Here is a 225,704-nt window from a genome sequence, read left to right as displayed (position 1 = left end):
CCCATCCGTGACTTCATCGAAAAACGGTTGGGTTTGATGTTTACCCTATTCATAATCATGCTGTTTGGCGGCTTTCTTGTGGTGAAATACTTATGACGCGCAAAAGACTTCTGGTTCTGGTTGCCGCATCCGGCTCGGCCGCGTTGCTACTTGGGGCTTGGGGCTTTCAGTACATCGGTGGGCTCGCGCCGTGCAAAATGTGCATCTGGCAGCGGTATCCTCATGGTGTCGCAGTGATTCTTGGTGCTCTAGCCTTTGCCTTCCCGGGCGTCCGCCCCCTGCCCCTACTAGGCGCTCTGGCAGCGGCCACAACGGCGGGAATAGGGTTTTACCATGCTGGGGTCGAGCAAGGCTGGTGGGAGGGCCCATCGACCTGCACATCTGGTGATATCGGTGGTCTGAGTGCCGAAGAGTTAATGGATCAGATCATGTCCGCCCCGCTCGTGCGTTGCGATGACATCCCGTGGGAGATGTTCGGGATTTCCATGGCGGGCTGGAATGGATTGATTTCGACGGGTCTGGTCCTGATCTGGATCGCAGCCTGGCGCGCGCGCTAGGGTTCATAGCTGATCCAGTTCGGCATCCCAGTAGAGGAAGTCGATCCAGCTTTCGTGCAGATGGTTCGGGGGGAACTTCCGACCGATATTGCGCAAAGCCTCAGCATCCGGCTGACGCGGCGGTTTATTCAGAGACATTCTGGCTTGTCGCAGGGATTTTGAGCCCTTGCACAGATTGCACGGGCTGCACGCTGCAACGACATTCTGCCAACTTGTGACCCCGCCCGCAGCACGCGGTACAACATGATCAAAGGTCAGGTTTTCACGGCTGCCGCAGTACTGGCATTTGAATTCATCCCGCAAGAATAAATTAAAGCGCGTGAAGGCCACGCGCTTTCTGGGTTTTACATAGTCTTTCAGGACAACGACCGAGGGTATTCGGATCTCGGTACTGGGACTGCGGACAACCTCGTCATATTCCGCAACAATATCCACCCTGTCCAGCCAGGCGGCTTTGATCGCCTCCTGCCACGGCCATAAAGACAACGGGTAGTAGGAAAGAGGTCTGTAATCGGCGTTCAAAACCAATGCCGGATGATGCTTGAGCGCACCGGTTTCCCTGACAAATTCGGTCCTGAAGTCTCCGTCCATAACAGAATCGCTCCTCGCTCTGTACTGCCCGTTTGTGACATCAGAGCGGGGAACACCCGCCCCGGCCTTAAGTTAACTATATATCGTGTTAAATCTCTGACAAGTGCCGAGTTCACACAACATCTCGGGTATTGGTTAGGCCGCCTACGTAACAGATAAGTGACACTTATCCACAGGTTGCGCAGATGTGGTCTGCAAGCTATGGCGGGGCATGTCCTGGTTCATCCGTTTCAACAAACCTTACGATGTATTGCCGCAGTTCACCGACCGCGCCAATTCTGACTCGCCCCGCAGCACGCTGTCGGAATTCATCGACCTGCCCGGTGTCTATCCTGCGGGACGCTTGGACCGGGATAGCGAGGGTTTGATGCTGCTGACTGATAATGGGCGATTGCAGGCGCAGATATCAGACCCCAAGCACAAGATGCCTAAGACATACTGGGTTCAGGTCGAAGGCATTCCCGATACAGCGGTACTAAAGGCGTTGCGGGAAGGTGTTGAACTTAAGGATGGTTTGACGCGCCTCGCCAAGGTGCGGCTGATTGACGAACCCGAATGGCTATGGCCACGCACCCCGCCGATCCGGGTTCGCCAAACGGTGCCCGACAGTTGGGTTGAACTGACGATAAAAGAGGGCCGCAACCGTCAGGTTCGCCGGATGACAGCCGCAGTCGGGCACCCAACTCTGCGCCTGATCCGAGCCCGTGTTGGAGATTGGACTTTGGACGGCCTTGACCCCGGTCAGTGGGAAAGCCTGCCGATGCCAGCTGTTGACGCAGCACCGTCGCGCAAGCGGGACCGCCGCCCGCGCCGGTGACAAAAACTGCGTGATGTGATAGGCTTAGGGCATGAAGGTAACACCGGATATCCCTGCCCCGTCTGCCATCCTGGAAGCCGCGCTGTATGTCGACGATCTAGATGCGGCCGAGGATTTCTATGGTCAGATATTGGGGCTAGAGAAAATCCAGCGCGTCACCGATCGCCATGTGTTCTATCGGATCGGCGGGTCCGTCCTGTTGCTGTTCAATGCCAGCGAAACCGAGAAACCGCCAGGAAACCCCGATCTGCCAGTCCCACCGCATGGGGCGCGCGGTCCCAGCCATGTTTGCCTTGTCCTGAGCCGCGATGAAATCACCGTGATGCGCAAGCATCTGTTGGACTGGAACATCCCTGTCGATGCCGAGTTCGACTGGCCCAACGGAGCCCGGTCGCTCTATGTACGAGACCCTGCAGGCAACTCGGTCGAATTCTCGGAAGGAAGGCTTTGGGAGTGATCGATCAGCGAAGCGGCTGCTTCTCGCCCCCGATCACACGGTAGATTTCGCTAGAGACAACGCCGACCTCACCAAGTGCCGCCTGAAAAGCAGCCATATGAGGGGTCGCGAAATGGGCCTCAAGCGCGGCCTGATCCTGCCATTCCTCATAGACCCGAAAGCGGGTCGCCTGACCCAGGATTTGACTGAATTCATAGATCAGGCATCCGGGTTCTTTCAGAGTTTCCGCAACCATTTCCTGCGCGGCAGCAATGGCTTTCTCGACCGCTGCATCTGAAACTTCGACCACTCCTGTCACGATCAGCATCATGCTCTCCTTAGATCACCCCGCAAGTCAGAGGCTCAGCTTATCCCGCATGAAGGCCAGCGCAACACTCAAGCCATCCGGAGCAATCCCGTGGCCGGTGCCCTTCATTATATGGGCATAAACCTCTTTGAACCCGGCCGCCTGAAGTGCCTCAGCTGCTTCTGGCAACGATTGCGGCGGTACAACGTCATCAGCATCGCCATGCACCAGCAGGATCGGCATGCGACTTACGGTTTCGTCTGGCAGCAAATCAGGTTCCAGCAAACGGCCCGAGAACGCTACGATCCCGGCCACTGGGTCCTCGCGGCGCGGGGCTACATGTAAGCTCATCATCGTTCCCTGGCTGAAACCGAACAGCACTACCTGCTCTGGCAGGACATCCTCATCCACCATCAGCGCATCAAGGAACGCGTTGAAATCCTCAACCGCCATTTCCATACCCCGTCGGGCTTCCTCCTCGGATGAGCCATCAATCCACGGGATCGGGAACCACTGGAAACCGTTGGGCATACCGATGATCTGTTCAGGCGCGTCCGGAGCTACAAACAACGTATCCGGGAGATGCTCGCCCAACGGATCAGCCAGCCCCAAAAGATCGGCCCCGTTTGCACCATAACCATGCACAAACACCACGACCGAGCGTGTGTCGCCTGAAACCGGCTCTTTCCTGAGCGCGTTCAAAACCCGTGTCATCTGATCCCTTCTCTGTCTTTTGCGACCCGGTAATAGGCCCACAGCACCCGCGCCGCAACCGATCGCCACGGCGACCAGGCTTCAGCCATCTGGCGTAACTCTTTGTCTTTTGGTCGTTCTGGCAATTCATAGAGGATGCGTGCAGCTTCCTGTAAGGCCAGATCGCCCGGTGCAATCACATCGGCGCGACCCAGCGAAAACATCGCATAAATCTCGGCAGTCCAGACACCGATTCCCGGTACCTCGGTCAGAATTGCGACCACTTCGTCATCTGGCGCATCACGCAACGCTTTGTAATCGATCCGCGCCTCAGCCAAGGCGCGGGCATAGCGAATTTTCTGACGGCTGAGACCCACAGCGCGCAGATCATCATCAGTGGCCCACATAATCTTGCGCGGACCGGTCAGTTTTGCGTCCTGCAGCCTCTTCCAGATTGCGTTTGCCGAGGCCACGCTGACCTGCTGACTGACAATCGCGCTGAGCAATTGGGCGAACCCGTCAGGCTTGCGCCTGAGTGGCAGGGGTCCGGTTTGCTCCATCGCATAAGCCATCCGCGGGCAGGCCTCAGCCAACCACTCGGCCCCTTCGGTAACGCAGTCCGGTGTTTCGATGATGCGTCCGACGGACATGCGCTCTCCGATAAGTGATCCTTGTCCGCACGTTAGGCGGATGTGCCGCATATGCAACCCGCTTGTGCCAAGTCTCAATCGTAGATAACCATTCGCCCATGACAATGATCGCTGCCACCCCTGACGATAGTCAGGCCAAACGCAACGTTGCCGTTTTGGTGGCAGCACAGGCAATCCTGGGTGCACAGATGCCCATGATGTTCATCGTCGGCGGGCTGGCAGGCCAATCGCTGGCCAGCAACGCTTGCCTTGCGACGCTGCCGATTTCACTGATCGTTCTGGGTTCAATGCTGGCGGCCACGCCGATTTCGGCCATCATGCAACGCTGGGGACGCCGTGCCGGGTTTCTTGTGGGATCAACCGCAGGTGCCGCAGGGGGCGTTATCGGGGCTTACGGCCTTTATCTCGGCTCGTTCCCGATCTTCCTAATTGGCAGCTTCCTGACCGGCATATACATGAGCGCACATGGCTTTTATCGCTTTGCAGCGGCTGACACTGCATCGGATGCGTTCCGGCCCAAGGCGATCTCATACGTCATGGCCGGAGGGCTCGCGGCGGCGATCATCGGCCCTCAGATCGTCAAGCTGACTTCGCAAGCGTATGTGGTCCCGTTTTTGGGCACTTATCTGGCGGTGATCGCGATCAACGTAATCGGCTCAGCCCTGTTCTTCTTTCTCGACATCCCTACTCCGCCGAAACCGACCGAAGATGAACCCAAAGGTCGCACACGGATGGAGTTGCTGAAAACTCCACGCATCGCAGTAGCGATCATCTGCGCAATGGTTTCCTACGCGCTGATGAACCTTGTAATGACGTCTACACCTTTGGCCGTCGTCGGGTGCGGATATACCGAAGGTGATGCCGCGGATATCGTCACCAGCCACGTACTGGCGATGTACATTCCCAGCTTCTTCACCGGCCACCTGATCGCGCGGTTTGGGGTCGAAAAGATCGTAGCTCTCGGTTTGGCGATCCTTGGCGGCGCAGGCATTGTCGCCTTGCAAGGTGTTGATCTAGGTAACTTTTTCGTCGCCCTGATCCTGCTTGGCATCGGATGGAACTTTGGCTTCATTGGCGCCACCAGCATGTTGGCAGACTCGCATGAAGTGCACGAACGCGGGCGAATGCAGGGCCTGAATGACTTGCTGGTGTTTGGCGGCGTGACCTTTGCTTCGCTTGCCTCTGGCGGATTGATGAACTGCTCGGGCGGTTCAGCGGTCGAGGGTTGGACGGCCGTAAACCTCGCCATGATCCCGCTGCTGACCCTTGCAGGTGGCGCGCTGCTGTGGCTGGTTCTGAGGCCTTCGGACCCACAAACCGTCTGACGTTACCAGCGCCCGGTCGCTGCGGTTTTCATCAGGGTAAACCAACGTCGGATTTCACCCTGAGCCAACGCATCTGCGGCCACCCGGTCCGGTCTGGCCAATGCAGTCCGCAACACCCATTCCGTCTGCCACCCCGCATAGAGCGCAGGCCGTGCTTGTGCCGAGACCTCGTTGCGGGCGGACCGCGCCTGCGCCAATCGGTCCAAAGCCTTCTGCGCCAGCGCCCGAACCCCGTCATGGGTTCCGTCCAGCAAAGGAATGCGCCCACGTGCCTCAAGCTCGGGAATTGCGCGCAGCCAATTCGCGATCCCCGCTGCATATCCGAAATCACGCAGAACAGTTTCATCCGCCGAACCCAAAGCCTGCGCCGACACCACCATTAATGTTCCAGCGCTATGGGCAATATAGGCGTCAAAATGCGCCTCATCCTCGAACGGATCACGATAGATATCCCAACGCCTTACGGCCACATATTCATCCAACAGCGCTGCCAGATGCGGATAAATCACGCGCGACAATGGCGTAACAACCTCGTGCCGACGAACAGATGGACCTTCGGCAATCTCTTGCAAGGCATCGCGCCACCATTGCAGCCGCATCTCGGCGATCATGCTCTCTTGCGTCACCCACGGGGCACGGGCCACCTCGACGTTCAGCGCATAAATCGGGAACAAAACTGCCCGTGCCTCAACTGGCGCGGCCATGGCAGCCATAAAGCGATCGGGATCGGCCCGATGAACCAGCGCAGCACAAGCCTTGATGTCGTCGTCGAACTCCACCTTATTCGGCGGCCGCTGACTGCGGGGCGCAATCGCTCACCAGTTTCCACTGAATCGCATCCAGCAGCGCTTCGAACGAGGCATCAATTATGTTCGCACTCACCCCAACCGTAGACCAGCGCCGCCCTTGCCCGTCTTCGCTGTCGATGATCACGCGCGTGACCGCCTCGGTCCCGCCCTGAGTGATGCGCACCTTGAAGTCGACCAGCCGCATATCCGACAGTATCTGCGAATACTGCCCCAAATCCTTGGCCAGAGCTTTGGCGAGCGCGTTCACCGGACCGCGATCGCTACCGCTTTCATCCAGCGACTCACTTACCGACAGCTTCTTCTCGCCATCCACTTTCACAACAACAACCGCTTCGGACAGGCTGACCATCTTGTTGTATTTGTTTTTCCGGCGTTCAACGGTCACCTTATAGCGCTTGACCTCAAAGAACTCGGGTAACTGCCCCAATTCATCCCGCGCCAGCAGCTCAAAACTAGCCTGCGCGGTGTCGTAGGAATACCCCTCGGCCTCGCGCAGTTTTATCCGCTCAAGGATACGTCCCAACGCCGGATCGCCCGCTTCTACGGCCAATCCCGCATCGGTCAGACGTTTGCGCAGGTTCGATTGCCCAGCCTGGTTCGACATCGGAATGATGCGCGCATTTCCAACACTTGCCGGATTGATATGCTCATAGGTTGTCGGGTCCTTGAGGATCGCGCTGGCATGCAGCCCGGCCTTATGCGCAAAAGCCGACGCGCCCACATAGGCGCTCTGCTTGCTGGGCACTCGGTTCAGGATATCATCCAGCATCCGACTGATGCGCGTCAGCCCGGCCAGCGCCTCGGGCATCACTCCGATCTCATAGCGCGAGGCATAGGGTTCTTTCAGCATCAGCGTTGGGATCAAAGCGGTCAGGTTGGCATTGCCACAGCGCTCTCCCAACCCATTCAACGTACCTTGAATCTGCCGCGCCCCCGCATCGACTGCAGCCAGCGAGCACGCCACTGCGTTCTCGGTGTCGTTATGCGTATGAATGCCCAGCCGATCCCCCGGCAGACCGGCCGCAATCACCTCGGATACGATCCGCCCGACCTCTGCCGGTAGCGCACCTCCATTGGTATCGCACAGCACAACCCACCGCGCACCCGCATCCAGAGCCGCGCGACAGACTTCCACCGCGTAACCAGGATTGTCTTTGTAGCCATCGAAGAAATGCTCGGCATCGAACAAGGCCTCACGCCCCTGCGCCACGATATGCGCGACCGAGGCGCGCACGTTCTCGGTATTCTCCTCCAGAGCAATACCAAGCGCATGGGTCACATGGTAGTCGTGCGATTTCCCCACGAGACAAACGGCTGGTGTTCCCGCGTTCATAACAGCAGCCAGAACGTCATCATTCTCCGCAGAACGGCCCGCACGTTTGGTCATCCCAAACGCGGTCATACATGCCGAAGTCTTGGGCGCGGCATCAAAAAAGGCGCTGTCAGTCGGGTTCGCCCCGGGCCAGCCTCCTTCGATGTAATCAAGCCCCAACGAATCCAGAGCCTGCGCGATCTGTACCTTCTCTGCGGTCGAGAACTGTACGCCTTGCGTTTGTTGCCCGTCGCGCAGGGTGGTGTCATAGAGGTAAATGCGCTCTTTGGTCATTCGACCGCCTCCAACTTCGCGGCATCAAAGCCAGCACCTGGCACCAACTCCACACCGTCCTTGCTCATCCGAACCTCCAGCCCTGCGGCGACATAGGCCGCCTTCAGGCGATCGACCTCAGAGAAATCCTTGTTCTGCATCGCAAGAGCGCGCGCATCGGCCAGTTTTTCTGCGTGGGATGACAGATCAGCCACGGCGGTTTGCGCCCAAGCTGCCATTTCATCCGTCAACAGCCCGACCACCTGTGCACTCGCCAGCAATAAAGCAGCGTTGTCGTCAGCAGCCAAACGATGAAGTTCAGCGATGGCACCTGCCGTGTTCATGTCATCGACAAGCGCATCAATGACCGCAGGTGCCGCGGTGGCAGCGGGCTCGATGCCCGCTGTCAGCGCCCGCCACTTGCGCAACGTTGCCTCGGCTTCGCGCGCCTTCTTCTCGGTCCAGTCCATCGGCTTGCGATAATGGGTCTGCAAGAACACAAACCGGATCACTTCACCCGGCACACCCTGCTCAAGCAGATCATGAACAGTGAAGAAATTGCCCAGCGATTTGGACATTTTCTTGCCCTCGACTTGTAGCATCTCATTATGCATCCAGACACGCGCGAATTCGCCATGCGGGTGGGCACATTTGCTCTGAGCAATCTCGTTCTCGTGGTGCGGGAACATCAGATCGTTGCCGCCACCGTGAATATCAAAGCTCTCGCCCAGCAATTCATAGCTCATGGCCGAGCATTCGATATGCCACCCCGGACGCCCCCGGCCCCATGGGCTGTCCCAGCCGGGCAACTCATCGGTCGACGGCTTCCACAGCACAAAATCCATCGGGTTCTTCTTGTAAGGCGCGACCTCGACCCGCGCCCCGGCGATCATGTCATCAACCGACCGCCCCGACAGCGCACCGTAGTTTTCCTTCCAGCTGTCCACCGCGAACAACACATGACCCTCGGCGGCATAGGCATGCCCCTTGGCCATCAGGTCTTCGATCATCGCAATCATCTGTGCAATGTATTCCGTAGCGCGCGGCATCGCGTTCGGCTCCATCGCACCAAGCGCGCCCATGTCGTGCAGATACCAGCCGATGGTTTCGTCCGAACGTTCCTGCACCAACTGTTCCAAAGACCCGTCAGCCCCAGCCTTCTTGCGCGACAATGCGGTGGCGTTGATCTTGTCATCCACGTCGGTGAAATTGCGCACATAGGTCACGTGATCAGCACCGTATACATGCCGCAACAAACGATAGAGCACGTCGAACACAACCACAGGCCGTGCGTTCCCCAGATGCGCCCGATCATAGACCGTCGGACCACAGACATACATCCGCACATTATCGGGATCGATCGGCGCGAAATCCTCTTTCGTCCGTGTCCTTGTGTTGTGCAGTTTGATCGTCGTCATCGGGTCGTGCTCCTGAAACAGCATATACGTCACGCGTTGGCGCGGGCTTAGCAACTTGTCTCAGAGATGAAAACGAAAGAAACCGGCCCGCTTGAGAAATCAGCAGGTAATGCAGCAGATAATGATGCAAGTTTTCCGGTTCATGCGCTTTGCCTAGCACGGGATTGATGCTGAGCCAAGCCTTGAGTTTCAACCTCCACAGAGGCAGTCTGCCCACCATGACCCGTGATTACGTCAATTCCGTATGCGCAGACCTGCCCGGTGCCGAACTTTCGGACCCTTGGGGTGGCGGCCACGACGCATGGAAAGTTGGCGGCAAGATGTTCGCCTGCGTCGGCTCGGTCGGGGATGGTGTATCGGTCAAGACTCCCGACATTGAGACCGCGCAGATGCTGATCGACGCAGGGATTGGCACCAAGGCCCCGTATTTTCACCGCAGCTGGGTTCGCCTGCCGTGGGAAACTGACGCCGACGAGATGCAACATCGCCTGATCACCTCATACGATATCATCCGTGCATCGCTGACCAAGAAGATACAGGCGAGTTTGCCGCCGCGAAGCTGATTGACAAAATTGCTGTGCTTTGCCCCATTCGGCGTCATAGCCGGTCGGGAGAATCCCTTGAAACTATCGCATCGCATTACGCATCTGACCGAGGGTGGATCAGACGGCTGGGAGGTGTTCATCCGCGCGCGTCGGATGATTGCCGAAGGCCATGCCGTTACCGAGTTGACGATCGGCGAGCATGACATTCGGACCGATCAGTCAATATTGTCGGCCATGGAAAGTTCGGCCCGCAGCGGGCACACAGGATACGCGATGGTTCCGGGCACTGATCTGCTGCGTGATACTGTGGCCGCCCGTGTCCAAATGCGAACAGGTGTAGCGACCACACGCAACAACGTTATCATCACCCCTGGCGGTCAGGCCGCATTGTTTGCGGCACACACCGCGCTTTGCGATCCGGGCGATATCGCGCTCTACCTGGATCCGTATTATGCCACCTACCCCGGCACGATCCGTGGCGTTGGAGCGGAAGCCAAACGCATAGAAACACGCGCCGAAGATTTGTTCCAACCTCGCGCTTCCGATATCGATGGCGCGGCAGGCGGGGCGGTGTCGCTGCTGATAAACTCCCCAAACAATCCAACTGGTGTGGTCTATTCCGCCGAAACACTTTCTGCCATCGCCGAGGTTTGTCAGCGCCGCGATCTATGGCTGATTTCCGATGAAGTCTACGATACGCAGGTTTGGGAGGGTGAACACATGTCACCTCGCGCCCTACCCGGCATGGCTGAGCGCACTCTAGTCGTGGGTTCAATGTCGAAATCTCATGCCATGACTGGCTCGCGTTGTGGGTGGATCGTTGCTCCGGAAAGCGTCATCGACCACCTGATCAACTTGGCAACACACACAACCTATGGTGTGCCCGGCTTTATACAGGATGCGGCCAACTATGCGCTGAGCGTGGGACAACCTCTCGAAGACAAAATCGCCGCGCCGTTTCGCCGCCGCCGCGCTCTGGCGATTGAAGTGCTGGCTGCGCAGCAGGTCGTCACCTTAATACCGGCTCAAGGCGCGATGTATCTGATGCTGGATATCCGGGCTACAGGTCTTAGCGGTGATGTGTTCGCAAATGCGCTGCTGGACACGCATGCCATCGCTGTGATGCCCGGTGAAAGCTTTGGTTCTGCCGCCGCAGGTCACATCCGCGTGGCCATGACAATCGATGACGAGAAATTCGTCACATCGCTACAGACCCTATGCGAATTTGCCGCTCAATTGGCAGAGGGATGACAATCGACCACCGAGTTTCAGAAGCGGAATGTGGTGCGCAAGTTGAACACATTTGCGTCGAGGCTTCGACCAGACTCCGGTATATCATCGAAGTTCTGCCGCAGCGCTTCGCCACTGATTACAAACCGATCGCCAAGCGGATAGGCAACACCGATCCCGTAAACGGCTGCCGTATCACTGTCACCCGACGTACTGGCCCGCGCGGTTCCAAGGACGACATAGCCAAGGGCTGATCCAAAATCGTAGCCGCCGCGCAACTTCAATCGCGACATACTATCAAGGCTTCCTTCGGATTGTCCCAGATCAAGATTCAGGCGGTTATATTCCAACTCACCGCCAAGCACGAAATTTCCAAAATCATAGTCGTATCCGATCAGCGGGCCAAAACTGCCCCCGCTTCCGCCTGCCCCTCCGGACCCATCAACATCTGCATAACCAAAGCTGAAACCAGCATACGCCCCTGTCCAGTCTTCTGCCACAACCTGCCCTGCACCTGTTATCAGTGCTGTGGCGAGTGCGGCCAGTAATGACTTCATGCAGACCTCCAAACATCCGTTGCCGGTTTGGGCGCATCCCCGAGGCAGCGATCTGCTGATCAGCCAACCCCAGTATTTACTTAAACCTAAGGTACAAATCCAAATAACTACGTGCAGATTAACAGATTCTTACCGCAATTGGAAAAAAACATTTAGTCACGAGGATTTGCGCCCAGTTCATTTTGACTGACGACCCAATAAAATTAGTCCAAAGTCGCAAACAGAACAGATTGTCCAGAAGTGCATTGAAACAATGGGCGCATCAGACTGAGGAAGTTGATGCATAACGAAGTTTGGAAGATTCGACTGGTCAGCCGCACCATTGGTGCGGATCGCGGTCGTGCGGCACGAGGACGGCCAGCACTGGTCTAGGTACACTCACCCACAACGTACTTTATTGACCGGACACACACATGAACGAACAAACCCGAAACTCATCCCGCAGCGGTGGCCGCGCCGCGCGTCGTGCCGCCCGTGCGTCAGCTCTTCCGGAACATCTTCGCCCGATTCGGCCTGGTATGGAGGGCGGAACCCTGAAGGTTCTGACCCAAGCACAGATCGAACGCATCCACGAGGCCGCTCTGACCGCACTGGAAACCATCGGCCTTGCTGATGCGCCACAAAGTGGGATCGACTATCTCGTGGCTGCGGGATGCACCTTGGGCGACGATGGCCGCATCCGCTTTCCGCGCGCATTGGTCGAGGACACAATCGCCAAGGCCAATCGCTCGATCACTCTGCACAGCCGGGACGGCAAATCGGATCTGGAGCTGTCGGGAACGCGTGTCCATTATGGCACCGCAGGCGCAGCGGTCAGCATGGTCGACGTGCATGGGCAGGAATATCGCGACTCGACCCTGCAGGACCTGCATGACGCGACTCGCATCTGTGAACAGCTTGAAAACATTCACTTTGTTCAACGCCCCATGGTGTGCCGAGATATCGCCGACAACCTTGAGATGGATCTGAACACGGTCTACGCCACCACCTCAGGCACGTTCAAACATATCGGTACGTCGTTCACGGAGCCCAGCCATGTGGCCCCCGCCATCGAGATGCTGCACATGATCGCGGGCGGAGAGGACAAGTGGCGCGAGCGGCCCTTCATGTCCAACTCCAACTGCTTCGTTGTGCCCCCGATGAAATTCGCCACCGAAAGCTGCGAGGTGATGGAAGAATGCATCAAGGCCGGAATGCCGGTTTTGTTGCTTTCTGCGGGCATGGCAGGAGCTACCGCACCCTCGACCGTTGCCGGAGCGATCACACAAGCCACCGCCGAATGTCTGGCGGGTTTGGTTTATGTAAACGCCGTAAAGCCCGGTGCTCCCGCGATTTTTGGCACTTGGCCTTTTGGTCTGGACCTGCGCACGGGTGCAATGTCCATCGGCTCGGGTGAACAAGCTCTGCTAACCGCTGGCTGCGCGCAAATGCACCAGTTCTACGATCTGCCCGGTGGTGCCGCAGCTGGTGCATCGGACGCGAAATTGCCCGACATGCAGGCCGGTTGGGAACAAATGTGTTCGAACGTCATGGCTGGGCTGTCAGGCCTGAACATGGTGTATGAAGCCGCAGGCATGCATGCCTCGTTGCTGGGGTTCTGCCACGAGAGCCTGATCCTGAGCGATGACCTGATCGGACAGGCACAGCGCTGTGTGCGCGGAATCGAGGTAACGGACGAGACGCTGGCACTGGATCAGATGGCCGAAGTCTGCATGGGTGGTCCTGGGCATTATCTTGGCACCGATGCGACGCTAGGCCGTATGCAGGCAGATTACGTCTATCCTACCTTTGGTGACCGATCATCTCCGAAGGAATGGGTTGAGCTTGGCAAACCAGATCTGATCGAAAAGGCAGTGAAGCGGAAGGAAGAGATCCTCGCCGTGCCTTCCCCGGCCAGATTCGACCCGCTTCTGGACGCGGAAATTCGTGGCAAATTCAACATTTACTTACCCGCGTAAGACACTGAAAAATAAGCGGCCCGGAGCTTCCGGGCCGCCAGTATTCCTGCTTGATCAGCCGTTGGACGGCGGCAGCAGGCCCGCTTGTTCAGCAATGGTGATCTCATCCTGATCCAGTGCACCGTCTCCGTTTGCGTCCATCTGCGCAAAGCCTTCGGCATCAACGTCAGGCACGACGGCCTGAACTTCATCGATCGTCAGTACTCCGTCGCCGTTGGTATCGGCGGCGCTTTGGCCGACGGCCAATGTCGGCAGGCCAAGTGCGAAGGTTGAGATAAGGGCCAGAATTTGCGGTTTCATGTTATGCCTCCTGATTGCGTTTTCTTGAGTGTTTGCGTCCGGACAAGCGCCAAAAAAAGGCCATCCTGAAGGCGTGTCACCCGCTCAGATTGATATGGCCGCTTTCAAGCCAATCTCTGCGTGTTTGACTGAGTCGCTTTTGCGGAGGCTTGCCGGGCGAAATGGCCAGGACAGGTTTCGGCAACTCTTGCCCGATCCAAACAGGATGATCCGGCGAAGCCCTGCTCAGATCCGCGACTCGGGGTTGAAAAAAGAAAGGGGGCCGAAGCCCCCTGTCAGTTTCGCCTTCCAGGCTCATTTCGTTGACCGCCCGGTGTTTTTTTGCCTGCGGCCTGGACTGCGCATGGGACGAGCGCACCCGTCCCGTGAGAGAGTGGGAGGGAGCAAATATTCCGCCCCACCCTGTTCCCGGCCGACACGGGCATGTCGGCCGAGTGAAACAAGGCATCGATGGTAAGTCTCAGCGCCTTGCTTCGTATTCGTCGGGGCCGGTTACTGTGGCAGCATCCGACCCCTGCACCCCGGGTTGCCGGGGCGCTAAACTCAGCTACACCCGCTAGTTGCGCCGCAGGTGTTGCATTTCATGCAGGTGCCGTTGCGCACCAGCGTGTAGTTTCCGCATTCGCCGCATGGATCGCCCTCGTACCCTTGCATCTTGGCTTTGGTACGGGCGTCCATTCCGGTCGCAACCGCCGTCTCAGCGGGTGCTTCGAATGTCGCTGCGGTTTCGGCCATACCGGACACGTCGGCTTGACCACCATTGAAGACCATCAGATCCTGCGGTAGCCGCTTGCGCAGATACCCAGTCGAGCTGATTTGTTTCAGCACTTCCAGAGATTTGGTTGCCGCGCTTTCACTGATTTCCGATACGTTGGACAGACCATCCTCTTCGCCGCGACCCAGATCGTCGAAGGTTGCGCCTTCGGGTTTGACATGCGCCAGATCGGTGCGGTCCAGATAGGACACAGCCAGTTCGCGGAAGATGTAATCAAGGATCGACGTCGCGTTTTTGATCGAGTCGTTGCCCTGCACCATCCCGGCCGGTTCGAACTTGGTGAAGGTGAAAGCGTCGACGAACTCCTCCAGCGGCACGCCGTATTGCAGGCCAACCGACACAGCGATGGCAAAGTTGTTCATCATCGCCCGGAAGCCAGCGCCTTCCTTATGCATGTCGATGAAAATCTCGCCCAATTTGCCGTCTTCGAACTCGCCAGTCCGCAGATAGACCTTGTGGCCGCCAACGATCGCCTTTTGGGTATAGCCCTTGCGGCGATGCGGCAGTTTCTCGCGATGGCTGCGGATCATTTCCTTGACCACAACCTTCTCGATCACCTTCTCGGCCAGAACGACAGCTTTTTCTTGCGTCGAACCGCTTTCCAGAATTTCCGCCGCTTCGTCATCATCTTCGACCAGCGCCGCGGCCAGAGGCTGCGACAGTTTCGAGCCGTCGCGGTATAGCGCGTTCGCCTTCACACCCAGCGACCAACTGAGTTCGTATGCCTTTTGGCAGTCCTCGATGGTCGCGTCATTCGGCATGTTGATCGTCTTGCTGATCGCGCCTGAGATGAAGCTCTGCGCCGCCGCCATCATGGTGATGTGGCTATCAACCCCAAGGAAACGCTTGCCTTTTTTACCGCACGGGTTGGCGCAGTCGAAGATGGCGTAATGCTCTTCCTTCAGATGCGGCGCACCTTCCAGCGTCATGGTTCCGCAAACATGGTCGTTGGCCGCGTCGATATCCGCCTTGGTAAAGCCCAGATGGCGCAGCAAATCGAAAGTCGGGTCATTCAGCTTGGTCGCCGGGATGCCCAGAACACCGGTACAGAAGTCCTCGCCCAGCGTCCACTGGTTGAAGACGAACCGAATGTCGAACGCGCTTTCCAGTGCGGCATCTACTTTTGCCAACTCGTTCGGGCCAAAACCATGACCGGTCAGCGAGGTGTGGTTAATCCCCGGCGCGTTGCCGATGGTGCCATGACCAACCGCATAACCCACGATCTCTTCAATCTGAGCCGAGGAATAGCCCAGCTTTTCCAGCGCCGAAGGCACCGAGCGGTTGATGATCTTGAAGTAACCACCGCCGGCCAGCTTCTTGAACTTGACCAGAGCAAAGTCCGGTTCGATCCCGGTCGTGTCGCAATCCATCACCAGACCGATGGTGCCGGTTGGTGCGATAACTGTGGCCTGCGCGTTGCGATAACCGTTCTTTTCGCCGAGGCTCAGCGCTTCATCCCAAGCTGACATGGCCAGATCGATCAAACGCTTATCCGGGCAATTGTCGTGATCCAGAGGCACCGGCTTAACAGCCAGTTTTTCATAACCATCGGTCACTCCTTGCGACGCACGACGGTGGTTGCGGATGACGCGCAGCATATGGTCTGCGTTGCGCTCATATCCTTTGAACGGGCCAAGCTCGCCTGCAATCTCTGCCGAGGTCGCATAAGCCACACCGGTCATGATCGCGGTCAGCGCGCCACAGATCGAACGCCCCTCATCCGAGTCATAGCTATAGCCCATGTTCATCAGCAGACCGCCAATGTTGGCATAACCCAGACCCAGCGTACGGAAATCGTAAGAGAGTTTCGCAATTTCCTTAGACGGGAACTGCGCCATGGTCACCGAGATTTCCAGCGTCAGCGTCCAAAGCCGCGAGGCGTGCATATAGTCCGCCGCCTGGAACTCACCGTCCTTGAAAAAGGTCAGCAAGTTCATCGACGCCAGGTTACAGGCAGTGTCATCGAGGAACATGTATTCCGAACACGGGTTCGAACCGCGGATTTCACCGTCTTCGGGGCAAGTGTGCCATTCGTTGACAGTATCATGGAACTGGATGCCAGGATCGGCACAGGCCCATGCGGCGTGGCCGACCTTTTCCCACAAATCACGAGCTTTGACTGTACGAGCAACCTTGCCGTCGGTGCGGTTGATCAGTTCCCAATCCGCGTCTTTTTCAACTGCGGTCAGGAACGCATTGGTCACCCGGATCGAGTTGTTCGAGTTTTGGCCCGAGACCGAGCTATAAGCCTCTGAATCCCAGTCCGTATCGTAGGTCGGGAATTCAATGCTGTCGTGGCCCTGCTTGGCGTAGTCCAGAACGCGCTTGATGTAAGTTTCTGGGATCGCGACCTTTTTCGCTTCGCGAACCGCATTTTTCAGGGCGTCGCTTGCGTTTGGATTATAGGCATCATCGGCAGAGCCGTCCCAAGACCGGATGGCCTCGAAAATGCCGTTCAGCATCTTCTCGTGCATCTTCGATCCGGCAACGATCGAGGCCACCTTCTGCTCTTCGATCACTTTCCATTCGATGAATTGCTCGATGTCCGGGTGATCTGCATCGACGATTACCATCTTTGCTGCTCGACGGGTTGTACCGCCTGATTTGATCGCGCCAGCGGCGCGGTCGCCGATCTTGAGAAATCCCATGAGGCCCGAAGACTTGCCGCCACCCGAAAGCGCTTCACCCTCTGCACGCAGATGGCTGAAGTTGGTTCCGGTGCCCGAGCCATACTTAAACAGGCGCGCCTCACGCACCCACAAGTCCATGATGCCGCCTTCGTTGACCAGATCATCGTCGACCGACTGGATGAAGCACGCATGCGGTTGCGGATGCTCATAAGCGGATTTCGATTTGGTTAGCTTGCCGGTTTTGTAGTCAACATAGTGGTGCCCCTGCGCCGGGCCATCGATCCCATATGCCCAGTGCAGACCGGTGTTGAACCACTGCGGCGAGTTCGGAGCTGCACGCTGGGTCGCCAGCATATAGCGCATCTCGTCAAAATAGGCGCTCGCGTCCTCTTCAGTCGAGAAATAGCCGCCCTTCCAGCCCCAATAAGCCCACGCGCCGGCCAGACGATCAAAAACCTGTTTCGATGAGGTTTCGCCATCAAATTCAGCATCTTCCGCAGCAACCGATCGCCACAGGAATTCGGGAACGTCCTTTTCCTTAACCTTCTTCAGCTTGGAAGGAACACCGGCCTTGCGGAAGTACTTCTGTGCGATGACATCGCTGGCCACCTGGCTCCATTTTGCAGGCACTTCAATCTCGTCCAGACGGAACACGATTGTGCCATCCGGATTGCGAATCTCGGATGTTGCGGACACAAAATCCAGATCGGCATATGCATCCAGTCCCGGTTTGGTGAATTTTCTTTCAATCTTCATGTCCGCTGCCCCAGCTTCGATCTGTCCAAATTTCAAGTCCCGGCACTAAATCTTGATGCTGCGGGGTGCCGCCCGCACTACCGACGAATTTGAGACGCAAGGGACCGGACGCTGCCTAGAACAGCGCAGAACCGCGAATACGGTCTACGTCATAGTGGTTTGCTTTCCGTCCCTCGCCCGATGCCTTTTCTGGTCATTGCCTACCAGATTTAGTGGCTCGTCTTTCGGCCCATACAATCTGACGTATATTCCCATAGTTGGTCAACGGGCTTTTTCGGTCATTTTTGGAATCTTTTAGCTTGACCTGTTTTGCTGAACCGGCGGAATTTCGCCGCATCGCGATTCCTCCACAGACATGTCCCGGACGACCAGCCCATTCCGCCTTGATGTGTCAGAGTGATTTCTCTTGTTTTCCGCCACAGTTAGAGGTCATTGATCAACCGATCCCGCGTTAAGGACATGTTCAGAGAATCATCGTCACGACATCGCAGCGCGTGCCATACTTGAAATCACACGACATTTCTGGATGGGAAATCTACTCTACATGCGTTTGATTTCATTGTTAACTATTGTGGCGCTAATCGTGTCCTGCACATCACAGGAAGCACCACCTGCATCTCGCAGCGCGCAATTCGACGGTTATCCGCAGAACCTTTTCAATTCCTTCAGGACCGACTGCGCGGGGCCGGGCGACAAGTATATCAAGACCACCGCAAGCATCTTTGAATGCCGCGAGACCTTGCCGCCCGAGGCAACGGCGTATTTGATTCTCAGCTTCAACGGCTATCCGCAGAACTTGCCGCAAATCGTAACGCGGCTGAGCTCGACCAAGAATCAGGCCGGGTATCGCGTGGACGCAGAGTTGTACTTTCTGGTTCCGCAGAAAGATGGTTCAACTCTTAGAATACCTATTGAAAGCAAAGATTTGGACAGGGATTTTTCCAAACTCTACACCGACTATGGCGGAACGCCAGTGTAGAGGAAAAATGGTCGGGGCGGCAGGATTCGAACCTACGACCCCCTGTACCCAAAACAGGTGCGCTACCAGACTGCGCCACGCCCCGGACCGTGCGCCTTCCTAAACGTGCCGATCTGATTTGAAAAGCCCTAACAGGGCCAAATTGCAGGACCTTGCGAAAAAACTTCGTGGCGCATCTGCGAACCAGGCCGAATGGCGTAACGCTCGGCTAGGCCAGCGTTGATTTCCAGGACCGCATAAACCGAATCGCCGCCTTCGATTGGGCTCAGATCCCCCGGAATTGCACCTTCGTGCACACGCGTCACCGTGCCCGCGCGATCAACAAAGATCATATCAAGCGGAATCAGGGTATTCTTCATCCAGAACGCAACAGGTTGCGGCGGATCAAAAACAAACAACATTCCAGATCTGTTCGGCATGCTTTCGCGAAACATCAATCCGCGCGATCGCTCTTTCGGTGTGATGGCCAGCTCAACGTCGAAGCGAACCTCTGCCAGATCATTTCGAAGCTCGACACGATCCGGACGGCATTCAGCCCGCGCGATCCCGCCAATCAAAAAACTCAGGAGCGCCAGTACGAAAGCCGTTCTCATCATTCAGAACCTAGTCGTTCAGGGCCGCTTCCCAGGCCAGAACCTGCGCGGCCATTCTTCCGCGCTTGCCATCAATGACCCGCATGGCCAGCGCTTCGCCCGGTTGCAGATCTGCCAACCCAGAACGACGTAGCACCTCGATATGCAGGAATACGTCTTCACTGCTGCCGAAAACATTGGCAAAGCCAAACCCTTTGCCCTTGTCGAACCATTTGACGCGCGCAGCCTCAAGCGGAGCGCTGCCGATCACGGTTGGATCAAGCTCGGCAAAATCGGCCAACATCATAGTTTCCGCGCGAACAGGCGGGTCAACACTGATCACTTCGACCGCTTGAACACCGCGATCAGTTTTGTGGGTCATGATCTCGATGCCGGCGCCATCCGCGACCGAGCTTTGCCCGAAGTTTCGCAGCACGTTGACGTGCAACAGAATGTCCGGGCCGCCTTCGTCAGACACAACAAATCCGTATCCCTTGGCGGGATCGAACCATTTTACGTGTCCACGGACGCGGTACATGCTGTTCAGATCTTCTGGCACTGTTTTCCCATTACGATAGGCAAGTCGTTAAGGGTTTCTTGTTTATGTTTTGGCTCGCAAATTCAAGCTGAAAAAAGCTATTGTCTGCAAACAGTTGCATTTCACGCAACGCGAACGTCATGGATTTAACCTCAGCACTTGCCAGTCGGAATCGACATTTTGTCGCTTCCACTGAAACCTGTCATGCAACCTGAAGGCACCATCGGCCCAGAACTCGACTTCGACAGGTGTTACACGGTATCCCCCCCAAAATTCAGGGCGAGGCGGGTTGGCACCCAACTTTGCGGTCACTTTAGCCACTTCGGCCATCAGGGATGCACGACTTTCCAGCGGTTGCGACTGGTGTGACGCCCAAGCACCCAAGCGGCTTTTGAGCGAGCGCGAGGCGTAGTACGCGTCCGCCTGCGGCCCATCTTCCTTGGTGATTGTACCACGAACACGGATTTGTCGCCGCAAAGATTTCCAATGCATCACAAAAGCCGCTTTGTGGGCGCTGTCCAACTCCTGAGCCTTGGCGCTGTGATAGTTCGTATAGAAAACAAACGCGTCCTTCTCGATTTCCTTCAGCAGAACCATACGGGCATTCGGCAAACCTTCCGGGTCCACGGTTGCCAAAGCAATCGCATTAGGATCATTCGGTTCGGTCTTTTCTGCCTCGGCCAGCCACCGATCCGCGATTTCAAACGGATCAGCCCCGGCGAAGATGCCATTATGCTCGTTCATTTCCATCCCCAGGAAACAATTAACATGACCCTAAGGCGAGAACCCGCTGCGGGCAAGAGCGCATGGCCTTGAAGCAGGACAATCAATGGCATAAACCAACCGAACACAATGCGACGACAGGCGGAGAACCGAAGATGTCAAATCAGTTGATGGCCGGAAAACGCGGCCTCATCATGGGACTGGCCAATGACAAATCAATCGCATGGGGTATCGCCCGCGCCTTGTCCGACGCCGGGGCCGAGCTGGCCTTTTCCTATCAGGGGGACGCCCTGAAAAAACGCGTCGATCCATTGGCGGCGCAGTTGGGCAGCGAGATCGTTTTGCCCTGTGACGTCAGCGACGAAGAATCAATTAATGAACTCTTCAGCGCGCTGGAAAAGAAATGGGGTAAATTGGATTTCGTCGTCCACGCCATTGGCTTTTCTGACAAGAACGAATTGCGCGGGCGTTACGTCGACACGTCGCGCGCGAACTTTAACCTGACGATGGATGTTTCGGTCTACTCTTTCACCGCCGTTATGCAGCGCGCGGAGAAAATGATGAACGAAGGCGGCAGTGCGATCACCCTCACTTATTACGGCGCTGAACAGGTCATGCCACACTACAATGTAATGGGTGTTGCAAAAGCCGCCCTTGAGGCATCCGTAAAGTATCTGGCCGAGGATTTGGGCAAAGACGGCATTCGTGTGAATTCGATCTCGGCAGGCCCGATCAAAACGCTCGCGGCCAGCGGCATCGGCGATTTCCGTTACATCATGAAGTGGAACGAGTATAACTCGCCCCTGCGCCGGAATGTGACCATCGATGATGTTGGTAAATCGGCCCTGTATCTGCTGTCTGATCTCAGCAGTGGAGTGACAGGTGAGAATCTGCACGTGGATTCAGGCTATCACATCGTCGGAATGAAGGCCGTCGACGCGCCGGACGTTGAAAAAGGATAACAGACCATGAGCGCCAAGGACCGCCTGCCACACGAAAAAGGCTTCCACATCAGCTGGGATCAAATTCATCGCGACTCGCGCGCTCTTGCGTGGCGTCTGGATGGGCAAGGACCAGATGATGGCGCTTGGCGTGCGGTCGTGGCAATTACACGTGGCGGCATGGCCCCCGCGATGATCGTCAGCCGCGAACTGGATATCCGTACGGTCGATACTGTCAGCGTGAAATCCTATCATCATCAGGCGCAGGGCGAAGCAGAAATTCTCAAAGCGCCCAATGCTGATCTGATGGGTGATGGCACCGGTATTCTGATCATCGACGATCTGGTCGATAGCGGCAAAACGCTGGAACTGGTGCGCGATATGTTCCCCAAAGCGCATTTCGCGACCGTATACGCCAAGCCTAAAGGCCGTCCGATGGTAGACACCTTCATTACCGAGGTCAGTCAGGACACATGGATTTTCTTCCCATGGGACATGGCCCTGCAATATGTCGAACCCTATCGGGGAACCGATTAATCAAGCGTTTCAACTAAGCGCTGTAATCACGGACTCACCATGACAATGACCCGCACTGCCGCCACCTTTGCCCCTCCGGTGATGGAGGCACGCCGTTGGCTGGACGGGGTCGAGTTCGCAGTTGACCGTCCGTTGATCAATGTCAGTCAGGCGGCTCCGGTCGATCCGCCCCCGTTAGCGCTGCGGCAAGCAATGGCCGAATTCGCGGTCGAGCAGGACAGCGCGCATCTATACGGCCCGGTTCTGGGCAACGATGACCTGCGGTCCGAACTCGCAGCTCAGATCAGCGCACATTATGTGGCTGAGGTAACGGCGAATCAGATCGCAATCACCTCGGGCTGCAATCAGGCCTTTTCAGCCGTGATTTCGGCAATTACCGATCAGGGGGATGAGGTGATCCTTCCGACCCCTTGGTATTTCAATCACAAGATGTGGCTGGATATGGCTGGGGTAAAAACCGTTGATTTGCCCACAGACGATGATTTGCTTCCCGATCCGGAACGCGCCCGCGCCCTTATCACCGAAAAGACACGGGCGATTTCGTTGGTGACGCCGAACAATCCCGGTGGTGTCGAATACCCTGCGGACTTGGTGCGCCGCTTCTATGATCTTGCGCGGGAAACGGGGCTTCGTCTTTTGGTTGACGAAACCTATCGCGATTTCGACAGTCGATCAGGCGCGCCTCATGACCTGTTCCAGCAATCGGGTTGGGACGATACGTTTGTCCATCTCTACTCGTTCTCAAAAGCCTACCGCCTGACCGGTCACCGTGTCGGCGCGATTTCAACCAGCCCCGCCCTGTTGGCGGAGATCGAGAAATTTCTGGACACGGTCGCAATCTGCCCCGGCCAGATCGGCCAGTTTGCCGCGCTTTGGGGCATGCGGAACTTGACCCAATGGGTTGCGGGTGAACGAGATGAAATTCTCGACCGAAGAGCGGCCATCGCGGAAGGAATGCCACGCCTTGAAGACAAAGGCTGGCGTCTTTTGGGACTTGGCGCTTACTTTGCCTACCTCGAACATCCCTTTGGCATCGCTTCCGACGAATTGGCCCGGCGGCTGGTACCCGAGGCAGGTATACTGCTTTTGCCGGGTACCATGTTCATGCCAGAGGGCGATTCCGCGGGAAAGCGGCAGGTTCGTGTAGCATTTGCCAACCTCGACCGCGCCGGTATCGCGCAATTGTTCGACCGATTGCAGGGCTTGTCCTTCTAAGCTTGCCCCCCGGCTGCACGCATCGTATTCAGGGCCGCAACCGACTGGGCAGACATTTGCCGACAAAACCAAGAGGGCACCATGGCCGCAGGCATGAAAAACCTATCCAAAACCTTTGTCTGGATTCTCATGGGTCTTTTGATGCTGGGCCTTGCGGGCTTTGGCGCCACCAGCCTGACCGGAACCGTTCGTACGGTTGCGCAGGTCGGTGATGAAAGCGTTTCGGTCGACGCGTATTTTCGTGAGCTTCAGCGCGAGATCCGGGCCGTCGAAGCGCAAACCGGACAGGCAATGCAGATTTCGCAGGCACATGATCTTGGCCTCGATCAACTTGCCCTTTCGCGCCTGATCGCACTGGCCGCAATCGATAACGAGGTCGGACAGCTTGGCATTTCGATCGGTGACGAGAACCTGCAGGACGAGATTGTACAGATACCGGCGTTCCAAGGTGTAAACGGTACATTCGACCGCGAAGCCTATCGCTTTCAGCTGGAACAGGTCGGAATGACCGATTCCGAATTCGAATCGGATCTGCGCAAAGAATCTTCACGCACCATCGTTCAGGGTGCGGTCATGAGCGGTGTTGAAATGCCCCGTACGCTGACCGAGGCTTTGTCGAACTATGTGCTGGCCCGCCGCAGCTTTACCGTGGCGACCCTGTCAGCCGACCTTCTCGAAACGCCCGTGACCCAACCCACAGACGCGCAGATTCAGACATATTACGATGAGAATACCGATCAGTTCACCCTGCCCCGCACCAAGCAACTGACCTACGCCATTCTGTCGCCCGACATGCTGCTCGACACGATCGAAGTGGACGAAGATTCTCTGCGCCGTCTATACGACCAACGCGCTGACGAATTTTTCCAACCCGAGCGCCGCTTGGTCGAGCGTCTGCCCTATCCCAGCGAAGAATCCGCAACCGAGGCGCTGGCACAACTTGAAGTTGGCGGGGCCGATTTCGAACAGTTGGTCCGCGAACGTCAGCTTGAGCTGAGCGATGTTGATCTGGGCGATGTCACACGTGAAGATCTGGGCGATGCAGCCGACGCCGTGTTTGCCGCCGAGATCGACGATGTGGTCGGCCCGCTTCCCACGGTGTTCGGCCCTGCCCTGTTCCGGATCAATGGATCGCTGGCCGAGAACAATGTCAGTTTCGAAGACGCCGAACCCGAACTTCGTGCAGAACTCGCCGCCGACCGAGCGCGCCGTCAGATCGAAGCACAGGCCGAAGACATCAACGACCTGCTTGCAGGCGGCGCAACACTGGAAGAACTGGCCGGTGAGACCGAGATGGAACTGGGTCAGATCGACTGGACCCAGCAAAGCGACGATGGCGTTGCTGCGTATGACGGCTTCCGCTCAGTCGCTGAGGCTGTGCAAGAAGGTGATTTCCCAGAGGTCGCGTTCCTTGAAGATGGTTCGATCTTTGCGCTGCGCTTGAATAAAGTGCTGGAACCGCGCCCGGAACCTCTGGAAAGCGCCCGTGACCGTGTCGCCGAGGCATGGCTGCAGGTAGAAACTGCGAAAGCGCTGCAAAATCAGGGCAACACGGTTCTGACCCAACTGGCAACAGATGGCGACTTTACCGCCACAGGCCTGCCCTTCCGCGTCGAAAATGCGCTGACACGTACCGCATTCCTCGAGGATGTTCCCGTGGACTTCATGACTCAGGTGTTTGAAATGGACCCTGGTGAGCTGCGTGTCATTCCCGGAAACGGTAACGCCCTGATCGTGCGTCTGGATGAAGAGCTGCCTCCGGCGGAAACCGATGAGCAACGCCAGATGCAGGATGCACTGGCTGCGCAATTGAGCCAGGCGCTGGCGCAGAACATCTTTGACATCTATGTGCGCAATGCCCAGACACGCGCACGCCCTGTGCTGGATCAGCAAGCGCTGAACGCGGTACGGGCCAGTTACTAAAAGAGACAGAACATGGCCCTGACCCCGGATTTCGAAAATTTCGCGCGCGCTTATGATGCAGGCGAAAATCAGGTCGTCTATACCCGCCTCGCCGCTGATCTGGATACGCCGGTTTCACTGATGCTGAAACTGACAGGCGCTCAGAAAGACGCCTTCATGCTCGAGTCGGTAACCGGGGGTGAAGTGCGTGGGCGCTATTCGATCATCGGAATGAAGCCCGATCTGATTTGGTGCTGTCAGGGCGAGACATCGGCCTTGAACCGATCAGCCCGCTTCGATGCCGAGGCGTTCGAGCCACAGGATGGCAACCCGATGGACAACTTACGCGCCTTGTTGGCTGAAAGCCGCATCGCGCTTCCCGATGACCTGCCGCAGGCCGCCGCTGGCCTGTTTGGCTATCTGGGCTACGACATGGTCCGGTTGGTGGAATACCTGCCGGATGTGAACCCTGACCCGTTGGGCCTGCCCGATGCGATCATGCTGCGCCCCTCGGTCATTGCTGTGTTGGACGGCGTCAAAGGCGAGGTTACCGTGGTGTCGCCCGCATGGGCCAGCGAGGGCCAAAGCGCCAAAGCCGCCTATGCGCAGGCCGCCGAGCGTGTGATGGATGCCGTGCGTGATCTTGAGCGTGCCATGCCGGCCGAGACGCGCGATCTGGGTGACGCAATAGAAGTTGGGGCTCCTGTCTCTAACTTCACCAAATCGGGCTATATGGAAGCCGTTGAAAAGGCCAAGGAATATATCCGTGCAGGTGATATCTTTCAGGTCGTCCCAGCCCAACGCTGGACACAGGATTTTCCGCAGCCGCCATTTGCCCTCTACCGCTCGCTGCGGCGCACCAACCCGTCGCCGTTCATGTTCTATTTCAACTTCGGCGGCTTTCAGGTCGTAGGCGCAAGCCCAGAAATTCTGGTGCGTGTCTTCGGCAATGAGGTCACAATCCGCCCTATCGCGGGTACCCGCCCGCGTGGCGCGACGCCCGAAGAAGACAAAGCCAACGAAATCGACCTGCTGGCCGACAAGAAAGAACTCGCCGAGCACCTCATGTTGCTGGACCTGGGCCGCAATGACACCGGGCGTGTTTCTAAGATTGGAACCGTGCGTCCTACCGAAGAGTTCATCATCGAGCGCTACAGCCACGTGATGCACATCGTATCAAACGTGGTCGGTGAACTGGCCGAAGACAAGGACGCATTGGACGCGTTCTTTGCCGGGATGCCTGCAGGCACGGTATCAGGCGCGCCCAAAGTGCGCGCGATGGAGATCATCGACGAGTTGGAGCCTGAAAAGCGCGGCATCTACGGTGGCGGTGTCGGGTATTTCAGCGCAGGCGGCGACATGGATATGTGCATCGCGCTGCGGACGGCCATTGTGAAAGACCACAAACTGTATATCCAAGCTGGAGGCGGCGTTGTCTATGACAGCGACCCAGAAGCGGAATACATGGAGACCGTCCATAAATCGAACGCCATTCGCGGCGCGGCTGCGGATGCGGCGCGGTTTACAGGCAGCGGAAACAGCTAGTGGGGTGGCGGATGGTCGCTGCCGTCACCCGTCCGTCAGCGATCCGGCAACGCCCTGCTGGACTTCTTTCATCATCACGGCAGAAATTGGGGCCATCGCCACGCGGCTGCCGCGATCCTCAAGCCCCCACAGCAACAGAGCCGAGATCGTCTCGGGACGCAGACGACCCAGCATCACCACGGCACCTTCCTGTCCGGCGCGGAAGGCTGCCTGATCCAGAAAACGCCGCATGATCTTGGGGTCCTGTTTGGCACCATCGAAATCGCGGAACACTACGCTGGATGGAATGCCGTTGCGCGCTGCAAGCTTTTGCGCAGTGTTTAGACCATTGTCCTGCGTCACCAGCCCGCGCCCGGTATCTCCAGCAATCGCCGCAACCTGATCAGCCAGCTTTCGGTTGCCCTGAATGCCGCTTCCGACACCTTCCAGAATGCCAACGGTTTGAGGCAATTGATCCAACCACACCGACAACGACACCTCAGCGTCCTGAGCACTGGCGGCTTCGTGCATGTCAACCAAGGCCAATACTTCAAATCCAGCCTCGCGATGACGGGCCATTTTTTCCGCTGCATTAGGGTCCGACGGGCTGACGGCAAAACTTAGCGGGTATGGGAAATCCTGCAACGCCTCGGCCCCAAAAGCCCCTTCATCATCGATCAGAATGATCGACATCAATGGCTTGGATTCTGGGTTTTCGAAGGTGGCAGCATGTGCTTCGATGGGCTTGGCCACCACTTCTGGAGTAATCACGGCTTGTTCGACGGGCGGGTCATCCCTCTCGGTTAGGGGCACGACACGCTTGCCGATCAACGAGCCGGAACCTGTGGCCCCCTCTCCGCCAATTTGCGGCAGGGTCAATACGCGCGGCTGACGTACAGGGCGGGTATCTTCTTCACCCTCAACCGCGATTGGATTTTCATCAGGCACGGGTTCCGCTTCCTGAGCCTCTGGAGCTGCCTCCGGCACATCCGCGTTCTCAGGCTGCAAGGCAGCGACCCGAGGGGCCTCCTTGGGCGTTTCTTCCGCCACCTGCGGTTCCGGGGCTTCCTCGGGCGCAGGCGCTGCTGGAGCATCCGCGAGCGCTGCCGGTTCGGCTTCCTGTTGTGGCGAGGTCGGTTCGGCAAGTGGATTTGGCGGTGCCGCGGGCGCTTCGGTTTGAACGGTCACGTCAGAAGATGAGATCGCTGCAGGTGCCTCGGCTACGGTCGGTGCTCCACCCGCCTCAGGACGGGCACCGGGCTCAAGCTCGATACCTGCCAGGCCATCCAGCGAATCTGATGATAGATCGGGGGTTTCAGGGCCGGATGGTGGCAACTCAACCAGATCGGCATCGGCATTGCTTTCTTCAACTTTCGCAGGCTCCAGGGGCTGCGGAGTATCAGCCACTTCGGGCGCGGTTGCCGTCACATCTGGTTTACGTGACAAAGGAGTTGTCAGCGAAAGAACCGCGCCCAGTGCCAATACCGAGACCGCCCCGGCGATCACTCCACCGTAAAATCCGCTCATCGAAATCTCGCCTCTCGCGTTGTTTCGTGCCTCATCCACCCAGACGCCATCTTCCGCGGCGCTCACCCGCACGGTGTCAAGTTGGGTATGTCCTCTTGACGCTGCCGCACAAGCCTGAGCATGTATGTCCCGACATTATACCGCGCTCAGGGACTGCATCGCCAGCCCGAAATGCCCATAGGAAGATAAGTGCCCAAATGCTGCTGCTGATCGACAACTATGACTCGTTTACCTACAACCTCGTTCATTATCTGGGTGAGCTCGGGGCCGAGATGGTCGTGCGCCGGAACGACGCGCTGGACGTACAGGAAGCAATGGCGATGAACCCGGCTGGTATTCTGCTCAGCCCCGGCCCATGTGACCCCGATCAGGCGGGTATCTGTCTGGCGCTGACCGAGGCGGCAGCCGAAACGCAAACACCGCTGATGGGTGTCTGTCTGGGGCATCAAACCATCGGTCAGGCATTTGGCGGCAAGGTTGTGCGCTGTCATGAGATCGTGCACGGGAAAATGGGCACGATGAAACACACCGGCAAAGGTGTATTCGCTGGCCTGCCCTCGCCCTTCGAGGCCACCCGGTATCATTCGCTTGTTGTAGAACGCGAAAGCCTGCCCGATTGCCTTGAGATCACGGCCGAGCTTGAGGATGGCACGATTATGGGTCTGCAGCACAAAGAACTGCCGATCCACGGCGTCCAGTTTCACCCGGAATCCATCGCGTCCGAGCATGGTCACGCCCTGCTTAAGAACTTCCTGAACGAAATGAAAGTCCCCGCATGAGCGACGCTCTGAAACCTCTGATCGGTGCTGCGGCCGATCGACCTTTGACCCGTGCCGAGGCTGAACAGGCCTTTGGCATCCTCTTTGATGGGGCCGCCACGCCCAGCCAGATCGGCGGGTTGCTGATGGCAATGCGCACGCGCGGCGAGACGGTCGAGGAATACGCCGCCGCCGCTGCCGTAATGCGCGCGAAATGCAATGCAGTGAAAGCTCCCGCTGGCGCGATGGACATCGTTGGCACGGGGGGCGACGGCAAAGGAACACTCAATATCTCGACAGCCACGGCTTTTGTGACGGCTGGCGCCGGTGTCACCGTTGCAAAACACGGTAATCGGAATCTGAGCTCGAAATCCGGCGCAGCAGATGCTCTTGGGCAGCTAGGTATCAACGTAATGGTCGGCCCGGAAGTCGTTGAAAAAGCGCTGAAAGAGGTCGGTATCGGCTTTATGATGGCCCCAATGCACCACCCGGCGATCGCTCATGTCATGCCTTCGCGGCAAGAACTGGGGACGCGCACGATTTTCAACATTCTGGGCCCCCTGACCAACCCCGCCGGAGTGAAGCGCCAACTGACCGGTGCGTTCAGCCGCGACCTGATCCGCCCGATGGCCGAAACTCTGGGTCTGCTTGGGGCTGAACATGCCTGGCTAGTCCACGGCTCAGACGGTACGGATGAGCTTACGATCACCGGGGTCAGCTGGGTCGCATCAGTTGAGGACGGCGTTGTCAAAGAGGTCGAGCTTCACCCCGAAGATGCAGGCCTTCCGGTGCATCCGTTCGAAGATATCATCGGCGGCACGCCCGAAGAGAACGCGGTCGCCTTCCGCGCCCTGCTGGATGGGGCACCTTCAGCCTACCGCGACGCGGTGTTGCTAAACTCGGCAGCGGCGCTGGTCGTTGCAGATGCGGCACGCGATCTGCGCGAGGGCGTTTCGATGGCCACAGAAAGCATTGATAGCGGCAAGGCCCGTGAAAAGATCACCGCGCTGGCGCGCATTACACAGGAAGCCGCATGACCGAGACCGTTCTGGACAAAATCAAAGCGTACAAGCTGGAAGAGATCGCTGCGGATAAGGCGCATAAGCCTCTGGAAACACTAGAATCTGAGGCACGGAACGCACCCGAGGTACGCGGTTTTGCCGAAGCCCTGCATTCGGCTATGCGCAAGGGGTACGGATTGATCGCCGAGGTCAAAAAGGCCAGCCCGTCCAAAGGTCTGATCCGCGCTGATTTCGATCCGCCCGCGCTTGCCAAAGCTTATGAAGAGGGCGGCGCGGCTTGCCTGTCGGTTCTGACGGACACGCCTAGCTTTCAGGGTGACAAGTCCTTTCTGACCGAAGCGCGCGCGGCCTGTTCGTTGCCAGCATTGCGGAAGGACTTCATGTACGACCCCTATCAGGTGGTCGAAGCGCGTGCATTGGGTGCGGATTGCATCCTGATCATCATGGCATCGGTCAGCGATGCACAGGCCGCCGAGCTTGAGCAAACCGCGTTTGACTGGGGCATGGATGTTCTGATCGAAGTCCATGACGCAGACGAGCTTGAGCGGGCATCGCAGCTGAAAAGCCCGCTGATCGGGATAAACAACCGCAATCTCAAGACCTTCGAGACGACTCTTGATACAACTCGTCATCTGTCAAAGCTGGTTCCAGCGGATCGCACGATCGTCTGCGAGAGCGGCCTGAGCACTCCGGCGGACCTCGCCGATATCGCCCGCTACGGTGCGCGCTGTTTCCTTATTGGTGAAAGCCTGATGCGTCAGGATGATGTAGCTTCGGCAACTCGAGCACTGCTCGCCAACCCGCTCATTCCCGGAGTGATGTGATGCCGCTGACCCATTTTGATGCCAAAGGTGAGGCCCATATGGTGGATGTGTCCGACAAGGCTGTCACTGACCGGGTTGCGGTTGCATCTGGATACATCAAGATGGCGAAGGAAACCTTTGATATCATTTCAGAAGGACGCGCTAAGAAAGGCGATGTTCTTGGTGTTGCCAGACTTGCGGGCATAATGGGCGCCAAGAAAACGCCTGACCTGATACCTCTGTGTCATCCGCTACCCGTGACCAAAGTCGCCATTGAACTGAGCTTAGACCCGAACCTTCCCGGCGTTCAGATTGAAGCAACTGTAAAAACTTCGGGCCAGACCGGCGTAGAGATGGAAGCGCTGACAGCAGTCTCGACAGCCGCACTGACGGTTTACGATATGGCGAAGGCCGTGGACAAATCGATGGAGATCGGCGGCATTCGTGTTCTACTGAAAGACGGCGGAAAATCAGGGCGTTACGAGGCATCATGATCTCGGTTGAAGAAGCGCGGGCTCTGCTGTTCGATCTGGTCTCACCGCTGCCCGCAGAAACGGTTGCCCTTGCCGAGGCTGCCGGTCGTATCCTGGCAGAAAACGTTGCAGCAACGCGTGATCAGCCGCCTTTTGCTGCGTCATCGATGGATGGGTACGCCGTCAGGGCGGCCGAAGTCGAACTGCATGCAATGTTCAAAGTGGTTGGCGAAGCAGCGGCCGGACGTCGCTTTGCTGGAAGCGTCGGACCCGGCCAAGCTGTGCGGATATTCACTGGTGCGCCTGTGCCGGATGGTGCAGATTTCGTCGTCATACAGGAAGATGTCGACCGACGCGGTGATCTGATCACCATAACCGACGCCCCCGGTGAAAAGGCCAATATCCGCCCTGCGGGGATCGATTTCAGCATCGGCACGCAGATCACGGCCCCACGCCAGCTCAGACCCGAAGATGTCGCATTAATGGCAGCGATGAACATCGCTTCGGTCCCTGTGACCCGCAAACCCGTGGTTGCATTAATCTCAACCGGTGACGAACTGGTGATGCCCGGAGAAACACCCGGCCCCGATCAGATCATCGCCTCAAATACCTTTGGTCTTAAGGCGTTACTGGAAAACGCTGGCGCACAAGTTCGTGTACTTCCTATCGCACAAGATACTTTAGCCTCACTAGAAACAGCTTTTGGCTTGGCACAGGGCGCTGACCTCGTGGTGACCATCGGAGGGGCGTCGGTTGGCGAGTACGACCTGGTTGCGGATGTCTCGGAAGGTCTTGGGTTGAAGCAATCGTTCTACAAGATTCGCATGCGACCGGGTAAACCTCTGATGGCCGGGCAGCTTGGGGGTGCTGCAATGGTCGGTCTACCCGGAAACCCGGTCAGTGCCATGGTGTGCGGTTACCTGTTCCTCATCCCAATGGTGCGCCGCATGTTGGGGATTGAACAGGCCCTACAGCCATTCCAACGCGCCCGCCTTTCTGCCCCGCTCGGAAAAAATGGCCCGCGTGAGCATTATATGCGGGCGGTGTTGGACAACGGCGGCATCCGCGCCTGTGATGATCAAGACAGCTCGCTGCTTAGTGTTTTGGCGCAAGCCAATGCACTATTGGTACGCCAACCCCACGATCCCGCGCGCGAGGCCGGGGATGAGGTCCTTTACCTGCCGATCTAGCAAATCCGTTGACACAAAACGTGAACATGCGTAGAACAAAAGAAAACGCATGAGCGACGAGGTATGAGCAATGCTGACCAAGAAGCAATTGGATTTGCTGGAATTCATCCACAAACGCGTGCAAGCGGACGGTGTTCCGCCCAGTTTTGATGAGATGAAGGCCGCGTTGGATCTACGGTCAAAATCCGGGATTCATCGACTGATCACCGCGCTTGAAGAACGTGGCTTTATCCGCCGCCTTGCCCATCGGGCTCGTGCCATCGAAATTGTCAAGCTGCCAGAAAGCCTTGGGGGAGAGCCCACGGCAGGTTTCAAACCGCGTGTGATTGAAGGCGATCGCCCTGAAGGTCCACGCCCCGCGAACTTTGAACCCGTCACAGTTGATGCGATGGAATTGCCTGTTATGGGCCGGATTGCTGCCGGTGTACCGATCGAAGCGATCAGCCATGTTTCGCACCGCGTTGCGGTACCGGGCTCGATGGTTTCGGGCCGTGGTGAACATTATGCGCTTGAGGTTCGTGGCGACTCGATGATCGACGCCGGTATCAACGATGGCGATGTCGTGGTGATCCGCGAAACAACGGCCGCTGACAACGGTGACATCGTGGTGGCATTGGTGGAAGATCAGGAAGCCACGCTGAAACGGTTTTTCCGCCGAGGTCAGGCCATTGCGCTGGAAGCGGCAAATCCGGCCTATGAGACCCGCGTGCTGCCAGAGGACAAGGTGAAAGTTCAGGGCCGCCTGGTAGGCTTGATCCGAAGCTACTGAGGCAGCTTGGGGGACCATAGGCGGCGGCCTGAGATACCAGAACTCGCGAACAAACGCCCCTTGGATAACGCAAGACTGCCTGTCTTCCGCAGAAATTCCGTATCGTAAACGCTGCATTCACCGGTCAAAGTCAACGACACCGGGGCGACAATGATCTGATCTTTCCTGCATTCCTGAAAGGCGCTCGCAGCCCGCTTGCCAGTCAAGTGGACAAGCTCTTTGTCTCCCAGAAGAAAACGTTGAATTCCCGCTGATGCCTCTGGCCATCGCAAAGCGGCCTTTGGTTGATCTGCCCCGTCCCCGTCATTTTCCAGCCACACCGACGCGACAAATCCGCTACCTTTCGGTTTGCTCAGCGCGCGCCCGTGTTCAGTCATCACTCCGACCAGCCCGCCGGTATCGGCGATCAGCACGTCTGGGCGGCTTCCCTGACCCCACAGCGCTATCGCTAATGCTGCCGGAGCGATGCCGAGCCACCGTGCGCGCCCTTGCCACAGCATTAGCCACAGAAGAGACAGAGCCAGAGCAGGCAATACGAAATAGTCTGGGCTTACTACGTACCCGCGCGCGCCCTCCAGTCCCGCGACCCAATTGGCAACGGTAAGGATCCATCTCAGCCCAAGACCCATTACGTGCAATGCAATCGCTTCAAGCCCAAAAGGTGCAAGAAGGGCGGCGACCACCGCACTTGGAACGACCAGCGTTCCCATGACGGGCACGGAGACGAGATTTGCCAACAACCCATAGTGCGAAATAGCGTTAAAATGCGCCGCCCCGATCGGAGCTGTCGCGATCCCCGCGATCGCCGAGGATGTCAACAAGGCCAGCACAGGCCGCAGCCACTTTGGGCCTGGCATTGGGCCATAGTCCCGCAATGCGCCGAACCCTGCGACCAAGGCGGTTGTAGCAGCAAAAGACATCTGAAATCCGGGGCTCAATAGAGTTTCCGGGCGCAAGGTAAGAACAATCAGCGCAGCCATGGCCACCGCCCGCAATGAAATCGCGCGCCGGTCCAGCAATACGGCCCCCAGCATAACGCAGACCATCACAAAGGCGCGCTCAGTCGCGACGTTCCCACCAGACAGAAGCAGGTAGATTGTCGACGCGAATAACGCACAGAGCGCGGCCACCTTGCGTACGGGCATGCGAAGCGCGAGGACAGGTACCATTGAGAACCCCATGCGGCACGCCACAAAAACGAAACCGGTCAACAAACCCATGTGAAGGCCCGAAATCGCCAGAAGATGAGCCAGGTTGGACGCGCGCAACGCCTCTAACGAGGCCTGCCCCATCCCGCTGCGATCACCGGTAGTTACGGCGGCGGCAAAGCCCCCGACTTCGCCCGGCAGGATCGTGCGCACCCGATCCGAGATCTCCATGCGCAAGGCCGTGATACGCACTCCGTCCAAACCATCTTGCGCCGCAGCCGACGTCAGGACCGGAACCCGAGTGTATCCAACAGCGCCGAGTTGCTGGAACCAGGCGTGGCGGCGAAAATCAAAACCTCCGGGTTCAACTGGCCCTTGCGGCGGCGAAAGATGTGCTGTGGTCATAATCCGCTGACCCGGGGACAGCGCAACTGACTCCCCGTGAATAGACAGCCGGATGCGCCGGGGTCTTTGATCAGCAGGAACGTCCCCGATCCGCACCTGATCCAATGTCACCCTCAGCGCATCCGACGCAGAGCGGTCCAGCGCTACGACCCTCCCCTCGACCGGGCCATAGTAACGCCATTGCAGGACCGGCTCCGCAACCATATGTGCCCGCGCCCCGGCCAGAGCGAACCCCATCGCGATCAGGGCTAAGCCAGTGGCCAACGGTGACCACGCGGCCCCCATCAAACGGGTGGAGGCAAGCGCCAGCAAGGCAAGCGCCAGAACGCCGACATAGAGCTCAACCTCGGGTTCGAACCTGAGGCTGAAATACCAGCCAATCCCGGCCGCCAGGCAGATCGGGGACCACGGAAACAAGTGTCCCCGCTGGGTCAGCAATGCGGTCTCGACCCGTGTCAGAACACGCATGGTTGCCCCCGTCCTTCGGGCTGGGTAGATAGTCGCCAAACTATGCCCGCTAAGGTTACCAAAAGGTTAATCCACACCATGTCCGATCAGGTCGTCACCCGTTTTGCCCCCTCTCCCACCGGATTTCTGCATATCGGTGGCGCCCGCACTGCGCTGTTCAACTGGCTTTATGCGCGGGGTCGCGGCGGCAAGTTCCTGTTGCGGATCGAGGATACCGATCGGGAACGTTCCACGCCGGAAGCAACAGCGGCCATACTGCAAGGCATGGACTGGCTAGGGCTTGATCATGACGGTGAGGTCGTCAGCCAATTCGAGGGTGCCCCTCGACATGCAGAGGTCGCGCATCAATTGCTGTCCGACGGCAAGGCATACAAGTGCTTTTCGACGCAGGAAGAAATCGCTGCATTCCGTGAACAGGCGCGGGCCGAGGGGCAGTCGACCCTGTTTCGCAGCCCGTGGCGCGAGGCTGACCCTGCCACACATCCCGACGCACCTTACGTGATCCGCATCAAGGCTCCGCATGACGGTGCCACTGTGATCCGCGATCAGGTGCAGGGCGATGTCACCATTCGCAACGATCAGTTGGATGACATGATCCTGCTGCGTTCGGATGGGACTCCGGTCTATATGCTGGCCGTTGTGGTTGACGATCATGATATGGGCGTGACTCATGTGATCCGGGGCGACGATCACCTCAACAACGCCGCCCGTCAGATGATGATCTACGAGGCGATGGGTTGGGATGTACCAGTCTGGGCGCATATCCCTTTGATCCATGGACCAGATGGGAAAAAGCTCAGCAAACGTCACGGTGCGTTGGGGGCGCAAGAATATCAGGCTATGGGATATCCGGCATCCGGAATGCGCAACTATCTGGCTCGGCTGGGCTGGAGCCATGGGGATGATGAGTTCTTTACCGATGCCCAAGCTAAAGAGTGGTTCGATCTGGATGGCATCGGCAAAAGCCCGGCGCGATTTGATGTGAAGAAGCTTGAAAACCTTTGTGGACAACATATTGCCGTCGGGGAAGATGCCGCGCTGCAGCATGAAATTCAGGGATATCTGAAGTCAGCTGGTTTGCCGCCGCTTTCCGAAACACAATCCAGTGATTTGATCCGTGCGATGTATTGCCTCAAGGACCGCGCACGCACGTTCCCGGAACTCATTGAAAAAGCTCATTTTGTGCTTACGTCGCGACCTATCCAGCCAGATGAAAAGGCCGCAAAGGCGCTGGCATCTGTATCCGACGGTATACTGAAAGAATTGACGCCGCAGCTGCAAAATGCTAGCTGGTCCCGGAACGAACTGGAGGAGACCCTGAATTCGTTCGCAGAGGCGAATGGGGTTAAGTTCGGCAAATTGGCTGGTCCGCTGCGGGCGGCACTAGCGGGCCGGGCAGTTACACCTTCGGTATTTGACATGATGCTTGTGCTTGGGCGCGATGAAACCCTGGCGCGGCTTTCTGATGCAGCGAACCCGGCCTGATTTCACATAAGGGTAACGCTGCTCCGTTAAGAACGGACTGCGCGACGGAACGCAGTCGTTGCCTGCTTTGTCGGACAGCGATCCGGCATGCGCACGAATGAAGAAGGGACAAACATGACCGAGAGCAAAAAATCAGCCAAACTGACTGTCCACGGCGAAAGCTATGATCTGCCGGTGTTTTCTCCGACCGCTGGGCCCGATGTGATCGATATTCGCAAGCTCTATGGTCAGGCTGGCGTCTTTACTTATGATCCAGGTTTCACGTCGACCGCAAGCTGTGACAGCACCATTACATTCATCGACGGTGACAAGGGCGAGTTGCTGCATCGCGGTTATCCGATCGAACAGATCGCCTCGAAGTCGCATTTCCTCGAACTCAGCTATCTACTGCTGTATGGCGAGCTGCCTTCGGCGAAGGATCTGGAGAACTTCGAGACCACAATCACCCGCCACACGATGCTGCACGAGCAGATGCAGTATTTCTATCGCGGCTTCCGCCGGGATGCGCATCCGATGGCCATCATGGTGGGTGTGGTTGGTGCCATGTCCGCGTTCTATCACGATTCGACCGACATCGCGGACCCGCGTCAGCGTGAAGTAGCTTCGCACCGTTTGATCGCAAAAATGCCGACCATCGCGGCCTGGGCCTACAAATACCATATCGGTCAGCCCTTCGTGTACCCGCGCAACGACCTGGACTATGCGTCAAACTTCCTGCGCATGTGTTTTGCCGTTCCTGCCGAAGATTACGAGGTGAACCCGATTCTGGCACGCGCCATGGATCGTATCTTCATGCTGCAGGCGGATCACGAACAGAACGCCTCGACTTCGACGGTGCGTCTGGCATCTTCTTCGGGTGCAAACCCGTTCGCCTGTATCGCGGCCGGTATCGCCTGTCTCTGGGGTCCGGCCCATGGTGGTGCGAACCAGGCTTGCCTTGAAATGCTGGAAGAGATCGGCAGCGTGGACCGCATCCCCGAGTTTATCGAGCGCGCCAAAGACAAAGATGACCCGTTCCGTCTGATGGGCTTTGGCCACCGCGTCTACAAGAACTTCGATCCACGCGCGAAAGTGATGAAGCAATCGGCAGACGAAGTACTTGACCTGCTGGGCGTGGAAAACAATCCCAAACTACAGGTCGCGAAGGCGCTGGAAAAACAGGCTCTGGAAGATCCGTATTTCATCGAAAAGAAACTGTTCCCGAATGTCGACTTCTATTCGGGCATCGTGATGGAAGCGATGGGTTTCCCAACGTCGATGTTCACGCCAATCTTCGCGTTGTCACGCACCGTTGGCTGGGTCAGCCAGTGGAAAGAAATGATTGCCGATCCACAGAATAAGATCGGACGCCCACGTCAGCTTTATCTGGGCGCGACCAACCGCGATTACGTGGACATCGAAAACCGCTGATTCACACACAATATCGATGTGAAGACCCCGGTTATCCGGGGTCTTTTTTCCTTGGCGTTACCAAAATGAGACCGTTCGAAACCAATCGTAAATGACTGTTTCGATGCATCTTTCCGCACTGCCTCAGTCCGCCTAATGTTGCCGCGTCCGGCGAATAGTGTTTGGTTCTCATGCGTTTAATCCTATTGTTCATTATGTTGCTAATTGCGCAATCGGCATCCGCTCAAAGCGTGCTGGAACGTGCTTTTGAGAAGCAGCAGCAGGAAAACGCCGCCGGGTCGCTGGCAATCTTAGGGCTAGCAGGCATCCCGGATGATTCTGCCAGCGCAATCTCGCTGCAATCAAATACAGACAATCGCGATTACGATTTCAAATCCGCCCAGCTGGGCGGCGGGTTTCGCCTTGCTGAGGGCGTGCCGATCTATCTTGAGGGGTATATAGGCTACGCGCGCTATGACCCCGTTCTGACCTTCAGCGGCACCGGAGACACCACGCGTATTCCGCTGAAATGGACCAGCCTCGCCCTGACCGGCGGTGTCGGCTATCAGTTCGACATCGGCGAGTATTGGAAAATGACCCCGATGGCCCATATCTCGGTCGGGCGTACGCAATCCGACGCATCTGTCGGTGCGCAAGCCATCGCCAACCGCCTGGGGCTTGATCGAGACTTTCTCGAAAGCGGCGGCATCTGGGCTGGTGGCGCAGGCGGATCGATGACGGTCTCGTACGAGAAAGCTCTGTCCAACGACCGGGAATTCGAGGCAAGCCTGCGCTATACCCATATCGAATACTGGCCTATCGGAGACAACGAGGACCTGTTGGTTGAATCAACTGCCGCAAATGCAGTTCTGTGGTCACGCTACCGCTTTCCAACTGGAAAACGCATGTTCGGTCGCCCGGTCCGCTGGGTGGGCGATCTGTCCCTGTCCTATCTGATCGGGGATCAGTCACTTGTATTGGGCACCGACTGGCTGGCCCGCGTAGGTGGTGGGATCGAGGTCGATCTGTCTGACACATGGGTGCCTTGGGTATCAACGACACGGTTTATGGTCCGCTACTACGGCAGCGATACCGTCAACGGCTTCTCGGCCGGTATTGGCATTAGTTTCTGAACCAAGGCTTCAAAACAAAGCCAGTTGATCACCGGGCTGGGGTGAAGGTGCAAACGCCGCACAGTTCAGAGGCGGCATGTCTGTCGACAGCCCGAGACGTTTGACTGTGGCCTTGAACCGTTGCGCAATCATCTCGGCATAGGTCCCCTCGCCCCGCATGCGGTGGCCCCACCGGGGGTCATATTCCCTACCCCCATGCATTTCGCGCAGCCGTGCCATCACCTTCTCAGCCCTGCCCGGCTGATGTTCGATCAACCACTCGCGCCAGAGCGCGGATACTTCACGCGGTAGCCGCAGCATGATCCAGCTTGCAGCATCGGCGCCAGCCTGCTTTCCGGCCTCCAACAGGTTTTCCAATTCATGATCGGTTAAACTGGGAATCACCGGAGACGTCATAACGCGCACAGGCACGCCAGCCTCGGTCAGGTTGCGGATCATTCCGAGCCTGCGCTGCGGCGAAGGTGCTCGTGGTTCCATCCGTCGGGAAAGATCGCGGTCCAATGTGGTCAGCGAGATGCCAACCCGGACAAGGCCATTGCGGGCCATCGGTGCCAGAATATCAAGATCACGCTCGATCAGAGCCCCCTTGGTCACAATACCGACCGGATGCTGAAAATCTCTCAGCACCTTTAGACAGCTTCTTGTTATCTTGCGGTTTTTTTCGATCGGTTGATAAGGATCGGTGTTGGTGCCCAGTGCAATCGTGGCCACCTTGTAAGAACGTGCCGAGAGTTCGCGACGCAATAGCTCAGCCGCATTGGGTCGCGCAACAAGGCGGGTTTCGAAATCCAAGCCCGGAGACAGCCCCAGATACGCATGCGTTGGCCGAGCAAAGCAATACACGCATCCATGCTCGCAGCCCCGATATGGGTTTATGGATCTGTCAAAAGGTAGGTCCGGCGACTTGTTATAGGTAATCAGATTGCGCGCCATTTCTTCCCGAACTTCGGTCCGCAAAGGGGGCAGTTCGTCTGGCAAATCCCAGCCATCTTCGGTCAACTCGGTTGTAAACCTCTCGAATCGACCTGCTTCGTTTGAGGTTGCTCCGCGCCCAGGGCTTTTGATGGCAGTAGTCATTTGTTCGCCTTTTGTTCCTATCACTAGATGTAATTAAAACCAGTTTCACTGGCAAGATTCATGTTTCGTTTCCCAAAAATCATCAGATGCTCGAAACAGGCGACGCATTAGACTGCAGGTGAATTTACCGTGGCTAATGAAACCAATGCAGGATGATCTTGCAAAATTCGATGTCGCTGAGTGCGAATATTCGGCCTATAGGTCGGTCTCAGAACGACCTAGGTCGCAATCGTCACAGTAGACCTGCGACGAAATGGCCAAAACGGTGAAAATGCCACCACGGGCCGCAGGCCCGCACAGCTCAGGGAAATACCCATGTCTGATGAAGAAGACATCGTCCTGTCCGAACTGAATGACGACGAACTCGTCGAACAGATGTTCGATGACCTTTATGACGGCCTGAAGGAAGAGATCGAAGAAGGTGTGAACATCCTGCTCGAGCGCGGATGGCAACCCTATGACATCCTAACCAAAGCGCTGGTTGGCGGCATGACAATTGTCGGCCATGACTTCCGCGACGGCATCCTGTTCGTGCCTGAGGTGCTGCTGGCGGCCAACGCCATGAAAGGCGGTATGGCGATCCTGAAGCCTCTGCTGGCTGAAACTGGTGCTCCGCGCGTTGGCAAGATGGTGATCGGCACCGTAAAGGGCGACATCCATGACATCGGCAAGAACCTTGTTGCGATGATGATGGAAGGCGCCGGGTTCGAAGTTGTCGATATCGGCATCAACAACCCAGTCGAGAACTACCTCGAAGCGCTGGAAAACGAACAGCCCGACATTCTGGGCATGTCCGCTCTGCTGACGACGACGATGCCTTATATGAAGGTCGTAATCGACACGTTGGTCGAACAAGGCCTGCGTGATGAGTACACCGTTCTGGTTGGCGGCGCTCCGCTGAACGAAGAGTTCGGCAAGGCGATCGGCGCTGACGGTTATTGCCGCGACGCAGCCGTGGCGGTGGAAATGGCCAAGGACTTCATGTCGCGCAAGCACAACCAACTGGCCGGCTAAGGCGCGAGATCATATCGTGAGACAGGCCGTCCTTTTTGGGGCGGCCTTTTTTGTCCGAACCTCGGGCACATATATAGCTAGAGACCAGCCAGAGAGATCAGATGACCGACTCACAGATCCCAGACGATGACAGCCTGACCCGTCAGGGCTATGTCGCAGCGCACAGCGCCGAGTCGATTCTTCTGATCGCATGCGGTGCACTGGCCCGCGAGATTCTGGACCTGAAAGAACGGAACGGCTGGGATCACATGGCCCTGACTTGCCTGCCCGCCATTTTGCATGTGCACCCGGAAAAGATCACACAGGCGGTCGAGGATGCGGTTGCCAAGCATCGAGACTCATACGACCGCATCTACGTTGTCTATGCTGATTGCGGAACCGGTGGGTTGCTACAAGCAGCGTGCGAGCGACTGGGGGTCGAGATGATCCAAGGGCCCCATTGCTATTCCTTCTTCGAGGGCAATCTTGCCTTTGCAGCGCATGGCGACGATGAAACCACCGCTTTTTATCTGACAGATTTCCTTGCGCGGCAGTTTGATGCGTTTGTCTGGAAACCGCTGGGTCTGGACCGTCATCCTGAATTGCGAGAGATGTATTTCGGAAATTACACCAAGCTCGTTTATCAGGCGCAAACCGATGATCCCGACTTGACTCGTCGCGCGCAGGAGTGCGCTGATCGGATGGGGCTGGAGTTCGAGCGTCGGCAAACCGGCTATGGCGATTTGGAAACCACGCTTGCTGACTGGGCAGCGCGCAAATCCACCTAAAAGTCAGGCGCTGGCCAATGCCACTTCGCGAATACGTTCTATCATAGCGCGTAACCCGTTTGAACGTTGGGCAGACAAATGATCCTGCAACCCCAGTCGCGCGAGTTCTCCACCGGCATCAACACTGGGCACCTCGGCCACCGGCAAGCCGTTATACAGGCTACGCAGAACCGCAATCAAGCCCCGAACAATCAGGGCATCGCTGTCACCGTCAAAGCGGAATTGACCGCCCTCAATGGTTGGATGCAGCCAGACCTGACTGGCGCAACCATTCACCTTGGTCGCAGGGACTTTGAATGCATCATCCAGAGGCTCCATCGCTTTGCCCTGCTCGATCACATGGCGATAGCGGTCTTCCCAGTCCTCCAGGAACTCGAAATCCTCGACTATCTCTTCGAAGGCTGGCGTTGCCATATCGGGTCCGTCCTTGCGTTACGCATTCACAATTGTGAACTATGCTCAGCGCTACCGACTGTCCAGTCCCCAGCGTGGCTTTTCAAACGATCGAATTTGCGTTAACCCGATGCAGGTAAAGTTGCACAAAGTACTGGGTCCATGCACAAAACTCTGCCTGTTCTGATGATCTTCACAATGGCTCTGTCCGCTTGTAGCAACTGGAGCAACTCAAGCGCGAATCCATCGAACTGGTTTGGCAGCAGCACACCCAGCCCATCCGAAGTATCAGCCGATGACGCCAATGCATTGGTTCCCGAAAATGCCGACAAAAAAGGCCTGTTCGAGCGTCCGGACGCCGAGGATAACAGCGTTCCAATCGCCGTGATCAACGAATTGCGGATCGACCCAACCTCGACGGGCGCAATCATCTATGCGGCTGGCACAGCCATTCGACAGGGTGCGTTCAACGCACAGCTCGCGCGCGTAAGATCCGAAGAACTCAGCAAAAATGGCGTTATGGAGTTCACCTTCCGCGTGGATTACCCGGACTACGCCACTGCGCAGGGCACCGAACGGTCGCGGATGGTTTCAGAGGCCGTCAATGTAAGCCGAAAAGAACTGGAAGGTATTCGTTTAGTTCGGGTCAAAGGCCAGCAGAACGCGTTGGAATCTCGTCGCCGTTAGAGCGAGACAACCTGTACAGCCTGTCCCTTGGCTGCCAAAGCAATCTTGCCTTCGCAAAGCTTCAGCGCGTCCTCGCCAAAAACCTCGAACCGCCAACCGGACATGGCGGGAACTTCTCGTTCGCCTGCAGCGATCTGATCCAATTCCGCGCTGGAGGCGATCAATTTTGCGGCAACGCCTGCGCTTTCGGTCTTTGATTTCAAAAGAACGCGCAGCAAATCTGCAAGCGCCGGGTTGACCTTCAGCTTGTCGCGGCTGTTGTCAATCTTCGGCAACCGGTCATGCGGGCAACCTACGCCCCGTTTTACCGCCTCCAGAATGCCTTCTGCGATCGCCCCCTTGCGCGCTTCGCGCAGCAACAAGCGCGACCCGCCCAGATCAGAGGGCGTCTTGGGCTTGGTCGAGGCCATCTCGATCAACGCATCGTCTTTGAACACACGGCTTCGTGGCACATTGTTCTCTTGCGCATAGGCTTCACGGAACTGCGCCAGCTCTCGAACCACGGCCAGAAACTTGGCAGAGTTGGTCCGCGTTTTGACCCGCCGCCACGCCTCTTCCGGGCGAATGTCATATGTCTCGGGTCGGGTCAGTATGCGAAGCTCTTCTGCGACCCAGTGATCCCGGCGCGACTTCTTAAGTTCTGCAGCCAGATGCTCATAGATTTTCCGAAGATGGGTTACATCTGCCAGTGCGTATGTTTTCTGCGCATCCGTCAGAGGGCGCCGTGACCAGTCGGTGAAGCGAGAAGTTTTATCGACCCCTTCCTTGCAGATCTTCCGGACCAGAGTTTCATAGCCAACCTGTTCACCAAAACCGCAGACCATCGCAGCGACCTGAGTATCAAACAACGGAGTCGGAAAGACACCCGCGTCGACCCAAAAAATTTCAAGATCCTGCCGCGCCGCGTGGAAAACCTTGACCACGCTTTCGTCGCTGAACAGCTGGTACAAAGGCTCCAGCGACATGCCGTCAGCCAATGGATCAACCAGAACGGCGCTGTCTTCATCTTCCGATGGCACCGCAAGCTGCACCAGACAGAGTTTCGAATAATAGGTCCGTTCGCGCAGAAATTCGGTATCTACAGTGACATAAGGATATTGTGCAGCAGCCGAGCAGAATGCGGCCAGCTCTTGCGTCGTCGTCAGGGTTTTCATGCGCGGTGCTGTTCTTGCTTTTGGTTATTGTGACTGCCCGTGCCGTCCTCGTCCCGAGCGATATGCGACCATAAGACGAATAACCTTTGCGTGTAAATCACCCCGCCGCGTTAGGGCAGAAGAACTGGGTCTTTGTTGCCCATACAATAACGGCGAAGCACGGCAGGGTAGAGTTTGTGCTCCCAGGTCAACACGCGGGCGGCGAGCTCCTCAGGCGTGTCCCCTACCCGTACACCCACGCGCGCCTGACCCAGAATCGGTCCGTCATCCAACGCGGCAGTAACTTCGTGAACGGTGCAGCCATGTTCGGCGTCGCCTGCTTCAATTGCGCGTGCATGGGTGTTCAAACCCATGTACTTAGGCAAAAGCGATGGGTGGATGTTCAGCATCCGGCCCTGGAAACGCGATACAAATTCACCCGTCAATACACGCATGAAACCGGCCAGACAGACAACATCCGGCTGGGCTGCCATAAGCGGCTTAAGCAGTTCTGCTTCAAACGCAGCGCGATCTTTGCCAAAGGGCTTGTGGTCGACGGCTGCGGTCGGAATTCCGCGCTGTGCAGCTTTCTTCAGCCCTCCGGCATTTGCGTCGTTCGACAATACCAGACATGGTCGGCCTGGATGATCGCCATTCATGCTGTCGACCAGCGACAGCATGTTCGATCCGCCCCCGGAGATCAGGATCGCGACGCGCTTGTGGCTCACAGCAGTTTGCCTGAATAGGCAACACCCGGCGCTGCGGTGACCGTTCCGATGCGCGCAACGGATTCGCCTGCCTCTGCAAGCAGTGTTGTAAGATCATCTGCCTGATCTGCAGCGCAGACAACAATCATGCCGATGCCGCAGTTGAAGGTCTTCAACATCTCGGACTCGGCGATGCCACCGGTCTCGGCCATCCATTTGAACACAGGCGGCAAGTCCCAAGCACTCAAATCAATCTCGGCCCCGAGCCCTTCGGGCAATACGCGCGGCAGATTTTCGGTGAGGCCGCCGCCGGTTATATGGGCAAGCGCGCGAACGCCGCCAGCCCGGATCGCCTGCAGCGCTGGTTTCACATACAGCCGCGTGGGGGTCAGCAGAGCCTCACCCAATGTTCCGCCACCGAAAGGCGACTCTTCCTCCCAGCCCAGCCCGGACATTTCAACCAGTTTGCGCACCAGCGAATAGCCGTTGGAATGCACCCCGTTCGAAGCCAGCCCCAGCAGGACATCACCCTGTTCAACGCCCTCGGGCAATGCGGCCCCGCGTTCCATGGCACCAACCGAGAAACCGGCCAGATCGAAATCGCCGTCAGGGTACATACCCGGCATCTCGGCGGTTTCACCACCAATCAGGGCGCAGCCAGATTGGACACACCCCTCGGCAATTCCTTCGATAATCCGCGCGGCAGTATCGGTGTCCAGCTTACCGGTGGCAAAATAATCCAGGAAAAACAGCGGCTCAGCACCTTGGCAGATCAGATCGTTGACGCACATCGCCACCAGATCGATTCCCACGCCATCGACAACGCCGGTATCAATTGCGATCCGCAGCTTGGTGCCCACACCATCGGTTGCGCCCACCAGAACCGGGTCTTGATAGCCAGCCGCTTTCAGGTCGAACAGAGCGCCAAATCCGCCTAGCCCGCTCATCACGCCCGAACGGTTGGTGCGCTTGGCCGCAGGCTTGATCCGATCGACCAGAGCGTTGCCTGCATCGATATCTACACCTGCGTCGGCATAGGTGATTCCGTTCTTGCCCGCTGTCATGGCCAATCCCTCATGAGTGCTTTGCGCGCGGGTTATTCGATTGTGGGCCATGTTGCAACGGTCAGGCTTGACGCGGGCTGCCATCGTGATACCCAAGGCGGCACGGTGGGCCTGTAGCTCAATTGGTTAGAGCAGAGCGCTCATAACGCTTTGGTTGGGGGTTCGAGTCCCTCCGGGCCTACCAATTCACCGTCCAATCACGATATCCGCGCATAATCCGCCCAGCCTTTCGCTGCTGCCCAGTCGCAGAATACCACCATGTACGCGGGCGATATCGGCAACAATCGCAAGTCCCAAACCCACGCCGGTGCCCTGATTCTGGTTTCGCGCCGGATCAAGTCGCGTGAAGGGTTTGACGGCCTCGGTGCGTTGTTCGATCGGGATACCGGGGCCGTCATCTTCAACCCGAATGCGTAGTGACTTTGGCGTCATCGAAAGGCTGACCTCGGCGCGTGAACCATAGCGATTCGCGTTTCCAATCAGATTCTCTACTGCCCTGCGCATGGCCGATGGGCGCAGCATTGCCGTTCCACGCCCCTCGACCGAGATTAGTTCAACGTGCTGGCCCGCGCGCTGTGCATCGTCAACGATTTGGCTCAGCCAGTTTTCGGGTTCAATCTCTTCGGGTGCGCTCTCTGCAGCGCCACGCGAGAAGTCCAAGAATGCATCCAGCAGCGATTGCATCTCGTCCACGTCTTGCAACAACGGTGCGGCCTCGTCCTCGGGCAACATAGCTAATCCAAGTTTCAGACGCGTCAGAGGTGTGCGCAGATCGTGGCTGACCCCCGACAACATGAGCGTGCGCTGCTCAATCTGCCGCTCGATTCGGGCGCGCATGTCAACGAAGGCATTGCCCGCAGCGCGTACCTCAATTGCACCACCGGGTGAATAAGGCACGACCCGCCCGCGACCAAAGGCCTGCGCCGCGTCCGCAAGGCGCGTGATCGGGCGCAACTGATTGCGCATGTAGAGAAACGAGATCGTTGTCATCAGAGCCGCAAAGAACACCATCGTCACAATCAGCTGATGCGGTGCAGTCGGCGACAGGCGTCGGCGATCAAACTCTAGCTCAAGCATGCCCAGATTGGTTGCCAGAAAAAGACTCACTTCCTGTCCATTTGGCAGAGCCACATACTGGGTTTCAGGCAACAAGCTGCGCATTTCCGCATCCACCTGCGGGGCAATGAAATCGTACCATCGACGCGGACTGTTTTTCGGCTCTTCATTCGGCGGCAGAAAGCGGGCGGTCATGTTCAAGACCGACAAGTCCTGCCGCGCAGCTGCCAATGCCTGCTGCTGGGTTTCCGCACCCTCCATCACGTCCAGCACCAGTGTCACCTCGCGCGCCGCCGTGCGGGTCATCTGGGCGGTCACTTCTTCAAGATGTTTTTGCAAAAAGGCAATCGCCACCACCAAAAGCACGACAATGACCGGCAGTACCAGAATGAGTGCGGCACGCGCATATAGGCTACGCGGCATATAGGGTTTGAGCCATTGGGTCGACATGCGCTAAACCTAGCGGGCTGCCCGGGCAAGAGGAAGAGGTCAGAATGCAAGCCCCCGACGATTTCAACCCTCTCCCTGGACAGGTTGCCGTGCTCACCCCGGGACTTAGGCGCATTCTTGCGCCCAATCCCTCGCCAATGACTTATCGTGGTACGAATACCTACCTTCTGGGCGATGAGGACATTGCTGTCATCGACCCTGGGCCATTGAGTGATACCCATATGCAAGCCATAGTTGATGCGCTGGAACCCGGGCAGCGGATCAGCCACATATTTGTTACGCATACCCATCTGGATCACTCGCCTTTGGCCGCCCCGCTCGCATCCCGCACCGGCGCTCCGGTTCTGGCTTTTGGTGGTCCGCAAGCTGGACGCAGCGAAGTCATGACCGAGTTGGCCCAGAACGGGCTTGCCGGAGGTGGTGAGGGAATCGATGCCGATTTCCGCCCTGATATCGAGCTTGAAGACGGTGAACGCGTCGCGGCAGAAGGCTGGCAACTCGAAGTGATCCACACACCCGGCCATCTGGGCAACCATATCGCGTTGGCCTGGGGGGATGTCTGCTTTACGGCTGATCACGTCATGGGCTGGGCCAGCTCTCTGGTCTCGCCCCCGGACGGAGACCTGACGGATTTCATGGCAGCCTGTCGCCGCCTGCGTGCGCGCGAGTGGTCGGTTTTTCATCCGGGCCATGGTGCCCCTATCACGAATCCTGCCAAGCGCCTGGATTGGCTGATAGACCACCGATTGCAGCGGGAATCACAGATACTCGACGCCCTGGAAAATGGCCCAGAAACGGCCCAACAGCTTGCCCAGCGAATCTATATCGAAACCCCCGCCGCGCTGCTTCCCGCGGCCGAGCGTAATGTCTTCGCCCATCTGGTTGATCTGACCGGCAGATCCCGTGTAGCGCCCTTGGGGGATCTGTCAGTTGCGTCTCGTTTCAAGCGCATCGCGTGAATCGGAAAAAATTGACGGCCCGTGCGCTTCCCCTCTGGACGCCGAAAATACGGGTTGTTATACGCCCCTCAGTTCCGGCGTAGCTCAGCGGTAGAGCAGTTGACTGTTAATCAATTGGTCGTAGGTTCGATCCCTACCGCCGGAGCCAAATCACACCAAATTCTTCATAATTAGCTACGTGAGCCACGGCGAAGTTTTTTCGCAGAAAAAACTCCACTACCCCACTGGACGCCGCAATTTGAGGTTGCTATACGGCGCGGACCGTTCCGGCGTAGCTCAGCGGTAGAGCAGTTGACTGTTAATCAATTGGTCGTAGGTTCGATCCCTACCGCCGGAGCCATTCTTCCCAGACTGGCACTTATCCCATCAGCGCATCACTGAAATCCGAGCGCAACGTGCGTTTCAGGACCTTTCCGGTCGCGTTAAGGGGCAAGGCATCAACGAACACGACCTTGTCGGGTACCTGCCATTTTGCGATTTTGCCGTCGAAGAATGCCAACAAATCCTGCTCGGTCGGTTCTTCGCCCTCGGCCTTCACTGCTACCAAAAGCGGGCGTTCGTCCCATTTCGGATGCGGCACGCCCACAACGGCAGCCGTCGCTAGTTGAGGGTGTGCGACCGCGATATTCTCCAACTCGACAGAGCTGATCCATTCACCCCCCGATTTGATGATGTCCTTCGATCGGTCGCGGATGGTCATGTACCCATCCGGGTCCAGTGTGGCAACGTCGCCAGTCGCGAACCAGCCATCCTGCAACAAGGCCTCATCCTGCATGTGGAAGTAGCTGTCCAGCACCCAATGGCCGCGCACCATCAGATCGCCCTGCGTTTCACCGTCATGGGGAAGATCTCTGCCATCATCATCGACGATTTTTAGTTCAACCCCAAAGGGCGGGCGGCCTTGGTTTTCGCGCAGCTTGTGCTGTGCCTCCATGGGCATGTCCAGATGTTTGGCCATCGGATAGTTCGTCGTGCCCAGCGGGCTCATTTCGCTCATGCCCCAGGCGTGGACGGTATCGACGCCATAAGTTTCGCGGAACGTTTCAATCATTGAGGGCGGGCATGCCGCACCACCGATTACAGTACGATTGAGGCTTTTCAACTTGGTCCCGCATGTCGCGGCATGGGCCAGCAGACCTTGCCAAATGGTCGGTACGCCCATCGCCAGCGTGACGCCATATGTGTCGATCAGATTGACCAATGCCTCGCCATGCAATCCCGGCCCCGGCATCACCATTCGCGAACCAGACATAGCGCTGGCATAGGGCGAGCCCCAAGCGTTGACGTGGAACATTGGCACCACCGGCATCACCACATCCATGGCGGAATAGCCGATTACGTCGCGCGTGTTCGACGCGAAGCTATGCAGAACTGTAGAGCGGTGGGAATAGAGAACGCCTTTGGGGTTCCCAGTGGTACCCGAAGTATAACAGAGGCTGGAGGCAGTGTTTTCATCAAAGCTGGGCCACGCGTAGTCTGTATCACCGGTTTCAATCATCTCGTCATAAAAAACCAACCCCGGCACCTGAGACAGCGCAGCCTCGTCCCGCGCACCCATCAGCACATAGTACTGCACCTCAGTCAGATGCTCTTGCAGCGCGGCGACCAAAGGCAGGAAGGTCGCATCGAAAAACAGGACCCGGTCCTGCGCGTGGTTGATTATATAGGTTAGTTGTTCGGGAAACAGACGCGGGTTTATCGTGTGGCAGACAAAGCCCGCGCCGGACACTGCATAGTAGATCTCAAGGTGGCGGCGGTTATTCCAGGCCAGCGTGCCCACGCGATCCTGCGGTTGCAGCCCCAGCTTTTCCAAAGCCGAAGCCATCCGTCGGGCGTTCTGCGCGATCCCGGACCAATTTGTCTCGGTCACGGTTCCGTCGGTCTCGACCGAGATGATCTCGGTCTGCCCGTGATAACGTTCAGCATGTTCAATCAGCGACGAAATCAGCAAAGGCTGCGTCATCATCTGTCCCAGCATGGACATTCCTCCCATCGTCAGCGCTTGGCCGCGCCGTTATGTCTTGGCAACAACCCTGCCAAGAATTCAATTGTCTGACAATAAGAGAGTGCGGCAGGGTGCCGCGTCAACCGCGATGTCGCAAGGCGTATCCAACCAGCGCCGAGGTCGAGCCATCTTTGCCTTCGGCGCTAACCTCACCGTCCACGATCGGCCCAAGTGACGTTGCCAATTCCTTGCCCAGCTCAACACCCCACTGATCGAACGAGTTGATTCCAAGCAGCACGCCTTCGACAAACACACGGTGTTCATAAAGCGCAATGATTTGACCCAACACAAACGGGGTAAGCTGCGGATAGATCAGCGTGGTTGACGGGCGGTCGCCCGAAAACACACGATGGCGTGCCTGACGCTCCAACTCGTCGCCTGTAAGGCCCTTTTCGGCCATGCGTGCGCGTGCAACATCCAGCGACCGACCCCGCATTAGCGCTTCGGACTGGGCCAAGCAATTGGCCAATAGAAGGCGATGATGATGGGCCAGTTCCGGCTCATGCCCGTTTGCCGCCACCATAAATTCGCAGGGGATCACATCGGTGCCCTGATGGATCAACTGATAAAATGCATGCTGCCCATTTGTGCCGGGTTCGCCCCAGACAACCGGACCTGAAGGCATGGTCAGCGCGCTGCCATCCATCGCGACAGATTTACCGTTCGATTCCATCTCAAGCTGTTGGAAATAGGCAGGCAGGCGCAGCAGACGCTGATCATATGGCAGAACTGCGCGGCTGGCATGCCCAAGCACCTGACGATGCCAGACCCCCACAAGCGCCAGCACAACTGGCAGATTTTCTGCCCATTCGGCGGATTGAAAGTGCAGATCCATCGCCTGACCACCCCGTAGAAACGCGTCAAACGCGTTCGAGCCAACGGCGATCATTACCGGCAGTCCGACCGGCCCCCAGACCGAGTACCGCCCGCCGACCCAATCCGCGAAGCCAAACACCCGCGCCTCGGGAATCCCGAAGGCCTGAGTCTTGTCAACAGCGCTGGAGACCGCTGCGAATTGCCGCGCCGGATCACCACCACCATCGACCATCCAAGCCCGCGCCGTGCGTGCATTGGTCATCGTCTCGATGGTCGTAAAGGTCTTCGACGCGACAATCACCAGAGTCCGTGTCGGATCAAGCGGGCGCAGCGTATCCGCAATATGCGCACCATCCACGTTTGAGACATAATGCAGCCTTGGCCCGTCGTGATAAGGTGCCAAGGCATGCGTCGCCATCACCGGCCCAAGGTCCGAGCCACCGATGCCAATGTTGACCACATCCGTAAAGCTGCCCCCTGCCCCTTTGATCGCCCCGCCACGCACTTCTTCGGCAAAGACGCGCATTCGCTGTAAAGTGCCCAGTACGTCCGGCATTACATCCTGACCATCGACCTCGACCGGGCCTCCGTCGAGATTGCGTAGCGCGGTATGCAATACAGCCCGGCCTTCGGTTTCGTTGATCTTTTCACCGGAGAACATCGCGGCCCGACGCTCTGCCAATTCGACTTGATCGCAAAGCTGGATCAGTGCCGCGCGGATATCTTCGTCGATTTGTGTCTTCGAATAGTCAAACAGCAGATCTCCGGTCGAAGCCGAGAAACCCTGCGCCCGGTTTGGATCGGCGTCAAACAGATCGAGTATCCGACGGCCCGTCTGTGTGGCTGCGAGTGAGTTCAATTGATCCAGCTGCATCGTGATTACTCCGCCCAATGTACGGTCATGCCGCTGAGCACGGCCGCGATCGGAGCTTCCTCGGGTGGCAATGACATGGCACGATCCAGGGCATTCCGTTTAGTTTCTCCGAATATGACGAGATGCTTGGACAAAGCGCCGTCCAGAACCGGACCCGTCAGCGTGATACGCGCTTCGGGCTGCACGTCGGTCCGCGCTACCGCCAGTGTCGGGGCGTTGTTGTTCAGAGCAGCAGACAAGCCCTGCATCCCCGGAAAGAGCGAGGCGGTGTGCATGTCCTCACCCATACCTAGCACCAGAACCGATAGCGGCAGATGCGGGTTAATCAGGCTTTCGATCTCGGGCAAAACCGCCTCAGGCTCATGTTCCGCAACATAGAGCGGCATGTATTGTGCAATGGATGCGCGACTGGTCAGCAACCGTTCCCGGATCAACCTCTCGTTCGAACGCTCGTGATCACCCGGCACGCATCTTTCATCGGTCGGCAGTATGTGCACACGATCCCATTCCAGATCAGCAGCGCACAATCCATCAAAGATCGGCCCCGGTGTGGTTCCGCCCGGAACAGCCAACGAGACAGTATCATGATGTAGCAATGCGGCCTCAAGATCTCCGGCCAATGCATTCGCGACATCAATCGCCAGCATGTCGCGATCGGCATATTCTTTGATATTCATGGATTTATTCCTTGCCAGCGGCGGTGGTCTCGTTTCATCAGCAACTCGGCGTCGCCCGGGCCGGTGCTGCCGTTTTCATAGGGTTTGGGAACATCACCGCGCGCCTCCCAGCCCGCGATGATCGGATCGGTCCAGGCCCATGCGGCTTCTACTTCATCGCCGCGCATGAACAGGGTTTGGTTGCCGCGAATGACATCCATCACCAGCCGCTCATAAGCGTCGGGTGGGTCCTGGTTTTCAGGCCCAAGCGCTTCGGCAAAGCTCATGTCCAGCGGAACGTCAACCAGACGCATGCCTCCCTGCCCCGGCTCTTTGATTGTCACTTTCAAAGTGATGCCTTCATTGGGCTGCAACCGGATCGACAGGGCATTCGCATGACGCCCGGCCTCTTCGCCAAAAATCGAATGCGGAGCATCCTTGAACATCACATTGATGACCGAGGACCGCGCCACCAGCTCTTTGCCCGTGCGCAGATAGAACGGTGTGCCCGCCCAACGCCAATTGCTGATATGTGCGCGCAATGCGATGTAGCTTTCCGTCGTCGTCCTTTGATTGCCGACAACTTCACGATACCCCCGGCCATCGGCACCGCCTGCAAACTGACCTCGTACGATATGGTGCGGCTCAACCGAATCCAACGCGCGTATGACCTTGAGTTTCTCATCGCGCACCGCGTCCGGGTCAAATTTTGCGGGTGGTTCCATCGCGATCAGACACAAAAGCTGCATCAGATGGTTCTGCATCATGTCGCGCATGGCGCCGGCGCGCTCGTAATATTCTTCACGACCGTCAATGCCGACGGTCTCGGCCACAGTGATCTGAATGTGATCGACATACTGGCTGTTCCAAAGCGGTTCGAACAGCATGTTGCCGAACCGAACGGCCATCAGATTCTGAACGGTTTCCTTACCCAGATAATGATCGATCCGATAGATTTGCCCTTCGTCAAAATGCGCCGCCAGTGTCGCATTCAACGCGCGTGCACTTTCCAGATCGTGCCCAAAAGGCTTTTCGACGACGATACGGGTTTGCGGGTTGGCCAGATTGTGCGCCCTGATTTGTTCGGCCAGCGGGCCAAACAAACGGGGGCCTACCGAGAAATAGAAGGCCCTGATACGATCCGCATTCAGCATTTCGGCCAACTGGGCCCAACCATCTTCGGACAATGCGTCAAGCGGAACATACTCCACGCGCTGCAGAAAACCGTTCACAGCCTCCTGATCTTTTGCCCGTTTCGGTGCGTGCTGGCGCAACGATTCGGCCACCATTTCGCGAAAGCCGTCAACGGTCAGAGCGCCCCGCGCTGCGCCGATGATCCGGGTGGCCTCGGGCCACTGCCCGGCGCAGTAACGCCGAAACAGGGCCGGAACGATCTTGCGCTGTGCCAGATCGCCGGTTCCGCCGAATATGACCAGATCAAATGGGTCAACAGGTATGACACGAGAAACCATGGCTTTTCCTTACCTTGCCGCTTGGGGCATGTCCAATGTTAGCGCAACCAATCAGCAACTTTCTTCCCACATCAAAACTCTGTCAGCGAGGGGTAGATACTCTTAACTAAACCGGCGCAAACGGTTAAATCGGTTTGGCACAAGCACAGAACCGGATGCCGGAATGAAAGACAACGCCCTACAGGCTGCGAATATCGGGAAGTTTCAGAACAGTTTAGTGACCGCAGACGGGCAAACGCGCGCGTCCGTCGCGCTGACTCATCCCGAAACCCTTTGGTTCAACACTGGAACGCTGTGCAACATCGAGTGCGTAAACTGCTATATCGCCAGCAGCCCAACCAACGATGCTCTGGTTTACATCACCGCCGACGAAGTCCGCGACTATCTGGATCAGATCGAACAGCGCCAATGGCCGATCCGCGAGATAGGCTTTACAGGTGGCGAGCCCTTCATGAACCCCGAGATGATCGAGATGACGCGCGTCGCGCTAGAGCGCGGGTACGAAGTTTTGATCCTGACCAATGCAATGCGGCCGATGATGCGCCGCAAAATGCGCGAGGGTTTGCTGGAATTACAGCGCGACTACGCAGAAAAACTGACGCTGCGTGTCTCCGTCGACCACTACCGCCACGATCTGCATGACGAAGAACGCGGCAAAGGCAGTTTTGCCAAAACTCTGACGGGGATGGAGTGGTTGCGGGATAACGGCTTTAGGATGGCAATTGCCGGGCGCTCAGTCTGGGGGGATAGCGACGCTGAAAGCCGCGCGGGGTATGCAGCATTCTTTGCCAAGCACGGCTTTGACATCGATGCGCAAAATCCGGGCCAAACAGTTTTGTTTCCCGAGATGGACGAAACAGTTGAAGTTCCTGAAATCACAACCGCTTGCTGGGGCATCTTGGACAAAGCCCCTGATGCGGTGATGTGCGCCAGCTCGCGTATGGTCGTCAAACGCAAAGGCGCCGAGCGTCCGGCGGTGCTGGCCTGTACGCTGCTGCCTTATTCGCCGGAGTTTGAATTGGGCGAAACCCTTGAAGAGGCCGAGGCCGACGTGCATTTGAACCACCCGCATTGCGCCAAATTCTGTGTATTGGGCGGCGCGAGCTGTTCGGCCTGAGGGCTAATTTACCCGAAACTCACCCACCATGTTGCGCCATTCCCCCGGCGCGATCATTTTACGGTGCGTGAACCTGACCGAGTGCAGCGGACCTTCAATCTCTTTCTGCCAGAATTCTACGAATTCGAACAGCTTCGGATGGTCCGGAGCAAGGTCGTAATCCTGCCAAATAAACGTGTTCAGTACGTGAATATAGTCGGGCATGTGGTAGAAAAATTCCGCCGTGGTAAGCCCGTACCCCTTAAGCATGAGTTCAGTTTCACTTTGCGCCATGCAGACCTCCAATCTTGTTACAAGGTCTACTCAGAGTAACACGGAACTGTCCTAATACTTAGATAACAATATGTTACTCAGGTGTTACCGACCTAATTTGGCCGGGGAACGGTTGCTTGCTTGCACCTTATATGCCGGGTCTGATAAAGTGTATCCACAAGATATAGATCAAGAACAAGACACGGGCAGCCTACGTGAGCGATACGCCAGAAATCCCTGAAAACATGGACGAAACCCCGCCCGAGCGCCCCGTTTATGACGGCCCGACGGTATCCATCGAATCCGAAATGCGCACGTCCTATCTGGACTATGCGATGTCGGTCATTGTCAGCCGTGCGATCCCCGATCTGCGCGATGGGCTGAAACCGGTGCATCGGCGTATTCTCTACGCGATGCATGAGACCGGGAACACTCATGACAAGTCCTATCGCAAGTCGGCCCGTCCGGTTGGTGACGTGATGGGTAAGTACCACCCGCATGGTGATAGTGCGATCTATGACGCGCTGGTGCGGATGGCGCAGGATTTCTCGATGTCGCTGCCGCTGCTTGATGGTCAGGGCAACTTTGGCTCAATGGACGGCGATAACCCGGCGGCGATGCGTTACACCGAAGTACGGATGGACAAACCCGCCGCGTCCCTGCTGGCCGATATCGAAAAAGAGACTGTCGATTTTCAGGACAACTATGACGGCAAAGACAAAGAGCCGACCGTCCTACCCGCCCGTTTCCCGAACATGCTGGTCAATGGTGCCGGTGGTATCGCCGTGGGTATGGCAACCAACATCCCACCGCATAACTTAGGCGAAGTGGTCGATGCCACGCTGGCGCTGATCGACGACCCGGATTTGACGTCAGAACAACTGATCGAGTATGTGCCCGGCCCCGACTTCCCGACTGGCGGTGTGATGCTGGGCCGCTCAGGTGCGCGCAAAGCCTACCTTGAAGGCCGTGGCAGCGTTATCATCCGCGCCAAGACCCGCGTAGAAGAGCTGCGCAAGGATCGGTATGCCATCGTTGTCGACGAGATCCCATATCAGGTGAACAAAGCCTCGATGATCGAAAAGATCGCCGAAGCCGTGCGCGAAAAACGCATCGAAGGCGTCAGCCACGTGCAGGACGAATCCGACCGCAATGGTGTGCGTGTCGTGGTCGAACTGAAACGCGATGCAACGCCCGAAGTGGTGCTGAACCAGCTCTACCGCTTCTCGCCGATGCAGACCTCATTTGGTTGCAACATGCTGGCGTTGAACGGCGGTCGTCCTGAACAGCTGACCCTGCGCCGCTTCCTAACCTCGTTCATCGACTTCCGCGAAGATGTTGTTGCCCGCCGCACAGCCTATGACTTGCGCAAGGCGCGTGAGCGCAGTCACATCCTGTGTGGTCTGGCCGTGGCCGTTTCGAATGTTGACGAAGTGGTTGCCACGATCCGCTCGTCGGCAGACGCTGCTGAAGCGCGCGAGAAACTGATGACCCGCCGCTGGCCTGCATCCGAGATCGAAGGCTATCTACGCCTGATCGACGATCCGCTGTCCAAGATGAATGACGACGGCACCTATAACCTGACCGAGGTACAGGCCCGCGCCATTCTCGAACTGCGGCTGCAGCGTCTGACCCAACTGGGTGTCAAGGAAGTCACGGACGAACTGGAAGAACTGGCCGACAAGATCAAGGAATACTTGGATATTCTGTCTTCGCGTGAGCGCATCATGGGCATCATCGCCGATGAGCTACGCAGCGTACGCGAGCAGTTCGCCGTCGACCGCCGCACCGAGATCGTTGACTGGTCCGGTGATATGGAAGACGAAGACCTGATCGAACGCGAAGATATGGTCGTGACTGTCACCTCAGGCGGCTACATCAAACGCACCCCGCTGGCCGATTTCCGGGCGCAAAAGCGTGGCGGCAAAGGCCTGTCGGGTATGCAGACCAAGGAAGAGGATGTTGTCACCAATCTCTTCGTGGCGAACACGCATACGCAACTGCTGTTCTTCACCACCGAAGGCATGGTCTACAAGCTCAAGACCTGGCGTCTGCCGCAATCCAGCCGGACCGGTAAGGGCAAGGCGATCGTCAACATCCTGCCGATCCCGACCGGTGTTTCGATCGCGGCGATCATGCCCGTAGATGTGCCGGATGAAGAGTGGGAGAACCTGCAAATCGTCTTCGCCACCAGCGCGGGTGACGTGCGCCGCAATCGTCTGTCAGATTTCACGAACGTCCGCCGCAATGGCAAGATCGCGATGAAACTGCCCGAGGATGTGGAACTGGTAAACGCCCGCATCTGTTCAGAAGATGAAGACGTGATGCTGGTCACCAATTCGGGCCGTGCGATCCGCTTCCGGACCACTGATGTACGTGTCTTCAACTCACGCGAATCTACCGGTGTGCGCGGCATCAGGCTGAGCAATGGCGACCGTGTCGTCTCGATGTCCGTAGTTCGCCATTTCGAGGCCGACCCGGACGAGCGCGCCGCCTACCTCAAGATGCGCCGCGCAGTCGCGGGCATTGCGGATGACGGCGAAACGGACGAGGACGAAGCCGCGCCTGGCAGTATCACGCAGGAACGCTATGCCGAGATGTCGGCAGCCGAGAACCTGATCTTGACCATCACGTCGGGCGGCGCGGGCAAGCTGAGCTCCAGTCACGACTACCCTGTCCGCGGTCGCGGTGGCATGGGCGTTGCAGCCATGGACAAAGCCATGCGCGGCGGCGAACTGGTTGCCTCCTTCCCCGTAGAAATCGACGATCAGATCATGCTGGCTACCTCGAAGGGCCAATCGATCCGGGTGCCGGTCGAGGGCATCTCGTTCCGCTCCCGCAGCGCGGGTGGTGTGCGTATATTCAACACCGGTAAAGGCGAAGAAGTCGTCAGTGTGGCCTGGATCGCCGACCAGGGTGACGAAGAAGCCGAGGAATAACAAAGCACTACAGAAGTGTAACAAAACGCCCGTATTGCGGGCGTTTTTGTTACTCAGGGTCACGTTCCTGCCAACGGCACGAGGGTGGGCTTGCCCCAGCAGACCCGGCACGCCTAGCATTTCGATATGTGGTCATTCGCCCATATCCGACCTGCCTACAGCCGTGCTGAGCGAATAAGTGACGGTGTTGTTCATGTGCTGGGTGTTTCTTCGGCGGTGATCGCAGCGCCTATGCTGATCATCATGACAGTCTTCTATCGGTCAGACCCGGCGGCGGTCTTGGGCGCCTCGATCTATGGAATAACTCTGGTTTTGATGCTGACGTTCTCGGCGCTCTACAACATGATCGAGCATGATGAGTGGGCAGAGTTTCTGCGCCGCCTTGATCACTCGGGTATCTACGTGAAGATCGCAGGAACTTATACGCCGTTCCTGCTGCTCTCGGCTTCGCAACCTCCGGGGCTTTTGCTGGGGTTGTGGTCTTCTGCGACGCTGGGCTCTGTTCTGAAGATGATCGACCCGAACCGCTTCCGCTGGTTCGGGCTGGCGCTGTATCTTCTGATGGGATGGGCCGCGGTTTGGGCCGGACAATCCATGTTGGCCGAACTTTCACCCCTTACCCTTACTTTAATGATCGCCGGAGGCCTCATCTATACCGCAGGCGTGGTATTTTACCTTCTGGACTGGCTGCCCTACCACAACACCATCTGGCACGTGTTTGTATTGGCAGGAAGCGGCCTTTTCTTCGCCGCTGTTGCCTTGCGTATCGAAATGGTACCGTCAGGGCCAGTGTAACGCCGGAGCGCCACGAACACGCCTCAAAGCCCGTACAACGCCCCGAACTTCTGCTCCAGATAAGCCAACAGCGGCTCCGGCCCTGGTTCCACCCCACTGGCGCGCTGAATGATTTCGCGGGGCGCGTACAGTCCTCCATGCTGCTGCACATGCTCTCGAAGCCAACCGGTCGCCCCGGAAGTATCGCCAGCTGCCAACTGCCCCTCAAGTCCGGGAATTGCCGCGCGCAGTGCTTGATACAGGCATCCGGCATATACATTGCCCAGTGAATAGGTCGGGAAATAGCCAAACAGGCCAACCGACCAGTGTACGTCCTGCAAGCATCCATTCGAGGGCTTGTCGACCGCATAACCAAAATCTGCTTTGAAGCGGTTGTTCCAGGCGGCTTCAAGGTCGCCGACCTGCAAGTCACCGGCCATCAGTGCGCGTTCCAAATCAAACCGCAGCATGATGTGCAGATTGTACTGCACCTCATCCGCCTCGGTCCGGATATAGCCGTTGTGGACGCGGTTGACGGTGGCATAGAAAGCATCTGCATCGGCGATGCCAAAATCACCGAACGCCTCTTTCATCTGGTCAAACAGCCATCCGGTAAAGGCGCGCGAGCGGCCCAGCTGGTTTTCGTAAATCCGGCTTTGGCTTTCATGCACACCCATCGACACACCACGTCCCAGCGGGGTCAGCAGGTAATCGCGGTCGATGCCCTGCTCATAGGCGGCGTGGCCAACCTCGTGAATGGTCGAGTAAAAGCAGTTGAACGGATCGGTCTCGCTGGTGCGAGTGGTGATCCGAACGTCCAGCCCGCTGCCCGAGCTGAACGGATGCACAGCCTTGTCGACGCGGCCATTGTTCAGGTCATAGCCGAATGTCGTTGCCAGTTTCTGCGTCAGGCGCATCTGGGTCAGTTCGTCAAAGTTGCCGGTCAGCGCGACAGGTTCCGGGCGATCCAGAACGGCGGCGCGAAGAGCCACCAGACGTGGGCGCATTTCGTCAAAGATCGCAGCGATCTGAGCGCCGGTTGTGTAGGGCTCGTAATCCTCGACCATCGCGTCATAAACGTCGCCACCCTGTGCCAGCGCTTCACCTTCTTGCCGTTTCAGTGAGACAACTTCTTCCAGCACCGGCAGGAAGGCTGAGACATCTTCGTCCGCTCGCGCCTGGGCCCATGTGCCCTGCGCGGCGGATGTCACGCGTGCAATCGCCGTCGCCAGATCGGCGGGCACCTTCACCGCGCGGTCATAGGCGCGGCGTATCTCACGCAGTTGTGCCTTGCCGACCTCATCTTGCGGTGCGGCCTGCTCCAACCATTCGGCAACGCGAGGGTCAGAGCGGCGAGCATGCAATACAGCCTCGATCGCTGCCATTTCCTCGGCCCGTTGCGGCGCGGCACCGCGCGGCATCACCGTTTCCTGGTCCCAGCCGAGCCTACCGGCAATCTGGCCCAGGGCCGAGGTTTCGCGCTGAAAGGCCATCAGGTCATTGTATGCTGTCATGGGATCATGCTCCGCGCACAGATGTTGCGATAGGGTAAGCTGTCAGGAAGCGGGCGCGCAGGATCAGGGTCCAGACGACCACGGCCATGAACTGGTGGAAAATGGCGATCTGCCAAGGTGCCGCATAGACGACTGTGATGATGCCCACGACCACTTGCAGTGACAAAGCTGCGAACATGGCGTTGAAGGCAAAGCGGGTCTGTGGGTGCGCGCTGCTGCCACCGCGCCGCCAGACTATGATGGCGAAAATAAACAGCAGATAGCCGACGCAACGGTGGATAAACTGCACCAGACCGGGACTTTCAAAGAAGTTACGCCACATCGGTTCCAGCATGGTCGCATCGGGCGGCAGCAACTGACCGCCAATCAGGGGCCAGTCAGTGTAGGACCTCCCCGCGTCGATCCCGGCCACCAGCGCACCGATGAGGATTTGCAGGAAGGTGAAGTGCAGCAGTCCGGTCGATATCGAGAAAAGCTTAGCCTCTTTCGCGCGGCGGGCCTGCATCAGGTCGCGTTCGTCACGGCCAAGTTCAAAGATGTACCAGGCAAGAAAGCCGAGGATCACGAAGGCCAAGCCAAGATGCGTTGCCAGACGATAGCTGGCAACGGCGGTCATTCCTTCACCCTGTGTGACGCCCGAGGCGACCATCCACCAGCCTACAGCACCCTGAACACCGCCAAGCAGGCCGGGGATCAGCAGCTTACCAGCCCATCCTGTCGGAATTTTGCAAGCCACAAGGAAACCGATAAAACCAACGGCCCAAACCAATCCAATCACGCGGCCCAACTGGCGATGGCCCCATTCCCACCAATAGATGGTTTTGAAATCATCCAGCTCCATCCATTGGTTCTGAATGCGCCACTGGTCAATCTGCTTGTATTTGTCGAATTCGGCTTGCCAGTCGGCGGCGTTCATCGGTGGGATCGCACCCGTAATAGGTCGCCATTCGGTGATCGATAGTCCACTGTCGGTCAGCCGCGTGAGCCCGCCCACGGCAATCATGATCACGACCAGCGCGAACAGGATCATCAGCCAAACCCGGATCGCGGCCCGCGCACCGCCACGCCCCCGGTCGATCATACCGGGTTGGACGGCCTGTTGTTTTTCGCTGTCCGAGACCTCTTCGAAGATGCTGCGCTTACCGCTCATGCTGTCCTCATGTCCTGATTTCGTCGCAAGCTATGGTTTGGCGGAAGATAGGTCCAGCCTCAGCTTTTGTCTTTCCAGCGGACCATCTGCCGCATGATCCCGTGAAGCATCTGTACATCGGCCCGTGTCATCCGCATCCGCGACCACAGATTGCGCAGGTTCACCTTCATTCCTTCGGCTTTTTCCGGCGGATAAAAGAACCCGGCCTGTTCCAGACGGTCCTCATAATGCTCGACCAACTTTTCAACCTCGATCCCGGTCGCCCAATCGCCCTTGCCCAGATCAGTTGCCTCATGCACGACATCCCCGGTCTGGCGCATCCATTCATAGGCGGTCAGCAGAACGCACTGCCCGAGGTTCAACGACGCATATTCCGGATTCACTGGCACCGAGATAATCGCATTGGCCTTGGCAATATCTTCGTTTTCAAGCCCTGCCCGTTCCGGGCCAAACAGAACAGCGACCTTTTCGCCCGCCGCCACTTTCTGCGATGCAAGCTGCATTGCGCGCTCCGGGCTATAGACAGGCTTGGTCAACCCACGTTGCCGCGCTGTGGTGGCGAAGACAAAGGTGGTGTCCTCCAGCGCGCCCGCCAGATCGTCAAATAACTGCGCCTCATCCAAAAGCCGCCCGGCCCCGCTGGACATCGCCACCGCCTTGGGGTTGGGCCAGCCGTCGCGCGGTGCCACGATCCGCATCCGATCCAGCCCAAAGTTCCACATCGCCCGCGCGGCAGCACCGATGTTCTCACCCATCTGAGGGCGCACCAGAACAAAAGACGGCTGTGATGTATCGCTGGGCATGGCTAACTCCGAAAAACTCCGCTTGCTCTAATGGCCGCTTGGGTCGAGGGCAAGTCGGCCCGGCGTCTTCTGTTCGCAAAAGGGTACGTAGCCGGCATAAAAGTTTGCTTCCCCCGCGCAATCCGCTAAACCGCGCGAAAGATGACAAACCCGAAGGACGCGCCATGGACACCCCCGAGCAGCCGCAGATTTACCTGATCACGCCTCCGACCATCGCGCTGAGTACATTCCCTGATCAATTGGGTCACGTATTGGACGGGGCTGAAATTGCATGTATCCGCCTCGCCTTGGCTGGAAGCGACGAAGATACCATCGCGCGCGCCGCCGATGCTTGCCGCGAAGTTGCGCATGCGCGCGATGTAGCCATCGTGATTTCCAACCATGTATTGCTGGCGCAGCGGTTGGGTCTGGACGGGGTGCATCTGGATGACGGCGCGCGGTCTGTCAGGGCAGCCCGCAAGGAGCTGGGCGCGGATGCGATTGTCGGCAGTTTTTGCGGGTCTTCCATCCATGACGGGATGACTGCTGGTGAAAGTGGCGCGGATTACGTGGCCTTTGGCCCGGTTGGTTCAGCCACGCTGGGCGATGGTACTCAGGCCGAAAAGGACCTGTTCCAATGGTGGTCCGAAATGATCGAGGTTCCCGTCGTGGCCGAGGGCGGCCTGACGTCCGATCTGATCCGAGACCTCACCCCCTGCACCGATTTCTTCGGCATCGGAGAGGAAATCTGGTCGCAAGATAACCCGTTGGAGGCGCTGAACTCTCTGATTGCCGCAATGCGCTGAGGGATGCGAGCGTTAACCCTTGCACCCGCGTCGGGGCTGCGGCATGACACAAGGCATGAACAAGAACAGCGAAATTTTGTGCATCGGCTCGGTCCTTTGGGACGTGATCGGACGCTCGGCCAGCGCCATGCGACAGGGCTCGGATGTACCCGGCCGAATTACTCGCCTGCCGGGTGGCGTCGCCATGAACATCGCCATGACGCTGGTGCGGTTCGGAATGACCCCGACTTTGCTGACCGCAATTGGCCGCGACGCTGAAGGGGATGAACTGGTCCGGTCCTGCGCGCGTTTAGGGATGGTCACCGACCACATCTATCGCTCGCAAGACCTGCCCACCGACCGTTACATGGCGGTCGAAGGGGCCAACGGGTTGATTGCCGCCATTGCCGACGCCCATTCGCTTGAAGCTGCCGGAGCCAAAATCCTGCGTCCCTTGATGCATGGTCCGCTGGGCTATGAAAATACACCATTCGAAGGGCCCATCGCGCTGGACGGTAACCTCACGCTGACCTTGCTTGAAGAGATCGCCCAAAGCCCCGCCTTCGCCAAAGCCGACCTGCGCGTCGCCCCGGCCTCGCCCGGCAAGGCAGAACGGCTGCTGCCCTTCCTCAAACACGCCCGTGCAACGCTCTATGTGAATCTCGAAGAGGCCGGACTGCTTTGCCAACGCGAGTTCACCGATTCCGAGAGCGCCGCCAAAGGCCTGCTGGACCGTGGCGCGTTGCGGGTTCTTGTGACCGATGGCGGCAACTCGGCCACCGTCGGGGATGCTGACGCCGTCTTGACCCAAACACCCCCTTACGTTCTGGTCACCCGCGTGACCGGCGCGGGTGACACTTTCATGGCCGCCCATATCGCCGCCGAGGTGAATGGTGCCGACAGCGACGCGGCACTCAGCCGCGCGCTGCGCGCCGCTGCAACTTATGTTTCCGGAGAAACCCCACTGTGATCACCATTCATTATTCTGCAGAGGTCCGCGCCGCCAAGGATGCGGGCCAACCGATCGTGGCATTGGAAAGCACCATCATCACCCATGGCATGCCCTACCCCCAGAACATCGAGGTCGCGGCACAGGTTGAACAAGACATCCGCGATGCGGGCGCCGTTCCAGCAACGATTGCCGTTATTGACGGAGTTTTGCACGTCGGCCTCGAAGCCGACCAGCTGAGCGCACTGGGTCTAGCGCAAGGCGTCGCCAAACTGTCACGCGCTGACATGGCCGCCTGCCTCGCCACAGGCGGCACCGGGGCCACCACCGTCGCCGCAACAATGATCGCCGCACATTATGCAGGCATTGAGGTCTTCGCCACCGGAGGCATCGGTGGGGTGCATCAGGGGGCCGAAACCTCCTTCGACATCTCCGCTGACCTGCACGAGCTCGCGCAGACCCCGGTGACTGTGGTCGCGGCCGGGGCCAAAGCCATCCTCGACCTCGCCAAAACGCTTGAAGTTTTGGAAACGCTCGGCGTCCCCGTCATCGCCCACGGACAGGACGAGTTCCCGGCCTTCTGGTCCGCAAAATCACCCTTGGCAGCCCCGCTGCGCATGGATGATGCCGCTGACATAGCAAAAGCTCACGCAACACGGCGTGCGTTGGGGCTGCCGGGTGGTCAGTTGGTCGCTAACCCGATCCCGCAGGCCGACCAGATTCCGTCCGAGGAACTGGCCCCGATCATCGCGTCCGCACAGGCCGATGCAGAAACTCACCGGATCACTGGCAAAGGCGTCACACCTTATCTGCTACAGCGTATCTATGAACAGACCGAAGGCCGTTCGCTTACCGCCAACATCGCATTGGTACGCAACAACGCCCGACTGGCAGCGGCCATCGCGCGTGCGCTGATAGAATCAGCCCACTGACCCCAGCTATTGCACCAAGCGCCCGGACTGCTTACCTAATTCCGCAAACCACTCAGGACCGCAATGAACACTCCGTTTGACGAAGAACCCCACCGACGCCCCGGCCTGTTCTCCCGGCTACGCGCGTCCTTTCTGACTGGTATCGTCGTCATTGCTCCGGTGTGGCTGACCATCTGGTTGATCTGGTCTGTGGTTGGCTGGATCGACAGCGCCGTCCTGCCACTGATCCCGCAACGGTTCCAACCCTCGGAATATGTCGGCATCAACCTGCGCGGCGTTGGCGTGGTCATATTCCTGCTGTTCACGATTATCGTCGGCTGGATCGCAAAGGGCATTCTGGGCCGTTCTCTGATCCATTTCGCCGAGAGTGTCGTCGACCGCATGCCCGTGGTCCGTTCGGTTTATTCCGGGATCAAGCAAATCTCGGAAACTGTGTTCGCCCAGACCGAGCGGTCTTTCGAAAAAGCCTGCCTGATCCAGTATCCGCGCCGGGGCATCTGGGCAATCGGCTTCGTCTCGACAACAGCGCGCGGTGAAGTGAGCGATCGCGCCGAAACCGGGGGCGAGTTGCTAAGCGTGTTTGTCCCGACAACCCCAAACCCCACATCGGGGTTCCTGTTGTTTTTCCCCGCAGAGGATGTGATCCTGCTGGATATGTCCATCGAGGATGCAGCCAAGCTGGTGATCTCAGCGGGTCTGGTTTACCCGAATGACAAAGACCCAACCCAGCCGCCTGAATAATCAACCAAACATTGCGGGCAAATCGACCGTGCTCCGCTGACCCAGATCGTCCTTATGCACGCTCAGAAACTGATCCGCCGCATCGCGCCCGGACTGTTTCAGCCGGTTCAGCACAACCGGGTTTGGCACGATCTTGGTGGCCGCTGAAAGGTCGTTCATCAAGGCGTCATCAGCGATCATATGCACCAGCACCCGGCTCATCTCACCAGCCTTCAGCTTGCCTTCGGCCAGAAGCCGTTGAACGAAATTGATCGCACGCAGCTCGCGAAACAACGATGAGTTAAAGCTGATCTCATTGATCCGGTTCTGAATCTGCTGCGGCGTTTTAGGCACCTCATCGCGTTCCAGCGGGTTGATGTTCACAATCACCACATCATCTGGCAAATCCCCACCGAACAACGGATAAAGCGCCGGGTTTCCGGTATAGCCGCCATCCCAATACGCTTCGGTCCGCTCGGATTTCGGGTCATAGATTTCAACCGCCTGAAACAGGTTCGGCAAGCAGGCCGAGGCCAGAATCGCATCGGTCGAAATCTCCTCGCCTGTGAACACGCGAATCTTGCCGCTGCGCACACAGGTGGCGCAGACAAACAGCGCGGGCCCTTCGTCTGCACAAATCTCATCAAAGTTGAACCGATCCACAACCGGGGTGAGCGGATTGCGATAAAACGGCCCATAGGCGTAAGGCGATACCAGCCGCGACCATGCTTCGGCCATCGAGAACGGAACGGAGTACTCCAACGCTTGTGCAACATGAGCAGGCTCAATGCCCCGCATCCAATGGGCAATTCGCATATCGCCGACGGCACCCATGCGTTTCCAAAGCCCATCCAGACACGCCCGCGCCCCTTCGCGCCCTGCATGCACCATCCCTGATTTGAACGCTGCCCCGTTCAAAGCGCCGGCCGAAGTCCCAGTGATCGCGGCAACCTCGATATCCTCTTCATCCAGCAATCGATCCAGTACACCCCAGGTAAACGCGCCATGCGCCCCACCGCCCTGCAATGCCAGATTGATCCGTTTCATGGTTCCGCCTCTTCATCTGGCCAGAAATACCTCGGGGGTATGGGGGCAGAGCCCCCATGGTCCCTCACAATGCCGTCCATCCCCCATCCACGGATATCGTCGTTCCTGTGATCTGTGCCGCTGCATCCGAGCACAAGAAGATCGTAGTTCCGCCCAGCTGCTCGACCGTGGCAAACTCCTTCGATGGCTGCCGCTCCAGCAGGATGTTCTTCACCACATCCTCGCGGCTCATATTGTACTCTTTCATCGTGTTGGGAATTTGCGCCTCAACCAATGGAGTCAGTACGTATCCCGGACAAATAGCATTGCAGGTGATCGGCTCCTGCGCAGTCTCCAGCGCCACGGTCTTGCTCATCCCGACGACACCATGCTTTGCCGCGATGTAAGCCGCCTTGTAGGGCGAGGCCGTCAGACCGTGAGCCGAGGCAATATTCACGATCCGCCCCCAGCCCGCCGCGCGCATCATCGGAAGCGCTGCCGCCATCGTATGAAAGACCGAATTCATGTTGATCGCGATGATCGCATCCCATTTGTCCGACGGAAACTGATCGATCGGGGCCACATGCTGAATGCCGGCGTTGTTCACCAGAATGTCACAAGCACCTGCCTGTTCGATCAGTGCACGGCATTCATCGCCCTTGGACATATCTGCCTTGATGTAGCGCGCGTTGGTTCCCGTCTCTTTGCCAATCTCGGTGGCCAGCGCATGATCTTCATCACGGTCGGTGAACGAATTCAGCACCACATCCGCCCCGGCCTTCGCCAGCTCACGCGCGATGCCCAGCCCAATCCCCGAATTCGACCCCGTGACGACGGCTGTTTTGCCCGACAGACTCATGGCACTCTCCTTATGAGTTTTTTGTTTCTCAAACACAGTGCCATGCTGCACCTGCAAAGAAAACGGGGAATGATCTGATCCGCGCACCCGCACGAGTTTTGCCAAAAAAAACGCCCGCACGAAGCGGGCGTTAAGTTATTGAGGCAGGTTTCATACAGGCAAGAAACCTATCGAGCAGTAGAACCTTTATAAGCAATTCCACGCCCTCGTCCAAGCTAAAAGTTTGATAATAAGAAAAATCATGGCTACGGTGAATCCCAAACAAAATAAGGCCAGAGCAGGATTGTTTCCAAAATGAGCCCCGATTATCTCCGCCCCCTTCGTCCCGCGATTGTGGGAATCACCTGTATTTTCGCCGCCTCAATGGCGTCAGCAGAATCGGCCCATGGCATAGCTATGTATGGTGACCCGGCCCTACCACCGGATTTTGTGTCGCTACCCTACGCAAATCCTGACGCGCCCAAGGGCGGCAAGGTCGTATTTGGCAATACCGGCGGCTATAACAGTCTGAACCCGTTTGTGCAAAAAGGCACCGCGCCGTGGCAGTTGCGATTTTGGACTCATGAAAGCCTGATGGGCCGCTCCTGGGACGAACCTTTCACTCTTTACGGGTTGTTAGCCGAATCAGTTGAGACAGATTCGGACCGAACTTGGGTCGAATTCACGCTGCGCGAAAATGCTGAATTCTCGGATGGATCGCCGGTCACTGTCGATGACGTGATCTGGTCATATGAGACACTGGGCACCGAAGGCCACCTGCGATATCGCGGGCTGTGGGGCAAGATTGATAGCATTGAACAGACTGGACCGCGCAGCGTTCGGATCACCTTTAACGAACCGGATCGCGAACTGGCCCTGATCGCCGGAATGCGCCCGATCCTGCAAAGAGCGCAGTGGGAGGGAAAGTCGTTCGCTGACGCTCAACTACACGATATACCCATCGGTTCCGGACCATACGTAATCGATGACTATGAGGCTGGCCGCTATGTGAACCTGCGTCGCAATCCTGACTATTGGGGTGCCGACATCCCCTACCGCAAGGGCACGATGAATCTGGATGACATGCGGATTGAGTTCTACGGAGACGGCACAGTCGCGTTTGAAGCGTTCAAAGCTGGCGAGCTTTCGGCCGTTCGTGAATTCAACGCGGATAAATGGAACACGCAGTACAACTTCCCAGCGGTTCAGCGCGGTGATGTTGTGAAGACGGAAATTCCCCATCAAAAGCCGTCAGGCATGACCGGCTTTGTCATGAACACACGCAAGGCCCCATTCGATGACTGGCGCGTACGCGAGGCACTAACGCTGGCCTTCAACTTCGAGTTCATCAACGACACCATTACAGGCGGGGCGCAGCCCAGGATCATCTCATATTTCTCGGGTTCGGAATTGGGGATGCAACCCGGACCGGCCACTGGTCGTGTCGAGGAATTGCTTCAACCTTACGCCGCCGAGTTGGCACCGGGCACACTGGATGGATATGAATTGCCTCAAAGCGATGGAACCGAACGCAACCGCCGAAATATCCGCAAAGCGCTTAAACTGCTGGAAGAGGCCGGATGGACCATTCAGGACGGCCAGCTTCGCAACGCCAGCGGTGAGCCGTTTGTGATTGATCTGGTCATCAGCCAGGGCAGCCTGAACGTGGTCCAGGATGTCGGCGTGATCGCGGAAATCTACGCCCGCGCCCTCGAACGCCTGGGTATCCAGTTGACAGTCGAGAAAGTAGATGACGCGCAATATACTTCACGCATCGATGCGCAAGATTTTGACATGACCCCGTTCCGTCGTGCGCTGTCGCTCTCGCCAGGCAACGAACAACGCCTGTATTGGGGCAGCGAAAACGCCAACGCTCCCGGGACGCGGAATGCCATGGGTCTGACCTCGCCCGCCGTGGACGGGCTGATCGACGCGATGCTGGCCTCGGAAAGCCACGAGGATTTTGTTGCGGCAACGCGCGCGCTGGATCGTGTTCTGACAGCGGGTCGCTATGTTATTCCTATCTGGAGCTTTGATGTCGGCCGTATCGCCCATGTCAAAGAGCTGAAACAACCCGACACTCTGCCAATTTATGGCGATGGGCCAGAATATATGCCACAGGTCTGGTGGTTTCAGGATTGACGAGTCCTTTCTATTTCCGTATTTCATGAATTATGGAAATAGAGATTCATGACAGGCTGAACGCACTCGCACATCCCAAGCGGCTGGATCTGTTCCGGCTGTTGATGCGTCGCTATCCAGATTCCGTTGCTGCGGGTCAGATTGCCGAGGCTTTAGCGCTGAAACCCAATACTGCGTCAACCTACCTGAATGCATTGAAATCCGCCGGGCTGATCCAGCAGTCGCGCAGCGGGACATCATTGCAATATGCCGCCAACTTACCAGCGGTGCGCGGGCTGTTTGATGAGTTGCTGGGCGGTTGCTGTCAAAATCGTCCTGATTTGTGCATGCAACCCTCGGATGACCCCGTTATGGCGTCCCCCGACCGCGTAATGAATGCGCTTTTCCTCTGCACCGGAAACTCGGCCCGTTCGATCATGGCGGAAGCCATCCTGAACAATGAAGGTAACGGCTTGTTTCGCGCTTATTCGGCAGGAACGGCACCATCGGACGGACCAAATTCAATCGTTTTGGAACTCTTGAAGCAAAAAGACTACGACACGACCTCGCTCCGCTCAAAATCACTGGAAGAATTTGCCGCTGCTGATGCCCCAAAGATGGATTTTGTCTTTACCGTCTGCGACCACGCGGCCAACGAGGCCTGCCCCGCTTGGCCGGGACAACCGATAAGCGCGCATTGGGGTCTGCCCGATCCGGTCAAAGTTGAAGGAACCGACGCGCAAAAGCAGCTGGCATTCCAGCAGGCCTACGGATTGCTGCGCAACCGTATCACCGCCTTTGCCAGCCTCCCGTTCGAAACGCTCGACCGCATCTCACTACAACACAAGGTGGATGACATCGGTCGAATGGCCGAGTAGTCCTCGATCAATCCAAGGATACCCCCATGAACATACTGGTTCTATGCACCGGCAACTCGGCTCGATCGATTCTGCTGGAGTCGCTCTTCAATCACACCGGCGAAGGGCGTGTACGCGCCTATTCAGCAGGCTCCAACCCGACCGGCAAGGTGCATCCGCAATCCTTGACGCTGCTTGGTGCCGAAGGCCATGACGTCCGCGATTCCCGCTCTAAAAGCTGGGATGAGTTTGCAGCAGAAAATGCTCCGGAAATGGACATAGTGATCACGGTTTGCGGCTCAGCCGCCGAAGAGACATGCCCCGTCTGGCCCGGCGCCCCTGTACGCGCGCATTGGGGTGTCGAGGACCCGGCTGCCGCGTCTCAGTCAGACTGGGAAACCGCCTTTAGGACCGCATATGACATTCTTGGGCGCCGCGCCGAAGCACTTCTGGAGCTGCCCATTGAAACCATGGACAGCGTTGAACTCTCGGCCCATCTCAAACGTATAGGAGCCCTGCTGTGAGCGCCCGCCAATACTTTGCCGAATTCCTCGGAACCGCCTTCCTGCTGATCGGCGTTGTCGGATCAGGCATCATGGCGCAAACCTTGTCCGACGGGAACATCGCGCTGGCGTTGCTGGCCAATGCAATTGCGACCGGCTGCATCCTTTACGCTATCATCACTACGCTCGGCCCTGTCTCGGGCGCTCACTTCAACCCTGCAGTGACATTGGCCTTTGCGCTGCGCGGTGAACATCCCTGGCGTGCGGTCACCCCTTACATGCTTGTTCAGATTGCCGGAGGTATCGCGGGGGTCTGGGCCAGCCATTACATGTTTGACCTGCCGATTCTGCAAACTTCGGAAACGATGCATCGTACCGGGGCACATCAGTGGTTTTCGGAGATTGTCGCCACTTTGGGTTTGCTCTTTGTGATTTTCGGCGGAATTCGGCACAAGCCGGACACGGTACCAGCCCTTGTGGGCCTCTATATTACCGGCGCCTACTGGTATACGTCTTCCACAAGTTTTGCTAATCCGGCCGTTACCATCGCAAGGGGCTTTACGGATACCTTTGCGGGGATATACCCTGCGCACATTCCGATGTTCATAATTATGCAGTTAATTGCTGTATTTATCGGACACAAAATACTGAACTGGTTATTCGAACAAGCAGAATAACGGACCGGCCGCCACTCACTTTACAGCAGGTCCGTGGGCCCGTTGCGGTATCTCCGCAGCGGGTTTTTTGCATCTTATCTCCCGACTCCGGCTGCGACATTTTGTCATGTCTGCAGCAACGCACGGCGCTCCGTAGGCTGTCTTGGGGGAGAGCAATCCTGAAACACCAACTAAGGAAGGCTCGCAGATGCTAAACTGGGCTGATCTGACGCAAGACTGGGACGCGTCATATGCGCGTGCAAAACGTAGGTTTCCGAACCTGCGGGATAGGGATATGGCGCGCGTTGGCGAAGATCGCAAACAGTTCGAAGCTTACCTGGCCGAGCGTCACCACCTGACCGTAAACGAGGCGCGCGAAGAGCTTGAGGATTTCCTGTTCACCGAAGCATTGAACCGCGAAGCGACCCAAGCCCTAAGCAAGTGACGTCACCCACAGGATCGTCGCATCCTCATCACTGACCGAAATGACGTTATGCCCCATGCTGCCGTCGTAATAAGCGCTGTCGCCGCGGCGCATTTCGACCGGCTCATAGAACTCGGTAAACAACCGCACCACTCCGGTCAGAACATACAGAAATTCCTCACCATCGTGACGCACCCAGCCGTCAAATTCTTCCATCGAGCGTGCACGTACACGGGCGCGATAGGGCAGCATCTGCTTTTTGGTCAGCGTTTCTGCCAGCAACTCATGTTCGTAGGTGGTGGTCGCATGGGCCGCACCCCCGCCCATCTTGGTCACTGCCATTCGACCGATCACCTGATCGCGTTGTGGCGGCGTAAAAAGCTGAGGCACCGAAATCTCCAATCCGGTCGCCAGCTTTTTCAAAGCATCATAGGTCGGAGACATCTGACCATTTTCGATCTTGCTGAGTGTCGACCGAGCCAGACCCGCCTGACTCGCCGCCTGTTCCAGCGTCCAGTTGCGGGCTTTACGCAGTTCGCGCACGCGCGCGCCCAAATCGACCGGCTCCAACTCGGTGTTGACACCATTGTCGCGGGCAATTCTGACGATAGATTTATGATCATTGGTGGCCATGGGTCTTTCTATAGGGCGAGCATGCCCTGCTTGCAACGCGCCTCGCACGGGGATAGCCAGTTCTCATGTTGTCGATCTTTGATCAGGGGCCGCCTACGCCCTGCCCGCGCCCGTTCAATCTTGCCGCGCATGTGCTGCGCCATGCGAAAAGTTCAGCTGAGAAGACCGCGCTTTCGGTGCTGAGATCGGATGGTGCAACAGACTGGACCTATGGCGATCTGCATTCGGCGATAATGGGCACCGGTTCAGGATTGCTGCAGAGCGGCCTTCGCGCCCAAGACATTGTTCTCATGCGATTGGGCAATACCGTCGATTTTCCGATCGCCTATCTGGGCGCAATCGCCGTGGGGCTGGTCCCCGTGCCCACCTCATCACAACTGACCGAGCAAGAGACCGCAAAGATCATCGACGACCTGAAACCAGCCGCCATTTTGCGAGATCCTCAGGTCGGCTGCGCGCCGCACCCGGATCAGATCATGCTGCCTGAACTGGCCCGGATGCGATCACTGCCGCCTGCAAGTTTTGCCATGGGTGATCCCGAGCGGCTTGCCTACGTGGTCTACACTTCGGGCACTTCGGGCAAACCCCGAGCGGTTGCGCATGCACACCGCGCCATCTGGGCTCGGCAGATGATGGTCGACGGCTGGTATGGCCTGAAATCCTCGGACCGGCTGTGCCATGCGGGGGCATTCAATTGGACCTACACGCTGGGCACCGGCTTGATGGACCCCTGGGCCATTGGTGCAACGGCTCTGATCCCTGAACCCGGGACAGACATACGCGATCTGCCTGCCCTGTTGAAACAACATCGTGCCACCATCTTTGCAGCCGCACCGGGGGTCTTTCGGAAGATGATGCAAAGTGACACGCAGCCCGGCCTTCCCGATCTGCGCCACGGCCTTTGCGCCGGGGAAAAGCTGTCGCGACACCTGCATGAACAATGGGTCCAGTCCACCGGCACCGAGCTTTATGAGGCTTACGGCATGTCCGAATGCTCGACCTTCATCTCATCCAGCCCAAGCCACCCAGCACGCGGCACAGCGTTGGGGCAGCCGCAGCCCGGGCGTCGGATTGCCATCCTCGGGCCGGATGGCCCTGTGCCACAAGGTCAGGAAGGTACAATAGCTGTACATCGCGAAGATCCGGGCCTGATGCTAACCTATCTGAATGCCCCCGACGAGGCCGCTGCTCGGATGCAGGGAGATTGGTTCCTGACCGGTGATCAAGGCGCGATGGCCGTTGTTGGGCAAATCACCTATCTGGGTCGAGATGACGACATGATGAATGCGGGCGGATATCGCGTTTCCCCGGTCGAAGTCGAGGCGGCCTTATCCACCCATCCCGAGATCACCCAGGTCGGGGCGGCTACGGTTGAGATAAAACAGGACAGTTCGATCATCGTTGCCTTCTACACTGGCCCCGAAGAACTGGACGCGGCGGACCTGCACGCCTATGTGTCTGACAAGTTGGCGCGCTACAAACAGCCGCGTGCCTTTGTCCATCTGCCCGCCTTGCCCACCGGAGGCAACGGCAAACTTCTGCGCCGCGCCCTGCCGGCCTATTTCAAGGCGACGTCCGAATGACACACACTGTAAAGCTCGACATCATGTCCGATCCGATTTGCCCCTGGTGCTATATCGGCAAGACCCATCTGGACAAAGCGCTCGCCGAAGTGCCAGACCACCCCTTTGTGATCGAGTGGCACCCCTTTCAGCTGAACCCCGATATGCCCGACGAGGGCATGGATCGGCGCGAATACCTTGAACGGAAGTTCGGCGGCAAGGACGGAGCAGTTCACGCATACGCTCCCGTTGTCGAACATGCCGAAAACGCAGGTTTGAATATCGATTTCGAAGGTATGAAACGCACGCCCAACACGCTGGATGCCCACCGCCTGATCCACTGGGCGGGGATTGAGGGCAAGCAGGATGCCGTGGTCGATGCACTCTTTAATGCTTACTTCGTCGAGGCGCGTGATATTGGTGATCATGAGGTGTTGGCTGATGTCGCCGACAGCGTCGGCATGGACGCAGCGGTCGTACTGAAACTGCTGCAGTCAGACGCCGACCGAGAAGATATCCGTAACCGCGACAGCCATTCACGCGAAATGGGCGTAAATTCGGTTCCCACCTATATCGTTGCAAACCAGCACGCCGTTCCGGGCGCGCAACCTCCTGAATTGTGGGCAAAAGTGATCGCTGAGATCATGTCTCAGATTGAGGCTTCCCCTGCAGAATAGCACATACCCCTGTGCATTTCTGATCTAGTCCAACCCGAAACGCCGTGATAGCGCATTCGGGAAGGAGTTCCCCATGGCCGACCGCATGTCCCGGGGCGAATTCATTGCGTTGATCGCGATGATGTTCGCCACGATAGCCTTTTCGATCGATTCAATGCTGCCAGCCCTGCCCGAGATCGGCGCAGAGCTCAGCCCCTACGATCTGAACAAAGCACAGTTGATCTTGACCTCTTTTGTGCTGGGCATGGGGATCGGCACATTCTTTACTGGGCCAATTTCCGATGCGGTCGGGCGCAAGCCGGTGATTTATGGTGGTGCCGCTCTCTATATACTGGCCTGCGCTGTTGCGTGGTCCAGCTCATCGCTTGAACTGGTGCTGGCTGCGCGCATCGCGCAGGGCCTCGGGGCGGCCGGGCCGCGCGTTGTGGCCATGGCGATCATTCGCGACTTGTTTTCAGGGCGCGAGATGGCGCGCATCATCTCGATTGCGATGATGATCTTTACTCTGGTCCCCGCCGTGGCACCGCTGCTAGGCGCAGGCGTTATTGCACTGGTCGGCTGGCGCGGCATCTTTGTGTCCTTCATCATATTCGCCACGATCATCGTGATCTGGATGGCCACGCGCCTGCCTGAATCTCTGGCGCCCGAAAACCGGCGCCCCTTCCGCCTGCCCCTGATGATTGCGGCAGTGCATGAGATGTTCGCACACCCCACCGTACGCCTCTCGATCCTGGTGCAGACCCTTTGCATGGGGTTGCTGTTCACCATGCTAACGATGGTTCAGCCGGTTTTTGACGTCATCCATGATCGGGCAGACAGCTTTCCCTTCTGGTTCGCCTTCGTGGCGCTGATCTCGGGTTCGGCCAGCCTTTTGAACGCCGCCGTGGTCGTACGCGTCGGGATGCGCCGTATGGTGACCTGGGCCTTGGGCACGCAGATTCTGATCACAAGCGCCGTCATCATCCTGAACATGACACCACTTTCACCGGGCGCATCCTTTGCTGTTTTTGTGGCGTGGCAGACCTCGATCTTCTTTATGGCCGGTGTAACCATGGGCAACCTGAACGCCATTGCCATGGAACCTATGGGTCATATCGCGGGAATGGCTGCCTCGGTCATTGGCTCGATCGCCACAATTCTGGCGGCTGCCATCGCGGCCCCTATTGGGCTGTTATTTGACGGGTCGATCACACCGCTGACGACCGGCGTGCTAACGATGTGCATCCTTGGCTTCGGCCTGATGCTACATATGGGCCGGATCGAAAACAGACTACCCGCCTGATCTGTGCAGAGCCGCTGAAACACGCTAACCTTCCCGCAAATCGTGGGGGGGCGCCATGAGCGACTATTATGATCTGGGCACGTATTCCTGTGCCGTCACCACAGCATCACCCGAAGCGCAGCTTTGGTTCGATCGCGGATTGGTCTGGACGTATGGCTACAACCACGACGAAGCGGTCACGTGCTTTCAGAAAGCTGCCGAGATTGACCCGGATTGCGCCATGGCCCATTGGGGCGTCGCCTATGCAGCAGGCCCAAACTATAACCTGCCGTGGGAATTGCGGGACGATCAGGGCCAGGCCAAATCACTGGCCATCGCCTATGATGCAACACAGAAGGCGCTGTCGCTGCTCAACGGGTGCACAGCGGTTGAGCAAGCGTTGATCCGCGCCCTACCCTCCCGATACCCTCAGCGTGACCCCATCGAAAACATGCACCAGTGGGACTATGACTATGCGGATGCGATGCGCGCCGCATTTGCCGAACAGCCTGATGATCTGGACCTGCGCACGATCCATGTTGAGGCGCTGATGAACCTCACCCCGTGGCAGATGTGGGACCTGAAAACGGGTCAACCGGCCGAGGGTGCCGCGACCCTTGAAGCGCAAGACGCTTTGGAGAGCGCTATGGTCAATGACCCGGCGTCGATGTCTCATCCCGGTCTACTTCACCTATATGTGCACCTGATGGAGATGTCGCCGACGCCAGAAAAGGCGCTGCAGGCCGGAGACATCCTGCGTACACTAGTGCCCGATGCCGGTCACCTGGTGCATATGCCGACCCATATCGACGTGCTGTGCGGCCACTATCACAACGTTGCCTACTGGAACGAAAAGGCCACCGAGGCCGATCTGAAATATTATGAGCGTGAAGGCGCGTTCAACATTTATACCGGCTATCGTCAGCACAACTATCACTTCACCATCTATGGCGCTCTGTTTCTCGGTCAGATGGAACCAGCCCTGCGGGCTAATCAGGGCCTGTGGGACACCACGCCTGAAGATATGCTTCGAATCGAAAGCCCGCCGATGGCGGATTATTTTGAAAGCTACATGTCCATGGGCCCGCATATCCTGATCCGCTTTGGCCGCTGGGAAGAGGCCAAGGCACTGAAGTTGCCAGACGACCCTGATCTCTATCGCACTCTGACGGCAACAACACATTATGCTCGCGCCATCGCCCATGCAGCCACTGATGAAGTGGCGCAGGCCGAAGCCGAAGAGCAGTTGTTCCTTGCCGCAAAAACCTGCGTGCCCGAGACGCGCCGCCTGCACAACAATCGGGTCATCGACCTTCTGGAGATCGCAGCGGAAATGCTGCGCGGAGAAATCGAGTATCGCAAAGGCAACTACGAGATTGCCTATGCACATCTACGCCGCTCGGTCGAATTGGATGACACGCTGCCCTATGACGAGCCATGGGGTTGGATGCAACCAACACGCCATGCGCTTGGTGCGTTGTTGTTCGAACAAGGGCATGTGAACGAGGCTGAGGCAGTCTATCGTGAAGATCTAGGCTTGGGTGGCACGCTCAGCCGCGCCTCGATCCACCCTGACAATGTCTGGAGTTTGAAGGGTTTGCATGATTGCCTGAAAGCACGCGGCGAGACAGTAGAAATCCGCCAAATCAAGCAACGCCTTGATCTTGCCTTGGCGCGCGCGGACCGCACCGTCGGCGCGTCGTGCTTCTGTGCCCAAGCCGCCATGAGGACTGCGGAATGAAGCTATTCCTTTTGGTGGCGGGCCTGCTGCTTGCCAGTCCAGCGCTGGCACAGCGCCAGACCTTTCCACCTATTGACGAGGCAGGTCAAAATCCATCACTGGTCGCATTCCGAGCTGACTTGCTGGCGAAAATCGAGGCACGCGATACCGATGCAGTTGTCGCCGCCGCTTGTCCCGACATCTATCTCAGTCACGGCACAGCAGGTGGACCGGAAGAGTTTCGCACCAACTTGACTGTGCCTCCGGAAACGCTTGGTGAAGAATTTAAGGACGAGGCTGCGGAGCTACGTGATTTTTACTGGTCGCAATTGCAGCAAACGGTTTCCCAACCGGGATATTTTGACGATCAGGGTGAATTCTGGATGCCGTACTATTGGCGGATCATTCTTCCCGCTACAGTAGACCCTTTCACCGCCTTCTATGTTTCGGGTGAAAGCATCACACTGCGTCAGGCACCGTCTCGTGGCGCGCCCATCCTCGCGCTGATCAGTCATGAAATCGTGATCGTCCCTGACTATCAACCTGATGGGGAATACCAGAAAATCAGACTGACCGATGGGACATCGGGCTACTTACTCAGCGATTTTCTGGCATCAATGGTCGGTTACCGCGCTGCGTTTGTAAAATCCGAAGCGGGTGACTGGCAGCTCTGCACTTTTGTGACAGGGGACTAGGCTTTCGCCTTTTTCTTCACAGCCACGACCTTTTCGGCCAGATCACGGGCGATGGCAAACGCACCTTTGATCTTGTCGCTGTCCTTCTTCCAGTCGCGCCGCACAACGATCTTGTTGTCCTTGACCTTGGCCAGCCCGCGTTGGTTCTGAATGAACTCGACCAACCCCTCGGGTGAGGCGAACTTATCATTGTGGAACTGTATCGTTGCGCCCTTTGGCCCGCCGTCCAGCTTGGCGATCCCGGCGCGTTTGCACATCGCCTTGATGCGCACGACAAGCATCAGGGTATTCACCTCTTTCGGCAAGCTGCCGAAGCGATCGATCAGTTCGGCGGCAAAGCCCTCCAGTTCCACTTTCGTCGACAGTGACGACAGGCGGCGGTAGAGGCCCAGACGCACGTCCAGATCGGGCACATAATCCTCGGGGATCAGAACCGGGACACCCAGATTGATCTGCGGCGCCCATTGGTCATCGGCATCCGATAGCCCCTCCATCTCGCCGGCTTTGATCTTGGCAATCGCCTCTTCCAGCATCGATTGGTAGAGTTCGTAGCCCACATCACGCATCTGGCCGGACTGTTCCTCACCCAGCAGGTTGCCCGCACCACGAATGTCGAGGTCTTGCGAAGCCAGTGTGAACCCGGCCCCGAGCGTATCCAGCGAGCCCAGAACCCGCAGCCGTTTCTCGGCCGTCGCCGTCAGGCGCTGGCGCGGTTTGGTGGTCAGATAGGCATAGGCGCGGGTTTTTGAGCGCCCCACCCGCCCCCGGATCTGATAGAGCTGCGCTAGGCCAAACATATCCGCCCGATGCACGACCATCGTGTTGGCAGTCGGGATATCCAGCCCGCTTTCTACGATCGTCGTGGCCAGCAGAACGTCGTATTTACCGTCGTAGAACGCGTTCATCCGGTCATCAAGCTCACCCGCAGCCATCTGCCCGTGTGCGACCACGTAGGATAATTCAGGCAACTGCTCTTTCAGGAATTCCTCGATCTCAGGCAAGTCAGAGATGCGCGGCACCACATAGAAGCTCTGCCCGCCACGATAATGCTCGCGCAGCAGCGCCTCACGGATCGTTACCGCGTCGAATTCGCTAACATAGGTGCGGATCGCAAGCCGATCGATGGGGGGCGTGCCAATGATCGACAGATCACGCACGCCTGTCAGGGACAATTGCAGAGTTCGTGGGATCGGTGTCGCTGTCAGGGTCAGGACGTGCACGTCCGAGCGCAGCTGTTTCAGCCGTTCCTTGTGGCCCACGCCGAAATGCTGTTCCTCGTCGATGATCAGCAGACCCAGATTATTGAACCGTATCCCTTTGGCCAACAGCGCATGGGTGCCGATCACGATATCCACCGTGCCTCGCGCCAACCCATCGCGGGTTTGCTGCGCCTCTTTGGCCGAGACAAAGCGCGACAGTTGCCGGACTTCAAGTGGGAAACCCCGGAAGCGATCCTTGAAGGACGCCGCGTGTTGCCGCGCGAGCAACGTGGTCGGTGCCACAATGGCAACCTGTACGCCCGACATCGCGGCGACAAAGGCTGCGCGCATGGCGACCTCGGTCTTGCCAAAACCCACATCGCCACAGATCAGACGATCCATCGGCGCGCCGGAATGCATATCCTCCATCACTTCGGAGATGGCGCGCAACTGATCGTCGGTCTCCTGATATGGGAAACGCGCGCTGAACTCTTCCCATGCATGCGGCGGTGGGTCCATGACAGGCGCTTTCCGCAGGGCTCGTTCGGCGGCGATGCGGATCAGCTTGTCCGCCATTTCACGGATGCGCTCTTTCAGCTTGGCCTTCTTGGCCTGCCAAGCGCCACCGCCCAAACGATCAAGCAGCCCTTCGTCATGGCCATATTTCGAAAGCAGTTCGATGTTTTCGACCGGCAGGTAGAGTTTGGACTGTTCAGCATATTCCAGCAGCAGGCATTCATGGGCGGCCCCCGCAGCCGTAACGACCTCCATCCCCTGATACCGCCCGATCCCGTGGTCAACATGCACCACCAGATCACCGGGCGACAGCGACTGCGTTTCAGTCAGGAAGTTCTCGGCCTTGCGGCGTTTTTTGGGTTGGCGGATCAGACGGTCGCCCAGAACGTCCTGTTCCGAGATCACGGTCAGATTGGGCGCTTCAAACCCGTGTTCCAATGCCCAAACCGCAAGATGCAGGCCGCGCTTTCCAACCCGGGTCCCGTCGGTCACCGGGATTGCCTCGGCCAGGCCTTCATCTTCGATCAAGCCGGTCAGTCGTTCACGAGCGCCTTCGGAGTAAGAGGCAATGAGGACCGGCCCCTTGTCCATCTTTTCGGTGATATGCGCCGCCAGAGCGCCAAACAGGCTGATGCTTTCCTGCTGACGTTCGGGTGCAAAGTTGCGCCCGATCCGTCCGCCTGCATCGATCACGCCCGGACCACTCGCCTGCGGCAGCGGGCTGAACTGCAAAACGCGACGATCGCCCACTGCATCTTCCCATGCAGCATCGTCCATATAGAGCAGACCGGGAGGCGTCGGTTTATAAACCGTATCCATGCGCGAGCGGTTTTCCAAAGCGAGCTTTCGCGTCTCATACTGATCCGCAATCGTATCCCAGCGCGCCAGCCGAGAAGGCGTGACTTGATCGTCAAGCGAGATTGAGGCCCCCGGAAGATAGTCGAACAGGGTTTCCAGTTTTTCATGGAAAAACGGCAGCCAATGCTCAATCCCCTGGTGCTTGCGACCTGCGCTGACAGCTTCGTATAAGGGATCATCCGTACCCGCCGCGCCGAATTCGATGCGATAGTTCTGACGGAATCGGGTGATGGCGGCTTCGTCCAGTATGACCTCGGACACCGGGGCAAGCTCGACCACATCAAGTTTTTCAGTCGTTCGCTGCGAGACAGGATCAAACCGGCGTGCACCATCCAGAACATCCCCGAACAAGTCCAGCCGCACGGGACCGCTCTCACCGGGTGGGAAGATGTCGATGATACCGCCTCGGATAGCGTAGTCTCCGGGCTCCATCACCGTGGGGCTTTGGGTAAAGCCCATCCGCACCAGAAAGTTGCGTAGGGCATCTTCGTCTATGCGCTGATCTACGCGAGCGGTGAATGCGGCCTCTCGCAACACTGCACGCGCGGGTACCCGTTGGGTCGCGGCATTGAGCGTGGTAAGCAGCACGAACCGCTGCGGCATCTGATGCACCAAAGCAGCCAGTGTTGCCACGCGGGCAGCAGAAATGTCGGCGTTGGGCGACACCCGATCATAGGGCAAGCAGTCCCATCCGGGGAATACAAATACGGGCATGTCCGGCGCAAAGAATGCCAACGCTGCCCGCATCGCCTCCATCCGTTTGTCATCGCGAGCGATATGACAGACTGGACCGCCCGAGCGCGCGATCTCATTCAGCACAAGCTGTGCATCAAACCCCTCGGGGCCGCCGCCGACTGTTACGTGGTTCGGAGCCGTCATTACCTTGCCTTTCAGGGACTACTAACCCAGGACACCAATCGAAATGTTCTGATACATTCCCCAGAACGCAGTGATCAAGATCGAGAACATACCGATGATCTGAGTAAAGGTCCGACTGCGCGTCAGCGTTTTGGAAACATTTTCTACGGTCGCTTCTTGAGTCTGCAATCGACGCGCTGCCGCAATACTGATCATCATGACAAAACACATCGGGAGCAGAAGAAGGAATACGGCCTGTGCAAATTCCACGTCGTAGAAGAATCCCAACGTTGCAAGGCCTGTCAAAACAAAACAGCAAATTGCCATCAATACCAGACCCGAGGTTTCGACGATGTACAACACTCTGTTCGAGTTGATCCGCGCGACATCGAGAAGGTCTTGTTCTGATTGACCACCTACACGACGGGCGCGCATCACCAGATCATAGGGCACCCCCATCGTCCAGTGGCTGGCAGATGACCAAAGAACGGCCAGACCGATCCAGTACCACAGATTCGAAAAACTCCGCATGTCGATGAGTTCGAAAATCGAAGAGTATATGTCCAAGCGTCTGCCCTTTGTTCAACGTCCGCAGGGACCGTCATCGCAGCGATGCGTCCATTGTTACCCTTGAGACCACCGGGAATTCATGCCACCCAATGCGCAATTGTTCAAGGAGAGTGCGCCATGAAACCGACTATCGCCCCATATCCCCGGACCCGTTTCCGCCGGGCCCGCCAATCTGAGGCGATCCGGGGTCTGGTGCGCGAGAACACCTTGACCGTGAATGACTTTATCTGGCCTGTTTTTGTGCGCGACGGTGAAAATATCGAAGAACCCGTCCCGTCGATGCCCGGGGTCGTGCGACGCTCGGTCGACCTGATCGCCAAAGCCGCGGTTGAAGCGCAAGCCCTTGGTATTCCTGCAATATGTATTTTCCCGTACACCGATCCGAGCCTGAAAACCGAAGATTGTGCCGAGGCCTGGAACCCCGACAACCTGTCCAACCGCGCCATTCGTGCAATTAAGACTGCTGCGCCCGAAATCGCGGTGATGACGGACGTGGCCCTGGACCCCTACAACATTAACGGCCATGACGGCTATGTGGTCGATGGCGAGATTGTGAATGACCAGACTGTTGAGGCGCTGGTGAAAATGACGCTGGCGCAGGCCGAAGCCGGAGCTGACATCATCGGCCCGTCCGACATGATGGATGGCCGTATCGGCGCCATGCGCAGCGCACTTGAGTCGGCTGGTCACCACAATGTCATGATCCTGAGTTATGCCGCCAAATATGCCAGCGCTTTCTACGGCCCTTTCCGCGACGCCGTTGGGGCATCGGGCGCTCTGACCGGTGACAAGAAGACCTATCAGATGGACCCTTCCAACTCGAACGAGGCCCTCCGTCTGATCGAGCGTGATCTGACCGAGGGTGCAGATATGGTCATGATCAAGCCGGGGATGCCATACTTGGACATCTGCCGACGGGTCAAAGACAGCTTCGGTGCACCGACCTATGCCTATCAGGTGTCTGGCGAATACGCGATGATCCAAGCCGCTGCACAAAACGGTTGGATCGACGGCGAAAAGGTGATGCTGGAAAGCCTGCTGGCCTTTAAGCGCGCAGGGTGTGACGGCATCCTGACCTATTTTGCGCCCGAAGCCGCGCGCATCCTGCAGGGCTAACACCTCAGATTGTCGCAATTTTTCGCCGATTTGCTGCGTGCGCAGCACAGCTTTCCCGTGACAGGCCGGTGCAATCGGCGTATTCTTGCAGATAAGATCGGGAACACCCGACATTTCAGGCACATACACAGAGACAGAGAAACATGAGCAGTTCAAACTCCCCCCGACTTAGCCGTCGCGGTTTTGCTTTTGGCATGGCCGGACTGACGCTGACCGCCGCTTGCGGCAACGGCGTTGGCAACTCCAACGCAGTCACACTCGACGCGCGCGTCGACGCGACGCTGAACGAAATGTACAGCAAGTATCCCAACACCGTTGAGATCGCCAACAAGGCCAACGGAATGTTGGTCATGCCACTGATTACAGATGCCGGATTTATCTTTGGTGGCGCCTATGGTCAGGGTGCACTGCGTATTCAGGGCGCGACGGTCGACTATTATTCCGCCATCTCCGGTACTGCGGGCCTGCAGATCGGCGCACAGCAATATGCGCATGTTCTGTTCTTCATGACCGAAGAGGCATTGAACGATTTCCGCCGCTCCAGCGGTTGGACGGCCGGTGCAGATATCGGATACGTCGTCGACGCGACCGGAGAATCCTTGTCGACCGACACCACTCAGTTGCGCAAACCCGTGCTGGCCGCAGTCTTTGGACAGGCGGGTCTGAAGTTCGGCGCGACGGTCGAAGGCACCAAATATACGCGCATCATCCCATAAGACCCAAGATACCACCCTCCCCCTCTGACGAGCCCCGCTACATCTTGTGGCGGGGCTCCGAGTTTTAGCGGTTTTCCACAAATTCCAGTGGCATTTCCCTTTCGGTCGGGCGGAGGTTCCAGTAACCTTGGCGCAAATGACCGCATAGAATTCTCGGGGGACAGATGGGCCTGGTTTTTCGCTGGCTGGTGAGACTTACGACAGGCCTGATCCTGCTGGCAATCGCTGCTGTGGGGTTGGTCTACTTTCTGGCCAGCCAATCCCTGCCTGAATACAATCAAACCCTTGAAGTTGAAGGAGTAACTGCCCCTGTCGAGATCGTTCGCGACACTGCAAATGTGCCGCATATACTGGGCCAGTCCGACCCGGACGTGTTCTTTGGTCTGGGCTATGCCCATGCACAAGACAGGCTGTGGCAGATGACCATTCTGCGTCGGACTGCACAGGGCCGCTTGTCCGAAGTGTTCGGCCAGCGCACGGTAGCCATCGACAAATTGCTACGTCGTTTCGATCTTTACGGGCTCGCCCATCGCTCAGTCGAGTTTCAGGACGACTATACCAAGGCCGCGCTTCGCGCTTATTCCGCAGGGATCAATGCTCGGCTTACCGAGATCAACGAACAGGCGCTTGGACGTGGCGCCCCCGAGATGTTCCTGTTCAACGCCCCCGTTCCCCCATGGCAGCCGGGCGACAGCGTAGCGATTATCAAGCTGATGAGCCTGCAGCTTTCCGGCCATCTTGCTGATGAAGTGTTGCGCGCACGCACATCGCTGATGCTGGATAATCCCGCACGGCTGGCCGACATTCTGCCCGACGTCCCCGGCCCCGGTATTGCCGCGCTGCCCGAGTATGCTGATCTGTTTCCAGACCTTCCGCGCTATGCCCAAGGCACCCCGATGCCCGACACGCCGCTGTCGCCTTTCCCGCAGCGCGGGCTGGCAGGTGCGTCAAATGCGTGGACCGCCGCGCCGTCCCGATCGGCCAGCGGTGGCACGTTGCTGGCAAACGATCCGCATCTGGGCCTCACCGCCCCGGGTATCTGGTATCTGGCGCGGCTGGAACTGGCCAAAGGCGGCGTTATCGGTGCAACCATTCCAGGCGTACCGGCAATCTCAGCCGGACGGAGTGAGCGCTTGGGCTGGGGCCTTACCTCATCCTATCTGGACGATCAGGACGTTCACATCGAACAACTGAACCCCGACAATCCCGAAGAATACCTTACCCCAGACGGCTACAAACGCTTTCAGACCCGCCCTTCGATTATCGAGATCAAAGACGCCGCCCCAATTACCCTGACCCTGCGCTGGACCGAGAATGGCCCGGTTCTGCCGGGCACGCATTATGATCTGGAAACCATCACACCACCGGGCCATGTCGCGTCTCTGTCGTGGAGCGCGCTAAGCCCCCGCGATACATCCATGAGCGCCTCTTTGGCACTGATGAATGCCGATTCAGTTCGAGACGCCATTGACGCGGCCGAGGACTATATTGCCCCTTCGCAAAACTTGTCGCTTGTCGATAAAGACACGATCGGCATGAAACTGGTCGGCGCAATGCCCCGGCGCGATCTGAACAATCAAAGCCGAGGCCGCATTCCCACCCCCGGCTGGCTGGAACGGAACCGTTGGCAGGGCCGCCTGCCCTATTCAGACAATCCTGAATTCGTGGCCCCGGTCGGCGGAGTTCTGGGTAACACCAACAACAAGATTATCGACCGGCCCTTCCCGCGCCATGTGTCGTACGAGTGGGGCGACACCCAGCGGGTCAATCGCTGGGAACGCCTGATGCAATCGCGCGAGGTACATACGCGTGACAGTTTTATCGAAGCGCAGTTGGACACGGTTAGCTTTACAGCGCGATCACTGCTGCCCCTGATCGGCGCTGATCTCTGGTTTACCGGTGAGTCGGCACCCGAAGGTACGCCCGAACGGCAGCGTCAGATCGCGCTGGATCTGCTGGCCAACTGGAACGGTGAGATGAACGAGCATCTGCCGGAACCCCTGATCTACGCCGCATGGTTGCGCGCGCTGCAAATCCGCCTGATCTCGGACGAACTTGGCCCGCTGGCTGCCGAATACAAGCATGTCGAGCCGCTGTTTATCGAGCGGGTGTATCGCGATATCGACGGTGCCTCGGTCTGGTGCGACGTGGTTCAGAGCGCGCCCGTAGAAAATTGCACCGACATGGCACGACTGGCCCTGGATGACGCGATCATTTGGATTTCCGAGCGCTATGGCCCCGCACTCGAATCTTTACGCTGGGGCGATGCGCATCAGGCCACCCAGGACCACCCTGCGCTGGGCCAGGTTCCGGTGCTGCGGTTTTTCGTCAACATCCGCCAATCCACCAGCGGTGGCGATAACACCTTGCTGCGCGGGCGCACGTCAGGCGAAGGACCGGACCCGTTCCAGAATGTGCATGGCGCTGGTTATCGTGGCGTCTACGATTTTGCGGACCCCGATAGTTCGGTTTTCATCACCGCAACTGGCCAGTCAGGCCATTTCCTATCCCGCTATTATGACGATCAGGCCCAACTATGGCGGCGCGGAGAATACATCCCTATGTCGCTGGATATCGGGCTTGCCCGTGCAGCGGCGGTTGGTGTGACTGTCCTGAACCCGCGCTGATCTGATCGGCAAATCCCCGCCCCTTTTTGAACCTCGCGTGGCGCACCCCTTCGTTATCGCCTAAACTCGTCTGGCCGTCGCATTGCACGAAGGGGGAAAATGCATGGGCAGCTTTCGAGACACCTTAAACAATCTCGCACGCGATTATGCCATCGCCTGGAGCTCGGGCGATCCCGACTTGGTCGCCAGTTTTTTCGCCCCCGAAGGTCAGATCAGCATTAATCGCGGTGAGCCCCTGCGCGGCCATGCCGAAATCGCTGAAATGGCCCGCGGGTTCTATGCAGAATTCCCCGATCTTGAGGTGCGTTGCGATATGATGCGTTGGGCCGGAGGGCATGCCATTTTTGTCTGGACCCTCGAAGGCCATCACGTCGAGACCGGCAACCGTGTCGTTACACGCGGCTGGGAAGAGTGGGAGCTTTCAAAGGACAACAAGGTGCTATCATCGCTTGGGTGGTTCGATGCAGAGGATTACCAGCGCCAGATAGACGGTACCTAGAACGCCGCGAAGCGGGACGCCTGCTTGTCAGTCCAGAGCACCGTGATCTCGAACCCCTCTTCGGTCTGATCTTCAGACCTGACCACATCCTGACGATAGAGCCACGCGCGTTTGTCACCATCGGCAAAGCCCAGTTTCAGGATAGTCTCATGCCGCGCGCCCTGCAGGATCGTGGCGATTTCAGACAGCAGCGGATCAACACCTTCGCCCGTTACGGCCGATATGGCAAAGATCGCCGGATCACGCTCGGCCCGGGCAAGCGCGGCTTCGCGGTCTTCCGGGCTCAGCAGATCGATCTTGTTCCAAACCTCCAACCGGGGGCGACTGTCCTCAACACCCAGAGAGTTCAGGATAGCCTCAACATCCCGTGCCTGTGCCTCGGTTTCTTCGTGGATGATATCGCGGACATGCACGACCAGATCAGCCCCCAGAACCTCTTCCAGAGTGGCGCGGAAGGCCGCAACCAGTTCCGTGGGCAGGTTCGAGATGAAACCCACGGTATCGGACAGGATCACCTCGGGGCCATCCGGCAGCTCAACCCGTCGCATGGTTGGGTCCAACGTGGCGAACAGCATGTCTTTTGCCATCACCTCGGCCCCGGTTAGGCTGTTGAACAGCGTGGATTTCCCGGCGTTTGTATAGCCAACAAGTGCAACAATCGGGTATGGAACCTTCGCGCGCGCTGCGCGGTGTAAGGTGCGGGTCTTCACCACTTTTTGCAATTGGCGGCGCAGGCGGACCAGTTGTTCATCAATGGCACGCCGGTCGGCCTCGATCTGAGTTTCACCGGGACCACCCACAAACCCAAGGCCACCGCGCTGACGTTCCAGGTGGGTCCAGGCCCGAACCAGTCGCGTACGCTGATAGCTAAGCGCGGCCATCTCAACTTGCAGCACACCTTCACGGGTACGCGCACGGTCGCTGAATATTTCCAGAATCAAACCGGTCCGGTCGAGGATTTTGACCTTCCACGCCTTTTCCAGATTGCGCTGCTGAACCGGAGTTACTGGCCCGTCGATCAGAACCAGCTCGATCTCATTGTCGTGGACGCGTTCGGCCAGTTCCTCGATCTTGCCGCTGCCGAACAGAAAACCAGCCTGCGCGCGCGGTAGGCGCACTATTTCGGAACCGACCACATCCAGATCGGGCAAAGCGGCAGCTAGTGCCACCGCCTCTTCCAGCGCTGGTTCGGGGACACGGCGCTGTTCATCTGATTTGATTTCGGGATGCAGCACCCAAGCCCGGGTGCGCGCCCTCTCATGTTCCATCAAGAGGCGTCTTCGCCCTCATACAGGTTGATCGGCTGTGACGGCATAATGGTCGAAATCGCATGCTTGTACACCAACTGCGACTGTCCGTCGCGGCGCAGCAGCACGCAGAAGTTATCGAACCAGGTGATTACACCCTGCAATTTCACACCGTTGATCAGGAATATTGTGACCGGGACCTTTGCTTTCCGTACATTGTTCAGGAACGCGTCCTGCAGATTCTGTCTGTCCGAAGCCATATTTTGTTATCTCGCCATTGTTCTTGCTACGCGCTGCGGACCAACGCGCTCCCTCCGGCAGAGTATGGAGTGCCGCGCACAGATATTCCAGATGAAAAATCAGGCAGTAACACAAGGTGCCTGACGCAGGGTCAATCGCGCCACAGCGTTGGCGTAATCAGTGCCACGATCGCCAGAGTTTCCAACCGCCCGATCACCATCGCCGCGCAGACCGTCAACTTGGCCCCGCTGGAAAGATCAATCAGACGTATGGGCACATCCGTTGCCAATTCAATCAACGGCCCCGTGGTGCTGAGTGCGGCAACGCTGAGCAGCATGGCCTGTTCAAAACCTACGCCCATGACGGCCAGCAACAAATCGAACAAGGCCAACGTCAGGGCGAACATCATCAGGAAGATCCAGGCGATGAAGGCACCGTCGCTTTGAATGCGGCGGTTGCCGCCACCCTCTCCGCTGACCGAAGAAGGATAGATCAGTCGGTCAATCTCGCGCTTGCCATTCAGATAGAGCGCAAAAACCCGCAACAGCTTTACCCCACCCGCAGTCGTCGCCACGCCTCCTCCGACCAGGGCTAGCCCCATCAGAATCAGGCCCGGTGTGCTCAAGCCCGACAATTGCTGCGCGTCGTTCCAGTTGGCGCTTTCAAATCCGGCCGTGGTCAGAAACGACATCGCCGTAAACATGAACCCCCAAAAAACGCCAAGTGCTTGCCGCACTTCGACGGCAATGTTCAGTTCGGCCGTTCCAGCCAAAAACCGGATGAACAGCAGCACAGCGACCGCCAGCACGATGAAGATGCCAATCCGAAATTCTGGGTCTTTGTCCAGCCGCGAATACCCTGAGGTCGCTGTATCGGTCGAAAAGGTCAGCCGCGACAGGGCAAAGAACAGGAACAGGAACAGGATCGCCTCGCCAGTGATTCCTGCGGTCGATCCTTCCAATCCACCGACAGGTGATATGCCGGAAGTCGCAATCACTGACATCGCGTGGCTCACGGCAGTAAGCCCTTGCTCACCTGCGATCAACAGCAGGATCCAGATCACAGCTGTCAAACCCGCATAGACGGGTGCCAATGTCCGCGACACGCGGATCAGATGGCCGCGTGGATCGGACTTCTCGCTCTGTGCCACGCCCGAGACGGGACGCCCCGGTTGCCCCCGGGCTGTGACTTCGAAACCGCCCAACGACAAGGGCGCCAGAATCGCGGCCGCCGAGATCCACATCAGCAATCCGCCCATCCAACCGACCAACGCGCGCCATAAGTGCAACGGCGCCGAAAGGCGTGCGGGATCGGGGAACAGATCGGCGCCGGTTGTGGTCAGCGCGCTGACCATATCGAAATAGGCGTTCAGGAAGCTGGTTGTCCCCAGCGCATCATGAAACGGAATAGCAAGAAATATCGGCAGTACGGTAAAGGCGGCCAGCAGAACCGCCAATTGACCAAGCGTTCCCCGCCGTGGTCGTCGGTTCGACATGGCCAGAGCTATGATCGACACCGCAAAAACACCCAGCAATCCGGAATAGAAGAATGACCGTGAGGTGGCGTGATCATCCAGCGCCAGCGCATAAACTGCGGGTATCCACATTGCCAGCGACACGATACCCCAGATCATCAGCAGCAGCGGCAATCGCCGCAATACTCCGATCCGTTGCTGTCCGCGTGCTTGCAACATCAGAAGAAATCGATTGAAACCTGCATCAGACGCTCAACCTCGGGCACGTCTTTGGCCATTGCAAAGATCGCCACCACGTCTTTCTCGTCGATGCGCAGGCTGCCGGTCGGGCGCAGAACCTCGTCACCTTTGCGTACTGCGCCGACCAGAACGCCTTCTGGGAAATCGATGTCGCGCAGTTTTTGTCCAGCCATGGGCGAGGTTGATAGCACTTCGGCCTCGATTACCTCGGCCTCGGCATCACCAATGGAATACACCTGACGCACGCGCCCGTGCCGAATGTGACGCAGGATCGAACTGACAGTGGTGGCGCGCGGGTTAATATATGCGTCAATCCCCAGCGGTCCCATCAAGGCGACCATGCTGGGGTCGTTGATCAGGGCGATGGCCAGTGGACAACCCTCTCCCTTGGCGCGTACCGCGGCCAGCATGTTGGTGCGATCGTCATCCGTGACCGCCAACATCGCGTCGGCGCGCTCAATCCCTGCTTCGCTCAGCAAAGATGAATCTAGGCCGTCGCCGTTCAGAACAATCGTCCGCTCCAATGCTTCGGCAGCGATTTCGGCGCATTTGCGGTCACGCTCGATAATCTTGGCACGCACCCGGCTTTCGCGCTCTTCCAGTGTGCGGGCCACTTCCAACCCGACATTACCGCCGCCGACGATCACCACACGATCTTGCTTACGCTGAGCCTTGCCGAACACCTCCATCGTACGTTCAACGTCTTTTACGCTAGTGAAGACGTAGCATTCGTCGCCTACAAACAGCTGATCCTCGGATTCCGGTGCAAACAGCGTCCCTTCGCGGCGCACACCAACCACAATCGAGCTGAGCGTGGAAAACAGGTCGGTCAATTGTCGCAGCGGTGTGTTGACGATGGGGCAGTCTTCTTCGACTCGAATGCCCAACAGTTGCGCCTTACCGTCCATGAAAATCTCGGTGTCAAAAGCAGAAGGTGCCGAAAGACGGCGCATCGCTGCGGCGGCAACCTCGCGCTCGGGGCTAATTACGACATCGATGGGCAGATGATCACGACGATACAGATCGGAGTGGATCGCCTCAAGATAGGATTTTGATCGCAAACGCGCGATCTTGCGCTGGATCGAAAAAACCGAATGCGCCATCTGGCAGGTGACCATATTCACCTCATCCGAATGGGTCGCGGCGATGATCATATCGGCATCCCGCGCCCCTGCACGATCCAGCACATCCGGATAACTGGCGAAACCGGCGATCCCCTGCACGTCCAGCGTCTCGGTCGCGCGACGTACCAGATCGGGATTGTTGTCGACCACCGTCACATCGTTCAGTTCGCCCGAAAGGTGACGCGCAATCTGCCAGCCGACTTGACCGGCACCGCATATGATGACCTTCATGCTCTTGGCCTTTCTGCCTGAAATCTTTGAATGACAGATGCCCCCAAAGCGGTCAATTGAATTGTCATGCCTCCTAAGCTGCGTCAAAGTAAGCATATGAAAACCATTCTGCCTGCCCTGATTTGCCTGCTGACGCTGTCCGCCTGTGGTCCGCTTTCTTTGTATTATCGCGAAGGTGAGAGCGTCTCGCGGATGCAGACCGAGACCACGAACTGTCAGGTGCAAGCCCTCAAGGACGCCCCTGTCGCCAATCAGGTCCGGCAGAGCCCGCCAGTCTATTGGCCCGGGCGCACCTATTGCGATGGCCGAGGACGCTGCTATCGCAACCCCGGATGGTGGGAGCCCGGGCGGGTCTATACCGTCGACGTGAATCAGGGGCTGAGAAACAAGGTCGAGGCGCAGTGCATGGCCCAAAAGGGCTATCGCCCGGTCAGCCTTCCGCCTTGCAAACAGGGTGTCAAATCGCGGGTCACGCCCACGCGCACCACGACGCTCCCGCCGCTGAACAGCGCGTCCTGTTTCGTGAAATTTGACGACGGGTCATTTCAGATCATCACTCCGGGACAAGCTGGCTGATTTGCGACGCCGCGCCAGCAGCAGATGCGCTATGATCGCGATGCTATAGAACGCGGCGACGGCTACAAACATGCCAGCCTCATCGACGCCCAGCAATATCGCCAGCAATACCGGGGTTCCAAGCAGGTTTCCGGCATTGCCCATCTGCGCCATCGCACCATAACTCAGAGCTTGGGCTTCGGTGGTATCGTTTAACTCTGGCACAGCGGCGAAGCTGCCGCCCTGTACAAGCCCGAGCACGGCAAACAAGGCGATACATCCGAACGTAAGGGGCGCCCCCAAAAACAATGCGATGATCGTCGCGATCCCCAGCATAAAGCCCAGATTGACGACGCTGACGCAGGACAGGACGGTCAACAGCAAGGGCACCAGCAGCCATGACAGTACAATCCCTGCCAGGGGCATAAGTGCCGCAATCGATGCGCCCTGCCCTTCGGGTAAACGCCCCGGCAGGATCGCTAAAAGAGAAACAAATGTCAGCGTGTAGAAGAACCAGCCAATTGCCGGGGCCGAAATAAAGGGTGAGCGGTAGGTCCTGATATGCACATCAAGGAAGGCGAAGAGTCCCCACCCGGTACTCTCCGTCTGGCCCATGTCGGTTTTCAGATTGCTAAGCGCGATCAGCGCGGCGATCAGCAGCATCAGACCCCCGTGCATGGCAAAGTATGTGGGCAGTCCGAAACGATCGACGATGGGCAGCCCAACCCAAGCGTTTAATGCGAATGCAACGCCAAAGAATGTACTCCACAGCACCATGGAATTATACCGCGCCCGACCGGATGTGATCTGAGCAATCAGCGTCGGTGCCGCCACCACAATCGCAAGATGGGACAGCCCCTCGATCACCCGGCTGAGCAGCATCAGTTGAAAAATCGGCAAGCTTGCTTGCAGCAAAGATAACGCGCCGCCGAGCACAAGCCCTGATAGCAATAGACGATTTGGCCCAATACGCGCTGTGATCGCTCCGGATATCGCGCCCAAAGCAGCCCCCATTAGACTGATAATGGACAGCAACCAGCCGATCACGGCAGCGTTGTCCGGGTACAACAGCCCCACATCAGAAAATGGTACGGCAATCTTTGCAAATTGGGTTGCCGCACCGAGGCCAGCAAACCAGATCAGCATGACCTGCAAGAATGTACGAAAAGAGTCACTCATGCAGCCGGTCTATCGCGCCTAACCTGCCAGCGGAACGCATAAATTATGCGGTGACTTCGCGCCGCCCGCTGACCAGACGGACCGGAGTGCCATCACCCAGATACAACCGCTCCCACACGATTTGCCCGGCGCTGATCCTGATTTGATCATGCACAGCCTCGGAAGTCAGAAACGCTTTGGGTGAAGGCGAATGCAAATCCCACCAGCCATCTTTCTGCAGTTCTGCTTCGGCTTGTCGGATCTCATCCGTTGCAAATTGCCAAAGCGACACGCCCAGCAAGGCGCGCTGTGAGGTCTTCCAATCCCGCGCCCGGCTGCCCGAATAAGCAAGGCAGGTATGGCTGGCCTCTTCGACAAGGTGCAAGCACTCTGCCGAATGAACGACCAGACGTTTCAGCGCAGAATCCTGCACCCGAACCGGCCCCAACGCTGCAAAAACGGACTGTTGAATATGCGGCGATGGCGTTTGACCCCCGTTTTCCCACCGGGAAATCGTGGTTTGGTCGACTTCAATCAGATCTGCGAGGGCGGATTGCTTAAGTCCAACCGACCGCCGCAACCGCTTCAACCGTTTACCAAAGGCGGGAAAACCGATGGAAACGGCTGCGGTCTTCTTATTCGGCGCGGCAATCACTCGGCTGGTTCGGGCTCGTCAATTTGAGCCACCCGCGCACCGGATTTGTTCGAGGTCACTACGCCCAGCGACTTGAGCTTGCGATGCAAGGCGCTGCGTTCCATGCCGACAAAACTGGCCGTGCGGCTTATGTTGCCACCAAACCGATTGATCTGGGTCAGCAAATATTCACGCTCGAACGCTTCGCGCGCCTCACGCAGCGGCAGCGTCGCCAGTGCGCCAGACAGTACCACGCGCCCGGTCTCGTCGGATTTCTCTTCTTCGTTGGGCAACTCGCGGGCCTCGATCGGGCCATTGCTGTCACCAAGGATCAGCACCCGCTCGATCAGGTTCTTCAGCTGACGCACATTGCCCGGCCATGTCATCGTTTGTAGCAAAGCAATAGCCTCATCCGACAGCTCGCGCATCGGCAGACCCTGTGTATCGTTGCACATCTCGATGAAATGTTGCGCCAGAACCGGGATGTCCTCTCGCCGTTCCTCCAGCGAGGGAACCGCAATCGGCACCACATTCAGCCGGTGATACAGTTCTTCGCGGAACCGTTCGGCGGCGATCTCTTCTTCCAGATCGCGGTTGGTCGAGGAAATGACCCGCAGATCAACCCGCACCTTGTCAGAGCCACCAACACGCTGGAATTGCTGATCAACCAACACGCGAAGAATCTTGGACTGCGTCCCCAGCGGCATGTCAGCGACTTCGTCGAAGTAGACAACGCCGCCATGCGCCTCTTCCAGCAGGCCTGACTCGATTCCGCGCTCAGACGATTCTCGTCCGAACAGAACCTCTTCAACCCTCTCAGGTTCAATCCCCGCACAATTGACCGTCACAAATGGGGCATTCGCCCGGTTGGAATGGGCATGGATATAGCGCGCGGCAATTTCCTTGCCCGACCCAGCCGGCCCGCTGAGCATAACCCGGCCATTCGACTTTGTTACCTTGTCCAACTGCCCCTGCATCGCTCGGAACGACGCAGAATTGCCAATCATGTCTGAACAGCTGACTTCCTGCCGCTTCAGCGAGGCATTCTCGCGACGCAGGCGCGAGGTTTCCATCGCACGGCGGATCACCACCATCAACTGGTCAATGTTAAAGGGCTTTTCGATAAAGTCGTAAGCCCCTTGCTTGATAGCCGCCACTGCAATCTCGATATTGCCATGTCCGGAAATGATCACCACCGGAACATCCGGGTTGTCCCGTTTTACAGCTTTCAGGATGTCGATCCCGTCCATCCGGCTATCTTTCAGCCAGATATCCAAGATCAACAGTCCGGGAGGTTCAGCATTGATCGACGACATGCACTCATCCGAGTTTGCCGCCAACCGGGTGGAATAGCCTTCGTCTTCCAGAATGTCGGACACCAATTCGCGAATATCGCGTTCGTCATCTACGATCAGAATGTCGCTCATCTTTGGCCTGCTTTCAGTTTGTTTGTTTTAATCGCCTGTTTTTCCGGCGCATTTGTCGGGCCGCCTGAGGCCCCAGGTAGACGTATGACAGCCATCGCGCCGAAATGGTCCTGTCCGTCGAATGTGGGCGCGTCTTCCAATGTCAGCGCTCCGCCATGTTCTTCAATGATCTTCTTGACGATGGGCAGGCCAAGGCCGGTGCCTTCGTCGCGGGTGGTTACATAAGGTTCAAACAGCCGTGCCCTGTCCTCGGGCAGGCCGATGCCATTGTCCGCAATCGTGATCTGCGTTCCTGCATCGTCAGTGGAGACAACGACTTTGATCTGAGGTTTCAGATTGCCCGGTGCGCCTTTTTCTTTCAGCGTTTCAATAGCCTCGCCCGCGTTCTTGATCAGGTTCGTCAACGCTTGGCTCAACATGGTCGAATCCACATCCGCCAAAATGGGCTGTTCAGGTAAGTCCGCATCGATCTGAACATCAGGCTGACCCGCCTGCTGCAACAGAACCGCCTCACGCACTAGCGTCACGATATTCTCTTCGCGCCGTTCCGGTTCGGGCATGCGTGCGAATTTCGAGAACTCGTCAACAATCCGCCGCAGATCATTGGTCTGCCGCACGATCACGTCGGTCATCGATTCCAGGCTATCGCAATCGTCCTCATCCAGCTTGCGCGAGAATTTGCGTTTGATCCGCTCGGCGCTCAGTTGGATCGGTGTCAGCGGATTCTTGATCTCATGCGCAATGCGACGGGCCACATCACCCCACGCCGCCATGCGCTGCGCGCTTACCAGATCGGTCACGTCATCAAAGGCTACAACGTAGCCTTCCAGCCTTCCATCCTCGCCACGCCGTGTCGCCATGCGTACCAGTAAGTTCTCCAACCGGCCTTTGCGGGTTACCTTGATCTCCCCCTGGACCGCCTCTTGCCCGCTGTCCTTAAGGGCTTCGAACAAAGGCAAAAATTCGGGAACAGCGATACCGATAGCCAGGTTTTGCTCTCCACCAGACCAGCCCAGAAGACGTTCGGCGGATCGGTTCACGAAGGTCACACAGCCCTCTGAATCAACGCCAACGACACCGGATGTCACCGAGCTTAGAACTGAATCAAATAGCCGCCTTCGACGTTCGATATGGCGGGTGTTTTCCAACAGCGTGTCGCGCTGCCCCTTCAACTGACGAGTCATCTGGTTGAAGTAGCGGCCCAGCATCGCGATTTCGTCGTCGCTGGCCTCCTCGATGACCTGAACACTCAGATCACCAGCACCAACGCGCTGCGCCGCCGTTGTCAGCCGTCCAACAGGGCGAGAAAGACGTTCGGCGAACCACATGCCCAGCGACATCGCGGCCAGAATCAGGATCACAGCAAAGCCGAGATACAGAAGGCCGAATTCGAACAGGACCCTGCCCCGCTCGCTTTCCAGTTGGCTGTAGAACTGTGCTGTCTCTTTGGTTTCATCAAGCAGGGTCAGAAGCTGCCCATCAACCTCGCGACTGACATAAAGATACCGGTCAAGATAGGCATGCAAAGGAACAAGCGCGCGGAATTCGCTGTTCTCCCAATCGGCAATGATGGCCACGCCCTGATCATTGGCCTCGATCATCTCTTCGGGGGTTGGTGCCTCGTAGTCGAACAGGTAGGACCGATCACCGCGCGATCGGATTTCGGCGCTGCCATCGATCACATAGGCCTCGCGCAAACCGCGTTGTATCTGGGCCTGCCCCTGGGCCAGAACCTCTCGCAATTCGGCGTCTGAGACAAAATAATCCAACGATCGCGCGTTATCGAGGAAACGCGCCAGAACAACTGCATCCTGCGTCAGGCCCTCGCGGTGTTCCTGTTCGTAAGCTTCAGCTGCAGTTAGTGACGACCCAACCACCTGCCGCACACGGTCCGAGAACCAACCTTCAAGGCCGATATTCACCGTCAGCCCGGCGAAAATCGCCACGGTGACCGTCGGCACCAAAGCCAACAGCGTGAAAGCGCCGATCAGGCGCAGGTGAAGACGGGAGCCCGCAGATTTCGCGCGACGTGCGGCGATCAGACTGAACAATTGGCCCAACACCAGCGCAGCTACGACCAGCACGTAGACCAGATCAGCCAACAAAATCAGCCGCAGTGTCGGTGCCGCCGCGCCAAGATCAAAAGGGCCAATGACGAGATAGGTTGCAAGCGCCAGAACCGGGCCCAGCATAACCAATCCCAAGGTACTGAAATTGCGCATCCTCCGGGACTTGCGCCACCGGTTGATCGATAGGATCGGCCCGTTCTGTGCCCGGGTTGCCACCGTCTGCCCTCATTCTGATGTGCCGCTTGCGCGGCTTACCGCCATATATCGTGGTCGTTCCCGGGGTCGAACCCGAATGCCACTGTTTGTGTGGCGATATTACATCAGTTTGCGACGGCGTGTCACCTGAATATCGAGGTCAGTAATCTTTTTCCGCAGCGTATTCCGGTTAATCCCCAGGAGATCAGCACATTTTGCCTGATTTCCACCAGTCGCATCCAGCGCGATTTCGATCAACGGTGCCTCGACCTCGCGTAGAATACGTTGATAGAGGCCGGGAGGCGGCAGGATGTTTCCGTGCAGATCAAAATACCGGCGCAGGTGACGACCAACCGAAGATGACAGCTTCTCACGCTCGCCATCACCCAGAACTGGTTCGGCCTCGGGCTGGCTACCCAGCACCATCTCAACTTCGGTGCGCGAGATTTCATCAGAACGGCTGGTTAGACCAAGACGCCGGATCGCATTTTCAAGCTGTCGGACATTGCCGGGCCAGGAATACCGGCGCACCAACTCGACCGCTTCGGGGCTGAGACGACGCTGCGCGCCGCTTTCCCGCTCCTCCCGCGCCAGAAAGTGATCGGTCAGCAAGGTGATATCATCAACCCGCTCGCGCAACGCAGGCACGTGGATCGTCGCACCGCAGAGACGGTAATAGAGATCTTGTCGTACGCGACCACTTTCCATCGCGTCGGTCAGATCTGATTGACTTGTGGCCATGAAACGCGGCACGTGATCGCCCGGCGTGTCCATCATGCGCACGATACGGGCCTGAATCTCATCATCAATATCGGCAATTTCATCGATCAGCAGCGTACCACCACGTACGCGTGCCATCACCCGTGCCGGGCCTTCCAAATCGCTCAGATCGGCAGCAGTCACAGTGACAAAGGGCAGTGTCCTTCGGTCAGAGAAATCGTGAATAGCGCGTGCTATCAGAGATTTACCCGTCCCACTTTCACCAGAAATCATCACAGACAGATCCGTGTTCATCACCCGAGCGACCAGACGATAAAGCGCCTGCATCACCGGGGTGCGCCCAACCAGCGGCAGTTCATCAGGGCGGTCTTCGCTGGCCATCACCGGCTCAGCCTGTACCCGCTGCTTTTGATCCAGCGCCCTCGCGGTGCGCTTCATCAGATCGGGCAAATCGAAAGGCTTTGGCAGATAATCGTAAGCTTCCGCCTCAGCCGCCTGAATGGCTGTCATGATGGTGTTCTGGGCCGAGATCACGATGACCGGCAAACCGGGACGGTCCTGCGCGATCTTTGGCAGCATCTCCAACCCGTTTCCATCCGGCATTACCACATCCGAGATCACAACGTCGCCCTTGCCTTCGGCCACCCAGCGCATCAGCGTGGTCAGCGAAGATGTCGCGTGAACCTTGCACCCCGCCCGCGTCAGGGCCTGTGTCAGAACCGTGCGGATCGTGCGGTCGTCATCGGCAACCAGAACTGTGCCATCCATCAGATGCTCTCCTTTTCATACGCGTCGTTCGGTGCACGCCGCAGGGACAGTCGAAAACTAGTGCGTCCGGGCACAGATTCAGCCGAAATCCAGCCGTCGTGGTCGGAAACGATCTTGCTGACCAGCGCCAGCCCAAGCCCGGTGCCGTTCTCCTTGCCCGACACGAAGGGGTCGAAAATATCACTGCGAATATTTTCCGGCAGGCCCGGCCCATCATCAATAATCTCGATCTGCAGAGGCAGCGAATGACCCGAACCGTCACTGCGCCGCAGTCGGAATGAATGCTCAAAATAGGTACGCAGCCGGATTGTACCGTTGCCATCAGCAGCTTCCGAAGCGTTTTTGAGCAAGTTCAGAACCACCTGCAGGAACTGATCCGGGTCCCCGTAGGCCAAGGGCAGCGAGGGGTCGTAATCCTCGATAATCGTCATATGCGCGCCAAAACCCAACAGCGCTGACCGGCGCGCGCGATCCAGTACATCGTGGATATTGACCGGTTTGAAATCGGGTTGAGACAGGTTGCCGAACTGTTCTACTTGCTCCAACAACTTCACAATGCGGCGGCTTTCCTCAACGATAAGGTCAGTGAGCTCAAGATCTTGCTGCGAAATATTCATGCTGAGCAATTGCGCCGCACCGGTGATCCCTGCCAAAGGGTTCTTGATCTCATGCGCCAGCATCTCGGCCATACCAATCGCAGACTGCGCTGCCGATTTCACAGTGTTGCCACGGGTCATCCGACCGGCCAGTTCGCGCGGCGAGATGATCATGATCATTGAACCGGGATGCCCCATCAGCGGTGCGATTTGCAGCGCACATTGTAGCGGCGCGCGATTTCCCGACCCAACGTCCACATCGTTCACGAACAGCGGTGTACCTTGTTGACGCGCGCGCAGAAACGCCTCTTCCAACGGCGCGTCAACCGCGAGTTGATCCCAGACCGGGTGTCCAATCACTGCCTTGCGGGAGGCGTTCAGAAACCCCTCACCCGAGGAGTTGACGTCCGATATCCGATCTTCGGCATCGATAATGAACGCCGGAACCGGAAGCGAGGTCCAGATGCTCTGGTCAGAGGTCATGCTGCTGCCTCCGCCGTGCCACTAAGCGCATCTGCCAAAAGCCGTAACACCTCATTGGTGTCGCGGGATGTCAGGACAGCCCGCCGCAAGGTGGCGGGTGTTCCGGCCTCATCCATGTACCAACCGAGATGTTTGCGTGCGACGCGCAGGCCCAGATCGGTACCGTAGAACTCCAGCATCGCCAGATAGTGGCCACGCACCATCTCGATCAGTTCAGTGCCCGTGGGAATGGTTGGCGAAGCAGCGCCATAGAGATCATGGCAAATCTGCGCCAGCAGCCAGGGCTTGCCCTGCGCCCCACGACCTATCATGACGCCATCGGCCCCGGACTGATTCAGCGCGATTTGCGCGGCCTCGGTATCGACGATGTCACCGTTTGCGATGACAGGGATCGAGACGGCTTCTTTCACCGCCCGGATCGCCCGCCAATCTGCCCGGCCTTTATAGAATTGACAGCGCGTACGCCCATGGATGGTCACCATCCGGATGCCTGCGTCCTGCGCCCGCCGCGCCACATCCGGTGCGTTCAACAGATTGTCATCCCAGCCTAGCCGCGTTTTCAGCGTAACAGGCACATCAACTGCACCCACAACGGCCTCGATCAGCGTCAGTGCATGGTCCGGAGTTTTCAACAAAGCCGAACCGGAATAGCCATTGGTTACCTTCTTTGCTGGGCAACCCATATTGATATCGATCACGCGCGCGCCCCGGTCAGCGACTTGCCGGGCGGCCTCGGCCATCCAATGCGCCTCGCGTCCGGCCAGTTGCACCGCGGTGTTTTCCACATCCGCCGACAGCTCGGCCCGTTCACGTACGCCTGGTTTGGCCTGTACCATCTCTTGGCTGGCGACCATTTCGCTGACAACCATGCCCGCGCCGAAGCGCATCACAAGGTCCCTAAAAGGCCGGTCGGTGATTCCGGCCATTGGTGCCAGCAGCACCGGAGGAGTCAGATCCTTTTCAGCAAGACGCAGGGCCAATGTGCTTAATCCTTGAGCAGTTGCGCATTTGATATCGAAATTGCGGCATATGAACAATAAAACGGGAGCATTCAAGCCCGCAAAATCATCATATGCTTATTTTTTAAGCAAATTGACGCGGGTGATTGCCTCTGCATTCACCGCCCCCTAAACAATGCCCCAATCAGGAGACCTTTCAGATGACCACAGCCGCCATCATCGTCGCCGCCGGGCGCGGCCAGCGCGCCGGAGGCGGAGTGCCCAAACAGTGGCGTGCGTTGAGCGGGAGGCGCGTGGCCGATTGGGCGATTGACCGCTTCGAAGGGTTGGTTGATCACGTCGTTTTGGTGCTGGCCGAAGAGGACACAGCCGTTTGGGAAGAATTCAGCGCGACAAACCTGATCCTTGCACCCGGCGGTGCAGACCGCGCCGGATCAGTGCGCAACGGGTTGCAGGCTTTGGAAGCGTACAGCGTTGAAAAGGTTTTGATACATGATGTTGCCCGACCCTGCGTCAGCGCTCGGATAATCGGCGATGTTCTGAAAGCACTCGACACGCATGCGGCAGCTGCTCCAGGCTTGGCCGTCACGGATGCGCTCTGGACAGGCGACGGTTCAGTGGTCACAGGAACGCAGGATCGATCCGGCCTTTACGCTGCGCAGACACCGCAGGGATTTCATTATGGCACAATCACCGCCGCCCATTCAGCCCATCCCGGAGGTGCGGCGGATGATGTAGAAGTCGCGCGCGCTGCAGGAGTCGAAGTCGCGATTATTCCGGGCGATGCGGATAACCTGAAAATCACACGGCCCGAGGATTTCGCCCGGGCCGAACGTACAATGGGTATGCATATGGATGTAAGGCTGGGCAACGGCTACGACGTGCACCGCTTTGGTGACGGAGATCACGTGATCCTCTGCGGTCTGAAGGTGCCGCACAATCGTGGGCTCCAAGGTCACTCCGATGCAGATGTGGGGATGCACGCGGTCACCGACGCGATCTATGGCGCCCTGGCGCGGGGTGATATCGGACAGCATTTTCCGCCCTCCGATCCGCAGTGGAAAGGTGCAGCGAGTGAAATTTTCCTGCGTCACGCAGTCGAATTGGCTGGGCAGTTGGGCTATGAGATCTCGAATGTCGACTGCACACTGGTCTGCGAATTTCCCAAGATCGGCCCTCATGCCGATACCATGCGTGCCGAAATGGCACGGATCATGGGCTTGCGCACCGATCAGGTCTCGGTCAAGGCCACCACATCCGAACGGCTGGGCTTTACCGGTCGCAGCGAAGGCATTGCCTCGCTCGCAACTGCCTGTCTGGTGAAGTCATGACAGCGGCTCGTCTAATCGGAACCGTCTGCGGCGTCGGTTACCTCCGCCCTGCCCCCGGCACCTGGGGATCGCTGGCTGCTTTGCCGCTGGCATGGGTTCTGCATACGCTGGGTGGCTTCCCCTTGCTGGTCATCTCAACACTCGCGGTTTTCTTCGGGGGCCTGTGGGCCACGCGAGTTATGACAGCTGGACAAGATGACCACGACCCGTCCGAAATTGTCATTGATGAAGTCGCGGGCCAGTTCATCGCGATATGGGCGATTTCCTACCCGTCTTGGGCGCATGGGATAGACATCACAGCGCTCTGGCCCGGCTGGATCGCGGGTTTTCTCTTGTTCCGCCTCTTCGACATTACCAAACCCGGTCCCATTGGCTGGGCCGACCGGCGTGGAGATCCGATGGGTGTCATGCTGGATGATGTGATCGCTGGCGTCTTTGCGGCCATCGGTGTGGTCGTCCTCGCCGGTATCTCACATGGAGTCATGGGTCTATGACCGTTGTCGACCTGCTGGATCGCGCCAAGGCGCAGGGCATGATGATCGCCACTGCTGAAAGCTGTACCGGCGGTATGGTCGCCGCTGCACTGACTGACATCCCTGGCAGCTCTGCCGTGGTTGAGCGCGGCTTTGTCACCTACACCAACACCGCAAAGCAAGAGATGCTGGGCGTGCGCGCCGATACGCTTGAGACGTATGGCGCAGTTTCAGAAGAAGTCGCCCAAGAAATGGCCAATGGCGCCCTGCAGAATTCGCGGGCGCAGTTGGCGGTCTCGATCACTGGCATCGCGGGCCCCGGCGGGTCCGAACACAAACCCGAAGGCCGCGTATGCTTTGGCCTCGCTGCACAGGGTCAACCGACCCGAACCGAGACCGTGGAATTCGGAGCGCAGGGACGGGATAACGTACGTCGCGCTGCGCGGGACCACGCTTTGACCCTTTTGAGAGACGCTCTTGCTGATCTGGCTCGGACCTAAGAAAACGTGCAACCTACAGCGCATCAATTCGAATACTGGGCGCTGAATACAGTTACTGCGCGGCAGCCTACACATTTGTGACGGCAATGGTGGTTGCGCTTCTTACCTCGCCTCGCATACACGTCGAAACCGAGATTGAAGGCACGGTCTTGCCGATTGCGGAAAGCGAGCCCGAGAAATGAGCAGTCAAGCCCACCTTGGCTGCTCTGCCCGCAAGGGCATCAAGCGGACCTCTTGGGGGTCCGCTTTTCTTTTGGCGTGCCCTCTCGACTCTGGGCCGGGGGTCAGGCTATCAGCCTGCGACACCCTTTCAGCCCAGAGGTTTGCGCCATGATCCCCAGTTCCTTCCCCGACAGCACCGAAATCGCCCGCCTGACCGCGCGGATGCTGCTGGAGATCAAAGCCGTACACTTTAATTCCCGCGAACCTTTCACGCTGGCCAGCGGTCTACCAAGCCCGACCTATATCGATTGCCGCAAGCTGATCTCGTACCCGCGCATCCGCTCGACCCTGATGGACTTCCTGACGGTAACCGTGATGCGCGACGCGGGGTTCGAAGCGTTTGACAATATCGCCGGTGGCGAAACAGCGGGTATTCCCTTCGCTGCAATGGTCGCCGAGCGCATGGCACTGCCAATGACCTACGTGCGGAAGAAACCCAAAGGCTACGGCCGGAACGCCCGCATCGAAGGCGCGATGAGCGAGGGTGAGCGGGTACTGCTGGTTGAAGACCTGACCACCGATGGAGGCTCAAAACTGTCCTTTGTCGACGCGATCCGCGAAACCGGTGCGACCTGTGGGCATACGGCTGTGATCTTCTATTATGGTATTTTCCCCGAAACCGAGAAAACGCTGGGCGATCACGGCGTAAAATTGCACTCGCTTTGTACCTGGTGGGATGTTTTGGCGGAAGCCAAAGCGCAAAAGGCCTTTGACGAAGAGACGCTTGATGGCGTCGAGGCCTTCCTGAACGACCCGCGCGGTTGGCAGGACGCACATAAAAGCTGACGTTGCGCAAACTGTTTTCAGAATGGAAACACTGACCGCTGCGTCGATCGCTTCATCCACAAGATGTTGACGCAACCCTGCCTCATCCTTCAATATGATGGGGCAGAGAGATATGCACAGCATATCCCCAGAAAACATACAATTTGCGCCGACTCACAGGGCCGCGCTATGGCCTCTGTCCAGGGGACAAAGAGAACAGCAATGAACGAGATCAGCAGTATCGAGCAGGCCGCCGCACAGATTCAGAACCCAGAAACAATGCCGCACTCCATCGAGGCCGAGCAGCAGCTTCTGGGTGCTATTCTGACGAATAACGATCTGTATGATCGGGTCGCATCGATTATTGGGGCCGAGCATTTCTATGATCCGGTTCATGCGCGCATCTACGAAGTCGCGTCGACCCGTATCGCTAAAAATGCGCTGGCTTCACCCGTCACGCTGAAGTCTTTCATGGCCGAGGATGAGGGCCTGAAGGAACTGGGTGGTCCGGCCTATCTGGTCAAGCTTGCCGGTGCATCGATCAGTGCCTTTGCGGTGCATGACTACGCCCAAATGATCTATGACCTCGCCATTCGGCGCGAGCTGATCCGGCTGGGCCGGGACATTTCAGACAAGGCTGCGAGGGTCGATGTCAGCAGCGAGCCCAAAGAACAAATCGTCGAGGCCGAGCAACAGCTTTATCAGTTATCCGAGCAGGGCCAGACCGAACAGGGTTTTCAATCCTTCCTCAAGGCGGTCACAGAAGCCGTCAACGTCACCAACGAGGCGTACCAACGCGGTGGCGGCATGGCGGGGATTTCCACCGGTCTGGCCGATCTCGACAAGCAATTGGGTGGCCTGCACCCGTCCGACCTGATCATTTTGGCCGGGCGTCCGTCGATGGGTAAGACATCGCTGGCAACAAACGTCGCATTTAACGTGGCCAAGGCCTACAAGCGCGGCACCAAGCCGGACGGCTCTGAAGGTGCGATCGACGGCGGTGTGGTTGGGTTCTTTTCACTCGAAATGAGCGCCGAGCAACTTGCGGGCCGGGTTCTGGCCGAGGCTTCTGAGATCTCCAGTCACAAAATCCGCCAGGGCGACATGACCGAGTCCGAGTTCCGCCGCTTCGTGGACGCCGCGAAAGAACTGGAAGCCTGCCCGCTGTTCATTGATGACACCCCCGCCCTGCCAATCTCGCAACTCGCTGCCCGTGCACGGCGGCTGAAGCGGACGCACGGGCTGGATTTGCTGGTGATCGACTACCTTCAGCTCTGCCGCGGAATGGCCGACAACCGCGTCAACGAAATCGCCGAGATTTCGATGGGCATGAAAGCCATCGCCAAGGAACTCAACATCCCGGTCATCGCATTGTCACAGCTCAGCCGACAGGTAGAAAGCCGTGACGACAAACGCCCGCAGCTGTCTGACCTGCGGGAATCGGGCTCGATCGAACAGGATGCCGACGTTGTGATGTTCGTGTTCCGCGAGGAATACTATAAGGAACGCGAAAAACCCGGCGATCACGAGTTGGAAAAGATGGAAGAGTGGAAACAGGCCATGGAGCGCCTGCATGGCAAGGCCGAGGTCATCGTCGGCAAGCAGCGCCACGGCCCCATCGGCACGGTCGAGCTGTCGTTCGAAGCTCAGTTCACCCGATTTGGCAATCTGGTCAAACCTTGGCAACAGGACAGCCAGATCGAGGGCTATTGATCCCTTGACCAGCCCGGTCCGATGTGTACGGATCGGGCTATGCAAGCTTGTCTCAATCCCCTACCCCGGCGCGTGATTCTGGCGCGTCATTTCGGGCATCGCCGCAAACGCTTTGCGGGATAGACCGGGGGCATTTTTGCCCCTGCATTCGTCCCAATATAAGCGAGAGAGACATGACTGAATTCACAGAGATCCCCGTTATTCGTCTGGGTGCACGCCCTGATGAGGAAATCGCGGCCGAGTTTCGTTCGGCCTACGGCACGACTGGTTTCGGCTATATCGAAGATCACGGAATAGACCCGCAGCTGATGCGCGATGTGTTCGAAGCCTCAAAACAGTTTCACGCGCTGCCGCTGGATCAAAAGCTGGCAATCGCAGTCGACCACACGCATCGCGGATACATCGCCATCAACACATCGACAGATGTGAACTCAACACTGGCCGATGTAAAAAAACCCAACCAATCCGCCAGCTTCATGATGATGCGCGAGGATGCTGGCGTTGATCCCGATATCTACCTCTCGGGTCCAAACCGATGGCCTGATCTACCGGATTTTCGCGACACCCTGGAAACCTACGTTAAGGCTATGTCGGCCCTTGGACGCAGATTGATGCATATCGCGCTGATCGCTTGCGAGGCGCAGGATTTCTCGATCCTTTCCGCGTTTGATGAGCCTACATTCTGGCTACGTCTGCTTCACTATCCTCCGCAAGCAAAGACCAGCCCCGATGATCTGTTCGGCTCGGCCCCGCACACTGATTTCGGATGCCTTACGCTGCTTGCTCAAGATCAGGTGGGCGGCTTGCAGGTCAAAACACCGTCAAGGCATTGGGTTGACGTTCCGTCCCGTCCCGACGCTTTTGTCGTCAATGTCGGGGATATGCTGCACCGGATGTCGAACGGCCGCCTGCTTTCGACGCCGCATCGGGTCATCAACCGTTCGGGCCGTGAACGATATAGCGTTCCGTTCTTCTTTGATCCTCATGTCAGCACAATCATCGAACCCCTACCCGGGACCGGCCAACCTCAGTTTAGCCCCTTATTATTTGCGGATTTCCTGCGTTCCGAGCTGGAAGCGGCCTATGAGGCGCATAAACCCGCCAAGAATTAAGGTGCTCCCCCTTGACCTGGGCCAATCCTATGTGATGAACGGCGTTTATGAGTACCGCACATCTGACGATAAATCTGCACGCGCTCGCCCAGAACTGGCAGGCGCTTGACGCAAAGACCCAGGTTGAAACCGGCGCAGTGGTCAAAGCTGACGCTTACGGGTTAGGTGCCGGTCCAGTCGCCTCTGCGCTGGCTGAGGAAGGCGTTGCAAAATTCTTCGTCGCCGTTGCCGAGGAAGGCGTGGCCGTGCGTGAGGCTGTGGGCCCCGGCCCGCTGGTTGCGGTGTTTTCCGGACATATGGAGGGTGACACGGATCTGCTGCGCCAGCATGATCTGACGCCGTTGATCAACTCGCCCGAACAATTCAAGCGTCATCGTCAGGCCCTGCCCGATCATGGCTTTGGTATCCAGCTCGACAGCGGTATGAATCGCCTTGGGCTTGAGCCTGCGGACTGGGCCGAACTGCGGCACGAAGCTCTTGCCCTGGACCCGCTGGTCGTGATGTCGCATTTGGCCTGCGGGGATGAGCCTGAACACCCTATGAACCGCCAACAGTTGAACACGTTCAAACAGATGACCGATGGCGTCGACGCGCCGCGCTCGCTTGCGGCGACGGGTGGTACTCTGATGGGGCCGGAATTCCACTTTGACTTTTGCCGCCCAGGGATTGGCCTGTACGGCGGGATGCCCTTTGCCGGGGCCAAGCCGGTCGTCACCGTCGATCTGCCGGTGATTCAAGTGCGCGACGTCGCCGTGGGCGAGACCGTCGGCTACGGCAACAGCTGGAGCGCGCGCCGCCCGTCGAAGATTGCGACCGTTGCGGCCGGTTATGCCGATGGGCTGCATCGCGCCATTGGGGGCGGCATCGATACATTCGCTGGTGATCAGCCCTGCCCGGTGGTAGGACGTATCTCGATGGACCTGATCACCGTGGATGTGACTGACTTGCCGTATAAACCTGATCGCCTGCGTATCCTGAACGGGCACCAAACCGTCGATGATCTGGCCGAAGCCGCTGGCACCATCGGCTATGAAATTCTGACCTCGCTCGGCAGTCGCTTTTCGCGGGGCTACGTGGAATGAACCCCGTTTCATTGCTGGGTGAGCTGGGGCGTTCTATCCTGACCATTCTGGCTGCGTTTGGCCGCGTCGCGCTGTTCGCGCTCGACGCGGTTTCGCATATATTCCGACCTCCGTTTTATCCGCGCGAGTTCGGTATTGCCCTTCTGAACATCGGCTGGTTGTCCCTGCCCGTCGTTGGCCTGACCGCCATCTTCACCGGCGGCGCACTGGCGCTGCAAATCTACGCAGGTGGTGCGCGTTTCAACGCCGAGGCCGTGGTGCCCCAGATCGTCGCCATCGGAATGGTGCGAGAGCTTGGCCCGGTGCTGGTCGGTCTGATGATCGCAGCCCGTGTGACCTCCTCCATCGCCGCCGAGATCGCGACGATGAAAGTGACCGAGCAAATCGACGCTCTGGTCACACTGTCCACACACCCGATGAAATACCTCACCGCCCCACGCGTGCTGGCGGCGCTGATCACGGTGCCCGCACTTGTCGCGGTCGGAGATATCATCGGCATCGCAGGCGGCTACACCGTGGCCACACAAAATCTTGGCTTCAACCCGGCAGCCTATCTGAAAAACACCGTCGATTTCCTTGAAGCGCGCGACATCGTTTCGTCACTGGTGAAAGGCGCCGCCTTTGGCGTGATCGCCGCCATCATGGGTTGCTATTACGGCATGTCCTCGGGCCGCGGCGCGCAGGGTGTGGGCCGGGCCACCAAAGGCTCGGTCGAGGCTGCAGCCGTGCTGATCCTCGCCGCCAATTTCGTTCTTACAGGGGTGTTCTTCTCGCTATGATCCGGATGGAGAACGTACATAAGGCCTTTGACGACAACCACGTCCTGCAAGGCATGAACCTTGATATTCCCCAGGGCACCTCGATGGTCATCATCGGCGGTTCTGGCACGGGTAAATCCGTGGCGTTGAAATGCATACTCGGCCTGATCAAGCCTGACAGCGGCATGATCTATGTCGACGGCAAGGACGCCTCCAAAGGAGACCGCGACGCGTTTCTGGCCCGTTTCGGGATGCTGTTTCAGGGTGCTGCGCTGTTTGACTCCCTGCCCGTCTGGCAAAACGTCGCCTTCCGCCTGCTGCGCGGTTCACTGAAACGCCCGGCGGATGAGGCGCGCGAAATCGCCATCGAGAAACTGCGCCGCGTCGGCCTGAAATCCAACGTCGCCGACCGCTTCCCCGCCGAGCTATCGGGCGGCATGCAAAAACGCGTCGGTCTCGCCCGCGCCATCGCCGCCGAGCCCGAGATCATCTTTTTCGACGAACCCACCACGGGCCTCGACCCTATCATGTCCGGCGTTATCAACGACCTGATCCGCGAGATCGTGACCGAGATGGGCGCCACCGCAATGACCATCACCCACGACATGAGCTCGGTCCGCGCGATTGCCGACAACGTCGCCATGCTGCACGGAGGTGTGATTCAGTGGACCGGCCCGGTCGAACAGATGGACGCCTCGGGTGATCCTTATGTGGAGCAGTTCATCAGCGGGAGTGCAGAGGGGCCAATTGAGGCGGTGCGGTAAAGTTTGTTAGCCAGACAATGACCCTCCTGCTCTTTACCCCGCTTGTCTTTCTCGGGCTCTATTTGTTGGCCATACATGACTTGCGCCATGAACGCGGACGTTAACGCGATTTCTCAAAGCTAGTGTTTTTCGGCATGTTGCCGATAGTTTTGTTTGCTGTGACGTTGTGGATCGCAAACTCATCCGATCAATACATTTGGGCTTCGAGTGTATCCACGGTTTTGACACTGATCGCATACTTGAAATGCGGTTTTGATTTGATTGCGTTTCGAAAAGAAGAGTCAGCGCCTGTTCGATCAAATATCGCATTGGCAATTTGGTTCGGTTCTTTGGTGGTCTATGCTTTCGTATTTCTCAATCGATTTCTGGGACTCTGAATACTTCGATAGTGCAACGAACTCCGTTGAAAAGGATTGTCTGGGTAACCCACTTGTTAGGATCAAATAAACCCCTTTATCTGTGTAGCATGACCCTCCGCCTCGCCACCCTCTCCCTCCTGATCCTCTACCCCATCGCGTGGTTCGCCCCGCTGATGCGCGCCGGGCTCCTCCCGATCTTTGGCCTCAGCGAAATCAGCGTCATTACCGGGCTCCAATCCTTGTGGAAATCCGACATCTTCCTCGCGCTGATCGTCACCATCTTTGCCCTCTTCGCGCCCTACATCAAAACCATCGGGACCGCGCTGATCCAATGGAACCTGCTGGACCCGCGCGTCCAACCCGCACTGAACACACTCGGCAAGCTTGCGATGGCCGATATCTTCCTCATCGCGCTCTACATCACACTGGCCAAAGGCATCTCATACGCCACGATCGAAACTGCGTGGGGTCTCTATCTGTTTACCGGCTGCATTCTGGCCTCGCTGGCCTTAGGCCACATTACAGAGATGACATTTGGATCACGAAAACCTCAGACCTGATTGATTGAAAACAGATTTCTGAGTATCATCTTTATATTTCGAGCAGTAAATTTTGTAGTTTTCGGGTCCGTAGCGGATCACTTCGCGTCTGTTTAACCTTCCGCTTCGGCCCGGTTTTGTACCGGTTGAAGAAGGAGAACGACGATCATGGCCGCCCTCCACACAATAACATTGCAATTTCAGAATACCTTATTAAGGCTCACTTTTTTCCTTATCTGCGCCGCAGCATTGTTCGCGGTGACGACCACCATTTTATCCGCGATTGGCATCCTGCCCTGGCTCTCGTTGCAGGCCGGTCTCAGTAACGGTGCAACGATTGACGCAGGCGTATATGTTCAGGCCGGATTGACCGCCCTGATCCTGATGCTGGTCTTCTATCTGCCATCGAACGCCCGCATGATGGCGCTTGAAAACACCCATCGTAAGTTCACAATGAATATGCAGGACGTGGCCGGGGCCTATCAGGTCGCCCATGCCGCCGACCGCAGCGGCGCCTTTGCGCTGGCCTCCGAATTCGACGCGGTGAAAGAGCGCATGGCCTTCCTGCGCGATCACCCCGATTTGCAGGGGCTCGAACCGCAGGTGCTGGAACTGGCTGCTCAGATGAGCCAGATCAGTCAGGAACTGGCCGAGACCTATGGGGACACAAAGGTCGAACGCGCCCGTGCCTTCCTGCGGCAACGTCAGGAAGAGGTCGAACAATTCCAGCAGCGCATCGAGGAAGCCCAAATCATCCAGCACGAGCTGCGCCAATGGACCCGAGACATCGAGATCGAGGAATCCATCGCCAAATCGCAACTCGCGCGCCTCAGGGATGAGCTGTTCGATCTGCTTCCGGAACTGTCGGCGCAATTGCAATCCCCCACGGACGATCAAACACCAGGCAGCGTGGTTGCGATGACCCCGCCGCGTGCTGCGGAATAGGCGCGTCTAGCGCCCGCAGCGGACGATGGCCCGAAGGGCCTGAGGACGTGGCGCGCCACCGGCGGTGAGGAAAGCCCGCAAGGGCTTGAAGAACCGCCTTTCCTCGGGCACCAAGGGCGACATGGCAAAGACACACTCCTTCTCCTGCTCGGCCTGCGGAGCCTCTCACACCAGATGGTCGGGCCGCTGCGATGCGTGCGGCGAATGGAACACTATCGTTCAGGAAGCGCCGCTTTCGGCAGGACCAGCCAAGAAGTCACTCGGCGGCAAGCGCGGCCAATCCATCGCGCTCACCGACCTATCGACCGAAGAAACACCGCCGCCCCGCACCCTCTGCGGGGTTGAAGAGCTGGATCGCGTCCTCGGCGGCGGCCTTGTCCCTGCATCGGCCCTGCTGGTGGGCGGAGACCCCGGTATTGGCAAGTCCACCCTGTTGCTACAGGCCGCCGCACGTTTTGCCCGCAAAGGTGTCAAAACCATCTACGTCTCGGGCGAAGAGGCCAGCGCGCAGGTTAGGATGCGCGCGCGCCGGTTAGGTCTGGAAGAGTCGCCAGTGCAATTGGCCGCTGAAACCAACCTTCGGGACATCCTCACGACGCTAGAGGCAGAAAAACCCGGCCTCGCCATCATCGACTCGATCCAGACGATGTGGGCCGACAATGTCGACAGCGCGCCGGGCTCGGTGTCGCAGGTGCGCGCCGCAGCGCATGAGCTGACGACATTTGCAAAACGCCACGGCGTATCGATCATCATGGTTGGCCACGTCACCAAAGAAGGCCAGATCGCTGGCCCCCGTGTAGTCGAACATATGGTCGACACCGTGCTTTACTTCGAAGGCGAACGCGGGCACCAGTTCCGCATCCTGCGCGCCGTTAAGAACCGCTTTGGCCCAGCGGATGAGATTGGCGTCTTCGAAATGACCGGCAAAGGGCTGGCGCAAGTCACCAACCCCTCGGCCCTGTTCCTATCGGAACGCGGTAAGCCCAGCCCTGGTTCCGCCGTGTTCGCAGGTATCGAAGGCACCCGCCCCGTGTTGGTCGAACTGCAGGCACTGGTTGCGCCCTCGCCCCATTCGCAGCCCCGACGCACGGTCGTTGGCTGGGACAGCGGGCGGCTGGCCATGATCCTTGCAGTGCTCGAAGCACGCTGCGGCATCCCCTTTGCCGGGCTCGATGTCTACCTGAACGTCGCCGGAGGGCTGAAAGTCAGCGAACCTGCTGCCGACCTCGCCGTTGCTGCTGCACTGCTCAGCGCTCGTGAAGACACCGCCCTGCCTGCCGATACGGTCGTTTTCGGAGAAATCTCGCTATCCGGGGCACTTAGACCAGCCCCGCAGACCGAAAACAGGTTGAAAGAAGCGCAAAAACTTGGTTTCACAGCGGCAATTGCTCCGGCAGGTGGCAAAACTGGCACTGTGGCAGGTCTGACACTCACCCGACCCTCTGATTTGGTGGGGTTTGTTGGCGAAACCTTCGGAGCAGGGTAAAGTCGCGCCTTGAGGGGCAGAAAACGAACAGGCGAGGGCCATGGAAGGTTTTACAATAATTGACGGGGTTGTGGCCCTGATCATCGTGCTGTCGGGCTTGCTGGCCTATTCGCGCGGTTTCATGCGCGAGGTTTTGGCCATCGCAGGTTGGGTCGCCGCGGCAGTTCTAGCATTCATCTTTGCGCCGCAGGCTGTACCGCTGGTCAAAGAAGTGCCAGTGGTCGGTGAATTCCTGCGCGACAGTTGTGAGCTTTCGGTGATTACCGGCTTTGCCGCCGTCTTCGCCATTGCACTGATCGTAGTCAGCATCTTCACGCCGCTATTCTCTTCACTGGTGCAGCGTTCTGCGCTTGGCGGCCTGGATCAGGCGCTTGGCTTCTTCTTTGGAATCGCACGCGGCATATTGCTGGTTGCGATTGCGTTCTTCGTCTACGACACCGTGATGACCGGTCAATCCTACACGATGGTCGATGAAAGCCGCTCGGCCAAGGTGTTCGAACAGTTCAGCAGCAAGATCGAGGAACAAAACCCCGAGGCGGCGCTGGGTTGGGTTACCGCCCAGTACGAAGAGCTGGTCGCAAGCTGCACCGCCGACAACGCCTCTGAGGGTTAATCAAACTAAATTCCAAAGAAAAGCCCGGTTTCAGCCGGGCTTTTTTTGCGTTTGGTTCGGAAAAATCAGATAAACCCTTCGCCACCACAAATATTGCAACGGATGGTCTTCAGGCCAAAGCATCCGTCACATCGGCTTGAGATCGGCTTGCCATACTGGTCTCGGCTCTTGATCACTTCACCGGTTCCCTTGCAGATCTCGCAGGGTGCGCGCCCTGCCCCACGACATCGGTGGCAACGCCGCTTGACAGGTTTGTCCTTCGGTGTGTTTTGCTTGTGTTGCCACATGGCGTCTGCTCCACCAGGTATTGCCGGACTGCATGCAAAAAACCTTCGTAATGATATGACAGCATAGGTCTGTACATTTGTCATCCTAAACCCGCGGCGTGTACAATTCGCACCTGCGTCAAATCGCGAATGTGATCCTTTGATGACACACGCATCGTTTGGCATTATGTGGTGGCCATACCGACATGGAATCGGAGCTGCCGACCTTGCTGTATCTGTTTTCTTATGCGCTAGCCGCTTTCGTGCTTGTGCCTCAGTCCCGTGCAAACGGACCAAAACACACCATTCAGATACCCGTGCGCACCCGATCCGACCTGAACGCCATCCTAAGCAAGTCATAGAAATTGGAGCCCGTGTATGTGTGGGATTTTGGGGATCGCAAGCCGGACACATGATGTCTTTGCGGAAATCTATGACGGCTTGCTGATGCTTCAGCACCGAGGTCAGGACGCCTCGGGGATCGTCACCTACAACGGCGAGTTCTTCCGTGAGAAGAAAGCAAATGGTCTCGTCAAAGACGTGTTCAATGCCAGTGACGCCGAAACCCTGTTGGGAAAGGTCGGCATGGGCCATGTCCGCTATCCAACCGCTGGCTCGCTCAGCGCGGCCGAGGCGCAACCATTTTTTGTGAACGCGCCTTATGGCATCTATCTGGTTCACAACGGCAACATCACCAATACCGAAGAACAACGCGAAAAGGTAACTGCCAAATACAGCCGCCACCTGCGCACCACCTCGGATTCCGAGGTTCTACTGAACGTGCTGGCCGACAAGGTCGCTGATGCGATCAAGGTCAATGGTAATGCTGATCCGATCCGCAACCTGTTTGCCGGTGTCAAAATGACGATGGAGCGGGTTCAGGGGGCGTATTCGGTGATCTGCCTCGTCGCGGGCGTCGGGATGCTGGCCTTCCGCGATCCTTACGGCATCCGACCTTTGTCTGTTGCCAAGCGTGCTGCAACTGGTGACGGCGATGATTATGCCTTTGCTTCCGAAGATGTGGCATTCGGCATCAACGGTTTTGACAAGCTGCGCGACCTAGGTCCCGGCGAGGCGATCCTTATCGACCTCGACGGCAATATGCACGAGTTCCAGGCCGTTGAAGGTAAACTGACACCCTGCATCTTCGAGTATGTCTATCTGGCCCGACCAGATTCGCTGCTGGATGGGGTATCGGTTTACAAAACCCAGATGCGCATGGGGCAGACGCTGGCCAAGCAAATTCAGGACTCGGGACTTGAGATCGACCGGATCATCCCTGTGCCAGATAGCGCCCGCCCTGTCGCGCTTGAGGCCGCAAAGATCACAGGCATTCCCTATCGCGAGGGGCTTGTTAAGAACCGTTATGTTGGCCGCACCTTCATCATGCCGGGCCAGGAAGAACGGCAGAAATCCGTGCGTCGCAAACTGAACGCGGTGCCTTTGGAGTTTGACGGTCATAACGTACTGCTGATCGACGATTCGATCGTGCGCGGCAATACAATCAAAAAGATCGTCCAGATGTGCCGTGAGGCCGGCGCCAAAAAGGTCTACATCGCCAGCGCCTCGCCACCGGTGAAATACCCCAATGTCTATGGCATCGATATGCCCACACGACACGAGCTTGTCGCGAATGGCAAAGAGATCGAGGAGATTCGCGAAGAACTGGGTGCGGATGCGCTGTTCTACCAACATCTCGACGATCTGATCTGGGCTGCCAAGGAAGGCAACCCCGAGATCGAAGCTTTTGACTGTTCCTGCTTTGACGGCAACTACGTCACCGGCGTCGACGAGGAATATCTGGGCAGTCTGGAAAACAGCAGTCGGGTCAGCAAAAAGCGTGAGGATATGCAGGTGGTCGGCAGTTCGTGGAACGCGGCGAAACTTGCCTCGGGGTGATCGGGCGAATCGCTTTGTCCTGAGGCGTCGGCCAAGAGACTTGCGCTAGCGGCCATAGGTCAGAATCCGCCGACAACCTATTGCTGAACAGGCTGCATTTGCAAAGGGTTCGGTATGCGGCATTCGAACCGCTCCGAACCGAGTGCTGCCGGCCTTTTGGTCCGGCAAAGCCCGTGTTACCCGAATGCCGAAAACCACTCACAAAACGGGGTCCGGGCGCGCAGCTCGGCCACAGATCATGGCAAACGCAACGGTGAAAAGCGCCGCCACACAGGCGGGGGCGCTCAAGAAGAACGCGGTCTCGGTATTGGGCATTTTTGGGCCCAAGGCGGACCTGCAAGCCCTGGTCCGCATGTCGTCGGGGCGCATTAAGAAAGTGAAACCCGGCAGTCGTGTCGGCCCGGGTAAGGTCGTCGCCATTGATGAAAATGGTGTTGTGCTGCGACAAAGCGGCCAGAACCGAAGGATCGACATCCCCGGCAGCTGATCCTGACTTGACGCCCTGCGCGTGCAGGTTCAAACCCCCCTCATGACCGATCAGACTAAAATCGCCCTTATCACCGGGGCTTCTCGCGGGTTGGGCGCGGCGCTGGCCGAAGCGCTGGCCCCCGACTATCACATCGTCGCTGTCGCTCGCACTCAGGGCGGGCTGGAAGAGCTGGATGACCGCATCCAGGCGAAGGGTGGCTCGGCCACTCTGGCCCCCATGGACATCACCGATCCCAATGCGATGGCGACCCTGTGCCGGGGCATTCACGATCGCTGGGGCAAGATCGATTTGTGGTTGCATACTGCAATCCATACCTCAGCCCTGACGCCAGTGCATTTCGTTGATCCGAAGGAATGGAACAAGGCAGCCAGCATCAATGCAAACGCCACCTCGGTTCTGATCCCGTATGTCGCGCCTTTGTTGGGCGAAACTGGCCATGCCGTGTTCTTCGATGACCCGAAGGCAGGCGAGAAGTTCTATGGCATCTACGGCGCCACCAAAGCGGCGCAGATGGCGCTGGCTCGCAGCTGGGCGACCGAGACCGCGCGGACAGGACCGCGCGTGTCGATTGTTGAGCCTGCACCGATGCCGACCGCCGTACGTGCGCGTTTCCATCCCGGTGAGGATCGGGATGTATTAACCAGCACTGCGGATGAGGCGGCGCGGATTATAGCACTGTTGTGAGAATGGCCCTGACGGGCCATGCCTCCGGCGGAGGTATTTCTGGCCAGATGAAGCGGGCGGACTAACCGATATGGACGCCGTTTCGCCCGGCGAGGTCGACGAAGAATTGCCAGGCGACGCGGCCCGAGCGTGCCCCCCGGGTGGCTTGCCACTCGATGGCTTCCGCGCGCAGAGTTTTTGGATCAACCTTGACGCCATGAGCGGCGCAGTAACGATCGATCATCGCTAGGTATTCGTCCTGATCGCAGGGGTGGAACCCCAGCCACAGGCCGAAACGGTCAGAGAGTGAGACCTTCTCCTCGACCGCCTCGGACGGATTAATGGCGCTGGAGCGTTCGTTTTCGATCATGTCGCGCGGCATCAGGTGGCGGCGGTTTGATGTGGCGTAGAACACAACGTTTTCCGGGCGACCTTCGATACCGCCATCCAGCACGGCCTTGAGCGATTTGTAATGCTGGTCATCGTGGCTGAACGACAAATCATCGCAAAACAGGATGAACCTGTGCGGCGCGGCACGCAGGTGGTTCAGCAAACGCGCGACCGAGCCCATATCCTCGCGCTGCAATTCGACCAGTTTCAGGTCAGGATGCTCATCCTGCAACGTACCGTGCACCGCTTTGACGAGGCTGGATTTCCCCATTCCGCGCGCGCCCCACAAGAGCGCGTTATTAGCCTTGTAACCTGCAGCAAAGCGGCGCGTGTTGTCCAGCAACGTATCGCGGGAGCGGTTGATCCCCACCAATAGATCAAGGTCGACCCGATTGACCTGTGTGACGGGTTCCAGCCGGTCAGGCTCGACATGCCAGACGAAAGCCGGGGCCGCGTTGAAATCAGGTGTCGCCAGCGGCGCGGGCGCCATGCGTTCCAACGCGTCCGCAATGCGATTCAGGGCTTGGTCGTCCATCGGCTCCTCCGGGATGTTCTGGCGGAGTTCAACCATGTTCCGATCAACACAACAAGAGTAGCAATTGAAAAAGGCGCGCCTACCTTAGGCGCGCCTTTAAAGCTATTGGAACAGGTTACTTGTTCTCTTCGTAATCCTGCATCACGTCTGCGTCGGCTTCGGCCTCTTCATCGTCGTAGTATCCATCGGCGCGCAACTGTTCTTCGCGCTTCTTCTCGACACGGGCGACCAGGAATATTGAAATTTCATAGAGCCCGTAAACTACGACAAAGAGGATGATCTGGGTGATCACGTCCGGCGGTGTGACAATCGCAGCCAACACCAGAATGCCTACCACCGCATATTTACGCACTGCCCCCAGACCTTCGGCACTGACAAGTCCGGCCTTACCCATCAGTGTCAGCAATACGGGCAATTGAAAGCACAGGCCAAAGGCAACGATGAACTTGATGGTCAGGTTGAGATATTCCTGCGCCGAACCCTGAAACACCACGCTCAAAGGTGCGGTTGCGCCTTCTGCTACAGCTTCCCCTTCCGCTCCAAACTGCTGGAAACCGAGGAAGAAGTCATAGGCCAGTGGCGTGACCACATAAAAAGCGAAGCTTGCGCCCAGAAGGAACATGAAGGGAGAGGCCAGCATGAACGGCAGAAACGCGTTCTTTTCCGATTTATACAGGCCCGGCGCCACGAACCTCCACATCTGCATCCCGATATAGGGAAAGGCCAGAATGAACCCGCCCAGCAGCGAAACCTTGATCGCTACAAAGAACCCTTCCTGCGGCGAGATGAAGATCAGCCCGCAATCCTGTCCACGCTCGGTCAGCACCTCACATAGCGGTTGCGTGAGGAAATTGAACAGTGGCGTGGCCACGGTGAAACAGATGATCATACCGATCAGAAACGCCACAACGCAGTGGATCAGCCGCGTACGTAGCTCGGCCAGGTGCTCGATCAGGGGTGCCGAGCTGTCCTCGATCTCGTCGGTCTTGGTCATGTCTTGCTTTCGGTTTTCAGCGCTGCTTCGGCCTCTTCCGCCTTGGCCAGCGCATCCGCGGCTTCCTTGGCCTTGCGTTCAGCGGCAGCGCGCGCCGTTGTGGCTTGGATCTTCTTGGCTTGCTCTGCTCGCTCGGTGGCCAGCTTGCCGGTCTCGCTGTCAGGGTCGAACTTGGTTGGGTCGATGGATTTGGCCACGTCGCGCGCGGCTTCGTTGATCCCGTCCATCGCTGTACTAACCGGGTTGGTCGCCGCGTTCAGGCCCTTCTTGATCTCATTGACGCCTGCTTCGTCCGCAGCCTCGTTCATTGCAGTGCTGAATTCGCGCGCCATGCCGCGCGCCTTTCCGACGAACCGTCCGACATTGCGGAACAGCACAGGCAGGTCCTTTGGCCCCACCACGATCAACGCGACGATGCCGATGACCAGAAGCTCGGTCCAGCCCAGATCAAACATCTAGGCTCAGACCTTGTCTTTGTCAGTCTCAGGCGTGACGTCTTTGGCCAGCTCGGACGCGTCTTGTTCCAGCTCTTCCGAACCTTCCTTGATGCCTTTTTTGAACGAGGTAATGCCTTTACCCACTTCACCCATCAGCGAGCTGATCTTGCCGCGTCCAAACAGGACGAGAACCACAACAGCAATCAACAGGATACCCGGAAGGCCAATATTGTTGAGCATGACTTGTCTCCTTCTACGTCGGCGCAGCGCGCCGTGAATATGTCTGGCCCCGTGTCTACGCCCGTACGGGCATCAGCAAAAGTGCGACAGATCAAATCCGCGCGCAAAATTGAACGGATCATGCGTTTTTTGCGGACTCGCATTTCTCAACTGACAGGTTTATGTCAGTTGATATCACCTAGAAGGACGATATCGAAACCTGGTCTACGGAGAACCACATGACCCATGTCGCAGAAATCGTCACCTTTACCCTTGCCGACGGCACAAAGCCCGAACAGTTCGTCAGGCTAAGCCAAGCCTCCGAAGCCTTCGTCCGCGCGGCTCCCGGCTTTACCCACCGCCAGCTAAGCCATGGCGAAGATGGCCGCTGGACCGACTATGTCGTCTGGACCGATATGAAATCCGCAAAGGATGCCGCTGCTGCATTCATGCAACAGGATTTTGCACCCGCTCTGATGGCGGCAATCAACCCCGACAGCGCCCAGATGCGTCACGAGACCGTGCTATGGAACATGACCGCCTAAGGGCGGCTCAGACGGCGTGTCATGCGCCGCACTGACCGCCTGTTCGACATCATACAGATCCTGCGCGATGGTAACTTGCACCGCGCGCAGGACATCGCGGACCGACTTGAGGTGTCGGTCCGTACGATCTATCGCGATATGGACACGTTGGTGGCCTCGGGCGTTCCTGTAGAAGGCGAACGCGGCGTAGGTTACATGGTGCGTGAACAGATCACGCTGCCCCCGCTAAACCTGACACCCGCCGAGCTTGAGGCTCTGAACCTCGGCATGGCGATCGTTGCCGAGGCCGCCGATCCCGATCTTAAATCCGCCGCGGAATCTCTGGCCGAGAAAATCGACGCCGTCTTGCCCACGCAGGTCATTGCCGAGGCCGACAGCTGGAAATTCGCGGTCTATCCCTTCGCTGATGTCGTACGCGGAATGGCACATATGGCCCCGATCCGCGCCGCGATCAAATCGCGCCAGAAATTGCAGCTCAGCTACCGTCGCATTGACGGCGCGCTGACCGAACGCACTATACGACCGCTACATATGGAATACTGGGGCCGTGTCTGGACACTGACCGCCTGGTGCGAACTGCGCGACGACTTCCGGGTCTTCCGCATCGACCTGATAGAAAACGTCACGCCTCTGCCGGAACTCTTTACTGACGAACCGGGTAAACGGCTCAGCGACTACGATCCCAATGCGTGATCCGTCCTTCAACTGGCCCCAAATACCTCCGCCGGAGGCATGGCCCGGAACGGGCCATTTCGGTCACTTCAGGTAAGGCTCGGGATCAACCGACTCGAACCCTTTGCGCACTTCGAAGTGCACATATGCATTGTCGCCCCCGCGCAGCGAGGCGATCTTCTGTCCCCGTCGCACCCGATCACCTTTCTTGATGGTGATATTGTCGACATTGGCATAAACAGTCAGCAAGTCATTGTTGTGTTTCACAACGATGATCGGAACCTGATCCGCATCCGCGGTGATCGCGGCGACCGTGCCTGCCTCGGCCGCACTGACCGACGCGCCTGGCGCTGCGGCGATATCTATCCCCTCATTCTTACCCTTCTTGTAGGTCCGAATGATGGTGCCGCTCACCGGGCTTGCCAGCGCCGAGCTTCCCGAATTGGTCGGGGCCTCGGCTGTGATATCCGGCGCAGGCGTTGCCGCGGCAACTTTCTCATCCGGCAATGGCTGCGTCGCGCTCGGCGGCGTAGGAGTTGGTGAGCCTTCGCCCGGTTGGGTTACCGCAGTTGCCGTGGCGGCCGGCGCTGCTGCCCGAGGTGCTGGTTGATTCTTGACCGGGATCAACAGGTACTGGTCTTCGCGCACCATAAAGTCTGGTCCCAAACCGTTCCATTCTGCCAGAGACTCCACAGGCACCTGATAGAGCCGCGAAATTGTATAGGCTGTCTCACCCCGCTTGACCTTGTGCCGGATCGGCTCAGGCCCCGTAGCAACCGGTGCCGGAGCCGCAGCAGGTTGCGCGGGCTCCAATGTCGATGTCTCTACAGATCCTGTGTCCGGTGCCTCGTCAATCGCGGTTCCGGCAATGGTCGCAATATCAACATTGCTCGTCCCACCGACCGAGCGCGGCAAGGCCAGAACTTCACCGTCACGCAGGCTGTCATTTGGCTGCAATCCGTTAAACCGCGCCAATTCGGCCACCGGCATGCCGATCCGGGTGGCGACATCGCCAACTGTATCCCCACGGCGGGCTACCGCGACCTGATAGTTCGGATAGGTGATCACGCCACGCGCATCCGGCGTCGGGCGGTTGGCGGTCGCTGCAAGGGCGGCATCTGCAGTGGAGAACCCGCCGACATTGCCGCGCAGGTCATAGTCATATGGCCCTTCACACCCGGCCAGAATTGCCAGCGCGGCAACACCTGTCGCATAGCGGCGCATTGCTGATTTGGAAACTGCTCTCATTTTACTGTCCTCAACACCTGCCCCTGTTCTCCGGGGTTCTGGCGCCTCTAATATACCTTCACGCTCCGTCTTTTCCCAGCCCCTCAAGCAAGGGCACAAAACGGACCGGCAACAATTCGTCATAGTCCAGACCGGTTTCTGTGCGCGTGACCCGGATTAGGGTCTGCACCGCGTCCGACTGGCCCACGGGTAACACCATGATACCGCCGATTTTCAACTGCGCCAAGAGCGGCCCCGGAGGATCTTCGGCAGCAGCGGTCACAATGATACGGTCGAACGGGGCCTGCTCGGACAGTCCAAATGATCCATCCGACAGCATCGCGGTCACATTCGTCAGCCCCAGCTCACGGAACAGTTCTCCCGTTTCGCGCACCAGCCTCTTGTGCCGCTCAACCGTGTAGACCCGGCGCGCCAGCTTGGATAGGATCGCCGCCTGATAGCCCGAGCCGGTGCCGACCTCCAGAACCGTATCACGTGGGCGCACCTGCAGCGCCTGCGTCATCAGCCCCACAACCGAAGGCTGGCTGATGGTCTGGCCACAGGCAATAGGCAGTGGAGTGTCCTCATAGGCCCGGTCCGCGAACAGGCCTTTGACAAACTTCCCCCGGTCAACCTGCTCCATCGCCGCCAGCACACGTGCATCCGTTACCCCGCGCGAGCGCAGGGCGAACAGGAACTGCATTATGGTTTCTGCGCTTGGCCCAGTCATTCGATGACCTTTAGCGCCTCGAGCGTGTCATATGCTGTCAGATCAGCGCGCATCGGAGTGACCGAGATATACCCTTCCAGATTGACCGCCGCATCCGTGCCCGGAGCGGTCGGGTTATGCTGATACCCGCCCTTGATCCAAAGGAACCGGCGACCCGAGGGCGAGCTGTGCGGCTCGACCGAGAAATGTGTATCGCGCCGGTACCCCTGCGGGGCCACGCGCGTACCCAGCACCTCATCTGCGGGAACCGGAGGAAAATTCACATTATAGAACAGTCGATAGTCGCCCTGCTGCTCGGGTGTCGCTTCAAGAATGCGGCGCACCAGATCGGCCCCAAATTTGGCAGCCGCCTCAAACGGATCGTCCAGCCCCAGATTGCGCGGCCCGAAATACTGAGACAAGGCAATCGCGGGCACACCTTGCAACGCCGCCTCCATCGCGCCGCCGATTGTACCCGAATACAGCGTGTTTTCAGCCGAGTTGTTGCCCCGGTTCACCCCTGACAACACCAGATCGGGCGGGGCGTCCCTCATAACGTCGTGCAAACCGGCTAACACGCAATCCGCCGGAGACCCTTCGGCGGCATAGCGACGCTCGCCCAGTTTGGCGACCATCATCGGGTGGGTATAGCTGATGCAATGGCCCACGCCCGACTGTTCAAAGGCAGGCGCGACGACCCAGACCTCGCCATCGGGACCGGCCAGTTCAGCCGCGATCGCTTCAAGTACAATCAGTCCCGGCGCATTGATGCCGTCATCATTGGTCAGAAGAATTCGCATGCCCGGTCCACCCCTCGTTTTGCCCTTGATAGACCCGCCTCAGCGCTGCGACAAGCAATGCACATGCGCAATCTGAGGCTTTCACGCACCACTTGGATGAAAATGCAGGATTTGAGCGTCAGGCCGGGAATACAAAACACCGGTCGCGGCGAATGGTCAGCCACATGACACGGCCCTCTTTGGGCACAAAGACGTTCGGGACCGTCGCCTTCAGGATCGAGCCATCATAGTCCATGCGAAACTCGACAAGGCTTTCATTTCCCAAAAACCGAGCACGCTCAACCACGCCTCGGGCGGCAATGCCGTCTGTCGGCGTCGGCGCAGGCCCTTTGCCATTGCGGTCGAAGTCCAGCTTGACGTGCTGGGGTCGAAACACGATTTCAACATCGGTCGCGTCCGGCACACCGGGCGCAAGAAAACGGCCAAACGGAGTATGCGCCAACGCCCCATTAACTTGGGCCTTCAACACGTTGATATCACTAAAAAACGAAACTGCTGCCTTGTCTGCTGGCCGGGTATAGACATTGTATGGCGCCCCCTGCTGCACAATCTTGCCGCGCCGCATCAGCGCGATTTCATCAGCCATTCGCATCGCCTCGTCCGGCTCATGCGTGACCAATAGAACAGCAGCGTCCTCTTCTTTGAGGACTGCGAGCGTTTCGTCCCGAATGCCGTCGCGCAGACGGTTATCGAGGCCCGAGAACGGCTCATCCATCAGCATGATCCGCGGACGTGGGGCCAACGCACGCGCCAGAGCAACCCGCTGCTGCTCACCCCCAGATAACTGATGCGGAAATCCATCGATGAACCGCATCAGATCGACCTTGGTCAGCAGTTCCTCGACCCGCGCGCGTTTCTGCTCTTTGCTGCCTTTCAGGCCGAACGCGACGTTATCCGCCACGCTGAGATGCGGAAACAGCGCAAAATCCTGAAACATCAGCCCAATCTCGCGCCGTTCGGGCGGTACTCGGAACACCGTGTCACAGATCAGCTTGCCATCTACATAAATCTCGCCCGAGGTCTGCATTTCGACCCCCGCGATCATCCGCAATGTGGTCGACTTTCCGCAGCCCGAAGGCCCCAGCAGGCAAGTCACCTGCCCCGCGTGTACGGTCAACGATACATCATCCACGACCGTCCGCCCGCCAAAGCGCGCAATCAGATTGCGGATTTCCAATCGAGGAGGAGTTGTCGTCACTGTCACCGATGGACCCCATTGCCTTTCCCGATCAATTCCATCGGGCTTAGGCGGGGATAACAACCCCGCCCATCAGGCGCAAGGGATCAGCAGCACCCGGTCGAGGCAGCTTCGCCCTGTACAACAAACGGGCTATCCCCGCCGCAGCCTTCGAAAATCCCGTAATGGGTCGAGAAATCGCCGATAAACTCGAAATGTCGTGCAAAACGGGTGTCTTGCAGCATCATCCACGTGTTGCCACAGACCGGGAATACTTTGCCGGCCTCGATCGTATGGTGGTCATCCAGAACAAATTCATGCGGCGCATGCGGCACTGTGCCCTTGTAGATCACAGCCTGACCGTAATCCTCGCACGCAGGTTCCAACTCCGGCAGCTTGAACAGACGGTAGGTGGCCGAGATAAAGCTCAGCGGTGCGACCCGTTCTTCAAGAATTGGGTTTTCGATCGTCAAAGGACGATGCGTCACCCGACGGGGATCGCTGAACCCGACCGCACGCGACATCGACAGAAAATCGTTCCAATAGAGCGCACCCGACAGGCATTCGCCATACAGGATCTCATCCTCGGCCATCGCCTTGGGCACCCGGCGGTCGGCATAGACGTCCGAGAAATACATCTCGCCACCCTCTTTCAGCAGCCGATGCGCACCGCGCAGCACAGCAGCCTTGTCGGTCGCCAGATTGATCACGCAGTTTGAGACGATGATATCGAACGATCCCGGTTCGAGGTCCAGCTCATCCAGCTTTTCGATATAGCCGTGGTGAAACTCGACATTGCTGGCCGAATGTCCGAATGCCATCGCGTGATAGTCCTTATGCGCACGCGCCACGTCGAGCTGCTCAGGCGTCATGTCAACGCCGACGACACGGCCCTTTTCACCGACCATCGCGGATAAAGCATACACATCGCGCCCCGCACCACAGCCCAGATCCAGGATACGCATTCCCTCCAGATCCAACGGAGCAATCAGCCCGCATCCATAGTAACGTGTCAGCACATCATCATGAATTTGCGACAGAATTTTCTTGAAGTGATCCGGCATATCATCCGGAGTACAGCAGGCATTTGTTTGCAAATCCGCGCTGCCTTGCAACACCTCACCATAGTAGTTCTGCACAGCCTCGTGCTTCATCGGGGCAATCCTTTTGTCACTGGTCTTTTGCAGCTAGTGCAGCAATCCACACCACGCAATCCACCAGCGCCCGATCTGACGAAACCGTGACTGGGCTCAGGCGAGCAGGTCGAAATCGACGCCTGCGTGCACGCGGCCGTTCACTTGAATCTCCAACCGATGCGGCCCAGGAACCAACTTGAATGTTGTTGCATTGCCCTTCAGCTTGTGCCGCTTTCTAAGTGTCAACTGACCACCTGTAAGCTCGGCCTGTTTCAACTTGTGAACCTTGGGTGAGATCTTTCCGCCAGGCCGTTGGAAATGAACGATATAGTCGACCAAGACTGGCTGATCTTCTGCGCCGCTTAGGCGGGTTTCAAACTCCAGCGCTTCACCAATCCGGGCCGGACCGTTTACCTGAATCTCAACCGCAATATCTGCATCGGGATCGTATCCAAGCACCTTCATCGCCTTGGGATGCCCAGATTTCACAAGGCCTCGTAATGCATGAGATGTCATCCAGTTCAGTTCGTCCTTGTCCTGCCGCGCTGCCTTGCCCCAATCCCGCAGACGTTCCAGCACCAGATCGGGGTCTTTCTTGGTGATATCATTCAGATGATTGGCGACCGAGCGCGTCACATAGCGCGTCCGATCCCCGTGCAACCGGTCCAATAACGGCAATGGGTCTGACATTGCCAAGCCAACGGCCTGCCCCCACGGTAAACGCGGCCGCGTGCCCTCGCTGACCAGACGACGCACGTGATAGCTGGGATGGGTGCACCAGCCCTGCATCCGCGCCATGACCAGTTCGGAGTGGTGATTAAGGAACGGGCGGATCGCCCATTCCATCGAAAATCTCTGGGTCAGCTCTTCGAATACATCCAGCGCCAAAGCGGGATGATCCAGGCCGATTGCACAAACCCAATCGCCCAAGGGCGCAAAGATAAAGTCTCCGAAGTCATCATCACTTTTGGCGGGGTCCAGCGGAGGCGGCAGCGCCCGCAGAATGATCGGTGCCACTGCCGGCAAATCGCCAGGCACCGATTCTTGCAGACACTCTGCAATCCACGCCATACGCTCTTTCAGTTCAAGCTCGGGCAAACGCGACATCACTTTCGCCGCGAATGCTTCTTTTTTGAAATCGGAAACAGCATTGGCGAACAAGCCCGCAAGAAAGCTCACCTTTTCCGCGTTGAACAACTGATCTTTCAGAGAAAAGTTCTGTGCCATACCTACATCGTCAGATTGGTGCCACCACCGTCCAGCAAAATGTTCTGCCCGACAATGAACCCGGCGTGTTGCGAGCATAGAAACGCGCAGGTCGCCCCAAACTCTTCCCTCGTGCCATAGCGTCTCGCTGGGATGGTTGCAGCGCGTTCAGCCCGTGCCTCGGCCATCGAAATACCTTTCTGCTCTGACACCCCGCCATCCAGCGCGTTCGCGCGGTCGGTGGCGTGGATACCTGGCAGCAGATTATTGATCGTCACGCCATGTGGTGCCACCTGGCGCGATGTGCCCGCAACATAGCCGGTTAATCCAGTTCGCGCCGCATTTGACAGGCCCAGCACCGCAATCGGCGCGCGTACCGACTGCGAGGTGATATTCACCACGCGACCCCAGCCCTTATCCATCATGCCCGGCAGCAGAGCCTTCATGAAAGCTATGGGTGTCAGCATATTGGCATCCAGCGCTTTGATGAAATCATCACGCTCCCAGTCTGACCACATGCCGGGCGGAGGGCCACCCGCGTTTGTGACAAGGATATCAGCACCCTGCGCGGCACTTATCACCTCGGCCTGACCCTCTGGTGTGGTAACATCACAAGCCAATGTCTGCACGGCAATGCCATATGATGATCGCAAACGCGTGGCTTCGGCCTCCAACGTTTCGGCTCCGCGCGCGTTCATCACAAGATCGACGCCGGCTTCGGCCAACGCCTCGGCACAGCCCAATCCCAAGCCTTTGCTGCTGGCACAAACCAGCGCGCGTTTTCCGCGAATTCCCAAGTCCATTCTGACCCTCCCTATCTTCGGCACACATCTAACATCGGCCCGGCAAAGAAGGCCAGAATGGGATCTTGCGGATTAATAAAAGAACTCTTCACGCACGATCTTGCCATCGGCGACGTGATAAACACCGACCTCACGCATATCAAAGCTTTCACCGGTTTCTTTCACCTTGCCCTGCACTTCAAAGATCACGGCAAAGCGGTCGTCACCATGCGGGTACGGGCCACTGACGGACGCGCCCGATACTTCATGAGCGCCTTCCCACCATTCGTGCTTGCCACGAATAGCTTCCAATCCGTGCGTCTCGCGCCCCATGCCCGCAAAATCCTGTCCCTCAACAGAAACAGCATCCGAGGCATAAAGCTTCTCGAGGTTCTCCTTGGCCCGGTTCTCGCGGCATCCAGCAACCAGTTCGTCTGCGATTTCTTTCAAATTCATTGGTCCACTCCATATTTTGTTCACTATATGTTCTTATTGCCACAGCCACATGATTCGAACCACCCCCTTTGTCTTGCCTCAGTTGGATTCCCCGCCTATACGCGCGCTTATGCTTGATACTTCGAACCAACCCACCCTGCCGCCCGAGATCGCTCGTCGCCGGACATTCGCTATCATCTCGCACCCGGATGCGGGCAAGACGACGCTGACGGAAAAGTTTCTGCTGTACGGCGGCGCGATCCAGATGGCTGGACAGGTACGCGCCAAGGGTGAGGCACGGCGGACGCGGTCGGACTTTATGCAGATGGAGAAAGATCGCGGTATCTCGGTCTCAGCCTCGGCCATGTCGTTCGACTATGGGAACTTCCGGTTCAATCTTGTGGACACACCCGGCCACTCGGATTTCTCCGAAGACACCTATCGCACCCTGACAGCCGTAGACGCCGCCGTCATGGTCATTGACGGTGCGAAAGGTGTGGAAAGCCAGACGCAGAAACTGTTCGAGGTCTGCCGCCTGCGCGATCTGCCGATCCTGACCTTCTGTAACAAGATGGACCGCGAAAGCCGGGATACGTTCGAGATCATCGACGAAATTCAGGAAATGCTGGCGATCGACGTCACGCCAGCCGCGTGGCCTATCGGTGTGGGTCGCGATTTCATCGGCTGCTACGACATGCTGCGCGACCGGCTTGAGCTGATGGACCGCGCCGACCGCAACAAGGTGGCCGAAAGCATCCAAATCAATGGTCTGGATGACCCTAAGCTGGCCGAGCATGTGCCCGCTGAATTGCTCGACAAGCTGCTGGAAGAGGTTGAGATGGCGCGCGAATTGCTGCCCAAGCTCGACCCTCAGGCGGTGCTTGAGGGGCACATGACGCCGATCTGGTTTGGTTCGGCCATCAACTCGTTTGGCGTCAAGGAACTGATGGAGGGTATCGGCGCCTATGGTCCGCAGCCGCAGGTTCAGTCGGCTGAGCCCCGTCAGATCGCGCCCGATGAAAAGAAGGTCGCCGGTTTCGTGTTCAAGGTGCAGGCCAATATGGACCCCAAACACCGCGACCGGGTGGCCTTTGTCCGCATGGCCTCGGGCCATTTCAAACGTGGCATGAAGCTAACGCATGTGCGATCGAAGAAACCGATGGCAATATCGAACCCCGTGCTGTTCCTCGCCTCTGACCGGGAACTGGCCGAGGAAGCCTGGGCCGGAGACATCATCGGCATTCCCAACCACGGTCAGCTGCGCATCGGCGACACGCTGACCGAAGGTGAGGCGATCCGGGTGACCGGCATCCCGTCCTTCGCGCCGGAACTGCTGCAAACCGTGCGTGCAGGCGATCCGATGAAAGCCAAACATCTGGAAAAAGCGCTGATGCAGTTTGCCGAGGAAGGTGCCGCGAAGGTATTCAAACCTTCGATTGGGTCGGGCTTCATCGTCGGAGTCGTCGGTGCGCTGCAATTCGAGGTGCTCGCCAGCCGGATTGAGATGGAATACGGCCTGCCTGTGCGGTTTGAGGCGTCTCAGTTCACCTCGGCCCGTTGGGTCAGTGGCAACAAGGTTGAGATCGACAAATTCGTCAACGCCAACAAGCAGCATATTGCCCATGATCACGATGGAGATATCGTCTATCTAACGCGGCTGCAATGGGACATCGACCGGGTCGTCCGCGATTATCCCGAGCTGAGCCTGACCGCGACGAAGGAAATGATGACCTGACGGACTCTGCGGGCAATCCAGAAGTGACCACATGGGGGATTGTGTCCACGATCCGCGCCCCGCGTGAGGATATTTTACGCTTTGCCGCCCACCACCTCGATATCGGCGCGGACCGGATTCACATCTTTCTAGACGAGCCGGTCCAGGGGGACATCTCAGCCCTGCGCGAGCATCCCCGGATCCGGGTGCGTACCTGCGATGCGGCGTTCTGGAAGCGTCGCAGGCGTGAGAGGCCGGACAAACATCAGGTTCGACAATCCTCGAACGCGAATTTGATCTACAACAGGACTGATCTGGACTGGGTCGCACATATCGATGTCGATGAGTTTTTGTGGCCAATGTCCCCGATCCCAGACCTGCTGCGCGACATTCCCAATGACATCCCCGCCGTGCGCGTCCGCCCGATTGAGGCGCTGGCGGGTGGCCAGGACCTCTACAAAGCGTTCATTCCCGAAGGTCAGAATCGACAAGCGCTGGTCGAAGCGCTCTATCCCAATTTCGGCACTTACGTTCTGGCCGGTTTCATGAGCCACATTCAGGGCAAACTGTTCGTACGCGGCGGTTTGAAAAAACTGAGCGACCGTATCCACAACCTCTATCAGCACGGTGAGTTTCTGCCAGTCAGAACCGAGCTTCCTCAGATCGATCTGTGTCATCGCCACGCCCCGGATTGGGAGCATTGGCTGGCGCATTATCGTTTCCGCCTCGAACGCGGCTCGTACCAGGCCAGCCCGGATCGGCCGCGAAAGATCGGTGCGCTAGACAGGTACGAATTGATCACCCTTCTGGAAACCGAATACGGGCTCGGTGGCCTGCGGGAATTTTACGATGAAATCAGCGCTGCTGACCCGGAAGTGCTGGAACGGCTTGAGGATAACGAATTGATCCGTCACCGGCCGCTTGATCTGGACCAAAAAGTCGCGAAACACTTTCCCGGAACCATCTGAATTGTTGCGGAAATCCTTGTTACCGGCAGATTTGCCACGGATTAAACCGACTTCATTTGACCCTGCCCCACGTTTTTGTTATGCCCGCGCCACAGCCGAAACGCGCATGGGGCGCATGGCCATCCGGGCCCGGCATTTTCAGACGCGCGGGCCAGGTCTAGTGTCCGCTTGAACCGGACATACATGACAAAGTTTAACGAACTGAACCTGAACCCGAAGGTCCTCAAAGCGATTGAGGAAGCCGGATACGAAACTCCGACCCCGATCCAGGAAGGCGCAATTCCAGCCGCGCTGGAAGGGCGCGATGTTCTGGGGATCGCCCAAACCGGCACCGGCAAAACCGCCAGCTTCACCCTGCCGATGATCACATTGCTGGCCCGTGGGCGCGCCCGCGCACGTATGCCACGCTCGCTGGTCTTGTGCCCGACGCGGGAACTGGCAGCGCAGGTGGCCGAGAATTTCGATACCTACGCCAAGCACCTCAAGCTGACCAAAGCACTGTTGATCGGTGGCGTTTCCTTCAAGGAACAGGATGCTCTGATTGACCGCGGTGTTGACGTGCTGATTGCCACTCCGGGCCGTCTGCTGGATCATTTCGAACGCGGGAAGCTGCTTCTGACAGGCGTTCAGATCATGGTGGTGGACGAAGCTGACCGGATGCTCGACATGGGCTTCATTCCTGATATCGAGCGCATCTTCTCGCTGACGCCATTCACCCGCCAGACGCTGTTCTTCTCAGCCACCATGGCGCCCGAGATCGAACGGATCACCGATACTTTCCTGTCGGCCCCCACCCGGGTCGAAGTTGCGCGTCAGGCCACCGCTTCGGAAACTATCGAACAAGGCGTGGTGATGTTCAAAGGTGGTCGCCGGGATCGCGAGGCCAGCCAGAAACGCAAAACCCTGCGCGCATTGATCGATGCCGAGGGCGACAAATGCACCAACGCGATCATCTTCTGCAACCGCAAGACCGATGTAGATATCTGCGCCAAGTCGCTGAAGAAATACGGCTATAACGCCGCCGCGATCCATGGCGATCTGGATCAGTCGCAGCGGATGAAAACACTGGACGGATTCCGCGATGGATCACTGCGGCTGCTGGTGGCTTCGGACGTTGCTGCGCGGGGTCTGGATATCCCCTCGGTCAGCCACGTGTTCAACTTCGATGTTCCCGGCCATGCCGAAGATTATGTCCACCGCATCGGCCGCACGGGCCGTGCCGGGCGCGAAGGCAAGGCAATCACGATCTGCTCGGGCCGCGATGAAAAGGCGCTGGCCGCGATCGAGAGCCTGATCCAGAAGGACATTCCGCGCATCGACAATCCGGTCAAGACCGATGAGCCCAAGCCCGAGGCGCCAAAGCCAGAGAAGAAGGCCAAAGCGTCGGACAACAAAAAGAGCGAGAGCCGCAAAGAGCGAGAGCCCAAAACCCGTGGTCGTGGGCGTCGCGACGATGGCGGGCCAGCAGTTGTAGGCATGGGGGATCACCTCCCCAGCTTTATCGCTCTCAGCTTTGATGAGCGTCGCGCTGGCTAGATTGTCAGCACAAGCGCCAGTATCGACAAGCCAAGCAACGTCATCCCGGCGATCTCGCGACGGGTGATGGTTTCACGGAAAAACAGCAGCGATGCGAACAGGCTGAGGATCAGTTCGATCTGACCCAAGGCCTTTACATAGGCTGCGTTCTGCAACGTGAAGGCGAAGAACCAGCAAAACGAACCACAGAGGCTGGTCAGGCCGACAAAAACACCGGTCCGGCGAGTCTCCCACACGGCGCGCAGCTCGGCCCTGTCTCGCCAAAGCAGCCACAGCCACATGCTGAGAAACTGAAACGTTACCACGACGGCCAGTGTCACAAGTGCCCGGAACCACGCATCGATGTCGCCCAATTGCAAAGAGGCGCCGCGATAGCTGACCGAGGAGAATGCGAATAACACGCCTGACCCCAGTCCAAGACGCGAGGCTTTGTTTGTCAGATGTTGCCACCAAGCGCCGCTGCCTCCGGGCGTTTTTGACAACAACAGGACGGCCAGCAACCCAAGCAGAATTGCCCCCAGCGCCCCGGTAGAGACCTGATCGCCGAGGACAAGGAACCCCACAATAGCGGTTTGAATCACCTCAGTTTTCTTAAACGTAATCCCTACCGCAAAGTTGCGCTGCTTGAACAATGCCACAACGCAGATCGTGGCCAATATCTGTGTGGTCCCGCCGATGACAGCAAATATCCAGAACTTCGCCGTCAGCGCTGGCAGTTCGTACCCCGTCGCGCCCAAAGCAATGAAAAGCCCCAGCAAGGCCAATGGCATGGAATAGGCGAATCGTGCAAATGTCGCCCCTGCAGCCGAAAGCTTCACGCTGCTCAGGGATTTCTGAAGCATGAACCGCACCGTCTGGAACGATGCGGCCGCGATGGTGACGGGAATCCATAAACTCATGGCTTCCCTTCTGTCGTTAAATCAAGGCTTTGGCCAGAGCGGATGCGCCACCGGATCTTTGGCGCGCCAGAAATACTCTCGGAATATCTGCCCGTACGAACGGTAGACATAAGCCTCGTTACAGGCCAGGTACCTTTCCTTGCCCGTGCGGTAGAGTGCAGGCAATCGGTACCAAGGTGCTGATGGGTTCATATGATGAACGACGTGCAAGTTATTGTTCAAAAACAGAAATGCAAGGATGCCACGGTCTTCTACGATCACTGTGCGCGCGCGCGATTTCTCATGCGCGCGGTGTTCCAGGAATGTGCGGATCTTGACCAAACCCAACCCGATATATGCTGAAAGGGCGAAGGCCCAGATCGGCATTTGCGAAAGCGCGACGATCCAAAGAGTCGCGACAACGCCGGGCATATGCAGCGCCCATGCCAACAGAACCGCGCGATCCCCGCGCTGTGCACCCCGCTGTTCATCGCGCAAGAACGCAACCTGTCCAATTGCAGGCCCCAGAACCATCCGCCCCAGCAGAGTATTGTTCACCTGATACATCCGCCTCTGCCAACCGGACAGAGACGCCCAGACCTGCGGGTCAAGATAGTTGGTCTCAGGGTCATCGTAGGGATCGGTCAAGTTCGCATCACAGTGATGCGCCAGATGCAGGTCCCGAAACCGATTGTAGGGAATGAACAAAGTGAGCGGCAGCGCCATCAGTGCCTCATTCAGCCATTTCTGGCGAAAGGGGTGCCCGTGCAGCGCCTCATGCGTCAGCGAGGAATGCAGGGCGGCTACCAGCCCCATGAAGGGGATCGCCAGCCACAAGGATATGCCTGCCAGCCAGAAAATCGCACCAATCCAGGCTAAATAGCACGCGATGATCAGGGCAAATGTCGCCCATTCAGGTGATTTGGGTGTGACCGGCTCAGCCATTGCGGCCCCACGTGATTCCGGCCCAGATACGCTCGTAAATTACATACATGGTCAAGCCAATGGCTGTATTTACCAAAGCAACCATCCCTCCAAGTGCTGCTGAACCCGTGGCGATCAAACCAACCAGCGTCATCATCGCCAGCCCCATCGCATTCCACACCAGCGCCTTCACGACCGACCTGCGTCGCGTTTCCATTCCAGACCCCATTCTTATTTTTGTAACACCAGCGTTACAGACAGAGCCAAGGGTCGTGAATTCTGAATATGATTAACAATTCTCACCAAAGGTGATATTAATCATCACATGATTGATAAAATCGACAAACGGGATCGCGCCCTGCATTTTCGCCAGCGCCTGGCCCGAGCGATGCAAGAGCGCAACGTCAGCCAAAGCGCCCTGGCACGCAGCATCGGGGTTGACCGATCGACCGTTTCGCAATTGCTGACCGGGGCGGGGGCACGCCTTCCGAATGCTCATGTCGTCGGCAGCTGTGCCTCGGCGCTTGGGGTTTCCGCCGATTGGCTTCTTGGGCTTTCCAACCGACCCGAAAGCGCGGCAGAACTATTGGCCAGTTCCCTCACCCTAACCGAGGCCGCCCGGGCATTGGTTGATGAGCGCATTTTTGAATGGCATCAAGAGGCCGCCGGCTACAAGATACGCTACGTTCCGGCTACCCTGCCCGACATGCTCAAGACCCGCGCCGTGCTTGAATGGGAATACGCTCCGCATCTCGGCCGTACTGCAGATCAAGCCATTGGCGCCTCGGCAGACCGGCTGGCATGGATGCGCAGCGCCCAGTCCGATTATGAGATTGCCATGCCGTTGTACGAGCTTCACAGCTTTGCCTATGCCACCGGTTACTACGAGGGACTACCGCTTCAGGTCCGGTTGGATCAGATCGATCACCTGCTGTCGGTGTGCGAGCAGCTTTATCCACGTCTGCGCATCTATCTATTTGATGCAAAACGTCTTTACTCTGCCCCCGTCACGATATTCGGCCCACTTCTTTGCGTGTTCTATGCCGGAAGCCACTACATGGCTTTCCGAGACCGCGACCGGATTGAGGTCTTTACGCTCCATTTCGACCGGCTGGTTCGAGAGGCGGATATGACCGCGCGTGATTTCCCGGACCATCTGCAGCAATTGCGGGCAGAAATCTCTCAGACATGACCTGGGCTCAAAGCTGTAGTATAGTCACTTGGCGCGAAACTACAGACATTCCGATCTGAGATGGAGGATGACGGGAATGGACGCACTCAAAACCGCTGAATACGCACGTGCCCTTTATACGGCCCATGGCGATCGGGCCGAAGCCGAAGCTGCGCAGAAAATGCGCGAATGCGAAGCCGCCGGAAATCAGCAGGAGGCGCAGGACTGGCAAGCCGTCCGAAGCGCCATCCGCCAGATTCGGGGGCCGAATCAGGGCTGATTCACAGTTTCGGGTCAGGATTGACCGTATGGCCATCCACCGCGATTACCTGACCCGACACCAGCCTCGCTGCATCTGAAGCCAGGAATACAGCCATGTTCGCAATGTCCTGCGCCTCTACAAAGCGGCCCATGGACGTGCCCGAGGCATAGCCGTCGTAAACCTGATCCCGGGTCATGCCCTTGGCATCGGCCTCGCGCTGCAACACGCCCTCCATTCGTGGACCTTCGACCGAACCCGGGCAGATCACATTGCAGCGGATTCCGTGCGGCCCAAGTTCCATCGCCAGCGTTTTGCCTAATCCCACCATGCCCCACTTGGCCGCCGCGTACGGCGCGCGGTTGGGGTATCCGTACTGGCCTGCAGTCGATGAAGTGATCAAGATCGCGCCGCTGCGTTGCTGTTTCATCAGAGGTGCAGCGTATTTAGAGCACAAAAATGACCCCTCTAGATTGATGGAAAGGCATGACCTCCAATCCGTCAGGGAAACGTCCTCAACTGCTGCGGTGGGACCCGCTATCCCCGCATTCGCACAGAGCACATCAAGCCCGCCCCATTCGGTCTCTAGGTCGGCAAACGCAGCCGCGACAGCATCCTCATCAGACACATCAAGCTGGCTTTGCTTCCAATGCGCCGGGCAATCCGCCAACGCATCCGCATCAACATCCGCAACCCAGACCTGAGCCCCGGCAGCATCAAACGCTTCAGCCGTGGCCCTGCCGACGCCAGAGGCGCCTGCGGTAATCAAGACCCGGCTGCTCATGCGGGCTTGCGGATCGCCGCGCCCGCGCCTTCGGGATAAGGCAACGCGGCCTGCGCCTCGGCAACCCGTGCCATCGCGGCCTCGATCTCGGGTGAAGGTGGGCTGGGGCGTCGGGTCTCAAGGCTGACATGCAGAAGAAAGCTTTCGCCGGTGGCCAGCAGCGTTTTACCCTCGTACATGCTGTGGAAGACATGCAGCTTCTTGCCCTGCCCTAATAGCATCTGCGTACGGCATTCGATCCGCGACCCCGCATGGGTCTCCTGCATGTAACGGATGTGATTTTCGGCAGTGAAATAGCTGCCGCCTGTCGCGATATACTCCATATCGCAGCCAATGATTTCCATGAAACGATCCGTGGCCGCTGCAAAGGCCTCCAGATATTTAGCTTCATTCATGTGGCCATTGTAGTCGGTCCAATCCAGCGGAACGGCGCGCGACAGCGTGAGGATCGGCTGGCTCAGATCCGCCTCGTCCAGCGTCGGCAGCGCTCCTGGCTTCAAGGCCGCATCATGCTGGTTCAATACCGCCCCTGCACCATAGTTCTGGGCCTTCAGCGCCCGCATCATACCAACGAGGTTGTTGTCCCGGATACGCTCCAACTCGCGGATCGAGTGCTTGCCAGACTGTGCATCCGACTGATCTGCAATCATGTCGACCAACTCATCGGTGAACTCAGGCACATCCATCAGTTTGGTCCAGGGCCATTTCAGCGCTGGGCCGAACTGAGCCATGAAATGCCGCATCCCGGCCTCTCCACCGGCCACGCGATAGGTTTCGAACAGTCCCATCTGGGCCCAACGGATACCAAAACCCATGCGGATGGATTCATCGATCTCTTCGGTCGTTGCGATGCCGTCTTTCACCAGCCAAAGCGCCTCGCGCCACACCGCCTCGAGGAACCGGTCAGCAATATGCGCGTCGATTTCCTTCCTGATGTGCAGCGGGAAGAACCCCACTGAGGTCAAAAGATCTTTGGCCCGCGCGATCAAGTCAGGTGAATTCTTGTCGGTCGGAACCAGTTCGATCAGTGGTAACAGGTAGACCGGGTTGAACGGGTGGGTCACCACGATCTGCTCGGGTCGCATCGCGCCTTCTTGTAACTCCGAGGGCTTGAACCCGCTGGTCGAGGACCCGATGATTGCATCTGGATCACAAGCCCCCTGCAAGCTCTTGTAAACCTTCAGCTTCAGATCGAGCCTTTCCGGTACGCTCTCCTGAATCCAGATCGCACCCTGAACTGCCTCACCGAGATCGTCATGAAAGCTCAGCGTCCCTTCGGGCGGCAGAGGTACATCGCTCAACCCCGGCAAAGAACGGCGCGCGTTATCTAACACCTCACCGATCTTCCTCTCGGCTTCAGGGTCGGGATCGTATACCCGAACATCCCATCCGTTCAGCAGGAACCGGGCAGCCCACCCGCCACCAATCACACCGCCTCCGATGATTGCTGCTGTTTTTGCTTGCTGTTCTTTGCCCACGATCCGCCTCTTCATTTGGCCAAAAATATCTCGGGGGTTTGGGGGCTGGCCCCCAATCCGCGACTACTTCGCAACCGGAGCCCGCTTAGTAAGCCCCAACTTTTCACGTACTTCCTGCGGCCCGATCACCCGCGCGCCCATGTTTTCGATGATGCTGCCTGCACGCTCGACCAACTGCCAGTTTTCGGCCAGAACACCCTTTTCCAGCCACAGGTTGTCCTCCAGCCCGACGCGCACATTGCCGCCCGCCAGAACCGAGGCCGCGACATACGCCATCTCATTGCGCCCCAGCGAAAACGCGCTGAACGTCCAGTCATCCGGCACATTGTTCACCATCGCCATAAAGGTGTTGAGATCATCCGGAGCCCCCCACGGCACCCCCATACATAGCTGGACCAGAGCGTTCGGTTCCAGAACACCCTCTTTCACCAGCTGCTTGGCGAACCACAGATGGCCGGTGTCGAAGGCCTCGATCTCGGGCTTCACACCCAGATCGGTCATCATCTGCCCCATCGCCCGCAAGGCGCCGGGCGTATTGGTCATCACATAGTCGGCCTCGGCAAAGTTCATCGTGCCACAATCCAGAGTACAGATTTCAGGCAAGCACTCCGCTACATGTGCAACACGTTCAGTCGCGCCGACCAAATCTGTTCCGGCCTCTGCCAAAGGCAGCGGATTTTCGATCCCGCCGAACACCATGTCTCCGCCCATGCCCGCCGTCAGGTTCAGAACCGCGTCTACTTCGGCATCGCGAATGCGGTCCGTGACTTCACGGTACAGCGCCAGATCGCGTGAAGGCGCACCGGTCTCGGGGTCGCGCACATGGCAGTGCACCACGGCCGCACCGGCTTTCGCTGCAGCAATTGCACTATCGGCAATCTGCTTCGGCGAACGCGGCACATGTGGGCTGCGATCCTGTGTCCCGCCCGAGCCGGTGACGGCACAGGTGATAAAGACTTCGCGGTTCATTTCCAAAGGCATGGCGTTATCCCCAGCTTATACCCGGTTTTACCGTGGGTTTTCCCCAGGCTTCTCCCCGGATTCCGATTTGCGTCAACGCCAACTCTGACGCAGCCTTGAGGGAACCACTTAGCAAAATGCGAATCAGACTTGATGAAATCCGCAAAAAACATACTGCAGCCCGAGCATCGCGCCCTGAAAACGGCGGTGCTGGTGCTGGACGAATGCAACACACTCAGCTTCGCGGCCGCCGTCGATCCGATGCGTGCTGCCAACCGACTAGCGGATCGGCCCGCTTTTGATTGGGACTACGTCACGGCAACCGCAGAACCCGCGTTGCTGACCAGCGCTCTGAATGTGCAGGGCATTCCCCTGGCCCGGTTGCAGGGCTGCGATCTGTTGATCGTAGTTGCCGGATTCCAATTGGCCCGTCATGCGACGCCAAGCCTGCTCGCCGGGCTCCGCAGGATCGCGGCCACCGGTGCAACAATCGCCGGGATAGATGGCGGCCCCTGGTTACTGGCTGAGGCTGGATTGCTCGACGGTCACGCGGCGACGACCCATTGGGAGGATTTGGAGAACTTCGCTGCGCGCTTTCCCAATGTCGATGTGCGCCCTGACCGATTTACCGTCTCCGATACACGCCTAACCTCCGGCGGCGCCGTCCCGGCGATCGATATGATGCTCCATATTATTGCTGCACGTCATGGCGCGGGCTTTGCCGCCCGCGTGTCCGGGCTATTCCTCTATGAAGGTGCGTCTCAGCCCTCAAAACCACAAAGCCGCACCGGTGCGCCGCACCGTCACACCGCGCTCACAGCCAAAGCCAACTCATTGATGGAATCCTCACTGGACGACCCCCTGTCCCTTGCGCACATCGCCGATAGACTCGGCACTAGTACGCGCACCCTGCAGCAGCAGTTCCGCCTGCGCCTGAATACAACTCCACAGGATCACTACCTGCAACTCAGACTGGCCGAGGCCCGCCGTCTGGTTACCGATACCGACCTGCCGCTGATGGACGTGGCGCTGGCCACCGGCTTCGCCTCGCAATCCAGCTTCGCGCGCGCGTTCCGAACCGCCCACGGCCTCACGGCTCGCGACCTCAGGCAAGACCGTACGCTACCCACCCATCACTGACGCGATCCAACTTCATCTGGCCTAAAATACCTCGGGGGAGTCGCCAAAGGCGACGGGGGCAGAGCCCCCATCCCTTCAATATGGCATCGGAAACGCCCGGTGCGCCGCACTGATCTCGGCCATCACTTCGGACGACAGCTTCAAATCCTTACCCGCCAGAATATGTTCTAGCTGCGCTACATTTGTCGCGCCAAAGATGGTTGAGGCCATGAAAGGACGGCTGCAACACCACGCCAGTGACATGTGGATCGGGTCCAGCCCATGCCGCGCGGCGACATCCAGATAAGCAGCCACGGCATCAAAAACGCGATCTGTTTTACGCCCGCCCATATTCGGCACCAGCGCCATGCGTGATCCTTCTGGAACAGCACCCCCTTGATATTTCCCAGTCAGGAAACCTGCCGCCAACGGTGAGAATGATAGTAGCCCGACATCTTCCAGAAGACACAATTCAGCCAGGTCGGTATCGAATAACCGGCAGAGCAAAGAATATTCGTTCTGGATCGACGCGACCCGAGGTCCACTAACCTCATCCGACGCCCGCAACCACTGAGCGGTACCCCAAGCGCTTTCATTCGACAGACCAAAGGCGCGGATATTGCCCTTGTCCACCTGCGCCTGCAGAGCGATCAGGCTTTCGCGCATCTCGTCCATAATCTCGTCACGGTTGTGACCCGAGGGCGCATAGTCCCAGTTCTGTCGGAACATGTAACTGCCACGATTTGGCCAGTGGAACTGATAGAGATCTATGCAATCAGTCTGTAGACGACGCAGTGAACCCTCTATCGCCTCAGGTATGGTCTCTTTCGAGATTGGGGCGCCATTGCGCGCATGCACGAACCCTTCACCAGAGTGTTTCGTGGCCAGCACATAGTCCCCTCGACGCGAACGATTGGCGGCATTCCAATTGCCAATTATTTCCTCGGTCCGCCCGACCGTCTCTGCCGAGATCGGGTTCACCGGATACATCTCAGCCGCGTCGACAAAGTTGATCCCACCCGCAAGCGCCATGTCCATCTGGCGGTGCGCCTCAGTTTCCGAGGTCTGAGTACCAAAGGTCATTGTCCCAAGACATAAATCCGACACCATGATCCCGGTGCGGCCCAAAGGCTTCATATCCATTTGAAATCTCCTAAAATATATTTGTGGCCGATCAAGCCTCGGCCTTTTTCTCCCATCGTCCGGATTCCTCGGACCAATACTGTGCCGAACACCCCGCCCCGGTCAGAGCCTTCCACTGCCCGCGCGCATGTTGAACCGCCTCCGGATCATTCCCGTCGAACAGAATGCAGACACGCTCCATGGTCGAAACTTCCTCCGCCTCAACCGTTGCCCCATCGACAGCCATTACACAGGTCGCGCCATTTGCTGCCCCTTGGCCGGTCGTCAGCAGAACGGGCTGTGACGCGTCGTGCGGGCCACCTTCGCGGCCATGCGGCAGGAACCCGTCCTCAGGTCCCAGCCACAACTTCTCATCCAGCCAGTCCATCCGCGCAGGGTCGACACCCCGCACGGCAATCCGCCATCCGGCCTGCCGTGCCTTGTCGAGCAGCACAGGCAATGTGTGCTCCAACGGCTGACGGGTCAGGTGGTAGAAATAGACGGCACCCATGCGCTTACTCGAAATTGTCCTGCACGAACCGGCTTAGCGCGCGGACGCCCCAGCCCGTGGCCCCTTTCGGCGCATAAGAGGTCTCGGAAGAGACAGAGGCCACACCTGCGATATCCAAGTGAATCCACGGCGTCTCTTCCTTGACGAAACGCTGCAGGAACTGCGCTGCGGTGATCGAACCTGCGGGCCGCCCGCCCACGTTCTTCATATCCGCAATGCGCGATTTAAGTTGTTTGTCGTAGCCTTCCCCCAAGGGCAGCCGCCATGCGCCCTCGTCCTCGGCCTTTGCCGACTTCAGGAAGGCGTCGCAGAAGGTGTCATTGTTTGAAAACACACCGGCATTCTCATGCCCAAGACCAATGATGACCGCGCCCGTCAGAGTGGCCAGATCGATCATGCCCACCGGCTGGAACCGATCCTGCGCGTACCACATGACGTCACACAGAACCAAACGACCCTCGGCATCGGTGTTGATGATCTCGACAGTGTCGCCTTTCATCGAAGTGACCACATCGCCCGGACGGGTCGCATTGCCCGAGGGCATGTTTTCGACCAACCCGACCAGCCCCACGACATTGGCTTTGGCGTTGCGCTTGGCCAACGCTCGCATGGTTCCGGCAACAACACCCGCGCCGCCCATGTCCATGGTCATGTCTTCCATGCCTCCGGCCGGCTTCAGCGAGATACCGCCGGTATCGAACACGACGCCCTTGCCGACCAAGGCCAGCGGCGCGTCATCCTTGTCGCCGCCGTCCCATTGCATCACCACAACTTTCGAGGGGCTGACCGAGCCCTGCCCGACGCTCAGCAGCGTACGCATGCCCAGTTCGGCCAGCTTGTCCTCTTCCAGAACCTCGACCTTCAGGCCCAGCGATTCCATCTCGACCAATCTGTCCGTGAACTCAGTTGTCGTCAGCACATTCGCGGGTTCATTTGTCAGATCTCGTGTCATGCGCACACCGTCTGCGACGGCATAGAGCGGCGCAAAGTCAGCTTCGGCCTCCTCCGGCTTGGAGTGACCGATGGTGATCTCACCCGCCGGGTCTGAGTCCTTGGATTTGTGGACATCGAAATCGTAGGCACGCAGTACCATGCCCAAGGCTACCTCTTCGATACGCGCGTGATTGGCGGCCATGACCAGCACGGGTTTGCCCGCTACAGCTTTCGCGAGATTGGCCCCGGCCTTGCGTGCCTCGTCAGAGTCGGGGCGACGCGGCAACACCAGAATATCCAGCGCCTCGGCCACCATTCCGGCAGGCCAGGCCAGCGAAATAACATTACCCGACTTGACCTTGCTGAACCGCTCGCTTTCGACCAGCCGCGCAACCGCGCCTTTGGTTAGGCGATTGGCTCGACGCGCGGCGGGGCTCATCTTGCCATCGGCGGGAATGAGAATGGCCACGCGCCCTTCGGTTTGCGCTATCGCATCAAGGTCAAAGGGGGTGAATCGGACGGGCACAAGGCTGCTCATATCATTCTCCTGAAAAATGCGTTGCCCAAGACCTAGCCCGCGCAGCCACCATTGACCAGATAGCAGTTTTCCCCGCCGGGCAATTGCATTATGGTCGCGCGAAAATAACGGCAGGCTCGGGGGAGAGAACGTGACACCAATCGGCAGTTACAGGCCGTCGCGCATGATTCCATGCCCGATTGTGATTCTTGGATGCCGGGGTTTGACGGGGATGCCCACGTGATCCTCGACCGCTATTTTGCCCGCCGCTTTATTCAAAGCTTTCTTGTAATCGGCGGTATTTTTCTGACCTTGATGATCCTGATCGATCTGATCGAACAGGTGCGGCGGTTCGATGGTGTTGACCTATCCTTTGGCCAGTTGCTGCAACTGACGTTGCTGAACACACCGGCCGCGATCAGCGAGATGTTGCCCCTGCTGATGATCCTGGCCACCATCGCGCTGTTTGTCGGCCTCGCCCGCAGCTCCGAACTGGTGGTGACCCGCGCTATCGGGAGATCCGGTATCCGAGCCCTGCTAGCGCCCGTGTTGCTTGCGCTGACCATCGGCGCACTTGCTGTGACTTTGCTGAATCCCATCGCGGCCGCGACGTCGGAAGAGTTCCAACGCTTGTCCGATGGCTATCGCAACCAGGGTGGCTCAGCCCTGTCCATCAGCCGCGAGGGGTTGTGGCTGCGCCAGAGCTCAGCCAACGGTCAGTCGGTGATTCACGCAACCGGCACTGTCAACGGCGACCGGTTCGCCCTGCGGAACGTGACCATCACAACGTTCTCATCCGACGGCAAGCCGAACCAGCAAATCTCGGCCCAGCAAGCTGATCTGGAGGATGGATTCTGGACCTTGCATCAGGCCAAAATCTGGCCCATTCAGGACGATCTCAATCCCGAAGCAATTGCCACCAGCCATGAGATCCTGAACCTACCCACAACGCTGACCAGAGACCGGATTCTGGACACTCTCGGGCAAAAGGATTCAGTTTCGGTCTATGATCTGCCCCAGTTGATTCGTGATCTGGGCGAGGCGGGATTTTCAACCAAGCAATATGAGGTCTGGCTGCAGGTACAACTTGCGCGACCCCTGTTTCTGGTTTCGATGGTTCTGATCGGGGCCGCCTTCACAATGCGCCATGTCCGGTTCGGCGGCACCGGAGTTGCCGTGCTGACCGCTGTATTGCTGGGGTTCGGTATCTACTTCATCCGGAATTTCGCCCAAATTCTTGGCGAAAACGGGCAATTACCTATTCTGGTCTCGGCCTGGGCCCCACCCTTTGCGGGCATTCTACTGTCTCTGGGCCTGTTGCTCCATGCGGAGGATGGCTGATGCGCTCCGTCCTGTCTTTGTTGCTGTCGAGCGCACTGATCCTCTCGCTGCCTGCAGCAGTTGCCGCACAGTCCGAACCAGAAGGTGCCGCCAGCGAGGCTGACGCGACTGAACAGAATCAACCCGCCCTACTGGTGGCCGATGAGATATTCATTACCCCGGATCGCAAACTGGTCGCAGAGGGGAATGTCGAGGCCTTCCAAGGCGACGTCAAACTGACAGCGCAAAGCGTCACCTATGATCGCGAAACCGGCGAGCTGACCCTGACCGGCCCAATCCGGATCGATCAAGGCGGGAACAGCACATTGCTGGCCGATTCCGCGCAGTTGGACAGCGGGATACAGAATGGACTTCTGATGGGCGCGCGCATGGTCTTTGACCAGCAAGTGCAGATCGCCTCAGTCCAGGCCACCCGTGCGGCAGGTCGCTATACGCAATTCAGCAAGGTCGCTGCAACCTCATGTCATGTCTGCGCGAATGGCAGACCCCCGATCTGGCAAATTCGCGCCCGGAAAGTGACCCATGACCAGCTTGAACGGCAGCTCTATTTCGAAGGCGCACAGTTCCGAATACTCGATGTCCCGGTCTTCTACTTTCCCACGCTACGCCTACCCGACCCGACACTTGAGCGGGCGACCGGCTTTCTCGTGCCGTCGATCCGCACCACTTCGCAACTGGGCACTGGAGTTCAGGTGCCGTATTTCTTCAAGATCGGAGATCACAAGGACCTGACTCTGACGCCCTATCTGTCGTCCAAGACCCGCACACTTGGGTTTCGTTACCGGCAGGCATTCAAACGCGGGCGCATTCGGCTGCGAGGCTCTTATACACGCGACGACCTGCAGCCCGGTCAGGATCGGGGGTATTTCTTCGCCGATGGCCGGTTCGGTCTTGGAAATGACTACCGGCTGACATTCGATATCAAAACAACTTCGGATGACTCGTATCTGGCAGATTACGGCTTGCCCGATTTTGACCGCCTGCGTAGCGAAATTGCACTTGAGCGGATCAAGCGTGATACGGCGTTCAGAACCAGCTTCATCCACTACAAGTCCCTTCGGGATAGCGAAAATCAGGATGAAATCCCATCGCGTGTCTTCGACATCAACTATCGAAAGCGACTCTTCCCCAGCACCTTAGGGGGTGAAGTTGAACTAAGCCTCGATGGTCACACCCACACGCGAACCAGTGACGAAGATATTATTGGTCGCGACGTCGCCAGGGCAACATTCGATGCGGAATGGCTGCGCAACTGGACCTTTGCGACCGGATTACGTGCAGAGGCATTGGTGGGCGCGTCAGTGGATACGTTCAATATCCGCAATGACAGCGAGTTTCCGAACAATGTAACCCGCTCGACCCCGCGCGCAGCTTTTACCCTGCGCTACCCCATGCTGCGCCGCGAGCAGTCCGGTGCAACACAAATCCTTGAGCCAATCGCGCAAATTGGTTGGACGCATGTTTCGAACAATGACGTTCCCAACGATGAAAGTACCTTTCAGGAACTCGATCAGGGCAATCTTTTGTCCCTTTCGCGCTTTCCGGCCCCCGACCGCCGCGAAGACGGTGCAACCGCCGTTGTGGGCCTGAACTGGTCTCGGTACAACGCTGACGGCTGGCGGGCGCTGGCGACAATCGGACAGGTCTTCCGGTCCGATGCGGATCCGGATTTCACGCTCACATCGGGGCTGCAGGGTACCAAGTCCGACATTCTGCTTGCCGGGCAATTGAATAACGGCAAGGGGCTGACATTGGCCGCGCGTGGGCTTTTAAACAGCGATTTCAGTTTTACCAAAGCTGAAATTCGTGCAGGCTGGTCTAGTGGAGATACGGCAATCTCCGGCGGTTACATCTGGCTCGAGCCTGATCCTGCTGAAGCGAATAATGATGAAATCTCGGAATTACGGGTGAGCGGTCGCTACCGCGTAGATCAGAATTGGTTGACCCGAGCCAACGCACGCTATGATTTCAGCGAATCTGAACCACTCCGCCTTGGGTTCGGCGTGACCTACGAAAATGAGTGTGTGCAGGTAAATGTGAACGTCAACAGACGCTTTACCTCCACATCAAGTATTGAGCCTTCGACAGAATTCGGCTTTACCGTTGCCCTGACAGGGTATTCCGTCGAAGGCGATGGACAGAAGTTTAAGAGAAGATGCAGTTGATCTCAGGTTTCACAAAATCTCTCCGCTCTGGCTGCCGTAGATCGGTGCTGCCGGTGCTGGCTGCCGCGCTTGTTGCAATGGCCACACCACAGGTCCAGGCTCAAAGCCTGTTCTCGCCTGCAATCCGGGTCAATCAGGACATTGTCACCTGGTATGAGCTTCAACAACGTCAGCAGTTTCTCGAACTGCTCGGCGTTCCGGGCAGTTCCGAGCGCGAAGTCCGCGAAGCCTTGATCGAGGATCGTTTGCGCAAACAGGCGATGCGCGATGCCGGCATCGAAGCCGCGCCCGAAGATATCCAGACCGGGATTGATGAATTCGCCTCGCGCGGCAACCTCAGCAGCGAAGAGTTTCTGCAGCTGCTCAACGATGCGGGCGTATCAAAGGAAACCGTACGGGATTTTGTCGCCGATCAATTGTCCTGGCGCGACTTTGTCAGTACCCGCTTTCTGTCGCAGGCTCGCCCCTCGGAAGATGAGATCAACCGTGCTTTGGGTCAGGGTGGCGGCGGCGGCCTGCAGGTTCTGTTGTCCGAAATTATCATTCCGGTAACACCGCAGACCCTGGCGCAGGCTGAAGCCCTGGCCGATGAAATCTCACAACTTCCCGATCAAGACAGCTTTTCTTCGGCTGCTACGCAATACTCTGCCGCTGCCACACGCGAGAATGGCGGGCGACTGGATTGGCTGTCGCTCAACAACCTGCCTCCGGCCCTGCAACCCGTCATTCTGGGCTTGAAAAACGGTGAGATCACCGACCCACTTTCGCTCCCGAACGCCGTGGCTCTGTTCCAGATGCGCGGCATCCGCGAAGTTGCCGCAGGTGCCCCAACCTATTCCGAGATCGACTACGCGATCTACTACCTTCCCGGTGGCCGCAGCGCCGAAACGCTTGCAAAAGCCGAAAAGCTCAAGGAAGAGATCGACACCTGCGATGACCTCTACGGCATCGCCAAAGATCAATCGCCCGACGTGCTGGAACGCCTTACCCAAAGCCCCTCGGCGATTCCACGCGACGTAGCGCTTGAGCTGGCCAAGCTTGATCCAAATGAGGCATCGGCCACGCTGACGCGCAACAACGGGCAGACGCTGATGTTCCTGATGCTGTGCAATCGCACCCGCAACCTGGGCGAAGACACCACCCGTGTGGACGTGGCAAACGCACTGACCCAGCAGCGGTTGCAGGCCCTTGCAAACAGCCTGCTGGAACAGCTGAGGGCCGACGCTGTCATCATCGAACAATGATCGCCCCAATCGCGCTAAGCTTTGGTGAGCCCGCCGGGATCGGACCCGAAATCGCAGCCAAAGCTTGGGCAGCCCTGCGCGATACCTGTCCGTTCTTCTACATCGGCGACGCATCACATTTGCCCGATGGAACACCCATTACCCGGATCGCCGACCCGTCTGAGGCGACACCGGCCAGCGCCTCGGCTCTGCCGGTGCTGCATTTCGACTTTCCTGCCCCGAACACGCCCGGCCACCCCGATCCAGCAAACGCACTTTCGGTCATCGATTCTATTGAAAAGGGTGTTGAGCTGGTGAGTTCCGGCGCAGCCTCTGCACTGTGTACCGCGCCGATCCACAAAAAGGCGCTGATCGACGGTGCGGGCTTTGCCTTCCCCGGCCATACCGAATTTCTTGCTGCTTTGGCAGGCCGGTCACGCGTGGTAATGATGCTGGCCAGCGAACAGCTCCGCGTGGTTCCGGCCACCATCCACATCCCGCTCTCCCAGGTCCCAAGCGCACTCACCCCAGAAGTGCTGCAAGAAACCATCGAGATCACCGCCCAAGGCCTGCGCACCCAATTCGGTATCCACCATCCTCGCATCGCCATCGCGGGGCTGAACCCCCACGCTGGCGAAGGCGGGAAAATGGGTACGGAAGAGCTTGACTGGATCGCGCCACTGATCGCAGACCTCAATCCAGTCGATTGCACCGTGACCGGACCCCACCCGGCAGACACCTTGTTCCACGCCGCGGCGCGCACGCGATATGATGCCGCGATTGCAATGTATCACGACCAGGCCCTGATCCCGATCAAGACACTGGATTTCGACCGCGGTGTGAACGTAACCTTGGGCCTGCCCTTCGTCCGGACCTCGCCGGATCACGGCACCGCTCTGGACATCGCGGGCCAAAGCAGCGCGAACCCCAACAGCCTGATCGAGGCCCTGAAGCTCGCCCAGCGAATGGCGCAGTCCCGCTAATGCTTCATCTGGCCCCAAATACCTCCGCCGGAGGCAAAAAAATCGCTGGCGCTCTCCCCGCAACCCGCGCGACGGTAAAGTCATGAGCGCCATCGACTCCCTCCCCCCGCTGCGCGAGGTTATCGCAACTCACCAGCTTTCGGCCCGCAAATCGCTGGGCCAGAACTTCCTGCTCGACCTCAACCTGACAGCCAAGATCGCGCGGCAGGCGGGTGATCTGACTCAATGCGATGTCCTTGAAATCGGCCCAGGCCCCGGAGGTCTGACTCGCGGGCTTCTGTCCGAAGGCGCGCGCAAGGTCGTGGCCGTGGAAAAGGACACCCGCTGCATCGCTGCCCTGAACGACATCGCCGCCGCCTATCCGGGCCAGCTGGAAGTGATCAACGGCGACGCGCTGGAAATCGACCCGCTGGCCCATCTGACGCCTCCGATCCGGGTGGCCGCCAACCTGCCCTACAATGTCGGGACCGAGCTTCTGGTCCGCTGGCTCACCCCGCCCGAATGGCCGCCCTTCTGGCAGAGCCTGACCCTTATGTTTCAACGTGAAGTGGCCGAGCGGATCGTCGCCCACCCCGGCAGCAAGGCCTATGGCCGCCTCGCCATCCTTGCCCAATGGCGGGCCGAAGCGCGCATTGCAATGTCCCTGCCACCCGGAGCCTTCACTCCACCGCCCAAGGTCTCAAGCGCCGTGGTTCACCTGACTGCCCTGCCCGAACCCCGCTATCCCGCTGACGCCGCAACCCTGTCGCGCGTGGTTGCCACAGCCTTCAATCAGCGCCGCAAAATGCTGCGGGCCTCACTGAAAGGGGCAGCGCCAGATATCGAGGACCGCCTGATCGCAGCCGGTATCAAACCCACCGACCGGGCCGAGCAGATCCCGCTCGAAGCCTTCTGCGCGCTCGCGCGCGAAATTCGCAAACCCTGAACGAAAAAACCCCAGGCCTTTGCCCGGGGTTTTCATTCAATTCATGATCAAAAAGCGCTTATTCAGCTGCCTCGGGTGCGTCGCCCTTGTCAGCGGGTGCATCCTCAGCCGCAGGGGTGGCAGCCTTTGGCTTCCGGGTGCGCGGGCGGCGCGGCTTTTCCTTACGCTCGGTCGCTTCGGGTTGCTCGGCATCCTTGCTTTCCGGCGTCTCGACCAGCCCTGTATCGGGCGCAGACGCCTCATTCCCGAAATCCACAACGTCCGGCTGCGGAGCCTCGGCCGGATCGGCCTGACGGGCTGCTTCGCGTTCCTGACGCTCGGCGCGTTCACGATCACGCTCGGCCTGCCGTTCGCGGTTCTGACGCTCTTGCTCTTCGCGGCGCGCTTCGATCTCGCGCTGCGCTTCGCTTAGCATGCGCAGATAGTGCTCGGCGTGTTGCTGAAAGTTCTCAGCTGCCACGCGGTCATTCGACAGCTGAGCGTCGCGCGCCAATTGGTTGTATTTGTCAATGATCTGCTGCGGTGTGCCACGCACCTTGCCTTCGGGGCCCGAGCTGTCAAAAACCCGGTTTACGACGTTTCCGCCAGAAGGACGATTGCGGTTGTTCTTGGCCCGCGAGCGGGATTTGGAAGATCTCATCTTACTTTACGTCAGCCTTATCAATTCACTGTCGATCAACCCGTATCTAACGCTGCTCAGTGGCTTGTGCCGTTACGCGCTATCGACTTTTTGGGCTTGGCGTCAGGGGTGCGCTGAAACAGCGTCAACCTCGCCGACTAATCCTGAGTAAACATGTCCTGAGCGTTCAGACAAGGGGATTCTCGAAAATGTCGCAGCTTTTTTACATCAATCGGCATTTTTCGGCCTCAGTTTCGCTTAGAAGGCGGCATTCTGGCCCCCACAACACGATCACGCCTGTCCAGATCGGGGATCACCTTTACGCCGGTCAAACCAGCGGCATCAAAAAGGGCAGAAACATAAGCGCCCTGTGTCGGGCCAATTTCAACCAAGATACGCCCGCCGGGCATCAGATAATCCGGAGCCGACGCCGCAATACGGCGATAGGCATCCAGACCGTCGCCCTCATCCGTCAGCGCCATGCGCGGCTCATGCTCGCGCACTTCAGGGGAAAGCGCGTGCATCTCGTCCGCTGAAATATAGGGCGGATTCGAAACAATCAGATCGAACTGACCTTCAATGTTTTCGAACCAGTCAGATTGCCGAATCTCGGCGCGCGCCTGCACCTGATGCTGTACTGCATTGGCGCTGGCCTGCAGGCAGGCAGCTTCGCTGAGGTCGGCGCCGACGCCCGAGGCACTCGCCCGCTCGGCCAGCAAGGTGATCAGGATACAGCCCGAGCCCACACCCAAATCGAGTACATGATCAAACGGCTCGCTCAGCGCCGCCTCGATCAATGCCTCGGTCTCCGGGCGCGGGTCCAGCACATCGCGACTGACCCGAAACCGCCGACCATAGAATTCACGCTCGCCCAGCAGATGCGATACCGGCACTCGGATGGCCCTTAGCGAGATCAATTGATCGTAGCGTTCCGCGATATCCACCGGCAGTTCCTCGGGCGCGATCAGCGTCACCCGACTGGCCTCGATCCGCGCCGCATGCGCCAGCAGCACCCGCGCATCCCGCGCTGGATCAGGCACACCGGCTGCGCGCAAACGTGCGGTTGCAGCGACCATGGCCTGAGCGGCTGTCAGCGCCGAAATCATTGCGCCATTTCGGCCAGAAGCCGAGCCTGATCATCTGCGGTCAGCGCGTCGATCACCTCATCCAGATCGCCCTGCATCACCTGATCCAGCTTATAAAGCGTCAGGTTGATGCGGTGATCGGTCATGCGGCCCTGCGGGAAATTATAGGTCCTGATCCGTTCGGACCGGTCACCTGAACCGACCTGACTGGCGCGATCCGCCGAGCGTTCGCTGTCGATCCGCTGCCGTTCAAGATCATAAAGGCGCGTTTTCAGCACCTGCATCGCTATCTCACGGTTTCGGTGCTGGGATTTCTCGGAACTGGTCACCACGATACCGCTGGGCAAGTGAGTAATCCGCACGGCCGAATCCGTCGTGTTCACGTGCTGCCCCCCCGCGCCCGAGCTGCGCATCGTGTCAATTCGGATGTCATTGGCATCGATCTGAATGTCCACATCCTCGGCCTCAGGCAAAACCGCCACCGTCGCCGCCGAGGTATGAATGCGCCCACCGCTTTCGGTTTCGGGCACGCGTTGCACGCGATGCACGCCGGATTCGTACTTCATCCGCGCAAAGACATTGTCGCCCTTGATATGTGCCACCACCTCTTTGATCCCACCAAGATCAGACGCTTGTTCCTCGATGATCTCGAACTGCCAGCCCCGCGCTTCGGCATAGCGTTGATACATGCGCAGCAGGTCTCCGGCGAACAGCGCGGCCTCATCCCCGCCGGTGCCGGGGCGTATTTCCAGCATTGCCGGGCGCGCATCAGCCGCGTCTTTGGGCAACAGCGCCAGCTGCAAGGCATGCTCCGCCTCGGGGATACGCGCCTGCAGTTCTGGAATTTCCTCTTCGGCCAGCTCTTTCATGTCCGGGTCGGACAGCATTGCCTCGGCCTCGGCCAGATCAGAAACCAGCTGACGCCACGCCATGATCTGATCGACCACCGGCTTGAGGTCGGAATATTCCTTTGCCAAAGCTGCAATATCCCCGCCCGAGGCACCATCCGCCATGGCCGCTTCGAGGTATTGGAATCGCTGAGTTATCTGTTCAAGGCGTTCTTCGGGGATCATCCGCGCGGTGTCTATCATCCAGAGGCTTTGGTCAAGGCCCTGCCTTGTGCTAGGCTTGGGCCATGAAGCGACTGATCTTAGCCCTGACACTCATTGCGACGCCCGGAATGGCCGATGTTGTTGGCCCCGGAGGCAAAGTGCAAGACTGCTATTGCACCGACAAATCCGGCACCCGCATCGAGTTGGGAGAGATGATATGCCTGCAGGTCGACGGCCGCATGTTCATGGCCCAATGCCAGATGTCGCTGAACGTGCCCATGTGGCGCGAGGTGCAAGAGGGCTGTTTGTCGTCAGGGTTGCAGCAAAGCAAGCCATTGGGTGACCCGGTCCCGATTGACGCCGAAATCTCTCCGGCCAAATCTTAATCTGGCATAGATACGCAGCGTGTCGCCGTCTTGCTGCACGGTGGTGTAGTCGGGAAACCCGAACACCTTGGTACGGGTGATATAGGTGATCATGCCCTCTTCTAGAGATCCGGCCAGCACACTGGTGCGTGGTGTTGCGCGCGCAATTTTGTCGAGACGCGCCAGCCCATCAGGACCGGTTTCGACGACCCGAACGACACCACCCTTCAGGTCTCGTTCCGCGTCTACATGGGCCACATGCCAGCGCACAGGATCTGAAGGCGCAAGTCTGATATAGGCACCCATTGCAAGGCCCACCGCAATCAAAAGCCACAGCACCATTTTCATCTGCCCATTCATTCCCGCTATGCCCTGCTTACTCGGTCAGAGGATGGCGTCGCACCCCTATCGTGACGTCACTCCGGGCAGAATGCACAGCATCTCGAACAGTAGATTGGCTGCGGTCAGTGCCGTATTGCCCGACGGATCATAGGGTGGAGATACTTCGACCAGATCGCAGCCCACCACATTCATGCCCGCCAGCGCATGGATCAACTGCAGCGCCTGCGGAGTGGTCAGACCTGCGATCTCGGGCGTGCCTGTTCCGGGTGCATAGGCCGGATCGAGGCTGTCGATATCGTAGGTGATATAGACCGGGTGATCGTCAACAGTTTTACGGATCAAAGAGCCGATTTCGGTCAGGTTCTGTTGCCACAGCTCCCACGCCGGGTACTGACGGAACCCCCAACCCTGTGCCTCGGTAAAGTCGCTGGCGGCGTAACCCGAGCCTCGAATGCCGATCTGAAAGGTCTTGTCAGGGACAATCAGCCCTTCCTCATAGGCGCGGCGGAAGACAGTGCCGTGGGTTTCCTTTTCACCGAACATCTCATCATTCACGTCAGCATGAGCGTCCACGTGCACCAGAGCCACAGGCCCGTGCTTGGCGGCCATCGCCCGCAGGATCGGCAAAGTGATCGAGTGATCCCCACCCATCGCCACAGGGACAACACCTTGCGCCAAAATGCCGTCATAGCTTTCCTTGATGATCTTAAGACTATCGGCGAGCGAGAAAGTGTTGATCGCCAGATCGCCGATATCTGCGATCTGCAGATGGTCGAAGGGCGCCGCGCCATTGGACATGTTATAGGGCCGGATCATCGCACTTTCACTGCGAATCTGCTTGGGTCCGAACCGTGTGCCCGACCGCCAAGAAGTGCCGATATCCATCGGAACCCCCAGGATCGCCACATCCAGCCCGTCCAGCGACGACGCCTGTGGCAACCGCATAAACGTGTTCGGCCCCGAAAACCGTGCCAGATCATTGCCGCCAATCGGTTGGTTGTATTGGGTCATGTGATGTCTCCGATCCGGTGCCTCACCAAGCAGATACCGGGATTATGCCTAACCAAAGGTTAAGGCTTCACCAGCTTGTTCCACCCCAAAAGGCAAATGATCTGTGTTGCCACATGAGCCCCCGCAATCGCCGTCGCACCAGAGGTATCGTATGGCGGAGATACCTCAACCACATCGCCGCCCTTGATGTTGATCCCGGCGATGTCGCGCAGAATGATCTGCGCCTGAATCGAACTCAGCCCACCCCAGACCGGCGTGCCAGTACCGGGCGCAAAAGCAGGGTCCAGACCGTCGATGTCGAAGCTCAGGTACACGGGGCTGTCGCCCAGAATACCCCTGATCTTCTGCGCCACGGCGGCTGGGCCGGATTCGTAAACCTCGCGCGCGTCGATGATGTTGACGCCCAACGTGTCTTCGTTTGTAGTGCGAATGCCCACCTGAACCGAGCGTTTCGGATCAACCAACCCCGATTTCACTGCCTTGTAGAACATCGTCCCGTGATCCACGCGGGACATGTCGTCATCGGCCCAGGTGTCCGTATGCGCATCAAATTGCAGCAGCGACATCGGCCCATATTTCTCGGCATAAGCTTTGAGGATCGGGAAGCTGATATAATGATCCCCGCCCAGCGTGACCGAAGCGACATCGGCCTTCAGAATGGTCCGAATGTGGTCAGTCAGCGTGTCGGGAAAGGCCGGGATATTGGCGTAGTCATAGGCCATGTCGCCATAATCCACGATGGCCAGCTCACTCAGAGCATCAAAAGGCCAGCCATAAGGCGCATCCGGCGATTGCAGCGCGCTCGCCTCACGGATCGCGCGCGGCCCCAGACGGGTTCCGGGGCGGTTTGTCACCGCCTGATCGAAAGGCACGCCGGTTACAGCAATATCCGCACCCGTCAGGTCTTTGGTATAAAGCCGCCGCAGGAATGAAGTCGCGCCGCCAAAGGTGTTTTCATAGGACAGCCCCTTAAGATCGGGGTTGGTGAATGCCTCATCCACCTGGTTCTTTGCATCTTCCAGTGCCATGTCTTTTCCCTGTCAGCCCAACGGCTGTGCCTTTTCGACGATCCGTGCGAAGAAGGACGCTCCGATCGGCGCGACGTCGTCATTGAAGTTGTATTTCGGATGGTGCAGCCCCGCGCCATCTCCTTGCCCCATGAACAGGTAAGCACCGGATCGGGCCTGCAGCATGTAGGAAAAATCCTCTGCCCCCATCTCACGCCCAGCATCATCTTTCACGCGTTCCGCGCCGGATACATCCCGCGCCACTTCAGCCGCGAATGCCGCCTTGTCGGCGTCGTTGATAGTGGCGGGATAACCCTCCTGATAGTCCAGTTTGGCTTCAACACCGTACGAGGCGGCCTGCCCCGCCACGATCTGCGCCATTCTCTCTTTGACCATCCTTTGCACGGCCGGATCAAAGGTGCGAACGGTGCCGTTCAGATAAGCGGTGTCAGGGATCACGTTATTCACCGTCCCGGTGTGAATCTGCGTCACCGACACCACCAGATCGTCCAGCGCATAGTGGTTGCGGCTGACGATGGTTTGGATCGCCTGCGCCATCCCGCAAGCTGCCATCACTGGGTCGCGCGTCTCATGCGGCATTGCCCCGTGGCCGCCAACGCCCTGAATATGGATCTCAAACGTATCTACTGCGGCCATCAGCGGCCCCGGCGTGGTTTCGAACAGCCCTTCGGGCCGACCCGGAGTGTTATGGATGCCGTAAACCTGAGAGATATTGAACCGATCCATGATGCCTTCTTCAACCATCACGCCCGCGCCGCCGCCCTCTTCCTCGGCAGGCTGAAAGATCAGCGCAACGCGGCCCGCGAAATTCCGCGTTTCGGCCAGATAGCGCGCAGCACCCAGCAGCATGGTTGTATGCCCGTCATGACCGCAGGCATGCATCTTACCGGGGTTTTTCGAGGCGTAGTCCACGCCCGTCTCCTCGGTAATCGGCAGAGCATCCATGTCAGCGCGCAGACCAATAGTCGGTCCCTCGCCCTGCCCGTTGATGATCGCGACCATGCCGGTTTTGGCGATTCCCTCATGCAGTTCATCTACCCCAAACTCGCGCAGACGCTCGGCCACATAGGCGGCGGTCTCATAGCATTCGAACTCCAATTCGGGGATGGTGTGAAGGTGCTGGCGCCACTTGGCCATATCAGCGGCGTAATCGGCAATTCGGTTGACGACGGGCATCTGGGGTGGACTCCTGATCCTGACTGCGGGATGGATGCATCTGACACCGGAACGAAAGGGTTCGCAATGGCCGAAAATCCTCTGATCCACGACGCGGACGCAGGTATCGAGCGTTTGCTGGAAATCATGCGCCGCTTACGCGACCCTCAATCCGGCTGCCCGTGGGATATCGAACAGGATTTTTCGACCATCGCGCCCTATACGATCGAAGAAGCCTATGAAGTCGCCGATGCCATCGAACGCGAGGCTTATGACGAATTGAAGGGAGAGCTGGGCGACCTGCTGTTCCAATCCGTCTTCCACGCGCAAATGGCTGAAGAGGCTGGGCATTTTACCTTTCAGGACGTGGTGCGCACCATGTCGGACAAGATGGTTAACCGTCACCCACATGTCTTCGGTGATGAGTCCCGAGACAAGTCGGCGGATCAACAGACAAAGGACTGGGAAACCATCAAAGCCGCCGAACGTGCGGGAAAAGAACAAAAAGGTGCACTAGACGGTGTCGCCGCGAACCTGCCCGCCTTGCTACGCGCACATAAGCTGCAGAAACGTGCCGCGCGCGTAGGGTTCGACTGGCCCGACGCCAGCCATGTGCTCGCCAAGATCACCGAGGAAGCCGCTGAGCTGGAAGAGGCGCGCGACAGCATGGATGCCGACGCGCTCGAGGATGAATTCGGCGATCTGCTGTTCGTGATTGTCAACCTCGGCCGCCACTTAGGCATCGAACCCGAGGCCGCCTTGCGCCGCACAAACGCCAAGTTTACTCGCCGTTTTGAGAAGGTCGAAGCCCGGCTGGCCGAACGAGGAAAAACGCCTTCGCAAAGTGATCTGGCCGAAATGGACGCGCTGTGGGACGAGGTGAAAATCGAGGAACACCGCGCCAACGGCAAACTCCCGCCGGTGGATGCTCCGGCAGGCACGTAATTCGGCTAGACAAGTCCCGCGACACTTGCGAGTGTCCGACCTTCACGGCCCCCGGAGACCCCCATGCCCCGCAAGATCATAATCGACACCGATCCCGGACAGGACGACGCCGTCGCCATTCTTCTGGCGCTTGCCAGCCCCGAAGAGATCGAGGTTCTGGGTATCACCGCCGTCGCTGGAAACGTGCCTTTGGAGCTGACCGCCAAAAACGTCCGCATCGTGTGCGAGTTGGCGGGGCACATCGAAATCCCCGTCTACGCCGGATGCGATCGCCCCCTGAAACGCCCGCTCGTCACCGCCGAGCATGTGCATGGTAAAACAGGGCTCGACGGCCCTGTTTTGCCAGATCCCGAAATGCCTCTGGCCGAGGGTCACGCGGTCGATTTTATCATCGATACCCTACGCGCACATGAGTCCGGCACGGTGACGCTCTGCCCTCTGGGGCCGCTGACGAACATCGCCACTGCCTTCCAGAAAGCGCCCGACATCATCGACCGGGTGCAGGAAATCGTGCTGATGGGTGGTGCGTATTTTGAGGTTGGAAACATCACACCAGCAGCCGAATTCAACATTTATGTCGACCCGGAAGCCGCTGATATTGTGTTTAAATCCGGCATTCATGTCGTCGTAATGCCATTGGATGTCACCCACGACGCGCTGGTCACGCCCCATCGCAACGATGCATTCCGGGCATTGGACAGCAAGGTTGGTCATGCGGTCGCAGAAATGACCGATTTCTTCGAACGTTTCGACAAGGAAAAATACGGATCGGAGGGCGCACCGCTGCACGACCCCTGCGTCACCGCCTATCTGATCCGACCCGAGTTGTTCTCGGGCCGCCACATCAATGTTGAGATCGAAACCCAATCAGAATTGACGTTGGGCATGACAGTGGCCGACTGGTGGCGGGTCACTGATCGCGCACCAAACGCCATGTTCATGGGTGACGTGGATGCCCAAGGTTTCTTCGACCTGCTCACAGAAAGACTTGCCCGCCTATGACCGCCGCACTCCGCCTTGCCCGCCCCGACGATCTGGACCGACTGATGGCGCTGGTCGCAGCGTTTCACTCGGAATCCGGCATCGCGCAGGATGACGAGAAACGTCGCAACGCGCTGGCCCCTCTGCTGGATGGAATTCCCCATGGGTGCATATATCTGATCGGTCCGGGCCGCGCACCGCTGGGCTATGTCATCCTCACCTTCGGCTGGTCGGTCGAGTTTGGTGGCATGGATGCCTTTGTAGATGAGATTTACATCCGCCCCGCCGTTCGCGGACGCGGTATCGCCACCGAAGTGCTGCATGATCTCCCCAAGGCGCTGGCCGAGGCCGGTCTGACCGCCCTGCATCTTGAGGTCGACCGAACCAACGAAACCGCGCAGAAACTATATCTGCGGTCAGGTTTTAAACCGCGCGATCGCTACATGCTGATGAGCAAATCGCTTTAGCGCGATTCCCCCCGGAAGATTACCGCCGGATTTGCCATTTCCTGCACCGGATCATCCTGCGAAACCTGCATCCCTGTGATCGGATAGGTCCCAGGCTCTGAACATGCGGCCAGCATCCCCGCGCAAAGCATTGAAATTACGAGAAAGACCTTTGAAGCAGACATATCGTCCCCCTTTCTGCAATGCTTGCAGACTATCGGGAGTCACAGCGCCGCAATAGGAACAAGTTCACACATAACGACATTTATGTTTGTTTAGCTTAACGATCAGCGGCAGTTCTTATTGAACGTCTGCTCCATGGTCTTGAACTGCCGGGGCACGCGTTTGGGTTTGGGCAGCGCATTCAACTGTTCAGTTATGTTCTCACCTGTGTACCAGGACTCGAACAATAATTCTTTGATGTCATCGTCCAAAACCGTGTTGGCGACGTTATAGGTGCACAGGCATTCCTCCATCGTGACCTGCCCGCTGGGATCGCCTTCCACCATTTTCTGGCACACTGCCTGAGGCGGACGATCAGCCCCTGCAAGCTGAGGCAGGATCAATAGCGCCCCAGCGCCAACGATGCGTTTGAATGTTGTCATAAATCGCCCTCTCCCATGTTGGCCTTCGATGCCCAGCTTAGACGGATCGGTAATGACGCAAAGAAAAAAATGGCCCCGGCGTTCTACCGGGGCCTGATCTGGTTTTACCAAGTACGCCAAACTCAGCGCTTTAGGATCGACGCGCCGGCGTATTCTGCGACCTCACCCAGCGATTCCTCGATGCGGATCAGCTGGTTGTATTTGGCCAACCGGTCCGACCGCGCCAACGAGCCGGTTTTGATCTGCCCGCAGTTGGTCGCCACAGCCAAATCGGCAATGGTGGCATCTTCGGTCTCGCCCGAGCGATGCGACATCACGTTGGTATACCGTGCACGGTGGGCCATATCGACGGCGCGCAGAGTTTCGGTCAGTGATCCAATCTGGTTTACCTTGACCAGCATCGAGTTGGCACAACCACGATCGATCCCCTCTGCCAGACGCTCTGGGTTGGTTACGAACAGGTCGTCGCCGACCAGTTGTACTTCGTTGCCGATGGCATCAGTTAGCGCTTTCCAGCCATCCCAATCGTCCTCGGACATACCGTCTTCGATCGAGATAATTGGGTAATCTTTGACCAATGTCGCCAGATACTCTGCGTTTTCCTCTGAGGTCAGCGAGATGTTTTCACCCGACAGAACATATTTTCCGTCGCGGTAGTATTCGGTGGCGGCGCAATCCAGCGCCAGATGAATCTCCTCGCCGGGTTTATAGCCCGCTTTTTCGACCGCCTGCAGGATGAAATCCAGTGCCTCACGAGTCGAGGCGATGTTAGGGGCAAAACCACCTTCGTCCCCCACTCCGGTGGCCAGTCCGGCAGCCGACAGTTCGCGCTTGAGAGTATGGAACACCTCGGACCCCATGCGCACGGCTTCGCGGATATTCGCGGCCGAGGTCGGCATGATCATGAATTCCTGAATGTCGATCGGATTATCGGCGTGCTCACCCCCGTTGATGATGTTCATCATCGGAACCGGAAGAACGCGCGCCGAAGTACCGCCAACATAGCGATACAGAGGCTGCGTGGTGAAATCCGCCGCCGCCTTGGCCGTCGCCAGTGAGACACCCAGGATAGCGTTCGCGCCCAGACGGCCCTTGTTCTCGGTCCCGTCGAGTTCAATCATCGCCTGATCGATGGCCACCTGCTCGGTCGCGTCAAAGCCCACTAGTTCTTCGGCGATCTCGCCGTTAACGGCAGCGACCGCTTCCAGCACGCCCTTTCCCATGTAACGGGATTTGTCACCATCGCGCTTTTCCACCGCCTCGTAGGCGCCGGTCGACGCCCCTGAAGGCACAGCGGCGCGGCCCATGGTGCCGTCTTCCAGAATCACGTCCACTTCGACCGTCGGGTTGCCCCGGCTGTCCAGTATTTCGCGTGCGTGGATGTCGATGATCGTGCTCATGATACGGGTCCCAATGATGCCAACGGTTGCATGCCTCATACCAGCACGCGGCGAAAAGTAAACCGTTTCCGTTATCGCTAACACTTATATTTTTCAGCCTTTAGGGCTAACAGTTTGCTGTTTGCGCCAACAGGTCGCGGGCGCTTAGGCTACTGCCAATGCCCGCGCCAGCTGGCGTTCTCGAATGAAAGTATACAGACCTGATCCGATAATCAGACCGGCACCGGCCAACGTCATGCTGTCGGGGCGTTCGCCAAACATCAGCATCCCGGCCGTGATCGAGAACACCAACCGTGTATACCGAAACGGCGTCAGCGCTGAGGCTTCGCCAATCCGCATCGCGGTTACGATACCGTAATAGCCCAATACGCCGAACCCGATGGCACCCAGATAAGGCCCGATCTGCGCAGCTTGCAGCGGCACAACTGGCTGTGCTGTGAACACCATAAGGGCCGCACCAGCCAGCGCCACTCCGATATAGGCCTGCAATGCGACGACCGACGAGGCCACACGAACATCCAACCTACGCGTGATCAGATCGCGCGCGGCAATTGCAACGACCGAGACCAAAACAAACAATGATTCCGGCTGGAATCCCTCGAACCCGGGGCGGATGATCATCAAGACGCCGACAAAGCCGATGCCGATGGCGCTCCAACGACGCCAACCGACCTGCTCGCCCAGAAACAGTGCTGCCCCCATCGTGACAAATAGAGGCATCGCCTGAAAAACCGCCGCCACAGTCGACAGATCAACAAGTGACAGCGCGGTCACGAAGCTGAGCGCACCAAAGGCTTCGGTCCCGGCACGGATCAGCGGCAAAGGTTGCCACGCGACCGGGTCGAAGATGCGTTTGCGTGTTGCCATAGACATAAGCGTGAACACAGCCCCGCAAATCAGACCCAATGCGATCATGATCTGCCCGGTCGACACACTGACCGAGAGATGCTTGATGAACATGTCCTCAAGCGCGAAGGCCGCCATCGAGCCGATGATCAGCAAAATGCCGTTTACGTTGTTCATGCGCGTTTCCATTGGAACAGGCCGCTGACAGGCGGACCTTTCCGGCAGCAAAACCGCAACCTTTGCGACGTCGCAAGCAGTATTACGACATGTTCGATGAAATCGCGTTCACCGACCGATCGATTTTCGTGATGTGTCAGTCTTTTTCTAACGGTACGCCGTACAATTCAAGGCGATGGCCTTTCAGCCTGTAGCCAAGCTTGGCCGCAATCTTTTCTTGCAGCGCTTCTATCTCAGGGTCGACAAACTCGATCACCTCGCCTGACTGCATGTCGATCAGGTGGTCGTGGTGATCACGCTCTGCATCTTCGTATCGCGCGCGCCCGTCGCCGAACTCCAGCCGCTCAAGTATCCCGGCCTCTTCGAACAACTTCACGGTACGATAGACTGTCGCGATCGAAATTCCCGCATCTTCGGCTGAAGCACGGGCATAAAGCTCTTCTACATCCGGGTGATCTTCGCTTTGCTGCAAGACCTGTGCAATGGTCCGCCGCTGGCCGGTCATGCGCAGGCCCTTGGCTTCGCAACGGGCGATAATCGTGTCGGACATGGTGACCCCCGGGACTGTTCGGTGTTCTGTCTTAATATGTCTACGCGCCCTGCGCCACAGACGATTTTGCGGTCAGGCGATGCGTCGCAGATCGGCCCAGACCGGCAAATGATCCGAGGCGATATGCGCGGGCCGCGCATCATGCACCCCGTGCAGTGCAGCCTCAAGCCCCTGCCCCACCGCGATTCTGTCCAGCGCCCCCAATGGCTGCGCGGCCGGGAAGCTTGGAACCGGAGGAAGAAACCGCATGTCCGGGGCCAAATGATCTAGAACAGGCTGGCGTGACCATTCGTTGAAATCCCCGGCCCAGACGGTGGGCATGTGTTCCAGATCAGAATCACATCGACGGATATGACTGATCTGTTGACGTCGCGACGCCGGCAAAAGCCCAAGATGCATCCCCATCACCCGCAAAGGCCCGATCTGCGTATCAAACTCGACCCGCACGGCGCCGCGGGGCTCCAGACCCGGCAAATCATGATGACCTGCCTGACGCACCTGAATGGCATCCCCACGCCAGATCACCGCGTTGCCATGCCAACCAAGACTACCGGCACCGCCCAGGTCCACGATCTGCCACCCGGCCTCATCCAACATGAAATGTGGCAAAGCGGCAGGACGGGGCGGCAATCGTTTGTCCGCCTCCTGCAGAACAACGATATCGGCCTGCATGCTTTCGATGACCTGCAATATCCGCTGCGGCTGCCGCCGGAAATCGAGTCCCACGCATTTCTGAATGTTGTAACTGGCAAGGCGCAAGGTCGAGCGGTAGGTCATCGGCACACTTAAACTGATTTAACCCAAGATCGCCAACTGGTCGGACAAGTGCAAGCCGAACCCAGCGCTGAATGGCAACGCGCCGCTTGCTCCGCTAACATTTGTGCAAAACGGCCTTGAGCCCGCGCAGCCCCTCGGCCACCTTCACGATCATGTTCATAAGTTTTGTCCATCCGATCAAGATAGAAGATATGGACGCGCGTCAGGGGTTCTTCTGCGCGGCCTACCACCTGCGCGACACTGCCGCGCTGGATAAATACACATTCGATCGAATTGAGGCGCTGCTGGCTTGGTTCCGGGAAAACCTTGAAATCCCCTATCGTTTCAACAGGACAAAATCTAAAGGCGCCTTTCAGCGCAATACCAAAGGCCTCAGCTGGTTCAAACCCGAAGCCAATGAGGTTTTGGGCAAGTCGTATGAGATGGTCGCACTGCTCAAAGAAAACGGATATCAGATCGATACTCTGCGATCAGACCGGATCGGCTACGTTGTCTATGAAGATGCGTGTCAGGTGATCGCCGAACCCTTTGCAGACACGCCCCGATAGCCTCGAAACCTGAAACTTCAAAAGTTTCAGGCTCGGTTTCTTCATAAGAAACCGTCTCTTTGTTACGTACCGCAGAATGTCGCGTGTACGACCTCGTTCTTCGCCGGAGGGCGCATCAGGTCAGCTGATTCTGGTTGATCCTCATACGGCCGTGACAGCACTTCATTCAGCCGATTGAACGGTGCGTAATCGCCCTGCACCGCAGCCTGAATCATCTGCTCCACCCGATGATTGCGTGGAATGAAGGCCGGATTGGCCACAGCCATCACGTCCAAAGGCGCATCCTCACGCGCCAAGCGTTCCTGCCACCCCTTTGCCCATTCGTCAAAAGCCGCCGGGTCGGCAAACTGGTCTCGCGCGCGGTCGCTGCCCAGCGCGCGGAACGTGTTTGCGAAGTCCGCCTGATTCTGCGCCATCCGCGTCAACAGATCCGAGATCATTTCAAGATCCCCCTCCTCTGCCCGAACCAATCCGATCTTGGCCCTGAAACGTTCCAGCCAATGTGCCTGCATCAACGCAGGCATGGCATGGACAATTTCGGTGGCCTCTTCGACAGCTGCGTCCTTGTCCTCAAACTGCTGAATTAGGGCCGTTGCCAGCTGCGCCAGATTCCAAACCGCAATCTCAGGCTGGTTCGAGTAGGCATACCGCCCCATCCGGTCGATCGAGCTATAGACTGTATTCGGGTGATAGCTGTCCATGAACGCACATGGGCCATAGTCGATCGTCTCACCGGCGATCGAGCTGTTGTCAGTATTCATGACCCCGTGAATGAAACCCACGCTCATCCATCGGGCGATCAACCCGGCCTGCGCATCCCGAACCGCGCGCAACAAACCCATAGCCCCGTCCGCCTCAGGATAGTGGCGCTGAATGGCATATTCAGTTAGCCGTTGCAGGCTCTCTAACTGCCCTCGCGCTGCAAACACCTGAAACGTGCCTACCCGCAAATGGCTTTGCGCCACACGTGTCAGTACCGCCCCGGGCATCGGACCCTCGCGCAGCACGATCTCTCCGGTTTCAACCGCTGCCAAGGCGCGCGTGGTGGGAATGCCCAGCGCATGCATCGCCTCGGAAACCACATATTCGCGCAAAACCGGCCCCAGCCAGGCACGTCCATCTCCCTGGCGCGAGAAAGGTGTCTGCCCTGAGCCCTTCAATTGAATATCCCGCCGAATCCCGTCGGTTCCGACCGTCTCACCTAACAAAACCGCGCGCCCATCTCCTAGTTGAGGGTTATAGGTGCCAAACTGATGCCCGGAATATAACTGCGCCAGCGGCTCGGCCCCTTCGGGCACAGTATTGCCCGCAAAAGCCTGCGCCATCTCTTCTACGTCGCCCGGCGCAATCCGCAACAGTCGCGCCAGATCACTGTTGAAGGCAACAAGCTTTGGTGCACGCACAGGCACAGGCCCCTGCCGCGCAAAGAAGGTGTCCGGCAGGCGAACATAGCTGTTGTCAAACGGGATCGTCAAAGTCATGCGGCAAACATATGCTCTGCATACACAATTGCCATAGCAGATCGTGCGCGTGCGTGCATAATCCCACAAACAGACCCGAGGCTTCCATGACCGCGCAAGACATCATCCAACACCTGAACCTGCAGCAGCACCCCGAAGGCGGCTGGTTCAAAGAGACCTGGCGCGCCGACAATCCCGGACGTGCCACCGGCACTTGCATCTACTTCCTACTGGCAGAGGGTGAGCGCAGCCACTGGCACAAGGTAGATGCGACCGAGATCTGGCTCTACCATTCCGGCGCTCCGCTGATCCTCTCGCTCAGCGCCTCCGATACAGGCCCTGCCAAAGACCACACCCTCACACCTGATCTGACCCAAGGCGCACCGCAGCTTATTGTACCTAAGGGCCATTGGCAGGCGGCGCGCAGCAGTGGAGACTACACGCTGGTCAGTTGCACTGTTTCACCGGGATTTGAATTTGACGGGTTTGAACTCGCGCCACCCGGCTTTGATATTCCAGGAGTGTAATTCCATGGACCACCGCGCCCTGATCGCCGCGATCCCGCCCGAGACCAAGGACAGGCTGCAACAGCGGTCAGACATGGCAGGTCTCAGACATCTAGCGATCTATTTCGGCGCTTTGACAGCAACCAGCACCGGTATCATCCTACAGGTTCCCCTCTGGCCGCTACTGCTCCTGCCGCAAGGCCTATTGCTGGTTTTCCTCTTTACGCTCAGCCACGAGTGCACCCACAAGACGCCGTTCAAAACCCCTTGGATCAACGAAGCGGTTGGGCACCTTGTCTCAATTCCTATCTGCCTGCCGTTCACATGGTTTCGCTACTTTCACCTTGCCCATCACAAATGGACAAACCACCCAACCAAAGACCCGGAACTTGGCGGCAAACCCCGCCCCGAAAACTGGCGCAGCCTTGCGATCTATCTCAGCGGTTGGCCATATTGGACAGGTATGGCCCGTGTGTTGACCGACAACGCGCGCGGCAGGATTGGCGCCGCTTACCTGCCAACCCGCCAGCACCACGCCATACGAACCGAAGCCCGAATATTGTCCACACTATATGCCCTGGCCGCACTCAGCCTGTTCTTCAGCCCCTTGTTGTTCTGGCTCTGGCTTCTGCCCGCCCTTATCGGCCAGCCTTTCCTGCGCCTATACCTGCTCGCCGAACACGGCCTCTGCCCGCCGGTGGCAAACATGCTCGAAAACTCCCGTACCACCTTTACCAATCGAATGATCCGATTTCTGGCCTGGAACATGCCCTACCACGCGGAGCACCACGCCTTTCCAAACGTGCCTTTCCACCACCTTCCAGCCTTCCACCGCTGGACCCAAGCACACCTGCAATCCACCTCGGACGGCTACACCGAATTCACCCTGGATTACGCCCGCGCCCTAAATCGCTAGATCCGCCTCTTCATCTGGCCAAAAATACCTCGGGGGAGTCGCGCAGCGACGGGGGCAGAACCCCCTACCCGCTCACCACGACACCCCTCGCCGGAGACGACACGACACCGCCCCCGACCAGCGCACTTACCCCGGTGGTACCCGGGCAAGAGGTCGGCAATCCCCGCGCCACACGCACGGCAAGGTGGGCAAAGGCCTGCGCTTCCAGCATGTCTCCGTCCAGCCCAACCGCCTCAACCGGCTCGACCGGGCAATCCAGCGACACGCGCAGCATTTCCATCAGCACTGGGTTGTGACGTCCGCCACCGGTAACCAGCATGCGCACAGGCGGCTTGGGACAATGCTCCATCCCCTGCAGCACACCCGCAGCGCTCATCCCTGTCAACGTGGCCACCGCATCCGCATCGCTCAGCTCGGTCACCAGACCAATCATTTCCGAGAAATCATTCCGGTCCAGCGATTTGGGCGGCATTCGGTTGAAATAGGGTTCGGCCAGAAACAGCTCCAGTGCGCCGGTCTCGACCGTACCCTCTCGGGCCAGCGCGCCGTCCCGATCCATCGGCAACCCCAACCGCGCCTGCATCAGATCGTCAACCGGCGCGTTGGCGGGTCCGGTGTCGAAAGCCAGCAACGCCCCTGGCGCTTCAGGCCCGTCAAAAGACGGGTCAACATAGGTCAGGTTCCCAACACCGCCCAGATTGAGGAAACACAGCGGCTCTTCCGCCCCGATCCATTTGGCGCAGGCGAAATGAAAGAACGGGGCCAGAGGCGCACCCTCTCCGCCCAGCGCCACATCATCGCTGCGAAAATCCCAGACCACCGGCAGCCCCAAAGCCTGCGACAGGCCAAGCCCGTCACCCACCTGCAACGTGCCACGCCCACGCGGCTCATGCGCCAATGTCTGACCGTGGAAGCCGATCAGGTCGACCTCTTCGAACTCTGAAAGAACCTCGGCATGTGCCCGGGTCACCAATTCAGCCGAGATATCAACGTTTGGTCCATGCCAAAGCCCCAGCGCCGCGCGCAGCGAGGCACGCTCTTCTTCAGAATAAGCGCGATACCCGCTGGGACCAAAGCCGAATATCTGCTGCCCATCGGTTTCAACGACCGCAGCGTCCACACCGTCCAGCGATGTGCCCGACATGGCCCCCAACGCTCTGATCGCCCCCGATTTGCTGATGACCCTGCCCACGCCGACCTCGTATTGCGTCTCTCCACCCGTTTCGCCGGGTTCTGAGCACAACCTGCACGGTAATGCAAAGCCAAGGCAAGACACATCATGCGCGAGCTTCATTTTTCTTGGAAAAGGTGCCTTTTCCTTGCCTCTTCCCCCGCCTGTACCGTGCGCCGCTACAGAGTTCCGAAAGGTACGAGACCGCGAATGAAGGCGACAAGGCGTTCCCAAACGCAGCGCAGTTCCGAGTGCTCATGAAAGAGCTGTACAAAGTCCATTACCACATGTTCGCAGATCGCTACAGCAGGTGCCAAGCTCTCCCAAGAATGCCCGTCGCCGGTTTCAGTGTTCCACTTGATCTGAAGCACCTACGATCATTCCATATAGCTCAGCTTCGTCAGATTTGCATTGAAACAAAGCGACTGAATAATGGCAGGTATTTTGGGATCTTGAGTGCAATAAAAGCGCAGGCTCAAAACCCCGGATATTCGCAAATGTTGCACCAATGCTTATAGATGAGATACTAATATGCAGCAAAGCACAGACAACAAATTGAGGACGGGTGAGTAGGTTCATACCGCTTAGTAAAAAGCGGCAGTGAATTGGCCTGAACAGGGTTTATGCCAAACATATACGGTGCATTTCGGACGGACACGACTCTGACCACGAACCAGGCCCAATTCGGCGGCGTTGGAACGACATTTCAGATCTCCGCGTACAATACGATCGAAATTACTGATGGTGTTGACCCCAACACCATCGAAGGAGACGGTGTAAACAACGAATTCCCAGACGATCCCACGCAAACCTATCTGGGGAATGCAATTGCCTGGGACTACAATTACATAGTCACGGATGGCACCAATACCTACACGATTGGCGTTTTCGACTATGATTCCAGCGGCAACGGCGCGTTTGGCGGCGGAGCCGAGCAAGGATTCTTCATCGGCTTTTTGGGGGATGTCCCCCCGCTCAACACAACACTGACGATCACGGCGCTGGGTGACGGTGCCTTCGCCAGTCCAGTCGTTAATCTGCCCGTTGACGACTTTGTTCCCTGTTTCACCAGTGGCACGAATATTCGGGTAAGGGGTGGTCATAAGGCGGTCGAGGATCTGAAAGCCAGCGATGACGTCGAAGTGTTTGATCCCACAGGTGATGGGCCCGGATTTGCCACCCTGCTGCGGGTGTTTCGCCGTACGATATCTGCCCCGGAACTGGCTGCAAACCCCAAACTGCGCCCGGTTCGTATCAGCGCCGGAGCGTTAGGTCTGGGCTTGCCTCAGCGTGATCTTGTGGTGTCCCGGCAGCACCGGATGCTGGTGTCTTCAAAGATTGTCGAACGTATGTTCAGGACTTCCGAAGTTCTGGTACCCGCCGTCAATCTGACTTCGCTGCCCGGTATTTTCATCGATCAGGATGCCCAGAGCGTCGAGTATCTTCACCTTCTTTTTGGACAGCACGAGGTAGTCTATGCCGAAGGCGCACCATCGGAAAGCCTGTTTACCGGACCGGAAGTGCTCAAGGCCATCAGTCCAGAAGCACGAACAGAAATCCTGAGCATATTCCCCGAGATAGCAGAACTGGAATTTGCCCCCAAGCCCGCCTGCCCGATCCCATCCGGGAAGCTGCAAAAGCAACTGATTGAACGCCACATCAAGAATGAAAAGCCGCTTCTGTCCAGACACACTGCACGCTAGAACCAGAGGTTATCCGGCAGGACTTGGTACGCTTCAAAGACTGACGCGATATTCTGTGTTTCGCTATGCGTTATTTCTTCGCGTTTCCCTCAGAAAGCTTATCCGCAAGATTCTTTCAGTACGGACTGCACTTGCTCGCCAATGACTGGACATTCCGCGAGACTTAGGGAATTAGAAGGCCAGTCGCATGAATGTACCTTCCGTCGTGCGACCAAGCGGGTCTGGTTTTGAAATTACTGACCTATGACTTACACCAGCCCTTGCAGAGAGGGCCAGAACACAAGGCCTGTTGAGCGTCATGACCTACCACCCCAAATCGGATTTCATCGCCACGATGATCGAGCGCGGCTTTCTCGCCGACTGCACCGATTATCAGGGCCTTGACGACGCGCTGATCTCTGGGGTGCAGACGGCTTATATCGGCTATGACGCCACCGCACAGTCGCTGCATGTAGGTCACCTGATGAACATTATGGTGCTGCGCTGGTTGCAGAAAACCGGCCACAAGCCAATTACCCTGATGGGCGGCGGCACCACCAAGGTAGGCGACCCCTCGTTCCGTTCAGACGAACGCCCCCTGCTGGGCCCTGAACAGATCGACGCCAATATCGCAGGCATGAAACAGGTGTTCTCGAAATACCTGTCTTACGATGACAGCGAGACCGGCGCGCTGATGCTGAACAATGCCGAATGGCTGGATAGCCTGAACTACCTCGATTTCCTGCGCGATATTGGGCGGCATTTCTCGGTCAACCGGATGCTCAGCTTTGAATCGGTGAAATCGCGGTTGGATCGTGAACAGTCGCTGAGCTTTCTCGAATTCAACTACATGATCCTGCAGGCTTATGACTTCCTCGAACTGAACCGCCGGTATAACTGCGTTCTGCAGATGGGCGGCTCGGACCAGTGGGGCAACATCGTCAACGGCATCGACCTAACCCGCCGGGTGCTGGATCACGAGATCTATGGCCTCACGACCCCCCTGCTGACCACCAGCGATGGCCGCAAGATGGGCAAATCACAGGGCGGTGCGGTTTGGTTGAACGGCGACATGCTGAGCGCCTATGAGTTCTGGCAGTTCTGGCGCAACACGACCGACGCCGATGTGGGACGGTTCCTGAAAATCTTCACCGAGCTTCCGGTGGACGAATGCGACCGCATGGCCGCGATGCAAGGGTCCGAGATCAACGAGGCCAAAATCCGCCTCGCCAACGAAGTCACAACTCTGCTGCACGGTGCAGAAGCCGCTGCAACCGCCGAGGCGACCGCGCGCGAGGTGTTCGAAAAGGGCGGCGTTGGCGGAGACCTCCCGACCCTGACCCTCAGCGCATCAGAGCTGGGTGACGGCATGTCCATCGTGCAGTTGATCGTCAAATCCGGCCTCGCCAAATCCGGCAAAGAAGCCAAACGCCTGATCGCCGAAAACGGCGCCAAAATGGACGACGCCCCGCTGACTGATGCGGGACTGATGATCGACGCAGGCGCGTTGTCATCGCCGATCAAGCTGAGCGCGGGCAAGAAGCGCCACGCACTGGTTCAATTGGGCTGATCCAAATTGGGCGGTCGCCGCCGGGTGGCCGTCCATTGAAGTAGAAGTGGCAGATTAATTAGGTCGAGACGTAGTGGTCAGCTTTTGGTTTTAGAACCGATCAAGAACCACGTTTTCACAGAACCCAATCCCTTTATCTCCACCACGCCTCGGGGTTCGAAGTCGTAGTCCGCTTCAAGCTCCTCTTTTGCGGCACCCGTTACCTGGATCCTCCCCGGTTCACCGTGGCTCTCCATCCGGCTGGCGGTGTTCACCGTTTCCCCCCAAACATCATAGAACAACTTCTGGTTTCCAATGACACCGGCGACAGCAGGCCCTGCGTGAAGTCCGATTCTTACTTGAAGCCCATCCGGAAAATCAGGTGACATTTCCGCAACCGACCGTTGCACGTCCAGAGCCATCTCGGCGACGCGATGCACCGGGTCGCCGACCGGAGACGGCATACCTGCCGCGACCATATAGGCATCACCAATTGTCTTGATCTTTTCCAATCCGTGTTTGTCGGCCAATTCATCAAATAGACGAAAGATCTTGTTCAGAAACCCGACTACATCTTCCGGCGGCAGTTTCGATGCCCGTGGCGTGAAATCCACGATATCAGCGAATAGTATTGCAACCTTGGGCAAACTGTCAGCGATAGTCTGGTCTGGCTCAAGCTTCAATCTTACCGCAATGTCTTCTGGCAGCAGATTGTAAAGCAACTTTTCCGACCGGTCGTATTCGGCTTCCAATTCGGCTCGCTGGGTCTCTACCTGTTCATAAAGATCACCCAGACGCGCACTTGTTGCATTCACGTCGTTTGCCAATTTGCCAAGCTCGTCGCGATTGGGGACATCAACTCGCGCCGCGAAATCTCCTTCGGCGACAACGCTAAGTGTTTGGCCGATTCGGCGCATTGGCCAGATCAGTGACGAAGAGATTGCGTAGCCAAGAAAAAGGGCTGCCCCCATTGCAATTGTTGCCGCCGCCACGACCATTTTGCGCGTCGATTGGTAAACTTCGGCATTCCTATTTGCCCGGTCACGCATCTCTGCTTCGGCGCCCTGCACAAGATTATACGCATCGCTTTGCAGTGAACGAACTTGGCGAAAAATCTGATCCAATCCCAATTCGGCGAGATTCTGCATGTCTCCGTCTCTTCGAAACCGCACCATGGCGGCGGCCTTGGTTTTGATGTCGCCCAAATCTGCGCGGATTTCATCAATGGTTTGGAACTCTTTGCTGCCCGCCTGCAGGAATCGACGTATCCCTTGCGCAATGTGATGTTGCAGGTTCTCGATCTGACCGATGAAATTGCCGGTTGAAAATGCAAAAATTTCGTCCGAGTCGTCCCCGGGCGTCTGATCGATGACCAAGGACAAGTTCATCAGGTTCAACTCGCTCAGCGCCAAATGGATTTCGTTGAAATATGCAATCCTCTCCTGATCATGGATCATCGCATCGACACGCCTGTTCGATTGCTGCAAGGCCGACACAGCAAAAAGCGCCAATCCCAAAAGCAACAAGGTGATACCCAAAAACGCCATCAGCAGTTTTACCCGCACAGACAGGGCAGCTTTTGCCACGCTCCTTACGATCAGATTTGGTTGCTGAGAGTTCCTAATGCCCCGCTCCCACATGGATTAAGCCCGTCTCGAATGGTGCCGATACATTAATCAGAATACAGTCTGCGGGCGGACTAGTCACTTTTGGCCGCAATTCTTTGGCCCCATCGTCTGCTTCGCTGCCATTGCGTGATGTTAAACACAAACTCCCACAAAGATGCGTTTGAGATGCTTTAGTGAACCTCCTTCGAGTTGCCGTTTATTTGACGAAACCCCAACGTCGCATTTCGCAACAGTCTTTCGCATTCCTGCATGTGGACCTCACCCTTTCCGTTCCACTCTGAACCGGAAGGAGGCACCATATGACCAGAACTGCCACAGCCACACGTACCGGAGGGCGCTCTGCCCGGCGCGCCATGCGCACCGCTCCAAACTTCGAGATGCTGCCGGGCCTGACCCGCGGCATTCCGTTATGCGAGGTTATGGACGGCGCCCAGGTAGAACGCATTGATGCGGCCTCGATGGATATTCTGGAAAACGTAGGCGTTCAGTTCCGTGACCCCATCGCTCTGGAAGACTGGAAGAAGGCTGGTGCCAAGGTAGAAGGCGAGCTCGTCTATCTGGATCGCGGTCTGGTGCGTGAGCTGATCGCGACCATTCCGTCAGATTTCGCCTACCACGCGCGCGATCCGAAAAAGAACGTGCGGCTGGGCGGCAAACACTCGATCTTCGTGCCAATGACCGGCGCGCCGTTCCTGCGCGATCTGGAAGATGTGCGCCGCAACCCTACGCTGGACGATCTGGCGATGTTCCACAAGCTCAGCCATATGTTGCCCGCGCTGCATTCCTCGGCCCATCACATCGTGGAGCCCTATGATCACCCGATCAGTCAGCGGCATCTGCGGATTACCTATTCGTCAATGAAGCACTCTGACAAAACCTTCATGGGCATGACCACCAGCCCCAAGAATGCCGAAGATGTCATGGAGATGTGTGCCATCCTGTTCGGCGAGGATTTCCTTGAAGATCACCCGGTCACCACTGGTAATTGCAACGGCAATTCGCCGCTGGTTTGGGATGAAACCATGCTGGGCGCGATGCGTGCCTTCTGTCGCCGAAAGCAGCCGGTGTTGTGCTCGCCCTTCGTTCTGGGCGGGGCCAATACGCCCGCCAGCGTTCCGGCGACCGTGGCGCAACTGAATGCCGAGGCGCTCAGCGCGCTGGCCTATACGCAGGTGATCCGCAAGGGCGCGCCCGCGATCTACGGGCACTACCTGTCGACCGTCTCGATGAAATCCGGCGCGCCGATGGCAGGCACGCCCGAGATCAGCCTGATGAATTTTATGATCGGCCAGATGGCGCGGCACTACGAAGTGCCTTGGCGTACCTCAAACACTCTGGGCGGAGCCAAGACGTTCGACGCGCAGGCAGGCTATGAATCTGCCACCACCTTGCAGGCGGTCATCCATGCTGGTGCGAACTACATCTGGCACTCGGCGGGCTGGAACGAGGCCGGGATGCACTGCTCGACCGCCAAGTTCATCGTTGACGCGGAACAATGCGCCATGGCCTATCGCATGGCCGAGGGCCCGAAATGGGGCGATTTCGATCAGGCCGTTTCGGCAGTCGGTGATATCGGTCCGGGCGGGCATTACCTTGGGCATCCGCATACGCAGGACAATTTCCAGAGCGCATTCTTCATGCCGGATATGTTCGACAACAACTCGATCGAACAATGGCAGGCTGAGGGTTGTGTTGAAATCACCGAACGCGCGCTCAAACACGCCCGCAAGCTGCTGGCCGAGTATCAGGAACCAACGCTCGATATCGCCAAGAACGAAGAGCTGCTGGATTACATCGCCCGGCGCGAGCGTGAAATACCGGCTGCGGATGAGCTGAACCAGTCCTACTAAATCCCGGGGAGGTACACGAATGAGGTTCGCTGAAAAAACCGCACTCGTCACAGGGGCGTCGGGCGGGATCGGGGCCGCCATCGTCAGCCAGCTGCGGGCCGAAGGCGCGCGTGTGGCTGTTGCTGACCGCGATGTGGGCAGCCTTGCAGCCGAGGCGCATCTGCCCGGCGATCTGCGCGATCCCGACTATTGCGACGGGCTGGCCTTGGCCGCGCATCAGGCGCTGGATGGTCTTGATATCGTGATCAACAATGCAGGCGTGATCACCCGCGGCCCGGTGACTGAAACATCCGATGAGGATTGGGCCCTGTCCGTCGGTGTGAATGTCGAGGCTCCTTTCCGTATCTGCCGCGCTGCGATTCCAATCATGGCGGCGGCGGGTGGCGGTGCTATTGTGAACACTGCCTCGTGCTGGGGCCTTCGACCTGGCCCGGATCATGCGGTGTACTGCATGACCAAAGCGGCCATTGCCAGCCTCACCCAATGCATGGGGCACGATCACGCCCATCAGGGCATCCGCATCAACGCCGTCTGCCCGAACGAGGTGAACACACCGATGCTGCGTTCGGGCTTTGCCAAACGTGGGTTCGATCCTGATACGGCGATTGCCGAGCTTGGGAAGTCGGTGCCTTTAGGGCGTATCGCCGAACCCGAAGATATAGCCGAAGTGATCCTTTTTCTCGCCTCGGATTCGGCGCGCTACATGTGTGGTGCTCTGGTCGAAGTGAATGGGGGCAAGCCGGTGCAATGAAAGATTCGCAGGAAAAACAGCGCTCGTGACCGGTGGCCGCAGTGGCATCGGACAAGCCATCGCCCGCCGGCTGCGCGAAGAAGGGGCTAATGTCTACACTGCGCAGCGCGGTAAGGATGATGAGTTCCCCTCTATCCCGGCGGATTTTGCCAACCCGGAAAGCCCGGCGCAGATCATCAAGCAGGTTGTGGACAGCGCGGGCCAGCTGGACGTACTGATCAACAATGCAGGCATGATGCAGGAGGCCTCCGTCAACGACATGCCGCTTGAAGATTGGCAACGCAACCTCATGGTCAACCTGACCGCCCCGTTCCTGCTGATCCAGGCTGCACTGCCACATCTGCGCAAAACCAAGGGCAGCATCGTCAATATCGGCTCGGTCGAGGGGTTGGGCAGCAACCCCAGCCACGCCGCCTACTGCGCCTCTAAGGCCGGGCTGCATGGGTTGACCCGCGCGGTTGCCGTGGATCACGGAGCAGAAGGCATTCGCTGCAATGCAGTGGCACCGGGCTGGATCGACACAGACCTCAACATCGATTTCATCGAGAGCATGAACGACCCCGGCGCATTCCGCCGGGATATCGCCCGCATTCATCCCGTTGGCCGCACCGGCGACCCGAAAGAAGTCGCCGCACTGGTCGCTTTCTTGGCAGCCGAGGAAGCGGGTTTTGTCACCGGTCAAATTTACACGATCGATGGCGGACGGATGGCAAAGCTCAGCCTGCCCTGACCAGCCTGCAAGCTATTCCGCCCCTGATCGCCACTCTTTCCAGCGCAGATACGCATTGGCCCCAACCGATGCGAAGGGCTCGGGTGGTAAACGCGGTGGCATCGGTTGCGCCAGAAAATGATCTGCAATCTGGGAGTCTTTCCCCAGCACAAGCTCTGCCACGCCCATTCCCTGCAGTGTTCCTCGCGCTATACCCAATCCGTTTTGACAGCAGGCGGCATATACACCCTGCTCGATCTCACCGAACGCGGCCGAGCCATTGCGGCTGAGGCACAGCATCCCAGCCCAACGGTGCTGCATCTGTACATTCGGCAAGTTGGGAAATCGCTCCTGAAACTTACGATCGTGCACCGCGCCTGCCCGTTTCAAATGGCTGTCGCCGCTGTGGATTTCAGGATGAAAGCTTGAACAGGTCCGGATCAGAATGCGATCCCCATAACTGCCCGAAACCCGCCGGACCGAAGTGCCCATCGGATCCGCTGGCGTTACCGACCAGCGTGGCTGTCCGCCCAGCGTGGCGATCTGATCTGGTGTCAGCGGTTCCGTTATCGACGCGTAGAGGCAGATGTGCATCAGACGCCGCTGGTAAAACCCAAAGCTTTCCAGGTGACCATTCGTTGCCATCACGATCCGCCCCGTCGAAACCCGCGCCTGTTCGGTCTCGACCAACCAGCCACCGCCTTGTTTGCGAAACCCGGTCACGGCAGAGTTTTCATAAACACCGATCCGCCCAGCCAGATGCGTTGAGAGAGCCCGAACATAGGCTGCAGGCTGGATCATCACCGTCCCGGGCGCAAACAGACCAGATGTGTAATGCGGGCTGCCTGTCAGCGCCTGCATCTGCTGTGCATCATAAAGCTCGTGGGGCTCTCCCAATCGCGCCAGATGCACTGCGTAGTCTGCGTTGTGCCGATCACCCGCTGCGGTCGCAGCAGCGTTGATCTTGCCGCACGGGTCGAACATCTCCGGCGACAGGTCGCACTCAGCGGCTACCCGGGTCGCAAAGGAAATCGCCTGACGATTCAGCGCGATTGTGGCCCGATCTGCCTCCAGCCCATCGCTGGCGTAATTGTCCGAGGCCAAGTCATGCGGCAGATCGATCATGAACCCTGAGTTGCGCCCGGCAGAGCCTTCCGCAAAGCGCCCAGCCTCAAGCACCACAACCTTCAGCGTCGGATCAAGCTGATGCAGCCTCAGCGCTGCGGACAGCCCGGCAAAACCACCGCCGATGATGGTCACATCTGCGGTCTGGTCTTGCTCAAGCCGAGGCAGGTCTTGCTGCAGAGGCAGGATGGCATTCCATCCTGCCACGCCGGTTTGCCGGCGTAAACGTTTGGCGGTGTAGATCGTCAATCTACCGCCTCATCTTCGTCATCGGCCAGATCAATCCAGATGGTTTTCAGCTGGGTATACTGATCATGGGCGTGAACCGAGTTGTCCCGGCCACCAAACCCTGACTGCTTGTAGCCACCAAAGGGTGTGGTGATATCCCCTTCGCCAAAGCTGTTGATCGTGACAGTCCCCGCCCGGATCGCCCGCGCGCCACGGATCGCGCGTTTGGCGTTGGCCGTGAAGATCGAGGCGCACAGCCCATACTCGGTGTCATTGGCAATGCTGATCGCCTCGTCAAAGCCAGAGACTTCGATCACCGACAGAACCGGGCCAAAGATTTCCTCGCGCGCCAGCGTGGCATCGTTTCCGGGCACTTCGACCACCGTGGCTTCAACAAAACCCTTGTCGGCCTTGCCGCCTATCAGCACGTTTTCGGCCTGTTCCAGATAGCCGCACACCTTGGAATAATGCCCCTCGCTGACAAGCGCGCCCATGCGGGTCTCTGGGTCCAACGGGTCGCCGACATTCCAGTGCTTGGCATGATGCGCGATCCGTTCCAGCAGTTCTGCCTTCACGTCCTTATGCACGATCAACCGCGACGAGGCCGAGCAATTCTCGCCCATGTTCCAGAACGCACCATTGACGACATGCGCTGCCACCCGGTCCAGATTTTCCGCATCGTCCAAGACGATGGCCGGGTTCTTACCACCCATCTCAAGCACCACCTCCTTGGCATTGCTTTCAGCGGAATAGCTCAGGAACTTCTTTCCCGTCACGGTCGAGCCCGTGAAGGACACCATGTCGATATCCAAATGCCGCCCGATGGGTTCGCCCACCTCGGCGCCACCGCCGGGCACCACATTCAGCACACCGCGCGGCAACCCGGCCTCAGACGCCAGCTCCGCCACCTTTAATGCAGTCAGAGAAGTCTCGGCCGCCGGTTTCACCACCACCGAACAGCCCGCCGCCAGCGCCGGCCCGATCTTCCACGCCAGCATCAGCAAGGGGAAGTTCCACGGCAGGACCAGCCCAACCACGCCGATGGGCTCACGCACGACCATGGCGATGTGGTCATCACTGGCCGGGCTGACCTGATCATAGATCTTGTCGATCGCCTCGGCATGCCATTTCAGGCAGTGGATCGTCTCGGGAACATCAACGGTTTCGCAATCAAAGATGGTCTTGCCGCTATCGATGCTCTCCATCACCGCCAGTTCCCGCGCGTTGCGGGTAAGCAGCTTGCACAGGCGGATCAGAATGTCCTTGCGATCCGAGGGGTGCATCTTTGACCAACGCCCGTCGTCAAAGGCTTCTCGCGCCTTTTCGACCGCAAAATCCACATCCTCCGATCCGCAGGCAGCAATGCTGGTCAGCACAGCCCCGGTGGCTGGATTGATAGTGTCGAACACCTGTCCCGAGCTCGAGGGGCGATAACCGCCGTCGATGAAAGCGCCCGTCGGCAGATCCAGATGCGCAGCGATGGATTCGTATTCGTCTTTCGTCAGCAAGCCCATGCCTTAACCCTCCGCCACGATATCTGCGATTTTGCGTTTCAGAACGCGCGTCACCTGCTCCAGCGCGCGTTTGTCATCCTTGTTCAGCCCTTTGAGCGGAGGTCTCACCATCCCAGCATCGATCCCGTTCATGGTCACCCCATACTTGATCGTCTGGATGAATTTGCCGCCCTGCTCCAGCACCCGCATCAGCGGCATCAGCGCGCTCATGATGCGACGGCCCTTGGCAAAGTTGCCCTCGATCACACAAGCCTGATACAGCGCCACGTGTTCGGCGGGCAGAAAGTTCGACCCACCACAGACCCAGAACGGCGCTCCCCAGGCGAAGAACTCCAGCGCCTGATCATCCATGCCGCAGCCCAGCTGAATATGCGGATAATCCCGCGCCAGCAGATGGACCCGGTTGATATCGCCCGAGCTTTCCTTGATGCCACAGAAGTTCCGGCTGCGGCCTACGCGGTCCAGGAATTCTTCCCCCATCATCGTGCCGGTCCGGTGCGGATAGTTGTACAGCATCACCGGCAGGTCAGCCGCCTTGTCGATTGCCAGCGCATTCAGCGCATTCTCGCGGTCGGTCGGCACCGAATAGGGCGGGCTGGCCAACAAGATCGCATCTGCGCCTAGGTCTCGCGCACCTGAGGCTAAAGCGACGGAATCCCCGGTCAGCATCGCCCCCGTTCCCACAACCAGAGGCACACGCCCCTTCAGTTGTTCATGCGTAAAGCGCGCCAGTTCCAGCCGCTCATCGACGGTCTGCGCATAGTTTTCGCCGGTGGACCCGCCCGAGATCAGCCCGTGCACACCATTCTCGATCAGGTACTCGATCACCTCGGCCAACGCGTCCCAGTTCACGCCACCATCCGCCGCGTAGGGTGTCACCACCGGCGTATAAATACCCTCAAATCTGAAGATCGGAGTCATGTGTCCCTCATGCAGAAGTCTTACCGGGGACCTGCCCCAGCGGAAAATCCAACCCCTCGGGCATCACGAACAGCTCGATCTGATCGCGTGACAGGGTCCAGTGGTCGTCGGCCAGCTGCGCAGCAGCCGCCTCATCGCCCGCCTCGATGGCGGCGATGATGGCGTCATGCTGGTCGCTCGCCTCTGAAAGGTTCTCAGCCATTCGTGCGGTCTGCGGGCGATAAAATGTCATCCCGATCCGCGCGTGATCGATCAGCAACCGGTTGAACGATGGGGATAAATAGACATTCCCCGCCATCTCTCCGGTCACCTCGTGAAACCGGGTATTGGCCAGCGTCCGCTCCTCAGCCGAGCCTGTACGCAAGGCTTGCCGAAACGTCTCTTGCGCCTCTTTCAACTGATCGATCTGATCGTGCGTCGCATTCGCCGCGGCCAGACGCAGCACCGCGCCATAGACCATCGGCGCAACCAGAAAGAAATCGCGTAGCGTGGTATGAGACATCTCTGACACCCGCGCCCCGCGATGGGTGCGCAGGTCCAGATACCCCTCACCGGCCAACTGCCGGAACACTTCGCGCAATGGCGTGCGCGACAGGCCAAAGGCCTGCGACAGCTGCGCCTCGTCCAAATCCTCTCCGGGACGCAAACGCAGGGTCAGAACCGACATCTTCAGATGCTCAGCCAACGCCTCTTTTGGTGATTTCCCTTCGTCCCTCATCCGATCCCCTTCATCACGATCCCGCGAATCGATAGCTTGCCCTCTGGTATCGTATAAAAATACATGTTGTATACAGTTAGTTTTCGTGCAGCATGCAGAAAACTGTCAGAACGCCCTGATTCCGGTCCTATCGATGAGCCAAACACAGCACTACGCCTTCATACTGGTCGAGGAATTCTCGCATCTCGCCTTCTCCTGCGCGGTCGAGCCATTGCGGATCGCAAATTTGCTGGCCGAGGAAGATCTTTATCGATGGTCCTTCCTGTCCGAACACGCAGAGCATGCGGTCTGTTCAAACGGATCGGTCACTTTGGTGCATGGCGGATTGGGATCTATCCCAAAATGTGACCAACTGTTTGTTCTGTCAGGAATAAACATGCGCAATCACGTCTCGCGTCCGCTGCTCGCAACCCTGCGCCGAGAGCGGGCACGGGGCACCAATATCAGCGCCTTGTGTTCCGGTGCATGGCTGCTGGCCGAGGCCGGATTTTTGGATGGGATGCAGGCAGCGATCCATTGGGAATACCATGATGCTTTCATGGAGGCCTTCCCCGAGATAAACCTTGTTCGCAGCGTCTTTGTCGCCGACGAAAAACACATGACCGCCTCGGGTGGCACCGCAACCGCCGATCTGATGCTGCACCTGATCGAACGCGACCACGGTCACGATCTATCAGTCGCAGTGGCCGATCAAATGGTCTATAACGCCGTGCGCAACGCCACCGCCGATCAGCGCGTTTCGCTGCAATCGCGCAACGGGATGCGGAACGCGCATCTGGCCAAGGCAATCCACATCATGACCGACAATATCCAAAGCCCGTTGTCCCCCTCGGTCATTGCCAGCGATATCGGCATCTCAACCCGGCAACTGGAGCGCCTGTTTGGGAAATTCCTGAACACCTCGCCTAAGAAATACTTCATGGAATTGCGGCTGGACCGCGCCCGCAATCTGCTGTTGCAGACCGAATCTTCGGTGACCGAGGTCGCCTTTGCCTGCGGTTTCGAAAGCGCCGGCCATTTCTCGCGTGTGTACCGGGCTGCGTTTGGCGTCACGCCGATGCAGCAGCGCAGCAGGCTTGATTGATCAAAGCTGTGACTGGACAGAGGGCCATGGTTGGGATTATCTGAACAAGTGTTCAGATCAGGAAGGAACCCGCCATGCAACTCTCAACCACAGCTGCGGTGATCACCGGCGGAGCCTCCGGCCTGGGTGAAGCCACAGCCCGTCACTTTGCCGAGAACGGCGCGCAGGTCACAATCCTTGACCGCGACGCCGAGCGTGGCCCGCAGGTCGCGGCTGAAATCGGCGGACATTTCGCACAAACCGATGTGACGGTTGAGGCCTCGGTCGCTTCAGCGATTGCACATGCGATGGACAAGATGGGTCGCATCACCGCCGCAGTGAACTGCGCCGGAATTGCGATTGGAGCTAAGACTGTGGGCAAAGACGGCCCCCACCCTCTGGAGGCGTTCCAGCGTACCATCGACATCAATCTGGTCGGTTCCTTCAACGTCTCGCGTCTTGCTGCCGCAGAGATGGCAAAGAATGACCCCGAACCGGATGGCGCGCGCGGCGTGATTATCAACACCGCCTCGATCGCGGCCTTTGACGGGCAAAAGGGTCAGGCGGCCTATGCAGCCTCGAAAGGCGGCGTGGTCGGCATGACGCTACCCATGGCGCGCGATCTGGCCTCGACTGGTATCCGTGTGATGGCCATCGCACCGGGCATCTTCATGACCCCGATGCTGGCCGGCCTGCCTGAAGAGGTGCAGCAACAGCTTGCGGCGGACGTCCCCAACCCTGCTCGCCTCGGCGACCCGCGCGAATACGGTCGTCTGGCCGGGTTCATCGTCGAGATGGGCTACCTGAACGGAGAGGTCATCCGCATCGACGGTGCCCTGCGGATGCGCTAAGACGGGTTTCATGACCGAGCGGCAGAAAATGGCGGCAGGCGAGTGGTATTGCTGCCTCGACCCCGAACTGGAAGTGCTTCGTATGAAAGCACGCCGCGCGGTCCATGCCCACAACACCTGCCCGCCCGATGACCGAGGGGCTATAGCTCCCGAATTGGCGGCGCTCTTTGCGGGGATCGGGCAAGATTGCTATTTTGAGGCTCCGTTCCACTGCGCTTATGGAATGAACCTAACGCTGGGCGACCGGGTGTATCTGAATGCGGGCTGTGTCATTCTCGACACCGCGCCAGTTCGCATCGGCAGTGACTCGATGCTCGGCCCCACGGTGCAGATCTATTGCGCCCAACACGCCAAAGACCCAGCCCTGCGCGCACAGGGTCTGGAAATCGACCACCCGGTGACAATCGGCGAAAACGTCTGGATCGGCGGCGGCGCGATCATCATGCCCGGCGTCACTATCGGAGACCGCGCCATCGTCGGCGCGGGCAGTGTCGTCACGAAGGACGTCCCCGCCGGAGCAACTGTTGCCGGTAACCCCGCCCGCCCCATTTGAGCACGCGCAAACCGGTGCATAGGTTTGTACAACTCAGACAATCTAGTCGATTGAGGTTGTACAACTCGGACTCAACCGGCTTCGGCCTTCTCTTCCAGCATCAGCCACTCTTCCTCAGCCGCTGACAGTTTTACCTGCCGTTCGACCAGGGCATCGGTTGCCTTCTGGAACTTGATCGGTTCGCGTGTGAACAGCTCAGGATCAGACATCAGATCTTCGAGCTTGGCGATCTCGGCTTCAAGGCGCGCGATCTCTGCTGGTAGCTTCTCAAGTCGGTGTTTCTCCGAAAATGAAAGCCCCGCCTTCTGCTTCGCCTCTTGCTTCACTTTCGGCTTTGAAGGCCTTGGTTTTTCTTCCTTTTTCGCAATCACATCACCTCGCTGAGCGATGTAATCGGACCAACCACCAGCATAGACGGTCGCGCGCCCGTTGCCCTCCATGGCGATGGTTGTGGTCGCAACACGATCCAGAAAATCCCGATCGTGGCTAACGAGCAGCACCGTGCCATCATAGTCGTCCAGCAATTCCTGCAGCAGATCCAGCGTTTCGACATCCAGATCGTTGGTCGGTTCGTCCAGCACCAGCAGGTTAGAGGTTTTTGCCATCAGTTTCGCCAACAGCAACCGGGCTTTTTCCCCTCCGGACAATGACTTAACAGCCGCTCTTGCCTGCGCATCATCAAACAGAAACTCTTTGAGATAGCCCACCACATGCTTGGGCTGCCCGCCGACCATCACCTGATCGGCCTTGCCCGAGACCCGCATCTCGGGATCGCCGGTCAAGCTGTCCCACAGGCTCATTTCCGGGTCCAGCTGTGCCCTCGCCTGATCGAACACGGCGATCTCAAGGTTAGTACCCAGCACCACCGAACCCTCGTCCGGTTCGACCTGACCTAGCAGCATTTTCAGCAACGTCGTTTTGCCCACACCGTTCGGCCCAACAAAGGCCACACGGTCACCGCGCTGAACCAGAAGATCGAAATTGCGCACGATCTGCTGAGAGTCAAATGACTTTGAAACGCCGTTGGCCTCGATGACCTTGCGGCCTGATTTCGGACCGGATTCCAACGTCATGGCAGCCGATCCCTGACGTTTGATCTGCGCTGCACGCTCGGCGCGCAAGGCTTGTAGCGCCCGAACACGACCCTGATTGCGCTTGCGGCGGGCGCTGATACCCTCGACGGCCCATCGCGCCTCGGACTTGATCAAGCGGTTCAGCTTGTGGCGCTGCTGATCCTCCTCTTCCCAGACCTTGTCCCTCCAGTTTTCAAAGGCCGCAAAGCCCTGTTCTTGCCGCCGCACAACTCCGCGATCGATCCACAGCGTCGCACGGGTCAACGCACGCAGGAAAGCGCGATCATGCGAGATCAGAACATAGGCTGCACGGGTCGAGCCCAACTCACGCTCCAACCACGCAATCGCCTCGATATCCAGGTGGTTCGTCGGTTCGTCCAGCAACATCAGGTCCGGCGCTTCGGCCATCAGCTTGGCCAAGGCGGCGCGTCGCTTTTCCCCACCTGAAGCGGTTTCGACCGCACGCTCAGGGTCGAATTTCAGCCCTTCGCCCGCGCGTTCGACCTTATACAGCTCGCCCGGTTCCAACCCGCTTGAGGCATAGTCTCCAAGCGTCGCGAATCCCTGCATTCCGGGATCCTGCTCCATGTAACCCACTGATTTACCCGGAGGGATGACGATTTCACCCTGATCGGCCTCGACCAGCCCGGCCATAACTTTCATCAAGGTGGATTTGCCAGACCCGTTCCGCCCGACCAGCGCGACGCGATCACCGGGTTGAACCACAAGGTCCAGATCGGAAAACACCGGATCGCCCCCGAACGTCAGAGAGATACCGGACATCTGCAATAAAGGAATTCTCGCCATACCCGCCAGCTAAACCGGCCAAAGCAAGGCGTCAACGCCCCAACTTCACCTTTTCCCAGATACTCAAATCACCCAGCCACCGCGCGCAGCAACCGTTTACGGGCTGGGGGAATTGCTCCGATTTCAAGGCCGGTGAACACATGCAGGGTGTTCATGTGCCTGTCCACCACCGCATGATCGCTGACCCACCCCCCCATCATCAGATAGGTGCGCAACAAGGGCGGCATCCTCAGCATCGCCTGTTTTACATCGGGGCGTCGGCGCAAACGCGCCGCAAAGCGAAACACATCCGGCGCCTTGACTCGTGGCAACCAACGCCTTGGTGCCAGATGCCGGTGTTTGAGCATCGCAAAAGCGTCAAGATATTCGGCTGTTTCGGTTCCAGCGAATGACGAACAACCAAACAGCATTTCGATCCCGTTCTGATCGACATACGCCGTCATTGCGCCCCACGCGACACGCAAGATATCCGGATCATTGTAGTCCGGGTGGATACAGAACCGACCCATCTCGACCATCGGTCCCGTAAAATCGCATAGCGCCGACAGGTCATAGAACTGTGCCGAGTAGCTGAGTCCGATTTCAAAGCCGCCCTGCATTGTCAGCATACGGAAACAGCACACCAACGCCCCACCGGCCTGCAGATCTTCGACCAGAACATGGGCGCAGCGTTCGTCAAAAGCATCACAATCCTGACCATCAGTAGCAAAGGTCAGCATCCTCAGCGTCTGCGCCGCCGCCACGTCTTGCTCGGTTTGCGCCAAGCGGGCGCGATATCGGCCCTTGTCCAACAAAACCGCCATGGTCGCATCCTCCTGCGGTTGCTGACCGGTCACATCTGTCTGGTCCTTACTACAGAATGTGTGACTGTCCTGTGACCACTGCAAGAGAATTGGTCGCTTTAGTTGTTTGCGCCAGGAATATTTGCCGGGTTGAAGTTGCCGATGTTACCCAGAAGCTGACGCAGGAAGCCTTTGTCTTCCACGTTGGAATCGGTCACGCGACGATCCAGCACGATGACATAGCCGTCTTCCAGGCCGAACCGCTCGATATTGCGAACGACACCGCGCTGATCAAAGCTGATCGCGACCAGTTCACGTGAAACGACCTCGGGTCGTTTGGGCCCATAATGACGGACGCGCGAGGCGACATAGTAATAGCCCGAATCCCGCACCACGCCCGCCGAGCTGGGCGCGCCGATGGTTTCTTCAACACTATCGCGGGTATCGACGCCGACCTTGATTTTGGCCAGATCCTCTGGCGGAGGCACGTAGCCGTGATTCTTGAAGATTGGTGAACATGCGCCCGCGACCGCCAGACAGGCCGCAAAGACAAGCGTTTTCGACGCTGGTTTCAACCTGTTCAAACCCTTCAACATGCACATCCTCTTGCCATGGCCCCTTGCGGACCCTATCCGATTACAGAAACCAAGGCTCCGGTTCAACACAGGAAAACCTCACGAATGAGCAACCAGACATCTTTACGCGTCGCAGACCTGCCGCAAAACGCTCCGACCCCGTTTGAGTTGCGCCCGACCGGCGAGGCGCTGGAGGCCATAAAACAAGAGCTCGGCCTGCTTGGCCTGCGCAAGCTCAGCTTTGTCGGCGAATTACGCGCGCAGGGCAAACGGGATTGGATGCTTTCTGGCAAGCTGGGCGCAACGGTGATCCAACCTTGTGTCGTGACGCTGGAACCTGTGACCACACGCATCGACACCCCGGTGAGTCGCGTCTTTGTGGCCGATTGGAGCGATCCGGAAGAGCCCGAGTTCGAAATCCCCGAGGATGACGAGACCGAACCGCTTGGCCCCGAGATCGATCCTGCGCTGATCATGGTTGAAGCGCTGTCGCTGGCCCTGCCCCAATACCCACGGAAGGATGGAGTCGAGCTGGGCCAGATAGACTATACCGAACCGGGCAAACAGGCCCTCACGGATGAGGATGTAAAACCCTTCGCTGGTTTGGCGGGGCTGCGGGATGCGATGAAAAAAGACGAGTGACAGGCGAGGGATTTCCTGTCATAGCAGGCCGTCAGAAAAACCGCTTGAACATGACGAGAATCGCAGTATTTTCGCGCGCTCATTGGAATTTGGGTTGGACATTGCGGGGCAAGCCCCTTAAACGCGCGTCAAACCACGAGAAAACAAAGTACGTAACCCGGCTGACAGCGATTCTGTCAGCCCATATCAGACAAAGGTTGAGACCATGGCCGTCCAACAGAACAAAGTTTCCAAGTCGCGTCGCAACAACCGCCGCGCACACGACGCTCTGGTTGCTGCAAACCCGAACGAATGCCCGAACTGCGGCGAACTGAAGCGCCCACACCACGTTTGCGCATCTTGCGGCCACTATGACGATCGTGAAGTCGTCGCTCAGGCCGACGAAATCGACCTGGACGAAGACGCGGCCTAAGCCTGATTGGACGCAGGCCAAGGCATGACGGATCAGCCCACGCAGACCGGACGGATCATCATCTCGGTTGACGCTATGGGCGGAGATTCGGGCCCTGCCGTCGTTGTGGCGGGCATTGCAAAATCTGCGGACAAGAACCCGAAGATCGGGTTCATCCTGCACGGTCAGGAACAGGAACTACGCAAGCTGGTTGCCAAACGGCGTGTCCTTGATGGGCGCGTCGTTTTTCGTGATTGCCCGGACGTGGTCACGATGGAAGACAAACCAAGCCAGGTTGTCCGCAGCGGCAAGAGCACGTCGATGTGGTCCGCTCTGGAAGCGGTGCGTGCAGGTGAAGCGCACGGCGCAGTGTCCTGCGGCAATACGGGCGCGCTGATGGCCATGTCCATGTTGCGGCTGCGCAAGCTGCCCGGCGTGAACCGCCCTGCCATCGCGATCCTGTGGCCCTCGCGCAATCCGCATGGGTTCAACGTGATGCTGGACGTCGGCGCAGATGTGCGCGCTGATGCCAAGGACCTTTTGCAATACGCGCTGATGGGGGCTTCATACGCGCGCAACGGTATGGCGCTCAGCCGCCCTAGGATCGGGTTGCTGAATGTCGGCACCGAAGAACACAAGGGCCGCGCCGAACTGAAGGAAGCCCACGCGATGATCTCGGACTTTGCCGATCAGGCGAATTTCGAATTCGTGGGCTTTGTCGAAGGCAGCGATATCCCCGGCGACAAAGCTGACGTGATCGTGACCGACGGCTTCACTGGAAATGTCGCCATTAAAACCGGCGAAGGCACCGCGAACCTTATCGGTGATTTGCTTCGTGAAGCGTTCAAATACTCGCCCCTATCCCGGCTGGCCTCGATCCTGGCAATCACCTCGTTGAATCGTCTGAAAAAGCGGATAGACCCGCGCCGCGTCAATGGCGGCGTGTTCTTGGGACTCAACGGAACCGTGGTGAAATCCCACGGCGGAGCGGACGCAACCGGCGTTTCCGCAGCGGTTAAGCTGGCCTTCACTCTGGCTGAATCCGGTTTCGCCGAAAAATTGGCGGCACGGGTTGCATCAACAGCCGCACTTGCACAAGATGCGGCCCATTCCGTGTCTCAATCGGAATAATAACAAAAAAGGCAGTACCCCAGCATGGCAGGCCGCTCAGTTGTTGTAGGTGTCGGGCATTATTTGCCAGAGCGCGTTGTACCGAACTCTGAGTTCGAGAAAACGCTGGATACGACGGACGAATGGATTCGCACCCGGTCCGGGATCGAGCGGCGACACTTCGCGGCCGAGGACGAAACCACTTCCGATCTGGCCACCAAAGCGGCCGAAGCCGCACTGGCTGATGCCGGACTGACGGCGGATGATATCGACGCGATTGTACTGGCAACCTCCACAGCTGATTTGACCTTTCCTTCGGCGGCAACCATGGTACAGGCCCGGTTGGGCATGACCAAAGGTTTTGCCTTCGATGTACAGGCGGTCTGCGCAGGGTTTGTCTTTGCGCTCAGCAACGCCAACGCCCTGATCCTGTCCGGTCAGGCCAAGCGCGTACTGGTGATCGGCGCCGAGACCTTTTCACGAATCATGGACTGGACCGACCGGTCGACCTGCGTGCTGTTTGGCGATGGCGCGGGCGCACTGGTTCTGGAAGAGCAAGAGGGTCAGGGCACTTCGGATGATCGCGGTATTCTTGCGACCGACTTGAATTCGGACGGACGCTACAAAGACCTTCTCTATGTTGATGGCGGGGTTTCGACCCAATCCACCGGCCACTTGCGGATGCAGGGCAATCAGGTCTTCCGTCATGCGGTCGAGAAACTGGCCCGAACCGCAGAAGTCGCGCTGGAGCGTGCAGGTCTGTCCAGCGACGATGTTGACTGGATCGTGCCGCATCAGGCCAATATCCGCATTATTCAGGGCACCGCCAAGAAGATGGGCCTGCCGATGGATAACGTTGTGGTCACCGTTCAGGACCATGGCAACACATCGGCAGCCTCAATCCCTCTGGCCCTGTCGGTGGGCAAGCAAAACGGCCAGATCAAAACCGGCGATCTGATCGTTACAGAGGCGATTGGTGGCGGTCTGGCCTGGGGTGCGGTCGCACTGCGTTGGTGACCGGCACAATCCGGCTTACAGAGCCTCCTGCAATTCATTGATATTGACAGCGAATTTTGCATAGCCATATGCTCAGACATCAACAGGGGAAAAAGCATGGGCGACAAAACACTGACCCGAATGGATCTGAGCGAGGCCGTCTTTCGTGAGGTTGGCCTGTCACGCAATGAAAGCGCACAGCTGGTCGAAAGCGTTCTGAACCACATGTCTGACGCGCTGGTGCGTGGCGAACAGGTCAAGATTTCGTCCTTCGGCACCTTCAGCGTTCGGGACAAAACTGCCCGTATCGGTCGCAACCCTAAAACCGGTGAAGAGGTTCCGATCCAGCCCCGTCGTGTACTGACATTCCGTCCGTCGCACCTGATGAAGGATCGCGTCGCCGCAGGGAACCGCAAGTAAGTTCAGGACATCCAGGTTATGAGTAAGTCCCCCGATGCCTTTCGCACCATAAGTGAAGTTGCGGACTGGCTCGGAGTTCAGGCTCATGTGCTGCGTTTCTGGGAAAGCCGATTTACCCAAGTCAAACCCGTCAAACGCGCCGGTGGGCGGCGATATTATCGCCCCAATGATATGCGCCTGCTGGGCGGTATCAAGAAACTGCTACACGAGGACGGGATTACCATCAAAGGTGTTCAGCGTATCCTTCGGGAACAGGGCGTTGCGCATGTTGCATCGCTGTCACCTAGCCTGGACGAAAACGCGCCCGCACCCAGCATCGACGATACTGTGGTTCCGTTCGCTTCAGCGCCGGAACCATCCGCAAACCAGATCGACATGGATTTGGGCGAACCCGCCCATTCCCCTGCCCCAGAGGCTCCGAAACCCGTCGCAACCCCCGAACCCAAACCGATACCGGCTGAGCTGGATGCAGCGCCGCTGATGGGTGGTATTGCCTCGCTGGCATGGAATCGTGACGAGTATGACGATGAGCTGTTGCACCAGATTGCACCCATCGCCAAGGACCTGCGCAGGTGGCTGGATCGCGTCGAACACCACACGGCGGGATAGCAAAAAAGGCGATGATTTCCTCTTGCCCCCGCCGGGAAAGTCTTTATGAACACCTCAACGTCGGGCTATGGCGCAGCCTGGTAGCGCGTCCGTCTGGGGGACGGAAGGTCGCAGGTTCGAGTCCTGCTAGCCCGACCAAATCACACCGACGTTTATGGCACATAGGCCAGATCCCGCTCTGGCAGCAGAGGGGATCGAGATGACAGGTGTTTGCCCAAACCAACAGCTTGAGGCGATGATTGCACGCGGTGAGATCACCGCCAGCCCGGACATCATCCCTGCACAGGTGCAGCCGGCAAGCCTTGATCTACGTTTGGGAACAGTGGCTTACCGGGTGCGCGCGTCCTTTCTGGCGGGCGAAGGGCGTTCTGTCGCAGACCGGCTGGCCGAGTTTGAGATGCACCGCATCGACATCACTGAAGGCGCTGTTCTGGAAAAGGGCTGTGTCTATCTGGTGCCGCTGATGGAATCGCTCGCCCTGCCCGATGACATCAGTGCGGTGGCCAATGCCAAAAGCTCGACCGGGCGGCTCGACTTGCTCACGCGCACGATCACTGATGGCGGAACCGAGTTTGATCGGGTTCCCGCAGGCTACACAGGTCCGCTTTATGCCGAGATCTGCCCGCGATCGTTCTCGGTTCTGGTGCGCCCCGGAATGCGTCTGAATCAGATCCGTTTCCGCAAAGGTCAGGCGGTACTCAGCGACGCCGAGCTGACCGCGTTGCATGGTCAAACGCCGTTGGTTGATGGGCCAGCCGTCATTCAGGACGGGTTGGGGTTTTCGGTCGATCTGCAACTGCCCGATACCGATCTGGTCGGCTATCGCGCCAAGCCCCATACCGGGGTGATCGATCTGGATCGGATCGGCGAATACGACCCGCAGGAATACTGGGAAGAGGTGCATACCAAGGACGGTCGCATCATCCTCGACCCCGGCGCGTTCTACATTCTCGTCAGCCGCGAAGCGGTGCATATCCCGCCAATGTATGCTGCTGAAATGGCCCCATATCTCGTTATGGTCGGCGAGTTCCGGGTACATTACGCCGGATTCTTTGACCCGGGCTTTGGACATGCCGAAGCAGGCGGTGCCGGATCACGCGGGGTGCTGGAAGTGCGCTGCCACGAAGCGCCATTTGTGTTGGAACACGGACAAGTCGTCGGGCGCCTGGTTTATGAGAAGATGGCCGAAATGCCGACACAGCTATATGGTGCTGGGATTGCTTCGAACTATCAGGGTCAAGGCCTGAAATTGTCCAAACATTTCAAAGCTGTGGGCTGAGTTTCAGAACTTCATGAACCGACGCATCTGACGCGACACCTGCCGCATCTGCTTTGCGCTTTGATTTTGGCGCTTGGTCGCATTGCGCATCTGGCGATCCGCCTCGGGGCCATTCTCAACATCAGACTGACCCGGTTTGCGGCCCACCTTGCTGGCCATATCAATACCCTTGTCCACACCGTGGTTCACCAGGCGACGCATCACCCGGCGCACGATCATATCGATGATCCGATTGGCATTCATTGGCTCAACTCCGTTATGTGCACCCTAGGATAGGTGCGATCTGCGGCAATAAAAGGGCCGTCCGATCACTCTTCTTCGAACAGCTCGGTTTGATCTTCGTCCTCGTCATCACCCTTTCCTTCGCCCAGCGGCACAGCACCAGGGGGTGGGCGATTCTCCAACAGTCCGGCTGCGCGCAACTCCTTCAGGCCCGGCAGGTCACGGGCGTTTTCCAGCCCGAAATGATCCAGAAACTCAGGCGTTACGACGAATGTCACCGGACGGCCCGGTGTCATGCGGCGGCGGCCCAGCCGGATCCATTCCATTTCGAGCAACTGGTCGATAGTTCCGCGCGAAACGGACACGCCCCGGATTTCCTCGATCTCCGCACGCGTGCAGGGCTGGTGATAAGCCACGATCGCCAGCGTTTCGATGGCCGCCCGGCTAAGCTTGCGGGTCTCAACCGTTTCCTTCTGCATCAGGAAGCCAAGATCGGGGGCTGTGCGGATCGCCCAAGCCTCACCAACGCGCACCACACGCACCCCGCGCCCTTCGTACCGTTTCTGAAGCGATTCAACAGCTTGCGCGGCATTGCTGCCATGGGGCATCCGCGCTTCAAGATCACCAATCGTCACCGGCTCGGCGCTGGCAAACAGCACGGCCTCGACCATACGTTCCTGTTCCGCCAAGGGCGGCGCTTCGAACAGTGTGCCTGTCTCTTCGTTGGCGTCAGTCACGTGTCTCAGTCCTCTTACGCAGATGGATCGGCGCAAATGTCTCGCTTTGCTTGATCTCCATATGTCCTTCTTTCACCAGCTCAAGCGAGGCTGCGAAGGTTGCAGCCGTAGCAGAGCGTCGCCGAACCGGATCAGCATCCCAGCCTTCGGGCAGGTAGGTCTCCATATCCGTCCACGCACCGGCAAAGCCTATCAGGGGCCGCATCCGCTCAAGCGCTTGTTCCATGGTGAAAACGGCGTCGCGGTCCATGACGAAGGGGCGGAACTCGTCGCGCGTGCGGATACGCGCATAGCCCTGCATCAAGTCCAGCAATGTGGCGGAATAGGTCACGGTGCGGATACGCCTAACATCCTCACCCTGCCCGCGTTTGAAAAAATCGCGGCCCAATTGATCACGCGCCATCAGGCGCGCCGCGGCATCGCGCATGGCCTGCAAGCGTTCCAATTGGAACGCGAGGTGCGCGGCGAGTTCTTCACCCGAAGGACCCTCATCATCCGGGTCCGGAGGCAGCAGCAAGCGGGATTTCAGAAAGGCCAGCCAAGCGGCCATCACCAGATAGTCGGCGGCCAGTTCGATCCTCAACTGACGCGCTTTTTCGACAAAGGTCAGATACTGTTGCGCTAACGCCAGAACCGAGATTTTGCGCAAGTCCACTTTTTGCGTACGCGAAAGTGTCAAAAGCACATCGAGCGGACCCTCAAACCCGTCGACGTCCACAATCAAAGCCTCGGCGGCCAGCCGATCGGCTACCGAGACCGGGTCTTCGCTGAAAAGGTTATCCTGCATATACCTGCCCGCCCATTAGGGCAGATAGTTCCGCCTCGGCGGCTTGGATGTCAAGTTCCTGTGGCGGCTGGCGTCGAGCCAACGCCCGATCTGCGCGGGCTTGTGCCGCATCCGACATCTCACCAGCGGCTTCGAGCACCTTAGCACGCTCTTCAAAGGCCCCGTTGCAGTGCAAAGTAACATCGCATCCAGCGTCCAGTGCCTGTCGGGCCAAGTCGGCGGGCGCGCCGTTCAGGGCTTTCATCGTGATATCGTCGGTCATAATCAGACCGTCGAAACCGATGCGCTCCCTAATCAAAGTCATCATTCCAGCAGAAATCGTTGCGGGCCGTGGATCGATCTGGTCATAAACCAAATGCGCCGTCATCCCCATCGGCAAGTCGTTCAGCGCGCGGAATGGTGCAAAATCTGCTGCTTCCAGTGCACTTAGAGAAAGATCCACATGCGGCAACTCGTGATGACTGTCGAGCGTCGACAGACCGTGGCCGGGCATGTGCTTTACTACCGGCAACACTCCGCCATCAAGGTGTCCGTTGGCAACGGCTCGACCAATCGCGGAAACCTTTTCGGGATCAGACCCATAGCAGCGGTTCTTCAGGAACGCATGAGTACCCTCGCGGGCCAGATCGACCATCGGCGCACAATTGCTGTCGATGCCCAATCCCAGCAGTTCATGCGCGATCAGACGATAGCGCAGATACATCGCGCGCTCGGCCTGATCTCCGGCATGCGCGACATGATTCAAAGGGGGCAACCATTCACGGGCTAAAGGTGCGCGCAGACGTTGTACGCGGCCACCTTCCTGATCGACTGTGATTAGGCAATTTCGGCCAACCGCCTCGCGGAAGTCCTCGCACAAGGCGCGGGTCTGGTCAGCGGATTCGATGTTGCGGGCAAACAGAATGAACCCGAACGGGTTCATCTCTTTGAACAAAGCTTTTTCATCCGGCGTCAGGCGCAGCCCTTCGGCATCGGTGATAACCGCGCCAAATCTCACCGGACGGCGACCGGGATACAGTCTGCACCCTGCGCGACTAGGGCCGCGCAAAACTGGCGCGAGTCGCTCAGGTCATCAAACCCCATGACACGCAGGCGATAGAAGGTTCGTCCTCCGCTTGAAGTCTTCTGTATAACACGCTGTTTTCCATCCATATATTCTCCAAATCGGCCATTCAAACGAGCCCATTCGGCCTGCGCCACATCGGCGCTTTCGTATGCCCCAAGCTGAGCAAGTCGCGTGCCTTTGGTCAATGTATCGGGATCAACGTCCAGACCAACAGCAGCCTTTACTGCAGCATTGATCGCAGCTTCCGTAGCGCTGTTGGACGAAATAGAACTTGGCGTAGCGCGGGCTGGACGCACATGCGGACGCAGCGACCGGCGCACACCAGGCAGTGCAGCAATCTTAGGGTCGGGCTGTTGCGCGGCGTAATCAGCCGGATCAATCGCGGGCTCTTCTTCGGGCGTGACCAGGGAAGCCAATTGCACGCCCTGCTCAGGCGTCTGTTCAGGCAGAGGTTCGGCGGCGAGCCCTTCGGCCAGAGCGTTCACGATCGCCTGATCAGTGGCGGGTTCCTCAATCACTTGCACTGCATTTGTGGCCTCAAGCGCGGTCATGGGCGTGTCTTCATCAGTCAGAGACACGGGGCGCGGTGCGAGGATCAGACGATCTGCCGGCGGTGCAGCAGTCCCGACAGCGGCAACTGCATTCACCGCTAGGCCCTGATGATCAGCAGGCGTCCCGCCGGGATTTTCGGGCTGCACGCGCATGGGTCCTTCGGCGGCGCGCACGACCGGTACCCCGCTGACGTCGCGCATGATCAGTTGGTAGCCCCAAACGCCGACTCCGGCGACCAGCGCCAAAGACGCAACCGCACCAAGCACGTTGACAATACGGCCCAGCCCAGCGCCTGCGCGCGGGGCGTCATCATAGCTATAGCTTTCATCAGGATAATCATACGCATCTTCAGGATGCGATTGATTCGAGTAATGCATCTGCTCGGGGCTATGCTGCCCCGAGTAATCGTAACGTGCCATTTCCGCCTCACCGCCCGATTGCGCCGCAAATAGTGGCGCGCGGGTCATTTCTTGTCTGCCTCAGACCGGCGGTTCGGGCGATATTTGTTATCGCATCTCCTGCGCCGGGGTAACGCCAAGAATACCCAAGCCCGCTGAAATCACAACAGAAACAGCCCGGGCCAGTGCGATTTTCGATTGGCTTGTGGCAACATCGCCATCCTGAATGAAACGCAACTGGGTTTCGTCATTGCCCTTGTTCCACAGCGCGTGGAAATCTCCTGCCAATTCATAGAGATAGAAGGCAACCCGGTGCGGTTCATTTGTGCGAGCGGCGATTTCAACCAGACGTGGCCATTCTGCCAGCTTCTTGGCAACGGTCAGCTCAGAGGCGTGGTCGATCTTGCCCAGATCTGCCCCTGATAGCGTAGCATCATCGGCAGAAATCCCGGCCTCAGCGGCGCGGCGCAGCACACTCATGACGCGGGCATGGGCGTATTGGACGTAGAACACCGGGTTTTCGCGGCTTTGTTCCAACACCTTGTCGAAATCGAAATCCAGCGGTGCGTCGTTCTTGCGGGTCAGCATCACGAAACGGGTTACATCAGGCCCGACCTGATCGACTACATCGCGCAACGTGACAAAGTTCCCTGCCCGCTTGGACATCTTGAATGGCTCGCCATTCTTCCACAACTTCACCAATTGGGTCAGCTTGATATCCAGCGGCACCTTACCATCGGAAAGAGCCGAAACGGCCGCCTTCATCCGTTTGACATAGCCGCCATGGTCCGCACCGAACACGTCGATTAGCGCGTCAAACCCACGGCTCACCTTGTCATAATGATAAGCGATATCCGGGGCGAAATAGGTCCAGCTGCCGTCCGACTTCTTGACCGGGCGGTCGACGTCATCCCCGTGTTCAGTAGATTTGAACAAGGTTTGCTCGCGCGGCTCCCAATCCTCGGGCTTCTTACCCTTGGGCGGCTCAAGCACGCCTTCGTAGATCAGGCCCTTGTCGGTCAAAGACTGAAGCGCCGCCTCGATCCGACCCGTGCCGTAGAGCGACTTCTCTGAGAAGAACACATCCATCTCAACGCCCAGCGCCTTCAGGTCGGCGCGGATCAGGTCCATCATCGCGTCGCTGGCAAAGTTGCGCAGCTCTTCCAGCCATTCGCTTTCCGGCTTGTCGATCAGGCTGTCGCCGTATTTCTCTTTCAGCGCTTCACCGATCGGGATCAGGTAGTCGCCCGGGTACAGCCCCTCGGCGATCTCTGGGCTCAGACCATTCGCCTCGCGATACCGTTCATAGGCCGACCGCGCCAGCACATCCACCTGCGCGCCGCCATCGTTGATGTAGTATTCGCGGGTCACATCATGGCCCGAATAGGCCAGCAGGCTTGCCAGCGCATCACCGAACACCGCACCCCGCGTGTGGCCCACATGCAGCGGGCCGGTCGGGTTGGCCGAGACATACTCCACGTTCACCTTCTGACCATGTCCCATGGTCGAACGGCCATAATCGGTGCCCTTTTCCAGCACCGCAGCCAACACTCCCTGCCAAACCGAAGGCGCAAGCCGCAGGTTTAGAAAGCCCGGACCTGCCACCTCGGCGCTGGTGATCCGACCGTCCGCAGACAGCTTGCCTGCCAGCACATCCGCAATGTCCCGCGGCTTCATCTTCGCTGGTTTCGCCAGTACCATCGCCGCATTGGTCGCCATATCGCCATGCGCCGCATCGCGCGGAGGCTCAACCGCCACGTTGTCAAAGCTCAGCCCCTCAGGCAGCGCGCCTTCGGACTGCATCTGCGCCAGCGCGTCCAGTACCAGGCCGCGGATCTCGGAAAACAGGTTCATTTCGGATGTCCTTTTGCTTGCCGCGGGGTTTACCACGCAAAGCGCCAAGGTCAATGGACGCCTAAATTTTGCGCTTGGATTAACCGCTATCAGGGCTAAGGTCGGGGAAAACCGTGACCGGAGCCCCTGAATGCGCCTTACCCTGCCCTTCGCCTTGCTGCTGACCACCGCCCTGCCCACATGGGCCGAGATGCCCTCACCTCAAGGCCACGTATTGCTGACGCTCGGTGGCGCCATCACCGAAACCAATCTGCCCGCGCGCGCTGAGAACGACGGTGGGCTGTTGGGTTTTCTCGAAGTCACACATGACGGTGCAGCAGGCTTTGACGCTGCCATGCTGGACGGGTTGGAACAGATCGAAATCACCATCCCCTACGGCCCGCCAGAGAACCAGCGCGACTATACCTTTTCCGGCCCACTGTTGTCCGACGTGATGACGATGGCAGGTGCGAGGGGCAAATCTGCTCTGCCCATGGCTATGGATGGCTATCAGGCTGAAATCCCATGGGAAAGCATCGAGACACATCAACCCATCGTGGCCACCCACGCGGATGGCGTGCCGATGGGCATTGGTAGTTACGGCCCCACGATGATCGTTTTCCCGCCCACGAATGATGCTGAACTGGCTCAAACACAAGCCAGCCAACAGGTCTGGGCCATCGCCTATATTGCGATCGAGTGATCTCCGGTAAGCCGGGCATGGTCTTGCAGCGCAAACCTGTCGGTCATGCCCGCGATATAATCCGAGACGATGCGGGCCAGCGCGGTCTCATCCTTTGCCGTCTCGATATCGACATGCCAGTGCCTGGGCATCTGTTTCGGGTCGGACAGGTAAATCGGAAACAGTTCCTCAACCACCTTGCTGACACTGGCGCGCACTTCCATCACGCTCGGTGCGCGATACATACGCGAAAACAGGAAGGCGCGGATCTGTTTGAGCTTCGCCCAAAGATCATCCGAGAATTGAATGACCGGATAACCCAGATGGCGGATATCCTCGACCGACTGCGCCCCCGAGGCCGCTATCAACGCGCGTGAGGTGTCGATAACATCCGAAACCATGACGCCAAATACCCGTCTGAGCGCCTCGTGCCGACGGCGATAAGGGTCAAGACCCGGATACTTGGCATCCACTTCGGCGAAACAGGCATCAATTATGGGAAGCTGCTGAATGTCTTCATCTCTGAACAATCCCGCCCGCAATCCGTCAAATAGATCGTGGTTGTTGTAGGCAATGTCGTCCGATAGCGCCGCAACCTGCGCCTCAGCGCTCGCATGAGTATGGAGTTCGAGGTCAAAGCCCCGATTACACTCGGCCAATGCCCAAGGCAATGCACCAGTGACCGGCCCGTTGTGCTTGGCTATCCCTTCCAGACATTCCCAGGTCAGGTTGCACCCATCGAACTCGGCGTAGTGACGCTCAAGTTTGGTTACGATCCGAATGGCCTGCGCGTTGTGATCGAAGCCACCATATGGCTCCATCAACGCATGCAGAGCGTCCTCGCCCGTGTGACCAAACGGTGTATGCCCGAGGTCATGCGCCAACGCGACCGCTTCGGTCAATTCGCCGTTCAGGCCTAAGGCCCCGGCAATCGTTCGGGCCACCTGAGCCACTTCTATGGAATGCGTCAGGCGGGTTCGATAACTGTCACCCTCATGCTCAACAAACACTTGGGTTTTGTGTTTGAGCCGCCGAAATGCGCTAGCGTGAATAATCCTGTCCCGGTCGCGCTGAAAGCATGACCGAAAACTGCTTTCCTCCTCAGGTACAAGCCGCCCCCTTGCGCGGCCTGGGTCCGAGGCAAAACCCGCTCTGTCCAAAGGTCTTGTCCTTGTCGCCTGTCGTCAGGTTCCATATATTGTACGATGCTAAGGAAATAAACCTTTGGAGACCGGCATGAATCTGCCCCCAACAGTCACAGAACGCGCCTTTGAACGCCTGGCCGAAATCGGTGCCGCAGATCAGGGCCAGGCCCTGCGTGTCGCTGTGGAGGGTGGCGGATGTTCCGGATTTCAATATGAGATCGCCCTGGATGTGCCGAAAGAGGACGATTTGGTGCTAGAGGGCAAAGGCCAAAAGGTCATCGTCGACTCGATCTCTCTGCCGTTTCTGGAGAACGCGGTAATTGATTTCACACAGGAACTCATCGGCGCGCGCTTCGTGATTGAGAACCCCAACGCCACCTCGTCCTGCGGCTGCGGCACATCGTTCTCGATGTAGCTCCGGTGGGGGCTTTGCCCCCACACCCCCAAGGTATTTTTAGCCAGATGAAGAGGGATCCGCTCTCTGACAGTCAAAGTCAGAGAGCTTCACCTGGCGCGGTCATCGGCGCCTCCGCCTGTACCGCATACTCAGTTTTGACGAATATGGTTAAGAATCCGTTTCTTCATCTGGCCCAAAATACCTCGGAGCGCGAGGCAGAGCCTCGCTAACTTGTTCGGCAACTTGCCGTTGCGTGTATTCTGCGCGATAGGTTGCCAATGGCACCGGAGGATCACGCATGAAAATCGCCACATTCAACATCAACGGTATCAAGGCACGGGCCGAGGCGTTACCTCGCTGGTTGGATGAGGCACAGCCCGATGTCGTGTTGCTGCAGGAAATCAAATCAATCGATGAGAATTTCCCCCGCGAGATTTTCGAGGGGCGCGGATATAACGTTGAAACCCACGGGCAAAAGAGCTTCAACGGCGTTGCAATCCTTTCGAAATTGCCGCTTGAGGATGTCTCCCGTGGGTTGCCCGGTGATGAAAGTGATGAGCAGGCGCGCTGGATCGAAGCTACTGTCATAGGAAAGAGAGCACTGCGCATCTGCGGATTGTATCTGCCAAATGGCAATCCGGTGCCGGGACCGAAATATGACTACAAGCTTGAGTGGATGGAGCGCCTCTATGATCGTGCCCGCGATTTGATGGCATCAGAGGAACCCGCGTTGATGGCCGGGGATTACAATATTATCCCGCAGGCCGAAGATGCCAAGCGCCCCGACGCCTGGCGCGAGGATGCGCTATTTCGACCCGAAAGTCGTGCTGCATTCCGCAAGGTATTGAATCTGGGCTTTACCGAAGCATTTCGCGCTCGAACGCAAGGCCCCGGTCATTACTCATTCTGGGATTATCAAGCCGGTGCGTGGAACAGAAACGACGGGATTCGCATCGATCACTTTCTTCTGACGCCGCAAGCTGCAGATTTGATGCGTGATTGCAGGATCGATGCCGAAGTGAGGGGGCACGAAAAACCTTCGGACCATGTGCCGGTCTGGGTTGATCTCGACCTGTGAACGCTTACGCGGTCGCGTCGTAGCTATAGATCCACTCGTAGCGCCGTGCCAAGCGTGGACCAGCCGCCATTAAGGCGGCCTGCGCGGCCAGCCTCATTGGCCCACGAAGGTGGAAATTACGCGCATTTGCGCCTGCGGCGCCAACCACTTGCCTGGCACGCGGTCGTCGAGTGGCTTCATAGGTAGCCAATGCGCGGGCGACGCCTGAGTTGTCCTGGAACGCGCGTATCAGGACCCAGGCATCTTCCAGTGCTAGGCAAGCTCCTTGGGCCATAAAAGGCAACGTCGGGTGCGCCGCATCCCCAAGCAAGGCCAATCGCCCATTCTGCCAGATTTGCGCCACGGGGCGCAGAAACAGCGCCCAAAGGTGAACCTCGTCAATCTTTGACAATATGTCACCAATCGGTCCGCCAAAATCGGCGAACCGGGTTCGCAGGTCGTCGGGATCACCCTGACGTCGCCAGCCTTCCTCTTGCCAGTCGGAACGCTCTTCTATGGCCACGATGTTCACGAGGCGTTGATCGCGCAGCGGGTAGGTTACAACGTGCCGACCTGGCCCCATCGTCAAGGACGCGCATGGCAATTCTTCTCGCTGGGTCCAGGGGATCGTTGCTCGCCAGGCAACCTGGTGGGTGAACACCGGGACCTCGGGGCCATTCAAGATCGGACGGATAGTGCTGCGCCCACCGTCTGCAGCGATCGCGCATTCCGCACGCAGCCTTTCGCCGCTTTCCAGAACGATCTCGGCTTCGCTTGGGTGTTTATGAACCGTGGCGACAGGTGCATCCAGCCGAATATCCACCCCAGAGCGCAAGGCGGCTTTGTGTAACAGGTCCAGCAGATCTGCCCGGTGATAATAGTAAGTCGACCCAGCGGCAGGGACCGGGACCCGACTGATCACGCGCCCATTACGGTAATCGCGCAGAACGGTCCCACCCGAGATTTGTCCAGCTTCCGGGACCTTACCAGCAACGCCTAGCGCACGCAGTACCGCCATCCCGTTCGCACTGATTTGCAATCCAGCACCAACTTCGGTCAGTTCTGGGGCCTGCTCCAGAACCGTCACCTGAGCACCCTGACTTCGCAGTGCGAGTGCCGCCGCCATGCCCCCAATGCCGCCGCCAATGACGCAGAAATTCAGACCATTGATATTCATGGACCTGCCATAACGCAAAAACGCCGAGGCGACAGGCCCCGGCGCAGTTGTTTTGTTGCAATTTCCCAGCGATCAATCGTCGCGGTGGACCTTTTCGCGGCGCTCGTGACGCTCTTGCGCCTCAAGCGTCATAGTCGCGATAGGACGCGCATCTAGGCGCTTGAGCGAGATCGGATCACCGGTCTTCTCGCAATATCCATACTCCCCTTCTTCGATCCGGCGCAGGGCCGAGTCGATTTTTGCCACCAGCTTACGCTGACGATCCCGGGTGCGCAGTTCCAGCGCACGGTCGGTCTCTTCGCTTGCGCGGTCAGCGACATCGGGAATGTTTCGGGTGTTGTCCTGCAGACCTTCGATCGTATCACGGCTGCCTGCGAGTAGTTCTGTCTTCCAATCCATCAGCTTGCGGCGAAAATACTCAAGCTGGCGATCATTCATGAAAGGTTCATCTTCAGCCGGACGGTAATCTTCCGGCAGAAAAACTTCCTGCTTCATATTTGCTCCCTCGGTATGGCCTGAAACGTCGGTTGCGATTGTATTACCTGACATTCGGCACCCCCTTCTGCGGAGCGTTTATCCGACGGGGCAGAGATTGTCACTACACAAACGTATGCCTCGCCGCCGCGTCACTCCGACTGCTCTAATATTGAGACTTGTAACAACAAAACCTTGTTTTTCTGTGGTTCTCGCAAGGCGTTTTTCAGGCAGCTTCAACCCCTGCGATACCCCGCCCCGAACGAATCGCCCAAAACAGATTGGACTTACAGCCCATCCCATCCTCTCGCGACGCTGCGGCCCGGCTTGTAAATAACCTTGCCTCTCTGTAACCCGAGCAGAGCAAACCCAGCCCGCATTCCGCGGAAACCACATGAGGGGTCCCATGACCGCACGTTTTCAAGGCACCGCAGAATATGTTGCCACCGACGATCTGAACATTGCCGTGAACGCTGCCGTCACGCTGGAACGCCCGCTGCTTGTCAAGGGCGAACCCGGTACCGGCAAAACCGAGCTGGCGAAACAGGTCGCAGGCGCGCTGGGGTTGACGATGATTGAGTGGAACGTGAAATCCACAACGCGCGCGCAGCAGGGACTGTATGAATACGATGCGGTCAGCCGTTTGCGCGATAGCCAGCTTGGCGAAGAGCGCGTGCATGATGTTTCGAACTACATTCGCAAGGGCAAGCTGTGGCAGGCGTTTGAAGCGGATGAAAAGGTCGTGTTGCTGATCGACGAGATCGACAAGGCTGATATCGAGTTTCCGAACGACCTGCTGCAAGAACTCGATAAGATGGAGTTCCACGTCTACGAGACCGGCGAGACGATCCGTGCTAAGAACCGCCCGATCGTCATAATCACGTCGAACAACGAAAAGGAACTACCTGACGCATTCCTGCGCCGCTGCTTCTTTCACTACATCCGCTTTCCAGACGAAGCCACGATGCGCCGTATCGTCGAAGTCCATCACCCCGGCATCAAAGATGCGCTGCTGACCACCGCGCTGACCCAGTTCTACGAAATCCGCGAAACGCAGGGTTTGAAGAAAAAGCCCTCGACCTCGGAAGTGCTGGACTGGCTGAAACTGCTCTTGGCTGAGGACTTGAGCGCTGAGGACCTTAAACGCGACGGTGTGAATGCACTGCCCAAGCTACATGGTGCGCTTCTAAAAAATGAGCAGGACGTACATCTGTTTGAACGGCTGGCCTTTATGGCGCGCAGCAAGCGGTGATCACAGCTTGTCATCGGTACGGTCGGGTGTCAGCATTACATCAACGAAAGACCCCGCGCCAATCGGGCCACCAGAGCAGGAAATAGTAAAATGTCTAACGCCCTCACAATTCGCCCCTTGCGACCAGAAGACCGGGATCAATGGGCCGAAATGTGGCGTGACTACCTGGCATTTTATGAAACCGAAGTGCCGGATTCGACTTTCCAAAGCACCTTTGCGCGGCTCTTAGGTGATGATCCGAATGACTTTTCCTGTTTTGTCGCGGATTTGGATGGGCAACTGCTTGGACTGACCCACTACCTGTTTCATCGCCACGCCTGGAAGGAAGAAAGTGTCTGCTATCTGCAGGATCTCTATGCCCGCCCAGAAGCGCGAGGCACCGGAGTTGGGCGCGCCCTGATTGAGGCCGTCTATGAAGAAGCGGACAGGCAGAAAGCCCCCTCAGTCTATTGGCTGACGCAGGAAAACAACCATACCGCACGCAAACTCTATGACCGCATCGGCAAGTTGTCGCCGTTTCTGAAGTATCAGCGACCATGAGGCTTTTGGGCGCAACTCTCCTTCTGGCGGCGCTGTCTGCCTGCACCACGGTCGACCGGATCGAGACGCCGACTCGTACCCAGGTGATTGAAGCTTCGCTGCCGCCGTCTAAATCCTTCGGCGCTGCTCGTCCAAGCCCGCCTGCCCGTTCAAACAAGAACATCGCCGCAGATTTCCTATCGCTGCATTTCGCACTTGAGAGCGGCGCAGAGTTGCCCGTTTTCACCCGGTTTGATGGACCCATCACGGTGCGTCTGACTGGGACACCGCCACCAACGATGCAGACCGACCTGAGCCGGCTACTGACCCGGTTGCAACGTGAGGCGAAGATCGACATCCGGCAGATTCCAGAGGGTCAGGCGAACATCACGATCGAGGCTGTAAGCCAGAAACAGATCCGCCGCATCCTGCCGCAGGCCGCCTGCTTCGTCGTTCCCAACTCTTCAAGTCTGGAAGAATACCGCCGTGACAGGCGCAAAAGCAAAAGCAACTGGACCGAACTGCGAAAACGTGAACGGATCGGGATATTCATCCCCTACGATGCCAGCCCACAGGAAATTCGGGACTGCCTGCATGAAGAATTGGCTCAGGCACTTGGACCTCTGAACGACCTCTATCGCCTAACCGATTCAGTATTCAACGACGACAATTTCCACACGGTTCTGACCGGATTCGACATGTTGATCCTGCGCGCAGCCTATGCGCCTGAGTTGCAAAATGGCATGACACGCGAACAGGTGGCAGCGGTTCTGCCCGGCGTTCTCAGCCGGCTGAACCCCAGAGGGGATCGGGTTGCGCCACAACAGGTTACTGAGACACCTCGGGCCTGGATTAACGCAGTTCAACGCGCTTTGGGGGCTGGCGCTGGTACGGCCAAACGCGTCAACGCTGCGAACGAGGCAGCGCGAATTGGTCAACAGCAAGGCTGGACCGACCACCGCCGCGCCTATCCGCATTATCTGCTGGGGCGCATGGGGCAATTCGACGACCCCGAGGCGGCGCAGCAACAATATGAAATTGCCCTGAAATACCTGAATGCCACCCCGGGAACGGAAATTCAGCGCGCTCATATCACGGCACAAACCGCAGCCTTTGCTTTGGCACAGGGTCAGGGCACCGAGGCCCTGCCCGAATTGAACAAAGCAATCAATGTCATGACCAAGGCCGAGAACGCCGCCCTTCTGGCCACCCTGCTGCTGCTCAAATCCGAGGCGCTGCGGCAGTCCGGTCAACTAGATCAGGCACGTCGCGTTCGGCTGGACAGTATCGGATGGGCACGTTACGGCTTCGGCTCGGATTTGGTGGTGCGCTCGGTCACACAAGACATCGCGCAGTCAGCCGCCACAAGCACGGGTGGATAACGTCACATGATAGTGGTTCTGGGCATGGCTATTCTGGGCGCGATTCTGGGCGCGTTGACAGCACGCAAACGTAACGGAAGCGGTGCTGATATGGCTCAATACGCTGCAGGTTACGGCATTGCCTTTGCGTTGGTCGGGCTGGTGATTTCACTGGTCATTGTCCGCCTGGTATAGAACGATGTTCCTGCCCTTCTTCGAAAACCTCCGAAACGCTGGCATTCCCGTATCTCTGCGCGAGTACCTGACGTTTCTGGAAGGGATGAAAAAGGGCTTGGCGACATACGATGTCGAGGCGTTTTACTATCTCGCCCGCGTTTCGATGGTGAAAGACGAGCGCAACATCGACAAGTTCGACCGTGCCTTTGCCGCCAGTTTCGAAGGGTTGGGTGAAATCAGTTTCGATCAAGTACTCGAGGCGGTCGATATTCCTGCCGAGTGGCTTGCAAAGATGGCCGAAAAGCACCTGTCGGATGAAGAAAAAGCCGAGATCGAGGCGCTTGGTGGCTTTGAGAAGCTGATGGAGACGCTACGCGAGCGCCTCAAGGACCAACAGGGTCGCCATCAGGGCGGTAACAAGTGGATCGGCACCGCGGGCACCTCACCTTTCGGCGCCTATGGCTATAACCCCGAAGGCGTACGCATCGGACAGAAGGAAAGCCGCCATCAGCGCGCGATCAAGGTCTGGGACAAGCGTGAATTCAAGAACTTAGACGATACTGTTGAACTAGGCACCCGGAACATCAAGGTCGCTCTGAAGCGCCTTCGCCGCTGGGCCCGCGAAGGCGCTGCCGAAGAGCTTGATCTGGACGGAACGATCAAGGCAACAGCTGAACACGGCTATCTGGATGTCAAAACCCGTCCCGAACGTCACAACGCCGTCAAAGTGCTTCTGTTTCTGGACGTGGGCGGGTCGATGGATCCGCATATCAAGGTTGTGGAAGAACTGTTTTCGGCGGCCCGCACAGAATTCAAGCATCTGGAATATTACTACTTCCACAATTGCCTCTATGAAGGCGTCTGGCGCGACAATCGCCGCCGCTGGGATCAGCAAACTCCGACGCACGAGGTTTTGCGCACATACGGGCCGGACTACAAATGCATCTTTGTCGGCGATGCCTCGATGAGTCCCTACGAGATCGCTTATCCCGGCGGTGCAAATGAGCATTGGAATCAGGAATCTGGCCAAGTCTGGCTGGGCCGTGCACGCGAACAGTGGACATCGAACCTGTGGATCAATCCAGTGCCAGAGAAGTATTGGGAATATACCCATTCGATCGGCATGATCCGTGAGATATTCGAAGATCGCATGGTACCCATGACGCTGGCGGGTTTGGAACAAGGTATGCGGGAACTGACGCGCTAGTCAGCATCGGAGTCCTGGTTGACTCAGAAACCGGAAACAATAGGCCTAGTTTTCAGAGATATTCGCGTCAAAAGCACCACCAAAGAAACAATCTCGGCAAAATTCCCTGCCTCTCTCGAATTCGTGATATACGACAAAGGGATTGAAGCTGGGGGGCTGAGATGACCATTTCAAAACTACGAAATATCCTGACATCTGTTTTGACCATTACAGCGTTCGCAATTGCATCGGGTGCGACCGCGACATTGGTACTTTCCCCTGACGCCGCTTATGCCAAGAATGATAATGGCAATGGAAAGGGCCGCGGCGGCGGCAAAGGTAATTCTGGAAAAAGCAACGATGGCAACAAAGGCAAGGGTAAGTCCGGAAAAGGCAACGACGGCAACAAAAGTGGCGAAAAGGGAAAATCCGGCAAAGCTAAGGGTTCCAAAAGCGCGGGTAAAGATGCCGGCAAGGCCAAGTCCAAAACGCACCGCGTGGAAAAGGCTTTCGGGTTCAACAAGAAGCAAAAGGCAAAACACCACCGGTCAGCCAAAACCTCTGCTAAAGCTAAGGGACGGAACGGCAAGGTACAAAAGACCACACTGGCGGGCTTTGGAAGAGAGTTTAAACGCGATGTCGAGCAACTATTTGGCAAGCGTTCGCCGGTAAAAACCAAGTCAAGCGCGAACCGGGTAAAGAAATCGTACCGCAAGGCCTCGGTTGCTCCTGTTGAGTATTCCCCGCGACCTGTTGCTCGCACAGATTATAAATCCAAGCACTATGACAATAAGAAGCCCGGCAAGCGTCGCTATCGCGACCCGCTTGTTGCAGCAATCACCGATCCCGATGGCTCGGACAAGCTGCGTAACCTGAATGCGTCTAAGGCAGCGGCCCCGGCGTTCCGCAATGCTTCACCCAACAGCAATGTCGGCAAGATCGCGACCTATCAGGCGGCGGCGGAAACCTATTACGATCTACGCGGTGACCTCTATGAGGCGCGCCGTGAACTGCGTGATCTGAACGAAGACTACGATGGCCGCAGCAGCGAAGATATCGCCGATGATATCGCCGCGCTTGATCCTGCAGACCCGAACTATGATGACAAGCTGAGTGCGCTTGAGGATGAGCTGCGAGACGCTGAAACCTACGAGGAGGCGCGCGACGATCTGCGCGCGGATCTGAGGGATCTGAAATACGAAACCCGCGACGCGTTGCAAGATGCGGAGGCTGCCTTTTATGACGCTTCGAGAGGGCGTACATTGACCAAGGCGACGCTGGGCGAGTTCCACGGCAATCTCGATCTGACACAGCCAAACCACCGGCACAAGGACTGGGCAACGATCCAGCCGGTGCCTTACGATCCTGACGGCTACCGCTATTCGGACGATAAGAAGATCTATGATGAAACCGACTATCGACTGCGCTACGAAAAGCCATATTCCGATCGCAAGAAGGACCGCTACCGCTATTACCGCGACCCGCTTGTTGCAGCGATCACCGATCCCTATGGCTCGGACAAGCTGCGTAACCTGAATGCGTCTAAGGCAGCGGCCCCAGCGTTCCGCAATGCTTCACCCAACAGCAATGTCGGCAAAATCGCGACCTATCAGGCGGCGGCGGAAACCTATTACGACCTGCGCGGTGACCTCTATGAGACCCGTCGCGAACTGCGTGATCTGAACGAAGACTACGATGGCCGCAGCAGCGAAGACATCGCCGATGATATCGCCGCACTTGATCCTGCGGACCCGGACTATGATGACAAGCTGAGTGCGCTTGAGGATGAGCTGCGCGATGCTGAAACCTACGAGGAGGCGCGCGACGCTCTGCGCGCGGATGTGAGGGACCTGAGAGTTGATGCTCTGGTCGCAGAAAAGGAAGCTGAACGCGCATTTTTTGAGGCTTCGAAGGGCGAGGTCTTAACCAAGCAGTCCCTTGCCGAGTTTCATTCGAACCTGCACCTGCCCTCGCCAGGCAGGTAAGGCTGGATTGAGCCGCATAACTGATCGGACGTGAAGGGCGAGTTACCGCTTGCCTCCTCGGGGTGGGCCGCCCATATCTAACTCATGCTTCGCTTAACACCCATCCTGCTTGCCATAGCCTATGCCGTTGTGATGTACCGGATATCCGTCTGGCGCACGCATCGTGAATTGGATGCGAAGTCCACCGAACTGGCCGATCCTGCGCTAAAACGCATGACGGACCGGCTGGCTGCAGCCTTGGAGATTGATCGGGTCCCAGTCTACATCTACGAGATCGATCCGGTGAACGGGCTGGCAGCGCCGGATGGGCGTATTTTCATCACTCGCGGTTTTTATCGCAAATTTGGCAACGGCGAAGTATCAGCGGAAGAAATGGCAAGCGTAATCGCGCATGAATTGGGCCATGTCGCCCTTGGCCACGCCCGGCGGCGGATGATTGATTTCTCGGGTCAAAACGCCCTGCGTGCTGCGCTGATGATGCTATTGAACCGCTTCATCCCGTTCATTGGAGCCTGGATTGCAAATATGCTGACTCATTTGCTGGCCTCCCGCCTGTCGCGGAGTGATGAATATGAGGCGGATGAATATGCGGCTGCGCTTTTGACAAAAGCCGGGATCGGGATTGGTCCACAGAAGTCTTTGTTCCACAAGCTTGAGGATCTGACACAGCAGCGCGCGGGCGTTGTGCCCGCTTGGTTGATGAGTCATCCAAAGACGGATGAGCGGATCGCAGCTCTGGAAGTACTTGAACAAAAGTGGGGCGTGGGAGTTTAGGATAGGAGCGAGGGGCCAGCCCCTCGCGCTCCCCGAGATATTTTTGGCCAGATGAATGGGATCCCGAATTAAGTACTCAGGGCTTTGCCAAGGCGCGGCAGGCGGGCTTTTTTCATTAAGCTGCGCAAGGTCCATTGAGCACTGGATAGCCGGTTGGCTTCAGCAAGGACCGCTTTGGAAACCTGCGTCATGCCTTCGGGGTCGGACAGCCAGAGTTCATGCAGCAGCCCGTCCGGATCGCGCCGCTCAAGCCCTTCGTCGGCCAACATATTCTTGGGAAAGTCCTTGGCATTGACGGTGACAATGACATCTGCCGAGCTTGTGACCGCCGTTGCGAGAACGTGGATGTCGGCGGCATCCGGCAACCATAGGCGCTGTTCAACACCGAGGTTGGCGGGTTGCTCGGCATTTGGCCATTGGGCCTGAACCAGCGCGATTTCGGCGCGCGCCTGTGCCTCTCCCTCGGGGCCGAGTTTGCGGGCGGCACGGGCCCATTCTTCGAGGATACGTGCAGACCAGACGGGCGTGAAATAACCAAGCCTCGCAGCGCCCAACAGCATCTCTCGCATCACCGTGGGATAGATGACGCAGGTATCAAGAACCGCCTTCACAGACGGTAAAACACGGCTTTGAGGTAGCCGCTTTCTGCCAGCTGCGGCAGTTGTGGATGGTCCGGCCCGGCAAAGCCAGTTCGGATCAGTTGGGCCTGTCGTCCTGCCCGTCCGATCCCACGGGATGAGGCATCGCGGAAGCGGCCCAGATCAGCGGCATGAGAACAGGAGCAGAGGCCAAGATACCCGCCCGGTTTGACCAGCGGAGCCGCCAGACGTGCGGTACGCTCATAGGCGCGCAGGCCTGCGTCCAATGCTTGTTTCGAGGGCGCGAAGGCCGGTGGATCACAGATGACGACGTCGAACAACGCGCCCTCTTCGCCGAGTTTGGTCAGTATATCAAAGGCGTCGCCTTGTCGGGTCTGGAAACGGGCAGAAAATCCTGAGACTTCTGCGCCCTTCGCCGCCAGTTCGAGCGCCGCTGCCGAGCCGTCAACGGACAATGCCTGTGCTGCGCCGCCCGCCAGCATGGCCAGACCAAAACCTCCGACGTGGCTGAATACATCCAGCACCTGCGCCTCGGGGTGAACCAACTTGGCGGCAAAGGCGTGGTTGGGGCGTTGGTCATAGAACAGGCCAGTTTTCTGTCCCCCGGTCAGGTCGGCCATGTAGGTTGCGCCATTCATTGGCACCGGCAGAGGCTTATCGGGCGCGGTGCCGCGCAAGGTCAGATTGGTGTCGTCCAACCCCTCGAGCACACGCGTGCGCCCCGAGGCGTTCTTCAGCACTGTGTCGACCCCGGTTACCTTGACTAGCGCGTCGGTCAGAGATTCAAGATGTGCCTCAGCCCAGGCTGCGTTGGGTTGGATCACGCAGGCGCCTCCGAACCGGTCGATGATCACCCCGGGAAACCCATCCGCCTCGGCATGGATCAGGCGGTAGTACGGCGCATCGAACAGACGCTCGCGCATCTCAAGCGCGCGGCGCAGACGGGTTTCAAACCAGTCCGCATCCAACTGCGCGCCGATATCGCGATCCAATACCCGGCACATGATCTTCGAGACCGGATTCACTGCGACCAGAGCGATTGGCGCGCGCTTCTCGTCTTCCAGCACGGCCAAGGACCCCGGCCCGATCTTGCGAGTCCGGCGGTCGGTGACGATGTCATTGGCGTAGACCCAGGGAAACCCGTGGCGCAGGCCTCGCGCATTGGCCTTGGGTTTCAAACGGATACGGGGACGGTCAGCTGTGGTTGTCATGGCGCCCTCATAATCGTGAATGCGCGTGGGTGAAAGCCCCGTTAACGGTTGCGCTTGCGCCAGCCGCCACGACGCTTGGGGGCTTGGGCCGCCTGCAAACCCTCGGTCAGGACCTGCGTCATCGGATGATCAGCAGCCTGTTCCGAATAGACTGCGTGCAGGTTGGTCAGGGCCTGATTTTGGTCAAGCTCTCCGGGCAGGCTCAGCGCCCAATCCAGAAAGATGCTGCGACACTCGGGCAAGGTGATGCCTTCAATGCGATACGCCTCGCGGATCAGGCCTTTGTGGTCATTCGGATCATCACTGCGTGCCATCTTCAACACCTCCGACAACTGCGCCAATCAACGAGGCCGCAGTGCTGTAATTGTCTTGCAACGCGGATTGCAGCTGTTCGACCTGATCGAACCCGGTCGCCCGACACAGAAAGGCCGTACCGCCTTCACCGATCTTGTCGGCCTCGATCACCTTTCCCGACAGCAGACGCGCCGCACATTGCACCGACCAGCATAAATCGTAACAACCCTTCAGGGTTTGCGCCTGTGCGACATCCAGCAGCCCGACAGCGACCGCCCCGTCCAGACCCGAATGGACATCGCGCTGGGGGAATCCGGCCAGCAATGCGCCCGTCTCTGCCATCAGCTCGATATCCATCATGCGGCCCGGCCCATTCTTTGCGTCCCAAACGCCCGCTGGTGCTTTGGCTGCGGCCAGTCTTTCGCGCATCTCGGCGACTTCTTTCAGCACCTTCTGGCGGTCGCGCGTTTGCGACAGGAAATCGGCGCGGAAGCTTTCGATATCCTCGGCCAGACCGGCGTCGCCTGCGACCACATGGGCGCGGGTCAAAGCAAGGTGTTCCCACACCCAGGCCTCATTCTGCTGATAGTTGGTGAAGCTGACCCAGCTTGTAGCCACCGGCCCCTGATTGCCCGACGGGCGCAGACGCATGTCGACCTCATAAAGCCGTCCCTGCGACATTGGCGCGCTGAGCGCCGTGATCAGAGCCTGGGTGAAACGAGCGTAGTATGTCCGCGTTGCCAGCGGGCGAGGGCCATCGGACATGTCCTGATCCTGAGGATCGTAGATGACAATCATGTCCAGATCGGATTGCGAGTTGATGCGCCCTGCCCCAAGTGACCCCATGCCCAAAACCGCAGCGCCACGCCCGGGCGCCGGTCCATGCTTTTTGGAGAACTGGTCGACAACGCAGGGCAGAACCGCCGCAATCACGGCCTGCGCCAGTTCGGCATATTGCTGCCCGGCCTGCGCCCCATCGATCAGTCCGCGCAGATGGTGAACGCCGATGCGGAAATGCCATTCCTTGCACCAGCGACGTGCGAAATCGAGCTGTGTTTCATAGTCGCTTTCATCCGACAACGCCTGTGTAAGATCAGCTTGCAAGGCCGACTGTCCGGGCCAGTCGCTGAAAAAGCTGCCACCAATCACCGCATCAAAAACCGAGGCGTTGCGCGACAGATGGGTGGCAAGGGCGTGCGATGTCCCAACGATATCGACCAGCAGATCGATCAGATGCGGGTTCGCCTCGAACAGGGAAAACAGCTGCACTCCGGCGGGTAATCCCGCCAGAAACCCATCCAGTGCCAATAGCGCTTCGTCGGGTTTCGCAGTTTTTGCCAATCGCGCCAGAAGTTCCGGCCTGAGCCGCTCGAATATCCGTGCACCACGCTGCGATCGAAGCGCCGGATAAGTCGGCCAGCGGGCCAGCACACCCTTGTCAAACTCAACCTCCTGAAGCGGCACGGGTGCCGCGCCTGGTCCAGGGGCGAAGAACCCTTCGGTCAGTTCGTGCACTTCGGTCAGGCGGCGGGTCAGTTCGGCGGTCAATTCGGCGCTGCTGATCCCCATCAGGCACGCGACCCGTTCGAAACCGTCCTCTGAATTTGGCACCTTATGGGTCTGTGCGTCGTGCACCATCTGGATGCGATGCTCGACCTCGCGGTGGGCGCGGTAGTGGTCAGTCAGTTTCTCTGCGACGTCTTCGGGCACCCAGCCTTTTGAGGCCAGCGCCGCCAGACCGGGAACGGTGCCCCGGACGCGAAGGTCTGGATCACGTCCGCCAGCGATCAATTGGCGGGTCTGGGTGAAGAACTCAATCTCTCGAATACCGCCCTGCCCCAGCTTCATATCGTGGCCGGGAATCGAGAGGCTTCCGCCCGTTCCCTTGTTCTCGCGTATACGAAGTCGCATGTCATGAGCGTCTTGAATGGCGGCAAAATCCAGATGCCGCCGCCAAACGAACGGGCGCAATGCATCGAGAAATCTCTGACCTGCCGCGATATCCCCGGCGCAGGGGCGTGCCTTGATATAGGCCGCACGTTCCCACGTGCGCCCAAGACTTTCGTAATACCGCTCGGCCGCTTCCATCGCCAGACACACGGGTGTGACTGCCGGGTCCGGGCGCAGTCGCAGATCGGTGCGAAATACATAGCCATCCGCCGTCTTGTCGCTGAGCGTGGCACAGAAATTCCGCGTGGCGCGCACCATGCCCTGTCGCGCTTCGTAGAAATCATCGGGATCGAAACGGGTTTCGTCGAACAGCACGATCAGATCGATATCCGAGCTGTAGTTCAGCTCATGTGCGCCCATTTTGCCCATCGCCAGAATGACCATGCCAGCAGCGGCTTCGACATCATTCTCGGTCATACCCGGCAGCTTGCCGCGCCGGATCAACGCAGCAATTTCGGCCTTCGCTGCCACATCTACGGCCAAAGCGCCAAAGTCGGTCAGCGCGGCAGTTACCTTTTCCAACGGCCACGCACCCGCCAGATCGGCCAGCGCCGTCAGCAAGGCCATGCGCCTCTTCGATTGCCGCAAACCGGGTTTCAACTGATCCGACGGCAGCGCGCGCGCCGCGTCCATCACTTCCGACAATGCCTGGTCCGGTTGCTGCAACGCGTGTGGCAACCAGTTCCTTTCTTGGTCAATCAACCCTTTCAGGTAGGGGCTAGAGCCCGCAGTTCCCGCGATCAACTCCCCCTGCTCGGCAGTCAAATCGGGCAGCGCCGCGCGTGTTTCGTCACCCAGATCGGTATGAAAAGCGCGCGGCAAGCGGTTGATAACAAGAGGCTGGCTCATGACCGTTCCAGTGGTGTGTCCTGGCTGAAACTGTTGATCCAGACATCGTGACGCCGCTCCCACAGGGATGAGATCAGCATCGCCTCCCATTCCTGTGCTTCGGGGCGTAGATAATCTGCCCTGTATGAGAGCAAAACCACATCCGCCGATAAGACGCGCAACCTGGTATCGCTGAGTTCATATTGCGCCATCGTAGGCGCATCGGCGAACTGGCCAACATGATCGTCGCGATTGGCAAAACCCGTTGGATACACGCCCAGAAAATCGGGGCTCAGCAGCGCCCGGTCGGCCTGTGCATTGCCTTCAACCAGCGCAGTCCATACCTGTTTTTCCAGCGAGAGGATCTGATCGAGTGACGGTGGGCTGGTGTTTTCAATATCTTCCATTTGCCTATGACTTGTGACGGCCGAAAATCAGATGCGGCCAGCGCACATGATCGGACAGAGTTGGCTTAGCCCTGTCCGATTGAACAGCAGAAAGGGCCGAATGTCCAAATCGTTATAGCCACTGATCCACTGGCGGCAAATCGAAAGTGAACGGATTTTCAATCCCCTGCCCGGCCAAATCCCACTCATCATAGTGCTCGTCTTCACGAAGCTGCAGAAACGCCGCCTCAAGCTGATCGTTCAAACTCACCAACTCGTCCCAGGCGTCACCCATATGAGCCTGAAACATCGCCAGTTGTTGGAACAAGCCATCTGGCAAAGGGCCAAATTCCACACGCCCCAGATCGCGAGCTGGGAAATACATATCCTCTTCAAACTCAAAAAAGCGCGACATTCCGTCGTTAAAGTCAATTTGGCCATCGAACGAGACCGCAGCAAATACTTCATAAAGACCGGTCTCATTCATTTCGAGCTCGAACGACACCTCGAAACTAAGTGCAAAATCAGAAATTCCGTTTTGGTGAAGCTTGCCTGCGATCTCGACGACCTCGTAATAGCCGTATGACGCCAGAACCAGATCGCCATTTGCATCGAACCCATGCACATCGAACATCTCCCCCTGTTCGCTGGCTATAGACAGATGCTGAAACTGTGCTGCCTGACCAATGTGAACGCCCTCAAATCCAAAGGCGGACCGGGCCTCGTAAGAAACAGGTATGTCCGTTCCATGCATGCTTATGGTTTCAAGCGCGACTTGCTGTGTATGGTACAGCTCGGAAATGAGCGTGGCGCTTCCGCGTGTCGCGATCTCGTGGTTCACCATCGAAAGATTGAACTCAACCTCGTGAGACCCAGCACCTTGATACGCGCTGACCGTGCTGTCGATCACCCCGTCCCAAAACCCGCGCAATTCGATATCCGGCAGATCTTCTTTCCCTTCGAGATCATGGGGATCGAGGTTCAAAAAAGGCAAATCGACTTGATCAATCGAACTAGATACGCCGCCTTGCGAAGCTAGGCCTGGTTCGGTCGACAAGATGAAACTCTCCTCTGACCCGAACGGCCAATGAGTTGTGTTCACAACAACCATTTCAGCGACCTCCCTTGATTACTCCTCGGAAAACTATGTATGCAGCCATCGTGCAAACCCTATGGAAGGGTTTGATTATTAAGCCTTCTTAATGAAACGTTTAATCGATGGGCTGCGTCGCTCGGCCTGAAATACTGAGACGCAAATCCGCCTTACCCCGCTGATTGATTCGCCCGGTCAGACGCTGGATTCCGAAAAATGTAAATCTTTTTCACATACCCCCTTGCAACCACCTATCCCCCCTCCCATCTTGGTAATGTGAAAAGCATTTACATCCTAACTGGAGAGAGCACATGACCGCATTGTCCGACCACGCCGTTCCCCAAAATCCGGGATGGCTGCACCGAAGCGAAGCCTGGCTTGATAGCAAGGGCAAAGGCGCCTGGATCGCCGCAACGGTCCTTGGCTTTATCTTCTTCTGGCCCATCGGCCTGGCCTTTCTTGCCTATATGATCTGGAGCAAACGCATGTTCAGCAAATCCTGCAGCCGCCGTTCGTCGTGGAACAGCCACATGAGCGCCATGAAACCTTCGGGCAACAGCGCGTTCGACGCCTACAAGGCCGACACACTGGCGCGATTGGAGCGTGAACAGAAAGACTTTGAGGCGTTCCTGCACCGCCTGCGCGAAGCCAAGGACAAGGCCGAGTTCGACGAGTTCATGGATGAACGCACCCGCGATAATCGTGATGACGAAAACGGCGAACAACCTGCCTAATCGTGGCTTGCCCTGTCCCGCCCATCGGGACAGGGTGTTTCTGCACAATACCCGGATTACAGTCTATGCCTCATCTGCCTGACCCCGACAGCCAACCCGAATTCTACCAATCCGTAGCGACCAAGCGCTTTTTCGCGTGGCTGTTCGACATCGCCTTTATCTCATTGCTCTGTACAGTTGCGATTCTGCTGACCTTTGGCATGGGCTTCTTCATATTGGCGCTAATCTACGCAGTCATCAGCTTTGTCTATCGCGTTGTTACCATCGCCAACGGCTCGGCCACACTGGGGATGCGCTTCATGGGGATAGAGTTGCGTGACGCCTTTGGCGCCCGAATGGATACGGGGAAAGCCATTGCACATACGGCAGGTTACTTTGTCAGCATGGCGATCCCGGTACTACAGATCATTTCGGTCATCATGATGATGACCAGCGCCCGCTGTCAGGGCCTGACCGATGCCTTCCTCGGCACCGTGATGATCAACCAACGCGCCTAAAAACACCTGAGTGAAACACTTGGCTGCGCCAAAAACCGTTGCTATCATCGGTTCCGAGGAAATGCGGGACCTTCATGCGACACACGCTGCCAATTGCGCCACAATTCTATGTGACGGCACCCCAGCCCTGCCCTTACCTTGAGGGCAGGATGGAGCGTAAGCTGTTCACCGCCCTACAGGGGGAAGGTGCGGATCAATTGAACAATTGCCTTTCGCAACAAGGATTTCGCCGCTCGCAGAACGTTCTGTATCGCCCGTCCTGCACCGACTGCGCCGCCTGTCTGTCTGCCCGTATCGATGTCTCAGCCTTTCAGCCAAGCAAAAGCCAAAAACGGGCCCACAAGCGCAATTCCTACTTGATCCGACGTGCAACATCGCCCTGGGCAACGGATGAGCAGTTCGACCTGTTCCGTCGGTATCTGGACGCGCGCCATGCGGATGGCGGCATGGCCGATATGGATGTCTTCGAATTCGCCGCGATGATCGAGGAAACCCCGATCCGCAGCCGAGTCGTAGAATATGCCGATCCCGAAACCGGCGAGCTGATCGCCGTCAGTTTGACCGATGTACTGGATGACGGGCTGAGCATGGTTTACTCATTCTACGATCCAGAGTTCCAGCAAAGCTCGCTGGGCACTTACATGATTCTCGACCATATCGAGATCGCGCGCGAGGCTGGGTTGCCTTATATTTATCTGGGCTATTGGGTGCCCGGCAGCCCCAAGATGGGGTACAAGGCCAAATTCGCGGGCTTGCAGGTCTATATGCAGGGTGAATGGCAGCGAATTAAAAATCCCGAGCAGTGTGACCATACGGCCCACCACCCCCTTTCGTCGGCCCCGATTGCCGAGCAGGTGGCCAACATCCAACTGCCTGACCGCCACCCCACCAAAGGTTAATCTATCATGCGTCAGAGCCTTCATGCGGTGACGCTGGTCGTCCCGGATTATGACGCAGCGATCGCGTTCTACACCAAAGTGCTGTGCTTTACTCTGACGCAGGATATTGATCTGGGCGATGGTAAACGCTGGGTGCGGATCACGCCTCCGGGCTCGGATGGTGCTTCGTTGTTGCTGGCCAAGGCGGCGGGTGCGGAACAGATCGCATCGGTCGGCAATCAAACCGGTGGGCGCGTTGGCTTTTTCCTCGAAACAGATGATTTCTACCGCGATCACGCGGCGATGCTGGAAGCAGGCGTAGGATTTGAAGAGCGCCCGCGCCATGAACCCTATGGAATTGTCGCCGTCTGGCGGGATCCTTTCGGAAATCGTTGGGATTTGATCGAATTTTCAGCACCTGTATCGACAAAATAAATACATTTTTTTCATCGCTTTAAACTACCTTCCGCCATGCTGCGCCCAATTGTTAAGCAATCTTAATCGACCTTCCCCCGCCCGTGCGATTGAAAGTTGACGCAAGGTCACCAAATTAGCCGCACTTCTAAACGTCCAGCCCAAACCTGAAACCCGCAGCTCAATCAGACGCTGACCGGGCTGGCTTTATTGTCGCTACGGCAGGCCTCCCACCCTGTCGCAGAGGTTCTGAAGGAGGGGGAAAATGACATATGCCGCACGCCGACTGGTTTCGGCCACGCTGACGACCCAAATTCTGGTCGCGCTCGCCTTGGGCTCGATCTTTGGTCTGGTCTTGAACTATCTCGATATCGCTGCGCTCAACGCAACACTTGTGCAGGGTGTGCTGTCCATGTTTGGGCAAATGTTCCTTAATGCACTTCAGATGCTTGTTGTGCCGCTGGTTGTATTCTCACTGCTGTGCGGCGTTGTCGGCATTGGCGATGTCAAATTGCTGGGCCGTGTCGGAGGGCTGACCTTCGTTACCTATCTGGCCACCACCGCCTTGGCCGTGACAACTGCCTTGATTTTTGCGGGCCTCATTGGGCCGGGTACCGGATTCACGAGCCTGCATCTGGCCGGTGATAGCGTAAGCGTCGCCAACCCGCAGACCACTTGGGAAATACTGGCGAACATCATCCCAAAGAACCCGATCAACGCTCTGGCCAATGGTGAGATGCTGCAGATCATCTTCTACGTGATGGTCGTTGGTATTGCAGTGCTAATGATGGGCAGCCGCGCCAAGGCCTTTGTGGAAGGATGCGAGTTCATGAATGAACTGGCGATGAAGATCGTCAATATCGTCATGGCCTTCGCCCCCATCGGCGTCTTCAGCCTGATTGCCAAAACCTTTGCGATGGAGGGCTTTGGCCTATTCGGACCGGTGATCGGCTATCTGACCACGATCAGCCTGACGCTGGTATTCCATCTGTGTGTCACGTTGATGGCGCTGCTGTATTTTACGACCGGGCTGAGCCCTCGGGCATTCCTGCGCAAGATGCGCTCGGCGCAGGTGTTTGCGTTCTCGACCTCAAGCTCGAACGCGACAATTCCGGCCAGCTTACAATGCGTGACTCAGAGAGTCGGCGTTGACCGTTCCGTGGCGTCGTTCGGTATTCCCCTAGGGGCGACGATCAACATGGATGGCACCGCAATTATGCATGGTGTGGCAACGGTATTCCTGGCCAACGCCTATGGCATTGATCTGGGGCTGAGCGGATACCTGACCGTGATCTCGATCTCGGTTCTGGCTTCGATCGGCACCGCAGGTGTGCCGGGCGTGGGGATAGTGATGCTTGCGATGGTTCTGAACCAGTTGGGTATGCCGCTGGAAGGCATCGGCATCATTCTTGCCGTGGACCGGATCCTCGACATGATGCGGACGGTTGTGAATGTCACCGGCGATGCTGTTGTCACCACTATCGTCGGGCAAAAGGTCGGCAAGCTGGACAAGGCCACGTTCGACAATCCCAATGCCGGACTTGTCGAGACCACAGACCTTGCAATCGATCATGCCACTGAAGCGGAGTTTGAAAGGCTGACACACCCACAGCCGAATTCCTGAAAAACAAACGGAGGCCCTAATGGGCCTCCGTATTCGTCAGTCTATGCGACAGATCAGTTCGGGATCAGGTCAGGAACGATGGTTACAATCGACGGGAAGAACCACAGGATTGCGATGCCCACAACCTGAATGATCACGAACGGTATGATGCCGCGATAGATGTGGCCAGTGGTGACCTCTTTCGGCGCAACACCCCTGAGATAGAACAGCGCAAATCCGAACGGAGGCGTCAGGAACGAGGTCTGCAGGTTCACCGCCACCATGATGGTCACCCATTTCGGATCAAACGATCCGCCATAGATCACGGGGCCCACGATCGGGATCACAATGTAGATGATCTCAAGGAAATCCAGCACAAAGCCAAGAATGAACAGCACCAGCATCACGATCAGGAAGACCGTGAATTCATTATCAAAGCTGCGCAGGAACTGCTGTATATAGTGCTCTCCACCAAAGGAAATCACCACCAGGTTAAGCAGTTGCGATCCGATCAGGATGGTGAAGACCATCGACGTCACCTTCGCTGTCTCACGCACCACCGGTGTCAGAACCCCGCTTGAGAACAGCACCCAGCAGCCGTAGATCAAGCCGAACAGCGCATAGAGGTAGGCCGAATAGGCGATGATGAACGCGATCCAGCTTTCAACCGAAACATTGCCCTGATTGATGCGCAGATCGAAGTTCACCCCCATCACCAGTGCGATGATCACTGCGAAGGTTGACCAGATGATCACTTTGCCCGACCGGTTCTGATCCTGAAGTTTCCGATAGGCCGCTAGCATGATCGCTCCACCCGCCCCCAGTGCCGCAGCCGGCGTAGGGTTGGTGACACCGCCAAGGATCGAACCCAACACCGCGATGATCAGCACCAGCGGTGGGAAGACCACACGGATCAGATCATTGGTCGCGCAACGGGCGGCAGCTTCTTTGCACCCATGCATTGCGAGCGCAAAAGGTATGGCGAGTATCAGGAACGTAGCCCCGGACGAAGTCGTTGGCGCGATCAGCAACACGTCGACCAACAGCATCAGCACCAGGCCAATCGCTCCGACGATCAGAGGCTGCGGCGCTTGCGACGGTGCGATTCCGCGACCCAGTACCAGTGTCAGACCCAGCAGTACCACAATCACGGCGACACCGTTGCCAATTGGCGCTGCAGCGGCGATCTTGGCCTCTTGCGCAGCAGCCAGTTCCTCTTCGCTCAGACGCTGGGCTTCGGACGAACCACCTGCTTCGTCAATCGCTTCCTGCTCGGCCACGGCCTGGTCCCAGGCTGATTGCCCATGCAGTTCGATCATCGAAGCCTTACACTCTTCGGACACGTTCGTGCGCAGCGAGGCGCCCTGCCCGATATCCGTAAATGCCGAGACTGAGATATTCTGGCTGCCAATCACTCCCGCGCTTCCCAAAAGCACCGCGCCAACAATCAGAGCAACCGGAGCACCCAGCAGCCAGGTCAGCCCTTCCGAGCGCGTGATGGTTTCACCCGAGCCTCCCGACAATTCAACAGCCGGGGCCTTTTCCGGGTTCAACAGCGCATATCCAAAGGCATAAAGCGCGTAGAGCAGCGCCAACATGATCCCAGGCAACAGCGCCGCCTGGAACAATGTGCCTACCGAAACAACCGCTGGTTCACCCAGATAGGTCAGCGCATCGGTGCACCCGGCTTCAACCGCGCGCGTTTCCTGCGCGGTCGAATAGAGGTCACCAGCCAGTGTACCCAGCAGAACGATCACGATGGAGGGTGGAATGATCTGCCCCAACGTACCCGAGGCCGCGATCACACCTGTCGCCAATTCCGGCGAATAGTTGTTCCGCAGCATGGTCGGCAGGGCCAACAGTCCCATGGTAACAACGGTCGCGCCGACGATACCGGTCGAGGCAGCAAGGAACGCGCCCACGACCACAATCGAGACCGCAAGGCCACCGGGCAGCGGGCCAAAGACGCGCGCCATCGTAGTCAGCAGGTCGTTTGCAATTTTTGAACGCTCCAGCGTGATGCCCATCAGAACGAACATCAGCACCGCCAGCAGCGTCTCGATCGACTGCCCGGCCAGAACACGTTCGTTCATGCGGTTCACGATGAAGGAAACATTCCGGTCCAGCGCGGTTTCCCAGCCTTGTACAAAGACCGGCTCGGCGATCCTTGGCAAATCCGGGTATCGGAACACGGATATCACGTCAGGTTTGACGCCAGAATTCACCACGTCGCGGTAGGCTTGCGAGCCGGTGTCGATCGCCTGGTGGATCAACAGGCCGGCACTATCCAATGCAGCGATAATCCCGAACGAAATCACCCCGGCCCCACCGATGGCAAAGGCCACGGGGAAACCCGAAAGAATGCCTCCGAAGAGGCAGAAAAATACGATAATGAGGCCTATCTCGACGCCATCAAGTCCGAATAGCATTGTCTGGTTCTCCGTCCCTAATGCGCGCCTTCGTAGGCTTCTTCACCCTCGCCAAGGCTGTCCTTGTCGAGGTATTTTCCTTCACTTTCCGGCCCTTCCACGTATTCCAGATACGAGCGATACAGGAACGCAATCGCGTGCAGGAACACCATGGCGGCAAAGGCCACCAGCAGGATTTTGAACAGGAAGTAGGCGTTGAACCCGTTGGGACTAAACCCGATGGTTTCCACGTTCCAACGCAGCGCTCGGGACTTGGCCACAAGCCTATCCAGCGTGTCACTGGCCGAGGGTTTCGGCACGATCAAGTGCCGCCACATGAAGTACCATCCATACATCCAGGTCAGAACGGCCATGGGCATCATGAACAGAACCGCCCCGCACATATCAACGACGCGTTTGGCCTTGTGACTGATGCCCGCATAAATCAAGTCAACGCGCACATGGCCGCCCTGCACGAATGTGTAGGTGCAGCAAAGGCACACAACCATGGCGTTGTAGAGTTTAAGTTCTTCGGCGAACCAACTGATATCCATTTGAAAAGGGATACCCAGCCCAAAGGACATATCCGGCCGTGTGAACACCCGCTGCATGAATACGATAACGATCTGCTGAATTACCATCAGCAATCCCGCCCACGCAAAGAAGCGGCCAGTGGTATTGGCGAAGCCCTCGAGCCCGCGCACCATTCCCCACATGAAGTTCCGATAGTAAAGACCAATGGCCGTCAGCACCAGAAACAGCGCGAAGATCACGAAGAAGAACTCGACAGACCCGCCATAATAAACAAAGCGCATGATTGCTTCTTTGTTCGACCAGTCCAGCCAGAGCTGCGGATGCGTAATGGCGTATCCGAAATTATAGAAGGCTTCGGCAATGTTCTGAATGAACCAGACCAGTCCATTCCACAGGGCGCCGAAGAACGAGATACCGTTTTCGTCCTGCATGTTGTCCCCAGGTCGCATCGGTTGCACGTTTGGTTATGACGGCATGTCCGGGCCGCTTATGTGCAACAGGAAAGGCTCCCCCGATGACGGGGGAACCGATTGCATTGAGCGGATTGCTTAGCCGCGTACGCGGTCACGCTGCGAGGTGTAGACACCCGACGACAGGTTGTTCCATGCCGACGATGCTGCCATCGACTCCATAGCGCTGTCGTGAATGCGCTTGAACAGCTCATCACCCATGTTTTCATCCAGAACTTCCTGGCTGGCTGCGCCAAACGCGTCCCAAACGCTGTCAGGGAATTCCATGACCTTGACACCACCGGCCTGCAGACGCTGCAGCGCTGCACCGTTGTTGGCCAGGAATTGTGCCAGGTTCCACTGGTGGCACTCGGCAGCTGCGATCTCGATGATCTTCTGCTGCGCGGCGGACAGGCTGTCATAAACCTCGCGGTTGGTGGCCAGCGACAGACCCGCACCCGGCTCGTGGAAGCCCGCGGTGTAGTAGGTTTTGGTGATTTCCTGGAAGCCCGCTTTTTCGTCAGCCCAGGGACCGATCCACTCGGTTCCGTCAATAGCACCGGACGACAGCGCCTGATACACTTCCGACCCCGGAATGTTCTGAACGGAAGCGCCCAGTTTGCCCAGCGCCTTACCGCCCAGACCCGGCATGCGGAATTTCAGGCCGTTAAAGTCTTCGGGGCTGTTGATCTCTTTCGAGTACCAGCCACCTGCCTGCGCGCCAGTGTTACCGGCCAGGAAGGATTTCAGGCCGAAGATTTCGCCCAGCTCATCATGCAGCTCCATGCCGCCGGCATGGTAGTACCAGTTCACCAGTTCCTGCGCGGTCATGCCAAATGGAACAGCGGTGAAGAACGCATAGCCCGGGTGCTGACCCACAAAGTAGTAGTCTGCCGCGTGGTACATATCGGCCTGACCGGACGATACCGCGTCAAACACCTCA

At 58.0% G+C, this 225,704-nt stretch carries 222 protein-coding genes and 5 tRNA genes (2 of these 227 only partly in view); 119 read left to right on the top strand and 108 right to left on the bottom strand.

Features of this window, described 5'->3' with window-relative positions:
* Both AC2TEM_RS01395 and AC2TEM_RS01390 read left to right on the top strand, forming a co-directional pair.
* On the top strand, nt 1–96 hold the end of the coding sequence (locus AC2TEM_RS01395) for a YqaA family protein (protein ID WP_170421768.1). The gene continues 483 nt to the left of window position 1, outside the view; the window shows 96 of its 579 coding nt (coding positions 484–579); the start codon falls outside the window, past its left edge; its stop codon occupies nt 94–96.
* Nucleotides 93–557, top strand: a complete 465-nt coding sequence (locus AC2TEM_RS01390; protein ID WP_170421771.1) for a disulfide bond formation protein B — start codon at nt 93–95, stop codon at nt 555–557. Before AC2TEM_RS01395 ends, AC2TEM_RS01390 begins: the two co-directional genes overlap by 4 nt.
* 3 nt (nt 558–560) lie before the next feature.
* Here the strand turns inward: AC2TEM_RS01390 and AC2TEM_RS01385 are convergent, their stop codons facing one another.
* On the bottom strand, nt 561–1,148 hold the full coding sequence (locus tag AC2TEM_RS01385; RefSeq protein WP_480855962.1) for an HNH endonuclease: 588 nt from the start codon (nt 1,146–1,148) through the stop codon (nt 561–563).
* A gap of 211 nt (nt 1,149–1,359) precedes the next feature.
* Between AC2TEM_RS01385 and AC2TEM_RS01380 the strand changes: the two genes are divergently transcribed.
* Nucleotides 1,360–1,965, top strand: coding sequence for an rRNA large subunit pseudouridine synthase E (locus AC2TEM_RS01380; RefSeq protein WP_170421774.1), 606 nt, complete (start codon nt 1,360–1,362; stop codon nt 1,963–1,965).
* A gap of 31 nt (nt 1,966–1,996) precedes the next feature.
* Nucleotides 1,997–2,422: a VOC family protein gene (locus AC2TEM_RS01375; RefSeq protein ID WP_170392999.1), complete on the top strand. Its 426-nt coding sequence runs from the start codon at nt 1,997–1,999 to the stop codon at nt 2,420–2,422.
* A gap of 4 nt (nt 2,423–2,426) precedes the next feature.
* Here the strand turns inward: AC2TEM_RS01375 and AC2TEM_RS01370 are convergent, their stop codons facing one another.
* Genes AC2TEM_RS01370 through AC2TEM_RS01360 form a run of 3 tightly spaced genes read right to left on the bottom strand, consistent with a single transcriptional unit; the run spans nt 2,427 to nt 4,051 of the window.
* Nucleotides 2,427–2,729 (bottom strand): putative quinol monooxygenase, encoded by a 303-nt coding sequence (locus AC2TEM_RS01370; RefSeq protein WP_170421777.1) that lies wholly within the window; start codon nt 2,727–2,729, stop codon nt 2,427–2,429.
* A gap of 27 nt (nt 2,730–2,756) precedes the next feature.
* Nucleotides 2,757–3,422, bottom strand: a complete 666-nt coding sequence (locus tag AC2TEM_RS01365) for an alpha/beta fold hydrolase (protein WP_170392997.1) — start codon at nt 3,420–3,422, stop codon at nt 2,757–2,759.
* Nucleotides 3,419–4,051 (bottom strand): DNA-3-methyladenine glycosylase family protein, encoded by a 633-nt coding sequence (locus tag AC2TEM_RS01360; RefSeq protein WP_170392996.1) that lies wholly within the window; start codon nt 4,049–4,051, stop codon nt 3,419–3,421. Before AC2TEM_RS01360 ends, AC2TEM_RS01365 begins: the two co-directional genes overlap by 4 nt.
* Before the next feature lie 98 nt (nt 4,052–4,149).
* On the opposite strand from AC2TEM_RS01360, the gene AC2TEM_RS01355 reads away from it, so the two are divergent.
* Entirely contained in the window at nt 4,150–5,376 is a 1,227-nt protein-coding gene (locus AC2TEM_RS01355; RefSeq protein WP_170421779.1) for an MFS transporter, read from the top strand.
* A gap of 2 nt (nt 5,377–5,378) precedes the next feature.
* Here AC2TEM_RS01355 and AC2TEM_RS01350 read toward each other — a convergent pair whose 3' ends face one another.
* The 3 genes from AC2TEM_RS01350 to cysS are packed head-to-tail and all read right to left on the bottom strand — an operon-like array spanning nt 5,379 to nt 9,188.
* A complete protein-coding gene (locus AC2TEM_RS01350) occupies nt 5,379–6,155 on the bottom strand; it encodes a phytoene/squalene synthase family protein (RefSeq protein ID WP_480855961.1) in 777 nt (258 codons plus the stop codon).
* Nucleotide 6,156: 1 nt separating this feature from the next.
* Nucleotides 6,157–7,791, bottom strand: a complete 1,635-nt coding sequence (gene cimA / locus AC2TEM_RS01345; protein WP_480855960.1) for a citramalate synthase — start codon at nt 7,789–7,791, stop codon at nt 6,157–6,159.
* Complete coding sequence (cysS, locus tag AC2TEM_RS01340) at nt 7,788–9,188, bottom strand: cysteine--tRNA ligase (RefSeq protein ID WP_170421787.1); 1,401 nt, start codon at nt 9,186–9,188, stop codon at nt 7,788–7,790. The genes cimA and cysS overlap by 4 nt, the downstream gene beginning before the upstream one ends.
* A gap of 218 nt (nt 9,189–9,406) precedes the next feature.
* Between cysS and AC2TEM_RS01335 the strand changes: the two genes are divergently transcribed.
* Together AC2TEM_RS01335 and AC2TEM_RS01330 are read left to right on the top strand one after the other, a co-directional pair.
* The gene (locus AC2TEM_RS01335; protein WP_170392991.1) at nt 9,407–9,751 is read left to right on the top strand and encodes an MmcQ/YjbR family DNA-binding protein; all 345 of its coding nucleotides are present in this window, start codon (nt 9,407–9,409) and stop codon (nt 9,749–9,751) included.
* Between the two features lie 57 nt (nt 9,752–9,808).
* Nucleotides 9,809–10,984, top strand: coding sequence for a pyridoxal phosphate-dependent aminotransferase (locus tag AC2TEM_RS01330; protein WP_170421790.1), 1,176 nt, complete (start codon nt 9,809–9,811; stop codon nt 10,982–10,984).
* Between the two features lie 17 nt (nt 10,985–11,001).
* On the opposite strand, the gene AC2TEM_RS01325 is transcribed toward AC2TEM_RS01330, so the two are convergent.
* Nucleotides 11,002–11,520, bottom strand: a complete 519-nt coding sequence (locus AC2TEM_RS01325) for an outer membrane beta-barrel protein (RefSeq protein ID WP_170392989.1) — start codon at nt 11,518–11,520, stop codon at nt 11,002–11,004.
* Between the two features lie 413 nt (nt 11,521–11,933).
* Here AC2TEM_RS01325 and AC2TEM_RS01320 point away from each other — a divergent pair, with 413 nt between their 5' ends.
* Nucleotides 11,934–13,478, top strand: a complete 1,545-nt coding sequence (locus AC2TEM_RS01320; RefSeq protein ID WP_170421793.1) for a trimethylamine methyltransferase family protein — start codon at nt 11,934–11,936, stop codon at nt 13,476–13,478.
* Between the two features lie 54 nt (nt 13,479–13,532).
* Here the strand turns inward: AC2TEM_RS01320 and AC2TEM_RS01315 are convergent, their stop codons facing one another.
* Nucleotides 13,533–13,778, bottom strand: coding sequence for an EF-hand domain-containing protein (locus AC2TEM_RS01315; RefSeq protein WP_170405941.1), 246 nt, complete (start codon nt 13,776–13,778; stop codon nt 13,533–13,535).
* A gap of 543 nt (nt 13,779–14,321) precedes the next feature.
* Nucleotides 14,322–17,939, bottom strand: a complete 3,618-nt coding sequence (locus tag AC2TEM_RS01310; protein WP_170421797.1) for a vitamin B12-dependent ribonucleotide reductase — start codon at nt 17,937–17,939, stop codon at nt 14,322–14,324.
* Nucleotides 17,940–18,465: 526 nt separating this feature from the next.
* Here AC2TEM_RS01310 and AC2TEM_RS01305 point away from each other — a divergent pair.
* A complete protein-coding gene (locus AC2TEM_RS01305; protein WP_480536934.1) occupies nt 18,466–18,918 on the top strand; it encodes a hypothetical protein in 453 nt (150 codons plus the stop codon).
* Between the two features lie 8 nt (nt 18,919–18,926).
* Here the strand turns inward: AC2TEM_RS01305 and AC2TEM_RS01300 are convergent.
* The 4 genes from AC2TEM_RS01300 to pdxH form a co-directional block, all read right to left on the bottom strand.
* Nucleotides 18,927–19,003: transfer RNA gene (locus tag AC2TEM_RS01300), tRNA-Pro, on the bottom strand.
* 43 nt (nt 19,004–19,046) lie between these two features.
* Complete coding sequence (locus AC2TEM_RS01295; RefSeq protein ID WP_170392984.1) at nt 19,047–19,514, bottom strand: DUF192 domain-containing protein; 468 nt, start codon at nt 19,512–19,514, stop codon at nt 19,047–19,049.
* A 7-nt stretch (nt 19,515–19,521) separates the two neighbouring features.
* Nucleotides 19,522–20,049, bottom strand: coding sequence for a cold-shock protein (locus AC2TEM_RS01290; protein ID WP_170392983.1), 528 nt, complete (start codon nt 20,047–20,049; stop codon nt 19,522–19,524).
* 117 nt (nt 20,050–20,166) lie between these two features.
* The gene (gene pdxH, locus AC2TEM_RS01285; RefSeq protein WP_170392982.1) at nt 20,167–20,772 is read right to left on the bottom strand and encodes a pyridoxamine 5'-phosphate oxidase; all 606 of its coding nucleotides are present in this window, start codon (nt 20,770–20,772) and stop codon (nt 20,167–20,169) included.
* 134 nt (nt 20,773–20,906) lie between these two features.
* Between pdxH and fabI the strand changes: the two genes are divergently transcribed.
* The 5 genes from fabI to trpE all read left to right on the top strand — a co-directional run bounded on the left by fabI (nt 20,907) and on the right by trpE (nt 26,891).
* The gene (gene fabI, locus AC2TEM_RS01280) at nt 20,907–21,713 is read left to right on the top strand and encodes an enoyl-ACP reductase FabI (RefSeq protein WP_170405951.1); all 807 of its coding nucleotides are present in this window, start codon (nt 20,907–20,909) and stop codon (nt 21,711–21,713) included.
* A 6-nt stretch (nt 21,714–21,719) separates the two neighbouring features.
* Nucleotides 21,720–22,229, top strand: coding sequence for a xanthine phosphoribosyltransferase (gpt, locus tag AC2TEM_RS01275; RefSeq protein WP_170421803.1), 510 nt, complete (start codon nt 21,720–21,722; stop codon nt 22,227–22,229).
* Nucleotides 22,230–22,268: 39 nt separating this feature from the next.
* Nucleotides 22,269–23,444, top strand: a complete 1,176-nt coding sequence (locus AC2TEM_RS01270) for an aminotransferase (RefSeq protein ID WP_170421806.1) — start codon at nt 22,269–22,271, stop codon at nt 23,442–23,444.
* A gap of 81 nt (nt 23,445–23,525) precedes the next feature.
* A complete protein-coding gene (locus tag AC2TEM_RS01265) occupies nt 23,526–25,367 on the top strand; it encodes a SurA N-terminal domain-containing protein (protein ID WP_170421809.1) in 1,842 nt (613 codons plus the stop codon).
* 12 nt (nt 25,368–25,379) lie between these two features.
* Complete coding sequence (trpE, locus tag AC2TEM_RS01260; protein ID WP_170392977.1) at nt 25,380–26,891, top strand: anthranilate synthase component I; 1,512 nt, start codon at nt 25,380–25,382, stop codon at nt 26,889–26,891.
* A 24-nt stretch (nt 26,892–26,915) separates the two neighbouring features.
* Here trpE and AC2TEM_RS01255 read toward each other — a convergent pair whose 3' ends face one another.
* Complete coding sequence (locus AC2TEM_RS01255) at nt 26,916–28,397, bottom strand: divergent polysaccharide deacetylase family protein (protein ID WP_480759487.1); 1,482 nt, start codon at nt 28,395–28,397, stop codon at nt 26,916–26,918.
* A gap of 197 nt (nt 28,398–28,594) precedes the next feature.
* On the opposite strand from AC2TEM_RS01255, the gene AC2TEM_RS01250 reads away from it, so the two are divergent.
* The 6 genes from AC2TEM_RS01250 (at nt 28,595) to lexA (ending at nt 33,412) form a co-directional block, all read left to right on the top strand.
* Nucleotides 28,595–29,176, top strand: a complete 582-nt coding sequence (locus tag AC2TEM_RS01250) for an anthranilate synthase component II (protein WP_170392975.1) — start codon at nt 28,595–28,597, stop codon at nt 29,174–29,176.
* Nucleotides 29,173–30,192 (top strand): anthranilate phosphoribosyltransferase, encoded by a 1,020-nt coding sequence (trpD, locus tag AC2TEM_RS01245; protein WP_170421815.1) that lies wholly within the window; start codon nt 29,173–29,175, stop codon nt 30,190–30,192. Before AC2TEM_RS01250 ends, trpD begins: the two co-directional genes overlap by 4 nt.
* A complete protein-coding gene (trpC, locus tag AC2TEM_RS01240; protein ID WP_170392973.1) occupies nt 30,189–31,001 on the top strand; it encodes an indole-3-glycerol phosphate synthase TrpC in 813 nt (270 codons plus the stop codon). Before trpD ends, trpC begins: the two co-directional genes overlap by 4 nt.
* On the top strand, nt 31,001–31,474 hold the full coding sequence (moaC, locus tag AC2TEM_RS01235; RefSeq protein ID WP_170421818.1) for a cyclic pyranopterin monophosphate synthase MoaC: 474 nt from the start codon (nt 31,001–31,003) through the stop codon (nt 31,472–31,474). The genes trpC and moaC overlap by 1 nt, the downstream gene beginning before the upstream one ends.
* Complete coding sequence (locus AC2TEM_RS01230) at nt 31,471–32,643, top strand: molybdopterin molybdotransferase MoeA (protein ID WP_170421820.1); 1,173 nt, start codon at nt 31,471–31,473, stop codon at nt 32,641–32,643. Before moaC ends, AC2TEM_RS01230 begins: the two co-directional genes overlap by 4 nt.
* Nucleotides 32,644–32,713: 70 nt before the next feature.
* The gene (gene lexA / locus AC2TEM_RS01225; RefSeq protein WP_170392970.1) at nt 32,714–33,412 is read left to right on the top strand and encodes a transcriptional repressor LexA; all 699 of its coding nucleotides are present in this window, start codon (nt 32,714–32,716) and stop codon (nt 33,410–33,412) included.
* Here lexA and AC2TEM_RS01220 read toward each other — a convergent pair.
* Nucleotides 33,406–35,433, bottom strand: a complete 2,028-nt coding sequence (locus AC2TEM_RS01220) for a ComEC/Rec2 family competence protein (protein WP_170421824.1) — start codon at nt 35,431–35,433, stop codon at nt 33,406–33,408. The genes lexA and AC2TEM_RS01220 overlap by 7 nt on opposite strands.
* Before the next feature lie 78 nt (nt 35,434–35,511).
* Between AC2TEM_RS01220 and gltX the strand changes: the two genes are divergently transcribed.
* From gltX to AC2TEM_RS01205, 3 genes are all read left to right on the top strand, one after another.
* A complete protein-coding gene (gene gltX, locus AC2TEM_RS01215) occupies nt 35,512–36,918 on the top strand; it encodes a glutamate--tRNA ligase (protein WP_170421827.1) in 1,407 nt (468 codons plus the stop codon).
* 114 nt (nt 36,919–37,032) lie between these two features.
* Nucleotides 37,033–38,328 carry a citrate synthase gene (gene gltA / locus AC2TEM_RS01210; RefSeq protein ID WP_170392967.1) on the top strand — a complete coding sequence of 432 codons (1,296 nt, stop codon included), beginning with the start codon at nt 37,033–37,035 and terminating at the stop codon, nt 38,326–38,328.
* A gap of 170 nt (nt 38,329–38,498) precedes the next feature.
* Nucleotides 38,499–39,440, top strand: coding sequence for an autotransporter domain-containing protein (locus AC2TEM_RS01205; RefSeq protein ID WP_170421830.1), 942 nt, complete (start codon nt 38,499–38,501; stop codon nt 39,438–39,440).
* Between the two features lie 9 nt (nt 39,441–39,449).
* Here AC2TEM_RS01205 and AC2TEM_RS01200 read toward each other — a convergent pair whose 3' ends face one another.
* Nucleotides 39,450–40,517: a PA0069 family radical SAM protein gene (locus AC2TEM_RS01200; protein WP_480855958.1), complete on the bottom strand. Its 1,068-nt coding sequence runs from the start codon at nt 40,515–40,517 to the stop codon at nt 39,450–39,452.
* A gap of 315 nt (nt 40,518–40,832) precedes the next feature.
* Between AC2TEM_RS01200 and AC2TEM_RS01195 the strand changes: the two genes are divergently transcribed.
* A complete protein-coding gene (locus AC2TEM_RS01195) occupies nt 40,833–41,531 on the top strand; it encodes a corrinoid protein (protein WP_170392964.1) in 699 nt (232 codons plus the stop codon).
* A gap of 101 nt (nt 41,532–41,632) precedes the next feature.
* Nucleotides 41,633–42,298, top strand: a complete 666-nt coding sequence (locus tag AC2TEM_RS01190; protein WP_170421836.1) for a DUF1638 domain-containing protein — start codon at nt 41,633–41,635, stop codon at nt 42,296–42,298.
* Between the two features lie 3 nt (nt 42,299–42,301).
* On the opposite strand, the gene AC2TEM_RS01185 is transcribed toward AC2TEM_RS01190, so the two are convergent.
* Complete coding sequence (locus tag AC2TEM_RS01185; RefSeq protein ID WP_170392962.1) at nt 42,302–42,712, bottom strand: SufE family protein; 411 nt, start codon at nt 42,710–42,712, stop codon at nt 42,302–42,304.
* A 141-nt stretch (nt 42,713–42,853) separates the two neighbouring features.
* Between AC2TEM_RS01185 and AC2TEM_RS01180 the strand changes: the two genes are divergently transcribed.
* Nucleotides 42,854–43,378 (top strand): hypothetical protein, encoded by a 525-nt coding sequence (locus tag AC2TEM_RS01180; RefSeq protein WP_170392961.1) that lies wholly within the window; start codon nt 42,854–42,856, stop codon nt 43,376–43,378.
* Here the strand turns inward: AC2TEM_RS01180 and rnd are convergent.
* From rnd to purM, 3 genes are all read right to left on the bottom strand, one after another.
* A complete protein-coding gene (gene rnd, locus AC2TEM_RS01175) occupies nt 43,375–44,532 on the bottom strand; it encodes a ribonuclease D (protein ID WP_170421839.1) in 1,158 nt (385 codons plus the stop codon). The two genes, AC2TEM_RS01180 and rnd, sit on opposite strands and share 4 nt — an antisense overlap.
* 110 nt (nt 44,533–44,642) lie before the next feature.
* Nucleotides 44,643–45,239, bottom strand: a complete 597-nt coding sequence (purN, locus tag AC2TEM_RS01170) for a phosphoribosylglycinamide formyltransferase (protein WP_170421841.1) — start codon at nt 45,237–45,239, stop codon at nt 44,643–44,645.
* Nucleotides 45,236–46,282, bottom strand: a complete 1,047-nt coding sequence (purM, locus tag AC2TEM_RS01165) for a phosphoribosylformylglycinamidine cyclo-ligase (protein WP_170422444.1) — start codon at nt 46,280–46,282, stop codon at nt 45,236–45,238. The genes purN and purM overlap by 4 nt, the downstream gene beginning before the upstream one ends.
* A 107-nt stretch (nt 46,283–46,389) precedes the next feature.
* Between purM and AC2TEM_RS01160 the strand changes: the two genes are divergently transcribed.
* A tRNA-Ile gene (locus AC2TEM_RS01160) sits at nt 46,390–46,466 on the top strand.
* Nucleotides 46,467–46,468: 2 nt separating this feature from the next.
* Here AC2TEM_RS01160 and AC2TEM_RS01155 read toward each other — a convergent pair.
* On the bottom strand, nt 46,469–47,788 hold the full coding sequence (locus AC2TEM_RS01155; protein ID WP_170421844.1) for an ATP-binding protein: 1,320 nt from the start codon (nt 47,786–47,788) through the stop codon (nt 46,469–46,471).
* A 44-nt stretch (nt 47,789–47,832) separates the two neighbouring features.
* On the opposite strand from AC2TEM_RS01155, the gene AC2TEM_RS01150 reads away from it, so the two are divergent.
* From AC2TEM_RS01150 to AC2TEM_RS01140, 3 genes are all read left to right on the top strand, one after another.
* Nucleotides 47,833–48,747: an MBL fold metallo-hydrolase gene (locus tag AC2TEM_RS01150; protein ID WP_170421846.1), complete on the top strand. Its 915-nt coding sequence runs from the start codon at nt 47,833–47,835 to the stop codon at nt 48,745–48,747.
* 73 nt (nt 48,748–48,820) lie between these two features.
* A tRNA-Asn gene (locus AC2TEM_RS01145) sits at nt 48,821–48,895 on the top strand.
* Nucleotides 48,896–49,012: 117 nt separating this feature from the next.
* A tRNA-Asn gene (locus tag AC2TEM_RS01140) sits at nt 49,013–49,087 on the top strand.
* 18 nt (nt 49,088–49,105) lie between these two features.
* Here the strand turns inward: AC2TEM_RS01140 and AC2TEM_RS01135 are convergent.
* The 4 genes from AC2TEM_RS01135 to zwf form a co-directional block, all read right to left on the bottom strand.
* Entirely contained in the window at nt 49,106–50,725 is a 1,620-nt protein-coding gene (locus AC2TEM_RS01135) for a long-chain-fatty-acid--CoA ligase (RefSeq protein ID WP_480704937.1), read from the bottom strand.
* Nucleotides 50,726–50,831: 106 nt separating this feature from the next.
* Entirely contained in the window at nt 50,832–52,442 is a 1,611-nt protein-coding gene (gene pgi, locus AC2TEM_RS01130; RefSeq protein ID WP_170421849.1) for a glucose-6-phosphate isomerase, read from the bottom strand.
* A 5-nt stretch (nt 52,443–52,447) separates the two neighbouring features.
* Nucleotides 52,448–53,119 (bottom strand): 6-phosphogluconolactonase, encoded by a 672-nt coding sequence (gene pgl, locus AC2TEM_RS01125; protein WP_170396937.1) that lies wholly within the window; start codon nt 53,117–53,119, stop codon nt 52,448–52,450.
* Complete coding sequence (gene zwf / locus AC2TEM_RS01120; RefSeq protein ID WP_170421852.1) at nt 53,116–54,570, bottom strand: glucose-6-phosphate dehydrogenase; 1,455 nt, start codon at nt 54,568–54,570, stop codon at nt 53,116–53,118. The genes pgl and zwf overlap by 4 nt, the downstream gene beginning before the upstream one ends.
* Nucleotides 54,571–54,733: 163 nt before the next feature.
* On the opposite strand from zwf, the gene AC2TEM_RS01115 reads away from it, so the two are divergent.
* The gene (locus AC2TEM_RS01115) at nt 54,734–55,687 is read left to right on the top strand and encodes a radical SAM family protein (protein WP_170421855.1); all 954 of its coding nucleotides are present in this window, start codon (nt 54,734–54,736) and stop codon (nt 55,685–55,687) included.
* Between the two features lie 3 nt (nt 55,688–55,690).
* Here the strand turns inward: AC2TEM_RS01115 and AC2TEM_RS01110 are convergent, their stop codons facing one another.
* The gene (locus AC2TEM_RS01110) at nt 55,691–55,960 is read right to left on the bottom strand and encodes an usg protein (protein WP_039535770.1); all 270 of its coding nucleotides are present in this window, start codon (nt 55,958–55,960) and stop codon (nt 55,691–55,693) included.
* Nucleotides 55,961–56,154: 194 nt separating this feature from the next.
* Between AC2TEM_RS01110 and gyrA the strand changes: the two genes are divergently transcribed.
* Nucleotides 56,155–58,878, top strand: a complete 2,724-nt coding sequence (gene gyrA, locus AC2TEM_RS01105; RefSeq protein ID WP_170421858.1) for a DNA gyrase subunit A — start codon at nt 56,155–56,157, stop codon at nt 58,876–58,878.
* Between the two features lie 126 nt (nt 58,879–59,004).
* Nucleotides 59,005–59,673 carry a PAQR family membrane homeostasis protein TrhA gene (gene trhA / locus AC2TEM_RS01100; RefSeq protein ID WP_170406032.1) on the top strand — a complete coding sequence of 223 codons (669 nt, stop codon included), beginning with the start codon at nt 59,005–59,007 and terminating at the stop codon, nt 59,671–59,673.
* Nucleotides 59,674–59,696: 23 nt separating this feature from the next.
* On the opposite strand, the gene AC2TEM_RS01095 is transcribed toward trhA, so the two are convergent.
* Genes AC2TEM_RS01095 through AC2TEM_RS01085 form a run of 3 tightly spaced genes read right to left on the bottom strand, consistent with a single transcriptional unit; the run spans nt 59,697 to nt 63,119 of the window.
* Complete coding sequence (locus AC2TEM_RS01095; protein ID WP_170421861.1) at nt 59,697–61,166, bottom strand: carboxypeptidase M32; 1,470 nt, start codon at nt 61,164–61,166, stop codon at nt 59,697–59,699.
* Nucleotides 61,167–61,170: 4 nt separating this feature from the next.
* Nucleotides 61,171–62,316 carry a heme A synthase gene (gene ctaA, locus AC2TEM_RS01090; protein WP_480855957.1) on the bottom strand — a complete coding sequence of 382 codons (1,146 nt, stop codon included), beginning with the start codon at nt 62,314–62,316 and terminating at the stop codon, nt 61,171–61,173.
* Between the two features lie 59 nt (nt 62,317–62,375).
* Nucleotides 62,376–63,119: an RNA methyltransferase gene (locus AC2TEM_RS01085; RefSeq protein WP_170396917.1), complete on the bottom strand. Its 744-nt coding sequence runs from the start codon at nt 63,117–63,119 to the stop codon at nt 62,376–62,378.
* 164 nt (nt 63,120–63,283) lie between these two features.
* Between AC2TEM_RS01085 and AC2TEM_RS01080 the strand changes: the two genes are divergently transcribed.
* From AC2TEM_RS01080 to AC2TEM_RS01065, 4 genes are all read left to right on the top strand, one after another.
* Nucleotides 63,284–63,904 carry a thiamine phosphate synthase gene (locus AC2TEM_RS01080; protein ID WP_170421868.1) on the top strand — a complete coding sequence of 207 codons (621 nt, stop codon included), beginning with the start codon at nt 63,284–63,286 and terminating at the stop codon, nt 63,902–63,904.
* Between the two features lie 55 nt (nt 63,905–63,959).
* Nucleotides 63,960–64,853, top strand: coding sequence for a PfkB family carbohydrate kinase (locus tag AC2TEM_RS01075; protein ID WP_170608882.1), 894 nt, complete (start codon nt 63,960–63,962; stop codon nt 64,851–64,853).
* On the top strand, nt 64,850–65,764 hold the full coding sequence (locus tag AC2TEM_RS01070) for a pseudouridine-5'-phosphate glycosidase (protein ID WP_170421874.1): 915 nt from the start codon (nt 64,850–64,852) through the stop codon (nt 65,762–65,764). Before AC2TEM_RS01075 ends, AC2TEM_RS01070 begins: the two co-directional genes overlap by 4 nt.
* A 63-nt stretch (nt 65,765–65,827) precedes the next feature.
* The gene (locus tag AC2TEM_RS01065) at nt 65,828–66,505 is read left to right on the top strand and encodes a DUF502 domain-containing protein (RefSeq protein WP_170396909.1); all 678 of its coding nucleotides are present in this window, start codon (nt 65,828–65,830) and stop codon (nt 66,503–66,505) included.
* Here AC2TEM_RS01065 and AC2TEM_RS01060 read toward each other — a convergent pair whose 3' ends face one another.
* Together AC2TEM_RS01060 and AC2TEM_RS01055 are read right to left on the bottom strand one after the other, a co-directional pair.
* The gene (locus AC2TEM_RS01060) at nt 66,506–67,531 is read right to left on the bottom strand and encodes a patatin-like phospholipase family protein (RefSeq protein ID WP_170421876.1); all 1,026 of its coding nucleotides are present in this window, start codon (nt 67,529–67,531) and stop codon (nt 66,506–66,508) included. It abuts the gene before it with no gap.
* 64 nt (nt 67,532–67,595) lie between these two features.
* The gene (locus AC2TEM_RS01055) at nt 67,596–68,369 is read right to left on the bottom strand and encodes a 3-hydroxybutyrate dehydrogenase (RefSeq protein ID WP_170421879.1); all 774 of its coding nucleotides are present in this window, start codon (nt 68,367–68,369) and stop codon (nt 67,596–67,598) included.
* A 294-nt stretch (nt 68,370–68,663) separates the two neighbouring features.
* Between AC2TEM_RS01055 and AC2TEM_RS01050 the strand changes: the two genes are divergently transcribed.
* The 5 genes from AC2TEM_RS01050 to AC2TEM_RS01030 all read left to right on the top strand — a co-directional run bounded on the left by AC2TEM_RS01050 (nt 68,664) and on the right by AC2TEM_RS01030 (nt 72,930).
* A complete protein-coding gene (locus AC2TEM_RS01050; protein WP_170421882.1) occupies nt 68,664–70,490 on the top strand; it encodes an extracellular solute-binding protein in 1,827 nt (608 codons plus the stop codon).
* A gap of 32 nt (nt 70,491–70,522) precedes the next feature.
* The gene (locus tag AC2TEM_RS01045; RefSeq protein ID WP_170421885.1) at nt 70,523–71,347 is read left to right on the top strand and encodes an arsenate reductase/protein-tyrosine-phosphatase family protein; all 825 of its coding nucleotides are present in this window, start codon (nt 70,523–70,525) and stop codon (nt 71,345–71,347) included.
* Nucleotides 71,348–71,373: 26 nt separating this feature from the next.
* Nucleotides 71,374–71,850: an arsenate reductase ArsC gene (locus AC2TEM_RS01040; RefSeq protein WP_170421889.1), complete on the top strand. Its 477-nt coding sequence runs from the start codon at nt 71,374–71,376 to the stop codon at nt 71,848–71,850.
* Complete coding sequence (locus AC2TEM_RS01035) at nt 71,847–72,506, top strand: MIP/aquaporin family protein (protein WP_170421892.1); 660 nt, start codon at nt 71,847–71,849, stop codon at nt 72,504–72,506. Before AC2TEM_RS01040 ends, AC2TEM_RS01035 begins: the two co-directional genes overlap by 4 nt.
* A gap of 187 nt (nt 72,507–72,693) precedes the next feature.
* The gene (locus AC2TEM_RS01030) at nt 72,694–72,930 is read left to right on the top strand and encodes a hypothetical protein (protein WP_170421895.1); all 237 of its coding nucleotides are present in this window, start codon (nt 72,694–72,696) and stop codon (nt 72,928–72,930) included.
* On the opposite strand, the gene AC2TEM_RS01025 is transcribed toward AC2TEM_RS01030, so the two are convergent.
* Complete coding sequence (locus AC2TEM_RS01025; protein WP_170396891.1) at nt 72,919–73,542, bottom strand: XRE family transcriptional regulator; 624 nt, start codon at nt 73,540–73,542, stop codon at nt 72,919–72,921. The genes AC2TEM_RS01030 and AC2TEM_RS01025 overlap by 12 nt on opposite strands.
* A gap of 65 nt (nt 73,543–73,607) precedes the next feature.
* On the opposite strand from AC2TEM_RS01025, the gene AC2TEM_RS01020 reads away from it, so the two are divergent.
* The 5 genes from AC2TEM_RS01020 (at nt 73,608) to AC2TEM_RS01000 (ending at nt 79,457) form a co-directional block, all read left to right on the top strand.
* On the top strand, nt 73,608–75,125 hold the full coding sequence (locus AC2TEM_RS01020) for a class I adenylate-forming enzyme family protein (protein WP_480855956.1): 1,518 nt from the start codon (nt 73,608–73,610) through the stop codon (nt 75,123–75,125).
* Entirely contained in the window at nt 75,122–75,781 is a 660-nt protein-coding gene (locus AC2TEM_RS01015; protein WP_480855955.1) for a DsbA family oxidoreductase, read from the top strand. Before AC2TEM_RS01020 ends, AC2TEM_RS01015 begins: the two co-directional genes overlap by 4 nt.
* 73 nt (nt 75,782–75,854) lie before the next feature.
* Entirely contained in the window at nt 75,855–77,063 is a 1,209-nt protein-coding gene (locus AC2TEM_RS01010; RefSeq protein ID WP_480855954.1) for a multidrug effflux MFS transporter, read from the top strand.
* A 55-nt stretch (nt 77,064–77,118) separates the two neighbouring features.
* Nucleotides 77,119–78,783 (top strand): hypothetical protein, encoded by a 1,665-nt coding sequence (locus AC2TEM_RS01005; RefSeq protein WP_170421905.1) that lies wholly within the window; start codon nt 77,119–77,121, stop codon nt 78,781–78,783.
* Nucleotides 78,780–79,457, top strand: coding sequence for an SH3 domain-containing protein (locus AC2TEM_RS01000; protein WP_170421907.1), 678 nt, complete (start codon nt 78,780–78,782; stop codon nt 79,455–79,457). The genes AC2TEM_RS01005 and AC2TEM_RS01000 overlap by 4 nt, the downstream gene beginning before the upstream one ends.
* Here AC2TEM_RS01000 and mfd read toward each other — a convergent pair.
* Together mfd and AC2TEM_RS00990 are read right to left on the bottom strand one after the other, a co-directional pair.
* Nucleotides 79,454–82,909 (bottom strand): transcription-repair coupling factor, encoded by a 3,456-nt coding sequence (gene mfd, locus AC2TEM_RS00995; protein WP_480790378.1) that lies wholly within the window; start codon nt 82,907–82,909, stop codon nt 79,454–79,456. The two genes, AC2TEM_RS01000 and mfd, sit on opposite strands and share 4 nt — an antisense overlap.
* A gap of 21 nt (nt 82,910–82,930) precedes the next feature.
* The gene (locus AC2TEM_RS00990; RefSeq protein WP_170396878.1) at nt 82,931–83,455 is read right to left on the bottom strand and encodes a component of SufBCD complex; all 525 of its coding nucleotides are present in this window, start codon (nt 83,453–83,455) and stop codon (nt 82,931–82,933) included.
* A 120-nt stretch (nt 83,456–83,575) separates the two neighbouring features.
* Between AC2TEM_RS00990 and hemB the strand changes: the two genes are divergently transcribed.
* The 4 genes from hemB (at nt 83,576) to AC2TEM_RS00970 (ending at nt 88,416) form a co-directional block, all read left to right on the top strand.
* Nucleotides 83,576–84,574, top strand: coding sequence for a porphobilinogen synthase (gene hemB, locus AC2TEM_RS00985; RefSeq protein ID WP_480855953.1), 999 nt, complete (start codon nt 83,576–83,578; stop codon nt 84,572–84,574).
* Nucleotides 84,575–84,717: 143 nt separating this feature from the next.
* Nucleotides 84,718–85,290 (top strand): lipid-binding SYLF domain-containing protein, encoded by a 573-nt coding sequence (locus AC2TEM_RS00980; RefSeq protein ID WP_170396874.1) that lies wholly within the window; start codon nt 84,718–84,720, stop codon nt 85,288–85,290.
* Nucleotides 85,291–85,454: 164 nt separating this feature from the next.
* Entirely contained in the window at nt 85,455–87,917 is a 2,463-nt protein-coding gene (locus tag AC2TEM_RS00975) for a penicillin acylase family protein (RefSeq protein WP_170421917.1), read from the top strand.
* Nucleotides 87,918–88,020: 103 nt separating this feature from the next.
* A complete protein-coding gene (locus tag AC2TEM_RS00970) occupies nt 88,021–88,416 on the top strand; it encodes a nuclear transport factor 2 family protein (RefSeq protein ID WP_170421920.1) in 396 nt (131 codons plus the stop codon).
* On the opposite strand, the gene hflX is transcribed toward AC2TEM_RS00970, so the two are convergent.
* The 4 genes from hflX to trkA form a co-directional block, all read right to left on the bottom strand.
* Nucleotides 88,413–89,684 carry a GTPase HflX gene (hflX, locus tag AC2TEM_RS00965; protein ID WP_170421923.1) on the bottom strand — a complete coding sequence of 424 codons (1,272 nt, stop codon included), beginning with the start codon at nt 89,682–89,684 and terminating at the stop codon, nt 88,413–88,415. The genes AC2TEM_RS00970 and hflX overlap by 4 nt on opposite strands.
* Nucleotides 89,684–89,923 carry an RNA chaperone Hfq gene (gene hfq / locus AC2TEM_RS00960; RefSeq protein WP_005982826.1) on the bottom strand — a complete coding sequence of 80 codons (240 nt, stop codon included), beginning with the start codon at nt 89,921–89,923 and terminating at the stop codon, nt 89,684–89,686. The genes hflX and hfq overlap by 1 nt, the downstream gene beginning before the upstream one ends.
* 131 nt (nt 89,924–90,054) lie before the next feature.
* A complete protein-coding gene (locus AC2TEM_RS00955) occupies nt 90,055–91,596 on the bottom strand; it encodes a TrkH family potassium uptake protein (RefSeq protein WP_170396867.1) in 1,542 nt (513 codons plus the stop codon).
* On the bottom strand, nt 91,596–92,972 hold the full coding sequence (gene trkA, locus AC2TEM_RS00950) for a Trk system potassium transporter TrkA (RefSeq protein WP_170396865.1): 1,377 nt from the start codon (nt 92,970–92,972) through the stop codon (nt 91,596–91,598). The genes AC2TEM_RS00955 and trkA overlap by 1 nt, the downstream gene beginning before the upstream one ends.
* Before the next feature lie 96 nt (nt 92,973–93,068).
* Here trkA and AC2TEM_RS00945 point away from each other — a divergent pair, with 96 nt between their 5' ends.
* The gene (locus AC2TEM_RS00945) at nt 93,069–93,548 is read left to right on the top strand and encodes a hypothetical protein (protein WP_170406102.1); all 480 of its coding nucleotides are present in this window, start codon (nt 93,069–93,071) and stop codon (nt 93,546–93,548) included.
* On the opposite strand, the gene AC2TEM_RS00940 is transcribed toward AC2TEM_RS00945, so the two are convergent.
* From AC2TEM_RS00940 to dusB, 7 genes are all read right to left on the bottom strand, one after another.
* Entirely contained in the window at nt 93,513–94,706 is a 1,194-nt protein-coding gene (locus tag AC2TEM_RS00940; RefSeq protein WP_170421926.1) for an MFS transporter, read from the bottom strand. The two genes, AC2TEM_RS00945 and AC2TEM_RS00940, sit on opposite strands and share 36 nt — an antisense overlap.
* 43 nt (nt 94,707–94,749) lie before the next feature.
* The gene (locus AC2TEM_RS00935; protein ID WP_480736069.1) at nt 94,750–95,340 is read right to left on the bottom strand and encodes a helix-turn-helix transcriptional regulator; all 591 of its coding nucleotides are present in this window, start codon (nt 95,338–95,340) and stop codon (nt 94,750–94,752) included.
* Nucleotides 95,337–96,746: a nitrogen assimilation response regulator NtrX gene (gene ntrX / locus AC2TEM_RS00930; protein ID WP_170421929.1), complete on the bottom strand. Its 1,410-nt coding sequence runs from the start codon at nt 96,744–96,746 to the stop codon at nt 95,337–95,339. Before ntrX ends, AC2TEM_RS00935 begins: the two co-directional genes overlap by 4 nt.
* Nucleotides 96,743–98,968, bottom strand: a complete 2,226-nt coding sequence (locus AC2TEM_RS00925; RefSeq protein ID WP_480790432.1) for a sensor histidine kinase NtrY-like — start codon at nt 98,966–98,968, stop codon at nt 96,743–96,745. The genes ntrX and AC2TEM_RS00925 overlap by 4 nt, the downstream gene beginning before the upstream one ends.
* Nucleotides 98,969–99,130: 162 nt before the next feature.
* On the bottom strand, nt 99,131–100,498 hold the full coding sequence (locus AC2TEM_RS00920; protein WP_170396851.1) for a sigma-54-dependent transcriptional regulator: 1,368 nt from the start codon (nt 100,496–100,498) through the stop codon (nt 99,131–99,133).
* Nucleotides 100,498–101,577: a two-component system sensor histidine kinase NtrB gene (locus AC2TEM_RS00915; RefSeq protein ID WP_170396849.1), complete on the bottom strand. Its 1,080-nt coding sequence runs from the start codon at nt 101,575–101,577 to the stop codon at nt 100,498–100,500. Before AC2TEM_RS00915 ends, AC2TEM_RS00920 begins: the two co-directional genes overlap by 1 nt.
* Nucleotides 101,574–102,557, bottom strand: coding sequence for a tRNA dihydrouridine synthase DusB (gene dusB / locus AC2TEM_RS00910; RefSeq protein WP_480704971.1), 984 nt, complete (start codon nt 102,555–102,557; stop codon nt 101,574–101,576). The genes AC2TEM_RS00915 and dusB overlap by 4 nt, the downstream gene beginning before the upstream one ends.
* Nucleotides 102,558–102,736: 179 nt before the next feature.
* Between dusB and AC2TEM_RS00905 the strand changes: the two genes are divergently transcribed.
* From AC2TEM_RS00905 to AC2TEM_RS00830, 16 genes are all read left to right on the top strand, one after another.
* Nucleotides 102,737–103,867 carry a bifunctional 2-C-methyl-D-erythritol 4-phosphate cytidylyltransferase/2-C-methyl-D-erythritol 2,4-cyclodiphosphate synthase gene (locus AC2TEM_RS00905; RefSeq protein WP_480855952.1) on the top strand — a complete coding sequence of 377 codons (1,131 nt, stop codon included), beginning with the start codon at nt 102,737–102,739 and terminating at the stop codon, nt 103,865–103,867.
* Nucleotides 103,864–104,361, top strand: coding sequence for a phosphatidylglycerophosphatase A family protein (locus tag AC2TEM_RS00900; protein ID WP_170567122.1), 498 nt, complete (start codon nt 103,864–103,866; stop codon nt 104,359–104,361). Before AC2TEM_RS00905 ends, AC2TEM_RS00900 begins: the two co-directional genes overlap by 4 nt.
* Nucleotides 104,358–104,840: a CinA family protein gene (locus AC2TEM_RS00895; protein WP_170396841.1), complete on the top strand. Its 483-nt coding sequence runs from the start codon at nt 104,358–104,360 to the stop codon at nt 104,838–104,840. Before AC2TEM_RS00900 ends, AC2TEM_RS00895 begins: the two co-directional genes overlap by 4 nt.
* 330 nt (nt 104,841–105,170) lie before the next feature.
* A complete protein-coding gene (locus AC2TEM_RS00890) occupies nt 105,171–105,848 on the top strand; it encodes an orotate phosphoribosyltransferase (RefSeq protein WP_170406124.1) in 678 nt (225 codons plus the stop codon).
* Nucleotides 105,849–106,049: 201 nt separating this feature from the next.
* Nucleotides 106,050–107,540: a replicative DNA helicase gene (locus AC2TEM_RS00885; protein WP_170421945.1), complete on the top strand. Its 1,491-nt coding sequence runs from the start codon at nt 106,050–106,052 to the stop codon at nt 107,538–107,540.
* A gap of 173 nt (nt 107,541–107,713) precedes the next feature.
* Entirely contained in the window at nt 107,714–108,652 is a 939-nt protein-coding gene (locus AC2TEM_RS00880; protein WP_170421947.1) for an isopenicillin N synthase family oxygenase, read from the top strand.
* Nucleotides 108,653–108,699: 47 nt separating this feature from the next.
* The gene (alr, locus tag AC2TEM_RS00875; protein ID WP_170421950.1) at nt 108,700–109,734 is read left to right on the top strand and encodes an alanine racemase; all 1,035 of its coding nucleotides are present in this window, start codon (nt 108,700–108,702) and stop codon (nt 109,732–109,734) included.
* Nucleotides 109,731–110,513, top strand: coding sequence for an MlaE family ABC transporter permease (locus AC2TEM_RS00870; RefSeq protein WP_170421953.1), 783 nt, complete (start codon nt 109,731–109,733; stop codon nt 110,511–110,513). Before alr ends, AC2TEM_RS00870 begins: the two co-directional genes overlap by 4 nt.
* Nucleotides 110,510–111,256, top strand: a complete 747-nt coding sequence (locus AC2TEM_RS00865; RefSeq protein ID WP_170421956.1) for an ATP-binding cassette domain-containing protein — start codon at nt 110,510–110,512, stop codon at nt 111,254–111,256. Before AC2TEM_RS00870 ends, AC2TEM_RS00865 begins: the two co-directional genes overlap by 4 nt.
* Before the next feature lie 466 nt (nt 111,257–111,722).
* Nucleotides 111,723–112,175 carry a paraquat-inducible protein A gene (locus AC2TEM_RS00860; RefSeq protein ID WP_170421959.1) on the top strand — a complete coding sequence of 151 codons (453 nt, stop codon included), beginning with the start codon at nt 111,723–111,725 and terminating at the stop codon, nt 112,173–112,175.
* A gap of 237 nt (nt 112,176–112,412) precedes the next feature.
* Nucleotides 112,413–113,099: a DNA repair protein gene (locus AC2TEM_RS00855; RefSeq protein ID WP_480790376.1), complete on the top strand. Its 687-nt coding sequence runs from the start codon at nt 112,413–112,415 to the stop codon at nt 113,097–113,099.
* Between the two features lie 121 nt (nt 113,100–113,220).
* Nucleotides 113,221–114,585 carry a DNA repair protein RadA gene (radA, locus tag AC2TEM_RS00850; RefSeq protein ID WP_170396821.1) on the top strand — a complete coding sequence of 455 codons (1,365 nt, stop codon included), beginning with the start codon at nt 113,221–113,223 and terminating at the stop codon, nt 114,583–114,585.
* A gap of 40 nt (nt 114,586–114,625) precedes the next feature.
* A complete protein-coding gene (locus tag AC2TEM_RS00845; protein WP_170421967.1) occupies nt 114,626–115,198 on the top strand; it encodes a CvpA family protein in 573 nt (190 codons plus the stop codon).
* A gap of 644 nt (nt 115,199–115,842) precedes the next feature.
* Nucleotides 115,843–117,363, top strand: a complete 1,521-nt coding sequence (gene purF, locus AC2TEM_RS00840) for an amidophosphoribosyltransferase (RefSeq protein WP_170396815.1) — start codon at nt 115,843–115,845, stop codon at nt 117,361–117,363.
* A gap of 238 nt (nt 117,364–117,601) precedes the next feature.
* Nucleotides 117,602–117,850: a hypothetical protein gene (locus tag AC2TEM_RS00835; RefSeq protein ID WP_170396813.1), complete on the top strand. Its 249-nt coding sequence runs from the start codon at nt 117,602–117,604 to the stop codon at nt 117,848–117,850.
* 42 nt (nt 117,851–117,892) lie between these two features.
* Nucleotides 117,893–118,537 carry an SDR family NAD(P)-dependent oxidoreductase gene (locus AC2TEM_RS00830; RefSeq protein WP_170421973.1) on the top strand — a complete coding sequence of 215 codons (645 nt, stop codon included), beginning with the start codon at nt 117,893–117,895 and terminating at the stop codon, nt 118,535–118,537.
* Between the two features lie 61 nt (nt 118,538–118,598).
* Here AC2TEM_RS00830 and AC2TEM_RS00825 read toward each other — a convergent pair whose 3' ends face one another.
* The 4 genes from AC2TEM_RS00825 to AC2TEM_RS00810 all read right to left on the bottom strand — a co-directional run bounded on the left by AC2TEM_RS00825 (nt 118,599) and on the right by AC2TEM_RS00810 (nt 121,112).
* A complete protein-coding gene (locus AC2TEM_RS00825) occupies nt 118,599–119,441 on the bottom strand; it encodes an ATP-binding protein (RefSeq protein ID WP_170422448.1) in 843 nt (280 codons plus the stop codon).
* 115 nt (nt 119,442–119,556) lie between these two features.
* A complete protein-coding gene (tatC, locus tag AC2TEM_RS00820) occupies nt 119,557–120,435 on the bottom strand; it encodes a twin-arginine translocase subunit TatC (protein WP_170396809.1) in 879 nt (292 codons plus the stop codon).
* A complete protein-coding gene (gene tatB / locus AC2TEM_RS00815) occupies nt 120,432–120,890 on the bottom strand; it encodes a Sec-independent protein translocase protein TatB (RefSeq protein WP_170396807.1) in 459 nt (152 codons plus the stop codon). The genes tatC and tatB overlap by 4 nt, the downstream gene beginning before the upstream one ends.
* 6 nt (nt 120,891–120,896) lie before the next feature.
* Entirely contained in the window at nt 120,897–121,112 is a 216-nt protein-coding gene (locus AC2TEM_RS00810; protein ID WP_010440381.1) for a twin-arginine translocase TatA/TatE family subunit, read from the bottom strand.
* Between the two features lie 218 nt (nt 121,113–121,330).
* Between AC2TEM_RS00810 and AC2TEM_RS00805 the strand changes: the two genes are divergently transcribed.
* Entirely contained in the window at nt 121,331–121,636 is a 306-nt protein-coding gene (locus AC2TEM_RS00805) for a hypothetical protein (RefSeq protein ID WP_170406158.1), read from the top strand.
* Between the two features lie 21 nt (nt 121,637–121,657).
* Nucleotides 121,658–122,329: a helix-turn-helix transcriptional regulator gene (locus AC2TEM_RS00800; protein WP_170421976.1), complete on the top strand. Its 672-nt coding sequence runs from the start codon at nt 121,658–121,660 to the stop codon at nt 122,327–122,329.
* Nucleotides 122,330–122,392: 63 nt separating this feature from the next.
* Here AC2TEM_RS00800 and AC2TEM_RS00795 read toward each other — a convergent pair whose 3' ends face one another.
* The 8 genes from AC2TEM_RS00795 to AC2TEM_RS00760 form a co-directional block, all read right to left on the bottom strand.
* Nucleotides 122,393–123,556 (bottom strand): peptidoglycan DD-metalloendopeptidase family protein, encoded by a 1,164-nt coding sequence (locus AC2TEM_RS00795; RefSeq protein ID WP_170421979.1) that lies wholly within the window; start codon nt 123,554–123,556, stop codon nt 122,393–122,395.
* A gap of 58 nt (nt 123,557–123,614) precedes the next feature.
* Nucleotides 123,615–124,265 carry a protein-L-isoaspartate(D-aspartate) O-methyltransferase gene (locus tag AC2TEM_RS00790; RefSeq protein ID WP_170421982.1) on the bottom strand — a complete coding sequence of 217 codons (651 nt, stop codon included), beginning with the start codon at nt 124,263–124,265 and terminating at the stop codon, nt 123,615–123,617.
* A complete protein-coding gene (gene surE, locus AC2TEM_RS00785; protein WP_170421985.1) occupies nt 124,262–125,044 on the bottom strand; it encodes a 5'/3'-nucleotidase SurE in 783 nt (260 codons plus the stop codon). Before surE ends, AC2TEM_RS00790 begins: the two co-directional genes overlap by 4 nt.
* A gap of 118 nt (nt 125,045–125,162) precedes the next feature.
* Nucleotides 125,163–126,248: an ABC transporter ATP-binding protein gene (locus tag AC2TEM_RS00780; protein WP_170396795.1), complete on the bottom strand. Its 1,086-nt coding sequence runs from the start codon at nt 126,246–126,248 to the stop codon at nt 125,163–125,165.
* An 80-nt stretch (nt 126,249–126,328) separates the two neighbouring features.
* Complete coding sequence (locus AC2TEM_RS00775; RefSeq protein WP_480855951.1) at nt 126,329–127,375, bottom strand: methyltransferase domain-containing protein; 1,047 nt, start codon at nt 127,373–127,375, stop codon at nt 126,329–126,331.
* 96 nt (nt 127,376–127,471) lie between these two features.
* A complete protein-coding gene (locus AC2TEM_RS00770) occupies nt 127,472–128,584 on the bottom strand; it encodes a hypothetical protein (protein WP_170421991.1) in 1,113 nt (370 codons plus the stop codon).
* A 2-nt stretch (nt 128,585–128,586) separates the two neighbouring features.
* Nucleotides 128,587–129,366, bottom strand: a complete 780-nt coding sequence (locus tag AC2TEM_RS00765) for an SDR family oxidoreductase (RefSeq protein ID WP_170421993.1) — start codon at nt 129,364–129,366, stop codon at nt 128,587–128,589.
* Between the two features lie 72 nt (nt 129,367–129,438).
* Complete coding sequence (locus AC2TEM_RS00760) at nt 129,439–129,801, bottom strand: SnoaL-like domain-containing protein (RefSeq protein ID WP_170396787.1); 363 nt, start codon at nt 129,799–129,801, stop codon at nt 129,439–129,441.
* 109 nt (nt 129,802–129,910) lie between these two features.
* Here AC2TEM_RS00760 and AC2TEM_RS00755 point away from each other — a divergent pair, with 109 nt between their 5' ends.
* The 3 genes from AC2TEM_RS00755 to AC2TEM_RS00745 all read left to right on the top strand — a co-directional run bounded on the left by AC2TEM_RS00755 (nt 129,911) and on the right by AC2TEM_RS00745 (nt 133,998).
* Nucleotides 129,911–131,515, top strand: coding sequence for a peptide chain release factor 3 (locus AC2TEM_RS00755; RefSeq protein WP_170421995.1), 1,605 nt, complete (start codon nt 129,911–129,913; stop codon nt 131,513–131,515).
* Nucleotides 131,443–132,462, top strand: coding sequence for a glycosyltransferase family 2 protein (locus tag AC2TEM_RS00750; protein ID WP_480855950.1), 1,020 nt, complete (start codon nt 131,443–131,445; stop codon nt 132,460–132,462). Before AC2TEM_RS00755 ends, AC2TEM_RS00750 begins: the two co-directional genes overlap by 73 nt.
* Before the next feature lie 183 nt (nt 132,463–132,645).
* A complete protein-coding gene (locus AC2TEM_RS00745; RefSeq protein ID WP_170421997.1) occupies nt 132,646–133,998 on the top strand; it encodes a DEAD/DEAH box helicase in 1,353 nt (450 codons plus the stop codon).
* Here AC2TEM_RS00745 and AC2TEM_RS00740 read toward each other — a convergent pair.
* Genes AC2TEM_RS00740 through AC2TEM_RS00730 form a run of 3 tightly spaced genes read right to left on the bottom strand, consistent with a single transcriptional unit; the run spans nt 133,995 to nt 136,017 of the window.
* Nucleotides 133,995–134,897 (bottom strand): DMT family transporter, encoded by a 903-nt coding sequence (locus AC2TEM_RS00740; protein ID WP_170396780.1) that lies wholly within the window; start codon nt 134,895–134,897, stop codon nt 133,995–133,997. The genes AC2TEM_RS00745 and AC2TEM_RS00740 overlap by 4 nt on opposite strands.
* 21 nt (nt 134,898–134,918) lie before the next feature.
* On the bottom strand, nt 134,919–135,821 hold the full coding sequence (locus tag AC2TEM_RS00735; RefSeq protein WP_170422001.1) for a fatty acid desaturase: 903 nt from the start codon (nt 135,819–135,821) through the stop codon (nt 134,919–134,921).
* Nucleotides 135,814–136,017 (bottom strand): DUF2061 domain-containing protein, encoded by a 204-nt coding sequence (locus tag AC2TEM_RS00730; RefSeq protein ID WP_170396775.1) that lies wholly within the window; start codon nt 136,015–136,017, stop codon nt 135,814–135,816. The genes AC2TEM_RS00735 and AC2TEM_RS00730 overlap by 8 nt, the downstream gene beginning before the upstream one ends.
* 108 nt (nt 136,018–136,125) lie before the next feature.
* On the opposite strand from AC2TEM_RS00730, the gene AC2TEM_RS00725 reads away from it, so the two are divergent.
* Together AC2TEM_RS00725 and AC2TEM_RS00720 are read left to right on the top strand one after the other, a co-directional pair.
* Nucleotides 136,126–136,992 carry a helix-turn-helix domain-containing protein gene (locus tag AC2TEM_RS00725; RefSeq protein WP_170422004.1) on the top strand — a complete coding sequence of 289 codons (867 nt, stop codon included), beginning with the start codon at nt 136,126–136,128 and terminating at the stop codon, nt 136,990–136,992.
* A 76-nt stretch (nt 136,993–137,068) separates the two neighbouring features.
* Nucleotides 137,069–137,251 (top strand): hypothetical protein, encoded by a 183-nt coding sequence (locus AC2TEM_RS00720; RefSeq protein ID WP_170396771.1) that lies wholly within the window; start codon nt 137,069–137,071, stop codon nt 137,249–137,251.
* A 1-nt stretch (nt 137,252) separates the two neighbouring features.
* Here the strand turns inward: AC2TEM_RS00720 and AC2TEM_RS00715 are convergent, their stop codons facing one another.
* The 3 genes from AC2TEM_RS00715 to bcoG all read right to left on the bottom strand — a co-directional run bounded on the left by AC2TEM_RS00715 (nt 137,253) and on the right by bcoG (nt 140,473).
* Nucleotides 137,253–138,014, bottom strand: coding sequence for an SDR family oxidoreductase (locus AC2TEM_RS00715; protein ID WP_170422007.1), 762 nt, complete (start codon nt 138,012–138,014; stop codon nt 137,253–137,255).
* A complete protein-coding gene (locus AC2TEM_RS00710; protein WP_480790374.1) occupies nt 138,011–139,492 on the bottom strand; it encodes a carnitine 3-dehydrogenase in 1,482 nt (493 codons plus the stop codon). The genes AC2TEM_RS00715 and AC2TEM_RS00710 overlap by 4 nt, the downstream gene beginning before the upstream one ends.
* 63 nt (nt 139,493–139,555) lie before the next feature.
* On the bottom strand, nt 139,556–140,473 hold the full coding sequence (gene bcoG, locus AC2TEM_RS00705) for a 3-dehydrocarnitine:acetyl-CoA trimethylamine transferase BcoG (protein WP_170422013.1): 918 nt from the start codon (nt 140,471–140,473) through the stop codon (nt 139,556–139,558).
* 132 nt (nt 140,474–140,605) lie between these two features.
* On the opposite strand from bcoG, the gene AC2TEM_RS00700 reads away from it, so the two are divergent.
* On the top strand, nt 140,606–141,592 hold the full coding sequence (locus AC2TEM_RS00700) for a GlxA family transcriptional regulator (RefSeq protein ID WP_170422016.1): 987 nt from the start codon (nt 140,606–140,608) through the stop codon (nt 141,590–141,592).
* 75 nt (nt 141,593–141,667) lie between these two features.
* Here the strand turns inward: AC2TEM_RS00700 and AC2TEM_RS00695 are convergent, their stop codons facing one another.
* The 3 genes from AC2TEM_RS00695 to AC2TEM_RS00685 are packed head-to-tail and all read right to left on the bottom strand — an operon-like array spanning nt 141,668 to nt 144,675.
* A complete protein-coding gene (locus AC2TEM_RS00695; RefSeq protein ID WP_170422019.1) occupies nt 141,668–142,714 on the bottom strand; it encodes an aldo/keto reductase in 1,047 nt (348 codons plus the stop codon).
* Nucleotides 142,715–142,745: 31 nt separating this feature from the next.
* Nucleotides 142,746–143,204 carry a DNA polymerase III subunit chi gene (locus AC2TEM_RS00690; RefSeq protein WP_170422023.1) on the bottom strand — a complete coding sequence of 153 codons (459 nt, stop codon included), beginning with the start codon at nt 143,202–143,204 and terminating at the stop codon, nt 142,746–142,748.
* Nucleotides 143,205–143,208: 4 nt separating this feature from the next.
* Entirely contained in the window at nt 143,209–144,675 is a 1,467-nt protein-coding gene (locus tag AC2TEM_RS00685) for a leucyl aminopeptidase (protein ID WP_170422026.1), read from the bottom strand.
* Between the two features lie 219 nt (nt 144,676–144,894).
* On the opposite strand from AC2TEM_RS00685, the gene lptG reads away from it, so the two are divergent.
* The 5 genes from lptG (at nt 144,895) to rsmA (ending at nt 151,291) form a co-directional block, all read left to right on the top strand.
* Nucleotides 144,895–145,995 carry an LPS export ABC transporter permease LptG gene (gene lptG, locus AC2TEM_RS00680; RefSeq protein ID WP_170422452.1) on the top strand — a complete coding sequence of 367 codons (1,101 nt, stop codon included), beginning with the start codon at nt 144,895–144,897 and terminating at the stop codon, nt 145,993–145,995.
* A complete protein-coding gene (locus tag AC2TEM_RS00675) occupies nt 145,995–148,160 on the top strand; it encodes an LPS assembly protein LptD (RefSeq protein WP_170422029.1) in 2,166 nt (721 codons plus the stop codon). The genes lptG and AC2TEM_RS00675 overlap by 1 nt, the downstream gene beginning before the upstream one ends.
* Complete coding sequence (locus AC2TEM_RS00670) at nt 148,151–149,404, top strand: peptidylprolyl isomerase (protein ID WP_170406236.1); 1,254 nt, start codon at nt 148,151–148,153, stop codon at nt 149,402–149,404. The genes AC2TEM_RS00675 and AC2TEM_RS00670 overlap by 10 nt, the downstream gene beginning before the upstream one ends.
* Nucleotides 149,401–150,366, top strand: coding sequence for a 4-hydroxythreonine-4-phosphate dehydrogenase PdxA (gene pdxA / locus AC2TEM_RS00665; RefSeq protein WP_480855949.1), 966 nt, complete (start codon nt 149,401–149,403; stop codon nt 150,364–150,366). Before AC2TEM_RS00670 ends, pdxA begins: the two co-directional genes overlap by 4 nt.
* A gap of 82 nt (nt 150,367–150,448) precedes the next feature.
* On the top strand, nt 150,449–151,291 hold the full coding sequence (rsmA, locus tag AC2TEM_RS00660; RefSeq protein ID WP_170422036.1) for a 16S rRNA (adenine(1518)-N(6)/adenine(1519)-N(6))-dimethyltransferase RsmA: 843 nt from the start codon (nt 150,449–150,451) through the stop codon (nt 151,289–151,291).
* A gap of 58 nt (nt 151,292–151,349) precedes the next feature.
* Here the strand turns inward: rsmA and AC2TEM_RS00655 are convergent, their stop codons facing one another.
* The 3 genes from AC2TEM_RS00655 to prfA form a co-directional block, all read right to left on the bottom strand.
* Complete coding sequence (locus AC2TEM_RS00655; RefSeq protein ID WP_170422039.1) at nt 151,350–151,931, bottom strand: DUF4167 domain-containing protein; 582 nt, start codon at nt 151,929–151,931, stop codon at nt 151,350–151,352.
* A 227-nt stretch (nt 151,932–152,158) separates the two neighbouring features.
* Nucleotides 152,159–153,016, bottom strand: coding sequence for a peptide chain release factor N(5)-glutamine methyltransferase (gene prmC, locus AC2TEM_RS00650; RefSeq protein ID WP_170422042.1), 858 nt, complete (start codon nt 153,014–153,016; stop codon nt 152,159–152,161).
* Nucleotides 153,013–154,068, bottom strand: coding sequence for a peptide chain release factor 1 (prfA, locus tag AC2TEM_RS00645; RefSeq protein ID WP_170396981.1), 1,056 nt, complete (start codon nt 154,066–154,068; stop codon nt 153,013–153,015). Before prfA ends, prmC begins: the two co-directional genes overlap by 4 nt.
* Before the next feature lie 62 nt (nt 154,069–154,130).
* Between prfA and AC2TEM_RS00640 the strand changes: the two genes are divergently transcribed.
* On the top strand, nt 154,131–154,433 hold the full coding sequence (locus AC2TEM_RS00640) for a hypothetical protein (RefSeq protein WP_170422045.1): 303 nt from the start codon (nt 154,131–154,133) through the stop codon (nt 154,431–154,433).
* Here AC2TEM_RS00640 and AC2TEM_RS00635 read toward each other — a convergent pair.
* The 4 genes from AC2TEM_RS00635 to AC2TEM_RS00620 are packed head-to-tail and all read right to left on the bottom strand — an operon-like array spanning nt 154,359 to nt 157,969.
* Nucleotides 154,359–154,772, bottom strand: coding sequence for a DUF1499 domain-containing protein (locus tag AC2TEM_RS00635; protein ID WP_480790372.1), 414 nt, complete (start codon nt 154,770–154,772; stop codon nt 154,359–154,361). The genes AC2TEM_RS00640 and AC2TEM_RS00635 overlap by 75 nt on opposite strands.
* Before the next feature lie 45 nt (nt 154,773–154,817).
* Nucleotides 154,818–155,765 (bottom strand): agmatinase, encoded by a 948-nt coding sequence (gene speB, locus AC2TEM_RS00630; RefSeq protein WP_170396741.1) that lies wholly within the window; start codon nt 155,763–155,765, stop codon nt 154,818–154,820.
* Between the two features lie 59 nt (nt 155,766–155,824).
* Complete coding sequence (speB, locus tag AC2TEM_RS00625; RefSeq protein WP_170422048.1) at nt 155,825–156,793, bottom strand: agmatinase; 969 nt, start codon at nt 156,791–156,793, stop codon at nt 155,825–155,827.
* 12 nt (nt 156,794–156,805) lie between these two features.
* Nucleotides 156,806–157,969: a M20 aminoacylase family protein gene (locus AC2TEM_RS00620; protein ID WP_480855948.1), complete on the bottom strand. Its 1,164-nt coding sequence runs from the start codon at nt 157,967–157,969 to the stop codon at nt 156,806–156,808.
* Between the two features lie 66 nt (nt 157,970–158,035).
* Between AC2TEM_RS00620 and mazG the strand changes: the two genes are divergently transcribed.
* The 3 genes from mazG to AC2TEM_RS00605 all read left to right on the top strand — a co-directional run bounded on the left by mazG (nt 158,036) and on the right by AC2TEM_RS00605 (nt 160,341).
* Nucleotides 158,036–158,893 (top strand): nucleoside triphosphate pyrophosphohydrolase, encoded by an 858-nt coding sequence (gene mazG, locus AC2TEM_RS00615; RefSeq protein WP_170422456.1) that lies wholly within the window; start codon nt 158,036–158,038, stop codon nt 158,891–158,893.
* A gap of 63 nt (nt 158,894–158,956) precedes the next feature.
* On the top strand, nt 158,957–159,895 hold the full coding sequence (locus tag AC2TEM_RS00610) for a nucleoside hydrolase (RefSeq protein ID WP_170422054.1): 939 nt from the start codon (nt 158,957–158,959) through the stop codon (nt 159,893–159,895).
* Complete coding sequence (locus AC2TEM_RS00605) at nt 159,892–160,341, top strand: GNAT family N-acetyltransferase (RefSeq protein WP_170422057.1); 450 nt, start codon at nt 159,892–159,894, stop codon at nt 160,339–160,341. The genes AC2TEM_RS00610 and AC2TEM_RS00605 overlap by 4 nt, the downstream gene beginning before the upstream one ends.
* On the opposite strand, the gene AC2TEM_RS00600 is transcribed toward AC2TEM_RS00605, so the two are convergent.
* The 6 genes from AC2TEM_RS00600 to AC2TEM_RS00575 all read right to left on the bottom strand — a co-directional run bounded on the left by AC2TEM_RS00600 (nt 160,338) and on the right by AC2TEM_RS00575 (nt 164,675).
* On the bottom strand, nt 160,338–160,505 hold the full coding sequence (locus tag AC2TEM_RS00600) for a hypothetical protein (protein WP_170396730.1): 168 nt from the start codon (nt 160,503–160,505) through the stop codon (nt 160,338–160,340). The two genes, AC2TEM_RS00605 and AC2TEM_RS00600, sit on opposite strands and share 4 nt — an antisense overlap.
* A gap of 102 nt (nt 160,506–160,607) precedes the next feature.
* Entirely contained in the window at nt 160,608–160,925 is a 318-nt protein-coding gene (locus AC2TEM_RS00595) for a hypothetical protein (RefSeq protein WP_170422059.1), read from the bottom strand.
* A 122-nt stretch (nt 160,926–161,047) separates the two neighbouring features.
* Entirely contained in the window at nt 161,048–162,325 is a 1,278-nt protein-coding gene (gene eno, locus AC2TEM_RS00590) for a phosphopyruvate hydratase (RefSeq protein ID WP_170406273.1), read from the bottom strand.
* A 144-nt stretch (nt 162,326–162,469) separates the two neighbouring features.
* A complete protein-coding gene (locus AC2TEM_RS00585) occupies nt 162,470–163,348 on the bottom strand; it encodes a DMT family transporter (protein WP_170422062.1) in 879 nt (292 codons plus the stop codon).
* 136 nt (nt 163,349–163,484) lie between these two features.
* Nucleotides 163,485–163,898, bottom strand: coding sequence for a Fur family transcriptional regulator (locus tag AC2TEM_RS00580; RefSeq protein ID WP_170396723.1), 414 nt, complete (start codon nt 163,896–163,898; stop codon nt 163,485–163,487).
* Nucleotides 163,899–163,970: 72 nt separating this feature from the next.
* Nucleotides 163,971–164,675 carry an endonuclease/exonuclease/phosphatase family protein gene (locus AC2TEM_RS00575; protein ID WP_170396721.1) on the bottom strand — a complete coding sequence of 235 codons (705 nt, stop codon included), beginning with the start codon at nt 164,673–164,675 and terminating at the stop codon, nt 163,971–163,973.
* Between the two features lie 116 nt (nt 164,676–164,791).
* Between AC2TEM_RS00575 and AC2TEM_RS00570 the strand changes: the two genes are divergently transcribed.
* Nucleotides 164,792–165,223, top strand: coding sequence for a hypothetical protein (locus tag AC2TEM_RS00570; protein ID WP_480855947.1), 432 nt, complete (start codon nt 164,792–164,794; stop codon nt 165,221–165,223).
* Between the two features lie 62 nt (nt 165,224–165,285).
* On the opposite strand, the gene AC2TEM_RS00565 is transcribed toward AC2TEM_RS00570, so the two are convergent.
* Nucleotides 165,286–166,704, bottom strand: a complete 1,419-nt coding sequence (locus tag AC2TEM_RS00565) for a protein adenylyltransferase SelO (protein WP_170422065.1) — start codon at nt 166,702–166,704, stop codon at nt 165,286–165,288.
* Between the two features lie 86 nt (nt 166,705–166,790).
* Here AC2TEM_RS00565 and AC2TEM_RS00560 point away from each other — a divergent pair, with 86 nt between their 5' ends.
* Entirely contained in the window at nt 166,791–167,210 is a 420-nt protein-coding gene (locus tag AC2TEM_RS00560) for a cupin domain-containing protein (RefSeq protein ID WP_170422068.1), read from the top strand.
* Between the two features lie 4 nt (nt 167,211–167,214).
* Nucleotides 167,215–168,105 carry a fatty acid desaturase gene (locus AC2TEM_RS00555; protein ID WP_170422071.1) on the top strand — a complete coding sequence of 297 codons (891 nt, stop codon included), beginning with the start codon at nt 167,215–167,217 and terminating at the stop codon, nt 168,103–168,105.
* A gap of 64 nt (nt 168,106–168,169) precedes the next feature.
* Here the strand turns inward: AC2TEM_RS00555 and AC2TEM_RS00550 are convergent, their stop codons facing one another.
* Nucleotides 168,170–169,249 (bottom strand): anhydro-N-acetylmuramic acid kinase, encoded by a 1,080-nt coding sequence (locus AC2TEM_RS00550; RefSeq protein WP_480856016.1) that lies wholly within the window; start codon nt 169,247–169,249, stop codon nt 168,170–168,172.
* Nucleotides 169,250–169,899: 650 nt separating this feature from the next.
* On the opposite strand from AC2TEM_RS00550, the gene AC2TEM_RS00545 reads away from it, so the two are divergent.
* Both AC2TEM_RS00545 and tyrS read left to right on the top strand, forming a co-directional pair.
* Nucleotides 169,900–170,979, top strand: a complete 1,080-nt coding sequence (locus AC2TEM_RS00545; protein WP_170422074.1) for a Hint domain-containing protein — start codon at nt 169,900–169,902, stop codon at nt 170,977–170,979.
* A 298-nt stretch (nt 170,980–171,277) separates the two neighbouring features.
* Complete coding sequence (tyrS, locus tag AC2TEM_RS00540) at nt 171,278–172,528, top strand: tyrosine--tRNA ligase (RefSeq protein ID WP_170608893.1); 1,251 nt, start codon at nt 171,278–171,280, stop codon at nt 172,526–172,528.
* A 77-nt stretch (nt 172,529–172,605) separates the two neighbouring features.
* Here tyrS and AC2TEM_RS00535 read toward each other — a convergent pair whose 3' ends face one another.
* Nucleotides 172,606–174,093 (bottom strand): adenylate/guanylate cyclase domain-containing protein, encoded by a 1,488-nt coding sequence (locus AC2TEM_RS00535; protein WP_170422077.1) that lies wholly within the window; start codon nt 174,091–174,093, stop codon nt 172,606–172,608.
* A gap of 341 nt (nt 174,094–174,434) precedes the next feature.
* Here AC2TEM_RS00535 and AC2TEM_RS00530 point away from each other — a divergent pair, with 341 nt between their 5' ends.
* From AC2TEM_RS00530 to AC2TEM_RS00520, 3 genes are read left to right on the top strand one after another with little or no spacing between them, the layout of a single operon-like run.
* A complete protein-coding gene (locus tag AC2TEM_RS00530) occupies nt 174,435–175,985 on the top strand; it encodes a trimethylamine methyltransferase family protein (protein ID WP_170422080.1) in 1,551 nt (516 codons plus the stop codon).
* Nucleotides 175,986–176,004: 19 nt separating this feature from the next.
* Nucleotides 176,005–176,736 carry an SDR family NAD(P)-dependent oxidoreductase gene (locus AC2TEM_RS00525; protein WP_480855946.1) on the top strand — a complete coding sequence of 244 codons (732 nt, stop codon included), beginning with the start codon at nt 176,005–176,007 and terminating at the stop codon, nt 176,734–176,736.
* 25 nt (nt 176,737–176,761) lie between these two features.
* On the top strand, nt 176,762–177,466 hold the full coding sequence (locus AC2TEM_RS00520) for an SDR family NAD(P)-dependent oxidoreductase (protein WP_480855945.1): 705 nt from the start codon (nt 176,762–176,764) through the stop codon (nt 177,464–177,466).
* A gap of 12 nt (nt 177,467–177,478) precedes the next feature.
* On the opposite strand, the gene AC2TEM_RS00515 is transcribed toward AC2TEM_RS00520, so the two are convergent.
* Genes AC2TEM_RS00515 through AC2TEM_RS00500 form a run of 4 tightly spaced genes read right to left on the bottom strand, consistent with a single transcriptional unit; the run spans nt 177,479 to nt 181,951 of the window.
* Nucleotides 177,479–178,819: an NAD(P)/FAD-dependent oxidoreductase gene (locus AC2TEM_RS00515; protein WP_480855944.1), complete on the bottom strand. Its 1,341-nt coding sequence runs from the start codon at nt 178,817–178,819 to the stop codon at nt 177,479–177,481.
* Complete coding sequence (locus AC2TEM_RS00510) at nt 178,816–180,312, bottom strand: aldehyde dehydrogenase (protein WP_480855943.1); 1,497 nt, start codon at nt 180,310–180,312, stop codon at nt 178,816–178,818. The genes AC2TEM_RS00515 and AC2TEM_RS00510 overlap by 4 nt, the downstream gene beginning before the upstream one ends.
* A gap of 3 nt (nt 180,313–180,315) precedes the next feature.
* Nucleotides 180,316–181,233, bottom strand: coding sequence for a dihydrodipicolinate synthase family protein (locus tag AC2TEM_RS00505; protein WP_170422094.1), 918 nt, complete (start codon nt 181,231–181,233; stop codon nt 180,316–180,318).
* A gap of 7 nt (nt 181,234–181,240) precedes the next feature.
* Nucleotides 181,241–181,951, bottom strand: a complete 711-nt coding sequence (locus AC2TEM_RS00500; protein WP_170396695.1) for a GntR family transcriptional regulator — start codon at nt 181,949–181,951, stop codon at nt 181,241–181,243.
* Between the two features lie 133 nt (nt 181,952–182,084).
* Between AC2TEM_RS00500 and AC2TEM_RS00495 the strand changes: the two genes are divergently transcribed.
* The 3 genes from AC2TEM_RS00495 (at nt 182,085) to AC2TEM_RS00485 (ending at nt 184,418) form a co-directional block, all read left to right on the top strand.
* Entirely contained in the window at nt 182,085–183,035 is a 951-nt protein-coding gene (locus tag AC2TEM_RS00495; RefSeq protein ID WP_170396693.1) for a GlxA family transcriptional regulator, read from the top strand.
* A gap of 74 nt (nt 183,036–183,109) precedes the next feature.
* Nucleotides 183,110–183,865 carry a 3-hydroxyacyl-CoA dehydrogenase gene (locus tag AC2TEM_RS00490; protein WP_170422096.1) on the top strand — a complete coding sequence of 252 codons (756 nt, stop codon included), beginning with the start codon at nt 183,110–183,112 and terminating at the stop codon, nt 183,863–183,865.
* A gap of 10 nt (nt 183,866–183,875) precedes the next feature.
* A complete protein-coding gene (locus tag AC2TEM_RS00485) occupies nt 183,876–184,418 on the top strand; it encodes a sugar O-acetyltransferase (RefSeq protein ID WP_170422099.1) in 543 nt (180 codons plus the stop codon).
* Between the two features lie 71 nt (nt 184,419–184,489).
* On the opposite strand, the gene AC2TEM_RS00480 is transcribed toward AC2TEM_RS00485, so the two are convergent.
* The 3 genes from AC2TEM_RS00480 to AC2TEM_RS00470 form a co-directional block, all read right to left on the bottom strand.
* Complete coding sequence (locus AC2TEM_RS00480; protein ID WP_480790368.1) at nt 184,490–186,298, bottom strand: ABC-F family ATP-binding cassette domain-containing protein; 1,809 nt, start codon at nt 186,296–186,298, stop codon at nt 184,490–184,492.
* A gap of 68 nt (nt 186,299–186,366) precedes the next feature.
* Nucleotides 186,367–187,101: a GNAT family N-acyltransferase gene (locus AC2TEM_RS00475; RefSeq protein WP_170396687.1), complete on the bottom strand. Its 735-nt coding sequence runs from the start codon at nt 187,099–187,101 to the stop codon at nt 186,367–186,369.
* A 98-nt stretch (nt 187,102–187,199) separates the two neighbouring features.
* Nucleotides 187,200–187,676 (bottom strand): outer membrane protein assembly factor BamE, encoded by a 477-nt coding sequence (locus AC2TEM_RS00470; protein ID WP_170396685.1) that lies wholly within the window; start codon nt 187,674–187,676, stop codon nt 187,200–187,202.
* Between the two features lie 84 nt (nt 187,677–187,760).
* Between AC2TEM_RS00470 and AC2TEM_RS00465 the strand changes: the two genes are divergently transcribed.
* The 8 genes from AC2TEM_RS00465 to AC2TEM_RS00430 all read left to right on the top strand — a co-directional run bounded on the left by AC2TEM_RS00465 (nt 187,761) and on the right by AC2TEM_RS00430 (nt 193,102).
* Nucleotides 187,761–188,297 (top strand): DUF177 domain-containing protein, encoded by a 537-nt coding sequence (locus AC2TEM_RS00465; protein ID WP_170422102.1) that lies wholly within the window; start codon nt 187,761–187,763, stop codon nt 188,295–188,297.
* Nucleotides 188,298–188,502: 205 nt separating this feature from the next.
* A complete protein-coding gene (rpmF, locus tag AC2TEM_RS00460; protein ID WP_008756996.1) occupies nt 188,503–188,709 on the top strand; it encodes a 50S ribosomal protein L32 in 207 nt (68 codons plus the stop codon).
* 24 nt (nt 188,710–188,733) lie between these two features.
* Nucleotides 188,734–189,819 (top strand): phosphate acyltransferase PlsX, encoded by a 1,086-nt coding sequence (gene plsX / locus AC2TEM_RS00455; RefSeq protein ID WP_170396680.1) that lies wholly within the window; start codon nt 188,734–188,736, stop codon nt 189,817–189,819.
* A 24-nt stretch (nt 189,820–189,843) separates the two neighbouring features.
* Nucleotides 189,844–190,815: a beta-ketoacyl-ACP synthase III gene (locus tag AC2TEM_RS00450; protein ID WP_170406350.1), complete on the top strand. Its 972-nt coding sequence runs from the start codon at nt 189,844–189,846 to the stop codon at nt 190,813–190,815.
* A gap of 96 nt (nt 190,816–190,911) precedes the next feature.
* Complete coding sequence (gene ihfA / locus AC2TEM_RS00445; RefSeq protein ID WP_008755922.1) at nt 190,912–191,214, top strand: integration host factor subunit alpha; 303 nt, start codon at nt 190,912–190,914, stop codon at nt 191,212–191,214.
* 18 nt (nt 191,215–191,232) lie between these two features.
* Nucleotides 191,233–191,823, top strand: a complete 591-nt coding sequence (locus AC2TEM_RS00440) for a MerR family transcriptional regulator (protein WP_170422104.1) — start codon at nt 191,233–191,235, stop codon at nt 191,821–191,823.
* 61 nt (nt 191,824–191,884) lie between these two features.
* Nucleotides 191,885–191,961, top strand: a tRNA-Pro gene (locus AC2TEM_RS00435).
* A 61-nt stretch (nt 191,962–192,022) separates the two neighbouring features.
* A complete protein-coding gene (locus tag AC2TEM_RS00430; protein WP_480855942.1) occupies nt 192,023–193,102 on the top strand; it encodes a 2'-deoxycytidine 5'-triphosphate deaminase in 1,080 nt (359 codons plus the stop codon).
* Between the two features lie 3 nt (nt 193,103–193,105).
* Here AC2TEM_RS00430 and AC2TEM_RS00425 read toward each other — a convergent pair whose 3' ends face one another.
* From AC2TEM_RS00425 to argS, 6 genes are all read right to left on the bottom strand, one after another.
* Nucleotides 193,106–193,345 carry a hypothetical protein gene (locus AC2TEM_RS00425; RefSeq protein WP_170422110.1) on the bottom strand — a complete coding sequence of 80 codons (240 nt, stop codon included), beginning with the start codon at nt 193,343–193,345 and terminating at the stop codon, nt 193,106–193,108.
* Between the two features lie 65 nt (nt 193,346–193,410).
* Nucleotides 193,411–194,061, bottom strand: coding sequence for an SMC-Scp complex subunit ScpB (gene scpB, locus AC2TEM_RS00420; RefSeq protein WP_170422113.1), 651 nt, complete (start codon nt 194,059–194,061; stop codon nt 193,411–193,413).
* On the bottom strand, nt 194,054–194,848 hold the full coding sequence (locus AC2TEM_RS00415) for a segregation and condensation protein A (RefSeq protein WP_170422116.1): 795 nt from the start codon (nt 194,846–194,848) through the stop codon (nt 194,054–194,056). The genes scpB and AC2TEM_RS00415 overlap by 8 nt, the downstream gene beginning before the upstream one ends.
* Nucleotides 194,838–195,845, bottom strand: a complete 1,008-nt coding sequence (gene nagZ / locus AC2TEM_RS00410; protein ID WP_170422119.1) for a beta-N-acetylhexosaminidase — start codon at nt 195,843–195,845, stop codon at nt 194,838–194,840. The genes AC2TEM_RS00415 and nagZ overlap by 11 nt, the downstream gene beginning before the upstream one ends.
* The gene (locus AC2TEM_RS00405; RefSeq protein ID WP_480503319.1) at nt 195,842–196,933 is read right to left on the bottom strand and encodes an SPOR domain-containing protein; all 1,092 of its coding nucleotides are present in this window, start codon (nt 196,931–196,933) and stop codon (nt 195,842–195,844) included. The genes nagZ and AC2TEM_RS00405 overlap by 4 nt, the downstream gene beginning before the upstream one ends.
* 39 nt (nt 196,934–196,972) lie before the next feature.
* Entirely contained in the window at nt 196,973–198,718 is a 1,746-nt protein-coding gene (gene argS / locus AC2TEM_RS00400; RefSeq protein WP_170422121.1) for an arginine--tRNA ligase, read from the bottom strand.
* Nucleotides 198,719–198,848: 130 nt separating this feature from the next.
* Here argS and AC2TEM_RS00395 point away from each other — a divergent pair, with 130 nt between their 5' ends.
* Nucleotides 198,849–199,400 (top strand): molybdopterin-binding protein, encoded by a 552-nt coding sequence (locus AC2TEM_RS00395; protein ID WP_170422124.1) that lies wholly within the window; start codon nt 198,849–198,851, stop codon nt 199,398–199,400.
* Here the strand turns inward: AC2TEM_RS00395 and AC2TEM_RS00390 are convergent.
* A complete protein-coding gene (locus AC2TEM_RS00390) occupies nt 199,382–200,539 on the bottom strand; it encodes a deoxyguanosinetriphosphate triphosphohydrolase (protein ID WP_170422127.1) in 1,158 nt (385 codons plus the stop codon). The two genes, AC2TEM_RS00395 and AC2TEM_RS00390, sit on opposite strands and share 19 nt — an antisense overlap.
* Before the next feature lie 76 nt (nt 200,540–200,615).
* Between AC2TEM_RS00390 and AC2TEM_RS00385 the strand changes: the two genes are divergently transcribed.
* Both AC2TEM_RS00385 and xth read left to right on the top strand, forming a co-directional pair.
* Complete coding sequence (locus AC2TEM_RS00385) at nt 200,616–200,939, top strand: HesB/IscA family protein (RefSeq protein WP_170396659.1); 324 nt, start codon at nt 200,616–200,618, stop codon at nt 200,937–200,939.
* Between the two features lie 280 nt (nt 200,940–201,219).
* Nucleotides 201,220–201,999: an exodeoxyribonuclease III gene (xth, locus tag AC2TEM_RS00380; RefSeq protein WP_170422130.1), complete on the top strand. Its 780-nt coding sequence runs from the start codon at nt 201,220–201,222 to the stop codon at nt 201,997–201,999.
* Between the two features lie 4 nt (nt 202,000–202,003).
* On the opposite strand, the gene AC2TEM_RS00375 is transcribed toward xth, so the two are convergent.
* Together AC2TEM_RS00375 and dksA are read right to left on the bottom strand one after the other, a co-directional pair.
* Nucleotides 202,004–203,155, bottom strand: a complete 1,152-nt coding sequence (locus AC2TEM_RS00375; RefSeq protein ID WP_170422133.1) for an FAD-dependent monooxygenase — start codon at nt 203,153–203,155, stop codon at nt 202,004–202,006.
* A gap of 72 nt (nt 203,156–203,227) precedes the next feature.
* Nucleotides 203,228–203,650, bottom strand: a complete 423-nt coding sequence (gene dksA, locus AC2TEM_RS00370) for an RNA polymerase-binding protein DksA (protein WP_074736317.1) — start codon at nt 203,648–203,650, stop codon at nt 203,228–203,230.
* A 385-nt stretch (nt 203,651–204,035) separates the two neighbouring features.
* Between dksA and AC2TEM_RS00365 the strand changes: the two genes are divergently transcribed.
* The 7 genes from AC2TEM_RS00365 (at nt 204,036) to AC2TEM_RS00335 (ending at nt 210,883) form a co-directional block, all read left to right on the top strand.
* Nucleotides 204,036–204,881 (top strand): AAA family ATPase, encoded by an 846-nt coding sequence (locus AC2TEM_RS00365; RefSeq protein WP_170422136.1) that lies wholly within the window; start codon nt 204,036–204,038, stop codon nt 204,879–204,881.
* A 90-nt stretch (nt 204,882–204,971) separates the two neighbouring features.
* Nucleotides 204,972–205,421: a GNAT family N-acetyltransferase gene (locus AC2TEM_RS00360; RefSeq protein WP_170422139.1), complete on the top strand. Its 450-nt coding sequence runs from the start codon at nt 204,972–204,974 to the stop codon at nt 205,419–205,421.
* Nucleotides 205,418–206,782: a DUF2927 domain-containing protein gene (locus AC2TEM_RS00355; RefSeq protein WP_170406392.1), complete on the top strand. Its 1,365-nt coding sequence runs from the start codon at nt 205,418–205,420 to the stop codon at nt 206,780–206,782. Before AC2TEM_RS00360 ends, AC2TEM_RS00355 begins: the two co-directional genes overlap by 4 nt.
* 6 nt (nt 206,783–206,788) lie before the next feature.
* Entirely contained in the window at nt 206,789–206,956 is a 168-nt protein-coding gene (locus AC2TEM_RS00350) for a hypothetical protein (RefSeq protein ID WP_170396648.1), read from the top strand.
* Between the two features lie 4 nt (nt 206,957–206,960).
* The gene (locus AC2TEM_RS00345; protein WP_170422142.1) at nt 206,961–208,145 is read left to right on the top strand and encodes a vWA domain-containing protein; all 1,185 of its coding nucleotides are present in this window, start codon (nt 206,961–206,963) and stop codon (nt 208,143–208,145) included.
* A 161-nt stretch (nt 208,146–208,306) separates the two neighbouring features.
* Nucleotides 208,307–210,109: a hypothetical protein gene (locus AC2TEM_RS00340; RefSeq protein WP_170422144.1), complete on the top strand. Its 1,803-nt coding sequence runs from the start codon at nt 208,307–208,309 to the stop codon at nt 210,107–210,109.
* 84 nt (nt 210,110–210,193) lie between these two features.
* On the top strand, nt 210,194–210,883 hold the full coding sequence (locus AC2TEM_RS00335; RefSeq protein WP_170396642.1) for a M48 family metallopeptidase: 690 nt from the start codon (nt 210,194–210,196) through the stop codon (nt 210,881–210,883).
* Between the two features lie 68 nt (nt 210,884–210,951).
* Here AC2TEM_RS00335 and AC2TEM_RS00330 read toward each other — a convergent pair whose 3' ends face one another.
* The 6 genes from AC2TEM_RS00330 to AC2TEM_RS00305 all read right to left on the bottom strand — a co-directional run bounded on the left by AC2TEM_RS00330 (nt 210,952) and on the right by AC2TEM_RS00305 (nt 217,208).
* A complete protein-coding gene (locus AC2TEM_RS00330; protein WP_170422147.1) occupies nt 210,952–211,494 on the bottom strand; it encodes an RSP_2648 family PIN domain-containing protein in 543 nt (180 codons plus the stop codon).
* Nucleotides 211,491–212,693, bottom strand: coding sequence for an RSP_2647 family RNA methyltransferase (locus AC2TEM_RS00325; RefSeq protein WP_170422150.1), 1,203 nt, complete (start codon nt 212,691–212,693; stop codon nt 211,491–211,493). Before AC2TEM_RS00325 ends, AC2TEM_RS00330 begins: the two co-directional genes overlap by 4 nt.
* Nucleotides 212,694–212,734: 41 nt before the next feature.
* Nucleotides 212,735–213,007 (bottom strand): hypothetical protein, encoded by a 273-nt coding sequence (locus AC2TEM_RS00320; RefSeq protein WP_170396636.1) that lies wholly within the window; start codon nt 213,005–213,007, stop codon nt 212,735–212,737.
* On the bottom strand, nt 212,994–215,786 hold the full coding sequence (locus AC2TEM_RS00315) for a [protein-PII] uridylyltransferase family protein (RefSeq protein WP_170422153.1): 2,793 nt from the start codon (nt 215,784–215,786) through the stop codon (nt 212,994–212,996). Before AC2TEM_RS00315 ends, AC2TEM_RS00320 begins: the two co-directional genes overlap by 14 nt.
* The gene (locus tag AC2TEM_RS00310) at nt 215,783–216,172 is read right to left on the bottom strand and encodes a nuclear transport factor 2 family protein (protein ID WP_170396632.1); all 390 of its coding nucleotides are present in this window, start codon (nt 216,170–216,172) and stop codon (nt 215,783–215,785) included. Before AC2TEM_RS00310 ends, AC2TEM_RS00315 begins: the two co-directional genes overlap by 4 nt.
* A 112-nt stretch (nt 216,173–216,284) precedes the next feature.
* On the bottom strand, nt 216,285–217,208 hold the full coding sequence (locus AC2TEM_RS00305) for a hypothetical protein (RefSeq protein WP_170422156.1): 924 nt from the start codon (nt 217,206–217,208) through the stop codon (nt 216,285–216,287).
* Nucleotides 217,209–217,555: 347 nt separating this feature from the next.
* Between AC2TEM_RS00305 and AC2TEM_RS00300 the strand changes: the two genes are divergently transcribed.
* From AC2TEM_RS00300 to AC2TEM_RS00280, 5 genes are all read left to right on the top strand, one after another.
* Entirely contained in the window at nt 217,556–217,978 is a 423-nt protein-coding gene (locus AC2TEM_RS00300) for a DUF2852 domain-containing protein (protein ID WP_170422159.1), read from the top strand.
* Nucleotides 217,979–218,043: 65 nt separating this feature from the next.
* The gene (locus tag AC2TEM_RS00295) at nt 218,044–218,475 is read left to right on the top strand and encodes an RDD family protein (protein ID WP_170402989.1); all 432 of its coding nucleotides are present in this window, start codon (nt 218,044–218,046) and stop codon (nt 218,473–218,475) included.
* A 74-nt stretch (nt 218,476–218,549) separates the two neighbouring features.
* A complete protein-coding gene (locus tag AC2TEM_RS00290) occupies nt 218,550–219,374 on the top strand; it encodes an arginyltransferase (protein ID WP_170396602.1) in 825 nt (274 codons plus the stop codon).
* A gap of 6 nt (nt 219,375–219,380) precedes the next feature.
* Complete coding sequence (locus AC2TEM_RS00285) at nt 219,381–219,788, top strand: VOC family protein (protein WP_170422162.1); 408 nt, start codon at nt 219,381–219,383, stop codon at nt 219,786–219,788.
* Nucleotides 219,789–220,032: 244 nt separating this feature from the next.
* Complete coding sequence (locus tag AC2TEM_RS00280) at nt 220,033–221,391, top strand: dicarboxylate/amino acid:cation symporter (protein ID WP_170422166.1); 1,359 nt, start codon at nt 220,033–220,035, stop codon at nt 221,389–221,391.
* 53 nt (nt 221,392–221,444) lie between these two features.
* Here AC2TEM_RS00280 and AC2TEM_RS00275 read toward each other — a convergent pair whose 3' ends face one another.
* The 3 genes from AC2TEM_RS00275 to AC2TEM_RS00265 form a co-directional block, all read right to left on the bottom strand.
* On the bottom strand, nt 221,445–223,799 hold the full coding sequence (locus AC2TEM_RS00275) for a TRAP transporter large permease (protein WP_170422169.1): 2,355 nt from the start codon (nt 223,797–223,799) through the stop codon (nt 221,445–221,447).
* Between the two features lie 17 nt (nt 223,800–223,816).
* On the bottom strand, nt 223,817–224,743 hold the full coding sequence (locus AC2TEM_RS00270) for a TRAP transporter small permease subunit (RefSeq protein ID WP_170396594.1): 927 nt from the start codon (nt 224,741–224,743) through the stop codon (nt 223,817–223,819).
* 117 nt (nt 224,744–224,860) lie between these two features.
* Nucleotides 224,861–225,704, bottom strand: the 3' portion of a protein-coding gene (locus AC2TEM_RS00265) for a TRAP transporter substrate-binding protein (protein WP_170396967.1). The gene runs 239 nt beyond the window's last position; only the last 844 of its 1,083 coding nucleotides appear in the window; its start codon lies beyond the right edge, outside the window — the gene reads right to left on this strand; the stop codon is at nt 224,861–224,863.

The sequence above is a fragment of the Ruegeria sp. HKCCD3925 genome, assembly GCF_057221175.1.
Note: the sequence above shows the minus strand (reverse complement) of the source record. Positions and strands in the feature narration are given on the sequence as shown.

Bases quoted from the DNA above. Each gene is read 5' to 3' on its own strand.
- AC2TEM_RS01390 (WP_170421771.1), top strand. From the start codon at position 93: ATGACGCGCAAAAGACTTCTGGTTCTGGTTGCCGCATCCGGCTCGGCC.
- AC2TEM_RS01385 (WP_480855962.1), bottom strand. From the start codon at position 1,148: ATGGACGGAGACTTCAGGACCGAATTTGTCAGGGAAACCGGTGCGCTC.
- AC2TEM_RS01380 (WP_170421774.1), top strand. From the start codon at position 1,360: ATGTCCTGGTTCATCCGTTTCAACAAACCTTACGATGTATTGCCGCAG.
- AC2TEM_RS01375 (WP_170392999.1), top strand. From the start codon at position 1,997: ATGAAGGTAACACCGGATATCCCTGCCCCGTCTGCCATCCTGGAAGCC.
- AC2TEM_RS01370 (WP_170421777.1), bottom strand. From the start codon at position 2,729: ATGCTGATCGTGACAGGAGTGGTCGAAGTTTCAGATGCAGCGGTCGAG.
- AC2TEM_RS01365 (WP_170392997.1), bottom strand. From the start codon at position 3,422: ATGACACGGGTTTTGAACGCGCTCAGGAAAGAGCCGGTTTCAGGCGAC.
- AC2TEM_RS01360 (WP_170392996.1), bottom strand. From the start codon at position 4,051: ATGTCCGTCGGACGCATCATCGAAACACCGGACTGCGTTACCGAAGGG.
- AC2TEM_RS01355 (WP_170421779.1), top strand. From the start codon at position 4,150: ATGACAATGATCGCTGCCACCCCTGACGATAGTCAGGCCAAACGCAAC.
- cimA (WP_480855960.1), bottom strand. From the start codon at position 7,791: ATGACCAAAGAGCGCATTTACCTCTATGACACCACCCTGCGCGACGGG.
- cysS (WP_170421787.1), bottom strand. From the start codon at position 9,188: ATGACGACGATCAAACTGCACAACACAAGGACACGGACGAAAGAGGAT.
- AC2TEM_RS01335 (WP_170392991.1), top strand. From the start codon at position 9,407: ATGACCCGTGATTACGTCAATTCCGTATGCGCAGACCTGCCCGGTGCC.
- AC2TEM_RS01325 (WP_170392989.1), bottom strand. From the start codon at position 11,520: ATGAAGTCATTACTGGCCGCACTCGCCACAGCACTGATAACAGGTGCA.
- AC2TEM_RS01320 (WP_170421793.1), top strand. From the start codon at position 11,934: ATGAACGAACAAACCCGAAACTCATCCCGCAGCGGTGGCCGCGCCGCG.
- AC2TEM_RS01315 (WP_170405941.1), bottom strand. From the start codon at position 13,778: ATGAAACCGCAAATTCTGGCCCTTATCTCAACCTTCGCACTTGGCCTG.
- AC2TEM_RS01310 (WP_170421797.1), bottom strand. From the start codon at position 17,939: ATGAAGATTGAAAGAAAATTCACCAAACCGGGACTGGATGCATATGCC.
- AC2TEM_RS01305 (WP_480536934.1), top strand. From the start codon at position 18,466: ATGGGAAATCTACTCTACATGCGTTTGATTTCATTGTTAACTATTGTG.
- AC2TEM_RS01295 (WP_170392984.1), bottom strand. From the start codon at position 19,514: ATGATGAGAACGGCTTTCGTACTGGCGCTCCTGAGTTTTTTGATTGGC.
- pdxH (WP_170392982.1), bottom strand. From the start codon at position 20,772: ATGAACGAGCATAATGGCATCTTCGCCGGGGCTGATCCGTTTGAAATC.
- fabI (WP_170405951.1), top strand. From the start codon at position 20,907: ATGTCAAATCAGTTGATGGCCGGAAAACGCGGCCTCATCATGGGACTG.
- gpt (WP_170421803.1), top strand. From the start codon at position 21,720: ATGAGCGCCAAGGACCGCCTGCCACACGAAAAAGGCTTCCACATCAGC.
- AC2TEM_RS01270 (WP_170421806.1), top strand. From the start codon at position 22,269: ATGACAATGACCCGCACTGCCGCCACCTTTGCCCCTCCGGTGATGGAG.
- AC2TEM_RS01265 (WP_170421809.1), top strand. From the start codon at position 23,526: ATGGCCGCAGGCATGAAAAACCTATCCAAAACCTTTGTCTGGATTCTC.
- trpE (WP_170392977.1), top strand. From the start codon at position 25,380: ATGGCCCTGACCCCGGATTTCGAAAATTTCGCGCGCGCTTATGATGCA.
- AC2TEM_RS01255 (WP_480759487.1), bottom strand. From the start codon at position 28,397: ATGAGCGGATTTTACGGTGGAGTGATCGCCGGGGCGGTCTCGGTATTG.
- AC2TEM_RS01250 (WP_170392975.1), top strand. From the start codon at position 28,595: ATGCTGCTGCTGATCGACAACTATGACTCGTTTACCTACAACCTCGTT.
- trpD (WP_170421815.1), top strand. From the start codon at position 29,173: ATGAGCGACGCTCTGAAACCTCTGATCGGTGCTGCGGCCGATCGACCT.
- trpC (WP_170392973.1), top strand. From the start codon at position 30,189: ATGACCGAGACCGTTCTGGACAAAATCAAAGCGTACAAGCTGGAAGAG.
- moaC (WP_170421818.1), top strand. From the start codon at position 31,001: ATGCCGCTGACCCATTTTGATGCCAAAGGTGAGGCCCATATGGTGGAT.
- AC2TEM_RS01230 (WP_170421820.1), top strand. From the start codon at position 31,471: ATGATCTCGGTTGAAGAAGCGCGGGCTCTGCTGTTCGATCTGGTCTCA.
- lexA (WP_170392970.1), top strand. From the start codon at position 32,714: ATGCTGACCAAGAAGCAATTGGATTTGCTGGAATTCATCCACAAACGC.
- AC2TEM_RS01220 (WP_170421824.1), bottom strand. From the start codon at position 35,433: ATGCGTGTTCTGACACGGGTCGAGACCGCATTGCTGACCCAGCGGGGA.
- gltX (WP_170421827.1), top strand. From the start codon at position 35,512: ATGTCCGATCAGGTCGTCACCCGTTTTGCCCCCTCTCCCACCGGATTT.
- gltA (WP_170392967.1), top strand. From the start codon at position 37,033: ATGACCGAGAGCAAAAAATCAGCCAAACTGACTGTCCACGGCGAAAGC.
- AC2TEM_RS01205 (WP_170421830.1), top strand. From the start codon at position 38,499: ATGCGTTTAATCCTATTGTTCATTATGTTGCTAATTGCGCAATCGGCA.
- AC2TEM_RS01200 (WP_480855958.1), bottom strand. From the start codon at position 40,517: ATGACTACTGCCATCAAAAGCCCTGGGCGCGGAGCAACCTCAAACGAA.
- AC2TEM_RS01195 (WP_170392964.1), top strand. From the start codon at position 40,833: ATGTCTGATGAAGAAGACATCGTCCTGTCCGAACTGAATGACGACGAA.
- AC2TEM_RS01190 (WP_170421836.1), top strand. From the start codon at position 41,633: ATGACCGACTCACAGATCCCAGACGATGACAGCCTGACCCGTCAGGGC.
- AC2TEM_RS01185 (WP_170392962.1), bottom strand. From the start codon at position 42,712: ATGGCAACGCCAGCCTTCGAAGAGATAGTCGAGGATTTCGAGTTCCTG.
- AC2TEM_RS01180 (WP_170392961.1), top strand. From the start codon at position 42,854: ATGCACAAAACTCTGCCTGTTCTGATGATCTTCACAATGGCTCTGTCC.
- rnd (WP_170421839.1), bottom strand. From the start codon at position 44,532: ATGAAAACCCTGACGACGACGCAAGAGCTGGCCGCATTCTGCTCGGCT.
- purM (WP_170422444.1), bottom strand. From the start codon at position 46,282: ATGACAGCGGGCAAGAACGGAATCACCTATGCCGACGCAGGTGTAGAT.
- AC2TEM_RS01155 (WP_170421844.1), bottom strand. From the start codon at position 47,788: ATGTCGACCCAATGGCTCAAACCCTATATGCCGCGTAGCCTATATGCG.
- AC2TEM_RS01150 (WP_170421846.1), top strand. From the start codon at position 47,833: ATGCAAGCCCCCGACGATTTCAACCCTCTCCCTGGACAGGTTGCCGTG.
- AC2TEM_RS01135 (WP_480704937.1), bottom strand. From the start codon at position 50,725: ATGCTGGGACAGATGATGACGCAGCCTTTGCTGATTTCGTCGCTGATT.
- pgi (WP_170421849.1), bottom strand. From the start codon at position 52,442: ATGCAGCTGGATCAATTGAACTCACTCGCAGCCACACAGACGGGCCGT.
- pgl (WP_170396937.1), bottom strand. From the start codon at position 53,119: ATGAATATCAAAGAATATGCCGATCGCGACATGCTGGCGATTGATGTC.
- zwf (WP_170421852.1), bottom strand. From the start codon at position 54,570: ATGGTTTCTCGTGTCATACCTGTTGACCCATTTGATCTGGTCATATTC.
- AC2TEM_RS01115 (WP_170421855.1), top strand. From the start codon at position 54,734: ATGAAAGACAACGCCCTACAGGCTGCGAATATCGGGAAGTTTCAGAAC.
- AC2TEM_RS01110 (WP_039535770.1), bottom strand. From the start codon at position 55,960: ATGGCGCAAAGTGAAACTGAACTCATGCTTAAGGGGTACGGGCTTACC.
- trhA (WP_170406032.1), top strand. From the start codon at position 59,005: ATGTGGTCATTCGCCCATATCCGACCTGCCTACAGCCGTGCTGAGCGA.
- AC2TEM_RS01095 (WP_170421861.1), bottom strand. From the start codon at position 61,166: ATGACAGCATACAATGACCTGATGGCCTTTCAGCGCGAAACCTCGGCC.
- ctaA (WP_480855957.1), bottom strand. From the start codon at position 62,316: ATGAGCGGTAAGCGCAGCATCTTCGAAGAGGTCTCGGACAGCGAAAAA.
- AC2TEM_RS01085 (WP_170396917.1), bottom strand. From the start codon at position 63,119: ATGCCCAGCGATACATCACAGCCGTCTTTTGTTCTGGTGCGCCCTCAG.
- AC2TEM_RS01080 (WP_170421868.1), top strand. From the start codon at position 63,284: ATGGACACCCCCGAGCAGCCGCAGATTTACCTGATCACGCCTCCGACC.
- AC2TEM_RS01075 (WP_170608882.1), top strand. From the start codon at position 63,960: ATGAACAAGAACAGCGAAATTTTGTGCATCGGCTCGGTCCTTTGGGAC.
- AC2TEM_RS01065 (WP_170396909.1), top strand. From the start codon at position 65,828: ATGAACACTCCGTTTGACGAAGAACCCCACCGACGCCCCGGCCTGTTC.
- AC2TEM_RS01060 (WP_170421876.1), bottom strand. From the start codon at position 67,531: ATGAAACGGATCAATCTGGCATTGCAGGGCGGTGGGGCGCATGGCGCG.
- AC2TEM_RS01055 (WP_170421879.1), bottom strand. From the start codon at position 68,369: ATGAGTCTGTCGGGCAAAACAGCCGTCGTCACGGGGTCGAATTCGGGG.
- AC2TEM_RS01050 (WP_170421882.1), top strand. From the start codon at position 68,664: ATGAGCCCCGATTATCTCCGCCCCCTTCGTCCCGCGATTGTGGGAATC.
- AC2TEM_RS01045 (WP_170421885.1), top strand. From the start codon at position 70,523: ATGGAAATAGAGATTCATGACAGGCTGAACGCACTCGCACATCCCAAG.
- AC2TEM_RS01040 (WP_170421889.1), top strand. From the start codon at position 71,374: ATGAACATACTGGTTCTATGCACCGGCAACTCGGCTCGATCGATTCTG.
- AC2TEM_RS01030 (WP_170421895.1), top strand. From the start codon at position 72,694: ATGCTAAACTGGGCTGATCTGACGCAAGACTGGGACGCGTCATATGCG.
- AC2TEM_RS01025 (WP_170396891.1), bottom strand. From the start codon at position 73,542: ATGGCCACCAATGATCATAAATCTATCGTCAGAATTGCCCGCGACAAT.
- AC2TEM_RS01020 (WP_480855956.1), top strand. From the start codon at position 73,608: ATGTTGTCGATCTTTGATCAGGGGCCGCCTACGCCCTGCCCGCGCCCG.
- AC2TEM_RS01015 (WP_480855955.1), top strand. From the start codon at position 75,122: ATGACACACACTGTAAAGCTCGACATCATGTCCGATCCGATTTGCCCC.
- AC2TEM_RS01010 (WP_480855954.1), top strand. From the start codon at position 75,855: ATGGCCGACCGCATGTCCCGGGGCGAATTCATTGCGTTGATCGCGATG.
- AC2TEM_RS01005 (WP_170421905.1), top strand. From the start codon at position 77,119: ATGAGCGACTATTATGATCTGGGCACGTATTCCTGTGCCGTCACCACA.
- AC2TEM_RS01000 (WP_170421907.1), top strand. From the start codon at position 78,780: ATGAAGCTATTCCTTTTGGTGGCGGGCCTGCTGCTTGCCAGTCCAGCG.
- mfd (WP_480790378.1), bottom strand. From the start codon at position 82,909: ATGACGGCTCCGAACCACGTAACAGTCGGCGGCGGCCCCGAGGGGTTT.
- hemB (WP_480855953.1), top strand. From the start codon at position 83,576: ATGAAACCGACTATCGCCCCATATCCCCGGACCCGTTTCCGCCGGGCC.
- AC2TEM_RS00980 (WP_170396874.1), top strand. From the start codon at position 84,718: ATGAGCAGTTCAAACTCCCCCCGACTTAGCCGTCGCGGTTTTGCTTTT.
- AC2TEM_RS00975 (WP_170421917.1), top strand. From the start codon at position 85,455: ATGGGCCTGGTTTTTCGCTGGCTGGTGAGACTTACGACAGGCCTGATC.
- AC2TEM_RS00970 (WP_170421920.1), top strand. From the start codon at position 88,021: ATGGGCAGCTTTCGAGACACCTTAAACAATCTCGCACGCGATTATGCC.
- hflX (WP_170421923.1), bottom strand. From the start codon at position 89,684: ATGGAACATGAGAGGGCGCGCACCCGGGCTTGGGTGCTGCATCCCGAA.
- hfq (WP_005982826.1), bottom strand. From the start codon at position 89,923: ATGGCTTCGGACAGACAGAATCTGCAGGACGCGTTCCTGAACAATGTA.
- AC2TEM_RS00955 (WP_170396867.1), bottom strand. From the start codon at position 91,596: ATGTTGCAAGCACGCGGACAGCAACGGATCGGAGTATTGCGGCGATTG.
- trkA (WP_170396865.1), bottom strand. From the start codon at position 92,972: ATGAAGGTCATCATATGCGGTGCCGGTCAAGTCGGCTGGCAGATTGCG.
- AC2TEM_RS00945 (WP_170406102.1), top strand. From the start codon at position 93,069: ATGAAAACCATTCTGCCTGCCCTGATTTGCCTGCTGACGCTGTCCGCC.
- AC2TEM_RS00940 (WP_170421926.1), bottom strand. From the start codon at position 94,706: ATGAGTGACTCTTTTCGTACATTCTTGCAGGTCATGCTGATCTGGTTT.
- ntrX (WP_170421929.1), bottom strand. From the start codon at position 96,746: ATGAGCGACATTCTGATCGTAGATGACGAACGCGATATTCGCGAATTG.
- AC2TEM_RS00925 (WP_480790432.1), bottom strand. From the start codon at position 98,968: ATGCGCAATTTCAGTACCTTGGGATTGGTTATGCTGGGCCCGGTTCTG.
- AC2TEM_RS00920 (WP_170396851.1), bottom strand. From the start codon at position 100,498: ATGGATGGCACAGTTCTGGTTGCCGATGACGACCGCACGATCCGCACG.
- AC2TEM_RS00915 (WP_170396849.1), bottom strand. From the start codon at position 101,577: ATGACCTCTGACCAGAGCATCTGGACCTCGCTTCCGGTTCCGGCGTTC.
- AC2TEM_RS00905 (WP_480855952.1), top strand. From the start codon at position 102,737: ATGACCACAGCCGCCATCATCGTCGCCGCCGGGCGCGGCCAGCGCGCC.
- AC2TEM_RS00900 (WP_170567122.1), top strand. From the start codon at position 103,864: ATGACAGCGGCTCGTCTAATCGGAACCGTCTGCGGCGTCGGTTACCTC.
- AC2TEM_RS00895 (WP_170396841.1), top strand. From the start codon at position 104,358: ATGACCGTTGTCGACCTGCTGGATCGCGCCAAGGCGCAGGGCATGATG.
- AC2TEM_RS00890 (WP_170406124.1), top strand. From the start codon at position 105,171: ATGATCCCCAGTTCCTTCCCCGACAGCACCGAAATCGCCCGCCTGACC.
- AC2TEM_RS00885 (WP_170421945.1), top strand. From the start codon at position 106,050: ATGAACGAGATCAGCAGTATCGAGCAGGCCGCCGCACAGATTCAGAAC.
- AC2TEM_RS00880 (WP_170421947.1), top strand. From the start codon at position 107,714: ATGACTGAATTCACAGAGATCCCCGTTATTCGTCTGGGTGCACGCCCT.
- alr (WP_170421950.1), top strand. From the start codon at position 108,700: ATGAGTACCGCACATCTGACGATAAATCTGCACGCGCTCGCCCAGAAC.
- AC2TEM_RS00870 (WP_170421953.1), top strand. From the start codon at position 109,731: ATGAACCCCGTTTCATTGCTGGGTGAGCTGGGGCGTTCTATCCTGACC.
- AC2TEM_RS00865 (WP_170421956.1), top strand. From the start codon at position 110,510: ATGATCCGGATGGAGAACGTACATAAGGCCTTTGACGACAACCACGTC.
- AC2TEM_RS00860 (WP_170421959.1), top strand. From the start codon at position 111,723: ATGACCCTCCGCCTCGCCACCCTCTCCCTCCTGATCCTCTACCCCATC.
- radA (WP_170396821.1), top strand. From the start codon at position 113,221: ATGGCAAAGACACACTCCTTCTCCTGCTCGGCCTGCGGAGCCTCTCAC.
- AC2TEM_RS00845 (WP_170421967.1), top strand. From the start codon at position 114,626: ATGGAAGGTTTTACAATAATTGACGGGGTTGTGGCCCTGATCATCGTG.
- purF (WP_170396815.1), top strand. From the start codon at position 115,843: ATGTGTGGGATTTTGGGGATCGCAAGCCGGACACATGATGTCTTTGCG.
- AC2TEM_RS00835 (WP_170396813.1), top strand. From the start codon at position 117,602: ATGGCAAACGCAACGGTGAAAAGCGCCGCCACACAGGCGGGGGCGCTC.
- AC2TEM_RS00830 (WP_170421973.1), top strand. From the start codon at position 117,893: ATGACCGATCAGACTAAAATCGCCCTTATCACCGGGGCTTCTCGCGGG.
- AC2TEM_RS00825 (WP_170422448.1), bottom strand. From the start codon at position 119,441: ATGGACGACCAAGCCCTGAATCGCATTGCGGACGCGTTGGAACGCATG.
- tatC (WP_170396809.1), bottom strand. From the start codon at position 120,435: ATGACCAAGACCGACGAGATCGAGGACAGCTCGGCACCCCTGATCGAG.
- tatB (WP_170396807.1), bottom strand. From the start codon at position 120,890: ATGTTTGATCTGGGCTGGACCGAGCTTCTGGTCATCGGCATCGTCGCG.
- AC2TEM_RS00810 (WP_010440381.1), bottom strand. From the start codon at position 121,112: ATGCTCAACAATATTGGCCTTCCGGGTATCCTGTTGATTGCTGTTGTG.
- AC2TEM_RS00805 (WP_170406158.1), top strand. From the start codon at position 121,331: ATGACCCATGTCGCAGAAATCGTCACCTTTACCCTTGCCGACGGCACA.
- AC2TEM_RS00800 (WP_170421976.1), top strand. From the start codon at position 121,658: ATGCGCCGCACTGACCGCCTGTTCGACATCATACAGATCCTGCGCGAT.
- AC2TEM_RS00795 (WP_170421979.1), bottom strand. From the start codon at position 123,556: ATGAGAGCAGTTTCCAAATCAGCAATGCGCCGCTATGCGACAGGTGTT.
- AC2TEM_RS00790 (WP_170421982.1), bottom strand. From the start codon at position 124,265: ATGACTGGGCCAAGCGCAGAAACCATAATGCAGTTCCTGTTCGCCCTG.
- surE (WP_170421985.1), bottom strand. From the start codon at position 125,044: ATGCGAATTCTTCTGACCAATGATGACGGCATCAATGCGCCGGGACTG.
- AC2TEM_RS00775 (WP_480855951.1), bottom strand. From the start codon at position 127,375: ATGAAGCACGAGGCTGTGCAGAACTACTATGGTGAGGTGTTGCAAGGC.
- AC2TEM_RS00770 (WP_170421991.1), bottom strand. From the start codon at position 128,584: ATGGCACAGAACTTTTCTCTGAAAGATCAGTTGTTCAACGCGGAAAAG.
- AC2TEM_RS00765 (WP_170421993.1), bottom strand. From the start codon at position 129,366: ATGGACTTGGGAATTCGCGGAAAACGCGCGCTGGTTTGTGCCAGCAGC.
- AC2TEM_RS00760 (WP_170396787.1), bottom strand. From the start codon at position 129,801: ATGAATTTGAAAGAAATCGCAGACGAACTGGTTGCTGGATGCCGCGAG.
- AC2TEM_RS00755 (WP_170421995.1), top strand. From the start codon at position 129,911: ATGCTTGATACTTCGAACCAACCCACCCTGCCGCCCGAGATCGCTCGT.
- AC2TEM_RS00750 (WP_480855950.1), top strand. From the start codon at position 131,443: ATGGGACATCGACCGGGTCGTCCGCGATTATCCCGAGCTGAGCCTGAC.
- AC2TEM_RS00745 (WP_170421997.1), top strand. From the start codon at position 132,646: ATGACAAAGTTTAACGAACTGAACCTGAACCCGAAGGTCCTCAAAGCG.
- AC2TEM_RS00740 (WP_170396780.1), bottom strand. From the start codon at position 134,897: ATGAGTTTATGGATTCCCGTCACCATCGCGGCCGCATCGTTCCAGACG.
- AC2TEM_RS00735 (WP_170422001.1), bottom strand. From the start codon at position 135,821: ATGGCTGAGCCGGTCACACCCAAATCACCTGAATGGGCGACATTTGCC.
- AC2TEM_RS00730 (WP_170396775.1), bottom strand. From the start codon at position 136,017: ATGGAAACGCGACGCAGGTCGGTCGTGAAGGCGCTGGTGTGGAATGCG.
- AC2TEM_RS00725 (WP_170422004.1), top strand. From the start codon at position 136,126: ATGATTGATAAAATCGACAAACGGGATCGCGCCCTGCATTTTCGCCAG.
- AC2TEM_RS00720 (WP_170396771.1), top strand. From the start codon at position 137,069: ATGGACGCACTCAAAACCGCTGAATACGCACGTGCCCTTTATACGGCC.
- AC2TEM_RS00715 (WP_170422007.1), bottom strand. From the start codon at position 138,014: ATGAGCAGCCGGGTCTTGATTACCGCAGGCGCCTCTGGCGTCGGCAGG.
- bcoG (WP_170422013.1), bottom strand. From the start codon at position 140,473: ATGCCTTTGGAAATGAACCGCGAAGTCTTTATCACCTGTGCCGTCACC.
- AC2TEM_RS00700 (WP_170422016.1), top strand. From the start codon at position 140,606: ATGAAATCCGCAAAAAACATACTGCAGCCCGAGCATCGCGCCCTGAAA.
- AC2TEM_RS00695 (WP_170422019.1), bottom strand. From the start codon at position 142,714: ATGGATATGAAGCCTTTGGGCCGCACCGGGATCATGGTGTCGGATTTA.
- AC2TEM_RS00690 (WP_170422023.1), bottom strand. From the start codon at position 143,204: ATGGGTGCCGTCTATTTCTACCACCTGACCCGTCAGCCGTTGGAGCAC.
- AC2TEM_RS00685 (WP_170422026.1), bottom strand. From the start codon at position 144,675: ATGAGCAGCCTTGTGCCCGTCCGATTCACCCCCTTTGACCTTGATGCG.
- AC2TEM_RS00675 (WP_170422029.1), top strand. From the start codon at position 145,995: ATGCGCTCCGTCCTGTCTTTGTTGCTGTCGAGCGCACTGATCCTCTCG.
- AC2TEM_RS00670 (WP_170406236.1), top strand. From the start codon at position 148,151: ATGCAGTTGATCTCAGGTTTCACAAAATCTCTCCGCTCTGGCTGCCGT.
- pdxA (WP_480855949.1), top strand. From the start codon at position 149,401: ATGATCGCCCCAATCGCGCTAAGCTTTGGTGAGCCCGCCGGGATCGGA.
- rsmA (WP_170422036.1), top strand. From the start codon at position 150,449: ATGAGCGCCATCGACTCCCTCCCCCCGCTGCGCGAGGTTATCGCAACT.
- AC2TEM_RS00655 (WP_170422039.1), bottom strand. From the start codon at position 151,931: ATGAGATCTTCCAAATCCCGCTCGCGGGCCAAGAACAACCGCAATCGT.
- prmC (WP_170422042.1), bottom strand. From the start codon at position 153,016: ATGATTTCGGCGCTGACAGCCGCTCAGGCCATGGTCGCTGCAACCGCA.
- prfA (WP_170396981.1), bottom strand. From the start codon at position 154,068: ATGATCCCCGAAGAACGCCTTGAACAGATAACTCAGCGATTCCAATAC.
- AC2TEM_RS00640 (WP_170422045.1), top strand. From the start codon at position 154,131: ATGAAGCGACTGATCTTAGCCCTGACACTCATTGCGACGCCCGGAATG.
- AC2TEM_RS00635 (WP_480790372.1), bottom strand. From the start codon at position 154,772: ATGAATGGGCAGATGAAAATGGTGCTGTGGCTTTTGATTGCGGTGGGC.
- speB (WP_170396741.1), bottom strand. From the start codon at position 155,765: ATGACCCAATACAACCAACCGATTGGCGGCAATGATCTGGCACGGTTT.
- speB (WP_170422048.1), bottom strand. From the start codon at position 156,793: ATGGCACTGGAAGATGCAAAGAACCAGGTGGATGAGGCATTCACCAAC.
- AC2TEM_RS00620 (WP_480855948.1), bottom strand. From the start codon at position 157,969: ATGCCCGTCGTCAACCGAATTGCCGATTACGCCGCTGATATGGCCAAG.
- mazG (WP_170422456.1), top strand. From the start codon at position 158,036: ATGGCCGAAAATCCTCTGATCCACGACGCGGACGCAGGTATCGAGCGT.
- AC2TEM_RS00610 (WP_170422054.1), top strand. From the start codon at position 158,957: ATGCCCCGCAAGATCATAATCGACACCGATCCCGGACAGGACGACGCC.
- AC2TEM_RS00605 (WP_170422057.1), top strand. From the start codon at position 159,892: ATGACCGCCGCACTCCGCCTTGCCCGCCCCGACGATCTGGACCGACTG.
- AC2TEM_RS00600 (WP_170396730.1), bottom strand. From the start codon at position 160,505: ATGTCTGCTTCAAAGGTCTTTCTCGTAATTTCAATGCTTTGCGCGGGG.
- AC2TEM_RS00595 (WP_170422059.1), bottom strand. From the start codon at position 160,925: ATGACAACATTCAAACGCATCGTTGGCGCTGGGGCGCTATTGATCCTG.
- eno (WP_170406273.1), bottom strand. From the start codon at position 162,325: ATGAGCACGATCATCGACATCCACGCACGCGAAATACTGGACAGCCGG.
- AC2TEM_RS00585 (WP_170422062.1), bottom strand. From the start codon at position 163,348: ATGAACAACGTAAACGGCATTTTGCTGATCATCGGCTCGATGGCGGCC.
- AC2TEM_RS00580 (WP_170396723.1), bottom strand. From the start codon at position 163,898: ATGTCCGACACGATTATCGCCCGTTGCGAAGCCAAGGGCCTGCGCATG.
- AC2TEM_RS00575 (WP_170396721.1), bottom strand. From the start codon at position 164,675: ATGACCTACCGCTCGACCTTGCGCCTTGCCAGTTACAACATTCAGAAA.
- AC2TEM_RS00565 (WP_170422065.1), bottom strand. From the start codon at position 166,704: ATGACTTTGACGATCCCGTTTGACAACAGCTATGTTCGCCTGCCGGAC.
- AC2TEM_RS00560 (WP_170422068.1), top strand. From the start codon at position 166,791: ATGACCGCGCAAGACATCATCCAACACCTGAACCTGCAGCAGCACCCC.
- AC2TEM_RS00555 (WP_170422071.1), top strand. From the start codon at position 167,215: ATGGACCACCGCGCCCTGATCGCCGCGATCCCGCCCGAGACCAAGGAC.
- AC2TEM_RS00550 (WP_480856016.1), bottom strand. From the start codon at position 169,249: ATGTCGGGCACATCGCTGGACGGTGTGGACGCTGCGGTCGTTGAAACC.
- AC2TEM_RS00545 (WP_170422074.1), top strand. From the start codon at position 169,900: ATGCCAAACATATACGGTGCATTTCGGACGGACACGACTCTGACCACG.
- tyrS (WP_170608893.1), top strand. From the start codon at position 171,278: ATGACCTACCACCCCAAATCGGATTTCATCGCCACGATGATCGAGCGC.
- AC2TEM_RS00530 (WP_170422080.1), top strand. From the start codon at position 174,435: ATGACCAGAACTGCCACAGCCACACGTACCGGAGGGCGCTCTGCCCGG.
- AC2TEM_RS00525 (WP_480855946.1), top strand. From the start codon at position 176,005: ATGAGGTTCGCTGAAAAAACCGCACTCGTCACAGGGGCGTCGGGCGGG.
- AC2TEM_RS00510 (WP_480855943.1), bottom strand. From the start codon at position 180,312: ATGGGCTTGCTGACGAAAGACGAATACGAATCCATCGCTGCGCATCTG.
- AC2TEM_RS00505 (WP_170422094.1), bottom strand. From the start codon at position 181,233: ATGACTCCGATCTTCAGATTTGAGGGTATTTATACGCCGGTGGTGACA.
- AC2TEM_RS00500 (WP_170396695.1), bottom strand. From the start codon at position 181,951: ATGAGGGACGAAGGGAAATCACCAAAAGAGGCGTTGGCTGAGCATCTG.
- AC2TEM_RS00495 (WP_170396693.1), top strand. From the start codon at position 182,085: ATGAGCCAAACACAGCACTACGCCTTCATACTGGTCGAGGAATTCTCG.
- AC2TEM_RS00490 (WP_170422096.1), top strand. From the start codon at position 183,110: ATGCAACTCTCAACCACAGCTGCGGTGATCACCGGCGGAGCCTCCGGC.
- AC2TEM_RS00485 (WP_170422099.1), top strand. From the start codon at position 183,876: ATGACCGAGCGGCAGAAAATGGCGGCAGGCGAGTGGTATTGCTGCCTC.
- AC2TEM_RS00480 (WP_480790368.1), bottom strand. From the start codon at position 186,298: ATGGCGAGAATTCCTTTATTGCAGATGTCCGGTATCTCTCTGACGTTC.
- AC2TEM_RS00475 (WP_170396687.1), bottom strand. From the start codon at position 187,101: ATGGCGGTTTTGTTGGACAAGGGCCGATATCGCGCCCGCTTGGCGCAA.
- AC2TEM_RS00470 (WP_170396685.1), bottom strand. From the start codon at position 187,676: ATGTTGAAGGGTTTGAACAGGTTGAAACCAGCGTCGAAAACGCTTGTC.
- AC2TEM_RS00465 (WP_170422102.1), top strand. From the start codon at position 187,761: ATGAGCAACCAGACATCTTTACGCGTCGCAGACCTGCCGCAAAACGCT.
- rpmF (WP_008756996.1), top strand. From the start codon at position 188,503: ATGGCCGTCCAACAGAACAAAGTTTCCAAGTCGCGTCGCAACAACCGC.
- plsX (WP_170396680.1), top strand. From the start codon at position 188,734: ATGACGGATCAGCCCACGCAGACCGGACGGATCATCATCTCGGTTGAC.
- AC2TEM_RS00450 (WP_170406350.1), top strand. From the start codon at position 189,844: ATGGCAGGCCGCTCAGTTGTTGTAGGTGTCGGGCATTATTTGCCAGAG.
- ihfA (WP_008755922.1), top strand. From the start codon at position 190,912: ATGGGCGACAAAACACTGACCCGAATGGATCTGAGCGAGGCCGTCTTT.
- AC2TEM_RS00440 (WP_170422104.1), top strand. From the start codon at position 191,233: ATGAGTAAGTCCCCCGATGCCTTTCGCACCATAAGTGAAGTTGCGGAC.
- AC2TEM_RS00430 (WP_480855942.1), top strand. From the start codon at position 192,023: ATGACAGGTGTTTGCCCAAACCAACAGCTTGAGGCGATGATTGCACGC.
- AC2TEM_RS00425 (WP_170422110.1), bottom strand. From the start codon at position 193,345: ATGAATGCCAATCGGATCATCGATATGATCGTGCGCCGGGTGATGCGT.
- AC2TEM_RS00415 (WP_170422116.1), bottom strand. From the start codon at position 194,848: ATGCAGGATAACCTTTTCAGCGAAGACCCGGTCTCGGTAGCCGATCGG.
- AC2TEM_RS00405 (WP_480503319.1), bottom strand. From the start codon at position 196,933: ATGACCCGCGCGCCACTATTTGCGGCGCAATCGGGCGGTGAGGCGGAA.
- argS (WP_170422121.1), bottom strand. From the start codon at position 198,718: ATGAACCTGTTTTCCGAGATCCGCGGCCTGGTACTGGACGCGCTGGCG.
- AC2TEM_RS00395 (WP_170422124.1), top strand. From the start codon at position 198,849: ATGCGCCTTACCCTGCCCTTCGCCTTGCTGCTGACCACCGCCCTGCCC.
- AC2TEM_RS00385 (WP_170396659.1), top strand. From the start codon at position 200,616: ATGAATCTGCCCCCAACAGTCACAGAACGCGCCTTTGAACGCCTGGCC.
- xth (WP_170422130.1), top strand. From the start codon at position 201,220: ATGAAAATCGCCACATTCAACATCAACGGTATCAAGGCACGGGCCGAG.
- AC2TEM_RS00375 (WP_170422133.1), bottom strand. From the start codon at position 203,155: ATGAATATCAATGGTCTGAATTTCTGCGTCATTGGCGGCGGCATTGGG.
- dksA (WP_074736317.1), bottom strand. From the start codon at position 203,650: ATGAAGCAGGAAGTTTTTCTGCCGGAAGATTACCGTCCGGCTGAAGAT.
- AC2TEM_RS00365 (WP_170422136.1), top strand. From the start codon at position 204,036: ATGACCGCACGTTTTCAAGGCACCGCAGAATATGTTGCCACCGACGAT.
- AC2TEM_RS00360 (WP_170422139.1), top strand. From the start codon at position 204,972: ATGTCTAACGCCCTCACAATTCGCCCCTTGCGACCAGAAGACCGGGAT.
- AC2TEM_RS00355 (WP_170406392.1), top strand. From the start codon at position 205,418: ATGAGGCTTTTGGGCGCAACTCTCCTTCTGGCGGCGCTGTCTGCCTGC.
- AC2TEM_RS00350 (WP_170396648.1), top strand. From the start codon at position 206,789: ATGATAGTGGTTCTGGGCATGGCTATTCTGGGCGCGATTCTGGGCGCG.
- AC2TEM_RS00345 (WP_170422142.1), top strand. From the start codon at position 206,961: ATGTTCCTGCCCTTCTTCGAAAACCTCCGAAACGCTGGCATTCCCGTA.
- AC2TEM_RS00340 (WP_170422144.1), top strand. From the start codon at position 208,307: ATGACCATTTCAAAACTACGAAATATCCTGACATCTGTTTTGACCATT.
- AC2TEM_RS00335 (WP_170396642.1), top strand. From the start codon at position 210,194: ATGCTTCGCTTAACACCCATCCTGCTTGCCATAGCCTATGCCGTTGTG.
- AC2TEM_RS00325 (WP_170422150.1), bottom strand. From the start codon at position 212,693: ATGACAACCACAGCTGACCGTCCCCGTATCCGTTTGAAACCCAAGGCC.
- AC2TEM_RS00320 (WP_170396636.1), bottom strand. From the start codon at position 213,007: ATGGCACGCAGTGATGATCCGAATGACCACAAAGGCCTGATCCGCGAG.
- AC2TEM_RS00315 (WP_170422153.1), bottom strand. From the start codon at position 215,786: ATGAGCCAGCCTCTTGTTATCAACCGCTTGCCGCGCGCTTTTCATACC.
- AC2TEM_RS00310 (WP_170396632.1), bottom strand. From the start codon at position 216,172: ATGGAAGATATTGAAAACACCAGCCCACCGTCACTCGATCAGATCCTC.
- AC2TEM_RS00300 (WP_170422159.1), top strand. From the start codon at position 217,556: ATGACCGCATTGTCCGACCACGCCGTTCCCCAAAATCCGGGATGGCTG.
- AC2TEM_RS00295 (WP_170402989.1), top strand. From the start codon at position 218,044: ATGCCTCATCTGCCTGACCCCGACAGCCAACCCGAATTCTACCAATCC.
- AC2TEM_RS00290 (WP_170396602.1), top strand. From the start codon at position 218,550: ATGCGACACACGCTGCCAATTGCGCCACAATTCTATGTGACGGCACCC.
- AC2TEM_RS00285 (WP_170422162.1), top strand. From the start codon at position 219,381: ATGCGTCAGAGCCTTCATGCGGTGACGCTGGTCGTCCCGGATTATGAC.
- AC2TEM_RS00280 (WP_170422166.1), top strand. From the start codon at position 220,033: ATGACATATGCCGCACGCCGACTGGTTTCGGCCACGCTGACGACCCAA.
- AC2TEM_RS00275 (WP_170422169.1), bottom strand. From the start codon at position 223,799: ATGCTATTCGGACTTGATGGCGTCGAGATAGGCCTCATTATCGTATTT.
- AC2TEM_RS00270 (WP_170396594.1), bottom strand. From the start codon at position 224,743: ATGCAGGACGAAAACGGTATCTCGTTCTTCGGCGCCCTGTGGAATGGA.